We start from the raw sequence: 167,255 nt of genomic DNA on the forward strand, positions 1-167,255 counted from the left end.
TCGATTTTTTTAAATTAAAAAAAGGAGATCGTTTTGGTCTTGTTTTTACTGAAAGGTATATCAATGATTCTATCTATGATGGTGTAGAGGATTTAGAAGCATCATTTTTTGAATACAAAGGAAAAATAATTTATGCCTTTCCATTCGAACAAAACCCCTCTTCAGGCAAAGTAGAATATTATGATGACGAAGGAAAAACACTTAAGAACTTCTTTCTTAAAACTCCAATTAAATTTAGTAGAATTACTTCGAGATTTACCATGCAACGCTTTCATCCAGTGCAACACAGATGGAAAGCGCATAAAGGGACTGACTATGCAGCGCCTACGGGAACTCCTATTACCACTACAGCTTCAGGTGTGGTTGAGCGAACAGGATATACGGCAGGGAATGGAAATTATGTTAAAGTAAAACATAACGGTACTTATTCGACGCAGTACTTGCATATGTCCAAAATTTTGGTGCGTCAAGGACAACGTGTCAATCAAGGAGATGTAATAGGTAGAGTAGGAAGTACAGGTCTTGCTACCGGACCGCATGTTTGCTATCGTTTTTGGAAAAATGGGGTACAAGTAGATGCTCTGAGGCTAAACTTACCTACTGGAGAAGCCATGCAAGGGCAGAATAAAGTAAGGTTCTTGGCTGCTATTAAACCTTTAAAAAGAGAATTAGATAGTATAGGTAACTTATAATTAACTTAGGTTAAGTCCATGATTATAAAAAACACTCAAAAAGGAGCTGTTACTTACTAAGTAATAGCTCCTTTTTTATTGTAAATAAATAATGCTAAATTGTTATATCTAACTAATCTATTTATCATTTAGAAGGAATTTAAGTATTTTTGCTGCAAACAGTACTAATCGTAAGAAGTAGAAATAATGGCTTTAAGCACAAATAACCCAACTGAAACCAATTCGTGGAAAAAATTAGAAGAACATTTTAAAGCAATGAAAGAGGCTTCTATGCAAGAAATGTTCGCTAAGGATAATGCAAGAGCAGATAAATTTAATTTGCAATGGAATGATTTTTTAATTGATTACTCTAAGAATATAATAAACCAAGAAACAATTGCTTATTTAATTGAATTAGCAAATGAAATGGGACTTAAAAGCGCGATCCAAGAATATTTTCAAGGAGGCATTATTAATCAAACTGAAAACAGAGCAGTACTACATACGGCATTGAGGGCAAAGGCAGATTCCATAGTAGAGGTGAAGGGACAAAATGTTGTTCCAGAAGTGTATGAGGTTAAAGAAAAGATGAAAGCGTTTTCAGCTCAAATTATTTCAGGAACTAAAAAAGGGTATACAGGAAAGCCATTTACCGATGTGGTAAATATAGGAATTGGAGGATCAGATTTAGGACCTGCAATGGCAGTCGAAGCATTACAATATTATAGTAATCATTTAAAAGTTCATTTTGTTTCAAATGTAGATGGAGACCACGTAAATGAAGTCATAAAAAAATTAGATCCAGAGACAACCCTTTTTGTTATTGTATCCAAAACATTCACAACCCAGGAAACATTAAGTAACTCAGAGACCATTAAAAAATGGTTTTTGACAACCGCTTCTCAAGAAGATATTGCCAAGCATTTTGTTGCGGTTTCTACGAACCTAGAAAAAGTAACTACTTTTGGTATCGATCCTGATAATGTGTTCCCAATGTGGGATTGGGTAGGAGGTCGTTTTTCACTGTGGAGTGCAGTTGGTCTTACCATTAGTTTAGCTGTTGGTTACGCTAATTTCGAGGAATTACTATCAGGAGCGAATGACATGGACGAGCATTTTAGAGATACGGATTTCGAAAATAATATCCCTGTTGTTTTAGCTCTGCTAAGTATTTGGTATAACAATTTTTTTGGGGCCGAAAGCGAAGCATTAATACCTTACACGCAATACCTGCAAAAATTAGCACCTTATTTACAACAAGGTACAATGGAGAGTAATGGGAAAAGTGTAGGGCGAGATGGTAAAGCAGTTAATTATGAAACGGGAACTATAATATGGGGAGAGCCGGGTACCAATGCGCAGCACGCTTTTTTTCAATTAATGCATCAAGGAACTAAACTGATTCCTACTGATTTTATAGGTTTTGTAAAACCATTACACGGAGATAAGGATCACCATAATAAATTAATGTCTAACTTTTTTGCACAAAGCGAGGCTTTGCTTCATGGCAAATCATCAGAAAAAGTAAAAGCAGAGTTTGAAAAGCAAGGTTTAGAACCCGAAAACGCAAAAAAATTACTGCCATTTAAAGTTTTTTCAGGTAACAAGCCTACGAATACTATTTTGATTGATAAATTGACACCAAAATCCTTAGGTTCATTAATTGCGATGTATGAACATAAAATTTTTGTACAAGGAATTATTTGGAATATATTTAGTTTTGATCAATGGGGGGTTGAGTTAGGAAAACAATTAGCTAATTCTATTTTAAAAGAAATAGAAGCAAAACAAGTGCAGCAGCATGATAGCTCTACTACCTTCTTAATGAACTACTTTATGTCCAAAAACTAATAAACAAAATCCATCATTCATAAAGAAAGCCAAAATATTTAACAAATTTTGGCTTTTTTTATATTTGATTATTTATTTCAAAGCAGTGTTTAATCAACGATAGGGTCAAAATTAAGATGAATATTGTAGTAAAATTATTAAAAATATGTAAAATATCTGTATTTGTGATTTTTATGTCCTAGTATTTTCGATGAAAATATATTTTTCTTAACATTGCGTTAACGTTTCTAGGTAAAATTGTTTTAATTTTGCCAAAAATTAATAAACTAAACAAAATGAAAAAATTTTTAAAGTTGTTTTTTGTACTGGCAGTACTATTATGTGCTAGTCCTCGCATCTTTGCGCAGGGTAATACAAACTCTTCTATTAGGGGAGCTGTTTACGACAAGGACAAGCAAACATTGCCAGGAGCCTCTATCCTAGCAGTTCACACTCCGTCAGGTACTCGCTACACGGCATCGACTGATGGTACGGGTAATTTTAGTATTTCTAACATGAGAGTTGGTGGACCATATAAGGTGACTGTCACTTTCGTTGGTTTTTCAAGTTTTACTGATAGTGAAGTTTATCTTCAATTGGGAGAAAACAGAACTTTCAGAGTAGTTTTGGCTGAAGAGTCAAACGAATTAAAGGAAGTAGTTGTTAAATCAACTAGAGATAATACTTTTAGTTCTCAACGAACTGGTGCTCAAACTATCATTAATTCAGAGCAAATCAAAGCATTACCTACTTTGTCTAGAAACATTGCAGATTTTGCAAGATTAACTCCTCAAGCTCAATTAAGAGGTGATGACGTTTTATCTATTGGAGGTCAAAATAATAGATTCAACGCAATCTATATTGACGGCGCAGTAAGTAATGACGTTTTTGGATTAGCAGCAAATGGAACTAATGGTGGTCAAACTGGTGTTAGCCCAATATCGATAGATGCTATCGAGCAGTTCCAAGTAAGTGTTGCTCCATATGATGTAAAGTTATCAGGATTTGCTGGTGGTGCAATTAGTGCTATTACTCGTTCTGGAACAAACAATTTTGAAGGATCTGCTTATTTTTTAAATAGAGATGAAACTTTAGCTGCAAAAACGCCACCTTCTTTGGCTGGTACAAATGGTAGACAAAAATTGGCTGATTTCTCTGCTCAAACCTACGGTGTTCGTGCTGGTGGAGCATTAATTAAGGATAAATTATTTTATTTCATCAACTACGAGAAACAAGATAATGAGACACCACAACCTTTTGATTTGTCAACTTACACAGGTTTATCAGGAAGTAGATTAGGTGAGTTAAGAACAAAATTAGCGACTTACGGTTACGATCCAGGTTCTTTTGATAATAATGTTCGTACTTTAGTAAGTGATAAAATTATCGCTAAAATTGACTGGAACATGAGTGATAATCATAAGCTGTCTGTTAAACACAGTTATGTTAAAGCGGACCAATTTTCTCCTAGCCGTTCTTCTGCAACTGCTATTAGCTTTATTAACGGTAGCCAGTTGTTCAACTCTGTTACAAATTCAACTTCTGTGGAGTTGAACTCAAGATTCGGAAATAAATTTTCTAACAATTTAGTGGTTGCTTACACTAATGTAGCCGATGATAGAGATCCATCTGGAGATCCATTCCCGTCAGTTCAGATTTTTGATGGAGCTAACCAAAGTATCTATTTTGGTGCAGAGGCATTCTCAACAGCGAATTTATTAGACCAAAATGTTTTAACAATTACAGATAATTTTACTATTAATTCTGGAATAAATAAAATTACAATTGGTACTCATAATGAGTTTTCTCAATCAAAAAATGTATTTTTTGGTAATAACTTCGGTGGATACAGATACTCTTCGTTAGATGATTTCTTGTTAAATAGAAAACCAAACAGATATTTATTAAATTACTCTTTAATTGGAGGAAGTGGAGATGATTCTCAAGGTGCAGCTGAATTTGGAACTAAACAATTTGGAGTTTATGCTCAAAATGATATGGCTATTTCAGATAAATTTAAATTATCGTATGGTTTAAGAATCGATGTTCCAGTTTGGGAAAACGGTCTATCTAATAATGATTTTAACAGTCGTACTATTCCATTATTGCAAGCTGCGGGTAAAGATTTACAAGGAGCTTCAGTAGGTACAAGAATCAAAACTTCGCCACATTTTGCACCACGTGTTGGTTTTAACTATGACATTAGTGGTGATAAAACAACTCAAATTAGAGGAGGTTTAGGTGTGTTCACTTCAAGATTACCATTAGTTTGGCCTGGAGGAACTTATAACAATAACGGTCTAACACAAGGAGCGATCCAGATTACTAGTGCAGCAGATATGCCAGTATTTAATCCAAATCCAAGTGTAGATAGTCAAATAGCACCATTACCAGCTTCTTACCCACGTCCAGGTTCTGGTCGTACAGGAGGGAACATTGATTTATTTGCAAAAGATTTTAAATTACCACAAGTATTTAAATCAAGTTTTGCAGTAGATCAAAAATTACCATTAGGTTTTGTGTTTTCATCTGAATTAACATACAACGAAAATATTTCTGCTGTAAAATATGAGAATTTAAATATTGGAAATGCTGTTAGTAATTTATCAGGTCCAGATACTAGACCTCGTTACAACGGAAATACGAGAGTAGATCAATCTTATTTAGGGGTATATTTAGGTTCAAATACAAGTGTAGGGAATTCATATAATGTGTCATTCACATTAACGAAGAACTTTAGATCGGACTTTATTGATGCTAATATTTCTGGTACATTCTCTTATGGTGAATCTAACACATTGTTAGATGCAACTTCTTCTCAAAACAGTTCTCAATGGAATAATACAGAATCAGTTAATGGTGCAAATTACTTAACTGCTTCTAGATCAGATTTCGATCCAGGAAGAAGAATCGTTTCTAACGGTAATGCTACTTTAAAGTGGAATAAATTCACAAAAACAAGAATTGGTTTCTTCTACGAAGGAGCTCAAGGAACACCTATTAGTTATGTTTATAACGATGCAGGACGTTTATTGCAAGATACATTTAGTAATTCAGCATTAATTTATGTTCCAGCTTCTAGATCAGAAATTAACTTAGTTAGTACTACAGGTGGTTTAACAGCTGATCAGCAATATGAGGCTTTAAGTGCTTTTATTGATGGTAATGAGTACTTAAGTTCTAGAAAAGGACAGTACGCTGAGCGTAATGGTGACCGTTTAAAAACAACTCACGTTGTGGATTTAAAATTCGCTCAAGAGTTTACGTTTACAATTGGTAAAAAGAAACATACAATAGAATTTACTGCTGATTGTTTTAACTTCACAAACCTTTTAAACAAAAACTGGGGTAAAAGATATTTTGCTAGTAATGACCAAGTGCAATTACTTCAACAAATCGGTTTCTTACCAGGAACAAACACTCCAACATTTAGATATAACCCTACAACAGCTACTAACATTAATCAGTTAGATGATGTAGGATTGAATTCTTCAAGATGGCAAATTCAAACAGGTCTTCGTTATACATTTAACTAATATCCTGTAACAATTTAAGCCCCCATTTCTATTGAAATGGGGGCTTTTTTTATACTTTTTTGTTTATATTTGTTATTCAAAAAAACAAAATCTATGTACCAATTTATTCAAAAATTTCATTCAGGCTGGGCTTACATTGCCTTGTTATTGTTAATTATTGCTACTGCTAATGCTTTGATAGGAATGCTGTCTAAAAAAGAATTTACAGCTAGAGATCGTAAGATTGCTCTTTTTGGGCTAATAGGTATACACATTCAATTGTTAGTTGGTATGATTTTATATTTTGTGTCACCTTTAGGTTTTGCATCATTCGGTCAAATGGCTGATAAGGCTCTACGCTTAACATCATTAGAGCATCCTTTAATTAATATTATTGCTATTGCATTAATTACAATTGGTTGGTCTAAGCACAAAAAACTAACAACGAGTGAAACAAAATTTAAGACTTTTACCATTTTTTATGGTTTAGGATTAGTTTTGATTTTAAGTAGAATTCCATGGTCTATGTGGTTGTAAACCTTTTTTAAAAGTCCTTTTTTAGGACTTTTTTTATCGGGGTACGGTTTTTGTTTTTACTAAGTTGAACTAATAAGTTACTAATGAAAAAATCAATTACGTTACTATTTTTCTTTTTCGCCTTCGCCTTTGTAAGTATACACTCGAAAGGTTTTGTAGATAAGTCAATAACAGAAATTCAAAAAGATACAGTAAAAAAAAATAAACAAGGAATTGTTATACAAGAAGCCACAAAAGATAGTTTGTGGGATGGTCGAGGAAAACTTAAATTTTATAAGAGTAAAGCTCATGCGTCCTATTATGCCGATAAATTTCATGGTAAACGTACTGCTAGTGGAGTAGTCTTTGATAAAAACAAGTATACAGCAGCTCATAAAAAACTACCATTTGGAACTAAAGTTAAAGTGACAAATGAGGCAAACGGAAAATTTGTAGTGGTCGAAATTACAGATCGAGGACCTTTTGTAAAGTCACGAGAAATCGACCTTTCTAAAAAAGCTTTTATGGATATTGTAAACAACAAAGGTGCGGGTTCAATGCTGGTTACCTTAGAGGTTATAGTTGAGTAGGTATTACCATGATGTAAATGGGTTAGCGCTTACGTAAGAATTATAATATCTCTTATCAGTAGTGACTTCATTTCCCAACCAATCTGGTTTTACAAATGATTCGTCTTCAGTCGATAATTCTATTTCTGCGATAACTAGACCTTCATTCTCGTCATAGAATTCATCTACTTCATAAATATGATTTCCTATTTTTACTTCAAAGCGCGTCTTGTTTATGATGCCTTTTTCGCATAACAGTAGTAGTTGTTCTGCCTCACTAATTGGTATTTCTTTTTCCCATTCAAAACGAGATAAACCACTATCACTCGATACTCCTTTGATGGTAAGATAGGCTTTTTCTCCTTTAGTCCTCACACGTACCGTACGCTCAGGTATTGAGGATAAGTAACCTTGTTTAATGTTTTTTTTAGAAAAGGCCTCTTTCTTATAATCTTCTGAAACCACTAAAAACTTTCTTTCTATTTCAATCATATTTTTCTATTACTTGTTTTGCAATTGTTCAAAAATTCTAAAGCGTTAGTAAAGGCTGCTGCGTGGTAATTGTTGTTAATTCAAATGTATTAATTTTTTATGTTTGGTCACGAAATTTAAGTTAAAAGCGTCGTAAATTTGTTTCATGTCTGAGGAACTTCGCAATAGAAAAATAATTCATATTGATATGGATGCATTTTATGCGTCTGTTGAACAATTGGATAATCCAGCATTAAAGGGCAAACCTATTGCAGTTGGTGGATCAGGAAATAGAGGAGTTGTAGCGGCTGCGAGTTACGAGGCTAGAAAGTTTGGTGTACGCTCCGCCCTAAGTGGTGCCCTTGCTAAGAAGTACTGTCCTGATATTATTTTTGTAAAACCTCGCTTTGAACGATATAAGGAAATTTCAAAAAAAATTCATTCCATATTTAGAGATTATACCGACTTAGTCGAGCCCTTGTCATTAGATGAGGCCTACTTAGATGTTACCGTAAATAAAAAAGGCTATGTAAGTGCAAGTGCTTTGGCACAAGAAATTAGAGATAGAATCTATACTGAAGTTGGTCTCACTGCCTCTGCTGGAATTTCAGTAAACAAGTTTATAGCTAAAATTGCAAGTGACATAAATAAACCCAATGGTCAAAAGACAGTTAGTCCAAACGAGGTTTTGTCTTTTTTAGAAGTATTACCAATCAAGAAGTTTTATGGAGTGGGTAAGGTGACCACTGATAAAATGTATCAATTAGGTGTGTTTACAGGCTTTGATCTTAAGTGCAAGTCACTTGATTTTCTAGAAAAGCATTTTGGTAAAGCAGGCTCTTTCTACTACGATGTTGTAAGGGGTATACATAATAGTGAAGTTAAATCTGATCGAATAACGAAATCAGTTGCAGCAGAGCACACTTTCGACAACAATCTTTCTTCTGAGATTTATATGATGGAACGCCTGGAGTCGATCGCTCAAACTTTGGAAAAAAGATTAAAGAAACACGATCTTTCTGGGAAGACAATAACATTGAAAATTAAGTATAGTGATTTTACACAACAAACGAGAAGTAAATCCTTGCCTTATTTTATTTCAGATAAGGGATTGATTCTGGAAACTGTTAAAGATTTGTTGTACCAAGAGCGTATGAAAGACTCTGTCAGGTTGTTAGGGATTTCGTTAAGCAATCTAAATACTGATGTGAAAAAGGTTTTGGTCTCTGTGCAGCTGCGTTTTGATTTTTAATTTTTGATCCGTTCAACAATCGTTAAACTTTGAAAGAAGTTATTTTGTTTTTGTTTTTAAACTTACATTTGATAAAAATAAACGAAAAGATGGATTTTTGCCAATACGAAGACGCGGTTATTAAATATCATAACACCTTAGATATAAAGGAGATGCCAATACATGCGTGGCCTTTTCATTTTGAATTTTTAAACAGTTTACGATCTATCTTTGATGATGCTAATAAATTATTTAAGCTTTCTATCGTACACAAATGGAGTCAACAGGATTGGGATTTTGAAAGTAAACTAAAAGAGGAAGTCGTAATTGTTACAGATGCTAAATTAAGGATTGTTTTTGCTTCTAAAAACATCGTTAATATGAACGGCTATAATAATGAGGAAGTAATAGGTCAGAGTCCAAAGATGTTTCATGGCGAAGAGACGGATCTTGAGGTATCAAATGAAATTAGACTCGCTATCCAAAACAAAGAACCTTTTGAGAAGAGGGTTTTAAATTATAAAAAAAATGGAGAAACCTATCAGTGTTTGATAAAAGGCTATCCTGTGTTTAATAGTAAGGGAGATGTTTCTCACTTTATAGCATTTGAAAAAGTAGCATAGATACAAGAAAGGCCTTTCGTAACAGAAAGGCCTTTTTTATCATTTATTATTCAAGTTAGTCTTTACTTGATAACTTGGAGAGTAGTCTAAGGAATTCAATGTACAACCATACTAAAGTTATCATTAAGCCCATAGCACCAAACCATTCCATGAATTTTGGCATTTTTTGTTCTACTCCTTTTTCAATGCGATCAAAATCTAAGAATAAATTTAAAGCCGCTATAATGATGACAAAAACACTAATACCAATACTCATCATCGAATTACCATAATGTACTGGCTGGAAGCTAGTGAACATGGATACGACCCAAGAAATTAGGTAATAGGTCGCAATTGCTAATGTTGCAGCAACTACAACTGACTTAAATTGCTCTGTTACTTTTACTATCTTAAATTTATATAGTCCTAAGCAAACTGCAAAAGTTACAAATGTTGCACCTACTGCCTGAATAACTATTCCGGGATATTTAGCCTCAAAAATAGCTGATATTCCACCTATAAATAATCCTTCAAATAAAGCATAACCAGGTGCTAAAATGGGTGAATACTGGGGTTTAAAAGCAGATATTACTACAAGTATTAAACCAATAATAGCTCCTCCTATGGCAGGTATGATTGGATTGTAGCCATTAAAAGCCATCCACCAAATCACAATTGCTGACGCAGTTAGAAGTAAAAATAACAGCAAGGTTTTATTAATAGTTCCGGACAACGTCATTTCATTATCGTAATCAATAACTGTTGCACGGTGTACTTGTTCTACTTTTGAAGTAGCAGAAAACGATTTATTATTTAAAAAAGGATTTTTAGATTTAAATTCCATCAGAAATATAGTTTAATTTTTATCAAAGATAAACGAAATTTGGTAGGCATAAAAAAACCGTCTCGTTAAATTTATGATAAGAGACGGTGAATTTTTGATATAAAGAAAATTATTCTATTTCGGAAACTCTCATAGTGTTAACCATTCCTTTTTCAGTAATTGGCATCGATGCTAGATTGATAATATAATCTCCAGTGTCTACATGTCCTTTTTCTTTTGCGATATCATTTATATCAGTTACAGTTCTGTCTGTGCTTTCATCTTTATCATAAAAGTATGATTTAACTCCCCATAGCAAACTTAGTTGCGTCAGTATTCTTCTGTTAGATGTAAATACTAAAATATGAGCTGTAGATGGTCTCCAAGCAGATAGTTGGAACGCAGTGTACCCACTATTAGTCATAGTTGAAATAGCTTTCGCTTCGATAGCATTAGCCATAACCGCAGCATGGCGACATATCGTTTTAGTGATGAAACGCTTTGTTTTAATTTGTGGTGTATTTTGTGGGACCTGAATTAATGGAGAGTTTTCTACTGCTTCAATAATCTGAGTCATTTTTTGGATTACTTGAACAGGATAGTTTCCAGCTGCTGTTTCACCAGAAAGCATTACTGCATCAGCACCATCCATTACAGAGTTGGCAACGTCATTAACTTCGGCTCTTGTAGGTGTTAAGCTAGTAATCATGGTTTCCATCATTTGCGTAGCTACAATAACTGGGATTCTTGCCATTTTTGCTTTACGAATCAATTCCTTTTGAACTAAAGGTACTTCATGGGCCGGAAGTTCAACTCCAAGGTCTCCACGAGCAACCATAAGAGCGTCACAATAAGCAACAATCTTATCCATATTCTCTAAAGCCTCTGGCATTTCAATTTTTGCAATAATTGGAATTTTATATTCTGCATGCTCAGCAATTAAATCTTGAAGATCTTTTAAATCTTGAGGAGTTTTCACAAAAGAAAGCGCGATCCAGTCAACTTTTTGACCAATAGCAAATATCGCATCAGCAATATCTTTTTCTGTCATAGCTGGCAGAGATATTTTTGTATTAGGTAGGTTAACTCCTTTTTTAGATTTCAGCTCCCCACCTTGAATAACTTTGGCAACTACCTCTGTGTTTTTATCTGTAGATACGATCTCAAAAATAAGTTTTCCGTCATCAAGTAAAATACGTTCTCCTGCATTTACATCATTTGGAAAATTTTTATATTTCATGAACACTTTCTCAGCAGTACCTAAAATATCCTCAGCTGTAGTAAAAGTTATTAAGTCTCCGTCGTTAACTACCACTCCTTCGGTCATTACTCCAACACGGAGTTTTGGTCCTTGTAAATCAGCTAATATAGCCGTAGTGTATCCAAATTCTTCATTAAGGCTTCGTATCATTTTTATTCTTTCCTCAACGTCAGAATAATCAGCGTGCGAAAAGTTTATTCTAAACACATTCACACCAGCATCGATCATATCTTTAATGATTTCTCTAGTACTACATGCAGGTCCAAGTGTGGCTACAATTTTCGTTTTTTTGTTTGTATTCATGGGTATTAAAAAATTAAATTGTTTTTTGATTTTATTTTATTTGTATCAACACTGTAAACAGTGGAGATACTTTCTATTTTATTTAAAAGCGTCTTTATTTTTAAGGCATTCATAGTCTCCTCTGTGTTCTCAATCTTTAAAAAATAGTCTGCTTTTTTAAATTCTGGAAGTAAGTACACTTTTGTTGAAATTTCCATGCATACATTTGAAAACAAATTTTGTGTAGTATCTATTTTCTTTTGAAGTACCTCGTTTTTATTCTGAATTAAATTCCAGGAAACAGCATTTTCAGTGTCGTAATAATAAAACCTGGAAAAATTGGTTTCTCCTTCTTTAATATTGATCTGAACTTCTTCCTTACTTTTACTTAAGTTAATAGGAAGTTGCTGATTGATGAAATAGGCTAATCTGTAATCTTCTAATGAAGTGTGTATCGCAATAAGATAATAATCTATATCGTCAAAATCACCGAGATCCAGTTTATGAGTTGCCATTTCATGATAGAATAAGTCGTAAAGATAGTGTATCTCTTGAAGTTATGACACACTGATTCTTGATGTTTTCGTAAAATTACTAACGAAAACGTTATAGTTTTCAGTTATTTAGCATTATTTTTTGTCCATTTTTTCTTGAAATGCAAAATAGGCACGTTGAGATGCTTTTTCCTCAGCTTTCTTTTTTGATGTGGCTCTGGCTTTAGCAATTACTTTACCATCGATACTTAATTTTACACCAAAAAGTCGTTGGCCATCGATTGCATTGTCTTCAAAAATATCATAATGAAATGTTTTCTTTTCTTTTTGACACCACTCAATTACTAAACTTTTATAGCTTATCACTTTTCCTTCTAGTCTAGAAATATCAACATAAGGAATAATTACTTTTTTTTGAATAAAGCTTTCGCAATACGTAAATCCTTTGTCTAGGTATATGGCGCCAATTAAGGATTCGAATATGTTGCCATGAATGTTTTCACCAAAATGCTGAACTGGCACTTTGCTTTCGATAAATTGTATGAGTTTGTAATCTTTCCCAAGTTCATTGAGATGTTCTCTACTTACGATTTTCGAACGCATTTTAGTTAGATAACCTTCGTCTCCGTTTGGAGCTTTGTTAAATAAATGGGCTGCAATTACAGCGCTAAGCATAGCGTCTCCTAGAAATTCTAGGCGTTCGTAGTTGATAGGGTTTCCATCTAGACTTAATTTGTTCGATGAGCGATGAGTAAATGCTTTTCGGTAACAATCTAGGTCTGTTGGAGGGAAGCCAAGGATTTTTTCTATGGCATTAAAAAAAATCCCGTCCTCTTGAGAACGGGATTTCTTAAATATTTTTTTGATAATATTCATCAAGCTAGAAATCTAATTTTTTCACTAGTACACAAGCATTGTGTCCACCAAAACCAAATGTATTACTCATAACAACGTTCATTTCTCTTTTTTGAGCAACATTAAACGTGAAGTTTAATTTAGAGTCAATACATTCATCATCAGTAAAATGATTTATAGTAGGAGGAACAATACCATACTTCATTGATAAAATGGTAGAAATAGTTTCAACTGCTCCAGCTGCACCTAATAAGTGACCTGTCATGGATTTTGTTGAGTTTAAATTCATGCTGTAGGCATGTTCTCCAAAAACATGTTCGATTGCTTTAGATTCAGCAAGATCACCAAGCGGTGTCGATGTTCCGTGCATGTTTACACCATCAACATCTGTTGGTTTTAAACCTGCATCTCTTAAACAGTTTAGCATTACGTTTTTAGCTCCTAGTCCTTCTGGATGTGGTGCGGTGATATGATGAGCATCTGCAGACATACCGCCTCCGCCTATTTCACAATATATTTTAGCTCCACGAGCAATAGCATGTTCGTATTCTTCAAGAACTAATGCACCTGCTCCTTCACCAAGTACAAATCCATCTCGGTCCTTGTCCATTGGTCTTGAAGCTGTTTTAGGGTCATCATTTCTCGTAGATAAAGCATGCATGGCATTAAATCCACCCATTCCGGCAATTGTTACTGCAGCTTCTGATCCACCGGTTACCATAACATCTGCATGGCCTAATCTAATATAATTAAATGCATCAATCATCGCATTGGTAGATGATGCACAAGCAGATACGGTTGTGAAATTAGGGCCTCTAAATCCGTACTTGATGGAAATGTGACCACCAGCAATATCAGCTATCATTTTCGGGATAAAAAACGGATTGAAACGAGGTGTCCCATCTCCAGCAGCAAAGTTTAATACTTCGATTTGAAAAGTTTCTAATCCTCCTATTCCAGATCCCCAGATTACTCCTGCTCGATCTTTGTCAAGTTTGTCTAAGTTAAAAGCCGCATCTTTTATTGCTTCATCGCTAGAAACCATCGCATATTGAGCATATCGATCCATTTTTCTAGCCTCTTTTCTGTCAATAAAATCTTCAACATTAAAGTTTTTTAACTCACATGCAAATTGAGTTTTGAATTTTGAGGCATCGAAATAAGTGATGGGAGCAGCTCCACTAACACCATTTACAAGACCATTCCAATATTCTTGAATATTATTTCCTATAGGAGTAAGAGCACCTAAACCTGTTACAACAACGCGCTTTAATACCATATCTAGTGTATATTTTTATCTTAAAACAAATAAAACCCACGCTTTCTTTACTGTATTATTACAAAAAGCCGTGGGTATTAAATTGTAAATATCTTTATTGATTGAATTTCAATCTCGAAATCATAATTTTAAAAAATAACAACACCCGCATACATTGAAGCGTGCGGGTGTATGTGTATTATTTTTTAGCTTCTTCGATGTAAGAAATAGCTTGACCAACAGTAGCAATGTTCTCTGCTTGATCATCTGGAATTTGGATATCAAATTCTTTTTCGAACTCCATGATAAGCTCAACAGTGTCTAATGAGTCAGCTCCTAAATCATTAGTGAAGCTTGCTTCTGTTACAACTTCGTTTTCGTCAACGCCTAATTTGTCTACGATAATCGCTTTTACTCTTGATGCAATGTCTGACATAATCTTTAATTTTAGAATTTAATTTGTTGGCAAAAATAAAAAACTTTATTTTAAAACAACGAATAAGTTGATAAATGTGACAACTAAATTATAAAATATATTTCAACAAAGAGTTCGGTTTGTTATTTATTTTCACTTTTTATTCTTTTTTTTGCGTGATATAAAGAAGATTTATCATGAGAAAAATAGTCGTTTTTGCTTCGGGTTCGGGTACTAATGCTGAAAATATAATAAAGTACTTCAATGAGAAAAGAACAGCAAGTGTCGTATTGGTTTTAACAAACAATCCTTTGGCAAAGGTTATTGGTAAGGCACAAAAACTTGGAGTCGAATCACTAGTTTTTGCAAAATCTGAATTAATTGAGGGTAAAATACTACGTAAAATTAATGAGATTCAGCCTGATTTAATTGTTTTGGCAGGTTTTTTACTCCAATTCCCCGAATCTATAATTCGCGCTTATCCTAATAAGGTTATAAATATTCATCCAGCTTTATTGCCTAATTACGGAGGAAAAGGAATGTACGGAATGAATGTTCACAAGGCCGTAGTCGAAAACAAAGAAAAAGAAACCGGAATAACGGTTCATATGGTAAACGAACATTATGATGAGGGTGCCATAATAGCGCAAAAAAAGGTAGTGCTACTGGGAACGGATACGCCTGAGGTGGTAGCTGAAAAAGTGCATGACCTAGAACAACGCTTTTTTCCTGAAATAATAGCAAACCTTCTTAAGTAATAATAAAGTTTACTACACCGTATAATTTAATTAATATGAGCCACGAAGTACATATTTATACCGATGGAGCTGCCAAAGGAAATCCTGGGCGAGGTGGATATGGCGTCGTGATGGAAACAGCTGTGGCAGGAAAATTGTATAGGAAGGAGTTTTACGAAGGTTTTCGCCTAACTACAAATAATAGAATGGAGCTTCTTGCAGTCATTGTTGGTTTAGAAAAGTTAAAAAATCCACAAACAAAAGTGCTTGTAGTTTCTGACTCTAAATATGTGGTCGACTCAGTTCTTAAAAAGTGGGTATTTGGGTGGGAAAAAAAGAAGTTTGTTGATCGAAAAAATGCTGATTTATGGAAGAGATTGTTAGTTGTTTATCGGAAACATGCAGTAGATTTCAAGTGGATCAAAGGGCATAACAATCATCCTCAAAACGAAAGATGTGATGAATTAGCTGTAATGGCATCCATGCAAAAAGAATTATCAGTTGATGCCTTTTACGAGAAGGAAGAAGGGAAAATATGGTGATAATTTTGCGAGTTTCAACTTTTGCAACTCTGAAACATATAAACTATCTTTGCAGCTTAATTCGAAACATATATAAATGAATAAATTATTGATTGTTGGAACTGTTGCTTTCGACGCAATTGAAACTCCATTTGGGAAAACAGATAAAATTTTAGGTGGAGCAGCAACATACATTGGGCTGTCAGCTTCTTTCTTTAACTTACAATCTGCAATCGTATCGGTAGTTGGTGACGATTTTCCGCAAGAATATTTAGATTTATTAACGGATAGGAATATTGATATTTCTGGTCTTGAAGTAGTTAAAGGTGGTAAAACGTTCTTTTGGAGTGGACGCTACCATAACGATTTAAACTCAAGAGATACACTAGATACACAATTGAATGTATTAGCTGATTTTCAGCCAAAAGTTCCTGAGAATTATAAAAATTCTGATGTGGTTATGTTAGGGAACTTGCACCCATTAGTGCAAAGCGGAGTGTTAGACCAAATGACAACAAAACCAAAGTTAGTTGTGTTAGACACCATGAATTTTTGGATGGATTGTGCTTTACCTGAATTATTAGAGGTTATAAAAAGAGTAGATGTAATTACGATCAATGATGAAGAAGCGCGTCAATTATCAGGAGAATATTCTCTTGTTAAGGCTGCTGCCAAAATTCAAGAAATGGGTCCTAAATATGTTGTAATTAAAAAAGGAGAACATGGAGCTTTATTGTTTAATAAAGGAAATGTGTTTTTTGCACCAGCATTACCATTAGAAGAAGTATTTGACCCAACTGGAGCAGGGGATACTTTTGCAGGAGGTTTTGCAGGATTTATTACACAAAGCGAAAATGTTTCATTTGAGAATATGAAAAACGCGATTATATACGGTTCTAACTTAGCTTCTTTCTGCGTGGAGAAATTTGGAACTGAACGAATGGTTAGTTTAGAAAAAGACGAAGTCGTATCGAGATTGAAACAATTTAAATCATTGACTCAGTTTGATATAGAATTATAATGCTTTAAAGCCTCGGAAACGGGGCTTTTTTGATTTTTAATATACAATACCTGTTCTCTTGCAAAAGGGCACTTTAGATTCAACAACAACACAACAAATAAATACACAATGAGCGACGCTTTAAAACACGAGTGTGGTATAGCCTTAGTAAGACTACTTAAACCGCTTGAATTTTACAAAGAGAAATACGGTTCGGCTTTTTACGGAATACAAAAAATGTATCTCCTTATGGAGAAGCAGCACAATAGAGGACAAGATGGTGCTGGATTTGCGAGTATAAAGCTAGATGTTGAGCCAGGAGAACGATACATTAGTCGTGTGCGTTCAAACCACGCCCAGCCTATACAAGATGTTTTTGCTCAAATTAATGATCGAATCAACGACGAGATGGCTGCTCATCCGGAATATGCTGATGATGTAGCGGCACAAAAAGCAAATATTCCATACATTGGAGAGTTGTTTTTAGGCCATGTACGTTACGGAACTTTTGGAAAAAACAGTATCGAAAGTGTCCACCCGTTTTTACGTCAAAACAATTGGATGCATAGAAACTTGATTCTAGCGGGTAATTTCAACATGACTAACGTTAAAGAGCTTTTTCAGAGTCTTGTCGAGTTAGGACAGCATCCAAAAGAAATGGCGGATACGGTTACAGTAATGGAGAAAATAGGACATTTCTTAGATGATGCAGTGACTGATTTGTATCAAGATTGTAAAAACGAAGGTCTTAACAAGCGTCAGGCTTCACCTGTGATTGCTGAGCGATTAGATGTAGCAAAAATTCTGACTCGTGCTTCAAAAAATTTAGATGGAGGATATGCTATGGCGGGACTTTTAGGTCATGGAGATGCATTTGTTTTTAGAGACCCAGCAGGAATTAGACCTGCATACTATTACCAAGACGATGAAATAGTAGTTGTTGCCTCTGAAAGGCCAGTTATACAAACTGTTTTTAATGTTCCTTTTGAAAGTGTTCACGAGATTGACCCAGGTAAAGCTCTGATCATTAAGAAAAATGGTTCTGTTTCTATGAAAGAAATCTTGCCGCCCACCGTGAAGAAATCTTGTTCATTTGAACGAATTTATTTTTCAAGAGGTAGTGATGCCGAAATATATCAAGAAAGAAAAAAATTAGGAAAACTAATTTTGCCAGCAGTTTTAGATGCGATTGATCAAGATACTGATAATACGGTATTCTCGTATATCCCTAATACTGCCGAAACCTCTTTTTATGGTTTAGTAGAGCAGGCTCAAGATTTCTTGAACCAAAGAAAAAATAATTTTATTCTAAAAAATAGAGATACGCTTACTGCTGAAAGCTTACAGGAATTATTGGCTGTAAAAATCCGCACAGAGAAAGTAGCTATAAAAGATGCTAAGCTTAGAACTTTTATCACTGAGGATAGCAGTCGCGATGATTTAGTTGCACACGTATATGATGTTACTTATGGCGTTATTAAACCTACAGATAATTTAGTAATTATCGACGACAGTATCGTACGAGGGACAACATTAAAAATGAGTATCATAAAGATGATGGACCGACTAAATCCAAAGAGGATTGTAATTGTTTCATCAGCTCCTCAAATTAGATATCCAGATTGCTACGGTATCGATATGGCTAAGCTCGAAGGATTAGTAGCTTTTAGAGCAGCTCTTGAGTTGTTAAAAGAAAGAAACCTATATCATATAGTTGATGACGTGTATGCAAAATGTAAAGCACAAGAGAACTATCTTGATCGTGATGTGGTAAATTATGTAACCGCTATTTATGACCCTTTTACTCCACAAGAGGTTTCAGATAAAATAGCTGAAATGTTAAGTTCTCCAGAAATTAAGGCAGAAGTTAAAATTATATTTCAAACTGTAGAGGATTTACATATTGCATGCCCTAAAAACTTAGGGGATTGGTATTTTACTGGAGATTATCCAACTCCAGGAGGTAATAGGGTGGTTAATAGAGCATTCATGAATTTTTACGAAGGGAAAGACGCTAGAGCATACTAGGTGATGGTATAAACAAGTATTTAAACGATTTTTTAAGTTGTTTAACTAATAAATTAGTTTTAAATAACAAGCAAACATATATTTGACTCACCATAACATTAGTAGGTTAAGTTTATGGTAGATTTGGGGCAAAAAGGGTGGAAGTAATTCCACCTTTTTTATTGGAATAAAGTCAAGAAAAGATCCTATTTAAGCAAAAAAAATAGACGCATTAGCTTTGAGCTATGCGTCTATTTTTATTATAATGTGTTTATCTTATTTCTCTGAGGCAAATCTTCTTGACACTTCTGTCCAGTTGATAACATTAAAGAAAGCTTCAATATAATCAGGTCTTCTGTTTTGGTAATGCAAGTAGTAAGCATGTTCCCAAACATCCATTCCTAAAATTGGAGTTCCGCCGCATCCAATACCTGGCATTAATGGATTGTCTTGATTTGGAGTACCGCAAACGTCTAGTTTACCTCCTTTTTCTACACAAAGCCAAGCCCATCCTGATCCAAATTGAGTGGCTCCTGCTTTGCTAAATTTAGCTTTAAATTCATCAAAACTCCCAAAACTACTTTCAATTGCTGCAAGTAACTCTCCTGTAGGGAGACCACCGCCGTTTGGTGACATTACTTCCCAAAAAAGATTATGGTTGTAAAAACCACCACCGTTGTTACGAACAGCAGCATTTTTCATATCTAAGTTAAGCAAGATGTTTTCGATTGTTTTTCCTTCCATATCTGTTCCCGTAACGGCAGCATTAAGGTTGGTAGTATAAGCATTATGATGCTTTGAGTGGTGAATTTCCATTGTGCGAGCATCAATGTTTGGTTCTAATGCGTCATAAGCATAAGGTAACTGAGGTAATTCAAAAGCCATAATATGTGTGTTTAAATATTTATAAAATTTTATTCAAATTTAAACATTTAACTTTAGATTTCGAAATACTAGCTTGTTATAATTTCATTAAAGTTGCTTAATACCCTCATTTTCAGTTTAAATTCTAATTTTTTAGAACCTATTTACGATTAGGACTGAGCCATTGCCATGCACACGATACTAATTTTAACGTTGGGAATTTTTAATAATGCTCGAGAGCAGGCTTCTAGTGTTGAACCTGTTGTAATTACGTCGTCTACCAGTAAAAAATGTTTACCATGATCACTTTCAGTGAAAGTTACATCAAATAAGTTTTCAATTCCCTCTGCTCTACCTATCAAGTTTTTTTTAGATTGCGTTTTGGAGTAAACCGTTCGTATTAAAAGTTTGCTATTGTAACTGATTGCTAACTCTTTTGAAAGAGCGAGTCCAAAGCTAGTGACTTGGTTGTAACCTCTTTCTTTATATTTCCTTGAGTGTAATGGAACAGGTATAATTACATCAGGTTTTTGTGAAAGTAATACTTCTTTTAAATCTTGCCCATACCAATGTCCTAATAGAGTTCCTATTTCTTCATGTCCTTTGTATTTTAAATTGTGAATTAACTCCTGAACGATTCCTTTTTTATGAAAATACAATAAAGCAGATGCATGCTCAACTAGAACTCTACCATAAAACTTTTTGTAAGCTTCATTCTCAGTTGCTAAATGATGATTTGTCAAAGGAAGGTTGTGTCGGCAACTAGTACAGATTACACTTTCATTTGTCAATAAAATTGTAGTGCAACCAGCGCATATTCTTGGAAAGAATAAATTTATAAGGTGTTTTAGCATACAAATGGGTTATAATTAGATAAAAATATGAAAATCAATGCTTCAAACTTAGCTTATTTTCTTTTTTTTAAGTTCACTTTTTATATTTTTGCATTATGGCAAAACAAGAAGATATATTTAAGAATGTAATTTCGCATGCAAAAGAGTATGGATTTATTTTTCCGTCAAGCGAAATTTACGATGGTTTGAGTGCGGTATATGACTATGCGCAAAACGGAGTAGAGTTAAAAAAGAACATACGGGAATACTGGTGGAAAGCCATGGTTCAAATGAATGAAAATATCGTTGGTTTGGACGCTTCTATATTGATGCATCCAACGACTTGGAAAGCATCAGGACACGTAGATGCTTTTAATGACCCTTTGATAGATAATAAAGATTCAAAAAGAAGATATAGAGCTGACGTTTTAATTGAAGATTATGCTGAAAAGCTTAATATAAAAGCGATCAAGGAAATTGAAAAAGCTAAAGTTCGTTTTGGAGACGCTTTCAATGAAGCAGAGTTTGTCTCAACTAACCCTAGAGTTGTTGAGTATAAAGCTCGTGAGAGAGAAATTTTAGAGCGTTTGGGTCGTTCTTTAGGGAACGAAGATCTAGAAGATGTAAAAGCACTGATTGAAGAGTTAGAAATTGCTTGTCCAGAAACAGGATCTCGTAATTGGACCGAAGTGAGACAATTTAACCTGATGTTTGGGACAAAATTAGGAGCTTCTGCGGATACTGCCATGGATTTATATTTGCGTCCTGAAACGGCACAAGGTATTTTTGTCAATTTCTTGAATGTACAAAAATCAGGACGAATGAAAGTTCCTTTTGGTATCGCGCAAACAGGTAAGGCGTTTAGGAATGAAATTGTGGCCCGACAATTTATTTTCAGAATGCGTGAATTTGAACAAATGGAAATGCAATTCTTTGTGCGTCCAGGAGAGGAAATGAAGCACTACGAATTCTGGAAAGATGCCCGATTAAAATGGCACTTATCATTAGGCTTGGGTAAGGAAAATTACCGCTTTCATGATCATGAGAAATTAGCGCATTATGCAAATGCTGCCGCAGATATTGAATTTAATTTCCCTTTTGGGTTTAAAGAGTTAGAGGGTATTCACTCTCGTACTGATTTTGATTTAAAAGCGCATGAGCAATTCTCAGGAAGAAAACTACAATATTTTGATGCCGAATTGAATAAAAACTATGTACCTTATGTAGTAGAAACTTCGGTAGGATTGGATAGAATGTTCTTAGCTGTGTTTGCAACTTCCCTAAAAGAAGAAACCTTAGAAGATGGCTCAACTAGAACGGTATTGCAACTGCCATCAGTATTAGCTCCAACGAAGGCAGCGGTGTTGCCATTAGTAAAAAAAGATGGCTTACCTGAAATTGCTCATCAAATCATAGCTGATTTGAAATGGGATTTTAGTGTTACGTATGATGAGAAAGATGCAGTAGGTCGTCGATACAGAAGACAAGATGCACTAGGGACACCTTTTTGTATAACTGTGGATCATCAAACTATTGAAGACCAAACAGTAACGATTAGGCATAGAGATACGATGAAGCAAGATCGTGTTGCAATAGCTGATTTAAAAGAATTAATTGATAACGAGGTATCAATGAAAAATTGGTTAATGAAAATGTAATACAGTCCACGTAAAATAAAAAAAGCTTCTCAATCGAGAAGCTTTTTTGTTTAGAAACGGTAACCTAATGTTATGCCGAGACGCCCTACAATTTCTGGGCTATCTTTGCTTAGTAAATTTCGCCCTATGCCCGTATTAATTTCAAAGAGGTAGCCTTTTTTATGTACCCATTTTGAACCTAATCCAAAGCCTATAGCGAGATCAGTGTAGCGATTTTTGTCAATACGACTAATGTTGTTATTATTGTCGTAGTAGTACGTTTTACTAGCTACTCCTGTATTAAACATACTAAACCCCTCTATAAAAAACCCTGCTGCAGTTTTTTTTCCAAAATAAGCACGATAGTACGGGCTAAGTGTAAAATTACTTTCAAAATCATCTTCATTTACATAAAAAATGGTCACTCCTAAACCAGTATCTTCATTCAAAATACGTTCATAACTAACTTCTACTGCACCAAGAACTAGAAATAGGGCGTTTCCTTTTAATTCATTTTTTTTAAAATCGGGTGCAGTTTTTTCTTGACTATAGGTTGTTAAATAGGAAAAGAAGAAAATTACAATAATCAGTTTTTTCATAGTTTAGTTTTTTTGTAAATGTAAGATAAAGTTGAGAAAAAACAAATGCTTTTTTAGCGATCCAACTTCTTAATAACTAACTGTTTGTTGTCAAATAAAGTCACTACTTAGTAGTTTTAGTTTACAAGAGACAACGTATGAAATTATTTAGGTAGGTTTTGTAGTACAGCTTGCCAGATGAAAAATTAGTTTTTAAGTAATAACTAAACGAGAAAAATGTTCTTAATCGGATTTATCTGCAGTTGGGCAAATTCTATTAACATTTATTAAAATTCTATTAACAAGCATTCTTTAAAGGTAGAGTAAATGATTATTTTTAAAATGTTAAATTCTTGTTTTATTATAAAAATTGGAATAAGATACTTATCTAGTTTTCCCCAAAGCTACTCAGTAATTTAATTTTTTAAGCAAAGTTTTGCTTGTAGAGACTAGTGTAAACCTAATAAATTTAGGAAGCATAGTAGATGAATCATTTGTACATTATTATTGACGATAATCAAGAAAGTGTTTTGAAAACTAAAGCTATAGCTGATAGTTTTTCAGAGCTTCAATTTCTAGCATCTGCGAATAATTACGATGAAGGGCTAAACCTGATATTAGAGCATTCACCACAATTGATTTTTCTTGAAATTGATCCTTCGGATAAAAAAAGTAATTTATCATTACGATTAATTAGCGAGCTACATCGGTACTTAAAAGTGATTCCAAAAATTATCGTCACAACGTCTAAAAAAGATCTCGCATTCGAGGCTTTACAATATGATGTAGCTGGATATATATTGAAACCCTTAGCGCGAATCGATTTTGTAAAACTTATACTAAAGATCAAAAAAGAATTTGAGCAAAAGGTAATCCAGCCTGCTCAAGAGGGGGTATTTATAAATTCAGAGGATATAAAATTATCGAGTGCTATTCGCAATGGTGGTATTTCAAATGAGGAGCCGCTTATTCTATGTGTAAAATCGTATGGCGATTACAGATATATAGATACACGTGACATATGTTATTTGCAAGCGGATAATAATTCAACAGATATCCACTTAAACAATGGAGAAATGGTTACTGCATTTAAAACGTTAAAGCATTTTGAAGGTGCTTTGACTTTTCCTTTCGTCCGTATTCATAATAGTTATATCGTTAACACAAGTTATATATCGCGTATTCATACCGGAAATTCGGTTTGTTACATAAAAAACACTGCTGTAAAACTTCCTTTTTCTAAGTCTTACAAAGGAAATATCGATCTGATTATTTCTGAAATTTCTAGTGGTAATTATCTGGAAATATAATAAAATAGCCATTCACCAAGATTTGAGCATCATTCACTATCAAACGACCGTAATCCACCATAAACACCTAAAAACTAAGCTGAAATAAGGAATGACTGTGTAGTTTTACCACATCAAAAGCACGTAATTATACCTGTTTTTAGAAAAACGCAAAACATTTATAAAACATAACAAATCCCCTTATTATGAAAAAATCAATCTTAACAGTAGGCCTACTTTCTTTAGTAATGATCTTAACTTCATTCACAGTTTCTGAAACAAGTATCATTGGAGGTCAAGCTTCAGGAGGAAATATGAAGCTAGATATTATAGGAGGTCAGGCTTCAGGAGGAAATATGAAATTAGATATCATTGGAGGTCAGGCTTCAGGAGGAAATATGAAATTAGATATCATTGGAGGTCAGGCTTCAGGAGGAAATATGAAGTTAGATATCATAGGAGGTCAGGCTTCAGGAGGTAATATGAAATTAGACTGATATAATTATTTTGAAAATTTTATTAGGCTATCAAATTTTGATAGCCTTTTTTTATGATTATAGTTTAATTTCACTATTTTTGGTACAAACCAATACCTAAATTGAGATCTACACAATACTTTTATTTAACGTTACTTCTAGTTATTTTTCTTTCGAGTTGTACTCAAAAGGAATCTAAAAACAATATAGTTGATTCCTCTTCCGATAGTCTAGATATTTATTTTTCACTTGCTAATGATCTTAATCTTCCAAGAGATGATAGGCAGACTTACAGTGTTAGAGCCTTAGATGTAGTCTCTAATCTTAAAAATGATTCTATAAATAGAGTTAACCTTTTTAAGGTGGCTAATCGCTTTTATAACATTAGTAACTGGAAAGATTTTAATAATACTGTAAGACTTGTTTTAGAGAATTCAACTGAGGCAAATGATTCTGTCAGTATAGCAAAAGCTTTTACCTACCTAGGTAATTATTATGAGTCTAATACTTCGCCTGATAGCGCCTTTATATTTTATAATAAAGCAGAACGTATTTATGATGATCTTAAGGATAAAATGTCTTTAGGTAAAATCTTATTTAACAAAGCTAATTTGCAATATTATTCAGGTGATTTTCTAGGTGCCGAGAAAGAAGTTTTTCATGTGTTAAGAACGATTAAGGAAGAAAAGCAAGCTAATAACATTTTATATGACTCATATAATTTATTGGGCATATTGTATGTTGAACTCGGGGAATATGATAATGCAATTATTTACCATAACAAAGCGTTGGCGATAATTGATGACAGTATCATGCCGGAAGAATTTCAGTCAAGAGCTACATCTTATAATAACCTAGGTTTCCTATACCTTAATTCGAAAAAATATTTATTAGCTAAAGAATATTTTCAAAAAGGTTTGGAGCAAAAAAACTTATTGAGTCAAAAACCATATGTTTACTCTATGTTATTGGATAATTTCGCATACGCTAAGTTTAAATTAGAGGAGTCAAAACAACTTCCAGATCTTTTCTTCGAATCCTTAAATCTTCGAGATAGTTTAAACATTGTTTCTGGGATATTTATTAATAAAATTCATTTGTCTGAATTTTATGCGTCCAGAAAAGATACAGTAAAAGCAATACAATATTCTAAAGAAGCACTTCAATCAGCTCGCGAAACAAACGTTGCTAGGGATGTATTAGTTGCTTTAAAACAACTTGCCCTCATTGAACCAACAAAAGCAGTAATATACAACAAAGAATACATTCGAATCAACGAACAACTACAGAAAGAAGAGCGCAAGATGGGAGATAAGTTCTCTCGTATTGAGTATGAAACAGATCAAATCAAAGACCAAAATTCAAGCTTAGAACTTCAAAATAAGAATTTAGCATATGCTTTAAGTTTTTTGACCATCCTGGGACTTTCTACTTATATAATTAAAACACAAAAGACCAAAAACAGGGAGCTTTTATACAAGCAGCAACAGCAAAAAGCAAACGAGGATATATATAATTTGATGATCTCACAGCAAAACACGATTGAGAGTAACAGGGTTCAAGAGAAAAAAAGAGTTGCTCAAGAGTTACATGATGGTGTATTGGGTAGGATGTTTGGTGTTAGAATGAACTTAGATAGTCTAAATAAATTCCAAGATGAGCAGGCTATCGATCAACGAAACAGTTATTTATCAGAACTAAAAAATATAGAACAAGATATTCGTGAAATTTCCCATGACTTGAATAGAGAAAAATCAGAATTAATTAATAACTTCGTCGCAATCGTTGATAATTTGCTAGAAGAGCAGCGTAAAACATTTGAAACGAAACTAGTGTCAACGATTGATTCAAGTATAAAATGGGATAGGGTAAAGAACTCTTCAAAGATTAATTTATATCGAATTATTCAAGAGTCACTCCAAAATTGCAATAAATATGCTAAAGCCACTACTATTATAGTAGAACTAAAGAAGAAAGATGATTCGATAGTGCTGCTAATTAAAGACAATGGTGTAGGTTTCAACGCCAAAACAAAAAAGAAAGGAATTGGCTTGCAAAATATGATTTCACGAACAAATGAATGTAATGGGATATTTGATATCTCCTCTGCTATAGGCCAAGGAAGTACAATATGCGTTACGATACCAATAGAACAAAAACAAATACCACTATAAATAATGACCGTTGAACCCCAATCTTTAACACGTCTTGAGAATAAAATTTTAATTGTTGACGACCACCCTTTTATAATTCAAGGGTACAAAAATGCTATAACACGATATCAGCCTGATAAGTATGAGTTTCAAATTATGGAAGCCAAGGATTGTGAGTCTGCTTACAATTTGATCTTAAATCCAGAAACACCTAAATTTGATATCGCTTTTTTAGATATTAGCATGCCTCCTTATGAAGAGAAGGGTATTTATTCTGGTGAAGATTTAGCTAAGTTGATTTTAGAAAACATGCCTAATTGTAAAATTATTTTACTGACCATGTTTACTGAGTTTTTAAAAATTAAAACGATAATCAAAAATATTAATCCTAATGGACTAATAATTAAAAATGATTTAACCTTTGACGAACTTATTTTTGCTTTCGATAAAGTTATAAAAAACGAAATGTACTATAGCCAGTCAGTTCTTCAAATGTTAGAATCGCAAGATCATAGTATTGAGATTGATTTATTTGATAAACAAATTTTATTTCATTTATCTAAAGGAACCAAAGCAGAAGATATTCCTCAATATATTCCGATATCACTAAATGCAATAGAGGCAAGGAAGCTAAATCTAAAAGAATTATTAAGCTTGACCGAAGGAACTGATCTAGAATTAGTGCGAGAAGCGAGAAAAATAGGATTATTATTCTAAATAAAAACACCCCAAGAATTTCTCCTTGGGGTGTTTTTATTTAAAAGCCCTTCATTTTATTCACTTAAAGCATTCCAGCCACGCGCTTTCAACGCGATTTTAGTGTTTGCCCTTGTTACAAGATGGATTCCTTCGCTTTCTTGGGTCATATGACCAATGATTGAAAAGTTAGGATTAGCCTTTATTTTATCAAAATCCTCCATGGCAATAGTAAAAAGCAGTTCGTAATCTTCACCACCATTTATTGCTACTGTGGTACTGTCAATATTAAATTCTTCACAAACACTAATTAATTGCGGATCAAGAGGTAATTTATCTTCGTATAAATTACACCCAACGCTGGATTGTTTGCATAAATGCATAATCTCCGAAGATAATCCATCAGATATGTCTATCATGGAAGTTGGTTTTATCTCTAAAGCATGTAATAAAGTACGAACATCTTTTCGCGCTTCTGGTCTCAACTGTCGTTCTATCAAATAAGTATAGGCGTCTAAATCAGGTTGAGAATTGGGGTTTACTTGGAAAACCTGTTTTTCTCTTTCAAGCACTTGCAATCCCATGTAGGCGGCACCAATATCTCCGGTAACAACTAAAAGGTCGGTTTGTTTAGCTCCGTTTCTATAAACAAGTTCTTCTTCATCAGCTTCACCAATAGCGGTAATACTTATAATTAATCCTTTTTGCGATGAGGTGGTGTCTCCACCAATTACATCTACTTTATATTCAGCTGCTGCGTGAGCAATCCCATCAAACAGTTCGTCTAATGCTTCTAGAGGAAAGCGATTAGAAACGGCTACAGAGACTGTAATTTGAGTAGCCTTTGCGTTCATTGCACATATGTCTGATATGTTCACGACTACCGCTTTATATCCTAAATGTTTTAAGGGCATGTATGCCAAATCAAAATGAACGCCTTCTATTAGTAAATCAGTTGAAACTACTATTTTTTTCTCCTTAAAGTCTAGAACAGCGGCATCATCACCAATGCCTTTTATTGTTGAGGGTTGGTTTACTTCGAAATTTTTCGTCAAGTGGTCTATCAATCCAAATTCGCCTAATTGACCTATACTAGTACGCTGCTGGTTTTTATCTTCAATCATCCTATTTATTTATAAAGTAGTAAAGGTACGAAGATAACTGAGATTGTAATTTTGACTAGCCATTTAAATTGTATTTTGTAAGAATACAATTTATATTGTGTTAAAAATTCTGTAACAAACTAGTGCAACTCACTACTTACTAGTAAACCTCTTAAACTAATAACAATGAAGCTAAAAATAAATAACCTCAGTAAGACCTATAAAAACGGTGTTAAAGCATTAGATAACCTTAACATCGAGATAGGCACAGGTATGTTTGGACTTTTAGGTCCTAATGGTGCGGGGAAATCGTCATTGATGCGAACTATTTCGACTTTGCAAAAACCGGATTCGGGTACTATCGAGTTTGATGGAATAAATGTTTTAGAGGACCAAATGGGTTTGCGTAAAATTTTAGGCTATTTGCCTCAAGAGTTTGGAGTGTATCCAAATATGTCTGCAGAGAAACTCTTAGATTATTTTGCACAGCTAAAAGGAATTGCTTCAAAGACGGAACGTGCATCTATAGTTAAACAAGTTTTAGAAGTTACAAATTTATACGAAGTTCGATTAAAAGATGTAAACGGGTATTCCGGAGGAATGAAACAACGATTTGGTATAGCTCAGTTATTATTAAATAATCCAAAATTAATTATTGTTGACGAACCTACAGCTGGTCTAGATCCTGCTGAAAGGCATCGTTTCCTGAATGTTTTGCGTGAAATAGGGACCAACCATACCGTTATTTTTTCGACACATATCGTAGATGACGTAAATGAGCTTTGTAATGAAATTGCTATTTTAAATGGAGGAAAAATTTTGACTCAAGGTACTCCAAAAGCTGTAGTAGAAAAGTTAAATGGATCCATTTGGACAAAAATTATAGAAAGAGAATTTTTAGAGCAAAACGAATTAGAGTTCAACGTAATTTCTTCTAATTATAATCAAGACAACACTCTTAATATTAGGGTGCATAGTATGGAGAAACCAAATGAAAGTTTTGTTGCGGCAACGCCTCAACTAGAAGACGTTTATTTTGTAGCACTTAAAAAAGACGCCATATTATGTTAGGAACAATTTTTAATTTTGAGCTAAAACGATGGTTTAAAAACCCTTCTTTTTACATTTATATTGCTATTTTTTTCCTGCTGTCTATGTTTATTATGGCAAGCAGTTTGGGTATTTTTGATAGTTTCTCTGTTACAACGTCTTCAAATGCATTAGCAAATTCACCAATTGCTCTAAACGATTTGATCAACACCTTGTCTGTGCTAACCTATTTTTTATTACCCTCAATAATTGGGGCCTCAATTTATAGGGATTTTAAGTACAATATGCATACGATACTTTTTTCCTATCCCTTTACTAAATTGGATTACCTACTTGGAAAATTCTTCAGCTCGTTATTAGTTGTAATTTTGGTTGTTTTAGCTATTGGTTTGGGTGCATTTTGCGCAAGTTTTTTACCTTATATCAACCACGATTTATTAGGGCCAGTTTCGATTGTTGCTTACTTACAGATTTATTTTATATGGGTAATACCTAACTTGTTTTTTTACGGGGCAATTGTTTTTGCTGTTGTTACTATTACGAGAAATATTTCAGTTGGTTTTATAACAGTGATTTTGTTATTGTTTGTCCAAAGTATGGTTAGTAGTTTTACAAATGATACCGATAATCAATACATAGCAGGGCTTTTAGATCCTTTTGGTAGCGAGGCATTATCTTATTATACTAAGTACTGGACTGTTGCAGAAAGAAACACAAATTTACTTCCGTTTGAGGGTGTACTAGTATACAATAGGTTATTATGGCTGGGAATCTCATTTTTGGTTATGGTTTTTATGTATCGTTATTTTTCATTTACTCAAAGTGCTTTAACATTTGGAAGAAATAAAAATGAAGAGCGCGTTACCAAAAATAATTTTGGTGGGATTACTCGAATCAACTTACCTGAAATTCAGTTTGATTATTCAAATAAACAATACCTTAAAACGGCTTGGAATTTATCTAAAGTTGACTTCAAGTTTATTGTGAAAAACTGGGTTTTTATAAGCATTGTTATCGTTGGATTGCTTTTTATTCTACTGACCTCATTAAGTGCAGGCGAAATATTTGGAACAAAAACCTACCCTGTAACTTGGCAAATGTTGGCTTTACCAGGAAGTGCTTTTAGTCTTTTTATCAATGTGTTGACTTTTCTTTTTGCAGGGATTTTGGTCCACAGGGGATTTGCAACTAGAATGAACCATTTAATTGATGTAACGCCAATTCCTAATTGGGTATTGCTGTTTTCAAAATTCCTAGCTTTATTGCAAATGCAAGTTGTTCTTTTGGCAGTTATCATGATTGGCGGAATCACAATTCAATCTTATAATGGTTTTTTTGATTTTGAAATAGGGCACTATTTGTTTGAATTATATGCTATTAAATTAGTGCACTTTGTTATTTGGGCATTTTTAGCACTTTTTATACAAACGCTATTCAAAAACTATTTACTTGGTTTTTTTGTATTACTTATTCTATCTATTGGTTTGGTTTTTATTCCAGAAATTGGAGTGGAGCAAGACGTTTTTAGGTTTAATAGCGATACTGGGTTTCAATATTCAGACATGAATGGTTATGGCAATACGTTGCCTATGTATTACATGTACAAAGGCTATTGGTTTCTATTTGGTTTAGGGATTTTTGGTCTCACACTTTTATTTTGGACAAGGGGAGTTGGTCAATCTGTACGTTCTAGATTTGTCGATGCTAAAGCGAGATTTAATAGTAAAACAGCCTTGTTAATCACCGTATCATTTATAGGTTTTCTAGCTCTAGGAAGTACAATTTATTATGAAGATAATATTGTTAACGAATATAGATCACAAAAAGATGCTGAAAAATCTCAAGTAGAATGGGAAAAGAAATATAAAAAGTATCAGTTGTATGCGCAACCTAGAATTACAGATGTTAAGGTAGATTTAGACCTGTTTCCAGAGGAACGCAATTTTATTGCTAGGGGAACCTATGTTTTAAAAAATAAAAGCGCAGTAGGTATAGATTCGGTTTTTGTTAATTATGTAGACTATGAAACTAAAATCGCTTTTGCAAAAGGAACGCAACTCGTTTCTAAAGATTCTGTTTATAATTTCAATATCTATAAGTTGGCTAAAACTTTATTGCCAGGCGATTCGATAGTTATGTCTTTTGAGGTCAAAAATAAAGAGAATACCTTGTTTAAAAATAACTCGCCAGTTATTTACAATGGAACTTTTATCAATAACAGTTCTTTTCCATCTATCGGATATAGCGAAAATGGAGAGTTAAATGATGATGATGTTCGAAAAAAGTATGGTCTTAAGCCTAAGGAAAGAATGGCAAGCCCAATGGATTCTATCGCAAGAAAAAACAATTACATTAGCAATGATGCTGATTGGTTAACATTTGAAACTACAGTGAGCACCTCAGGTGATCAGACAGCAATTGCGCCAGGTTATTTGCAAAAACAGTGGAAAAAAGAGGGTAGAAATTATTTTCACTATAAGATGGACCAAAAAATGCTAAACTTTTATGCTTATAATTCGGCTCAATATGAGGTGAAACGTGACAAATGGAAGAATGTTGCCATCGAAGTTTATTATCATAAAGGGCACGAGTACAATCTAGACCGAATGATTGCTGGAGTGAAAAAATCCTTAGACTACTATACAGCAAACTTTAGTCCGTATCAGCATAAGCAAGTTCGAATCATGGAATACCCTAGAACGCAAGGTACCTTTGCGCAGTCATTTGCCAATACCATTCCATTTTCAGAGGCTATAGGTTTTATAGCAGCCGTAGATGATGAGAATAAAGATGCCGTAGATTATCCTTTTGCGGTGACCTCGCATGAGGTAGCTCATCAATGGTGGGCACACCAAGTAATTAGCGCAAACGTTCAAGGTGCTACCATGTTGTCAGAAAGTTTGTCAGAATACAGTTCTCTAAAAGTTTTAGAACGTCAGTACGGTAAATCTCAGATGCGCAAATTCTTGAAAACATCACTTGACCGCTATTTAACAGGAAGAACGATAGAGAGCAAAAAGGAAAAACCCTTGATGTACAATGAAAACCAACAATACATTCACTACGAGAAAGGATCTCTTGTGTTTTATGCTTTAAGTGATTTTATCGGAGAGCAAAAATTAAATGGTGTTTTAAAATCATACATTCAAAAAGTAGGTTATCAAGATGCTCCTTACACAAATTCAGTAGAGTTGGTTGCGCTTTTAAAACAAGCCACACCCGATTCTTTACAGTACGTGATTAATGACATGTTCGAAAACATTACTTTGTATGACAACCGTGTTAAAAACGCTACTGCAAAAAAACTACCTAATGGTAAGTACCAAGTTGACATCGAATTTGATGTTGCGAAATACAAAGCGGATGATCAAGGGAAGCGAATTTTTAAAGATAAAGCTGGTAAAACATTAACCTATAAAAAGAAAGGTGATATTATTGCTACAACTTCGTTACCGCTGCAGGATTATATAGAAATAGGTGTTTTTACAGAAGAAACAGTTAAGGACATAAAAACCGAGAAGGAATTGCATCTCAAGAAATATAAAATCAATAAGATTGACAATAAAGTTTCAATCATCGTGGATAAAAAACCAACAGAAGTAGGTGTTGACCCTTACAATAAATTAATCGATACGAACTCTAACGATAACCGAAGAAAATTATAATGTTTTAAGTCAACTGAAAGGCGGAGAGTTAATCTTCGCCTTTTTTCTTATGTACTTCTAAAAAGTTATTTTTTGAACTTATCGTAATTAGCATTAAATTTATATAATGAAAAAACATAAAATTATTACGGTAACGGTAAATCCAGCCCTTGATAAAAGTGCTCACTTTAGAGGTTTGGTTGCTGAACAAAAAATTAGATGTGAACAGCCTCGATTTGATGCCGGTGGTGGAGGTATTAATGTATCTAAAGCTATTTCTCGTTTGGGTGGAGCGTCATTAGCTATTTTTACGGCTGGTGGGCCTACAGGTGAAATGATTAAAAACTTGATGACCGATGAGGGTATTGATATTGATCCTATTAGTGTAGCTAGCTGGACTAGAGAGAGTTTTGTAGCTGTAGATGATAATACCAATTCTCAATATCGTTTTGGTTTTCCAGGTGCCGCAATTAGTTCGCTCGAAAAAGAGGAAATACTCTTAAGGATACAATCGATCGACACGGAATTATTAGTGTTAAGCGGAAGTATAAGCGAAGGACTATCCGCAGATTTTTATCAGCAAATAGCTGAAATCGTAAAAGAGAAGAATATTAAAGTAATTGTGGATACTTCAGGCGAATCACTAGAAAAGATATTGGAAGTAGGCGTTTATCTTATCAAACCTAATGTTGGAGAATTAGCCAAGTTAGTTGGTGTTGAAAGGTTAGAAATGGATGAAGTAAGCGAAGCTGCGAAAAAAATTATTGATGAAGGTGGTGCAGAGATCGTGGTAGTTTCTCTTGGGCCACAAGGAGCTGTTCTAGTAACTAAAGATTCGTATGATTATGTTGCAGCTCCTAATGTTGTTAAAAAAAGCACAGTAGGCGCAGGCGATAGTATGGTTGGGGGTATGGTGTGGGCGCTTTCACAAAATAAAAGCCTTCAAGAAGTAATTCGATGGGGTGTAGCCTGTGGATCTGCAGCAACTATGAATGAAGGTACACAATTGTTTAAATCAGAGGATGCTACCCGATTATTTGATTGGTTATCGAAACAAGGACAGTCGTGAAATATCAGCTAAATTGATAAAGTGATGTGACACTTGTGTATTATCTTTTTAAGGTAAAGTGCGACTTAAATATTTTTTCTTTTCCGTCTAAAATATAGTTTACCGTAAACCAATAGTCATCTGATGGTAAGTCTGCTCCATTATATCTTCCGTCCCATCCAGAGGTTGCAGTATTAAATCGTTTTAATAATTTACCATATCGATCAAAAATAGAAACGGTAGAATTAGGTTGTGTAGCTAAGTCGGTTATGTTCCAATAGTCATTATATCCATCATTATTTGGGGTGAAAAATTTTGGGTATTTTAGCACGGTAATAGTTAAAATAGTAGTGTAGCAATTTCCTTTTTTATCGTTAATATAGATTAAGTGCTCACCCGATGAAACGTTTGTAAAAGCAGGATCGTCTTGAAAAGTTCCGTCATCTAATTTATATTCATACTCACCATATCCTACAAGAGCAGTAACTGTAACATCTATTACATCCGTAAATGCATCAGATATTGCGGCAGTAGCAATTGCTGGACCCGATTTTTCTACCCTAAAAGTAGTTGGATTATACCCGCAATCACTGCCAGTGTTGGCACTATTTGTTGTTATTATCACGTCATAAGTACCTTCTTTATCCGTTGTGAAACTAGGTCCAGTTCCTAATAGTACCCCGCTTAAAAACCAGTTTACGGTGTACTTTGACGGATCTAAATTAGAATTAGCAGTGAAGGTATTTAGCACGTTTCCAGTAATGTAATCTACACAAACTATGCCGTTGGCTAATTGTAAATCCTTAATTGGGTATATGATTACATCAAATGATTTTTCATCAAAACAATTGCTGTTATCAGCAGCTGTAGCATAGATGTACAAGGTCTCATTCGTGGCTATACGATCACCAGTAAAGTATTTTGTGCCACCACCTTTTGTGTCAGAGAAATAATCTCCCTCGGTTAGTGGGGGAAGTGTATAGTAATCACATGCGGTAACTGAGTTTGGTTGCACAAGCTGTGGTGTTTTACTAACGGTCACAGTAAATTCACTTTCGTCTTCACAAACAATTCTTGTCCCAGTTTTAGCATAAACATAAAGTGTTTGTGTGTTCGAAATAACTGTTCCGTCAGGTAGTAGGTTTCCTTTTCCTCCAGGAAGAGTGTAGTAATCACCTGAATTTAAAGTAGGTAATGTGTAACTATCACAAACACGAATGTCATTTGGCTTGTCTACTGTCACGCCAATGATATTGATAGTGATTGCGTTTTCATTAGAACAAGTTTGCAAATCGGGCCATTGGTTATATAAATAGATAGTTTGTGTTTGCGTAATAATTTGACCAGGGTTTAATCTAGTTCCTTTACCTTGAGATTCAGAGTAGAATAAACCGTCATTAACGTTTGGTATGGTATAGGATGTGCATGCAGTAACATCTGTGAGTATGCTAAGTTTGGGAATATCACGTATTTCTATTTTAAAACTAGACTCCTTTGTACAGTCGTTCACAAGATTATTGATGTATATCGTTTGTGAAGTACTAATTTGGTCTCCCTCATTTAATGTGTTTCCCGTACGGTTAGAGCCAGTGTGGTAAGTGCCGTTTGTTAGTCGTGGCAGAATATAGGGGTCGTTTTTACAACGTAAAACATCATTTAATTGATCTACTTCTGGAAATGGTTTTATAACTACATCAAAAGATAAATTAGTTGTGCAGTTAGGTGTAGTTGTAGTATTTGCAAATACATAGATGGTAGTAGAGTTCGTTATTGTAGTCCCAGATGGTATTAATGTTCCTGCCCCAGCCGCTTGAGTATAATAATTGGCATAGCTTAGTGCGGGTAGCGTATAAGAACCACAAGATGATTGATTTGCGAAAGCAGGAATGATCGTAATGTCAAAGCTAGCCTCATTCGCACATTGTCCATCTATTGCATAAACATATAATGTTTGAGATGTGGTTATTAGTGTTCCTGCAGCAAGATTTGATCCATTGCCATTGCCTGCCGTATAATATTCACCATTATTCAATACCGGCAATGCATAACTGGTGCAAGTAACTACATCTGTTGGTGTATCTACTACAGGTAGAGGTATAATATTAATGTTGTACGGTTGATCTTGACAAATACTTCCTTCTACAACAGCATAATAATAAACAGTTTGGTTGGTGGTAAGTCTTGTTCCCGCGGGAAGCAAGGTGCCGCTTCCTGCTGGTCCATTCGATTCTGTGTAAAAATTTCCTTCAGTAGGATTAGGTACAATAAAAACACCACAATAGTCCTCCGGAATCGTGTATTCATCTACTAAGGTGACGGTAAAGCTAGATTCATTGGTACATGACTTAGCGTCTGGGCTACTAAAAATATAATACGAACCACCAGTATCAATGATATCGCCAGCAAATAGTGGCATGCCAGTGCCATTGGTTCCTGTAAAATAATTTCCATTTGTCAAGCTAGGCAGTGTGTATGTAGAACATGCCGTGACATTTGGTAATAGGTCTACAACAGGTCTTGGATTTAAAATAATATCAAAAGATGTGATGTTAAAACAAGATTGATTTGAAATGTTGCTCATTCGAACCCAAATAGAAATTGTTTTCGGGTTAGGAGGTATAGAATATAACGAAGGTAGCGGGTTGCTGTTGGATAGAGCGTCTGCTTCAGCGGAATGATAACTTATGTTGAACATATTTGGATCTTTACCATCAAGTACGGTTGTATTGTTTTGACTTAAATCTATTTGGTTACCTCCAATTAAATCGCAAAGTTCAATAGTATCTGGTTTCTTTGGGATTTCTGGAGTGTCGAGAACTAGCTTGAACGAAAAAACCGAATTACAAAATTCATTAGATGCTTTATTTCTTATTCTAATGTAAATCGTCTCTTCGCTAGTTGTACTATAATTTTGAGGAGAAGCTATCGGATTTAAATTTGAATTAGCGTCGGGTAACGTTTTGTAATAGAAAGCTTCATACTTAGAAGCGTCAATTCCTAAACTTGTGCTGTTGTTTACGGTTAAATTATATATGTAGATGGCGGCACTTGAATCACAATTTCTTAGGTCAACGGGTGTGTTAATTTGTAGATCTTCAAAAATAACTTCGTCTTCGATTACACAATTAGTCCCTACTTGTTCTATACTTACTTGATAGTTTCCTGGGCCATTTACAACCAAAGATTCTTGCGTTTCTCCTACTAGGATTTGGTTGTTTTTTTTCCATGTATGGATATATTTGGGATCCGTTAATCCCGTTTTGATTTCATAAGAATTGCCTTCGCAAATCGTCTGGTCTGGTCCTAAATCAATTGTAGTTGTAAAACTACCAGAACTCAAAAACACCGCTGAGTCGTAATTAGAATCGTTGGCATCTCCTATAACAATTCGGATACGGTAGGAACGGTTAGGTATTACAACAGCAGCCGCGTTGAGGATTTGAGTAAAACCTCTCATATTAATAGAGGATGCGCTTGGATCTGTTAGGTTGTAAGTCGAAAAGAGATTCGGGTTTACGGATGTGCAAGACGAATTATATTGATTATCTCTAATGTTTTTTACCGATACAGGCTCATTAGTACCTGGAACAATAGCTAAGTTAGTTGTGGTATTAGTTGCTAAATCAGTAAGTAAGAAGGCAAATACGTCACTAAAGCCGCATTGAAACTCTCCAAACTCATTGGAGGCAAACAAAAAATCAAAACTAAAATTTGTAGACAACGGAATAAAATCAAATTCTAAGAAGGCGACATCAGTAATAGGAGAACTTTGGCCAGAGCTATTGCTAATATTTTGTAAAGTAGGATCAGTATTGGTGTTTATTTGGCTGCTGAGGTTGTTGCCAGTGTATTGTCCTTCAGTATATTTAGCAATTCCATTTCGAATAATTACTCCTTCTGTTACGGGGAACAAACCACCATTGTTGTTGAAGTAAGCAGTAGACTGGCTCGAGGAAATAGATATATTAGATACTGTTGTACATGAATTCCCTAAAAGCAGTTGCACTAATTGATCTGCACTTCGGCTTGTGTCATCTACTAGTATACTTTGGCAAAAAGCATTTGAGCAGAATAATGCAAAGAAAAATAGGTAAACGTTTTTCAAAATGATTGTGCTTTAGTAGAGTTTAGAGCTCAGTAAAGGTACAAAAAAACTATGTTTAGTGTATTTTATCTAGTAAATACGCGGTTAATCGATAAAATTAAAATAAAATTTACTAAAAAGATTACAAGCTAAATGCAAAAGATAATAGTAGTTGCTGCTTTAGAGTTGAAACTATTTTTTTTGGTATTAATTTTAAAAACAAAAAAACCTGATGGATTTTAATCATCAGGTTCTCAAGTATCTATTTATGAATTCCTTTCTCAGGACTTAGGGATCTTTAATCATTCAATTTTAAAACAGCCATAAATGCCTCTTGTGGAATCTCTACATTTCCAACTAAACGCATACGCTTTTTACCTTTTTTCTGTTTTTCAAGTAATTTACGTTTTCTAGAAATATCTCCACCATAACATTTTGCGGTAACATCTTTACGTAACGCTTTTATCGTTTCACGTGAAATTACTTTTACACCAATTGCTGCTTGAACTGGAATATCAAATTGCTGTCTCGGAATTAATTCCTTCAACTTTTCACACATTTTCTTTCCAATTGAGTAGGCGTTGTCTGTGTGCATTAAAGATGATAATGCATCAACTATTGTAGCATTTAATAAAATATCAACTTTCACTAAACTAGAAGTTCGCATTCCTATGGGCGTATAATCAAAGGATGCATATCCTTTAGAAACCGTTTTCAATCGGTCGTAAAAATCAAATACAATCTCTGCTAAAGGCATATCAAAAGTTAATTCCACACGTTCAGTAGTCAAATACGTTTGATTGGTAATCAAACCACGTTTTTCGATACACAAACTCATTACATTTCCAACATAATCAGCTTTTGTAATAATCGTAGCCTTGATAAATGGTTCTTCGACATGATCTAAACGAGAAGGTTCAGGTAGGTCAGAAGGATTATTTACTATTAAAATTGTATCAGGATCTTTTTTAGTGTAGGCATGGTAGGAAACGTTAGGAACTGTTGTGATTACAGTCATGTTAAACTCGCGCTCTAAACGTTCCTGAATAATCTCCATATGCAACATTCCTAAAAATCCACAACGGAAACCAAAACCTAAAGCCGCCGAGCTTTCTGGCAAAAACACTAACGAAGCGTCGTTCAATTGTAGTTTTTCCATAGAGTTCCTCAACTCTTCATAATCTTCAGTGTCTACTGGATAGATTCCTGCAAAAACCATTGGTTTTACATCCTCAAAACCAGTAATTATATTGGTAGTTGGGTTTTTTGCGTCTGTCAACGTATCCCCTACTTTTACTTCTTTAGCTTCTTTAATTCCAGAGATTAAATACCCAACATCACCTGCTGAAATCACTTGCTTCGGAACTTGATTCAATTTCAAAGTACCAATTTCGTCTGCAAAATATTCATTACCGGTAGCCATGAATTTTATCTTCTGACCTTTCTTGATTTGTCCATTTTTGACACGAAAAATCACTTCAATACCACGAAATGGATTGTAGTGTGAGTCAAAAATTAAGGCTTGTAATGGCTCTTCAGGGTCACCTTGTGGTGGTGGAATTTTTTCGATAATGGCTGCTAAGATGTTTTCTACACCAAAGCCTGTTTTACCAGAGGCATGAATAATATCTTCCAATTTACATCCTAACAAATCGATGATGTCATCACTAACTTCCTCAGGATTTGCAGATGGTAAATCTACTTTATTCAAGACTGGAATAATTTCCAAGTCATTCTCTAACGCTAAATATAAATTCGAAATAGTTTGCGCCTGAATACTTTGGGCTGCATCTACAATTAAAAGTGCTCCTTCACAAGCTGCAATAGAACGCGAAACCTCATATGAAAAATCGACATGCCCTGGAGTGTCAATTAAGTTTAAGATGTATTCCTCCCCTTTATAGGTGTATTCCATTTGTATAGCGTGACTCTTGATTGTGATTCCACGTTCTCTCTCAAGGTCCATATTATCAAGCAATTGTGCTTTTTCCTGACGAGCAGTAACGGTTTGTGTAGCGCCGAGTAAACGGTCAGCTAATGTGCTTTTACCGTGATCAATATGTGCAATAATGCAAAAATTCCTTATTTTTTTCATTTTATCCATCTGTAATTTTCATCCAAAATGCTGTCGCATTTAGTAGGCAAAGATAAGCCAAAGTTTTGATTTATAAGGGTGGCAGGATAAATTCTATAAAAACCAATTTATACACTATTTATGTTATTCTCCAGGCAGATTTTTATTCTCTTTTTTCTCGGATTCATAAACTACTACTGCGTTTGGTGCTTCAGTATTAGGTAGCACTTTTACCACCTTTTCTTTTTCATATTGTTCTATATAAACCGCATAATCTGCAGGTTCAATTCGTGCGCCGATATATTCAGTGTAAGTTTTAGTAAATTGAGCACCAAAATATAAGATGGCCGCGGTGTAATAAACCCAAACTAAAATAACGATCAAAGAGCCCGCCGCTCCATAAGCTGATCCTGTCCCACTAACATCAATATAAATACCGATTAAAAAGCGTCCTAACATAAACAAACAAGCTGTGAAAAAGGCTCCGATTTTCACGTCTTTCCATTTTATTTTAGCATCGGGTAATACTTTAAATATTACGCTAAAAAGTATAGTGATCACCGCAAAACTTATTAAAACGTTGATGACCTCAAACACAATTAAAATCACATCTGGGAAGTAATTTTTCAACCAGTCATTTATGGCAAGTAACACACCATTAACCATTAGCGAAACAATTAATAAAAAGCTTAGGCCCGCAATTAGTGATGATGAAAGTAAACGATCCTTAATCCATTTTAACCACCCTCGTTTTGGTTTTGCTTTCAATTTCCAAATAATATTAATAGAATCTTGAATTTCTCCAAAAACGGATGTTGCCCCGATAAGTAAAGTTATACTGCCTATAATAATTGAAAAAGTTGTTTTGCCTGAAAGAGTTGTATTTTTAATCACATCCTGAATTTGGGCAGCTGCCTCATTACCAATCAAGCCATTAATTTCACCAAATACTTGTCCTTGTATTGCTTCTTTGCCCAAGAAAATACTCGCTAATGAGATCATTAGTAATAATAATGGTGCCAATGAAAAAACGGTATAGTACGATAAAGAAGCACTAAGTTTTAATGCTCGATTGTCTATGAATCCTTGGAATGAATCTTTTAAAATATCGAAAGCTATTATGATTTTTGATTTGAGTTTCATAAATACAAAGTTGAACTACAAAGTTATACGTTTATTCTTAAAAATATTTATGAAATTACAGGGAGGTTTTGCAACATTGAGCAAAAAGTAGTACTCTTAGTACTGAAGCTCTTTTTTATTTAAAATGTTGTAATTTTGCATCAAAATTAAGCAGATGATTAAAATAGGCAACATAGAATTACCAGATTTCCCTTTACTTTTAGCACCTATGGAGGATGTGAGCGACCCACCTTTTCGTAGATTGTGTAAAATGCATGGGGCTGACATGATGTATTCTGAGTTTATTTCTTCGGAAGGTTTAATACGGGATGCTATCAAAAGCCGCATGAAGTTAGATATTTTCGATTATGAGCGTCCTGTCGGCATCCAAATTTTTGGTGGTGATGAAGAAGCGATGGCACTTTCATCGAAAATCGTTTCAACGGTTAATCCTGATATTATTGACATTAATTTTGGCTGTCCTGTTAAAAAGGTAGTTTGCAAAGGTGCTGGAGCCGGAGTACTAAAAGATGTTGATTTAATGATTCGCTTAACGCAAGCCGTTATCGATAGTACGCATTTACCAGTTACTGTTAAAACTCGCTTGGGTTGGGATGATAGTTCTATCAATATCGATGAAGTCGCAGAGCGTTTACAAGATATAGGTGTTGCTGCTTTGAGTATTCACGCTCGCACAAGAGCTCAAATGTACAAAGGTCATTCTGACTGGTCTCATATTGCTCGTGTAAAGAATAATCCTAGAATTACCATGCCTATTTTTGGAAATGGCGATATAGATAGTCCTGAAAAAGCATTACAATACAAAAACGAATACGGAATTGACGGAATCATGATTGGTCGTGCTGCGATTGGGTATCCTTGGATTTTTAATGAAATCAAACATTTCTTTGAAACAGGTGAACATCTCGCTAAGCCTACAGTTGTAGATAGAGTAGAAGCAGTACGTAACCACTTAACTTGGGCTATGGAATGGAAAGGCGAACGATTAGGAATTGTAGAAACACGTCCACATTATACTAATTACTTCAAAGGAATACATTCTTTTAAACCCTTCAAGCAACAATTAGTGACAGAGGATAATCCTCAAGCGTTGTTTACAATTTTAAATGAAATTCAAGAAGCCTATGCTGGATACGAAGTTGTCTAGTTTCAAGTATAAACAGAAAATGCTACTAAATATTTAGTAGCATTTTTTGTTTAAAAGTAAATTCTAATCCAATAACTTTTTACTAACGCGACTGCTAGCAATCAGTGAAGCAATAAATCCAAGAGTAATAATAGTTCCCATTACAATAGCAACATTTTCTAAAGAAAAAACCACTGGATAAGCTAAAGTTGGTGTAAGCATTATGAGCTCATAATGTTGTTGTAGTAATACAATGGCGATTCCTAATCCAAGACCTATGAGTCCGCCAATGACACTCAGTAAAGTACCTTGAAGTAAAAATATTTTTCGTAAATCTTTAATTTCAACACCTAAATTCAACAGTGTTTTAAGATTTCCTTTTTTGTCCAAAATCATCATTATCAAAGCGCCAATTAGATTGAATAAAGCAACAACTATAACTAGTGTAAAAATTAAATAAACTACGATGTTCTCTGTATTCAACATCTTGTATAATGATTCATTTAATTGAGCTCTGTTTTTAATAGTAATCTTGTTTTTAAAAATAGTTTGCAGTTTTTCAGTCAAAGCAGCTTCATTAGCCCCTATTTTTTCCTTAATTTCAATTCCTGAAACTTGATTGGGTTGGTATTCTAATAGTTCTTGAGCCAGTCCTAAATCAGAAAAAACATATTTTGAGTCCAGATCTTCACTAATAGCATAAACGCCCACGGGCACGATTGCACTTTTATTAAAAGCTTGTTCTGCATTTTCTATGTTTCCCTTCCCAGGTTTAGGAACGAGGACTTCTAATTGCTTATTGAAATCGAGTAGTCCTAACGAAAATTTTTGGGCAATACCATACCCTACAACCACTTGGTATGTGTTTGGTTCAATCCATTGACCAGTATACAAAGTTTTTTTAATATCGTTTACTGCACTAAAATCAGCATCGACACCTTTCAAGTAGGTGACTTCTTGCTTGTCATCAAAAGTAAATAAAACGCGCTCTTCAATGATTTTAGAGTAGGAAGCAAGACCCTCAATTTTCTTGATTTCGGTTTCTTGCGTTGGAGTAATAAAAAAAGATTTACCAATAGTACTCGTGATTTTTAAATCAGGGTCAAGATCGTTTGTAAATGAAAGACTAAAAACTCTCAGTCCACTAAAAACGGATAGCACAACAAATAAAGCCATTGCACCTACAACGATCCCCATGCTTGCAATGCGATTGATAATGTTTATAGCATTATTTTTGCTGTTACTGCGCAAGTAACGTTTGGCTATGTATAGAGGGAAGTTCAAATTAGATTTGCTTGCGTTTTTCTAGCAAATCTCTGTTCTCAATAGGATTATCTCTATTAGCCAACGCAGTGTTAATTTTTTCGATATAGTCTAATGAGTCATCAATAAAAAACACCAAGTTAGGCACTTTTCGCAATTGCAAACGTACTCTTTGAGATAAATCGTGCTTTATATTTTTTGCATTTGACTTCACAGCTTCTAAAATTTCAGGAGCTTTATCTTGAGGAAATACACTTAAATATACCGTTGCCACTGATAAATCTGTCGTTACAGTAACCTTGGACACCGAAATAATTAAATTACTTACTCCGTTTTTTCTCACTTCACCTTGCAGAATATCAACCAAATCTTTTTGGATCACCCCGCCTATTTTTTTCTGTCTATTTGTTTCCATAGTGCAAAAATACTACTTTTAAACATTAAACAAACAATTTTTGAAAGCAACCTATTGTTTAGGTATTTATTAAGGAGCTTTTTCCTGCTGTACACTGTATCTTTCTTGTTCGCAAAGGCGCACAACAAAGGATGCCGTTCCCATCAGGGCTAGGGTGTTTACTGCTACAAAAACGGAATGCTTGAATCAAAAAAAGTGAAAAATAATATTGTAATGCAAAGACCTTCTTTCTCTATATACGACGCATCTGCGGGCTCGGGTAAAACCTATTCACTCGTTAAAGAATATTTAAAAATTATTCTTACGGCTCATAAAAACGACGCCTATAGAAATATTTTGGCCATTACGTTTACCAACAAAGCGGTACACGAAATGAAAAGCCGAATCATAGGGAGTTTATCTGAATTTGCCAAAGATGAGCCATCGCAAAAAGCTACTCTTTTGATGCAGGATATGATTAACGGAAAGCGGAAAGAGGATATTCCTGAAGAATGGACTGAAGAACCTATTGGTCTTTCGGAAATTCAAATTAAAACAAAATCACAGCAAATTATCAAACACATCATTCATAATTACGCTGCTTTTGATATTTCTACTATTGATAAATTTACACATAAAGTAATTCGTGCTTTTGCGCATGATTTAAATTTACCAATGACTTTTGAAGTTACTTTGGATACGGATAGTTTATTAATCGAAGCTGTTGATGCCATCATCGCACAAGCAGGTGAAGACGAAACGCTCACCAAGTTATTGATCGATTTTACCATGGAAAAAACCGATGATGATAAATCTTGGGATATTTCGCGTGAGATTCTAGAAACGGGTAAGTTGGTGCTTAATGAAAATCATCGTTCTGAAATCAATAATTTCAGTGATAAATCAATTGCTGATTTTGTCGAAATTAAAAAGAAATTAATCAATTCTTGTAAAGAATTAGAAAAAGATAATGCGGAGTTCGCGCAAGCAGCTTTAACGCTAATTGAAAATAACGGTATCGATTTAAAATCGTTTTCAAGAGGAACGTTTCCCAATCATTTAATCAGTATTCGTGATGGAAAATTTAATTCTAAAAATAAAACCTTTCACGAGTTCGATGATATTGCCATCAATAAAACAGCGAAAGACCGAGCGCAAATAGAAAATCTGATTCCGGAGTTAATCCAAATCTTAGCTACAATTTACAAAAATTTTGAGAAAAGAGACTTTTATAAAGCTTTTCTTAAAAATATAACGCCGCTTTCTTTACTGAATACGGTGAGCAATGAATTGGCTAAAATTCAAGAGGAGCAAAATGTGTTGTCCATAACCGAATTTAATTCGCTTATTCATCGCGAAATTCAAAATCAACCTGCTCCTTTTATATACGAGCGCTTAGGTGAACGATATCGTCACTTTTTTATTGATGAATTTCAAGACACATCAGAGATGCAATGGCAAAATTTGATTCCATTAATCGATAACGCACTTGCTGGTCAGGATGAGTATGGGGATAAAGGAACTTTAATGATTGTTGGTGATCCCAAACAATCTATCTATCGCTGGCGAGGGGGAAAAGCAGAGCAATTTATTGATTTAAGTAAAGAGGCTAACCCATTCAGTAATCCTGATAAAAAATTAGAACACTTAGATAAAAACTATCGTTCGTACTCCCAAGTCATTGACTTTAATAACGAATTTTTCAAAATGCTCTCAGGTGAATTTTCACATCCTGATTATAAGGATTTGTACGAAAATCACAGTCATCAAAAATCGAACAATAAAACGGGCGGGTACGTCAACATTTCATTTATCCCAGCAATCGAAGAATCTGCGGACGATGAGGATGCTTTAGACAAAACGGAGTTATATGTTTTAGCTACATTAGACACCATTAAAAAAGTCCTTTTAAAAGGTTTTGAGTACAAGGATATCGTGATTTTAACTCGTAAACGGGATCAAGGAGTTGCTATCGCTAATTATTTGACAGAGCAAAATATTCCGCTGTTATCTTCAGAGACCTTGATGATTCAAAACGCAACGGAAGTTCGTTTAATTATTCACTTACTAAAATACCTTAAAAACAATGCCGACTTGGAATCAAAAGCTTATTTTCTGCATTACATCGCAGAAAACATTCAAGACAAGTTACTGATACACGATTTTATTGCGCAAGGGATGGAGCATAAAAATGAAGCCGATTTTGAGCAATGGTTAATGAGTTTTGATATTTCGCTTTCTTTTCAAAACATTAGAAAAAAATCACTGTATGAAGCAGTCGAAATTGTTGTTTCAAAATTTTTGTCACCAAAATTAACTAAAGGTGGCGGTGCTTACGTACAATATTTTCTGGACATTGTTCTGGAACGCGATGTTCGAAATCAAGCAGGAATAGCTGATTTCTTGAATTTCTGGGATAAGAATTCCAGTAAGTTTAGTATTCCGTCTCCAGAGGGGAACAATGCAGTGCGCATAATGACCATTCATAAATCAAAAGGATTGGAGTTTCCGGTAGTAATTATTCCATTCGCAGAAGAAGATTACAGCAGGAAACCAAAAGATAAATTATGGTTGGAAGCAGAGGGAATGGATTTTGGTTTGCCGAAAGTGTTAATCGATAATAGTAGCGCCGTTGAAGGTTTTGGCGAACAGGCTAAGGCAGTGTTTGATTTAAAAAAGCAAGAAGAGTTGCTAGATAATGTTAATGTTCTTTATGTGGCATTAACCAGGGCTGAGGAGCAGTTGTATTTAATATCGAATATGAACTTGACAAGTAAAGGTGAAGTACAACCCAATAATATGTCGACTTTCTTTATCAATTACCTAGATAGTAAAGGAGGTTTTAATCCAGAACAATTTGAATACGAATTTGGTGATTCAGTAAAATTATCCGAACCATCAAAACATGTTGATACTTCTAAAAAAATTGAGGTTGTTAGTGAGACTCTCAATCCTAAAAATATTAAAATTGCACAACGCGAAGCTTTAATGTGGGGAACATATCAGCAGGAGTCCATAGAGTACGGGAACGTGGTGCATGAGATTTTATCATATGTTAAGACGAAGGCAGATGTCGAATTAGCAGTTGATAAAGCAATCGAGAACGGATTAATAAACTTTGGTCAAAAAGAGTTGGTGTATCAAACAATCTTAGATATTGTAAATCACAAAGAGTTAGAGGTTTGCTTTGCATCAGGGAATATAGTGCTGAATGAACAAACTATTATTCAAAAACAAGGAAATACGATTAAACCGGATAGAATGGTCGTTACTACAGATAATGAAGTGTATTTATTAGATTATAAAACAGGTGTGCACTATGCTAAATATCAAAAGCAACTAGAAAATTATGAACATGCAATTGAACTAATGGGGTATAAAGTCGTAAAAAAAGCGCTGATTTACATCGGAAAAGAAATCGATGTAGTAAATTTGTAGCTTAAAAATGAATTATTCGCAAACTAGCACTATTTAGATTGTTATAAATGAATTATATAATTTAGGCTATTTAGGTTGTTTTGGCAATTACAAGAACTTTAAATAAATTAAACTTTAAACAAAATACACGATAAGTTATGTACGGTAAAATAAAAGAACATCTTCAAAATGAATTACAAACAATTGAAGCTAACGGAATATTTAAGAAAGAAAGAATTATAACTGGCCCTCAAGATGCTGAAATTACTATTTCGACGGGTGAAACCGTTTTAAATTTTTGCGCCAATAATTATTTGGGATTGTCATCTCATCCAGAGGTTGTTCAGGCTGCAAAAGATGCAATGGATACACATGGTTTCGGAATGTCATCTGTGCGTTTTATTTGTGGAACGCAAGATATTCACAAAACATTAGAAAGAAAAATTTCTGAATTTTACGGGACAGAAGATACAATTTTGTATGCAGCTGCTTTTGATGCAAACGGAGGAGTTTTCGAACCTTTATTAGGAGAAGGTGATGCAATAATCTCAGATAGTTTGAACCATGCTTCTATTATTGACGGAGTGCGTTTGTGTAAAGCATCGCGTTACCGTTATGAGAATAGCAATATGGAGGATCTTGAGCAACAGTTGATAAAAGCCAATGAAGCAGGTAGTCGTTTTAAGATTATTGTAACTGATGGTGTTTTTTCTATGGACGGTGTTGTAGCGCCTCTTGACAAAATTTGTGACTTAGCTGATAAGTATGATGCAATGGTAATGGTTGACGAATGCCATGCTGCTGGATTTATTGGAGCAACAGGAAAAGGTACACTTGAAGCAAAAGGAGTAATGGGTCGAGTAGATATTATTACAGGAACACTTGGTAAAGCACTAGGTGGTGCTATGGGCGGTTATACTACTGCTAAAAAGGAAATTATCGAGTTGTTGCGTCAACGTTCGAGACCGTACCTATTTTCGAATTCATTAGCACCTGCAATTGTAGGGGCTTCGATTAAAGTTTTTGAGTTGTTAGAGAATGATACAACGTTAAGAGATCAATTAGAATGGAATACTAATTATTTCAAAACGGGAATGAAAAAAGCTGGCTTTGATATAGTAGACGGAGATTCTGCAATTGTTCCTGTAATGCTATATGATGCTAAATTATCCCAAAAAATGGCTGATGAGCTACTAAAAAAGGGTATTTATGTAATTGGATTCTTTTTTCCCGTGGTTCCTAAGGATAAAGCAAGAATTAGAGTACAGCTGTCAGCTGCACATACTAAAGCCCACTTAGACACGGCTATTGCTGCATTTATTGCTGTGGGAACCGAATTAAAAGTTATATAATTTCAATTTGAATTTATATAATTGTCATTTATTGGCAGCTTTTTGGTTTTTTTTTAACAATCTATTTTGTAGTTAAAGATTTACGCATTACTTTTGCTGATAATTAACTAAATTGTAATTAAAATTTTTAAGTATGAAACATCTTAACAAACTCTTAGTTGCTGTTATGTTGGTGATGGGAATAAGTTCTCACGCTCAAGACAGTAACAACCCATGGGCTATTGCTTTTGGAGTAAATGCAATAGACACTAGAACTAGTGCAGGCCAAGAAGGCTTCCACCATTTTGATCAAATGTACAACGTAAAGGACAATTGGAATATTCTTCCTTCTGTTTCTTACCTTAAAGTATCTAAATTTGTTGGAAGTAATTTCTCTGTATCTTTACAAGGATCTGTTAATAAAATGGATAAATTTGTAGTAGATGTTAAACCTGTTTTGGTTACTAACCCAGGTGATTTAATGTATTACGGTATTGATGGAGCTGTTAGATACAGTTTCATGAATTTGATCAAATCTAAAGTAATTGACCCAAGCGTTAACTTAGGTGGAGGATATACTTTCTTAGGAAAATCAAGCTACGGGACAGTTAATGGAGGTGTAGGATTAACTTTCTGGTTATCTGAAAATGTAGGTCTAGAATTAGGTACTACATATAAAAAATCTTTTGGAGACAGAATGTCACCAGTTGGTTTCCCAATTGCTCCTTCTTACTTTCAACATACAGCTGGTATTGTTTTCAAATTTGGTGGAAAAGATACTGATGGTGATGGAATTTATGACAAAGATGACGCTTGTCCAGAAGTTGCTGGTTTAGCTCAATTTAATGGATGTCCTGATACTGATGGAGACGGAATCCAAGATAGTGAAGATGCTTGTCCAGAAGTTGCTGGTTTAGCTGCATTCAATGGTTGTCCTGATACTGATGGAGACGGAGTAGCTGATAAAGATGATGCTTGTCCAGATGTTGCTGGTTTAGTAGCATTAAAAGGTTGTCCAGATGCTGATGGAGATGGAGTAGCTGACAAAGATGACAAATGTCCTACAGTTGCAGGTCCTAAAGATAACGCAGGTTGTCCTTGGCCAGATACTGATAAAGATGGTGTTTATGACAAAGATGATATGTGTCCAACAGTTGCTGGTCCTGCAAGTAACAAAGGATGTCCTGAAGTAACTGCTGAAGCAATGGATGCTCTTAAAATGCAAGCTAGATTTATCTACTTCAATAGTGGAAAATCAACTTTCAAAGAAAAAGATGTACCACAAAGATTAGATGCTATGGCTGATGTTCTTAAAAACTACCCTAACTCAAACTTCTTAATTGAAGGACATACTGATAGTGATGGAAGTAATGAGTACAACCAAGGTCTTTCTGATGATAGAGCTGCTGCTGTTAAAGAAGCTTTAGTACAAAGAGGTATCAACGCTAGCAAAATTACTACTGTTGGATTTGGAGAAACTACTCCAGTTTCTACAAACAAAACTGCTGCTGGTAAAGCACTAAACAGAAGAACTGAAGTGAAATTAGTTAAATAATTTCTTTCTAAAATATTTATAGAAAACGCCTCGATTTATCGAGGCGTTTTTTTATTTTTATGAAATGATAAATTCTTCTTTTTTAGATAAAATAGCACAGGTTTTAATTCATGATTACTCTGATAAACTATCGGATACAATAATAGTACTTCCAAATAAAAGAGCTAAGATATTTTTGATCGAAGCCCTAAAAAAACGAGTTACTACCAATATACTTTCGCCAGAAATTATTAGTATTGAAGATTTTATTCAAGATATTGCTGCTATACGCACAGTGGATCCCATAGAGCTATTATTTGAATTCTATGAAGTTTATTTGTCAGTCACTGAAAAATCAAGCCAACAGTCTTTTGAGTTATTTGCTAATTGGGCAAAAATGCTTTTACAAGACTTTAATGAGATTGATCGCTATTTATTAGATCCAACCCATGTTTTGTCCTACTTAAAAGATATCGAGGACATCAAAAAATGGGGAATTGAGGTTGAAAACAAAACCCAACTGCTCGAAAACTATATTGATTTCTGGAAATTACTACCCAATTACTATCAATCGCTGTATGCACACCTTCTTAAAAAAGGGATAGGATATCAAGGGTTAATTTACCGTCAAGCAGTCGATAACCTTATTCCCTTTTCTAAAACAATTACTGGTAAAGAATATGTTTTTGCTGGCTTCAATGCATTAAATGCCTCTGAAGAAAAAATTATACAATATCTCATTGCTTCAGATCAGGCTAAAATTTATTGGGATGCTGATCAAACTTTTCTTAACGATCCTTATCATGATGCTGGATTGTTTTTAAGACGTTTCAAATCCAATTGGAAGTACTATAAGTCCAATCCTTTTGAGTGGATTCTAGACGATTTCTCGCAAACCAAAAACATTCAAGTTATTGGTACACCTAAAACCATTGGTCAAGCTAAAATTGCAGGTACTATAATTGAAAATATTATCAATGAAGACCCAACTGCTTCACTGGATAAAGTTGCTGTAGTTCTGGGTGAGGAAAATGTGTTGGTCCCGTTATTATATTCATTACCATCTACGGTAGGAGCTTTGAATATTACGATGGGATATTCGAGCAAGAATAATCCTGCACAAATATTGATTGCAAAACTATTCAAAATGCATACTAACGCTTTGTCTCGAAACGCAAAAAGTTATGTGCTTTATTACAAAGATGTATTAGATATTTTGACGCATCCATTAGTAGAACCTTACGCGAAAACGGCTGGATTGGTCAATACAATTAATCAAAATAATTATACTTTTATTACGCATCAAAAGGTAATGGAGCTGCATCGAGAACCAACAGAACTATTCTCTTTGTTGTTTACCAAATGGGATGGTGGGTCCATGGCTGTATTGCAAATGCTTTCCAATTTATTATTGACTATCAAGAATAATTTGAGTAACGATAATGAAGAAGAGAAAATAGCAAAATCATTTGTGTTTGCTATTTTTAAAGTAATAAACAAACTGATTAATTATTATTCAAAACATGAACACATTGATAAGATTGATACGCTACACGCTATTTATAAACAGGTAATTGACCTCGCTGAAGTTTCTTTTGAAGGGGAACCACTTAACGGTTTACAAATTATGGGAGTGCTAGAAAGTCGTGTTTTAGATTTTGACACCGTTATAGTCACGTCTATGAACGAAGGTAAATTTCCAGCGGGTAAATCCCAAAATTCTTTTATTCCGTATGATGTAAAACGTGAATTAGGCTTGCCTACTTTTAAAGAAAAAGATGCGATTTATACGTATCACTTTTACCATTTATTGCAGCGCGCTAAAAATATTTATTTGCTCTATAATACGGAGAGTGACGGATTAGATGCAGGTGAAAAAAGTCGATTTATTACGCAATTAGAGGTAGAGAAACAGCCTAAACATAATTTATCTCATGAGATTTATAATGCAGTATTACCCGAAATGGCGTATAAACCAATGGTTGTTGAAAAATCGGATAGTGTTATGTTGCGCTTGAAAGAGATAGCCACAGTTGGTTTTTCTCCTTCAGCATTAACAAGTTATATTCGGAATCCAATTCAGTTTTATTTTCAAAAGATTCTGCGTATTCGTGAAGTCGAAGAAGTCGAGGAAAATATTGCTTTGAACACTTTGGGAACGATTATTCATGAAACATTGAAAGTGTTGTACGAACCTTTTATTGGAAAGTTTATTTCTGAGGCATCCATTGAGAATTGTTTCAAATTAATTGATGCTGAGGTACTCAAACAATTCAAAGCAGTTTACAAAGAAGGAGAAATTAAAAAAGGAAGAAATCTACTTGCTTTTGAAGTGGCTAAACGTAATGTTTTCAATTTCTTAAAAGTAGAACTAGAAAGTATAAAGAGTGGAGATGCAATCAAGATTATCGCTTTAGAAGAAACTTTTCAAAGAACGTTAACGCATCCTAGTTTGCCGTTTCCAGTGTTGATAAAGGGAAATGTGGATCGAATCGAAGAGCGCAATGGGGTGATTCGAATTATAGACTACAAAACAGGAAAGGTCGAAAAAGCGAGTGTTACACTTAAAACTTGGAAAGGACTCACGCAGGATATTAAAAATGATAAAATTATTCAGGTTCTAGCATACGCGTTTATGTATGAAAAAGAGGCAAAAGGAAAGCCCATCGAAGCGGGTATTATTTCGTTCAAAAATTTAAAGTCAGGTTTTTTACCTTTTAACTTTAAGGAAGAAAAAGAGAGCAAATTTATTATCAATGAGTCGATGATGAGCAATTATCTTGAGCAAATTGTTTTTTTACTTCAAGAGATTTTAGATAAGAGCATTCCTTTTGAAGAAAAAGTGATTTAGTGAGTTTCTAATGGTGAGAAACGAGAAGTGAGAAGTGAGACGTGAGAAGTGAAATGTGAAATCTTACAGTGGAAAATTATACGATGATTTTTTAATTAACATCTTTTTGTCATTTTTATTTTAAGATTTTATTTTCTTTACATAAAAGAATAGACATTAAAAAAGCGCTTAACATATTCGAATTCTTCAAAAGCACCTTGGTTATTAATTTAGCTTTTTGTGTGTTACCTGTTCTTTTTTTAGGTTTTTTTGCTTTTAAATACACGTTCTTAACTGTGGGTTTTGCTGTAAGTATATTAGCAAAAGAATTTAATGCTAAAAACGAGTATTTGTTTTACTACAATAACAGAATTTCTAAAATCGAGTTATGGTTATATGCTTGGTGTTTTAATTTTGCAGCAGTTGTTTTTATAAGTCTTCTTTTTAATTTGATAAGCAAACTATTGTGAAAAAGCATCTACTTGAAATCGATAGTGTACAGAAAAGTTTTGATAATAAGTCAATTCTTTCAGATGTGTATCTAAAGTGTGAAACGAATGACATAATAGGTTTGCTAGGTCGCAATGGATGCGGGAAATCAACATTACTAAAAATTATTTTTGGAATTGAGCCTGCTGATTTTAAGTTTATACGTGTTGACGGAATAGTACGAAGCAGCACCAAAGACTTATTTCAAGAAATAAGTTATCTCTCTCAAGAAAGTTTTATTCCGAATCATTTTTCGGTAAGCAAAGCTATTTCGCTGACATTAGATAATAACAATCGAGACGACTTTTATCAAGATGAATTTATTCAGACTTTAAAAGATAAAAAAGTAAGTCATTTATCTGGTGGAGAATTGCGTTATCTTGAAATCAAGCTCATTCTCTCAAACGCATCACATTTTGTACTTTTAGACGAGCCTTATAACGGTTTGTCACCTCTAATGATTGAGGTGGTAAATCGTCTAATACAAAAGCATTCACATGAAAAAGGGATAATACTTACGGATCATAATTATGGAAATGTAATTGCAATTTCTACCAAATTAATATTGATTAAGGAAGGAAAAGTGCATCACCTCAAGAGTAAAAGTGAATTAATTGAAAAAGGATATTTGAGAGAAGGTGCGTTCTAAAAGCAGGGCTACTAGTTTACTGTTAATCCACCAATCATTTCTGTTTCGGATGGTTTTTCAAACCAACTTTCCATAAATTCAAAATTCTCTAGTGTTACTTCAAATTCAAATGTTTCACCTTGTTCATGATTTCTTTCCATCACCCGTTTCCATCTTGTTTCTTTAGAGATGTCTAAGAAATGATATTTTATTTGATATCCATTTTCGGCAGCAAATTTTCTGAATTTCTCTCGATGCTCCAATTTTGAAAGACCAAGATCTAAAATCGAATCTACTTGCGATGCTTCCAGTTGTTCAATTAAATTTAGAATTATTTTTTCAGCTCGTTCAATTCTTTCTAAAAACCATTCTAAACCATCTTTGGGTTTTTTATCTGCGAGAAACAAAGTATTGTTCCATTTATCAATCGAGAATATTATCCCATTTACCCTTGCTTTTAATTTATTAGAGTAAGTAGTTTTACCAGCACCAGTATTTCCTACTATTAGATGGATCATGAATTTTAGTTTAGTGTTTTAAATCTTTTTCAAAAACTGCAACAAAACGGCTGTAAGTTCTTCTTGATTTTCGATATGTGACATATGCCCGTCTGGAAAAGTAACCAATGCTACATCTGTATTTACAATTTGCTTTTTAGTTTCCTCATACTCTAAAACGGGATCTTTTTGACCCAATACAAGTAATTTTGGATAAGGAGTTAGGTGCAGTAAAACCTCTCGATCTAACCTTATTTTCATTCCCTCGAGGGAGGCAACGATCGCTTGAAGGGGAGTTTTTAGAGCTTCCGCTTTAACATTTTCAATTTCGCTACGCAATCTATCACGGTTATTTTCGCTGAATAGATTAGCGATTGCTAAGCTCACAAATCCAATATAACTTTGCTTAACAGCTTTAATAGCGCGATCTCGATTAGTTTTTCGTTCGTCGCTGTCTGCATTTGCTGTGGAGTTTAATAAAACCAAACCCTTGACAAAATCAGGATACAATTCCGCAAAAGCGAGTGCTACGTAACCACCCATGGAGTGACCAACAAAAACTGCTTTCCTAATTCGCAACTCTACTAAAACGGCATGCACCGCATCGGCATTGTCCTCCATACTGTGTACATAACCCAAACATTCTGATTCACCATGACCCAATAAATCAATTGTGATCACACGGTTTTTTTTAGAAAAAGGAGCGATGTACTGTTCCCACATTTTTTGATTTTCCAAAAAACCATGTAGTAAAACTATTGCAGTTCCTTTACCTGTGTCCGTGTAGGCAATACTTGTATTTTTAAATTGTATGTGATTCACTTTTTTGTTTCAGTTTTGAGCGAATGCAAAATTAAGGATTTAATTTTTTTAAAACATGTAAGTTTTGAGGATAGTAGGGGAGATGATTTTTAAAACATATAAGTCATATACGCTTTTAGAAAAGTACAAAGGAAATTTTTAAAACCATATAATGCAGAGAAGTTCATGTAAGAGAAATGACTATATTTGAGAAAAGCAATTTTTTCTATTATGAACCGACTTGTTATTATTGGAAACGGATTTGATTTAGCGCATGGATTGCCAACTTCTTATAAAGATTTTATCGATGATTATTGGAAAAATGTAATACAAGAGCTTCATGTTGGTAATAAGTATAGTGATAGTTTGTTCACTTCAAATATTTCGGGGGTTGTTAATAATTATCAAGCGAAAGAACATTTGAAGCAGAATGTCAATAACCTTGAAACATTAAAGAGTTTTATTTCTAACTATGAAAGGTATTGTTCTTTAGAATTTACAAATAATTTTTTCTTGAATATAAATAATAAAATTAATGTTGAAAAATGGGTTGATATTGAAAATTTGTATTATTACCAATTAAAGGTAATTACAAAGCTTAGTTCGTTGAAATTGGAAGATAAGAAGCGTCAGGTTAAAGTGTTAAATGCAGAATTTGAAGAAGTAAAAAATCTTTTAGAAAAATATTTAAAAGATAAAGTTGTTGATTTGTATAATTTGGAATTAATTCAAGGTTCAGATTTGGAGCAATTTAAGTTCTGTGATATTTTAAGACCAATTTCAATTTTTAATGAAGAATTAAATCTTGAACAGGAATTTTCAGTTTTTGACTACGAGGAGCTGAAAGATGATTTTGAAACACTTAGTGCGGAAAAATCTAAAGGGTTTTTAAGATTGTTAAATTTTAATTATACCGGAACAGCGCTTAGATATTTAAGAGTTCAAAATTTAAATGATGATTTAGAAAAAACTCATATTCCTATTCATGGGGCATTAGGAGATTTGAATGATAATAAGATAAATTTTGGTTTTGGAGATGAAATGGATGAGGATTATAAATTAATTGAAAATTTAGATGATAATGAATATTTGAGGAATTTTAAATCATTTCAATATTTGCAAAATTCTAATTATAAAAACTTGCTTGATTATATTGATAGTGCAAAATATCAGGTTTTAATTATGGGGCATTCTTGTGGTTTGTCAGATAGAACATTATTGAATACTATTTTTGAACACGTAAATTGTCGTTCTATTAAGGTGTTTTTCTATGAAACAAAAGATGAGAAAGGGATAGTAATTAAAGATAATTATACAGAAATCATTCAGAATATTTCTAGGCATTTCAATAAGAAAAAATTAATGAGAGAAAAGATTGTAAACAAAACACTTTGCCAGCCCTTGCCTCAAATTCAATTACCTAAGAAAGTATAGTTTTGCGATTTCGAAGTATGAGAAATCACTTAATGGATTTTGATGATGTGATTCTTCCTTCGTCAGAATGACAATATTGGAATTTTGGTGATATGCAAAAACGACTTCCATTGCTGAAAGCCGTTATTTTTTTGTCATTTCGACGAAGGAGAAATCACATAATCTGAAAAACTAGTGAGATTGCTTCGCCTATTCGGCTACGGCTCGGGTCCTCCTGCGTCGGGATGACAAGATTGAGGATAGGCTTAGCTGTTAAAAACGGTTATCACCATCTAGTAAATTCCCTAATCCGCCAAGTAAGCTTCCTTCGCCACGGCTGTCTCCACCAGCTCTTGGTGCTGATGCGATAATTCTATCGGCTAATCTACTAAAAGGTAATGATTGTATGTAAACGGTTCCAGGTCCGCGAAGTGTGGCATAAAATAAGCCCTCGCCTCCAAAAATGGAGTTTTTGATTCCGCCGATGAACTCGATATCATAATCCACATCTTTTGTAAAACCAATGATGCAGCCTGTATCTACCTTTAAAACCTCTCCGGCTTTAAGCTCTTTTTTAGCCATAGTTCCGCCAGAATGTACAAAAGCGAGTCCGTCGCCTTCAATTTTTTGCATAATGAAACCTTCACCACCAAAAAGGCCACGACCTAGTTTTTTAGAAAATTCAATTCCCACAGAAACGCCTTTGGCTGCACATAAAAACGAACTTTTCTGACAGATGAATTTGCCTTGAAATTCGGTTAAATCTATCGGGAGAATTTTTCCAGGATAAGGAGAAGCAAAGGACACTTTACCTTTGGTGTGAGCTTGATTGATAAAAGCGGTCATAAACAAGCTTTCGCCTGTTAGCACTCTTTTTCCAGCGTTTAGTAGTTTGCCAAACAAACCAGATTGTTGCTCTGAGCCGTCTCCAAAAATGGTTTCCATTTGGATATTATTGTCCATCATCATGAAACTGCCTGCCTCAGCAATTACAATTTCTTGAGGGTCTAATTCGATTTCGACATATTGCATTTCTTCGCCAAATATCTGGTAATCTATTTCGTGTGCTTGCATGATTGTTTAAATTTTGATTGATTGAAATAATAAGTTGATCTGCTAGGTGAAATGTTACAACTGCTTTTGTTTTTTATCGTTGTTTTAACAGTTGTGTTTTGAAATAGGATTGTGAATTCTAGCCCTGATGGCAGTGGCATCCTCTTGTGTAGTTGTAACGGAACAAGAGATATAACGAACAGCAGGAGAGAATGTCATGGTAAAAGAGAAGTAGTTGCTCCAAAAAAAAACAGCCTAGATTGCGCTAGACTGTTGGTTTTATGTATCTAATTATTTTTATTTATTCATTAAGCTTTCAATTTCTTCTACTTCGATTGGGATGTTGCGCATCAAGTTGAAGGGTTCGCCTGTTTCTTGAATAACAACATCATCTTCAAGACGAATTCCGAAACCTTCGGCAGGAATATAAATTCCGGGCTCTACGGTGAATACCATATTGGCTTGCATCGGCTCAGTTAATATTCCGTAATCGTGGGTATCTAGTCCCATGTGGTGTGAGGTACCGTGCATGAAATATTTTTTGTACGCCGGCCAGTCTGGATTTTCATTTTGCACATCGGCTTTATCGATAAGTCCAAGTCCAAGCAGCTCTGAAGTCATTAATTTACCTACTTCGATATGGTATTGTTTCCATAATGTTCCTGGAATAAGCATTTTTGTAGCTTCATTTTTTACATTTAAAACCGCCTTGTAAACGGCTTTTTGTCTCTCAGAATATTTTCCCGAGACCGGAATGGTACGTGTCATATCGCTAGAGTAATTAGCATACTCAGCACCAACATCTAAAAGAATCAAGTCGCCTTCTTTACATTGTTGGTTGTTCTCAATATAGTGCAAAACGTTAGCGTTATTTCCAGAGCCAACAATGGGAGTGTAAGCAAATCCTTTAGAGCGATTGCGAAGGAATTCATGAATGAACTCGGCTTCAATCTCATATTCCATTACATTAGGTTTCACGAAAGAGAGGATTCGTCTGAATCCTTTTTCGGTGATGTCACAGGCTTTTTGAATTAAGTCGATTTCTTCGCTCTCTTTAATCGAACGAATGCGTTGGAGAATAGGATTACTTTTAGCAACCGCATGAGCTGGATATTTGTCTTTCCACCATTTTACAAAACGAGCTTCACGCGTTTCAGTTTCAACGGAGGCGCGATAATGTTCGTTAGTGTTAATATAGATAGTCTCTGAATGGATCATCAACTCAAACAAAACCTTCTCAAATTCTTGCAACCAATACACTGTTTTGATTCCTGAAACGGCTAGAGCGCGATCTTTGGTTAGTTTTTCACCTTCCCAAACTGCGATATGTTCGTTAGTTTCTTTCAAAAACAATATTTCTCTTTGGTGCTCATAAGGAGCATCTGGAAAAAGTAGAAGAATACTTTCCTCTTGATCTACACCCGATAAGTAAAAAATATCGCGGTGTTGCGCAAATGGCATAGTACTATCGGCACTTATTGGGTATATATCGTTAGAATTAAAAACGGCAACACTTTTAGGCTTCATTTGAGCCATGAACTTGGCGCGATTTTTTATAAATAGATTGCGCTCAATTTGATGGTATTTCATAGTAATGTTGTTTTTGCTTTATAGTATTCAAAAATACTAAGATTAAATTGTTTCTACATGTGAATCGAATAATTTTATCGGAAATCTTTAAAATTTCAAACTATACTTCAAGTTTATAGAATGTGAAGTTGTTATAATTCCTTAATAAGTTAGTGATTCAATCCAGCGAACGTTCTTTTTTTTAGTCATTTTAATTTTTAATGTATCTTTGAGTTATGAATATGGAAAAGGAATATATCAAGTTAATTTTTGGGCTCAAGCTCAAACAAGCGCGAACGAACAAGGATCTTTCTTTATTTGGCTTAGCCAAAATCACGGAGCTATCTAAATCTTATTTGAATGAGATAGAAAAGGGGAAAAAGTATCCTAAAACAGATAAAATAATTCTGCTAGCCGAAAAGCTTGAGGTTTCCTATGATCATATGGTGTCGCTTAAATTAGATAATAATTTAGCTCCCATTGGTGAAATATTGAAATCAGGTATTTTGAAAGAGATTCCGTTGGATATTTTTGGTATTCAAGAAAATGATTTAATTGATATTATTGCTAATGCTCCAGCCAAGGTAAATGCATTTATTAGTACCATAATTGAGATTGCACAGCACTACAATTTAAGTAGAGAAAGTTTTTTTCTGGCTGCATTGCGTTCATATCAAGAAGCACACAACAACTACTTTGAAGATTTAGAAGATAAAGTTTTAGACTTTTCGAAAGCTTTTCATATTGATATTAACAATAAAATATCGCTCGAGGAGTTAGCAGCAATTTTAAAAGAGGAGTATGGTTACACTATAGAAGAGCTTGTTTTTTCAGAGCAAGAAGAACTGGGGGATTTACGCTCTATTTTTGTTCCTAAAAGTAAAACTTTGTTGTTGTCACTAGATATAGATGAGCAGCAAAAGGCTTTTATTTTAGCAAAAGAAATTGCTTACAATTATTTAGGTATTAAAGACCGATTGTATACTTTCAGTTGGATAAAATTTGATAATTTTGATCAAGTCTTAAATAATTTTTACGCCTCTTATTTTGCGGGTGCCTTGTTGCTTCCTCGAAAAAAGTTAATTGAGGATTTGAATATTTTTCTTTCGAAAACACATCCTACAGGGGATGAAATGATAGCTTTAATGAATCAGTTTAATGTCTCACCTGAGTCATTTTATCAGCGATTAACAAATATTTTACCAAAAGATTTTCAATTAAAAAATTTGTTTTTCTTACGACTTTCCCACAAAGTTGGAACTGATTCTTATCAAATAAAGAAGGAATTACATATTACGAATCAACAGGAGCCGCGAGCGAATGAGATGAACGAACATTATTGCCGTAGGTGGATTTCAATTCGGACTATCGAAGCTGCAATAGCAGAAAAGAAAAATCACTTCTTTAGTGCTCAAATATCCCGTTATGATAATAGTAATAATGAATATTTAGTGTTTTCATCAGCTACTCAAGATCCGTTCAAGAAAGATCACTTAAGGAGTATCTCCGTTGGGATTTTGGTTAATGCCACGATGAAAAAGAAGTTTAAATTTATAAATACCGGCATTGTCAAGAAGGAATTAGTGGGAGTGACCTGCGAAACTTGTGCTGTAAAGAATTGTGAAGTTAGGGCTACGCCTCCAATTCAATTAGAGCAGAAAAGGCGAAACGAAAATACCGATTCTATCGTTCAAAAGTACATGGAGAAATTTAGTTAATTGTACATTGATTTTTAACTACAATTTTCTTTTTAAAATAGTTGAATAGACTTAGGTGTCTTTAAATGTACATTCTTTATTTTTGAGTCTCAGAACATGATGTTTTTTTACATTTTGCAGAAAATTTGTGAAAATGTGAACTCTTTGGTTCTAGTACGTAGGATGAATTAAGATTAAAAATCGTTTGATTAAGAGATTTCTTTCATTTTTGCTTTATTTGTTTAAGGTACTAAGAGCGGTTGGAATTCTTGCTTTATTAGTGTTTAAAAAGATTCCCATTCTGTGCTTTTTGCAGAATCAAAAAAAAATCAACCTAAAAATTTATTTATTAATAGCAAAAGTGTCTTCTTAGCTTATTCTTGATGATATTTCAAAGGTGTTTTTGAGAGATTTACTTAGTATTTTGTTGCAGATTATTGTTTAAATTACTGTTAAGCATAAGTTTAAAATTGTCTTTATTTAAACACTTTAAAATGATTATAAATAAGAACGAAAAGGTTGTAGTTCAATTGTAATTGCTTTATTTTTGTAATATTTTAAAACAAATTATAAAATCTTATGGCAAAATCTGAATTATTGAAATCGTCAATAGCAAAAAAAGTTGCAATGGCTCTTTCAGGACTTTTTTTGATGTTGTTTTTAGCACAGCATTTTTTTATCAACATGACTTCGGTTTTTAGTGCCGACACTTTCAATTCTATATCCCATTTTATGGGTAATAACCCTTTAGTACAATTTGTTATTCAGCCGATATTAATCGTTGGAGTTATTTTTCACTTCATCATGGGAATTGTGTTGGATTTAAAAAATAGAAAAGCAAGACCTATTTCATACGTGAACTACAACGGTGGTGCTGCAGCTTCATGGACATCTAGAAATATGATTATTACTGGTCTAGTAGTCTTGGCTTTTTTAATTTTGCACTTTATTGATTTCTGGGTTCCAGAGATGGTTTACAAGTATGTAGAGTTTTCTCCACTAGACGAAACGAGATACTTTCCTGAGTTAGTTCATAAATTCGAAAACCCGATTCGTACTGCAGTTTACTGTGTGTCTTTCGTTTTGTTGTCTTTACACTTGCAACATGGTTTTAGTTCTTCGTTTCAATCAGTTGGTTTTAACAACAAGTACTCTAAAGGTTTAAAAAATTTCGGATTAGGTTTTGCAATATTGATTCCTTTCGGTTTCGTTTTTATTGCATTATTTCATCATTTCAATCATTAATATTAAATTATAATGGCATTAGACTCAAAAATTCCAAACGGTCCAATTTCGGATAAATGGACAGAATATAAAGATCATATTAATTTAGTGAATCCTGCAAACAAACGTAATTTAGATATTATTGTTGTTGGTACAGGATTAGCTGGAGGTTCTGCGGCAGCTACTTTAGCAGAATTAGGATATAACGTAAAAGCTTTTTGTTTTCAAGATTCACCGCGTCGTGCGCACTCAATCGCGGCACAAGGGGGAATAAATGCAGCAAAAAATTATAAAGGAGATGGTGACTCTGTTTTTAGATTGTTTTACGACACTGTAAAAGGAGGAGATTACCGCGCTCGTGAAGCAAACGTGCACCGTTTAGCTGAAGTTTCTACTAACATTATTGATCAATGTGTGGCTCAAGGAGTACCATTGGCACGTGAGTACGGAGGTTTATTAGACAACCGTTCTTTTGGTGGAGCCCTGGTATCTCGTACATTCTATGCACAAGGACAAACTGGTCAACAATTATTATTAGGAGCATACTCTGCCATGAACCGTCAAATCGGTCGTGGTAAAATTAAAATGCACAACCGTCACGAAATGCTAGACTTAGTAATTGTGAACGGAAAAGCAAGAGGAATCATCGCTCGTAACTTGATAACTGGAGAAATCGAAAGACATGCTGCTCATGCAGTTGTTATCGCTTCTGGTGGATACGGAAACGTATTTTTCTTGTCTACAAATGCAATGGGGTCGAACGCTACTGCAGCATGGAAAATACACAAAAAAGGAGCATTTTTTGCAAATCCTTGTTATACACAAATCCACCCAACTTGTATTCCTGTTTCTGGAGACCACCAATCAAAATTAACTTTGATGTCAGAGTCTTTGCGTAATGATGGTCGTATTTGGGTTCCAGGAAAAGCCGAAGATGCTAAAGCAATTCGTGAAGGGAAGAAAAAAGGAACTGATATTGCTGAAGCAGATAGAGATTATTTCTTAGAAAGAAGGTATCCTGCTTTTGGTAACTTGGTACCGCGTGATGTTGCATCTCGTGCTGCAAAAGAAAGATGTGATGCTGGTTTTGGAGTTAATAAAACGGGTGAAGCGGTATTCTTGGATTTTGCTGCTGCAATTCAACGTTATGGAAAAGAGCAAGCTTTCGTAAAAGGACTAGACTCTAACGATTCAACACTAGTTACTAAGTTAGGAACTGAAGTCGTAAAAAGTAAGTACGGAAATTTATTCCAGATGTATTACAAAATTGTAGATGAGGATCCTTACACTACGCCAATGATGATCTATCCAGCAGTTCACTATACAATGGGTGGAACATGGGTCGACTATAACTTAATGACTACTATTCCAGGATGTTTCTCTATTGGAGAATCTAACTTCTCTGATCACGGAGCTAACCGATTAGGAGCTTCTGCTTTAATGCAAGGTTTGGCTGATGGGTATTTTGTATTGCCTTATACAATAGGTGATTATTTGTCTCCAGATATTAAAATGGGACCAATATCTACAGATACTCCAGAATTTGAAGCTGCAGAAAAAGGGGTTAAAGATCAAATAGAGAAGTTCATGAACAACAATGGAACACATTCTGTTGACTATTTCCATAGGAAATTAGGAAAAATTATGTGGGACAAAGTAGGTATGGCTCGTAATGCTAAGGGGCTTAATGAAGCGATCAATGAGATTGCTGCTTTACGTGAAGAGTTTTACAGAGATGTAAAAGTGCCTGGAACAGACAAAGGATTAAATCAAGAATTAGAAAAAGCAAATCGCGTTGCCGATTTCCTTGAACTAGGAGAGTTATTTGCTAAAGATGCTTTACACCGTAACGAATCTTGTGGAGGTCACTTTAGAGAAGAGTACCAAACAGAAGATGGTGAAGCACAGCGTGATGACGAAAACTTCGCTTACGTAGCCGCTTGGGAGTATAAAGGAAAACCTAGCGAAGCAGTGTTGCACAAAGAAGACTTGGTATTTGATACCGTGAAACTAGTTCAAAGAAATTACAAATAGCAATTAGTCGAAAGACAAAAGTCTTTAAGTCAAATGGCTCCGTGTCAAGTGACTTTCGACTTTTAACTTTATGACTTTCAAACTTAATCAGTATGAAACTTACATTAAAAATATGGCGTCAAAAAAGCGCCAAAGATAAAGGAGCAATGGTCGATTATCAAATCGACGGAATTGAGCCAGACATGTCTTTCCTTGAAATGCTTGATGTATTCAATGAAGACCTTATGACTAAAGGTGGTGAGCCAGTATCATTTGATCATGATTGTCGCGAAGGAATTTGTGGTATGTGCTCTTTGTTTATCAACGGTGAAGCACACGGACCAGATAGAGGTGTTACTACTTGTCAGTTACACATGCGTATGTTTAAGGACGGTGATACAATCACAATCGAGCCATTCCGTGCAGCAGCATTTCCAGTGGTAAAAGACTTAGTTGTAGATCGTAGTGCTTTTGATAGAATTCAGCACGCAGGTGGTTTTATATCAGTAAACACTTCTGGAAACACAATTGACGCTAACACCATTCCTATTCCAAAAGACGATGCAGATGCTTCATTTATGGCGGCTGCTTGTATTGGTTGTGGTGCTTGTGTAGCTAGTTGTAAAAACTCATCAGCAATGTTATTCGTTTCTGCTAAAGTTTCTCAATACGCTTTATTACCGCAGGGTAAAATTGAAGCTACAGACCGTGTTTTAAACATGGTTAGACAAATGGATGACGAAGGTTTTGGTAACTGTACTAACACTGGAGCTTGTGAAGTAGAATGTCCAAAAGGAATTTCCTTAGAGAACATCGCTCGTATGAACAGAGAATATTTGGCAGCTAGCCTAAAAGGATAAAACTATTTGTCATTCCTACGTAAGGTAGAATCTAAAACGCATTCATTAATTTGAATGCGTTTTTTTTGTGGCGTTACCTTTTAGGTCGGGCTATCCGTTACAATCTTTGCGAAAATTCCATTAGCATTCCATTTTTACAAAGGATTTCCTCTTTTATCCCTAACGCAAAATATGTATATTTGAGAAACCATTTTTTAAAATGAAAAATTTCCTTATCGTACTATTTTTGTTGATGTCCGTTTCAGGTTTCGCGCAGAGTAAGCATCAATATGTAAATCCTTTTATTGGAACCGGCGGACACGGGCATACCTATCCCGGCGCGACTGTTCCTTTTGGGATGGTACAACTTTCCCCAGATACAAGAATCAACGGTAGTTGGGATGGTTGTTCAGGGTACCATTATTCAGACAATGTGATTTATGGGTTTTCACACACGCACTTAAACGGAACAGGAGTTTCAGACTTTGGTGACATTATGATTATGCCAACTATGGGCGAAGTTTCTTTTGATAATAAAGTTTATTCGTCTACATTTTTACATACTAACGAGAAAGCATCTGCTGGATTTTATGGCGTAAAACTAGATAAGCATGACATAGATGTGAGTTTGACCACGTCTACGCGAGTAGGGATGCATGAATATACTTTTAATAAAAGTGGTCAAGCTAATATAATTATTGATTTAAATCACCGAGACAAATTGCTGTATGGGGATATTAAAATTATCGATACTAAAACCATTCAAATTCTTCGTAGAAGCGAGGCTTGGGCTAGAGATCAATATGTGTATGCTCAAATTGAGTTTAATGTCCCATTGAACATTTCAAAAGTACAAGCAAATCAAGAAAATAAATCCAATTTATATTCTGGTAGCGAACTGCAAATAGCCTTTTCAAAAGTGGTGAAAAAGGGAGAAAAAATTCTGTTGAAGGTAGCGCTCTCGCCAACAAGTTATGAAGGTGCAAAATTAAATAGTTCTGAAATTAAAGGTTGGGATTTTGCAAAAGTAAAAAAACAAGCCGAATCATTTTGGGATAAACAATTAGCTAAAATTGATATTACAGAAAGTAATCAAGATAAAAAAACTATTTTTTATACCGCATTGTATCATACCATGGTGCAGCCCAATATTGCACAGGATATTGACGGTAAATACCGCGGAAGAGATAATAAAGTTCACGAAGGAGAAGGCTTTGATTATTTTTCCGTATTCTCTCTGTGGGACACTTTTCGTTCGGCGCATCCGTTGTACACTTTGATAGAAAAGAAACGAACATCTGACTTTATTAATACGTTCCTAAAGCAATATGAACAAGGTGGACGATTACCTGTTTGGGAATTAGCATCTAATGAAACGGATTGCATGATTGGTTACCATTCCGTTTCCGTTATAGCGGATGCCATGGTAAAAGGGATTGCAGGTTTTGATTATGAAAAGGCTTTTGAGGCCGCAAAACATTCGGCGATGAGAGACGAATTAGGTTTAAAAGCCTACAAACAAAATGGCTTTATCTCTATTGATGACGATCATGAAAGCGTTTCTAAAACGCTAGAATATGCTTATGATGATTGGTGTATCGCTCAAATGGCTCAGATTCTAAATAAAAAAGAAGATTATGAGTATTTCATGAAACGTTCTCAATCCTGGAAAAATTTATTCGATTGGAAACTTGGTTTCATCCGACCAAAGAAAAACGGTGGCTGGGACAGTCCTTTCGATCCTCGAGAAGTAAATAACAATTTTACAGAGGGTAATGCCTGGCAATATACTTTTTTTGTGCCACAAGATATTCCTGGAATGATCGAAGCTTATGGTGGTAACCAAAAATTTGAGGAAAAATTAGACCAGATGTTTAATAGTGAGAGTAAAACAACGGGTCGCGAGCAAGTTGATGTTACCGGATTAATTGGCCAATATGCACACGGAAACGAGCCAAGCCACCATATGGCTTACTTGTATAATTTTATAGGAAAACCAGAAAAAGCTACTGAAAAAGTGCATTATATTTTAGATAATTTCTACAAAAATGCACCAGATGGATTGATAGGAAACGAAGACTGCGGACAAATGAGTGCTTGGTATGTATTAAGCTCTATGGGGATTTATCAAGTTACCCCAGGAACATCAGGTTGGGAGACAACTATCCCTAGTTTCGACAAAATCAAAGTAAATTTTGAAAATAGAACTTCAAAAACAATTTTAAAATCATCAAAATCTATTGACTTGGTATATTTTGAAGCTGATTCAGAGGAGCAAACTGCGGCAATAGTAGGTATGTTGGAATCAGACGTTGCGAAAACAATTGCTGTTCCTGTCATTTTAGCAAAAAGCAAGTCATTTCAAGATAAAATGGAGGTCGAAATTTTATCTAAAAATCCAACGGATAAAATATATTACTCGATTAATGGAAATACTAATGCAACAAAAGATAAAGATTGGAAATCCTACACAGGACCATTGTCCATTAATGAAACTACGGAAATTCAGACAAAAATTAACAACAAGGGAAATCAAAGTAACATTGTGTCAGCTAACTTCTATAAAAAGCCAAACAATTACAGTATTACAATAAAATCAAAATACAATTCACAGTACACAGCTGGTGGAATCGAGGGATTGATAGATGGTATAAATGGTAATGAAAATTGGCGTAAAGGAGAATGGCAAGGCTATCAAGATCAAGATTTTGAAGCCGTGATAGATTTGCAAGAGGTTCAAGATATTTCCTCTATATCGGCTAATTTTTTACAAGATTCTCGCTCTTGGATTTTGATGCCGCAATATGTGCAGTTTTATACTTCGGTTGATAATATAAATTACAAAATTGTAGATTCACCTATTTTGCATTCTGTTGATCCAAAACAGGATACAACACGTATTATGCCATTTACAATTAATCAGAAAGTATCAAAAGTTAGGTTTGTAAAAGTGTTTGCCAAAAATTTTGGAAAATTACCTGTATGGCATCAGGGCTACGGCGGTGACGCCTTTATTTTTATTGACGAAATTACAATTAAATAAAACAGCTATAATAGTTTTGTACGACGATAACGATTATAAGCGAATTAATATATAATATGAACATAGCCTTAATCCAAGCCGAATTAATCTGGGAAAATCCAGAAGCTAATAGAGTTTATTTTGAAGAAAAAATAAATGCAATTAGTGATGATGTGAATCTCATTGTGCTTCCTGAGATGTTTACAACAGGTTTTACGATGAATCCGACTAAAGTAGCGGAATCGATGCAAGGTAGGACGGTAGAGTGGATGCAAACTTTGGCGAAAGCCAAAAATACAGCAATAACAGGAAGTGTTGTAATTGAAGACGATTCTAATTTTTATAACCGAATGTTGTTCGTTTTTCCTTCGGGAGAAATCCAGTTTTATGACAAAAGACATTTGTTTACTCTAGCTGGTGAGGATGAAGTGTACACTGCTGGTAAGGATAAATTAATTGTTGATTACCTTGGTTGGAAGATATGTCCTTTTGTTTGCTATGATTTGCGTTTTCCTGTTTTCTCGCGTAATGTAAACGCACAATATGATTTATTACTATATGTTGCGAGCTGGCCTAAAACTCGCATTAAAGCGTGGGATACATTGTTAACTGCTCGAGCTATAGAGAACATGAGCTATGTAATTGCAGTGAACAGAATAGGTGCAGACGCTAATGCATACGAATACGTAGGTCATTCTCAAGCTCTTGATATGTTGGGAGAGCATCTGATAACGCCATCAGAATTTGAAGGAGTCTATTTTGCTGCTCTTGATCGTGAAAAGCTGCTGGAAACACGCGCAAAACTGAACTTTTTAAAAGATCAAGATGCTTTTATAATTAAAAACTAGATCTGTTATTTTTTTTAGGAATTTCTTTCTTTTTTACTTCAGGTGTATAAGGGATACTTAAATCAAAAAACTCCACATCATCCCAATTGGCTCGCACGTCCCTTATAGTTTTGGAAAAATAAATTACCTCTTCCGGATGGAGTTTTTCAAGGTAATTTCCAGTATCCCACTTTTTATTTTTGTTGTCATCATAGATTACACGAAGATTAAAAGTATTTGGCTCTAGTAGATTGAATTCAACTTTAGTTTTACTGTCAGTGTATTCACTAGCTATGACTTCTCCTTTTTCATCTGTTACTTGTACGATAATAGGGAAGCGTTTAACGTTTTGTAGATTCACACTTAAGTTTCCGTATTCATCTAATTGTCTAGTAGTGGCTCTAAAAGTCAAACTATCATTGGTGATTCCGTAAAAATCGGTTGTGGCACCGGGCAAGAGCGAAAGTGTATATTTTTGTGATGCCTCTTTATCAAAATCAAAAAACCATTCTTGATTAAATTCGTCGTAGATTGTTTTGAAATCTACGGAAACAGAGTCTTTATTTATTAATTTAATTTTAGAGTTATCAAATTTCACAAGTGGCGTACTACTTGTTAAGTAGTAACGATCTCTAAAGTTTAATGTCCCGTTGTATTTTGGACTAATAAATAAGGTGTCTTTTTTTTGATCTCTTAATTTAACGGTAAATTCTTTGTCATACTTATCTATTTTTATAGAAAGAGCTAGTGAGTCGACTTTGATTGGTTTAAACCAAACTTGTAATGAATCTTTTTGAGGGAACTTAGTAACAATAGTTTCTACGATTTTGTTTTTATTTTTTAATAGTACAGTTGGACGATTTGTTACTGTATTCATCTCTCCTTCATATCCTAAAAGTAGTTTGTTAGCGGACGCTTGTGTAGGTTTAAGAGATTTAAAGGGTAAATTCTCTTGAAATAATTCTAATTCGTAAAGCGTATCAGTAGGGACAGAGATATAATTTTTTAAGAAACCTACTTTGTCTTTCTGAGGGTCAAACTTGTTATTTCCGTTTAAATCTTTTAAGGCTATCAATAAATATTTACCTGCTTTTAAATTTTCAAGCTTAAACGTTTTTAAACTATCTAGAGTGTTTGTGATATAGCTTGGTGGTTTTTTATATATCACAGAATCGTTGAATTTGTCGTTCACTTCGTATAAAAGTACAGATACAAAGGCATCAGTTTCTTTTTCTAAGGAGTTTTTCACATGCCCGCCTATCGATAGGGAGTCAATATAGTTGCCTGTAGAAAAAACATATTTAAACTGATTTAAGGGGTTTCCTTCATTGTTATCAGCAATGCTTTGGCCAAAATTAAAACTGTAAGTAGTATTAGGTGCTAGAGTATCTTTTATTTTAATCGAAAGGTATTTGGTAGCGGTAAGTGGAGTTATTAATGGTTCGTATTTAAGAGGTGGTGAAATTACGAGTTGCTTATTTACATTTTTTAGTTTTATGTATTCATCAAAAACTAACTTAATCTCTTTGCTATTAAAATTAGTGCTGTAGTTATTTGGAAAACTATTTTTTAAAGTAGGGGCGATAGTGTCTTTTAATCCACCTGTAATACTTCCTCTTTTTGCACAGCTAGCTAGAGTCGCAATAAGGATAAAGAATAAATATTTAGTAGCGTTTCTCAACATGAAATTCAGGATTTATAAGCTACAAAATAACGATTATATTTATTGGAATTAAAACTTTTTGGCGTTTTATTAAGAGGAGGTTGTTGCTGGTGTAATTCTGAGATCAGTTATTTTACATTTTTATTATGTAATTTTGATTTGGAAATAAATAAGCTTCTAATAAAATAGTTGAAATGATGAGAAAAATAGAACATATAGGAATTGCAGTTAAGGATTTAGAGGTTTCAAATATGTTATTTGCTAAGCTGTTAGGTGTGCAGTCCTACAAACAAGAAGAGGTGCTAAGTGAAGGGGTGATGACCTCCTTTTTTGAAAATGGTCCCAATAAAATAGAGCTTCTTGCTGCTACTAGTATGGATAGCCCTATTGCAAAGTTTTTAGAAAAAAAAGGAGAAGGCATTCATCATATTGCATTTGATGTTGAAGATATAGAGTCAGAGATTCTTAGGCTTAAGGATGAGGGTTTTGTTGTTTTAAATGAAGTCCCTAAAAAAGGCGCTGATAACAAATTAGTGGCATTTTTGCATCCCAAAAGTACGAATGGTGTTTTGATTGAATTGTGTCAAGAGATAAAATAGTTTTGGAAAAGCTTTTTTATAATTCTAGTAATCAATGAGTTTCTTTTTTATTTGATTTAATCGATACTTTTCGTGTAAAACTATGATCAAAATATTTGGAGCAAACGAAAAATAGTAGTAATATTGCAAACTCTAAACCGGTCCTATAGCTCAGCTGGTTAGAGCACCTGACTCATAATCAGGTGGTCCCTGGTTCGAGCCCAGGTGGGACCACACAAAAACCCTTTAAATTTATTTAAAGGGTTTTTTACTTTTAGGTAAAACCAATATGTACAAAAAATCGTATTTTTAACTGGGGTGATATGTTTTTAACCGATTAAGTTAAATTAGATTTTTTTTTGTGTGGTAATTTACTATTTTTGAAAACAATGAAGGTATTTGTATATAAACTTTATTCTCTACTCATTTTTTTCAGTGGATTGATGAGCGTGTTTGCTGGGACAGTTCCGGCTTCGGGTCCGCCTTCTCCAACAGGAAGAGGGGCTGTTGTGCCGCCGCCGCCGCCTGGTTTGCCTATTGATGATTATGTATTTGTACTTATTATAATAGCTCTCTTTTTTGGATTCTATGTTGTCAACAAAAGACAAATAAAAACAAAACCCTCAATCTTAGATTAAGGGTTTTGTTTTTTAGCGCTGAAGCAATTTATTTGTTTGAATGTAGCTTAGCAACATATTTTCCAATAACGTCAAATTCTAAATTAACTTTTGTTCCAATGCTAAATTCTTTAAAATTAGTGTGCTCATAAGTATAAGGTATAATTGCAACGCTAAATTGATTCTTTTTAGAATTCACAACGGTTAGACTTACTCCGTTTATTGTAATAGAGCCTTTTTCAATGGTCAAGTTGTTTAGAGATGCATCATATTCAAAAGTGTAAAACCAGCTCCCACTTGTTTCACTAGCTTGTATGCAAGCGCCTACTTGGTCAACATGCCCTTGAACGATGTGTCCATCAAGGCGATCGCCAAGCTTCATTGCCCTTTCTAAGTTTACTTGGTTTCCAACAATCCAGTTACCAATGTTTGTTTTTTGAACGGTTTCGTCAATAGCTGTTACGGTGTACGCATTGTTGTTGGTTGCAACTACAGTTAGGCAAATACCATTATGCGACACGCTTTGGTCTACTTTTAACTCGGTAGTTATTGCGGATTCAACTGTGATGTGTAAGTTGTTCTGTTCTTTCTTTATTTCTTGGATGGTACCAAGGGTTTCTATGATTCCTGTAAACATTCTTATTTTAATTTACTAAATTTGCACTTCAAAATTAGCAATAAAAACCCGTGGTCATGATGAAAAAAGCAGAAAATATAATCGTTGGGATTTCAATAGGAGATTTAAACGGTATTGGAAGCGAAATTATTTTAAAAACATTTGAGGATTCTCGGATGTTAGAGTTATGTACTCCAGTGATTTTTGCTAATGTGAAGCTGTTGTCTTTTGTGAAAAAGAACTTCAATTTAACTTTGCCGTTGCACGGTATTGATAAGTTGGACCAAATTCTTCCGGGAAAAATTAATGTCCTGAATCTGTGGAAAGAAGGTGTTGACTTAAACTTTGGTGTAAATGACGTTAAAATTGGAGAATACGCTGTAAAATCATTTGTTGCCGCAACGACAGCTCTCAAAGAAGGAATTGTAGATGTTTTAGTAACTGCACCTATAAGTAAGTTTAATATCCAATCTGAAGATTTTAAATTCCCAGGTCATACTGATTATTTAGATCAAGAATTAGAAGGCGATGCTCTGATGTTGATGGTGAATGATAATTTACGTGTAGGATTGCTTACGGATCACATACCCTTGAGTGAGGTAGCATCACATTTAACAGAGGAATTGATAATTAAAAAAATAGAAACCGTAAGGAGATCATTAATTCAGGATTTTAGCATTAACAAGCCTAAAATTGCAGTGTTAGGGCTAAACCCGCATTGTGGTGATGGTGGTGTTATAGGTACTGAAGAAGATGTTCTTTTAACACCTACTATAAAAAAAATATTTGAAAAGGGAACTTTAGTTTTTGGTCCTTTTCCAGCAGATGGGTTTTTTGGTAGTGGTCAATATGAAAAGTATGATGCTGTAATTGCTACATATCACGATCAAGGGCTAGTACCATTTAAGACTTTGTCGTTTGGAGGTGGAGTCAATTTTACAGCGGGATTAAATAGAATAAGAACTTCTCCGGACCACGGAACAGCATTTGATATTGCAGGCAAGGATTTAGCTGATTTCAACTCATTCAAAGAAGCAATCTATCTCGCTATAGATATTTATCGAAGTAGAATTCGCTATGAGGAAATCAGTGAAAAACCGCTTCGAGTTAGAGAAAAATAGTAGTAAATAAAAAAAGATAAATAAGATTATTAGATTTGTAATAATTTTATATCTTTGCACTCCCGAAGTTTAGGGCAAAATTTTGTTGAAATGAGTAAGTCAAAAGAATATTTAATTCCTTTTATAGGATTAAAGCTAGGAAAACATCATTTTGAGTATCAAATTAGTAATGCGTTCTTTGAAATCTTTGATTACGATGAATATGAAAATTCAGACATCAAAGTAAATGTAGTTTTAGAGAAAAAAAACACGATGCTCGAACTGAGTTTTAATCACAAAGGAAGTATTAATGTTCCATGTGATATGACCGGTGAGAATTTTGATTTACCCATCAAAGGTAAGATGAATTTAATTGTTCGTTTTGGAGAAGAGTACAATGATGATAATGAAGAGTTACTAATTCTTCCTTTTGGTGAATTTGAGATTAATGTTTCGCAGTATATCTACGAAATGATTGTTCTTTCAGTTCCTTTAAGACGAGTTCATCCTGGTGTGAAAGACGGAAGTTTAAAAACTGAAGCACTTGATAAACTGAATGAGTTAGCTGTTACAGAGCTAAATGAAGAAGATAATAAAGAAAATAAAGAAGAAGATATTGACCCGCGTTGGGACAAATTAAAGCAACTATTAACGGATAAATAATATAGTAAAATGGCACATCCTAAGAGAAAAATCTCGAAAACAAGAAGAGATAAAAGAAGAACACATTATAAAGCTACTGTAGCTCAAATCGCTACTTGTCCTATCACAGGAGAAGCGCATTTATACCACAGAGCTTACTGGCATGAAGGTAAAATGTATTATAGAGGGCAGGTTGTTATAGATAAATCTGTAGCTGTTGCTTAATATGTTTTAGTGAACAATATTCGAACTCTCACCTAGTGAGAGTTTTTTTGTTGTTTATAATTTGCGTCAAATAAGAAGTTCTAAAACAAGGGGTTTGGATTTTTTTTTGTAATTTTCACCTCCTTTAAACGTTTTGTCAAATGGTGATTTGATAAACAATATTCGAATAAAATGAATACAATTACAGCCGCAATTACAGCTGTTGGGGGTTATGTTCCTGACTTTGTACTTTCAAACAAAGTGCTCGAAACAATGGTAGATACCAATGACGAGTGGATCACAACCCGAACAGGAATTAAAGAAAGAAGAATTCTCAAGGACGAGGACAAAGGAACATCTTACTTAGCTATACAAGCTGCTCAAGACTTGATTGCCAAAGCAAATATTGATCCTCTTGAAATTGATATGATTATTATGGCAACAGCAACTGCTGATATGCCTGTAGCTTCTACAGGGGTATATGTGGCGACTGCCATTGGAGCAACTAATGCGTTTGCCTATGATTTACAGGCGGCATGTTCAAGTTTCTTATACGGAATGTCTACTGCAGCCGCTTATATCCAATCAGGAAGATATAAAAAGGTACTACTTATTGGTGCTGATAAAATGTCTTCTATAGTTGATTACACTGACCGATCTACTTGTATTATCTTTGGTGATGGTGCTGGTGCTGTATTGTTTGAGCCTAATTATGAAGGATTAGGATTACAAGACGAATATTTAAGAAGTGATGGTGTGGGCCGCGATTTCTTAAAGATCGATGCTGGAGGATCACTTAACCCAACTTCAATCAAAACAATCAACGAAAACAGACATAATATTATTCAAGACGGTAAAACAGTGTTTAAATATGCCGTTACCAATATGGCTGATGCTAGTGAGTTAATTTTGAAAAGAAATAACCTAACTAATGAAGACGTGAACTGGTTAGTTCCTCATCAAGCGAATAGAAGAATTATTGACGCTACCGCTAGCAGAATGAATTTAGAAGAATCTAAGGTTTTAATGAATATTGAAAAGTACGGGAATACTACCTCTGCTACCTTACCTTTAGTGCTTCATGATTTTGAGCATTTATTGAAAAAAGGAGATACTGTAATTTTTGCTGCATTTGGAGGCGGATTTACTTGGGGCTCTATTTATTTAAAATGGGCATACGACAAAAAATAAATTTAAACTAAAAAAGAAATAATCATGGATTTAAAAGAAATTCAGAACCTAATCAAATTTGTAGCAAATTCGGGTGTTGCAGAAGTTAAATTAGAAATGGATGATGTAAAAATCACCATCAGAACAACTTTAGAAGGTAACGTTACGGAGACTACTTACGTACAACAAATGCCTAGCCAGAATCCGATGCAACAAGCAATTGCTCCTCAAGTTGCCACTCCTACTGTTGTTGAGGTTCCTGTAGTGGAAGAGTCAAAATACATCACAATAAAATCTCCAATCATTGGAACATTTTATAGAAAACCATCTCCAGACAAACCAATGTTTGTTGAAGTAGGAAACTCTATTGCAAAAGGGGATGTTTTATGTGTAATTGAAGCAATGAAATTATTCAACGAAATCGAATCTGAAATTTCAGGTAAAATTGTGAAAATATTAGTTGATGATATGTCTCCTGTAGAATTTGACCAACCTTTATTCTTAGTTGATCCATCTTAATTAATTTTAAATTATATATTTCGAAAGTCACTTTGTTCTATTGAAATAATTTAAAATTTAAAATTCATAATTTAAATTTAACACAAGATGTTTAAAAAAATATTAATTGCAAATAGAGGAGAGATTGCACTACGTGTAATCAGAACATGCAAGGAAATGGGAATTAAAACAGTTGCTGTTTATTCTACCGCCGATGCAGAAAGTCTTCACGTAAAATTTGCAGATGAAGCAGTTTGTATAGGACCAGCACCTAGTAATTTATCGTATTTAAAAATGTCGAATATTATTGCAGCTGCCGAGATTACAAATGCAGATGCAATTCATCCGGGATATGGTTTCTTATCTGAAAATTCAAAATTTTCTAAAATTTGTCAAGAACACGGAATCAAATTTATTGGTGCCTCTCCTGAAATGATCGATAGAATGGGAGATAAGGCTTCGGCTAAATCGACTATGATCGAAGCTGGTGTACCATGTGTGCCTGGATCTGTTGGTATTTTAGAATCATACGAACAAGCACTAACATTGTCTAGAGAATTTGGTTTTCCGGTAATGCTGAAAGCAACTGCTGGAGGTGGAGGAAAAGGAATGCGTGCTGTTTGGAAAGAAGAAGATTTATTAAAAGCTTGGGAAGGAGCTCGTCAAGAGTCTGCTGCTGCTTTCGGTAACGATGGTATGTACCTTGAAAAATTAATCGAAGAGCCTCGTCATATCGAAATTCAAGTAATTGGAGATTCATATGGAAAAGCCTGTCACCTTTCTGAAAGAGATTGTTCTGTACAGAGACGTCACCAAAAATTAACAGAGGAAACTCCATCACCATTTATGACAGACGAATTGCGTCTGGCTATGGGAGATGCAGCGGTAAAAGCAGCCGAGTACATCAAGTATGAAGGTGCAGGTACTGTTGAGTTCTTGGTAGATAAACACCGTAACTTCTACTTCATGGAGATGAATACTCGTATTCAAGTAGAGCACCCTATTACGGAACAAGTTATTGATTACGATTTAATTCGCGAACAAATATTAGTTGCTGCAGGTGTGCCTATTTCAGGTAAAAACTATTTGCCTCAACTTCATGCGATCGAATGTCGTATCAATGCTGAAGATCCTTATAATGATTTCCGCCCGTCACCAGGAAAAATCACAACACTTCATATGCCAGGAGGACATGGAGTTCGTTTAGATACACATGTTTATTCGGGTTACACAATTCCGCCTAATTACGATTCTATGATTGCTAAATTAATTACGACTGCTCAAACAAGAGCAGAAGCAATTAGCAAGATGAGAAGAGCTTTAGATGAATTTGTTATTGAAGGAATTAAAACTACAATTCCATTTCATAGACAGTTAATGGACGATCCACGTTATATCGAGGGTGACTACACTACAGCATTTATGGATACCTTTAAAATGAATGATCCAGAATAAGATCAATTTATTTTCATAGTATTAAAAAGCTACACTTTTCTAAGTGTAGCTTTTTTTATTTAATATATCGTAGTTGGGTAAAAAAGAAACACCAAATGTGCTTTTTATACACAAGTAAATATCCTTCGGCTGCTAATATTAATATTTAAACATCTTAATATCAGTAGTTTATTAATTATAATGGATGCGTTATTTTTATGGTATAATATTTTCATTGTTTAAAGAGAAAATAATTATTAAACACCTTAAAATACTTAAATCATGAAAAAATTAATTTTATCAACCGTTATTTTATTAGGAAGTATGAGCACTTTTGCAGCTACTGCAGCTACAACTAATCCAATCGTAAGTTCAGTTGTAATCGCTGAAGAATTTACCGAAATAAAAATTGAAGAATTGCCAGTCGCTGTCACAGATGCATTAAAAAAAGCTTATCCGGATGCAACAATTTCTAAAGCATATACTAATGAAGCTAAGGAATACAGATTAGATGTAACCGTTGGAGACAAAATAGGTTCCTTATTTGCAGATGAAAATGGAAACTGGATTCAGAAATAGGAACGAACAATTTAATTAAATATCAACTTAAATTTTATATCATGAAAAAAATAATTTTATCAGCCGCTATAGTACTAGGAAGTTTGAACGCTTTTGCTGCTAATACAGTAATCGAAAATCCTACTTCAACATCAGTTTTATTTACTGATGAGTTTACCGAAATTAAAATTGAAGAATTGCCAGTTGCTGTCACTGATGCTTTAAAGAAAGCATATCCAGACGCTATGTTGTCAAAAGCATACGTTAACGAGGCGAAAGAATACAAGCTTGACGTCACCGTTGGTGATAAAGTAGGTTCTTTATTTGCTGATGCAAATGGAAACTGGATACAAAAGCAAGAATAAAAATACGGGGTATGATCAGAAGGCTACTGCTTGCGCAGATGTCAATGGTAACTACATCCAAAAATAGGTTTGGTTTATGTTTGGTTTTAAAAAGTGATTGTATTTTACAATCACTTTTTTTTTTACAAAATTTTATGACTAAAAAATTTTATAAGTATTATTTTAGCCTGAAAATTACAAGAGAGAATGCGAAAGATTTTAATTGTTGAAGATGATATTTCATTTTGTAAAATGTTAGAAAAGTTTCTAATCAAAAATGCTTATGAGGTCATAAGTGCTTTTACTGCTTCAGAAGCTCGATTAGTAATACAACAAACGACCTTTGATTTACTACTTATTGATTTGCGTCTGCCTGATGCAGATGGTATTGAATTAATGATGGAATTTAAAAATCTTGATCCTTCTATTCCTGTTGTTCTTATGACGGGATATTCAGAAATCAATACAGCAGTAAAGGCAATCAAAAATGGTGCTGCAGATTATATTTCGAAGCCTTTCAATCAAGATGAAGTACTGTTGGTTATCGCCAATGCTCAAGAAGTAACATCAGCTGAAAAAATCCAAAAAGTCACACCTATTGCATCTGCAAAGCCAGTAGAAACTACTTATATAAAAGGCATATCACAAGCGTCTTTGAAATTGGCAGAGCATATTACGTTGGTTAGTCCTACCGATATATCGGTTTTAATAATAGGGGAGAGTGGAACTGGCAAGGAAATTATAGCTAAAGGAATTCATGAAAATAGTCGTCGTAATAACAAACCTTTCATTGCAGTTGATTGTGGTGCAATTCCTAAAGAGTTGGCAGCGAGTGAGTTTTTTGGACACTTAAAAGGATCGTTCACAGGTGCTATCTCAGATAAAATTGGCTATTTTGAAGCGGCAAATGGGGGAACGCTTTTTTTAGATGAAATAGGTAATTTAACATATGAAAATCAAGTTCAGTTGTTGCGTGCCTTACAAGAGCGAAAGATTAAACCTGTAGGAAGCAATAAAGAAGTTTCAGTTGATATTAGAATAATTACCGCCACTAACGAAGATTTAAGAGAAGCAGTTAAAAACGGAGATTTTCGAGAAGATTTATACCATAGAATTAATGAATTTTCAATTGCTTCCCCTTCATTAAGTGATCGAGCAGAAGATTTAATAATTTTTGCCGAATTCTTTTTGGCGAAAGCCAATGAGCAATTGTGCAAAGAGGTAATTGGTTTTTCTAGCGAAGTTGTTCAGATTTTTCTAAATTATTCCTGGCCAGGGAATCTGCGAGAAATGCAAAACTGCATTAAGAGAGCGACATTACTTACTCAAGGAGATTTTATTGAAAAGCACGTTTTACCGTCAGAGTTTTTTCAGCAAAGTGAGGAAAAGCAGTCCAATGACTCTAATTTGGCTTTGTCAGATAACGAAAAGGAGGTTATTATTAATGCGCTTGCAAAGACACAAAACAATAAATCAGAGGCAGCTAAACTGCTTAAAATAACAAGAAAAACGCTTTACAATAAAATTAAGTTGTACAATATTGGTTAAAGCACTTTTTTAATTTCAGTGAAGAGATAATTAATTTTAGATTCTAGATTTAAATAATACTCGCTTATTTCTATTTTATTTAAATCAGAGGTTTCTAAAATTCGTAGAATACCAGCGATTTCATTTGCTTCGATTTGCCTGAACATTGGTCCCATTTTGTGCGCTACTTGCTTGACCATTTTAAAGTTCAAAATTTCTATATTTTCTTGAAGCATTACTAAATTAGTTTTCGTTGAATCAAATAGTGATTCAATAATACTTCTTATTTCGTCCTTGTCATTGTTTAAAAAGGAACCCAAGGATTCTAATGAAAATAATGGTACGTTCTTACAATTCGCAATCTTATCCTGACCGGGAATTGCTTTTTGTAAAAAGATAGCATCAATCGTTTGCAATAAGATTGTAGGTGTAAAAGGCTTGTTAACCACCACTGAAAAACCAGCTTTTTCATAAGTACTATTTGCTAAATCCGTACGACCAGTCATAGCTATTATTGGTTGGTATGTGTATTGATTGTTATCCTTGTTTTTAATAGTTTTAACAAGTTCAAATCCGTCAATTTCGGGCATCTGAATGTCTGTAATTAAGAGATCAAATGCAGTTTTGTTGATGGTGTTTATTGCTTCTTTGGCATCACTAAAAGATAAAACGTTGTAATACCTCTTTAAAACTTGAGTGGTTAATTGCAATAAATCAGTGTCGTCGTCTACTATAATTATGGTTTTGTTTTGTGCCTCAGGAACGTAGATTATACTTTTGGTTGGCAAAATTTGATTTGAAGGTGCGAAAGTAATTGGTAACCGTATTTCAAAACAGCTTCCTTTTGCAGAACTTTCTTTTAAATATAAATCTCCACCCAATAAATTAGTTATTTTTTTAGAAATAGAAAGTCCTAATCCTGTGCCGCCAAAAGTTTTTTCTATTGCTTCATTTGCTTGAGCAAACTCTTCAAATATGAGCTCTTGACTGTCATCCTCGATACCAATACCCGAGTCATTGATCGAGAGTAGCACCGTGTTTTTATTATGAATTAATTCTGCTGAGATATTAATAAAACCTTCGTTAGTAAATTTGTAAGCGTTACCAATTAAATTCGTTAAAACTTGTTGTAGCCTGAATTCATCTCCCAATATTGACTGATTAAGTTTCTCTTCGACGTTTAGAACCAACCTAATGTCTTTTTGTGAATAAACATATTGGACGTTTTTAGATACTGTCTCGATGGTGTTTTTTAACGAAAATGGTTTTGCCTCGATCACTATTTTACCAGCCTCTATTTGAGAAAAGTCCAAGAGATCCTTTACCAAGCGGCTAATATAATCGACAGAGTTTTTAATGTTCGTCGTAAAATAGGCTTGTTTAGTTGTTAATGTAGAATTATCAAGCAATTCAGTATAACCTGCTATTGTGCTTAAGGGTGTTTTTAAATCATGACTAACGGTTGAAATTAACTGCTCTCTACTTTTAAGTAAGTTACGAGTTTTAAAATTAGCAACTTCTAACTGTTTTTTGTAGAGTTGCGTTTTAGAAAAATCGTTAGCAATTAAAATCGAGAAGAAAACTGTTAGGAGTAAGCCAATTATTGCAGCTATGGTTACGATTTCGTTTATCCTTTTTAAAGATTGATCCTTTTCATTATTGTTTTTTATAGAGTAAACAATTACCTCTCTCTCGATAAGGTGCAACACTTTTCGGAGTTGATCAGAAATTAATATTTCATTGTTTAGTAGTTTCTTCTCCTCTAAGTTTAAAGCGTTTTTTTTCCTCTCGGTCTCTATTTTTACACCATTTAACAATCGTTTTGATGCTGCAAGTAAGGAGTCAGATGCTTTTTTTGATAACGTATTGGTGCTATCATCAGGAATGTTTTTATTCAGGTATGCTACATAATTTTGCAACACATTTCGCTGGTACGAACTCAGATTATCTGGATTTTTATGAAAATCCTTTAAACGTAATTTCCTTAAAGAAAATTCGAGTTTGTCTAATTCGGAAATTGCATTTTTAACAGAAGCTTCGTCTGTATTTTGACTTTTTATAACTTGAAGTTTCTTAATATTTCGGGTCTTATCGCTAAGTAAGACGTTAACACTATCTAATAAACTAATTTGATATTCATTGGAAACAATCGTCTTTAAGGAGTCAATACGCAATCCAAGCGAATCCGTTTCCAGGAGGTAATTTTTGAAATCACCAGCCGAGTTCGATTGAATCGTTCTTCGTGCTAAACTCTCCGTCTTATAAACATTTGAGAAAAGTTTACTGATTTTTAAAACTTTGTTTTCTTCTAAATTCAATTTGCTTTCCACTTGGGAAAACACTTTGTTTTCAGAATATAAAATCCACCCAACACTAAAAACTAGCGCTGCCAAAGCAATATAGCTAATAAAAACTTTTATAGGAATGTTACTGCTTTTGCTCTTCATTGTAACTGATCGTATTGGGTGAATTTAGATTTTAAAGAGTTTCTTTAAGCCATTTAAAGAATTCTTTTTGCCAAACTTGAGCGTTTTGTGGTTTTAATACCCAATGGTTTTCTTCAGGAAAATAAATAAACCTACTTTTTATACCTAGTAATTGTGCTGCTTGAAAAGCTTCTTGACCTTGTCCTATTGGTACTCGGAAATCTTTCCCTCCTTGAAAAATAAGGATAGGAGTATTCCATTTATCTACTAAAGTCGCAGGGTTGAAAGTCGTGTACGTTTTTTGAGCAACGGCATTGTCTTTTTCCCAATAGGCACCACCAAAGTCCCAATTTGCAAAGAAAACCTCCTCAGTAGTTCCAAACATACTTTGCGTATTAAACACACCGTCATGAGCAATAAATGTCTTGAAACGATTGTTGTGAATACCTGCTAAATAAAATGCTGAATAACCACCATAACTAGCGCCAACACATCCTAAACGGTTTTTGTCAACATAGCTTTCTTTAGCGACATCATCAATCGCTGAAAGGTAATCATCCATTACTTGTCCGCCCCAATCTTTACTTATTTGTTCATTCCATTCCACTCCATTTCCGGGCATTCCACGTCTGTTAGGAGCAACAACTATATAGCCATTTGCAGCCATTAACTGAAAATTCCAACGGAAAGAATAAAACTGCGATAAAGCACTTTGTGGGCCACCTTGACAATACAATAGGGTTGGGTATTTTTTAGTAGCATCAAAGTTTGGAGGTAAAATAACCCAAACCAACATTTTTTTTCCATCAGTGGTCGTTACGTATCTCTTTTCTGTTTTGCTTAAAGCCAAAGAATTATAAACTTCAGTATTTACATTTGTTAGTTGTTTCCAGCTTTTTTTCTTTACATCATAAGAGAAAATTTCGCTAGCATGATTCATATCACCTCTTGTCACAATTACATTAGTTCCAGAGAAACCAACAATTTCATTGACATCAAAATCACCATTTGTAATTTGGCTTACATTAATGGCAATACGAGTCAAACCAGGAAAATTTACTTCAAATAATTGTTTGGTACCATCAATAGCCGCTACAAAGTAAACCTTTTTACCATCGGTACTCCATTTAAAACTCTCCACGGTTCCATCCCAATTGGCAGTAAGATTCATCTTAACACCTTTAAAATCAACAATAATATCATTTTTATCTGCTTCAAAACCATCGCGCTTCATTTGCAAATAAGTAAGGACGCCCGTTGGTGAGAACTGTGGTGCTACGTCGTACCCTAGGTTTTCTTCGGTTCTATTTACTGTTTTACCAGTTTCAAGATTGTATTCATAGATATTGGTATTGGTTGAAATTGCATATTGCGTTCCTGCTTTTTTCTTAGACACATAAAAAATACTTTTGCTATTAGGCGACCAAATATAATCCTCATCTCCTCCAAATGGTTTTTGCGGACTATCAAATGACTCCCCTTTTAAAATATCAATTCCAGTTGCGCCTTCTTTATTTTCTTTGTAAAAAACATGATTAAATTTTCCTTCATTCCAGGTATCCCAATGACGGTAATCTAAACCATCATAAATCTGAACATCTGATTTTTCAAGAGCAGGATAAAAATCCTTTCCGTGCACTTTATTAATTTTTACTTCTTCGTTATAGACAATATACTTTCCATCAGGCGAAATATTTTTGTCAGTAATTAAAGTTTTATAATTGGTGATTTCAACCGCTTGACCTCCATTTACGGGAATGGTATAGTATTTTGAAGTCGATTTGTTTTCTTCCACAGAGGGAGTACTAACGCTGTAAACAATGTTTTTAGCATCGGTGGACATCCCTAAAACGGACACGCGACCTAATTTCCACAAAGTTTCGGGTGTCATCACATTTTGACTAATTGCACTTAAACTCATCATTGTAAGGGTTGTAAGAAGTAGTTTTTTCATTTTAAATAAAATTATTTTCGAATTTTAAAAGTACAATTTTATTCAATTACGGGAATAGGTATTATGTTAACTCTTTCTCAATGTTCTACGCTTTTAATTGGGGTGGAGTCTCTTTTTATCATCTAAAAATATTATTTTTATAAAAATTTGAAAAATGCAACTGAGTTATTGGGAGGTGAAAAATTGGTTTTCGAATGTAGATTATACCGTAGTAGGCAGTGGAATAGTAGGCTTACATGCTGCATTGCGCTTGCGCGAAAGATTTCCTGAAAGCAAAATCATCATCATCGAAAAGGGGATGTTACCGCAAGGAGCGAGTACAAAGAATGCTGGTTTTGCTTGTTTTGGTAGTATATCTGAAATCATCGAAGATTTGAATTCGCATACCGAAGAAGAAGTAGTACAGTTAATTAAAAAACGCTGGCAAGGACTTCAATTATTAAGACGACGCTTAGGTGATACAGCCATTGATTTTAAGCCCTTTGGTGGTTATGAAGTTTTTTTGAATGAGCAAGATAGTACCTATGCCAATTGTTTGAGCAGGCTACCTTTTATTAACGACCTATTGCGTCCGCTTTTTAAAGGGGATGTTTTTGCAAAGCAAATTGACCGTTTTGGTTTTAAGGATACGAAAGAGAATTTAATTTATAATCCATTTGAAGGCCAAATTGACACTGGAAATATGATGCAAGCTTTACTAAAAAACGCTTATGCAGAAAATATTCTAATTGTAAATCAGCAAACGGTTTCTTCTATTTTAGAAAAAAATGGTTCAGTTGAAGTAGTTATGGGAGATTTTAGTTTTAGCTCCAAAAAAGTTTTATTCGCTACCAATGGTTTTGCTAATAAATTGACCAATGGAGCCGTTAAACCAGCGAGAGCACAAGTTTTAATTACAGAGCCAATTGTGAATCTGGATATTAAAGGTACCTTTCATTTAGATTGCGGATACTATTATTTTCGAAATATAGGAGATAGAATTTTATTAGGTGGTGGTAGAAATCTTGATTTTGAGGGAGAAACAACAACTGAATTGGCTCAAACAGAAATTATCCAAAATAAATTGGAACAACTGTTAAAAGAAGTAATTTTGCCGGAACAAGATTTTAAAATTGCGCACCGTTGGAGCGGAATCATGGGTGTTGGAAATAGTAAAAACCCCATTGTAAGTCAATTGTCAGAACATGTTTATTGTGGTGTGCGATTGGGCGGAATGGGAATAGCAATAGGAAGTGTAGTAGGAACAGAATTAGCAGATTTAATATAATGGCAACAAAAATAGCAGCAAAGAAATCCACGAGGAAACCAACCAATAAAAATTCTAGAAGTTTTAAATCTAAGGCTTTACTTTTTTTAGGTAAGTTGCTACTTTGGTTTTTTGGCTTATCACTATTTTTTGTTGTGCTTTTTAAATTTGTTCCAGTACCATTTACTCCATTAATGGCGATCCGTGCAATAGAAAACAAAACATCGGGTAAGGAAGCGATTCTTAGTCACGATTGGGTTCCGCTAGAAAAAATTTCAGTAAATCTCCAAAAGGCAGTGATCGCTAGTGAGGACGGACTTTTTTTAAAGCATAATGGTTTTGATTTTACTGCCATGCAAAAAGCATATAAAAACAACGAACGTGGTCGAAAGATAAAAGGAGGAAGTACCATCTCACAGCAAACTGCTAAAAATGTTTTTCTTTGGCAGGGGCGCAGTTACCTTCGTAAGGGATTAGAAGCTTATTTTACCGTTTTAATAGAATTAGTTTGGGGAAAAGAACGCATCATGGAAGTCTATTTAAATAGTATAGAGATGGGCGATGGTGTTTATGGAGCCCAAGCAGCTGCTGAATATTGGTACCGCAAGGATGCTGAAAACCTTACTCCTATCCAGGCTGCTGGTATAGCAGCGATACTACCTAATCCTAGAAAATTTAAGGCAACGAGTTCGTCATCTTACATCAATAAACGAAAATCTAAAATTGTTAGAGTGATGCGAACAGTGGGTAAAATTAACTATTAGATGTGCATTAAAAAATTGCACCTTATTTTTTTTCTATGCTGTACATTTCATCTGTGGGGACAAGATAGGCAATCTGAAATCGGACTGTTAACAGATAACGATTTGTACACGTCTTCAAGAAATGATATGTACTATACAAATGGATTAGAATTATTTTATCGATTCAAAACAAAAAACAGTAACCTAAATATTCATAAGGAAATTACCGAAATCACCCTGGGCCAATACATATATACACCACGTTATATAGATTCGCCAAGCAAGGAATTAGTAGACCGTCCCTATGCTGGATATTTATTTGGAGAATTTGGCAAAAGTCTTTTTTACAAAAGTGAATCAGTTTTAAAAGTAGCTTTTCAACTAGGATATGTAGGTCCTAATGCCTTAGGAGAAGAAGTACAGAGTAATCTACACGACCTAATTGGTTACAAAAGAGTACAAGGTTGGGAAAATCAAATTAAAAACGCACTTGCAATTCAAACTCAGCTTGCCTATTCTAAAAAGCTGTTTGCAAGTAGTAATAGTAGTTTAATTGATTTTCACTGGCGATCCGAAGCAAATTTAGGTACTGTTTTAGTAGGTGCAGCTACTGGTTTTGTAAGTAGGATAGCTATTAAAAAGTTAGTTCCTGTCAATAGTTCTAATCTATATGACGGAGCTATCGACAGCGGTGAAAACGAATTTTACTTTTATATAGCTCCAAGTGTTAATTATCAGTTGTATGACGCCACCATTCAAGGGAGTCTTTTTAACGACAATAGCCCTATTACTTTTAGTCTAGTTCCTTTTAGATTTAATGGCGAAGCGGGTTTCAAATACCGTAAAAACAACCTCAATCTATCCTACGTATTTAACTATAGAGGTAAAGAATTGTATAGTAAAACCATTTCTGGATACTTTTATGGTTCGATAGGCGTGTCGTATTTATTAAAGTAAATGTAGGAATGAATAAATATAAAAAATGGCAATAGAAAATATACCTGAAATTTATTTAAAAATTAAGAAAGGGCATCAAGATGTATTTATTTACGATTTTAAAATGACTAATGATGTTGTAAAAAGTAAGGTTAATTTGAGTATGAATATGTTTAGCTTTTTACAAGTTGGCAAAAAACAAGTTCACTTTGCGGATAACTCTGTTGCTGTTAATAGTAGGCAATCCTTATTGCTAAAAAAAGGAAATTGGTTATGGACAGAGTTACTCGATACAGAAGCGATTTATTTTTGTAAACTCTTTTTTTTTTCTGAAAAGAAACTAACTGATTTTCTTAGTAAATATACTAATGATGTAAAGCCAAATAGTGAAGGAGTGCCATATTTTGTAATTGAAAATGATGATTACATAGCCTCTTTTATAAATTCTTTAACTTCAATGCCAACGTCAGAGCATAGTTATAGTGATGCGTTATTGATTTTAAAATTTGAAGAAATCATGTTATATCTACTCAATAAATATGGTGATCAATTTGAACGTTATTTACACTCTTTGATTTCAAAAGAGACATCGCCTTTTAATAATGTAGTGGAAAGTAATATACATTCTAATTTAAAATTGGAAGAAATTGCCTTTTTGTGTAATATGAGTTTATCAACCTTTAAACGCCATTTTGTTTTGGAGTATGGTGTGGCTCCAGGTAAGTGGCTTCAAGATAAGCGCCTTCAAAAAGCTAAAGAATTACTATTAATTGGTGAGTTAAAAGCTTCAGATATTTATTTAGATATTGGTTATAACAACCTATCTAACTTTAGTATAGCTTTTAAAAACAAGTTTGGAATTAGTCCAACAGATGTCTCGAATTAAAAAAGAAAGTACTTTAACGTGTTGATTTAATGCCGACTAAGTATTTTTTGACGAGTCTTAATTAGTGAAATAATTTTATTGAACTTTTTTCATAAGTTTTTGAACTGTATCAATAACTTGATAAGTCAACTGCTGCCGTAAATTTGCAATGTATTTAAATTGAAGCAATTCAGAAGAATTACACATTTAAATTTATAAAACAAATAATTATGGCAAATGTAACTAAACCTGTATTCAAAGAAAGATATGGGAATTTTATTGGTGGTCAATTCGTAGCTCCTATCAAAGGACAGTACTTCGATAACGTTTCTCCGGTAGACGGAAAAGTGTTTACTCAAGCGGCTCGCTCTACCCAAGAGGATATCGATCTTGCTTTGGATGCAGCACACGAAGCTTTCCCCTCGTGGAGTACAACTTCAGTAACAGACAGAAGCAATATGTTGTTAAAAATTGCTCAAGTAATGGAAGATAACTTAGAGTACTTGGCAACGTTAGAAACTATTGACAACGGTAAACCAATCCGCGAATCTCGCGCTGCTGATATACCCTATTGTATTGATCACTTTCGTTATTTCGCAGGTGTTATCCGGGCAGATGAAGGAAGTGTTTCCGAGCATGACAAAAATACTTTAAGCATCGTTTTGCACGAGCCTATTGGAGTTGTTGGAGAAATCATTCCTTGGAACTTCCCAATGTTAATGCTAGCTTGGAAAATCGCTCCGGCTTTAGCAACAGGTTGTACCGCAGTTGTAAAGCCAGCTGAACAAACACCAACAAGTGTAATCATGTTGATGGAATTGATAGGTGATATTTTACCTGCAGGAGTATTAAACATCGTAACTGGTTTTGGTGCAGAAGCTGGGCAAGCTTTAGCTACTTCAAAACGTATCGCTAAACTTTCATTTACAGGTTCTACTGAAACTGGTCGTAAAGTGTACCACAATGCAGCAGAAAATATTATTCCTGTAACTATGGAATTAGGGGGAAAATCTCCAAATATTTTCTTCCCATCTGTAGCGGCTCAAGATGATAAATTCTTCAGTAAAGCTGTAGAGGGAGCATTAATGTTTGCGCTTAATCAAGGAGAAATTTGTACTACTCCATCTCGTATCCTAGTTCATGAAGATATTGCAGATCTTTTTATTGAAAGAATGCAACAACGCTTAAAACTGATTAAAAAAGGAAATCCACTTGATCCAGAAACAATGATTGGTTCTCAAGTTTCAAAAGCGCAATGCGAAAAAATACTTAATTATATCAATATTGGTAAAGAGGAAGGTGCGATCGTATTAGCAGGTGGAGAAGCGGGTAATTACGAAGGCGATTTAGCTGGAGGATACTATGTTCAACCAACGGTATTAAAAGGAACAAATAATATGCGTGTATTCCAAGAAGAAATTTTTGGGCCGGTTGTAGCCCTAACAACATTTAGTTCTACTGAAGAAGCCATTGCAATCGCAAATGATACTCCTTATGGTCTTGGCGCAGGTGTTTGGTCTCGTGATGCACACGAATTATTCCAAGTTCCACGAGCTATTCAAGCCGGTAGAGTTTGGGTAAACCAATATAATACTTATCCTGCTCACGCTCCTTTTGGCGGTGTTAAAGAATCTGGGTTTGGTCGTGAAAATCATAAAATGGCATTAGATCATTACCGTGTTGTAAAAAACATGTTAATCTCTTACGACAAAGAACCAGTTGGATTCTTTTAAGTAAAAAAACAGTACTAATTCACTAATAAAAAGGCTATCTCAATTCTTTGTGATAGCCTTTTCTGTGTTTAATTTTCTAAATTTTTTTAAACCTAAGCGCTATTATTTTAGTATCTTTTGGAAATATTTTATAAAAATAAAAACCGTAAATCTTTTTTCAAGATTCACGGTTTTTGCATTTTGTGGAGAATACCGGATTCGAACCGGTCACCTCTTGCCTGCCAGGCAAGCACTCTAGCCAAATGAGCTAATCCCCCTACGGCCGCAAATATAATATAATTAGTATTCCAAATAACAATTTTTAAAAAAAGAATCGGTTTCGTTTAATATTTTTAACTTTACCTAAAAACTATCATAATGACACAAATAGCAATGCAAGGAACATTGAGTACAACGATCATAAACAAGGTTGCGACCGTGCAATTTGGTCATCCTGCAAGTAATTCTTTTCCTCGTCAATTACTTAACGCCTTAACAAACGAATTAGATAAATTAAGCAATAATCATGAGGTTGCTATAATTGTTCTTAAAAGTGAAGGAACAGGAGCCTTTTGCGCTGGTGCTTCATTTGATGAACTTTTGGCTGTTTCAGATTTAGAAGAGGGAACCGAATTCTTCTCTGGTTTTGCTCACTTACTTAACGCCATGCGACGCTGCACCAAGTTAATCGTTGGCCGTATTCATGGTAAAGCTGTAGGAGGCGGAGTAGGGATCGCCTCTGCCTGCGACTATACTTTTGCAACAGCAGACGCAAGTATTAAACTGTCAGAACTAGCAATCGGAATTGGTCCTTTCGTAATTGAACCTGCCGTTAGTCGTAAAATTGGTAAAATGGCAATGAGCACCATGACTATAGAAGCTCACGAATGGAAAACAGCACAGTGGGCGTACGATAAGGGTCTCTATGCAAAAGTTTTTCTAAACTCTGAAGCGTTAGATAACGAGTTAGACCAATTCACTAAGCGTTTGGCGACCTATAATCCAGATTCTCTGTTAGAAATGAAAAAAATCATTTGGGAAGGTACAAACCATTGGGAAACACTTTTACTGGAAAGAGCGGCCATTACAGGTAAATTAGTATTGTCTGATTATGCCAAAAAAGCTTTACAACAGTTCAAAAAGAAATAGTATTTTTTCTTGAAGCTATTTCCCGTCATCCGCTGTATTCCTGCCAAAAAAAGGCAGGAGATGCCGCTGCTACCGGGGCTAAAAACGACACCAAATCCAAAGACACTATTTCTCCTTCATTTCTCGTCTCAATTCACTAAATTTGCAGCCAAAATTACTTTACAATGAGCAATATCAGAATCACAAAACAATTTAGTTTCGAAACCGGACATGCCCTTTATGGCTATGATGGTAAATGTAAAAATGTACATGGTCATAGCTATAAATTGTCAGTAACGGTTATTGGTAAGCCCATTACAGATCGTACTAATGTAAAGTTTGGGATGGTAATCGATTTTACTGATTTGAAAAAAATTGTAAAAGAAGAAATCGTAGATGAGTTTGATCACGCTACCGTATTTAATGAAACTACACCACACGTTGAGCTGGCACATGAATTGAAAAACCGCGGTCATCACGTTATTTTAGTAGATTATCAGCCTACAAGTGAAAACATGGTCATAGATTTTGCTCAAAAAATAAAAAGCAGACTGCCAGAAGGGATTTCATTATTTTCACTAAAATTACAAGAAACAGAATCTTCATTTGCAGAATGGTTTGCAAGTGATAATTTGTAATAAATACCACATCCTACTGCATGCAATTAGCCAATAATAAAAAAGTATATTTCGCCTCAGATCAGCATTTTGGAGCGCCTACACCTGAACTGAGTTTTCCTAGAGAACAAAAGTTTGTGGCTTGGCTCGATGAGGTGAAACAAGATGCCGAAGCAATTTTTTTATTGGGCGATTTATTTGATTTTTGGTTCGAATATAAAACAGTAGTTCCCAAAGGTTTTGTTCGTGTTTTGGGCAAGTTAGCCGAAATTCGCGACAGCGGAATTCCAATTTATTTCTTTGTTGGGAACCACGACTTGTGGATGGAGGATTACTTTCAAAAGGAATTGAATATCCCTGTATTTCGTGATAATAAAGAGTTCACCTTTGGAGAAAAAACCTTTCTTATAGGTCATGGCGACGGGAAAGGACCGGGAGACAAAGGATATAAGAGAATGAAAAAAGTGTTTACTAATCCTTTTTTTAAATGGCTTTTTAGGTGGTTGCATCCGGATATTGGTGTACGTTTGGCTCAATATTTATCAGTAAAAAATAAGCTGATATCAGGAGATGAGGATGTAACTTTCCTTGGAGAAGACAACGAGTGGTTGATTCTATATTCCAAACGAAAATTGGAAACAAAGCATTATAATTACCTCATTTTTGGTCACCGCCATTTACCAATGAAAGTAAGTGTTGGCGAAAATGCTGAATATGTGAATCTTGGCGACTGGATTTCTTACTTTACTTATGGTGTCTTTGACGGCGAAAACTTTGAAATAAAAAAGTATTAGAAAGTAAATATTGATTTATCTTTTTGTTCTTGTTGTAAATAGCACAGTTTGACCTCGGGAAAAACGATATCAAATACTTCTAAATTCACTCTTTTTATCAGTTTGAAAGCAGTATTTAATTACTAATTTTATTGGCGTATTTCAAGTTTATATAGAGTACTACTTATTAAGTAATCCATCTAATTTCCCTATTAACAATGGATCTGAGGGTCTTAATGTGTTTGAATCGATAATTACTCCTTTTGGGTCAATCAATATAAATCTTGGTATAGTGTCCACGTTAAAGTAGGTACTGAAAGCAGTAGCAACCCGATTATCCTCAAGTAATTGTACTCCTGACATTGACTTAGTTACAATCATCTTTTTCCATTTTTCAATATCGCTATATTGATCTGAAGAAATACTTAGAAAAGCAATATTTTCACCGTGGTATAGTTCTTCAATTTTTTGCAAATAAGGGATCTCTCGTATACAAGGTGCACACCAAGTTGCCCATATATCGATATACACGTACTTTCCTTTGAAATCCTCTAACGTAGACTGTCCTCCTTTATAGTTTATAAACGAAAAGTTAGGTGAAACGGTATTATTCAGTTTATTCTGAGCTACTTTAAACTTGTGTCGGGTTTCAATTCTTAGATATTGATCTTCAATTTGTTTCTTTATTTCAGTATAAAATTCTGGATTTAATTTTTTACCTTCAATCAGTGATAAACTAAACTTTCTAGCCTTATCAAATTCGGTTTTGAAATTTTTATCATCTGTGAGGACAGCGTCGTCAGGAAAACTATTGGGTACCTCTTGAAAAAGATTATTTTCGTCTGCTCCTTTGCCGCTAAACTGCATAGGTCCGCCCCATTTATTGGTGTCTAAAGAGATTTTTAGATCAAATCCATTTGCCAAATAAAAAGTGTTATAAATCGAAGAGTTTCTAGTGTAAGATAAAAGATGCATCGTTGGTTTAACAGTTACAGTATCTTTAAAAACACCATTTTTATCCTTTTTGAGGATTTTAAGAAGGACAATTTTATTTTCGATGCTCCAAATAAAGAGGGAATCTGTTTGTTGATTTGCAACATCAAATTCAACTGTAGCATATTTTTTATCCTGACTACTTATATTTACAGTGATGAGAAGTGCAACAAGCATAAACAAAACTTTATTCATAGGTAGCTAGTGTTATAATTTGTCATAAATATACTATTTTTAGACAAAATAAACTATGGAGCAAAGTTATTTAACAGGTACTACTGTCAAAAAAATACTAGAACTAGTTCATGCCTTCACCATTCAAATAATCTATCAGCTGAATGTTAAATAGTGTGCCTTCAACTAAATCCTTTACGGCTGTTAATTCATTCATACAAACTGCTAGATCAATTTGATCACAAGGTGTGCGTAGTAAAAACTTGTGACAGCTATTTTTTAGCTCACAACTTTCACAATTTCGATTCGCACGGTAACTATCTTCGATGCAGCCTTTAAACTGTTGTAGCTCTAGCCGGCTAAAGTAAAAACCGGTTTCTCTAAAAATCAATTGTACTTTATCGGTAACAATATCATGTTCCTTTTTCCAAAAGAAAGAGGTGCCTGAATCGTTCTGATAAATCTGCTTTATGGTCTTCATTTGCTAAATTGTTTTTAACAAATATAAGTATTATTTATAATTATTCTAAATAAAACTATAGTTTTTACTCTTGGTTTTCGTGGTCTTCAATATCTTTTCGCAAATCTAGTTTTCTAAAAGTAGGTGATATTAGTGCAGTGGTGGCAACTATAAGTAAGGTCATGCTTCCCCCAAAAACTACTGCCGTCACCGTTCCCATTAATTTAGCGGTTAAACCACTTTCAAACGCACCCAATTCGTTTGAAGAACCCACAAACATAGAATTTACCGAGGCTACTCTACCACGCATGTGATCGGGAGTCTTTAATTGCAAGATTGTTTGTCGAATAACAACCGAAATACCATCAAAAACACCACTCAAGAACAAAGCCGCTAGTGAAACCCAAAATATCGTAGACAGTCCAAAAACAATGATGCAAATACCAAACCCGAAAATGGCGGTTAATAATTTCATTCCAGCATTTCTACTTAACGGTACATAGGCAGTTATTAGCATCGTCAAAAAAGATCCAATTGCTGGAGCTGCTCGTAAAAAGCCAAATCCCTCTGAACCAACCTTTAAGATATCTTGTGAAAAAACAGGTAATAATGCCACCGCACCACCAAATAATACGGCGACCATGTCTAGCGTAATAGCTCCCAAAACGGTTTTGTTGTTAAATACAAATTTGATACCCTCCGTTAAACTCTGCATCACGGGTTCGCCGATTTTTGGATTTAAAATTGGTTTTTTTTCAATTTGTGATAAAGCTAGTAAAGCTAGTATAGAGCAAGCAAATACAGTACACATAGACCAATGAACGCCAATTAATGTAATAGAAAAACCTGCTACAGCTGGTCCTACTACCGAAGCGATTTGCCAAACTGAACTACTCCAAGTTGCAGCATTAGGATATAGTTTTTTAGGAACAATTAGGGATAAGAGTGAAAATATTGTTGGTCCTAGAAAAGCACGTACTAATCCGCCTAGAAACACTAGAAAATAAATGGCATATAATAAAGTTTGCGTAGCGTAAGAACTCACGACTGCTGGCCAAGTCAACAAAAACAAACCAAAACTAATTACTGAAAAGGCCAGTATGCATTTGATAAGCAGTCCCTTTTTTTCTTTTTGATCTACAATATGACCAGCAAATAAAGCCAAGGAAACAGCAGGAATTACTTCCATTAAACCAATAATTCCTAATGAAAGAGGATCTTTGGTAATACTGTACACTTGCCATTCGATTACAATAAACTGCATCGACCAAGCGAAAACCATAGCGAAACGAAGTAGTAAAAAAATATTGAATTCTCTGTAGCGTAAAGCTGCATAGGGATCTTTTTTCTTCGTGGTTTCAGTGCTCATTATTTGATGTTTTTTAGTCGTAATTGTACGGTTGTCGTTCCCTTCCACTCATTTTCGTCAATGCAGTAAACCGCTTGAAATGGTTGGTGGTTTTTTGTTAGTTCTATTTTATCACCTATCCCAAAACCAATAGCTGTTATGCCTTCAGAATTATTTTGCTTCACAAATAATTTTAAATGTTCGTCGTCAGAACCCAAAGTTTTTGCATAGCCCGTATCAGTGATGTTTTTTGTTAAAAAAACAGGAGTCATGTTTAATGGTCCATACGGTTCAAACTGTTTCAAAATCCGAATGAGCTTTGGGCTGATGTCTGTAAAATTAATTTCAGCATCTATTTCTATTTCCGGAACACGTAAATTTTCCGGAATGGTATCTTGTACTTGTTTTTCGAAAGCTTCCTTAAAAGCAGGATAGTTTTCAGGTTTTATCGTCATTCCTGCGGCGTACATGTGACCTCCAAATTGTTCTAGATGGCTAGCACAAGCTTCGAGGGCATTATACACGTCGAATCCTTTTACAGATCGTGCCGAAGCAGCATATTTGTCTCCGCTTTTTGTAAAAACTAAGGTAGGACGGTAATAGGTTTCTATAAGTCGAGAAGCAACAATACCAATAACACCTTTGTGCCAGTTCTCTTGAAAAACGACAGAGGTAAACCGTTCTTGTTCCTGATTTTCGGTTATTTGGATAAAAGCTTCCTTAGTTATTTGTTTGTCTAAATCTTTTCGATCTGAGTTGTATTGCTCAATTTCAGAGGCAAATTGTTGGGCTTGCTCAAAATCAAATTCAGTCAATAATTCAACCGCATGGTTCCCGTGCTTAATGCGTCCCGCAGCGTTAATTCTGGGTGCTATAATAAAAACGACATCCGTAATATCTAATGTTTGCTTTTTTATTTGATGCACTAAAGCTTTGATTCCGGGTCTAGGATTAGCATTTATAACCTGTAGACCAAAATAAGCTAAGACCCTATTTTCTCCAGTCATAGGAACAATATCTGCTGCAATAGCCGCGGCTACTAAATCTAAGTATGGTACTAAATCACCAATAGTCTGTTGTCTATTTGATCCTAATGCCTGAATCAGTTTAAAACCAATTCCGCAGCCACACAGCTCATCATAAGGATAATTACAATCGTCTCTCTTCGGGTCTAAAATAGCGACTGCATCAGGTAAAGTACTGCCAGGTCGGTGGTGATCACAAATAATAAAATCGATGTTTCGCTCTTTTGCGTAAGCGACATGATCTATTGATTTTATACCACAATCTAGAGCTATGATTAACGTAAAACCATTGTCTTCCGCAAAATCAATTCCTTTGAATGAAACACCGTATCCTTCGTCATAGCGATCAGGAATATAAGTTGCTACTACAGGATAATAACTTTTTAAATAAGAAGAAACGAGAGAAACCGCTGTGGTTCCGTCTACATCATAATCTCCAAATACTAATATGCGTTCCTGATTTTCAATCGCTGTTTCGATTCTAGCAACTGCTTTGTCCATATCTTTCATCAAGTAGGGGTCGTGCAAATGTTCTAGTGACGGGCGAAAAAATAGTTTGGCATCCTCAAACGTCTCGATGCCGCGTTGCACTAAAAGTTGCGCTACAAAATCTTCTACATTTAAGGCTTGAGCCAAATGTTTGATTTTATCTTCAGAAGGTTTCGGTTTTATTGTCCAGCGCATATATTGTAGAGTATAGTAACTTCTTGATTATTTTGAAGTCAGGGCTTCACCGTAAAAAGCAATACCGTCCCAGCTTGATTTCATGAAATCACGAATGTTCTGGTGGTTCGTGCCCTCTAGATCTCCTAAAACCTCTTCACGGTAATATGCTCCAAAGCAAGACAATGTCGCTTCTTTAGACAATTTCTGCAATTCGGCGAAAGCAAATATTTTACAGGAACCAGAGTTTTCTCCTGCGGCATTGTGTAATAACCCATTTTCGAAAGCTGTAGGAGAGAAGTTGTAGTTATTTTCAATTACTGCTATAGTCTCTGAGAAAGTTATTTCTTGAGGCGTTTTATTTAATTTTTCTAAAAAAGAATCGATATTCATATGCTTAGTTTTTAAAATTGTGAGGCAATGTGGATTGCTGCATTAATGGCACCGTCCATATAACCCGGATTTATTGAGGCGGTTTCAGCCCCTGAAAAGTAAAATTTATTGTTGTATAACGATTTCTGGTATGTTATATGACCGTTATTTTGATGTGCCATAACCAACTCTTCATACGGCACAAAAGCAAGTTCTTCTTCGCGCCAAACTTTTTCATGATAGGCTAGATAGTTTTCAGCATCCTTACCAAACAAGCAAGTTAATTGTTTTATGACTTTCTCCTGACGTTCAGCCAAAGTTAACTTATGCGATCCACCGTTTAAAAAACCTTTTAGAGCAAAACCAGTATTGTCAAATGTACTGTGATCATACATTTCCTGTGCAATGCTAGCATGACTAAACAAGGTACCTGAAAAGTTTTTCTCCCTCCAAAATGGAGTTGTATATTCTACAGCAAACTTGATCGATTCGCCCATCCAAGTGTGCGTTTTTTTAGCTACTTGTACAATATCTTCAGGTAAATTAGGTTCGAATACAACTGTTTTTATCAGTAAGTTTGGTGGTATTGTTGATACAACTTTGTCAGCAAAAAACTGATTTCCATTGGTGTCTGTAAGCTCCAGCTGGTTGTGTACTTCTTTAATTGATTTTACTTTCGTACTTGTTGCTATATTTTCGACACCAATTTCTGCAACTAGTTTGTTAATTAAGGTTTGGGTTCCGCCTTGAATTCTATACGAAGGTTCTTCAGTATCTGGAATTTCGAATTTCTGTGGAGGGACAAAAGACATAGTTTCAAATAGAGAAACACCTTTAGTATATTGTCTAAAATATGATATTTCTAGTTTGTCTAGGAATGAAAGTAAGGTAGGGTGTAAGTTTCCAAACCAAGTCGCTCCCATCTCGATGGTGACACCACTTGCTCCAGTTATTGTATTTATGCGTCCACCTATGCGGCTATTTGCTTCAAGAACTAAGGATTGAATTCCTTTTTGTTTTAATAAATAGGCGAGCATTAAACCGGATAGTCCAGCACCTATTATAATCACCTTTTGATTGTTCATTTTTTATTCTTCGTCCTTTTGGAATTTACTTTTTTTAACTTCTTTTACTATTGTTTTTCCTGCAACTACAACTACGATTTCACCCCTAGGGGCTGTTTTTTCAAAATGCGCTAGAACCTCTTTAGCGGTTCCTCTGCGGTTTTCTTCGTGTAGTTTGGATAATTCTCTTGAAACACAAATTTGGCGATCTTCACCAAAATAAGTAATGAACTCTGCTAGTGTTTTTACTAATTTATGTGGTGAAACATAAAGAATCATTGTTCTTGTTTCCTCGGCAAGTTCGAGGTATCGCGTTTGACGACCTTTTTTTTCCGGAAGGAAGCCTTCAAAAATAAATTTATCATTTGGGAGTCCGCTGTTTACTAAGGCAGGCACAAATGCAGTAGCGCCAGGCAAGCACTCGACTGTTATTCCGTTTTCTACACAAGCGCGTGTCAACAAAAAACCAGGATCTGAGATAGCAGGAGTTCCGGCATCAGAAATTAATGCAATGGTTTCGCCTGCTTTTAACCTACTAATTAGGTTTTCTACGGTTTTGTGTTCGTTATGCATGTGGTGACTGTGCATGTGTGTCCCAATCTCAAAGTGCTTCAAAAGTTTTCCGCTAGTTCGAGTGTCTTCAGCAAGTATTAAATCGACTTCTTTTAAGATTCTAATAGCTCTAAAAGTCATGTCCTCTAGATTACCAATAGGGGTGGGAACAATATATAATTTTGACATGTTTTACAACAGTGTATTTAGTTTTAGAAAGAATCAAAAGACCATTTCTATAGATTTTATTTTATAAAAACTTTTTTTCGATTATATCCATAAATCGCTCCGCATAGTTGTCTTTGCCTTCCCAGTTATTATAGTCGGGCTTAACCATCTCTTCGATGAAGTTCTTCGTTTCGTAGAAATTATCAAAAGTGATTAATTGGTTTAGAACTCTATTATAATCTTCATCATTGTTAGCAAAAAGATGTTTGACAAAAGCGATACGGTCGTTCAAATCAATATCAAGTCCTTTTGAAAGTTTGTCATTTAGAGAAACAATTCTTGGAGGTGTATTAACAATAGGTTCTTCTTCTTTAACTATAGTTTTGTTCTCTAAAACAGGCTCTTTTGGAACTGCTTCAAAAACAGTTTCTGCTGGTAATGGAGCTATGTCATCCACTTTTACAAATTGAGGTTCGTTATAATTGGCGCCCAGAAAATCTTCAAATGATATTTGCACTGCTGCTGGCTTCGGCGTTTCAACTTCAACTTCTTCGCTTAACTCAAAGTCAGGTTCAAAAGTTGGTTTAAGCTCTTCACTACTTTTTTCTTTCTGTAGTATAGTCGCTATTTCTTCCTCAGCTTCTTGTTCATGCTTCTCTTCTATCGCTTCAACGCTTTCCTCTCTAATATCGGCTTCAAATTCACCTAATTCCGCATCTTCTTCAACCGCAGGTGCTTCTGGGTTTTCATCTGTTGAAAAGTCTGTTGTAGTTTCTTCTACAGGAATTTCAATAGTTTCTTCAATTGCAGTTGACTGCTCTACTTTTTCAACAGCAGGAACTTCCTCAGTCATTTCGATTACTGTTTCTACAGGAAGTGACTCTTCTTGATCATAGAACATTTCGATATCCTTTTCAATTTCAGTCTGAGAAATTGTAGGCCTAACTGAGCCGTACTGCTCTTCTACAAATTTTAAAACAGCTAGTTTCTCATATAACTTCTGTGTTTCTGCATACAAAAGATTGATGTCAGACTTATTCTTGAGTTGTAAAATTCTATGTGCAATGCTGATCAAGTCGGCTTCTAATCTTTTTTTCATAACAGATGATATAGTGCTTGTGGCGTACGTGTTTCTTGTTTTGTGTAATTTCTATCTTTCAAATAAAATTTTAGCATGCAGTAAAGCAATATTTAATTGGAAATATTTGCTCCTGAATCCTTCAATTGATAAAATTTATCTACTTTTGAATTCATATAAAGGGTGTGAAATTGCCCCTTCTTTTATTACAGTACAAAGTAATAAAAACTATTCATTTTTTAAGTTAGAAAAATACAAAATGTTTCTCGAAAATACAGTAAATCATAAAGAACAATTTGGTTGGATAGAAGTTATCTGTGGCTCTATGTTTTCGGGCAAAACAGAGGAGCTAATCCGCCGGTTAAAAAGGGCTCAGTTCGCCAAGCAAAAGGTCGAAATTTTTAAACCTGCCATTGATACTCGCTACGATGATGAGATGGTCGTATCACATGATTCTAACGAAATCAGGTCGACACCGGTTCCAGCGGCAGCAAATATCGCAATACTAGCGCAAGGCTGTGATGTGGTTGGTATTGATGAAGCGCAGTTTTTTGATGATGAGATTGTTAAAATTTGTAATGATTTAGCCAATCAAGGAATTCGTGTTATCGTTGCAGGGTTAGATATGGATTTTAAAGGAAACCCCTTTGGTCCCATGCCAGCATTGATGGCAACGGCAGAGTATGTTACTAAAGTACATGCTGTGTGCACGCGTACGGGTAATTTAGCGAATTATAGTTTTAGAAAAACTGACAGTGACAAGTTAGTAATGCTAGGTGAAACCGAAGAATACGAGCCTTTAAGCCGTGCAGCGTACTATCATGCCATGAAAAAAAATCAAGACGATAAAAATCAAGACTAGCCTTTTAAATTAGGGTATCTATCCACTGAGGTATAAAAAGGCAGTAAGGTGACCTAACAACTATCTCTTTTTAATATCACAACTAATAGCTGAAATATTATAAAATTTCATCTTGTGTTATAACCTATCTTTGTACTCTGTACAATTTAAAAATAAAAGAAAATGAAATATATTTATGTGTTACTAGCATCGTTGGCAATTGTTTCTTGTCAAAAAAAGGCTGATCAGGCAGGAGTTATAGATGACAAGCAAGTTGTTATTGACTCGATGAAAATGGAGATGGTGAAGCAAAAGGTTATTGACTCTATGAAGATCGAAATGGCAAAGCAAGAGGTAATAAAAGCAACTACGGTAAAAGAAGTTGTAGTGGTAAATCAAGCTGCACCCGCACCCGCTAGAAAAAAATGGAGTAGTACTGCAAAAGGTGCTGTTATTGGTGCTGGAGTAGGTGCTGCTACAGGAGCGATTATTAGCAAGAAAAAAGGAACAGGCGCAATCATTGGTGGTTTAGCAGGTGCAGGCGTAGGTGCTGGTACTGGAGCTATCATTGATGGCAAAAAGAATTAAAGAGTAATAAATAATAAAAAAGGCTGTTTCATGAAAGTGAAACAGCCTTTTTTTTATGACTTAAGTTTACGATGGGTTTTAAAGGCGAACTATTTTTATCGTTTGATAGTTTTCCTTTTTTTCTATCTTTAAATCGTATTTTCCTTTTATAGTATCTGTAATGGAGTTAAATTGTGTTATTTTGTATTTTACTTGATCTAACTCTATCATTGTTTGTTTTGAAGCATTTGAATTAAGAATGGATTGAATTAGACTTTTTTCATTTGCTCCAGCTGAATAGGCGTCGAGGTTAATAGTTTCCCAAGATTTTGTGTCAATGGTATTTTTCTTAGAGGTGCAGCCACTTAGAACTGCTACGAATAGTAAAGAGAGAATTAATCTCATTGTGCCGTTTTTAAAATTCATCTTGACTTTTGTGTTGCTGATAATTAACACTAAAGATAACGAATTTTCTTTCTTAAATACAGAAGCCATAAAGAATTTAATTTTCTTGCGTTTTATTAAATTTTTAATGGCTTCTATCCATAGTTGTTAATCTCTATATTTTCTTCCTCATTCTAGCAACTGGAATATCGAGTTGTTCTCTATATTTAGCAATTGTTCTACGGGCAATTGGATAGCCTTTTTCTTTTAGCAATTCGGCTAATTGATCATCAGGGTGCGGTTTTTTCTTATCCTCCTCCTCGATAATATTTTGCAATATTTTTTTGATTTCTAAGGTTGATACATCTTCTCCTTGATCATTTTTCATGGCTTCTGAGAAAAATTCCTTGATCAGCTTCGTGCCATAAGGAGTTTCTACATACTTACTATTAGCTACGCGAGAAACGGTAGAGATATCTAGGCCTACTAAATCAGCGATATCTTTTAATATCATTGGTTTTAGTTTGGTTTCATCACCATCTAAAAAGTATTCTTCTTGATAATGCATGATGGCATTCATGGTAACAAACAAAGTTTCTTGTCGCTGACGAATGGCATCGATAAACCACTTAGCCGAGTCTAATTTTTGCTTGATAAATTGTACCGCATCTTTTTGAGGTCCTGATTTATCTGTCGATGCTTTATAAGTTTGCATCATTTCCTGATAATCTTTAGATATATGCAGGCTAGGTGCGTTACGGCCATTAAGTGTTAGTTCTAGCTCGCCTTCGACTATACGAATTGCAAAATCAGGGACAACGTTTTCTGTAATTTTATTATTACCGGTAAAAGCGCCTCCTGGTTTAGGATTTAGTTTTTCTATTTCGTGAACGGCCTTCTTTAACTGCTCATTAGATACGCCATATTTTTGAATCAATTTATCGTAATGTTTCTTGGTAAAAGCATCAAATTGGTTTTCAATAATATCAGTAGCTAGATCAACAGATTGGGTTGGTGTTTTATGTTTCAATTGGAGCATTAAACATTCTTGCAAATCACGCGCTCCTACACCTGATGGTTCTAGCTCGTGGATAACATGAAGCATCTTTTCTACTTTTTCTTCATCGGTGTAAATAGCTTGTGTAAAAGCCATATCGTCTACAATGTCAGGAATACTGCGTCGTATGTAACCCATATCATCAATACTGCCCACTAAAAATTCGGCAATATCGCGCTCACCATCGTCCAGAATAAAAGTATTTAATTGATTAATTAAATCTTGATGAAAACTTATTGGAGATGCTAAAGGAGAATCGTGATTCTCGTCATCATCACTGTAATTATTAGCTTGAGTTTTATAATCAGGCGTGTCATCACTACTTAAGTACTCATCGATGTTGATGTCGTCTGCTTCCATGCGATCTGCTTCTGCATCATCATAATCGTCATAATCATCATTTTCAAACTCATCATTTTCGTATTCGTCCTCTTCTTTTCCAGCTTCAAGAGCTGGATTTTCGTTCATTTCTTCTAATAAACGTTGCTCAAAAGCTTGCGTAGGCAATTGAATTAACTTCATCAGCTGGATTTGCTGAGGAGATAATTTCTGTGATAATTTTAAATTTAAGAATTGCTTTAGCATTTATTTTTTTGTTGTTTTTGTTTAATGTCTCAAGTTTCAGGTTGTTGACCTCAAAACTTGAAACGTTAAACCTGAAACTTGAAACATTTTTTTCTAAAATTCCGCATTCATTGGCGTTCTTGGGAACGGAATCACGTCACGTATGTTAGTCATACCAGTAACAAACAATACTAATCTTTCAAATCCTAGTCCAAAACCAGAGTGAACTGCCGATCCGAATCTACGAGTGTCTAAATACCACCATAATTCTTCTTCGTCAATTCCTAAGGCTTTCATTTTTTCGACTAATACATCAAAACGTTCCTCTCTTTGTGAACCTCCTACAATTTCTCCAATTCCAGGGAAAAGGATATCCATCGCACGAACGGTTTTTCCGTCTTCGTTCAAACGCATGTAAAATGCTTTAATATTTGCTGGGTAATCAAACAAGATTACTGGGCATTTAAAATGTTTTTCTACTAAATAACGCTCGTGTTCTGACTGTAAATCAGCTCCCCATTCGTTAATTATGTAGTTAAATTTTTTCTTTTTATTTGGAGTACACTCTCTCAAAATATCAATTGCTTCTGTATAAGATACGCGTTTGAAGTTGTTTTCCAAAACAAAGTTTAATTTTTCAAGCAAAGCCATTTCGCTTCTTTCCGCCTGTGGTTTTGATTTTTCTTCGTCTAATAAACGACCTTCTAAGAATTTTAAATCCTCAGGACATTTGTCAAGTGTATATTTAATTACGTACTGAATAAAATCTTCAGCAAGATCCATATTGTCATTCAAGTCATTAAAAGCAACCTCAGGCTCGATCATCCAGAATTCCGCCAAGTGACGAGAGGTATTTGAGTTCTCCGCTCTAAATGTAGGTCCAAAAGTATAAATCTGTCCCAAAGCCATCGCAAAAGTCTCTCCTTCTAATTGTCCTGAAACTGTTAGATTCGTTTCTTTTCCAAAGAAATCTTCTTTATAATCTACTTTTCCGTCTTCTGTTCTAGGTGTTCCGTCAAAAGGTAAAGCCGTAACTTTAAACATTTCACCAGCACCTTCAGCGTCAGATCCTGTGATGATAGGTGTGTTTACATACACAAAACCTTTCTCCTGAAAATAACTGTGCACTGCGTATGATAATACAGAGCGTACACGCATAATAGCACCAAACATATTAGTTCGCACACGTAAATGGGCATTCTCACGCAAGAAATCAAGACTTGGTTTATTCTTAGGCTGTATTGGGAATTTCTCCGCGTCAGAGTCTCCAAGGATTTCTAGTTTTGCCACTTGAATCTCGAATTTTTGTCCTGCACCTTTGCTTTCCACTAAAGTTCCAATAACTGATATTGCTGCACCTGTTGTAATCCTCTTCAAGGTCTCATCTGGCGTATTTTCAAAATCTACCACACATTGAATATTATCAATGGTAGAACCATCGTTCAAAGCAATAAACTGATTGTTTCTAAAAGTTCTCACCCATCCTTTTGCATTTACTTCATGAAGCGTCTTGGTACTGTTTAGTAAGTCTTTAACTTTTGTATGTCTCATTTTAAGTGTATAGTTGATTTTAAAATTGTCTTAAGTTCTAACTGCAAATATAAATCATTTGTTTCAAATGTCGCAGCAGTAAGTAAGCAATCAGGGCTGACAATGTTGTTTTTTTGTAGCAATTTCCCGCTATCCGCTCTATCTTTTACTTTTTTAAAGAAAAAAAGTAAAAGGATGCCGCTGCTATCGGGGCTAGAGAGTAGGGTGATCAATGATTTTTTTGCTCTTTATGAGGAACGAAGAATCTTTATTAAGTTTGCAACTTATGATGGTTCCTCCCTTCAGCAGATTGATAAATTGGCACAATTTAAGTGATGTTTTTGTCTTTTTTTCTGTAGTTATCTTGTCACTCTGAGGAACGAAGAATCTCTTTTGTCCATGCATTTTAAAAGGGTTATTTCTTTGCAAAAATGACAAGTTTGTATGGCCTGAGGATTGTTTTATATTCTTACATTTTCATTCTGAGGAACGAAGAATCTCTGTCTGTGGAGCAAATTGTGTTTAGAAATAAGTGTTGCGATTACAGGTGTAACAACGAAAACCAAAACTTGGCAAGCTATTTATTAGTTTGTACTTTTACAGCATGAATGATAATTTTACAAAAGAGTACTTCGGGATAGGTATACAAAACGGTAAAACCCCTGAAAATTTAGGCGTACTATGGCGCACTGCTCAAAACTTGGGGGCTAGTTATATTTTTACTATTGGGAATCGATATGCAAAGCAAGCTTGCGATACCCATAATGCAGTGAATTCAATACCCTATTTTCATTATGATACCTTCGAAGATTTTTATAAGAACTTGCCCAAGGGTGCGCGTTTAGTGGGAGTAGAACTTGATGATGCTGCAGCAGATTTAGAAACTTTCGAGCATCCGAGACGTTGTGTCTATTTATTAGGTGCCGAGGATAATGGCCTAACCAAAAAAGCCATTGAAAAATGTCATTACTTGGTCAAATTCAAATCTGAGAAAAGTTTGAACGTATCAGTTGCGGGCAGTATTGTTCTGTATGATAGAGGACTTAATAAACCTAGAACTTGATGTGGATTTTTTTACTTATTGAGCAGTTTGAATTTTAACGGTGGTACTAATATGTAATTATTTAGTTGGCTTCAGATTAAAGTGATTACATTAGTAACTAATTACATCATAATGAAAAAAATTATTTACAGTCTCACTATAATTGTGCTACTTATTTCTTGCTCTAATCCAGCACCATATGGTGAACCCCAAGTGAACCCCTTGGAGATCCAAAAAAGCTTTATGGATTGGTGGACCTATCACTATAATAATGTAATGCTTTCACGAGATTTTGTTGGCCTAGATGCCAATTCAAAAGAAATTAGTAAACAGGAGTTTTTAAAAGCTTTAGGTGACGGCGGTTTTATTCCGATTCGTTTAAAGTCTACTAACGAGGAAAAGTTCTATTACCAACTTTTTAAAATCGAAACTAGTTCAGATACTAGCATACAAGCTACCATTGCACAAGAGTCCTTTACTACATTGCAGAATTTCAAAAAGGAAGGAACACCTTTTCCCAAGTTTTCTTATAAAGACCTCGACGGTAATTTGATAACCAATGAAAACTTGAAAGGGAAAATAGTAGTTGTTAAGTGTTGGTTTATCCATTGTGTAGCCTGCATAGCTGAATTCCCGCAAGTTAATGCTATGGTCGCAAAGTACAAAAACAGAAAGGATATAGTTTTTATTAGTTTGGCTGAAGATTCTCCAGAGCAATTACGTGCTTTTTTAATCAAAAGACCGTTATTGTATTCAACAGTTCCTAACCTCAAAACGTATATGAACACAACGCTTCAAATCAACGGTTTTCCTACTCATTTTATAGTAAATAAGCAGGGCGTTATTGAGAAGGTTACCTCAAATTATCATGATTTAGAGGTCGCGCTAGATAAGGTTAGTAAAATAAATTAATATTAAAAATCCCGTCTAAAAAACGGGATTTTTAATATCTATCTAAATTTATTGATTCATATCTAATTCTAAGATAAGATTGGCGATCAATGCGGTCCATCCCGTTTGATGAGAAGCTCCGAGTCCCTTGCCGGTGTCTCCATCAAAGAACTCATAAAAGAAATGTTGTTTATTAAAATGCTCTTCATTTGTGAATACGTCGTTAGGATCCTCTGAGTGGTAAACAAATTTACCATTTTCATCAGGTTCAAAAAGAGCAATTAGCCTTTTTGTTAATTCATTAGCAATTTGCTTTAAGTTCATTTTCACACCAGAGCCTGTCGGGAATTCATAAACATAGGTGTCCCCATAAAAAGTATAATACTTTCGTAACGACTGAATAATCATATAATTCAAAGGCATCCATATAGGGCCGCGCCAGTTAGAATTACCTCCAAACATGCCGGAGCGACTTTCACCAGGCTCGTATTGAATTTGATGATGCCCTTCGGTGCCAAAGATGTAAGGATGGTCTTTGTGGTATTTAGAAAGGGAGCGAATTCCGTAGTCTGAAAGAAATTCATTTTCGTCCAATAATCGTTTTAAAAGATGTTCTAATCGAAAACCGCGCATAATCGAAAAAAGGAAATTACCATCTTTATTACTTTCTTCGATATTCGAGATTAGGGAAGCTAGATCGGGTCGCGTTCGAATAATTTCGTTGGTTTGTTTCTGAAATTCTTTTAAATCTTTAAACAAATCGATGTGCATAATTTCGACAGCAAACATAGGAATGACTCCTACTAGTGAACGTACTTTTAAGCGTTCTGTACTTCCGTCAGACATTTCGACTACATCATAATAAAAGCTATCTTGATCGTCCCAAAGCGACAGATCTTTTTTGCCAATATGATGCATGGCCCATGCAATATTAATGAAGTGTTTGAAAAACTTAACAGAGATGTCTTCGTATAATTCGTTTGTTTTTGATAGCTCAAGTGCCATTCGCAACATATTTAATGAAAACATAGCCATCCAGCTCGTTGCATCTGCTTGTTGCATCTTTTTTATCCCTTTCGGCATATGGTTTCTATCAAAAACTCCAATGTTGTCTAATCCTAAAAATCCACCTTCAAATAAATCGGTCCCACTTTTATCTTTTTGGTTTACCCACCAAGTAAAATTAATCAGTAATTTTTGAAAAGCTTTCTCTAAAAAAGGAATATCTGCTGTACCGGTACGGTTTTTATCTTTTTCATAAACTGTCCAAACAGCCCAAGAATGAACAGGTGGATTTACATCACTAAAATTCCACTCATAAGCAGGAATTTGTCCGTTGGGATGCATGTAGTTCTCTTGTAAAACTAATAGTAATTGTTGCTTTGCAAAATAAGGGTCGATTTCTACAAATGAAGCCATGTGAAATGCGAGATCCCAAGCAGCATACCAAGGATATTCCCACTTATCTGGCATTGAGATTACATGACGATTATTAAGGTGTTGCCAGCTGTGATTACGTCGATCAACGCGATTTGGATGGTTTTCGCCGGGTCCACCAAACAACCATTTATGAACATCATAATAATAAAATTGTTTGGTCCATAATAAACCCGAAAAAGCACTTTTAGCAATTGCTTGCTGCTCTTTTGGTATTTTGGTGCTTATTAATTCGTTGTAAAAAGTTTCACATTCTTGCTTTCGTAGCTCAAATAATTGATCAAAGTCCTTCCAAGGATTATCTAGTATGGTGTTGCTTAAACGTATTCGAATGCTTTTTTCTTCACCAGCTTTCAGTTCAAAGTGGTGCCAAATGGCCGATTTGGTTCCAAATTTTTCTGGATTTATTGTAGCCTGACCGTTTACAACATGATTATTGATGCCGTCCTTTACATAAGCGGTTTCGTTAGGCACATGATACAATCGTTCGTTATTGGTTTCGTTTTCGCATAACAATTGTTTGCCACTTTCATGGTAAAGGTAATAAACTCCATTTCTAGAGCTCTTTGAAAGTATCGTATTTTCTGAAATTGATTCTAGATGAGGACGTGGATGCCTCTTGTTGTGCTTCCAAAAATTTCGAAACCATAAATGCGGTAATACGTGAATTTCGGCAGGTTTGTCAGCACGATTAACTACCGTGACTTTCATTAAAATATCGTCAGGACCGGCTTTTGCGTATTCGATAAAACAATCAAAATATGCATTGTTGTTGAAAGCAGCGGTATCTAATAATTCATATTCTGGTTCTTCCCTACTGCGCTTATTTTTGGCTTCTAATTCTGCATAAGGAAATTCGGTTTGAGGATATTTGTACAGGTATTTATTGTACGAATGGGTTGGTGTCGAGACTTGATGGAAATACAGTTCTTTAACATCTTCACCATGGTTCCCTTGATTATTAGTTAGACCAAATAAACGCTCTTTTAAAATAGGATCTTTCCCATTCCAAAATGCAGGAGCTAGACATAGTATTTCTCTGGAATCGCAAAATCCTCCAATTCCTTCTTCGCCCCAACGATAGGCATTACTGCGCGCTCTATCGTGATTAATGTAATCCCAAGCATGTCCATTATGGCTGTAATCTTCTCGGACAGTTCCCCATTGTCTTTCGGCTAAATATGGGCCCCATTTTTTCCAATTTCTATAATTATCAGCAACGGCTAATTTTTCTGTTTCAGAGACGTTCTGACTCATATACTTTATTATAATTTGATTCTTTTTCACACCACTTTACATTCTATCTAATACGATCAAAAGATCATTGTTTTGCTGATTTTTTGTTTTTTAAGTGGATAATGGTAAAAATAAGATTTATTTTTTAGAACAGCCGCGGTCGTCACACTATTGTTTAATTATAGATAATAAAGGGAATGATTTATAAACTCTTTAAAATGATTTAAAAAAAATACTGAACTCGTAATAAATAGTTTTGCATTAAATAAAAAACTTCCGCTTAACAAAGCAGAAGTTTTATTTATCAAGTCAATTTGATTGCTAATCGTGTCAATCTGGCTCTTAGGTTGTTTTTTGAACATGAACATCCATCTGTGGAAACGGAATATTCAGTTTGTAATCTGCAAATTGGGTGTATACTTTCTCGTTCATTTCAAAAAACACATTCCAATAATCAGGGCCATCTACCCAAACACGTACGGCAAAATTTACCGAGCTATCTGCTAACTCTGAAAGTCCCATAAAAGGAGCAGGGTCTGTAAGGATGCGGTTATCAGCAGCTATAAAATCGTTCATAGCTCGTTTAAAATCTTCGACATCATCTCCATAGGCAATTCCAAAGGTCCAATCTACTCTACGTAAAGGCTCTGCCGAGAAATTAGTTAATGCTCCCGTGGATAATGGTCCGTTTGGGATTATAACTAACTTTTTATCAGGAGTGTTTAGCATGGTAGAAAATATAGTAATCTCTTTTACTGTCCCGGTGTATCCTTGTGCCTCTATAAAATCGCCAATTTTAAATGGTTTTAAAATTAAAATAATTACACCTCCAGCAAAATTTTGCAAAGTTCCTGATAAGGCAAGACCAACTGCTAGACCTGCAGCTCCTAAAATAGCAACAAAAGAAGTCATCTGGATACCAATCATACCCATAACGGTAATCGCAACTAGCGCTTTTAGAATAATATTTGTTAGACTTTTTAAGAACGGAATAAGTGATTGATCTATGTTTGATTTAGCTAATGATTTTCCTACTCCTCTCGTAATGAGTTTAGTAATCCATAATCCTATAACTAGAACGATAAGTCCTCCAATTAATTTGGGGACATATTCAAATCCGAAATCAATTATTTTGTCAAAATATGTGTTTACTAGTGTAACCTGTTGGTCTAATGCCATTGTATGCTTATTTTTTTTCTACTCGTAAGGCTTTTCGATTTCGCCCCGTTTTTGTAGTGGTTACTGGACTCCACTTTTGTTATGGTAGTTCTTTATTGTAATTATTAAGTAGGTTTTTTAGGTGTAAAACAAAAAACGGCTAAGTTTCAAATATACGGAATTTAAAATAAAACGTAATAGTGGCGGTTTGCTATAAAAAACAAATCCCGCCTTTTACGACGGGATTTTAGAGTGTTTATTATCTGAAAACAATATTACTTTTTTTGATCTTTTTCTATTTCTTCAGGCTTACTTAGCACATCAATTGTTGGTTCCTTAAACTCTTGTTTGTTTGCCAATGATTTGTTCAAGGTCAAGACTAAGCAAGGTAAGAGCATCAAGTTAGATAGCATTCCAAAAGCTAAAGTTATTGCGATCAAGCCACCTAGGGCAATTGTTCCTCCAAAGTCAGAAAGCATAAACACTGAGAATCCCGTAAAAAGAACTACCGAGGTATAGAACATACTTATCCCTGATTCTTTAATTGTTGCAAAAACTGATTTCTTTATTTTCCAATCATTGTTTGATAGTTCCTGACGGTATTGTGCTAAGAAATGTATGGTGTCATCTACCGAAAGTCCAAAGGCAATACTGAAAACTAATATTGTTGATGGTTTTAACGGAATACCAAAGTAACCCATTAAGCCAGCGGTTATCATTAAAGGAAGTAAATTTGGAATTAAAGATACTACCACCATTTTAAACGATCGAAACATGAAGACCATTAATAATGAAATTAGTAATACTGCAAAAAGCAAAGAACTTACTAAGTTGTTTAACAAGTACTGCGTTCCTTTTTCGAAAATTAATGCTTTTCCTGTCATAACCACTTTATAACGATCTTTTGGGAAAATTGAATCGATTTTTGAACCTAGTTTTTCTTCAATTTTAGCCATGTTACCAGTGCCAATGTCTTTCATGAAAGTGGTAATACGGGCCACCTGTCCTGTACTATCTACATAGCTTTTCATGATGTTGTTCTTGGTGTCTTTTGTAGCGTTTTTAGCGTAACCTAGGATAAAACTTTGTTCTTGTGAGGTTGGTAAATCGTAATAGTCAGGATTACCATTATAGTACGCTTGTTTTGAATATTTGACTAAGTTAAGTATCGATATAGGTTTTGATAGTTCCGGTATTTCCTCAATTGTAGTTTGTAAATCATCCATCTTTCGTAGGGTAGATAACTTCATTACGCCTTTTTTTCTTTGCGTATCAACCATGATTTCAAGGGGCATAACTCCGTTGAATTCGTTTTCGAAAAAAAGAATATCTTTATAAAAGCCTGTGTTTTTGGGCATATCTTCGATTAAATTCCCAGAAGTCTTAATTTTAAAAGCACCTATTGTACTTACTAAAAATAAAAATATAGCAACAACATATACATAACGTCGGTTGTATTTTACCGTTTTTTCAATCCAGGTAATGAACGTTTTGGTGTAATTTCTGTTGAGGTGTTCTAAATGTTTGGCTTGCGGAACAGGCTGAAAGCTATAGTAAATTGGAATTACGATCAAGCACAGGAAAAACAAAGCAACGATACTAAGAGAAGAGACAATCCCGAACTCTCTTAAAATGTCACTACTAGTAATAATAAAGGTTGCAAAACCAGCTGCAGTGGTTAAGTTAGTCATCAAGGTTGCCGTACCTACTTTAGTAATCACTCTTTGCAATGCTTTGGCTTTGTTTCCATGAGCACTGTACTCTTGCTGGTATTTATTGGTTAGAAAAATACAATTTGGAATTCCTATCACAATGACCAATGTAGGTACTAGGGCGGTTAGAACCGTTATTTCAAAATGAAACAATCCAAGGAGTCCAAAAGTCCACATAACACCCACCACAACTATTAAAATGGAGATGAGGGTTGCTCGAAACGATCGAAAGAAAAAGAAGAAGATTAAAGAAGTAACTAATAATGAGGCTCCAATGAAAAGACTAATTTCTCCCGTAATACTATTTGCATTTAATGTGCGGATATAGGGCATTCCTGAAACTTTTAGATCGATTCCAGTTTCTTTTTCAAAAGCCTCAATCTTCGGAATAAACTCTTTAAAAATATAATCTTTTCTTTGGGGCGTGTTTACAATTTTACGGTCTAAATAGATTGCAGAGCGTATGCTTCCTTTTTTATTAAAAAGTAATCCTTCGTAAAAAGGCATGTTAGTAAAAAGATTTTTTTTAATGGTATTAAGGTAACCCTGATTTCCAGTTTTGCTTTGGTCAACAAAAGGAACCAAATCAAATTTCTCAAGAGATTCATTTTTCTCTAGTTTCTTTAGGTCATTTATTGAGACAACGAGATCTACTTCTTTTTGTGCTTTGAGCTCGTTCATTAATTTTGTCCAAGCTGCAAAACTTTTAGGAGTAAAAAACCGATCGTCTTTTACACCTACAATTATAAGGTTTCCTTCCTCTCCAAATTTGGACAAAAAAGTATTGTATCCTTTGGTAATGCTACTTGTCTCAGGTAATAAGCTCGCTTCGGTAAATGAAAAACGAATATTTTTCCACTGAGTACTTAAAAAAATGGTGATTAGAAGAATAACACCTAAAATAAAAATTCGGTTTTTAAGTACAATTCGGGCCACTAGTTCCCAAAATCCTACCTTTAATTTGTTTTTCATAGAAATATTAAAATGGCAGCAAATGTAGTGAAAACCACAGTAAAGCAGTAATTTATTAGGAATTTTTAACTTCTAATTCAGGTTTAAATGATTCAATTTATTCGTTTTACCAAGTCTTTTAGTAGGGGTTTTTAAGGGTGTACAACGTATCGAAGAATTTACCATCTTTGCTCAAGAATTAACAAGCTAACTGTAGCGTTATGGTTTTAAAAAAATACAAAAACACTTTATTCTATTTAGGTGTTACGAGTCTATTTTCTTTTCTGATTTATTGGATCATTAAACAAGGTAAATTGCTCGAGTTAAAGGAAAGTAATGTTGCGATTAATAGCGGCAACGATTCCTGGACTGATTTTATCAATTCGATGTTTCATAATTTCAATGACCCATTAGCGATACTTTTGGCTCAAATTGTAATGATTATTCTAACAGCCCGAGTGTTTGGATGGTTTTTTCAAAAAATAGGACAACCTACTGTAATTGGTGAAATTATAGCGGGTATCGTTTTGGGACCATCGCTATTGGGTATGTATTTCCCAGAATTTTCGGCAGCATTGTTTCCAGAGGAATCGCTAGGTAATTTAAAATTTCTTAGTCAAATAGGACTAATTCTCTTCATGTTCGTTATCGGTATGGAGCTAGATATCAAAGTTTTAAAGAATAAAGCTAGTGAGGCAATTGTTATTAGTCATGCGAGTATTATTTTTCCTTTTGCCATGGGAATAGGTTTGTCTTATTTTGTATACAATCAATTTGCGCCTGCAGGAGTCGAATTTCTTTCTTTTAGTCTTTTCATGGGTATTGCAATGAGTATCACCGCTTTTCCAGTATTGGCTCGAATCGTTCAAGAGCGAGGTATTCATAAAACGCGTTTAGGAGCCATAGTTATTACTTGTGCTGCTGCTGATGATATCACTGCTTGGTGCTTATTAGCGGTCGTAATTGCAATTGTCAAGGCTGGTGATTTTGTAGGTTCATTGTATGTGATTTCATTGGCATTACTCTATGTTTTAGCAATGTTTTTTATCGTAAAACCATTCTTGAAACGGATAGGGGATTTATATGCTGAAAAAGATAATATTGGCAAACCGGTAATGGCGATCTTTTTTTTACTCCTTATTATTTCATCATATGCTACTGAAGTTATAGGTATTCATGCCCTTTTTGGTGGTTTTATGATGGGAGCTATTATGCCTGATATCGCTAAATTTAGAATGATTTTTATCGAAAAAGTAGAGGATGTTTCGGTTATCTTATTATTGCCCTTGTTCTTTGTTTTTACCGGTTTGCACACACATGTAGGTTTAATTAATGATGTTTATTTATGGAAGGTGACCGGAGGAATAATTGCCGTTGCTGTTATAGGTAAATTTGTTGGTAGTGCATTAGCTGCTAAATTTGTGGGTCAAAACTGGCATGATAGTTTGACTATTGGTGCCTTGATGAATACGCGTGGTTTGATGGAATTGATCGTTTTAAACATAGGTTTAGAACTTAAAGTTTTAACTCCTGAAGTGTTTACAATGATGGTAATTATGGCATTAGTTACGACTTTTATGACTGGACCTGCCTTAAATTTAATTGGCTATATATTCAAGAATAAAAAGGAATTGGAAGCAGTTGAGACTATAGAGGAAAACAAATTTCGTATTCTAATCTCTTTTGGCAACAATGAAAAAGGCAAATCGTTGCTTCGATTGGCAAACAGTATAACTAAAAAACAAAAATCAGCCTCTGTAATTACAGCTATGCACATGTCTAAAAGTGATGAACTACACGGTTTTAATCTAGAAGAAATAGAGAAAGAAAGTTTTGTCCCTCTTTTTCAAGAATCAAAGAAATTGGGTGTTGATCTGTTGTCGGTTTTTAAGGTTACTAATGACATTGAAACGGAGATTGCCGATGTTGCAAATAATGGTGAGTACGACTTATTGCTTGTGGGATTGGGTAAGTCTATATTTGAAGGAAGTTTATTAGGGAAGGTGATTGGTTTTACAACTAGAATTATTAATCCCGATCGTTTGATTGATAAGTTTAAAGGGAAAGAAGGTTTGTTTGAAAACTCTCCTTTTGATGAAAGAACAAGACAAATTGTGACGAGAACAAAAACGCCTTTAGGCATTTTAATAGATCAAGATTTTGAAAAATTAGATACTATTTTCGTTCCTATCATTAAATCAGATGATGTGGTTTTAATAGACTATGTTCAAAAGATGATTTTTAATAACAACTCAAAAATTAACTTCTTAGATACGAATGGTTTCATAAAAAACAATTTTGTAATGCAAAGTGCTGTCGCTACTTTACTACAAAAATTCCCTGCAAATATTACTGTTGTTACTGAGGGCGATTTAAATAATGCTTTCTTTCAAGAACAAGACCTGACGCTTATTAGTTTAGAAAGTTGGAAATCCATAATTGATAACAATGTATCATGGCTTGATGAGGTTTCCTCCGTTTTAATAATGAAGTCTTAAAAAGAACACTAATTTCAATTTTGAAATTGACGTTTTTTTTGGTTTTAAAGTCCCAGATTCACTATGAAACTTAATTTGATAGCAATATTATCTTCGAATCTTGGTAATTGATTTGGACCGTATCTATAAAATCCGGCTAACCCTAATCCGTTAAAAATCTGATTTAATTCAATTCCAGATTCAAAGTATCCTTTGTCTAGAGTTTTATAATCCAGTCCTAGATGTTGCTCTGGCTTTTGTAAGTTACCCCATCCCATTCTAGAGACCAAAACTAAAGTAGGTTTAACTTTTTTTAATATTGTAACTCTTTTAAAGCCGTGTTTGAATTGAAAATAGACAAATTCATTAGAGAAAAATTCATTAAAATACATAGTTTCAAAACTGTTTTTACTAGCGAATGTCATTCTCTGCGCAATCGTTTCTTTAGTAATGTTATTGGGTGACGTATTGTATAAATGTGTCAACGGAATGTCACCAACAGCGTATCCAGCTTGAAATAACAAGTTTGTTTTGTGTCCATTCAGGTATTTTTTCTCATACTCTGTTTTAAAGTCAATTTTACTAAATGTAAAATCGTTTTCTAGAACTTTTGGTAATGACTGGGTAAACTGCAAAGTAAATTTAGGGAAACGCTTTTCTACCTCAACTCGTCCCGTAGGTGTTTGCATAAAATCACTGAAAGGGTTCCACTGAAGCGAAAGTATCGCAGTTGTCATTGTGTACTTTGAAAAAAGTTTTCCGTCTAAATTATAGATATAGTTAAACTTTGGTTCAATATCAGCTTTAGAAATTTCTAAAAAACTTTCGGTTTTAGGAATTATTTTAGTTTCTATAGATGTCTTCCAGGTTTTGTAATTGTAAAAAGTACTAATGTTAATAGGTCTAGGGTCATAAATCTTGTACTTACGATTGTCTACAGAAAATACAGTTGTACCTATCTCTCGCACATCATCGGTATAGGAAGCGTTGAGCCAAGTATTCGCTTTAGTACTCAAATTAACGGCTGTTCCTATACTGTATTTAAAGGTTCCGTCCTTTGTACCATAGGCGGTATAACCGTTTATTTTTAGGTATTTGGAGAAGCGATCATTGGTAACGCCACCAAAACCTAAACGGAATCCTTCGTAATTATTATAGGTAAACAAATGGCGTAAGTCAATATCAAAAAAAGCGACAGGCAAATATCCATTAAAGATCTTGCGACCTAGTCGAATACGATTTACAATGCGTTTTTGACCGCCAATACTATCCAGCGCTAAATAAGTTGTGTTATTACGGTTGTCGATACTATCTTTTCGAAAGGTTTCCCAGAAACTTTCAGGTCTATTGATTGCTTCTTTTTTTAGTTCGACCGTAACGTATTTATTGTCAAGTGCTATCGGGGTATTATAGGAAATATCAAAGTTGTTTGTCTCAGATAATAGGTAAACAAAGTCAGATGGTTGTCTTTTCCTTGTCTGAAAATCCTTGTCCATATCCCCGTCAAACTGTACTGTTCCGCCTAGGATTTTAATGTCATCATCGTTCTTTCCCTTTATGATTTTGAATGTCTTTCTTTTGGGGAACCATAGGTTTTGTTCCGGAATATATTCAAAATCATGTGTTGCACTAATGTCTAAAACACCTTTTATTCGCATAATCGCTTTTGCAATAGCGTAATTGTTTTGATCAATATAGAGAATGCCTTCTAGCCCGGCTGCCTTACGTTCTTTTTTATTTTTGAAATAAATCATGTAGGAAACGCGGCCATCAATTGCCACGGTGTCTAGTATTTTGTAATTGTAATCTTCTGTCGCTCCGTCTGCAATAGGACTTTGGTATTTAGTTTCAAATAATTCGTAGTTCTTATCATAAACCGAAAATGATTGGAGATTAAAGCTTAATATTTCATAAACAGGTTGCTTAAAACCAGCCATTTTAGTTCCTAGGATAGTCTCCTTTAATTTCGATCCGTCAAATTGATATTGGGATACTTTCTCTGTTTGAAACAAATGCCTCTTAGAAATTAATTCTTTAAATTTAAAGTTCGTGGAGTCGATTTTAGAGAATATTTCAGTCTCTCCTTTTTTAACGAAAACTGAGTCTACTGTGCCTGCGAAACTTTCGGGATTTGCTGTTACGACTAGTCTGTTATAGGATTTAAATTCAAAGCTTTTTAAAGTTGCAGCAGGGTTGTTGGTCCCTTTGTTAGTAATTGTTTTTCTGATAATAGCTAACGCCGGATCACCACTAGAGATAATCACTTCTTTTAAGTTGTCGCTTTTTTCATTTAAAACGACGTAGTAGAGTCTTTTATCTGCAGTAGTCTTTATAGTCGTTTTTAGAAATCCTATGTAAGAGACAGAGAAGGAACTAATGCTTTTCTTGCTATTTAAGATGAATTTTCCATCCACATCAGTGATAGTTTTTGTTCCATTATCAGCAACTACAGAGGCGAAAGCAAGAGGCTTACGATCTGCTGCAGCTGTTACTAGCCCGTTTACTTGAAATTGCGCATGAAGCGAAAGCGAGATAAAGAATAAAAGAAAACAAATTTGCCTCATGAAAAGATTTATTTTCAAAACGGAAATATAAGCGTTTTGGTATGGCAAAAATAGCAATAAAAAAATCCGTTTCGTTACTGTTAACAAAACGGATTCTATTTTTAGAGGAATGAAAAGCTTATACTTTCATGATCTCAGCTTCTTTTGTAACTAGTAATTCTTCTACTTTTCTAATGAAGCTATTAGTAAGATTTTGAACCTCCTCTTCAGCATCTTTACAAATGTCCTCTGATGTTCCGTCTTTTTCTAATTTTTTAATCTCGGTATTAGCATCTTTACGAGCATTTCTCACACCTATTTTAGCGTCTTCGGCTTCCGCTTTTGCTTGTTTTGCAAGATCACGTCTGCGGTCTTCTGTCAATGGTGGAACGCTAATGATAATTAAATCTCCGTTATTCATTGGGTTAAAACCTATGTTAGCAACCATGATTGCTTTTTCGATTACATGAAGCATGTTTTTCTCAAAAGGCTGTAAAGTAATTGTTCTAGCATCAGGAACACTAATTTTTGATACTTGCGAAAGCGGGGTTGCTGAGCCGTAATAATCTACAAAAACACTCCCTAGCATAGCTGGTGATGCTTTTCCTGCTCTAATATTTAAAAATTCTTTTTCTAAGTGAGCAATAGAACCTGCCATAGATTCTTTGGTGCTATCTAGTATAAATTCAATTTCTTCAGTCATTTTGTCTTAATTTAGTATTCCTTTTTCCTCTTTCTCCTATTGTAAGAATGGGTTTTAGGCTTATTATATGTTTACTACTGTACCAATATTTTCACCAGCACAAATTTTCTCTAGATTACCTATTTTGTTCATATCAAAAATCACGATTGGTAATTTGTTTTCTTGACTTAAAGTAAAAGCGGTTGTGTCCATCACGTTTAGTCCTTTTTTAAGAACATCGTCAAATGATATTGTGTCGAATTTTATGGCTCCAGCATTTTTTTCTGGATCTGAGTCATAAACACCATCCACACGAGTACCTTTAAGGATAACATCGGCATGAATTTCAACACCACGAAGTACAGCAGCTGTATCAGTAGTAAAGTAAGGATTTCCTGTTCCAGCACCAAAAATTACAATTCTACCTTTCTCTAAGTGACGTACCGCTCTCCTTTTAATGTAGGGCTCAGCAATGGCTTCAATTTTCAAAGCAGTTTGTAATCTCGTTAGCATTCCTTTATCTTCAAGAGCACCTTGTAATGCCATACCGTTAATTACAGTTGCTAACATTCCCATGTAATCTCCTTGCACTCGGTCCATACCATTACTGGCTCCAGCGACACCTCTAAAAATATTTCCTCCACCTATAACAATGGCTATTTCGATACCTTGCTCGTGAATCTTTTTAATTTCGGCAGCATATTCAGCTAATCTTACGGGATCAATACCGTATTGTCTATCACCCATTAAAGCTTCGCCGCTTAATTTTAGAAGAATTCTTTTGTATTTCATGTCTATGTTGCGTTGTTTAGTGCAAATATAGTCATATTCTTTTTTTGTGAAATAGGAGGTCGTATATTTTATGGATTTTGTTTTTCAAACGAATCTTTAGCCGCTTGGTACCCTATATTGAATATCAAGTCCATTTTCGTCTTATTTGTCTCAAATGTGCTGTAAATACTGAGTTCCTTCGGCTCAATAACCCAATCACAGATATTGAATTTTTGCAGATTAGAATTAGCCGAAAAAATATCAAAAGCTCTCGTTGTTACCGTGCGAATCGAATGTAAATCTTTGGCTTCAATTTTTTGTATTGGACTTACATAAACACCTATGATTGTTTCACAATGTCCTTGTAAAAGATCAGTTGGGAAATGGTTTAGAATTCCGCCATCACTAAAAGGTTCATTGTTAATTTCATAAGGAGATATAATACCAGGAAAAGCTGACGAAGCTAGTAAGGCGTCCACAATCTTTGTTTCCGAATCAAATATTTTTAGTCTTCCCTTCACCATATCTGTGGCTGTGATTTTCATAGGGATTTTTAAGTCGCCTATCACAGCATCTTCAAATATGTTTGTGAAATACGCCTTGAATGATTCCGAGTCGATTAGCCCCGCTTTTTTGAAAGTAAAATGCCTCCAGTGAAAAAAGTAAATAGATTTAAAGAAGGTTAAAATTTCTTCTGGTGACTTTCCCCAAGAGTATAAAGCACCTACAACGCTACCAGCACTTGTTCCAGAAATAGCCTTTGGTTTGATGTTGTTTTCTTCTAAAAACTTGAGTATACCGGCATGAGCCAAACCTTTAGAACCTCCCCCAGAAAGCGCTAGGCCTATTGATTTTGAATTAATAATATCCTTGTAAGATTCCATATCATAAAATTACACTTTTCAATTATTGATTGATTGATTTTTGTCATATTTTAAATAATTATTTTTAGGTAACTTTACAAAAACATATACAATCATGGACAAAACAATTGGCAAAGCACTTTTTAATAGTCACTCCTATATAGAATACCGTAAAATAGTAACTGACTTGTTGCGAGAAAATAAGTCGACGGGTAACGATCAATCGGAGGCGTTAACCCATTACAGCACTTTAAATGAAACTAGAATGCACCGTTTAGATAAAACGATGAAAATCCTGCCTGAGGTAGTTACTAGTTTACAAGCGCTAGAACACGAATATATTTGGATCGTAATTTCTGAAGGTTGGTGTGGTGACGCCGCCCAACTGCTGCCCATTTTTGATAAAATGGCCGAACAATCCGAGGGTAAAATTGATCTTCGAATCGTTTTACGAGATGAAAATGAGGAATTGATGAATCATTTCTTGACGAATAAAGCCAAATCTATTCCTAAGCTAATCGTTATCAATAAAGTAACTAGTGGCGCTTTAGCACATTGGGGGCCTAGACCTAATGGTGCGACAGAACTAATAGAAAATTATAAAAAAGAGCACGGTGTAATTGATGAAACTATTAAGACTGACCTACAAATGTGGTATCTGCACGACAAAGGATTGTCTACGCAATCAGAATTAATCGATATGATGTTAGATCTCGATCAAATCGCACAAGAATAGTTTAGTATTGCAGGGCCTATTCCAGCCATTCGCTTAAGCCCTTTTTCATAACCCATTTTTTACAAGGTCGTTGCAGGAGCTTCCGCCGGTCGCTCTGTAACGACCGTAAAAAAGAGGGTTTTTCAGTCGGGGCTACCGCTACTGTCAGGGGCAAAATCCAGGCGTTAAAAACTAATTAAGGCAATTCCTATGCTAATGTTTCCAGAGTCAGCTTGTTTGTTTATAGGAATCGTATAGTGGTTCAGCTCTATAAAAATCAGGAGATCATCAGCAGTTTGGATCCCCAAACTAACTTTTTTATAATCACCTATTAAGTTCCCACGACCTAAGGCAATGGCTTTCCCTAATCCAGCTTGTAGTGTAATTCTAGTTTCATCGCTTATTTTCGGACTTATTCTAAAATTGGCATAAATGGGAGCTACCACTAATTTACTGGACCATTCCCAGTTCAAACCACCGTGCACTCCTACTGCAATCCATTTTTTATGGTGAACGCCATAACCAAATTTAGACCCAATTCCGTCTGGTATAAAAAAAGATTGTTTTTTGTTTGTGTATGGATCAACTTCGTCTCGATTGGGATTTCCCGTTAGAGCAATTGTCACATCAAATTGAGTATAGGTAATTTTTTTATCTTGGCTAAAAGCCATAAACGAAATGATATAGAATAACAATAAGTATGGTACTCTATAATTCATAACTATTAAAGTTGATCTTCAAATAAAGTAACATCAGTAGCGTCATTCACGTTGTAATTACCAATTTTTGTTCTTCTTAAAGCCGTTAAATGGGAGCCAGAATTCATGGCTTGACCAAAATCGTATGCAAGAGAACGAATATAGGTTCCTTTGCTACAAACTACCCTAAAATCAATTTCAGGCAACTCAATTCTGGTAATTTCAAATTCGTGAATTGTCGTTTTTCTAAAGGCAATTTCGACGGTTTCACCAGCACGTGCGTGTTCGTACAAGCGTACACCATCTTTTTTGATAGCAGAGAATATAGGTGGTTTTTGATCTATTTCTCCTAAAAACTGTTTTACGGTTTCGTGAATTAATGCCTCGTTAATATGATCAAAAGGATAAGTTTGGTCTACCTCGGTTTCTAAATCATACGATGGAGTGGTTGCTCCAATAAAAAAGGTTCCAGTGTATTCTTTGGCTTGACCTTGAAGTTCCGAAATTCTTTTGGTAAATTTCCCTGTACAAATTAAAAGCAAACCTGTAGCTAGAGGGTCTAGCGTACCTGCATGACCAATTTTAAATTTTTTAGGAAGCCCCACTTTGTTTATTAGCGCATATTTTAATTTGTTCACTGCTTGAAATGAACTCCATTTTAGCGGTTTATCAATTAGTAAAATTTGTCCCTCAAGGTAGTTTTCAGCAGTTAATCGTTCCATTACTTCGTGTAAAAATAGATTAATAAGGCGATTCCAATTATAATTCGGTACCAACCCCAAAATTTAAATCCGTACTTTGTTAGCACGGTAATAAATGTTTTTACAGCTAGTAGTGCAACCACAAAGGCAATAATGTTTCCTAACAGAAAAAGTTGGATATGATTTTCATCTTGTAAAATCATTTCGAACCCTTTCATTTCAGTAGCTGTTCCTTTTCCCCAGGTTTTTACAAACACAGAGTATACAGTTACAGCCAACATCGTAGGTACAGCCAGGAAAAAGGAAAATTCGGCTGCCGCTTTTCTGCTTAAGCCTTGAGTCATCCCTCCAATAATCGAAGCTGCAGATCGAGATGTTCCAGGCATCATAGCAAGGCATTGCCAAAAACCAATGGTAATTGCTTTTTTGATAGAAATATCTTTTTCGTCAAGGATAGTGGGGTTTTGAAACCACTTGTCTACAAATAAAAGAACAACACCTCCTAAGACTAAAACAGATGATATCGCAATTTGATTACCTAAAACAGCTTCGATCTTATCATCAAAAAGATATCCTAGTACCAAAGCAGGTATAACGGCAAAAGCCATTTTTAAATAAAAAGTAACGTTTTTAAAATCAAAGAATTTTTTCCAATACAAAACGACGATGGCTAATATGGCACCAAACTGAATCGAAACCTGAAACATTTTCAAAAAATCACTTTCTTGCATTCCCAGCAGTGCTGCCGTGAAACCCATGTGAGCGGTAGATGAGATGGGTAAAAATTCAGTAAGCCCTTCAATAATTGCTATAAGGATAGCTTGTAATGTATTCATGGAAATGTATGTTAGAAAAGTAGAGGCAGGGCAGCCTAGAATCGTGATTTGCTATGCGGTACAGCCTACTTTTTAGGACTTTTCAAAATAGCATAAATGGTTATCCCAAAACCAATCAAAACAGTAGTTGGAGCTAAACGAATTCTTCTAAAGTTAAATATTGCATCACTAAAAACAGCAGGATCATCACTACCACCTCCAGACATTAATATGAAGCCAAGAGCAATTACTCCTATTCCAATTAATAAGATTGTGTAATTACTTTTTCCGAAGAGAAATTCCTGTTTTTGTTCGTTGTTTTTCATAATGTCATTGTATGGAACGAAGTAATTTCATTCCTATTTAAATATTAATACAAATCGTCTGTTCTTAAATTCAAGAAGCGTTGGGTAGCAAAATGAGTGCTTATCCAAGTGATAAGTATTCCAATAGCAAATACAGCAGCTAGCAAAATGCCTGTCAATATAGGATTGTCCAAGATACCTAAATCAGGAAAACTTGTTTCTACGTATAGTAGAACACCCACTAAGGCAAAAATAGCTAGCAGAGCACCAATCATTCCTAGTTTTACACTACGCATCACAAATGGTTTTCTAATAAATGATTTGGTTGCACCTACCATTTGCATGGTTTTAATAATAAATCGGTTCGAATGAATGGATAAACGTAAAGAGCTATTAATTAATAAAACAGCTATAAATGTCAAGAAACCACTTATGATTAAAATCCACATACTCACTTTCTTGATGTTGTCATTTACAAGATTTACTAATTGCTTATCGTATACAATATCCGAAATCATGATATTGGCACGAAGGTTTTTTTCAATTTTGGCAATACTGTCTTTTTCAACATAATCAGCTTTTAAATGAATGTCGAAAGAATTCTGTAGAGGGTTTTCGCCAAGGAAAGTCATAAAGTCTTCTCCTATAATATCCGTGTGTAGCTTTGCTGCTTGCTCTTTGGTAACATAATCTATACTCTTAGCATAAGGCGCTTTTTTTAATTCGGTTCCAAAAGCTTTCAAAATCGTATCGTTGGCTTCGTTTTTAAAGAAAACCGTCATGGCTATTTTTTCTTTAAAATCATTCGCTAACTTTTGAGAATTTATAATAAACAATCCTAAGATACCCAAAAGAAATAACACCAAGAATACACTTAGCACAACCGAAAAATAAGACGAAATTAACCTGCGTTTTTGAAACTTATCAAATGAAGAACTCATAGTTTACTTTAATTATGGGGTAAAAATAATAAAGAATTTCTTTATATGAAGTTAATAACGCCCAAAGTTTTAACTTTCGTACAATAAACGTAAATTTGCCCGCACGATATTAAAATAAAAAACCTTAGAAACTTTGCAGCTTTGCAACTTTGAAATTATATAATGAAGTACAATCCGAACGAAATTGAGGCCAAATGGCAAAAGTATTGGGCTGAAAATAAAACATTTGCAGCACACAATTATTCTGAAACCCAAGGCGAAGCCGAATCGAGCGTAGCTAAGCCAAAACACTATGTTCTTGACATGTTTCCATATCCATCAGGAGCTGGTTTGCACGTAGGTCATCCACTAGGTTATATTGCGTCTGATGTGTATTCCAGATATAAAAGACATCAAGGGTACAATGTTTTGCACCCTATGGGATACGATAGTTTCGGTTTGCCAGCAGAACAGTACGCTATCCAAACAGGGCAACGTCCTGAGGATACTACTAGTGTAAACATCGATGGTGGTTTTGATAAAGAAGGCAATCAAATTGCAGGTTATAGAAAGCAACTAGACCAAATAGGTTTTTCATTTGATTGGGATAGAGAGGTGCGTACTTCTAATCCAGAGTATTATAAACACACACAATGGATTTTTATTCAACTCTTCAACTCTTGGTACAATAAAGAATCTGATAAAGCAGAGGATATTACAACGTTGATTGCTGTTTTCGAAAAGGAAGGAAATGCAAATATAAAAGCAGTTTGTGATGATAACATAGCTGTTTTTTCTGCAGCCGAGTGGAATGCTTACGCAAAAGATACTAAGGAGAAAATTCTATTACAATACCGCTTAACGTACTTAGCAGAAAGCGAAGTGAACTGGTGTCCAGGTTTAGGAACAGTTTTAGCTAACGACGAAATCGTAAATGGAGTTTCGGAACGTGGCGGATTTACAGTAGTGCGTAAAAAAATGACACAATGGAGCATGCGTATTTCGGCTTATGCGGAGCGTTTGTTGCAAGGATTAAATGATATCGATTGGAGCGAAAGCATCAAAGAAAGTCAGCGCAATTGGATAGGAAAGAGTGTTGGCGCAATGGTTTCTTTCCCCATATCAATCTTACCCGCATTAGAAGAGAACTTGGATTCTGAAGAACTTTCTGATGCACAGAAAATATTGTGGTTAAGTTTAAAATCAAAAGCTCTTGATGTTAAGTTTACCCAACAACACCTAATTTCAGATTATAGTGTTGATTTTGTTTGTCTTTCAAAAAAATTGGTGATTGAAGTCGATGTTGATACTCATGATGCTATGCAGAAGGAGAATAATTTGAGAACAGATGCATTAGTTGAAAAAGGATTTAAAGTCATTCGTTTTAAAAACGAAGAAATATTAGGAAACTTAGCGGGAGTTTTAGATACCATAACTGAAGAATTAAATAGTATCACTGTTCCCTATTCAGAGGCTAAGAGAATCGATGTTTTTACCACTCGCCCTGATACTATTTTTGGTGTGACGTTTATGACATTGGCTCCAGAGCACGAGTTGGTGGCTCAAATTACTACACCGGCACAAAAAGAAGCGGTACAAGCTTACATTGAAAAAACGTCCAAACGATCTGAAAGAGAACGTATGGCCGATGTTAAAACAATATCAGGAGTTTTCACTGGTGCCTATGCCGAGCATCCTTTTACGAAAGAACCTATTCCGGTTTGGATAGGTGATTATGTGTTGGCTGGTTACGGAACAGGAGCGGTAATGGCAGTACCTTGTGGTGACGAGCGTGATTATGCTTTTACTAATTTCTTTAAAGATCAAAAGGGAATGCCTGCGATCAAGAATATTTTTGATAAAGATATTAGCGAAGCTGCTTTTGGTTCTAAAGAAGGATTTAAATTAGTAGATTCTGATTTCTTGAACGGACTAGGTTACAAAGAAGGAACTTACAAAGCAATTGAAGCTTTAGAGAAAATAAAACAAGGAAAAGGAAAAACAAATTACCGTTTGCGTGATGCTGTTTTTTCTCGTCAAAGATATTGGGGAGAGCCGTTCCCGGTTTATTATGTGAATGGATTGCCACAAATGATTGATGCACAGCACTTACCAATCATTTTACCAGAAGTTGAAAAGTATTTACCTACCGAAGATGGTTTGCCTCCGTTAGGAAACGCAACAGTATGGGCTTGGGATAGTGTAAACAATACAGTAGTAAATACATATTTAGTCGATAACCAGACTATATTTCCATTAGAGCTGAATACTATGCCCGGTTGGGCTGGAAGTTCGTTTTACTGGATGCGTTATATGGATCCAAAAAACGAAAAGGAGTTTGCAAGCCAAGAAGCATTGGCATATTGGGAAAGTGTGGATTTGTATATTGGCGGAAACGAGCACGCAACGGGTCATTTATTGTACTCCCGTTTTTGGAACAAATTTTTAAAAGACAAAGGCTTTTCGCCAACTGAAGAACCATTCAAAAAACTCATCAATCAGGGAATGATTTTGGGAACAAGTGCTTTTGTTTATAGGTTTTCTTGGATGGTCATGTCTGCACACTCAGAAGGATTTGATATGATCAAGCAAATGGGATCGTTTTTTATTTCTAAACATAAATATGATAAAATATTAAAGGGTGATTTAGATGAATTAGCTCAAGCGAAAGATATTTATTTGAAAAAATTGAGTAGTTTGTTTCCTGAGAAAATGCCAATTGAAACTGTTGGAGAAATTTTAATAAACTCTATTCATGCTGATGTTTCTATGGTGAATTCATCAGATGAATTAGATGTAGAAAGATTCAAATCATGGAGAGAAGAGTATAAAGATGCCGAATTTATTTTAGACGAAAACGGAAAATATATAGTAGGTCGCGAAGTAGAGAAAATGTCTAAATCGAAATACAATGTAGTAACTCCAGATAATATTTGTGCTGAATATGGTGCCGATACTTTGCGTTTGTACGAAATGTTTTTAGGACCTTTAGAACAAGCAAAACCTTGGAATACCGCAGGGATTTCGGGTGTGTTTGGTTTCTTGAAAAAACTATGGCGTTTGTATTATGAAGAAGAAACTTTAGTGGTTACTGATGAGGCGCCAAACAAAGACAACTTAAAAACCTTGCACAAAACCATTAAGAAAGTCGCTGATGATATTGAGAATTTCTCTTTCAATACCTCAGTTTCGCAATTCATGATTTGCGTTAATGAACTATCTACTCAAAAATGCCACTCGCGTGCGATTCTAGAACCGTTAGCGATAGTGATCTCGCCTTATGCACCGCATATTGCCGAGGAATTATGGTCGGTTTTAGGTCATGAAGGTTCGATTGCATTAGTTCCTTTTCCAGTTTTTGAGGCTAAATATTTAGTGGAAAGCGAGAAAGAATATCCGGTTTCCTTCAATGGAAAAATGCGTTTTACGATCACTTTGCCTTTGGATTTAACCAAAGAACAAATTGAAGAAATCGTCATGAAAGATGAGAGAACCATAAAACAATTAGAAGGCAAAACTCCTAATAAAGTAATTATCGTTCCTGGAAAAATAATAAATTTAGTAGGCTAGTACATCTAATCAAAAGTTAGTTGCCAGTGCTAGTAACGAGTGATTATTTTAAGAATCCAAATTTCGACAAAAGTTGAGATTTGGATTTTTTATTTGGATATAATTAACGAATGCCAAACTGACACTCACTAAAATTGGTTCAGAATTTGCTACATTGTACTTAATAAACAAAACTAAAAAAGACAAAAATATGGGAATGGGTTATTTAATTCTTGCAGGAGCGATCATGCTCTTTAGCTGGTTAGTTAGTTCAAGACTAAAAAACAAGTTTGAACATTATTCGAAATTGCATTTACAAAACGGAATGTCGGGTGCTGAAATTGCTGAGAAAATGTTAGTTGATAATGGCATTAGGGATGTACGCGTTATTTCGACTCCAGGTCAATTGACAGATCATTACAATCCAGTGAATAAAACTGTTAATTTAAGTGAGTCAGTTTACAATCAGCGCAATGCGGCAGCCGCTGCAGTGGCTGCACACGAATGCGGCCATGCGGTACAACATGCCGTAGGATATCAATGGTTAACAATGCGATCTAAACTAGTTCCTTTTGTTAATGTTGCTTCCAGTTATATGCAGTGGGTATTATTAGGAGGGATTTTGCTGATCAATACTTTCCCGGCTTTACTGTTGGGCGGAATTGTACTTTTTGCCGCAACTACAATATTTTCCATAGTTACTTTACCTGTAGAGTATGATGCTAGTAATCGTGCTTTGGCTTGGTTGGAAAACAAGCGTATGTTAACTCAGCAAGAGCAAGCAGGAGCGAAAGATGCCTTGAAATGGGCTGCTAGAACCTACGTGGTTGCAGCATTAGGATCTATTGCTACCTTACTGTATTATATTTCTATTTATATGGGAGGAAGTAGCCGTAGAGATTAAGCACCTTTACTAAGACATGAATTTTCAAGATTAACCGCCTCCCTTTCATAATGAGGCGGTTTTTTTATAGCTGGATTTGGCGATCTATTTGTTGGTCTAATGAAATAAAGGTTTCAGTTCTTGATACGCCCTCAATTGCTTGGATTTTAGTATTTAAAAGTTGCATCAAATGTTCGTTATCGCGGCAAATTATTTTTATTAATATCGACCAGTTTCCTGTAGTGTAATGGCATTCCAATACTTCGGGAATTTTTTTAAGTTCTTTGACAGCTTCGGGGTTTCGTAACGCTTTGTCCAGATATACACCTACAAAAGCCATGGTGTTGTAACCTAATATTTTGTTATTAACAATGAATTTAGAGCCAGAGATAACTCCTGATTGTTCTAGTTTACGTAAGCGTTGGTGTATCGCTGCTCCGGAAATTCCTATTTTGTTAGCGATTTGCAAAATGGGCTTTCTGGCATCTTCCATGAGGTAGCGCAAAATTTCTTTATCGATACCGTCTATTTCGACTACTAATGAATTGATTTTCATAACTTCTTATTTGAAACTTTAAACAGGTAACTAGTTAAATTATGAAATCAAATTTAGGTAAAATCAATTAGATTAAAACAATGATGACGTTTTATCTTCTTTTGACGAATGTGTTTTTCAATTTAAATCAAAAAAAATCACCTCAGGGAGATGATTTTTTAATAGTATTGTAATTAGGTTAGATTATTCTTTCTTCCCTTTATTAGCTTCAGCTATATATTTTTCTAGTGCCATAGTCATCGATGGTGTATTAGGAGTAGGGGCTAGGATGTCTACTCTCAAACCGTGATCTAAAGCTTCTTTTTGTGTTGTGCTTCCAAATACAGCAATTCTAGTATTGTTTTGCTCAAAGTCAGGAAAGTTCTTATACAAAGATTTTATTCCAGTAGGGCTAAAGAAAGCTAGGATATCATAATAAACATCGGCTAAGTCAGTCAAGTCACTCATTACTGTTTTGTAAAAAACAGCTTGCGTCCAGTCAACTTTTAGATTGTTTAATGTAATAGGGGCATCTGCATTTAATTGGTCAGAAGCCGGTAAAAGAAATTTTTCGTCTTTGTATTTTTTTATCAGTGGAGATAAATCTGCAAAATCTTTCGGTCCTACATAGATTTTACGTTTTCTGTAAACTACATATTTTTGTAAATAAAATGCAACTGCCTCTGATTGACAAAAGTATTTTAATCCTTCAGGAACCTTAAATCGCATTTCCTCAGCAACTCTAAAAAAGTGATCTACTGCGTTTCTGCTTGTTAAAATAATGGCGGTGTAATTATTTAGGTCTATCTTTTGAAGACGGATCTCTTTAGCATTAACTCCTTCTATATGAATAAAAGGCCTGAAATCAATTTTCACTTTATGCTTTTGTTGTAACTCAAAGTAAGGAGAATTCTCTACTTTAGGCTCAGGCTGTGACACCAAAATTGTTTTCACTTTCATATTTTAATTTTTTCTAAGTGCCTCTATTTGTAAACAAATAATACATAAAAAAATAGGGGGCTATTTCGAGAGTGCAAAGATATAAAATAAAATAAAACAACTTACTCAATATTAAATTTTGATAATTTTTAATTGAAACTAGGTAAGTTAATGTACTTATAAACAATATGATAGATATAAATACTATAGGAATATTTTTAGAAATACTATCATAATAGAACAGAATAACGTTCACTGGAAGGATAAACAAACTGATATAGGTCCTGTAGATGACCTTTTGTAAGTTAAATTGTTCCACAAATTCTTCAATATTGAACGCTGTGCCAATTATTTTTTCGATCAACAATTTAGATAACACAAAGAAGATCAAGAAAGTAAAAATTTGGATAAAAAGAACCCAATCTGTTTTTGCTGCGTAACCAAAACTACTTAGCGATAGTTGTATAAAAAAAGCGACTGAAATAATTTGTACAATAAACAAGGAGATGGTAAAGCTACTTAGAAGTTGGCTGCTGTCGCGATACACCTTAGAATATTTATCAGAAAATATTAGGTTCATAAAATCACCGAAACGATTTTCATATAGTGATTTTGTGATGGCTATAATAGCAAAAGAGAGGACGAATAAAACGGTTGCCCAATCTTTGTTTTCTGTTATTCGAGGATGAAGTATATGTTCAATCATAGGTGACAAAATTAGTAATTTTTTATATCAATCTTTTTATTATAATTTTATTATGAATCGAATGCTATAAATTGGTTACTTTTGCGGTGAAATTACTAGAAAATGAGCGATTGTATTGTTATAATTCCTACCTATAACGAAATAGAAAATATAGAAAGCATTATTCGAACAGTGCTCTCTCAACATAAATCTTTTCACGTGCTTATTGTTGACGATAATTCACCTGATCATACCGCAGACAAGGTTAGACTACTGCAAACGGAATTTGAAGGCAAATTATTTTTAGAAAACAGAAAGAAAAAGGGAGGTTTAGGTACGGCTTACGTGCATGGCTTTAAGTGGGCATTAGATAAAAAATACGACTATATTTTTGAAATGGATGCTGATTTTTCGCACAACCCTACTGATCTAGAAAAATTGTACAATGCTTGCCATTTTGGAAATGCCGATTTAGCAATTGGTTCTCGTTATGTTACAGGTGTAAATGTTGTTAATTGGCCATTAAATCGTGTGTTATTATCTTATTTTGCATCAGTATATGTGCGGATAATTACAGGGATGAAAATTCATGATGCAACAGCAGGATTTGTCTGCTACAAAAGAAAAGTACTGGAGAATATTGGGATCAATAAAATTAAATTTGTTGGTTATGCTTTTCAAATTGAGATGAAGTATAGAACATTTTGTCACAAATTCAATATTGTAGAAGTGCCCATTATTTTTACTGATAGAACCAAAGGGGAGTCTAAAATGAGTAATTCAATCATTGTAGAAGCCGTTTTTGGAGTGATTTCCCTAAGATTAAAAAAATTAATTAATAGATTATAATACAAAAACAATGAACAAGGTTTTAATTAAGAATGCCAAAATAGTAAATGAAGGAGCGATTTTTGAAGGCGATGTTTTAATTGAAAATGACATTATTGTTGAAATTTCAGAAAGTATTAGCGCGAAATCTTCTGATTGCCTTATTATTGATGCCGAGGGTAATTATTTGATGCCAGGTGCAATTGATGATCAAGTTCATTTTAGAGAGCCAGGTTTAACGCACAAAGGGGATATCGAGTCAGAATCAAGGGCTGCAGTTGCGGGAGGTATCACCTCTTTCATAGAGCAACCCAACACGGTTCCTAATGCTGTTACTCAAGAAATTCTTGAAGAAAAATATCAATTAGCGGCCGATAACTCTTACGCGAATTACTCGTTTATGATGGGTGCGACTAACGATAATCTGGAAGAAGTTCTAAAAACTAATCCCAAAAATGTTGCAGGAATTAAAATATTTTTAGGTTCTTCAACCGGAAATATGTTAGTTGATAATCAAGCTACACTTGAGAAAATATTTTCTAGTACACCACTGTTAATTGCTGTTCATTGTGAAGATGAGACAACTATAAAAAATAATTTAGAAAAATATAAAGAAGAGTTTGGTGAAGAGGTACCTATTACCGCACATCACTTAATTCGATCTGAAGAGGCTTGCTATATTTCTTCATCAAATGCTATTGCGCTTGCTAAAAAGACAGGAGCTCGTTTACATATTTTTCATCTTTCGACTGCAAAGGAAATGGATTTGTTTACAAACAAAATTCCTTTGGAGAAAAAACAAATTACCGCTGAGGTTTGTATTCATCACTTATGGTTTACGAATGACGATTACGCCACCAAAGGAAATTTGATTAAGTGGAATCCAGCTGTAAAAACAGCTAACGACAGAAACGCACTTTGGGAAGCATTGCTTGATGGTCGAATCGATGTTATCGCTACAGATCATGCCCCTCATACTTTAGAAGAAAAGCAACAATCCTATTTAAATGCCCCTTCGGGCGGGCCATTAGTGCAACATGCTGTTGTAGCAATGTTTGAGGCATTTCACCAAGGAAAAATTAGTGTTGAGAAGATTGTAGAAAAAATGTGCCATAATCCTGCGAAGATTTTCAAAATAGAAAATCGTGGTTTTATTAAAGAGGGCTATTTTGCTGATTTAGTTATAGTTAATGCTGGATTGCCATGGAGTGTAAAAAAAGAAAATATTTTTGCTAAATGTGGTTGGTCTCCTTTTGAAGGTTTTACTTTTAAATCAAGAATTACACATACTTTTGTAAATGGGAAATTGGTTTACAATGCTTTTAAAGTTAAAAATATCCGAGCAGGAAAAAGATTGTTGTTTGATCGATAAAATATACTGATGAAAAAAATACTATCGTTTTTAATGCTTTTGATTTTATTTGTTAGCTGTAAAGAGGAGGTTATTGCAAAGCCTGACCGACTTATAGAGAAAAATAAGATGATTGATATTATGTATGATTTGGCCATTCTGGAAGGAATCAAGTATAGTAAGCCAGAATCGTTAGATAGCAACCAAATCAATTCAGCTAATTACATTTACAAGAAGTATCAAGTAGATAGTTTGCAATTAGCACAGAGCAACGTGTATTATGCCTCAGATTATGTTGAGTATAAAAACATGTATGACGAGCTTATTAAACGTATCGAACGTAAGAAAACAGTGTTAGATTCAGTCGTTAAAATTAATAAAAACAGTAAAAGCAGGAAAGATTCTTTGCAAGCCATAAAGGGTAAAGCGAAACTGAAAAAAGATTCTATTTTAAATAAAAAAGCAGTTATGAGTAAAGAGGAAGTAATAAAAAGAGCAACCTTACAATAAAATTATAACTCTAGACTTTATTTAACTGAAGCTCTTTTTGATATACGTATGAACGTCAAGAAATTGATAATCTAAGGCTGTCTTTATTTTCTCATTTGAGTACATATTAGTCGAATAAGAAGCAACTGCTACAGCCTGTGTTAATTTTCTTTTACGATTAAGTATCCAGCTAACTACTGCATCTATTCTCCAAGCTATTTCTATTAAAAAAGGGCTAGCTTCTCTTTTTGGTGCCTTTACGCCAATTGCATTTGCGACAGTATTTAGGAAGTCTCTGTAAATAATATTTTGAGCAATCAAAGTATAGCGTTCATTTTTAATGGTACTATTCATGAGGTTATAAACAATTGTAGCTACATCAGTAACTGCAATAAACCCAGTTGTGCCTAACGTATAGTATGGCATTCCCTTTTCAACTTTTTTTATTAACTCACCACTACCTTGATCTTCAAATCCAGGTCCTACAATTACTCCTGGATTTACAATTATAACATCAAGTCCTTCTTGCTGCCCGCGCCATACCTCCATTTCGGCCCCATATTTAGAAATAGCATAATCACTGTGTTTTTTTTCAGGATTCCACTCTGCAGCTTCTGTTATTATTGTTTCGGTACTCAAGACGTCGCCTAGGGCTGCAGTAGAGCTAATATGACATAATTTTTTGATTCCTTTTGCTATTGCAAAATTCACAATATTTGCGGTTCCTTCAATATTTATTTTTCGTAATTTCTCTTCATCTTTGGAATCAAAAGAAATAAAGGCGGCGCAATGATAAACTAGTGTTATTCCTTTAAAGGCAATCTCTAGCGCTGGAATGTTTATTATGTCTGCTTGTACCCATTCGATGCGGTCAAAAAGAATTGTTTTATGGTAGCGATCAAATAATGATTTTGTTTTGTCAATAGTGTCAGCGGTGCGATAAGTGGCACGTACCATAGACTGATTTTCATCGCTGTGCGATAGTATATGTACTAATAAATGTGCACCCACTAAACCGGTTCCTCCTGTTACTAAAATCATATAGCGAATTTACAAAATAGGAAGCAGTATTTATGATTTTTTTAGATTAAGCTTGCAAACAAATAAGCCAATCCACATTATATTTTATATTTGCATAAAATTATACGTACTAGAATGAAAAATTTTATTGAAGAAGTAACTTGGAGAGGAATGCTCCACGATGTTATGCCCGGCACAGAAGAACATTTGATGGAACAAATGCGTGTGGCATATGTGGGTATTGACCCAACTGCAGATTCATTGCATATAGGACATTTAGTTGGTGTGATGCTTTTAAAACACTTTCAAATCGCCGGCCACAAACCATTAGCTCTTGTAGGAGGTGCGACAGGAATGATTGGTGATCCATCAGGAAAATCTAATGAGCGAAATTTATTAGATGAACCAACTCTTAGACACAATCAGGAAGCTATAAAAATACAATTGAGTCGGTTTTTAGATTTCACGTCAGATGCTTCAAACGCAGCAGAATTGGTTAATAATTATGACTGGATGAAAGAGATTTCATTTTTGGATTTCATCCGTGATATTGGAAAGCATATTACAGTAAATTACATGATGTCTAAAGAGTCTGTAAAAAAACGATTAACATCAGATGCAGCTGAGGGAATGTCTTTTACGGAATTCACATACCAATTAGTACAAGGTTATGACTTTATGCATTTGTACAAGGAGAAAAACTGTACGCTACAAATGGGAGGTTCTGATCAGTGGGGTAATATTACTACCGGAACAGAATTAGTAAGGAGGAAAGAAGGCGGGAAAGCTTATGCTTTGACTTGTCCTTTGATAACTAAAGCAGATGGTACTAAGTTTGGTAAATCCGAAGGAGGAAACATTTGGTTAGATGCTAAACGTACGTCGCCTTACAAGTTTTACCAATATTGGTTAAATACCTCAGATGCAGATGCAGAAAAATACATTAAGATATTTACTTTTTTAACGAAAGAAGTTATTGAAGCCCTAATAATAGAACACAACGAAGCTCCACACTTACGTATTTTGCAAAAAAGACTTGCTGATGAAGTGACTACAATGGCGCATTCTGCATTGGATTTAGAAAACGCAATTAAAGCTTCTGCAATCTTATTCGGGAATTCAACTTCTGATGATTTGAAAGAACTGGACGAAGCTACTTTCTTAGATGTATTTGATGGTGTTCCTCAAGCAGAGATAGCAAGAAATGAAATTGAAGCAGGTATTGATATTGTAGCTGTTTTGAACGAAAAAACAGGTTTCTTTAAATCAAATGGGGAGGCGAGAAGAGCTCTGACAGCCAATTCAATTTCAGTTAACAGAGAGAAAATAAAAGAGGATTTTATACTTTCTGCAAAAGATTTGATCAACAACCAATTTGTCTTGTTGCAAAGCGGAAAGAAAAATTATTTTGTGGTAAGAATTGTTTAACCCGATCTAATGAAAATTAAATAGCCCAAGACTGTAAAATAGTGTTGGGTTTATTTTTGTCTAAAAATGAAGCTTACTCTTTAAAATTAATTTCAACTTTATTCGAACTAAGCCATCCTTTTATAATGGTTTTGTTAGCTTCTATAGTAACCTTATCTTCAGGAAGTAATGTAGAATAGAGCTCTTCTTTCATTAAAATTAATACTAGATCAAGGTAATGCGGTATTTTTTCGTCAAGATAGTACTCGTTGTCATAGTGGGTGACATATCTGTTTTTGTCCCACATAAAGGACGCAGCATAGCTTTTACTTTCATGAGGGTTTAGCATAATAATAGTACTCATGATGCTATTGCTAGAAGCCTCTCTTATTTCGTTTTGTTTTTTGATCAGATAGTTGTCTAAATTCCCTTTGTTCTCCCTTAATTCTTTGGACATCTTATCTATAAAATCTTTATTGTTTTTCTCGTTTGTTATGGGGCTAGAAATACTTTCGACGTCAATACGGGTTTCTTTTTGATACAGTCGATATGATGGTGTCCAGGATAATGCATTTGAAACATTAGATCGAATTTTGTAAGGGTTGAGAATAAACGAGAGTGGTCTAGTTGTTTTGTTTTTGATTTGGTAGTGAATGGTGAAGATTCTTTGATTGTTCTTATCGACAGAAGCAATCGAATCTAAAGTCAATTCCAGATCATCACTTTGACTGTGTGCCACGAAGTCAAAAAGGAAAAATAAAAGAATTAGGAGTCTGACGGATTTCATATCATAGCACCATTAAATTGCATCCTCGAATATCCGAATTGTCAAAACGACCTAGGATTTCAAAAGAATTATTAGTGATTTTTTTGCCTAAATCTTGGGTTGCAATAAAGGAGCAAGAGTTGAGGTTGGCCAAGTCGATTACATTAATACCGCCTGTTTTACCATGTGGAATGTAAGTAAGCGCATCTTCGGTATCGCGAACGATGATTTGCATCCACGTAGGACATTCAAATATGCCTTCACCAAGTGAATAGGCTTGTGAAAGTAACTCAGTCATCCCATATTCAGAATGAATAACAGTAACCCCAAAGCCAGCACAAAGTTGTTGGTGTAATTCCTCTCTGATCATTTCTTTTCGCTTGCCTTTCATTCCTCCCGTCTCCATTATGATTGTGTTTTGTAACTGGAATTGATGCTTCTCAATTAAATCCAATAAGGCATAGGTCACTCCAATCAAAATAACATTTTGCCCTGATTGATCTAGTGCGATGAGGTTTTTTATTAATTCATCATGATCGTGCAAGTAAAATCCACTTTCAGAGCGATTGGAGCATTTTATCAAATCTTCGACCATGTAAATTAATGAAGATCCTTCTCTTTCAAGATAAGAAGGCAACAAGGCAAGAATTACGTAATCTTCGATGTTTCCATAAAATTCTGAAAATCCTTTTTGGTAACTTTCTTCATAAAGTGAAGTATCGGTCACAAGATGTTTACTGGTGATCATTCCAGTTGTGCCACTACTAGTGAACGTTTGTTGGATGGCATTCGTATTAGAAACTACTTGATGGCTTTTGAAAAATTGAATAGGTAAAAACGGAATTTGTGATAGTAACTTAACCTTAGAAACATTGGTTTGTAATAAATCACAAAACTCTTTATAAACTAGGTTGTTTTCGTATTGAAAACGGAACGTTTTTAAAGCTATTTTTTCAAATTGCTTTTGAGTCGAAATGGTAAATATATCAGTAGCTGTGATCAAGACTATTTTTTTAGCAAAGGTATTAATTTAAGAATATAATAAGACTTTTAAGTCGTGCAGAAATCTAAAAGCAAAAAGCTCCATTTGTCAAAATGGAGCTTTTTTTATAATTGAAATATAATTTATCTAACTATTAATTTTCGAGTGGCTGTAGCATTATCTTCATTTATTTTTATGATATAGACACCAGGAATAAGATTAGAAATATTCAGCTCTCTAGTGCTAAGCATAGTTTGTAATACTTTTTTGCCTAGAAGATCGAATATAATAATTTCTTTATTACTGTCGTTTTTAGTTCCAACGTAAACTTTACCATTAGTCACAGGGTTTGGATACACGCTTAACCCCTCAATCGTTGCGGATTCTTGTTGTTTGAGTACTTGCTTGCTTTCTTGAGCGCTGAGGTTCAAGGAGAAGAAGAATACCAATAAGAGTGTTGTATAAAAGTAGTTTTTTTTCATTCCCTCTGTTTAGTAATGTAAATATATTAAAAATAATTCAAATATTATACCAAAAAAACTGCCTTCCAGTTAGAAAGGCAGTTTAATATTTTATTTATACTGTAAAAATTAAAATCCTACAGACCATCCTGCTGCCCATGTAGGCATGCTTGCTCCATTTCCAGCACCAGAAGAAGCAGTTTCAGAAGTTACAATTGCAGAAACACTAGTAGCAACTCCGCTATTCAATTTACCAGATGTTTTAGTAGCTACATCTGTAGTGTAATTTACGCTTACTGCTTTTAGACCAGTTGGGATAAAAGCAATTGTTTCGTCGTTTTCTACATTAAATCCAACTTTCCAGCTGCTTAAGAAAACGTTTGTGAAAACTCCTTTTGTTCCTCTTCTTAGTTTGATAGCATCATTCTCTAACCATGTTCCAGTTGCTGGAGCACTTCCAGGTCCTACTAGTGTTAAGTTTGTGATCGAAGGATTAGCAATAGGAGCAAAAGCATAACCTAATTCGAAATTATCTGCTTCAATTCCTCTATTCCCTTTTCCAAATCCAAGTTTTCCATACCAGTTAGTGTTTGTTCCAGACCATCCTTCTGTCCAGTCAAACTGATCATCTTCGTTTCCGATAGAAATTAAGTTAGATGTATTTACTGTTCCTCCAAAAAACTCAACTCCATCGTCAGCTCCTTGAAAAAACTCAACATAATCAATAGTTGTTCCTGAACCAACACCAAATAATGAAAGACCATTAAATTCTTTTTCACTATTAAAAGCGGCTCCTGCATATTCAATTCTTAGGTATTTGATTGAACCAGAATTATCGTTAGCGATTGTTCCTCCATAAGTTAAATCAGCAACTTCTGATTGAGCCGTTCCAGCTCCTCCGTTAATACGGTTGATAGGTGCTTTTCCGCAAATCACTAATCCACCCCAGTCTCCTGCCGCTTTTGTAGTTAGACCAGAAGTCATAACTACTGGTTTTACTGCAGTTCCTTCTACGTTTAATTTTCCGCCTTGCGCAATTGCGATATACGATTGTGTTCCGCCAGTTCCTTGAATAATTGTTCCAGCAGGTATGGTTAATGTAGCTCCGCTGTTAACTTGGATTTTCCCTGTTAATTTATAAACCTTTGTTGCATCTAGAGTTACACTACCATCGTTAATAGTTCCTTGGAAGTTGTTTGCATCTGCAGTAAAAGTAGATGACGGTGGTGTTGTAGGCGTAGGGTTGTCACTAGAAGAACAGCTAGTAATTAAACCTGCAGCTAATGTTAAAATCCCGAATAATTTTACAGTTGATTTTTTCATGATTGTTTAGTAATAGTTTTATTTATTTTTCTTCTACAAAGATGCAGCAAGTGTTTTATTTTGATGTTATCTAAACATGAATGTTAGTTTACTAAAAAGCTATTTCAACATTAATTTAAAGTTAATTAGAATCCCTGTAAGCTATTTAGCGTTGTCGTGCTAGATTATTAATGTTTTTTAAATAGGATAGGAGTGAGCACGATAAAACAACAAAGAGCAGCTGTAAAGCTGCTCTTTGTTTGTACTCAAGAATACTAGGTTATTAATTACAATTGGTAATTTAAACTCAAACTTATCGTTGCACCCTTTTTATATGAAAGGACGTTTACATCAGCATTAGTGTTTTCTTGCACTCTTTTTATAGCTGGGTTTAACAAGTTTTTTGCAACCAAACCAATTCCTAATTTCTCTGTTAGTTGAGATTTAGCGATAAAATCTAAAGATCCAAATGCTTTGTCTACTAAATCTCCTTTACTACTTGTTCCAATTGCATTTACTCTGTCTGAAAAGTAGGTGTATGCTATAGTTGTTGTTAAGTTGCTATTACTATTATTCCATTCATTAAAGTAAGTCAAATCAGCATTAAGCAATAAGTTCGATGCTCCAGTAAATTTTCCCCTTGAATTTGTAAAATCAACTTGGAAGTTAGTTTCTCTTTTTACTTTTTCTGAGTCTAATTCTTGACTACTATATAAATAAGAAACGTTTAATCCTGCTGATAGTTTTTTAGCATTGTTAGAATCCGAATTAAAAAGTTGCTTTCTATATTCGGCTTCAGCTCCAGCTACATAACCATAATCTCCTGTGTTGATGTATGAGATGTCATTTGAAGATGACGATACCGTAACCTCATTCATTGGGTTTAAAATATACTTACCAAATGCTGTTACTGATAGTAACTCATCGCTTTTAGGGAACATTTCCCATTTTAAATCTAAATTGTAATCATCAGATGCATATAAATCTTTGTTTCCTACTTTTACTTGAAGTACTTCTTCATAAATAAAAGGAGCTCTTTCTTTAAATTGAGGTAAAGTATAGGTTTTACTCAATCCTAAACGTAAATTTTGCTTATCATTTAATTCGTATTTCATCACTAAACTAGGTAAGAACGCTGTTTTTTTCAATTCATCTTCTCCTATATCTCCCAATTGTGTGTTCCAAACCACTTTTTGAGTAATATTTTCTCCTCTTAGTCCAAGTACGGCAGTTAGCTTGTTGAACTTGTATTCGGTATTTGCAAATGCAGCATGAATCATCAAGTCACCTCCATAGGTTTGAGGAAATAATGCGTTGGCTACTTGAGAGTTTCCTCTAAAAGTGGCGATTGTAAAATTACCATTATCAAAATTAGGTTGGTTGTAAAATAAATCTAGGTTGGTAGGATCAACGATTGTATTTGTATTTCCATTAGTTGCTTTGATGTTAAATTGAGTAGCTTGAAAACCTCTCGATTTAATTCGCTCATTTAAACCAAAAGTAACTTTACCTAAGAAATCACCTTCTGCATTTTTATTAAATTTATAGTCGTAAGAGGCGTTTGCAGCTAATTCATCCTCTTTTAACTTTTGGAAGTATCTGTGGTTATCGGGAGCTGATATACTCGATAATTGAAATCCGTTTGCCTCTTTTCTAAAAATATTTTGTACTCGATCAGGCATATCTCCATTGATGATATTGTACGATACGCCCCAGTTCAATTTAGAGCGATCTCCAATTTTATGCTCTCCAAGAAGTTGGTTGATTAATACGCTGTTTTTTTCGTAGTTAAAACGACGAATTAAACCATTACCATCATTAGCTAAATCTACAATAAAACCAAAATATTCCTCAGTAGATTGCTTTGATGTGTTGATGTAAACTGTGTTATAACTTATTTTGTTGTTAGCATTGAATTTGTATCCAATATTAGCCATTGCAGTTGTATTAGTCTCGTATTTTAAGTCAGTGTATGACTCAAAAATTTTGTTTGCAATCCCGTTTCCATTCACACTAGCTTTAGCTGTTCCATTACTCTTTGAAGAAAAATCGTTACTAAACGATGCGGTTGCAAAGAAACTTAGTTTTCCCTCTGAACCTACATCGAATGATTTTCCACCTGAAAGAGATAAAGAGGTTGCTATGGGATTGTAACCTTTTAATTGAAGTGAACTGTAGTTAAATTGTGTAAGTGGATTACTTGGTATCGATTGATTTGTAAACCCCAATTTGTTATAACCAGTTCTTAGGTTGAAATTATCTTCGGCAACAGCGTTGGTGTTTATTTTTGAACCAACATCAATTTTCAAAAATCCATTTCCTTTATAATCTTTAGAAATGATATCAACGTTACCTCCAGCGAAATCTCCGTAAATACTACCGCCGTATACTTTGTCTATTGAGATGTACTCAACAATATCTGTAGAGAAAATTTCAAGATTTAAATTCTTTTTCTCAGGATCATTAGACGGGATTGGTAATCCATTCATCGTAGTCGAGTTGTAACGATCTCCAAGTCCTCTAACAAAAATATTTCCAGATCCTTCTTGTTTAGTAATACCCGTAGTTTTAGTGACAGCGGTTGCTACATCACTTACTCCCTTACGAGCTAGTTCTTGTGTTCCAATGCTTTGCTTAATCTCTACTGCATTTTTTTGATCTAGTAATAAAGCAGATTCTTTTTGTCGACTAACGGTAGTTCTAATTATTACATCGTCTAGTTTATAGCTTGATGCTCCTAGCGCTTTGTTTAATGTGATTGTTTGACCGCTTACTACAGTTACAGGAATCTCAACTGATTCATATCCTATGAAACTAAATTGAATTATATAACTTCCTGCAGCAGCAGATAGGGTGTACTTACCATCAATATCTGTTGTTGCGTTTATAGGCGTGCCTTTTAAAATTACATTTGCAAAAGGGAGTGTTTCGTTATTTGAATCTTTATCGGTTAGTACTCCAGTTATAGTTCCTTTGCTTTGTGCAAATGAAAGTGTACTGATTAAAAATGTCAAAATAAATAATTTAAGTTTCATCTGTGTTTAAATTTTTTGCAAAGTAAGCACCATTATATTAAGTGCAAGTTATCTCGAGGTTATCATTAGATGTCTTTAGTATTATGATAATGTTATGAAATTAAATTATGGTTAATACGTTATTTTAACAATTCATTTATTGTTACATTTACAAATGCAATGTTAAATTTGCTCCTTATGAAAAAGAAAAACACGAAAATTTTACTGGTAGATGATGAGCCAGATATTTTAGAAATTGTGGGTTATAATTTAACCCAGGAAGGGTATCAAATTTTTACTGCAACTAATGGTAAGGAAGCTATTGCAAAAGCAAAAAAGGAAATCCCAGACTTAATCATAATGGATGTAATGATGCCAGAAATGGACGGCATGGAGGCTTGCGAAAATATTAGAAAAATTCCGGAGTTAAATAACGTATTAATTACTTTTTTGACCGCACGAAGCGAAGACTATTCTCAAGTGGCAGGTTTTGATGCTGGCGCTGATGATTATATTACCAAGCCAATTAAACCCAAATTATTGGTGAGTAAAGTAAAAGCTTTACTTCGAAGACTTAAAGAAAAAGAGCAAAACAGCGAAACGCTTAATGTAGGAGGTATCGAAATTAATCGTGAGGAATACAAAATTGTAAAAGACGGTATCGAAATCGCTCTGCCAAGGAAGGAATTCGAGTTGTTTTACCTATTGGCTTCTAAGCCAGGAAAAGTGTTTAAACGAGATGAGATTTTAGATAAAGTTTGGGGTAACGAAGTGGTTGTTGGTGGTCGAACTATCGATGTTCATATTAGAAAACTTCGTGAAAAAATTGGAGAAGAATTATTCAAAACAATCAAAGGAGTTGGATACAAGTTCGAAGTATAATCACATCACAATTCTTAAAACGGTATTCCTAAAACGTTTTATCTCTGTTTAAATCATTAAATATAAATGAAAATTAATTTTAAAAAAACGTATAAGTTTGCGATAAAGTCGGCTTTGTTTATTAGCGTTTTTTCTACAGCCTTTGTAGTGCTTTTATTGATGTCATTGTTTGACTACACTTTTAAAAGTTTACTGTTATTTGAAATTATTTTCATTCTTGTAATCTATACATTTTCCTTTATCGTATTGCAATATCGTGTTGAACGTTTCATTTACCGACGTGTAAAGAAAATTTATGATGATGTTTCGCTATTAGAGTCGAGTTCAATCCTTAATCAGCCCATAACTACAGATATGGAAACCTTAACGAGGGAGGTTAAGAAGTTTGCAACGGATAAAAAACTTGAAATCGAAATGCTTCAAGTTCGGGAGGAGTACCGTAGAGAATTTCTAGGAAACGTTTCACACGAATTAAAAACACCGCTTTTTACTGTACAAGGATATATTTCTACTCTTCTTGATGGCGCTATGGAGGATAAGGCCATTCGTAAAAAATACCTCAAGCGAGCTGAAAAAGGTGTGGAGCGCCTTATCTATATTGTAGAAGATTTAGATATGATAACTAAATTAGAGTCTGGCGATTTAAATCTTGAATATACTGATTTTGATATCGTAGAACTGATCCAAAATGTTTTTGACTTATTAGAAATGAAAGCGGATAAAAAGAAAATCTCTTTAGTTTTTGAGAACAGTCCTGTCCATCCTAATTATGTTCGAGGCGATAAAGATAGAATTCAACAAATTGTCGAAAACTTATTGGTTAACTCCATTAAATATGGCAAATCCAAAGGACTTACCGAGGTTGCGGTAATTAATTTAACCAAGGAAAAAGTACTAGTTCGCATCAGTGACAACGGAGAAGGAATCGAGCAACAAAATATACCACGTCTTTTTGAACGTTTTTACAGAGTTAATAAAAGCGGTTCCCGATCTGAAGGTGGTTCAGGTCTTGGGTTGGCAATTGTCAAACATATTATCGAAGCCCATAAGGAAAAGATTTATGTCGAAAGTGAGTATGGTGTAGGGTCTGAATTCTCTTTTACTTTAGAAAAAGCAATTAAAATTGATAAGGTGATTGTGTAAAATGGCAATTTTGTTTTTTTTTTATGCAATTTCATTGCTCTAATCATTTAAATATTTCAAATAACTCTTTCCAATTTTTTTTGTCTTTGCTAGTGGTTAGTCCTATGTAATTTTTCTCCTCTGCCAAATTCTCAATTTTAAATTCATCTTGCAAAGCATAAGGTGCAATACCTTCTCTCTCAAGTTTTTCAGCTAGATACAGTTGTTCATATTGTCCCGGAGTAGGTATAAAAAAGGCTTTTTTCTCAAGTTCTGCTAGATCCATTATCGATGTATAACCAGAACGACAAAGTACTAACGAACTCTCGTTAAAAGCTTGCTCCAGTTGTTTACTGTTCATGTAATTATAGTAAGTAGTATTGTGTATTTGCTCCTTTTTCTGTTCCTTTTCGATAATGCCCTTAACAAATAATAGTGGATGAGGATAGCTGACAATTTCGCCTTTTAAACGTTCTTCTAATAAAGTTCGTTGAGGCTCGGGACCAGATAAAATGATCATAAGCTGGTACTTATCATCTACCGTTTTTTTATGCATCCGACTCAATGGTCCGATATATTTTAAATTTAATTTTTTGCTTCTCGTGTGGCTTAAATCACCCGCCAAATTTGGTGTTCCTTCAAAGTCTGGAATCCAGCAGCATGTGAATTTCTTGATGATATATTGGTGTATTTTGCTAGTTATCCAGGTGGTATTTCCTGTCATAACATTTAGTTGATGTGTAATAAATACTGAGGGAACTTTTTTACTGTGTACTCCGAGTCGATTATCAGATATGATACCATCAATATCATGTTCAATGATCCATCTTTCTACTATTTTTTTTTCCTTTAAAACAGCAGCAGTCATTTTAGGTAAACTTTTTAGAAGCTTCCATTTAAAATGCTTTCCTTTCTTGGCGTATTCTATTTGATAAGAAGGTAACTCTAACATTTTTAGATAGGGAAATTCTTTACGAAGCAAATCAAGTGCAATACCATCTGATGCAATGATAGGAATGTGGCCGTATTCATGTAGAGCTTTAATAATGGGGATACATCTTGTAGCATGACCCAATCCCCAATTTAAAGGAGCTATTAAAACATTTTTTGGAGCGTTGTTTTTCATCATTACTTAGTATACCTTTAGAAGTACCAATTTACACAAAGTAGCTTCTGTCTTTAGGGGATTGATATTATCAAACTATTAATTTTGTTAAAAATAGGCTCTTAGCTGCACATTACCAGTATGAATAGTTTTTGAAAACTCGCTTTTTCTACCTTGGTAGTTAAGGTTAATATCCATAAACTGGGTTATGTTTTTCTGTAACAACAATCTCCATGTTAGATTTTGTCCCGTTTGTAATCCTTCTAACATTTGGAATCCGACAGAAGACAGTGGATCTCCCTCAAATTTATTTTGATAAAAAGATACCTCACCATTTAGTGTGATTTTTTTTTCTCCTGCATAGGAAAAAGAGGTTCCAAATCTATTTTGTAGTAGCTTTTCAAAGTTTCCTATTTTGTTCTCTTTGTTTTGTAGTTCATAGAAAATATCCCAGCTCGTGCTTTTAGAAAACAGGTAGCTTATTTTTGGAGCGATTTGGTACCCGCCAACTGTATAATTTTTCTCAACATAATTCTCTGAGGTAATTCCTGTTTGAATCGTTTTTGTTAAAAAACTAAAAAGCCAACTCTTTTGGTACAAATGAGCATATTGTAGCTGATGTGAATTGTTTTTCGATTCCTGGGAACCTATCGATAGTAAGTTTTTCACCTGGTTTTGAACATAAGTGTAAGTTATAGAGTGGTTTTGTTTCCCACGATTGTAAAACAAACTATTTCTAAAACTAGAGGTTAAGCCTAATACTTCACTTTGATTGGAACTAAAAGGATTTAATTCAAAATTGCCTCCGTCATTTTTGGTTTTGCGATCGATTAAAAAGGATGTTTGATTGTAGAAGTAGGAAAATAGTTTTTTAAAACCAACGTCATTTTGCCACTTAACAGGATTTAAAATTAGGGCTTGGGAAAATTTAGTTTGATGCGTTTTTACAAAAACTCTGTTAGGTAAAAATACTCTAATGTATTTTGCTTGGTCTATAAATGGTGCTACTTCAAATTCCTGCAGCTCTTGAATACCATTGTTATTGTAGTCATTCCAGGTATAAATCCCTTGACCTACTGCTACCTCGAGATAAGTGAATTCTTGTTGTGCAATAGAACCTGAGTTGGTTTCGTAAGCAGTGCTGCTTTGTACGAGCTGATTAAAGAAGCGGTCATTATACACTATTCTGGAGTTTAATGAAGGTTCTTTTCTTTTACTATTATCTTCGAAATTTAAAACCCTATAATTGGCGAAAACAGAAAGATCACTTTTATCTGTTTGAATAAGTTTTGATTTTAAGTAATAAGTTTGAGATTGATTTACTCGTTGCAATATTCCGTTTTGAATACTATCATTTATTCTACTTAAGAATCCTATTTCAGTATAAACTCGGGTGCTGTCACCACGTCCTAATGATAATCCGTATTCTGAAAAACGTTGACTAATAACTCCTAGTTGATTGGTTTCTTTATTCTTTTTCTGGTTATTTTCAAATCTTTGGCTTACGCCAACCCAATTTTTATCAAAATTGTATTTTACTTGAGCTTGATTTCTGATAAAGGTTGAGACATCAGTTAGGTCGCTACTGTTTAGATAACTACCTTGGTTTGCTATGTTCCAATTTTTATTAGTATACCTTCCGTTGAAAAGGTGTCTGTTTCCCGAAAAGGAATTGATGAAGTCTAATTTCTCAAATTGGTAAGATATATTTCCTCGATTAGAATTAGTTGAACTTGGTTGTGATTGAAAAACTAGTCCAGTAGAAAGCAAACTTTGATCACCTAAAGCGACGTTGTTTAAATTCCAATCTCTATCAAACTCTATGCTATACAGTCGCTCTACAGATTGAAACGATTGCTGGATAAATTGATAATTTGTAAAGGCATCAAGATTCCATTTTTTAGAGAATAACCGTTGTCTTGCATTTATTTTGGCACTGATTCCAGTATTCTTATTATCGTCAAGATCCGAGAATAAATTTTTGTCGTTGTTACTCGTTGCAATTTCAAAATTGACCAATGTTTTATCTGTGGATGTATATTGACCGAGGAAAGTAGCAATCTGAATTTTATTAGGAGCGATGAGTTGTATTGTGGGAGAGAAACTCCCCTGTGAAACGCCATTTACGGGAGCAACATATTCATATATTCGCGTAATGCTATTCGCATTTTTAATGTTGTAATCCCCCTTATTATCGCCAACGGCGGTAAAGCGAACATTAAATAATTCCAGTTCAGGATTATTAGTATATTCAAAATATTCAACTCCATTTGCTTGCAATTTTTGGTATAGAATTTTATTATCGGAGTAGCTATCGCTAAAAGCTGAGGGAGCAGTCATTAGAGTAGTGTCATTACCCGCTTCAGCTAAGATAGCAACTTGGTCCGAGGAAAGGTTTTGTTGCAAAGGTTGGTTTTTAATGTCACTTTCAGAATAAAGGTAAGAACCAAAACTCCATTTTTTACTTTGGTGAGTGACTCCTGAGTAGCTCACAAAGCGGCTGTAATTTCGATCAGTATATTGGTATTCTATTACAATTCGCATTTCAGATGTAATGGTGAAAAGTGGTGTAAATACAATTTCTCCCGCGTTATAGTCAAAGGTGTATTCATTGTTCTCTCCTCGTTTTAGCAAAATCCCATTTACGTATACGCGCTCTGATCCCGAGATAACGAGTACGTATAACTCATTATTCTGACCTCTTAATTTATAAGGACCTTGGTTTCCTTCAATCCCTGTAAAGCTGCTTTTTGCATATTGTCCTCGAACTAAAGCTGCTGCTGTAAAAACGTTGGTTTTGGTATCTTGATTTCCAAAATTAAAGGAGGTGCTAATTCCTTGCACTTTTTTACTAAAGTTGAGAAACTTGGAGGTTCTGTTTTCTAGAAAAACATCGCCGCCGCGAATATTCCAATCGTCGCTGTAAACTTCCATGAAAATATTGTCAAATTGATCCAGTTTTTGAGAATAGCCTCCGTCTTGTAAAGGGATATTACTGTCCTGAAGCGACGCACTTATACTCACCTTGTCTGAAAGTTTTCCTGTAATTTGAAGGTCTAGATTAGAGTTTAAAACACTATTTTGATTATTTCCTATGGTTATCCCTCGAGTGATACTTCCAGATGTGCTTAACCCGTCAAAAGGAATATTTTTCTCCGCAATATTAGAATCTATCTTGTAAATTTTATCAGCGTTGATATCAGCACTAACAACAGTGATGTTCTCATTGCGGTACACTTTAGTCAAAAAATCGGGATATTTGAGATAGTTTACAGTTATTGAGTCATTCGTAATGGCAAGAATGTCAGAAAGTATTAGAAATCCTTTTTGAAAGTTGATTGTATATAAGTGATCACTAATAACTTCACCTTTTTTATTCGATAGGTTAAAAAAGGAGCTATTTAGGCTTTCCCTTTCTACGTAAATAGTGTCTTTAGTAACGGGGATTTTTTTAGTATTGTAAAGCGAGTTATTTTTCTGGGCATGAAGCCCAGAAAAATAAAATATCATCGCTAATAGCAATACTTTTTTTATCATATGTAGAATAACGTCTAGATGCCAAAAGTAGTGTATTCTGTATAATTAATTGTCTTGTATGCTACTGTGTGAAAAGTGTAATTATTTTTCGCTAGTCACAATCTGCATTGTTTCGGTGCTTATTTGTTTTAAAATAACATTTTTACCTTCCTCTACCGTTTGTGCAGCGGCATCAGTAAAATGTCTAATAGTATATAGTGTAACATTTTCACTAAAATCAACTTTGAATTTTTTAGATAAAATAGCGTTCAGTTCGGTAAAATTGTCAAATTTGTCTTCTACACAAACAGAGAAACTAATAGCTGAGTTTTGAATTAAATTCACTTTTAGTTTATGTTGATGGAATAAGGCGAAAATTTCACTAATATTTTCTTCCATAATAAAAGAGAAATCTATAGATGATAATGAGATTAATAACTGATTTCTTTTTACAATAAAGCAAGGTAAATAGGGTTCAAGAGCAACACCTTTAGAAACGCTTGTTCCTTTTAGTAATGGGTTGATAAATGACTTTACATACAAAGGAATCTCCTTTTTTTGTAAAGGTTGCAATGTTTTAGGGTGTATAACTGTGGCGCCATAGAAAGCTAATTCAATCGCTTCACGATACGAGATCTGGTTTAGCAGACTCGCATTTTCAAAGTAGCGAGGATCAGCATTCATAACTCCAGGAACATCTTTCCAAATGGTAACACTTTCGGCATTTAAGCAATAAGCAAAAATTGCAGCAGTATAATCAGATCCTTCACGACCTAAAGTAGTGGTGAAGTTATTATCGTCAGATCCTAAGAACCCTTGAGTAACGTTTAACATTTTGCGTTTAACGTTTTTAGAGATGTTTTGCTGCGTTAATTCCCAATTTACTTCGGCATCCCTGTAGTTGGAGTTAGTTTTGATAAAGTTTCTAACATCCAGCCATTGTGTTTGGATACCGCGGTAGTCCATGTAATGACTTAAAATAGTTGTCGAAATCAATTCACCAAAACTTACCACTTGATCGTATACAAAGTTATAATTGGGTGATTTGTTATGTGATAAAAAATATTCTAGATCTGCAAACTGTGTTTTTACTGCAGTAAAAACAGCATGGTTTTCATCATCAAATAAATCCATCAAAATCTGATTGTGGTATTTTTTTATTTCTTGTACTGACGATTGCAACGCTACTGATTTATCAAAGTAATCCTTAATAACCACCTCAAGCGCATTAGTTGTTTTACCCATTGCTGATACAACTAGAAGCACGTCCTCAAACCCTACTTTTTGTAAAACGTCGTATACGTTTTTAATTCCTTCGGCATCTTTTACTGATGCACCACCAAATTTGAATACTCTCATAATTATGTAACAAAAATTGTAATTCTATTTTAATTTATTTTCAACAAAGTCAGTAATTCCTGTCTCGTCCATTTGTACTACGTACCAATCTCTCAGTACTTTAGCACCTGATTTTTCATAAAAATCAATTGCAGGAGTGTTCCAGTCTAATACATTCCACTCTACTCTGCGTACTTGATCTTTTTTACCCTGCTTGATTATTTCAGAATATAAGGCATAGCCCAATCCAGTTCCTCGCATACTTTCTTTTACCACTAGGTCTTCAAGATGAATCGTTTTTCCTTTCCAAGTAGAAAAACGGTAGTAATACAATGCTATTCCTACTATTTCAGTACTAGTTTTATCATTTTCTGCTTCTATTTCCGCAACAAATACATTAAATAGTGGATTGGCACCAAAGCCGTCACGAATTAAATCATCTACAGTTACTAGCACCGCATCAGGTTCTTTTTCAAAAATAGCTAATTCCTGAATCAGTCCTAAAACTGCACTCATGTCTTCTGGTTGTCCTTTACGAATATTCATGTATTCTTAATTTTTATGGTTGATTACCTAAAATAAAGCTTTTTTAAAGTAAAAAGATCTTTTTTAAGGGGCAAATATACAATAGTGATAAACTAAGTAAATTTTATTGAAATCAATTTCACAAAAAACACGATATTTGTGACTTCAAACTAACTAAACTACAACGATCTCGGGATGGAAGAACGCAACAAAACCTTAGGGGAATTTATCATCGAAAACCAAAATGCCTTTCAGTACTCGTCAGGTGAATTATCTAGAATCATTAACTCTATCCGTTTAGCTGCTAAAGTGGTTAACTATAAAGTAAACAAAGCAGGGCTAGTTGATATCGTAGGAGCAGCAGGAGTGCAAAATATTCAAGGGGAGGATCAACAAAAATTAGACGTGTACGCTAATGAAGTTTTTATTCAAACTTTAATTAACCGCGAAATTGTATGCGGAATCGCCTCTGAAGAAAATGATGAATTCATTACAGTTGAGGGAAGTGATAGTAGTCATAATAATAAATACGTTGTTTTGATGGATCCACTGGATGGTTCTTCAAATATTGATGTAAATGTCTCTGTAGGAACTATTTTTTCGGTTTATAGAAGGGTTACACCCATCGGTACACCAGTAACAATGGAAGATTTTTTACAACCAGGTACTAATCAAGTTGCAGCAGGTTATGTAATTTATGGTACATCTACTATGATTGTGTATACTACTGGTCATGGTGTAAATGGATTTACGTTAAACCCTGCGATAGGTACTTTCTACCTTTCGCACCCTAATATGCAATTTTCAGAGGAAGGTAAAATATACTCAATAAATGAGGGGAATTATGTTCACTTTCCACAAGGGGTAAAAAACTATATAAAATATTGTCAAAGTGAAGAAGGAGACCGCCCCTATACTTCTCGCTATATTGGTAGTCTGGTTTCAGATATTCATAGAAATATGATTAAAGGAGGTATTTATATTTACCCAACTAGTTCAAAGGCGCCAAAAGGGAAATTGAGATTATTATATGAATGTAATCCAATGGCTTTTATAGTGGAACAAGCAGGAGGTAAAGCGTCAGATGGATTTGGTAGAATCATGGAAATTGAACCTACGGAACTTCATGAGCGTGTTCCTTTCTTCTGTGGAAGCTATAAGATGGTTGAGAAAGCGGAAGAATTTATGAAAGAAGCACTACTAAGTAAGTACTAGTAGTGATTAGATACTAAAAGAAAAAGCTTCCTATTCGAAAGAGTAGGAAGCTTTTTTAATTTATGAATTTAATTTTTCAGCTTTTTCAATTTCAGCTATAAAAAAATCAATGTCTACTTTTTCGTCAGCTAGCTCTAGTGCTTTTGTTACAACTGCATCTACATTCTCGGCTGTAAAACCAATACCAAGGCTTAACTTTTTAAGCATAATTTCTTGATTATCGCCTAATTGATGATCGATATTAACGATACGGGCTAGATCATATAAACGCTCAATTCTTTGCGTATTTAAGTAAGGAGGGTTGATAGGATATTTAATTGGGTTCTCTAAAATTTCTTCGTACTCTGCTGCAGAAATTTCAAGTCTAATAGCCAATTTGTCTAAAAACTCTTTTTCTTCTGGTGCAAAAACTCCGTCTGCAAGTGCTAGTCTCACAATAGACGAGAAGTGGCCTTTGTTTCTTTGAGTGAATTCGCTATCAAATAAATCTGAAAATGACATAGTTAATTTTTTAATTTTGTCTCGCAAAGATAATTCAATTTTTAAATTTATAATTTTAATTTTTCTTTTTCTTTAGAACGGGATTTGAGCGCTGTTTTTTTAGCTTAGGATTTCGCTATGGTACCCCCCGTTTTCAAAATAAATCGTAAGTTTACAATCCCTTTATCAATTTAATATTTTACCCATGTCGCAGTTTTGGATATACTTTCAAATAGGATTAAATCATGTTCTAGATTTGAGTGCATACGATCATGTATTGTTTTTGATGGCGCTAGCAGTTCCTTTTTCATTTAAAGACTGGAAGCGTGCAGTGCTTTTAGTTTCGCTTTTTACAATAGGGCATACTGTTGCATTAATTCTTTCTGTTTTTGGGATTATTGCTGTCAAGGTAAATGTTGTCGAATTCTTAATACCAATTACAATACTTTTAACGGCACTCTTTAATTTGTTTACTGCCGGAAAATCGAATAAAACGGAGAGTATTAATTTAGTGTTTTTTATCACTCTGTTTTTCGGAATCATTCATGGTTTAGGTTTTTCAAATTACTTTAAAACAATTTTAGGAGGTACTCCTTCTTCTAAAATATTGCCTTTAGCTGAGTTTGCCCTCGGGGTTGAAGCAGCTCAGCTTGTTGTCGTTTTTGTTGTCTTAATCTTGTCGTATATTGTTCAAACGGTGTTTAGGTTTTCTAAAAGAGATTGGACCTTAGTAATGTCAGCCTTTATAATAGGAGTAGTAGTGCCTTTAATCATCGAAAGTGAAATCTGGAATAGATAAAATGGAAGCAGAAAAATTAAATAAATACGACAAAGCTTATTTGAGAATTGCTACTGAGTGGGGTGCTCTTTCCTATTGCAATCGTAAAAAAGTAGGGGCTATTATTGTTAGAGACCGAATGATAATTTCTGATGGTTACAACGGTACTCCAAGTGGTTTTGAGAATTGTTGCGAAGATGATGACGGATTAACTAAATGGGATGTATTGCATGCTGAAGCAAATGCTATCTTGAAAGTAGCACGTTCTACGCAATCCTGCGAAGGCGCAACATTGTATATTACTTTGTCTCCTTGTAAAGAATGTAGTAAATTGATTCATCAGTCAGGAATAAAAAGAGTGGTGTATCATAAGGGATACCGAGACGATTCAGGAATACAGTTTTTAATAAAAGCAGGAGTAGAAGTAGAACATATTCCAGAACTAAAATAATAATGAAGTCAAACGCTAAATACCTACCTATGCTACTTGGTGCGACACTTGCGCTAGGTATCGTTGTGGGCGGATGGCTAAATGAACCAAGCCAGAATAAATTTTTAGCAAACAGCGCTTCTAAAAACAAACTTAATAGATTAATTGATTTTATCAATAACGATTACGTCGATAATGTAAATACAGACTCTATTGTAAATCTTACAGTGGATAAGATTTTAGGGCAATTAGACCCACACTCTGTTTACGTTCCTCCCACGGAACAAGCCGAAGTTGCTGAGAATATGAGAGGAGAATTTGTGGGTATTGGGGTAAGTTTTTACATGTATAAAGATTCAGTTGCTATTATACAACCTATTGCAAACGGCCCTTCGGCAAAAGCAGGAATAAAAGCTGGTGACCGTATACTATATGCTGATAAAACAAAACTCTTTGGTAGAAAATTGCCTTCAGACAGTTTGTTTTCTAAGCTAAAAGGATCAAAAGGATCAGAAGTGCAGCTGGTTATTTATCGAAAGTCAGAAAACAAGAGACTAAATCTTAAGATAAAACGAGACGTAATTCCGCTATCCAGTGTAGATGCTTCTCTGATGCTAAACAAATCTACAGCCTATATTAAAATCAATCGTTTTGCCGAGACTACATTATTCGAATTTAAAAAAGCATTACTTCAATTAAAAAAGCAAGGGGCAACAGCTCTAGTTATCGATTTACGAGATAACGGAGGTGGCTATATGGAGGAAGCCATTGCTATTGCGGATGAACTATTAGGGGATAAGAAGTTAATTGTTTTTACAAAAAACAAAAAAGGAGCCATTCAAAAAACTTTTGCAACTAAAAAAGGGAATTTTCAAGGCGGGGAAGTCTTTGTTTTAATGAATGAAAATAGTGCTTCAGCTAGTGAAATTCTTGCGGGTGCTATTCAAGATAATGATAGAGGGACCATTGTAGGTCGTCGCTCTTTTGGGAAGGGTTTGGTGCAACGAGAAATGAATTTTGAAGATGGCTCAGCGGTGCGCTTAACGGTAGCGAGGTATTACACTCCAACAGGAAGGTCGATTCAAAAACCATACAGTAAAGGGGATGATGAAACTTATTTTAAGGAGTCTGAATCACGTTTCGTAAGTGGTGAGCTTTATGAAAAAGACAGTATAAAGGTTGCGGATAGTTTAAAGTTTAAAACACCTAAGGGTAAAATCGTTTATGGCGGCGGTGGCATTGTGCCTGATTTGTTTATTCCGCTACAATTAGAGAAAGGCAATGAGAATTTCACGTATTTAATGCAGTCCAGTATAGTGGGTAATTTTGTTTTTGAGCAATTAGACCAAGATAGAAATTCTTTTAAAGGTGTTGTCTATGAGGATTTCTTGTTAAGAATGAAAAAGACCGAATTGTACTTTAATAGTTTTCAGAAATTCCTCAATAAAAATGGATTGGATGTTAAAGTAGCGAATAATAGAGAAATCGTAAAGCGTTACATAGCAGCTGAATTCGCTCGACAATTGTATGGCGAAAGTAAGTATTACCAAATCATTTTAAGAGAAGACGCCATGATAAAGGCGATTCTTAAATAAATCTACTTTATTCGCATAAAAGTCCCGAAGTTTTAAATAAAATAGTACTTGTACACTATAAAATAAGAAATAGTTTTCTGCTGTAATTAAAACACGTTGGATTGCGCATTTCTTGCGTTAAAATCAATACTTTCAAATTTAAAGATGAGGTAAAATAGTACCTCTAAAAATAAATCAAACTTTTATTACAGTTTGTTATTCATTTTTTCTTCTATCTTTTTAGAAGTCTTAAAAATCAAAAGAATCAAAACCGCACAGAATGAAGCTGCAATACCAATAAATGCAACTACACTGTCTCCTTGAAATGGGTTTTTGAAATCAAGTAACGTGATGTTGAAAATTATTAGGGCTACTGCGAGAACTACTAATACGTTTGTAAAAATTTTCATAAGAAGTTTTTTTATCTGTTTATTATAAAATATAATTCGGATGAGCTAGGTTGTTGCTTTGTAAACGAAGTAGCTGTCAGCCGCAGACTTGATTAGAGTGTAAATTTATAAAAAAATATTTTAGACAAACAAACCTTTAACATTAGCTGCAAATAATTTAACAGCAATTGCTAGTAATACCACACCAAAAGTCTTTCTGATAACACCTAATCCGTTTTCTCCAAGCATTCGTTCGATTTTTGATGAAGATTTTAAAACGATGTATACTAATATAATATTAAGCACGATAGCGATAATAATGTTGATCGTGTGAAATTGTGATTTTAAGGATAACAAGGTAGTCATTGTTCCTGCTCCCGCAATTAAAGGAAATGCAAGAGGGACAATTGAGGCAGAACTTGCTTCTTCATCTTTATATATTCGTATTCCTAAAATCATTTCGAGTGCTAGAAAGAAAAGGACAAAAGCTCCTGCTACTGCAAAAGAGGCTACGTCAATTCCAATGAGCTTAAGGATTTCCTCTCCTACAAACAAAAAAACAATCATGATTACTCCCGAAGTGACCGAAGCTTTGCCAGACTCCAAGTGTCCAAATTTTGATCGTAAATCGATAATGATTGGAATCGATCCTATGATGTCAATTACGGCAAAAAGCACCATTCCTACTGTGATTATTTCTCTTAAATCGAACTGCATAGCTAAAAATTTAGCCGCAAAGGTAAGCTAAAAGGGTGTGATTTGATAAGATTACAACCGAGTATAGCAAACGCATTTATGAAGAATCACTAATAGTAATTGCGATTCCATTTTTTGTTTCAAAGTTGTGGCTTTGTTTAGCTATCTTTGCACAATAATAATTTAGTACCGTAATAGCATGTTTCAGTTAGGAAAAACAATCGTTTCAGAAGATATTTTAAGTAAGGATTTTGTGTGTAATTTATCTGCGTGCCATGGTGCGTGTTGTGTAGATGGTGATGCAGGAGCGCCTTTAACTTTAGAGGAAACTAAAATTTTAGAGGACATATATCCTAAAGTTAAACCTTTTTTACGCAAAGAAGGTATAGCTGCAATTGAAGCGCAAGGGACTTGGACTAACGGAACAGATGGTGATTTAGAAACACCATTGATTGATAATAAAGATTGCGCGTATGTTATATTTGACGGGAAAACCGCGCTTTGCGGAATTGAACAAGCCTACAATCAAGGAATAATTGACTGGAAAAAACCTGTTTCTTGTCATCTTTATCCTATTCGTGTAAAAGATTATACAGAGTTTGCAGCCGTTAATTATGACAAATGGGACATTTGCGATGCAGCCTGCTCTCTAGGTCAAGAACTTGAGGTTCCTGTGTACAAATTCGTCAAAGAAGCCCTGATCAGAAGATTTGGTCAAGACTGGTATTTAGAGTTAGAAAAAGTTGCCGAAGAGTTAAAAAAATAAAAGAAAAAATAAGTATTTTTTACTTGTTTCCTAAATAATATTTCCTATATTTTACGGCACTTGCCGTCTTTTTAGTTGTTTTAAAACGTTGATTGTTAAGTTTTTGTGTTTTAGGTTGTAAATGTGTTGTTTTTTAACCTTTGTTAAAAACTAGCGCATATTGTGGATAAGTTTGGCTTTCAATTCCGGCAATATTTTACAATCTTTGTAACTGACAGAATAGCTAATATTTTGTTAAAACTTCATATTTAAAACAACAACGCAATGTCGCAAATAGAACCAATTTTACAAGAGAATAAGAACCGTTTTGTTATTTTTCCAATCAAGCATCATGACATTTGGGAATGGTATAAGAAAATGGAGGCTAGTTTTTGGACTGCCGAAGAAATTGACCTTTCACAAGATTTAAATGATTGGAACAATAAGTTAAATGATGAGGAGAAATATTTCATTAAACATATTCTAGCTTTTTTTGCTGCCTCAGACGGAATCGTAAATGAGAATCTAGCAGAGAACTTTGTAAATGAAGTACAGTACGCTGAAGCTAAATTCTTTTATGGTTTTCAGATCATGATGGAAAACATTCATAGCGAAACCTACTCGCTACTTATCGATACTTACGTTAAGGATGAGACTGAAAAAGATGAATTGTTTAACGCATTAGAAGTTTTTCCTGCTATTAAGAAAAAAGCAGACTGGGCTCTTAAATGGATCGAATCTGATTCCTTTGCTGAGCGTTTGATCGCTTTTGCAGCAGTAGAAGGGATTTTCTTCTCGGGAGCATTTTGTTCGATTTATTGGTTGAAAAAACGTGGGTTAATGCCAGGTTTAACATTTTCTAATGAGTTAATTTCTCGTGACGAAGGGGTTCACTGTGACTTTGCTGTGCATTTACATAATCACCATTTGGTTAATAAAGTGCCAAAAGAGAGAATTAGAAGTATTATCGTAGATGCTTTGAATATCGAAAGAGAATTCATTACGGAGTCGCTTCCTGTTAGTTTAATAGGAATGAATGCTTCGTTAATGACGCAATATTTAGAATTTGTTGCAGATAGATTATTAGTAGAATTAGGATGCGATAGAGAATACAATACCTCTAACCCGTTTGATTTCATGGATATGATTTCGCTTCAAGGTAAAACAAACTTCTTTGAGAAAAAAGTAGCTGAATACCAAAAATCAGGTGTGATGAACACGGATGGTGAAGCACAGAAAATTTCATTTGACGCTGATTTTTAATCAGGATATTTTTATTCACCTGTTGGGTTTTTAGCCCAGATAGCAGTGAAAATCCTTTTTACAGGATAGGCATAAGCGCTAGCGAATGTATATCCTGCAAAAAGATTGCAACGGATAGCTGGAAACAGCTCCAAAAAAAAATAATACAAATAAAGAAAAACAGCGAAGGGATTTTCTGTTTTAAAAACAAAAAAAAAGTATGTACGTAGTTAAAAGAGATGGCCGCAAAGAACCTGTAATGTTCGACAAAATCACAGATAGGATTAAAAAACTATGCTATGGTTTGAATGATTTAGTAGATGCTGTAAAGGTAGCAATGCGAGTAATTGAGGGGCTTTATGATGGGGTTTCTACGTCAGAATTAGATAATTTAGCAGCCGAAACAGCAGCGTCTATGACTATTGCGCATCCTGATTATGCACAATTGGCAGCAAGAATCGCTATTTCAAATTTGCATTCGAATACAACAAAATCGTTCTCAGAGACGATGACTGAAATGTTTAACTATGTAAACCCAAGAAACGGACAATATTCGCCATTAGTGGCTGATGATGTTTACAAAGTAATTCAAGATAATGCAGAGTTTTTAGACTCGCATATCATTTATAATAGAGATTTTAATTACGATTATTTCGGTTTCAAAACATTAGAACGTTCTTATCTATTAAAGATAAACGGTAAAATTGTTGAAAGACCTCAACATATGTTAATGCGTGTATCGGTAGGGATTCACCTTGACGACCTAGATTCAGTCCTAGAAACCTATGACTTAATGTCTAAAAAGTTCTTTACACATGCAACACCTACATTGTTTAATGCGGGTACGCCTAAACCTCAAATGTCTTCTTGCTTCCTTTTATCAATGCAAGACGATAGTATTGACGGAATTTATGACACGTTGAAACAAACGGCAAAGATTTCGCAATCAGCAGGTGGAATTGGATTAGCGATTCACAATGTACGTGCGACAGGTTCTTACATTCGTGGAACAAACGGAACCTCTAATGGAATCGTTCCTATGTTACGTGTTTTTAACGATACAGCACGTTACGTAGATCAAGGTGGTGGAAAACGTAAAGGTAGTTTTGCTATTTATATTGAAACTTGGCATGCCGATATCTTTGATTTCTTAGACTTGAAAAAGAATACAGGAAAAGAAGAAATGCGTGCAAGAGATTTATTCTTTGCCATGTGGACCTCAGATTTATTCATGAAGCGCGTGCAAGAAGACGGGAACTGGACGTTGATGTGTCCTAACGAATGTCCTGGATTGTATGATGTGTATGGAGACGAATTTGAAGCATTATATGAAAGCTACGAGAAAGCAGGAAAAGGTAGAAAAACAATCAAAGCACATGAATTGTGGGAGAAAATTCTAGAATCTCAAATCGAGACTGGAACGCCATACATGTTGTATAAAGATGCGGCTAACCGTAAATCAAACCAAAAGAACTTAGGAACTATTCGTTCATCAAACTTGTGTACTGAGATCATGGAGTACACTTCTCCTGATGAGGTTGCGGTTTGTAACTTGGCGTCACTTTCGTTACCAATGTTTGTTGAAAACGGAAAGTTTGATCACGATACTTTTTATACAGTTACAAAACGCGTTACAAAAAACTTGAACAAAGTAATTGATAGAAATTATTATCCTGTAAAAGAGGCTGAGAACTCTAACAAGCGTCATAGACCTGTAGGTTTAGGGGTGCAAGGATTAGCAGATGCTTTTATCATGTTGCGTTTGCCTTTTACAAGTGATGAGGCTAAAAAACTAAACCAAGAAATTTTTGAAACCTTATACTTTGCTGCTGTAACCGCTTCTATGGAGATGGCTAAAGAAGAAGGACCCTATTCTACTTTTGAGGGTTCACCAATGTCAAAAGGAGAGTTCCAGTACAATATGTGGGGAATGAAAGACGAAGAATTGTCAGGACGTTGGGACTGGGCGTCGTTGCGTAAAGAGGTAATGGAACACGGTGTTCGTAACTCTTTATTAGTAGCGCCTATGCCTACAGCATCGACTTCTCAAATTCTTGGTAATAATGAAGCATTTGAGCCGTATACATCGAATATTTATACACGTCGTGTACTTTCAGGAGAGTTTATCGTGGTAAACAAGCATTTATTGAACGACCTAGTAGAGTTAGGATTGTGGAACGAAACTTTGAAACAAGAATTGATGCGTAATAACGGATCAGTACAAGATCTAAATATTCCGCAAGACTTAAAAGAGTTGTACAAAACGGTTTGGGAAATGTCTATGAAAGATATTATAGATATGTCACGTCAGCGTGGGTATTTTGTAGATCAATCACAATCACTGAACTTGTTTATGCAAAATGCGAACTATTCTAAACTAACGTCAATGCACTTTTACGCATGGCAATCAGGATTAAAAACAGGAATGTATTACTTAAGAACAAAAGCTGCGGTAGATGCGATTAAGTTTACATTGAACAATGATAAAGCAGCAGCACCAATTGAGGTGAAAGAGCAAGCACAAGTGCAAGCGCCTGCAAGGTTAGAGTCAATAGCTACTTTAAACGAACCAGTAGGAGTAGAAATGTCTGCAGATGAGTACAAAGCCATGATCGAATTAGCAAAAAATGCGGGTCCTGACGAATGTGAAATGTGTGGGTCTTAAATAGAAATACATTTATAAAGGCTTCTTAATTGAGGCCTTTTATAAGAATAATCACTTTTAAATCAATTGCTGAGGTAAATAAAAAAAATAATGCGCACAAAAAAAGGGACATCTATGACATCCCTAACTTGGTAAACTTAATAATAACGCCGTCGGAAGCTTTTTTATTTAAGTTATATAAAAATAATGAGGTTGCCTCACCTACTTTTTTAATACTTCAAAAGTAACAAAATTGTATTGTTTTTCCAAGTTAAATATTCATCTATAATGTCAATGTTGACATTATTAATTTATAACTCTTACGCTATAAGGTGTTGAAGTAGTTATTAACAATTAAATAAGAATGGAAGATTTGAAAAATGATGATTTCTACTATATTTTTAGAAAATGTATCACAACAAGAAATGGGAGAAGAATTTGTAAAACAGACGGAAGTAGTTTTAAAATTCGAGTCAAAAAGAATGATTAATTAATGAATAAAACAGCTATCAATTTTGGTAGCTGTTTTTTTTTGGAGCTAATCCTGCTTTGCGTTTCAATCTTTTTATTTTTAAAGAAAAAATAAAAAGGATTTCCACTTCAATCCGGGCTAGAAATTTCAATATATATTAAATACTGCTGATTAAATGAACTCAATAATGAGAGTTGTAGTCTTCTCAAAAGCATTTTCCTCAAATCTCATAACACTATCTAAAAATCCTATAAAAGCCAAAGGTCTCATGCTGAGTATATTTGTTAAATCAAATAACATCGTTATGACAGCAATTCAATATACAAAGCAAATAATCAAGAAAAGTATTCATTTAGTTTACTCTACTTGTACTAATGATTTAATTATCTATTCGAAGCAAGCGAGTAATATCGAGTTATTTATTGTTGCCTTTTTTATAGAATACAATCGACTTTTTATTGCGGATACTGTTTTTATGAATACAGTTCAAAAGGAAGTTCTGGTGAAATTAGTAACTTCTTATAGATTAAATCTAAGTTTAGCTCAAGTTAATTGGATAGAGACTAAAAATGCTATAGTTGAACTATTTGCAGATAACAATGAGTTTTCTAATCAATATAACGAAGAAACTATGCTTAATCAATAGTTTTGTCATTAGGAATGTAATTCCATTCATTTAAAACGTAACTAATATTGGTTTTCCATTAAACCACTAAACGGATTAACGCCGTTATTGATCTCTTCGATTGATTGCCCTATGTTTACATTTTCTATTTTCAAATCTAATAAGGCTTTGTGCGTAGTAGCAATTTTAACTCCATTAGGAAATTCTGTCCAATCTTCCCAACTAGTCTCTACGCCGCCCACAGGAATAATACTTACCCACATTTTCCAAGCTGTAGGGACAAATTTGTCGTCTAGTAACCATAAATAAGAATCTCCCGGAGTATCTCCACCAGAGAAATAAGTAACCATTAAGGCTTCTTTATTGTCTTGTGTTACAATAGATCGTGTGGTTCCCGAATCTCGCAATTTAAAAGGTGCAATAAACCAAAAGGAATCGTTATTAAAGTACTTATTAGCAGTTGCGATCGCATCATTTTTAGCATCATCGACAAGGATTTTATCACTGTCATATGCAATACCTTCCAAAGTTTTATTGTTGTAGATTACTTTTTTGTCTCCCCATTTTACTTGAACTAAATTGTTTTTTTTATCCCAAAGATAATGGTGGTTTCCCATAAAAGAAAAGGAAACGGCAGCGGTTGTATCCCACGCTTTTTGATTGATCGCTTCTTGTATTTTATTTGTCAGTATTTCGGCTTTATGTCCCGTTTCTCCTTTTGGCAGCGGTTCGCTAGTAAAATATAAATAAACGGCTAAAACAATGGTAAGAACTATAACTATGGAAGCACTTATTTTAAAGAATTTTTTCATGACTAACAATGGTTTGTTTTTTAAAGCATCTCAAAAGTACTAAAATAAGACCGTTTTTAGAAAACATTCTGCGATTTGTTCCTGTACAACAAAGGGTTTAGCTTATGATAGCCAAACCCTTTAGGTCAAATTTTGTTGTGGTATATAAAGTTGTTATTGAACCAAAACCTTTTCTGCTTCTTCAGTAAGTTCTACCGCGTTTTCAATATTCCACTCGCCTTCAATCATGCGGTGTACGTAGCAGGCGTCGGCTTGTTTTAGCAATTCTGTTTTTTGCTCAGCAGTTAGGTTGCCTTCAATTTTAATTTTGGCTGTCACATTAGATGTTAGTATCCCTCCATCTCCACGTTTCACGTTCAACTCAAATTCGCCATCTACTTCACCTATCTCCCATTTGTTTTTTCTAGCAATGTATCTTACTGTAGCTACTTTGCACATTGCAATACTAGATAAGATTAAATCCTCGGGCGAAAACCCCAAATCAGTTCCTGCGCTAGTTTTAGGCTCGTCACCCACAATACTGTGTCTGCCGTTTGTAATCAAAGATTGGTATCCTGTGGGAAGGTTTTTAATGTTTATTTTCTTTCCCATGGTCTTAGCTTTTTATAATGTTAGTTAAATGGCTGGTCATAATCGACTTGCTTTGTACGCCGTTTTGAGTGCCTACAATTTCTCCGTTTTTAAAGTAGAAAATAGCAGGAATGCTTCTCACTTTAAATTGTGCGGCAAGCTCTGGATTTGTGTCCACATTGATTTTCGAAATCACCGCTCTACCGTCAAAGTCATTGGCTAATTCTTCAAGTGCAGGATGCAAGGCTTTACAAGGTCCACACCAGTCAGCAAAAAAGTCTACTAGAACCACGTCATTATTGTTAATGGTAGAATCAAAGTTGGTTTTACCTAAATGTTGTATCATCTTAATTGTTTTTTATGTTTTATACCAATACGATTTCTAAAATTCCAATTGTCAGTTCGAGCGGAGTCGAGAACTACGAGTACATCTTGACTGCGTTCGATGGGACAAAATGGTATTGGTTTTAATTAATGGATTAAAAATTACAGTGCTGGAGCAAGAGGAAAATCAATTGCAAAATCAGCTAGGTTATGAATGTAGTTGCTCACAATTTTATCACCCACAACAATTACCACATCAATCATATTTACCTCAGTATAACCAGCGTTAAAAAAGGCAGTTTTAGACTCAGGAGTTGCTTTTCCTTTGTTCTCAACCATTGATGCTGTAAATTTCACTAAAGCATCTAGTTTCGTGTCAAAAGCCGCCGATCCCGTACGTAATTCAATCACTTGGTCGTCTGTAAAACCATTCATTTTTCCAAGAATAGTATGTGCCGACTGGCAATAGTTACAACCATTTATTTGGCTTGTGATTAAGTTAACCACTTCTCTTTCTTTTGCTTTTAGGCTGCTTTTTCTATTTTGAAAAGCTAAGTAATCTCCTAAAGCCGTATCGCTTTTGGCGAAATATGCGTATAAATTAGGTACAAATCCTAACCCTTTTTCTAGATTATCAAAAATGACTTGATTATTTGTAGATACTTCTTCTCTTGTTGGTACGTTAAATGTTGACATGTTTTTTTATTTTTTTAGTTTGAAATAATAATTATATGAATAAGTTGCTTTCGTTACAGTAGTAATCAGTAATGCCCAAGTTTTGGCAAAAGCTTTCCTGATTTACTGCAATTAATAGCGGTGTGTGTTTTTTAGTTTTCTGCCCTAAAACAGTTTTAAAGCTTCTTATAATTGTTTGTATTGTTTTCATAATTCCTGTTGTTTCAGTTTGATGGTACAAAGGTGCGACGAAATCAAGCCTTGAAGTTAGGTCGCTTTTCCCGCACAGTTATCTATTATTCCCTTTTAGTGTTTTTTTTAGTTTAAGGAGCAAAAATTATAGTGGTTTCAAGAAAATACGTCCCGCTTTCCGTTGCAATCTTTTTATTTTTAAAGAAAAAATAAAAAGGATTTCCACTTCAATCGGGGCTAAGCGATGACGTTTATTGTTTTACGAGAAATAATTGCGAGGAACGAAGCAATCACACTAATTTGAAGATTTATATCGCAACCATTTAGTACAGGAATTAACAGCAACGGTAATTGTCAGTTCGAGCGGAGTCGAGAACCAGTATTGTATCTCGACTCCGCTCGATTTGACAAAAACAGGTTCGTCTATATCTCCGCATTTATTAATTATGATATGTAATACCACTAACAGTTGTTAATAAATCTCATTGTCAGTTCGCGCGGAGACGAGAACCATTATTGTGTCTCGACTCCGTTCGATTTGACAAAAACAGCTTCGTCTAAATCTTCGCATTTAGTGATTATAGTATGCACCACCACTAACAGCTGTTAATAAATTGCATCGTCAGTTCGAGCCGAGTCGAGAACCAGTATTGCATCTCGACTCCGCTCGATATGACAAAAATAGGTTTGTCTATATCTCCGTGTTTATTAATTATGATATGTAATACTACTAACAGAGATGTTAATAAATCTAACAGTCAGTTCAAGCGGAGTCGAGAACCAGTATTGCATCTCGACTCCGCTCGATTTGACAAAAATAGGTTTGTCTATATCTCCGTGTTTATTAATTATGATATGTAATACTACTAACAGAGATGTTAATAAATC

At 34.6% G+C, this 167,255-nt stretch carries 141 protein-coding genes and 2 tRNA genes (1 of these 143 cut by a window edge); 74 read left to right on the top strand and 69 right to left on the bottom strand.

All coding sequences use genetic code 11. The features are described 5' to 3' along the window. The 5 genes from H8R22_RS03500 to H8R22_RS03520 form a co-directional block, all read left to right on the top strand. Positions 1-692 carry the 3' portion of a M23 family metallopeptidase gene (locus H8R22_RS03500; protein WP_187008913.1) on the top strand. It extends 541 nt beyond the left edge of the window, so the window shows 692 of its 1,233 coding nt (coding positions 542-1,233); its start codon lies beyond the left edge, outside the window; the stop codon is at positions 690-692. 186 nt (positions 693-878) lie between these two features. Beyond that, positions 879-2,522, top strand: coding sequence for a glucose-6-phosphate isomerase (pgi, locus tag H8R22_RS03505; protein ID WP_187008912.1), 1,644 nt, complete (start codon positions 879-881; stop codon positions 2,520-2,522). Between the two features lie 275 nt (positions 2,523-2,797). Continuing rightward, a complete protein-coding gene (locus tag H8R22_RS03510; protein ID WP_187008911.1) occupies positions 2,798-6,037 on the top strand; it encodes a TonB-dependent receptor in 3,240 nt (1,079 codons plus the stop codon). Positions 6,038-6,130: 93 nt separating this feature from the next. Further along, positions 6,131-6,553, top strand: coding sequence for a hypothetical protein (locus tag H8R22_RS03515; protein ID WP_187008910.1), 423 nt, complete (start codon positions 6,131-6,133; stop codon positions 6,551-6,553). An 83-nt stretch (positions 6,554-6,636) separates the two neighbouring features. Continuing rightward, entirely contained in the window at positions 6,637-7,122 is a 486-nt protein-coding gene (locus H8R22_RS03520; RefSeq protein ID WP_187008909.1) for a septal ring lytic transglycosylase RlpA family protein, read from the top strand. 3 nt (positions 7,123-7,125) lie between these two features. Here H8R22_RS03520 and H8R22_RS03525 read toward each other — a convergent pair whose 3' ends face one another. Then, the gene (locus tag H8R22_RS03525) at positions 7,126-7,593 is read right to left on the bottom strand and encodes a CYTH domain-containing protein (RefSeq protein ID WP_187008908.1); all 468 of its coding nucleotides are present in this window, start codon (positions 7,591-7,593) and stop codon (positions 7,126-7,128) included. Between the two features lie 145 nt (positions 7,594-7,738). On the opposite strand from H8R22_RS03525, the gene dinB reads away from it, so the two are divergent. Together dinB and H8R22_RS03535 are read left to right on the top strand one after the other, a co-directional pair. Then, positions 7,739-8,824: a DNA polymerase IV gene (gene dinB / locus H8R22_RS03530; RefSeq protein WP_187008907.1), complete on the top strand. Its 1,086-nt coding sequence runs from the start codon at positions 7,739-7,741 to the stop codon at positions 8,822-8,824. A gap of 89 nt (positions 8,825-8,913) precedes the next feature. Beyond that, entirely contained in the window at positions 8,914-9,426 is a 513-nt protein-coding gene (locus tag H8R22_RS03535; RefSeq protein ID WP_187008906.1) for a PAS domain-containing protein, read from the top strand. Positions 9,427-9,481: 55 nt separating this feature from the next. Here H8R22_RS03535 and H8R22_RS03540 read toward each other — a convergent pair whose 3' ends face one another. The 6 genes from H8R22_RS03540 to H8R22_RS03565 all read right to left on the bottom strand — a co-directional run bounded on the left by H8R22_RS03540 (position 9,482) and on the right by H8R22_RS03565 (position 14,814). Further along, positions 9,482-10,249, bottom strand: a complete 768-nt coding sequence (locus H8R22_RS03540) for a Bax inhibitor-1/YccA family protein (protein WP_187008905.1) — start codon at positions 10,247-10,249, stop codon at positions 9,482-9,484. Between the two features lie 109 nt (positions 10,250-10,358). Continuing rightward, positions 10,359-11,792, bottom strand: coding sequence for a pyruvate kinase (pyk, locus tag H8R22_RS03545; protein WP_187008904.1), 1,434 nt, complete (start codon positions 11,790-11,792; stop codon positions 10,359-10,361). A gap of 5 nt (positions 11,793-11,797) precedes the next feature. Then, positions 11,798-12,286: an IPExxxVDY family protein gene (locus H8R22_RS03550; protein WP_187008903.1), complete on the bottom strand. Its 489-nt coding sequence runs from the start codon at positions 12,284-12,286 to the stop codon at positions 11,798-11,800. 114 nt (positions 12,287-12,400) lie between these two features. After that, positions 12,401-13,141, bottom strand: a complete 741-nt coding sequence (gene rnc, locus H8R22_RS03555; protein WP_187008902.1) for a ribonuclease III — start codon at positions 13,139-13,141, stop codon at positions 12,401-12,403. Positions 13,142-13,145: 4 nt separating this feature from the next. Further along, complete coding sequence (gene fabF, locus H8R22_RS03560) at positions 13,146-14,399, bottom strand: beta-ketoacyl-ACP synthase II (RefSeq protein ID WP_187008901.1); 1,254 nt, start codon at positions 14,397-14,399, stop codon at positions 13,146-13,148. 178 nt (positions 14,400-14,577) lie between these two features. Continuing rightward, the gene (locus tag H8R22_RS03565) at positions 14,578-14,814 is read right to left on the bottom strand and encodes an acyl carrier protein (RefSeq protein WP_007137004.1); all 237 of its coding nucleotides are present in this window, start codon (positions 14,812-14,814) and stop codon (positions 14,578-14,580) included. A 176-nt stretch (positions 14,815-14,990) separates the two neighbouring features. Between H8R22_RS03565 and purN the strand changes: the two genes are divergently transcribed. From purN to H8R22_RS03585, 4 genes are all read left to right on the top strand, one after another. After that, positions 14,991-15,551, top strand: coding sequence for a phosphoribosylglycinamide formyltransferase (gene purN, locus H8R22_RS03570; RefSeq protein ID WP_187008900.1), 561 nt, complete (start codon positions 14,991-14,993; stop codon positions 15,549-15,551). 35 nt (positions 15,552-15,586) lie between these two features. Next, positions 15,587-16,072, top strand: a complete 486-nt coding sequence (gene rnhA, locus H8R22_RS03575; protein ID WP_187008899.1) for a ribonuclease HI — start codon at positions 15,587-15,589, stop codon at positions 16,070-16,072. A gap of 76 nt (positions 16,073-16,148) precedes the next feature. Continuing rightward, complete coding sequence (locus tag H8R22_RS03580; RefSeq protein ID WP_187008898.1) at positions 16,149-17,072, top strand: PfkB family carbohydrate kinase; 924 nt, start codon at positions 16,149-16,151, stop codon at positions 17,070-17,072. 108 nt (positions 17,073-17,180) lie between these two features. Further along, a complete protein-coding gene (locus H8R22_RS03585; protein ID WP_187008897.1) occupies positions 17,181-19,079 on the top strand; it encodes an amidophosphoribosyltransferase in 1,899 nt (632 codons plus the stop codon). A gap of 255 nt (positions 19,080-19,334) precedes the next feature. On the opposite strand, the gene H8R22_RS03590 is transcribed toward H8R22_RS03585, so the two are convergent. Beyond that, the gene (locus H8R22_RS03590) at positions 19,335-19,943 is read right to left on the bottom strand and encodes a superoxide dismutase (RefSeq protein WP_187008896.1); all 609 of its coding nucleotides are present in this window, start codon (positions 19,941-19,943) and stop codon (positions 19,335-19,337) included. 149 nt (positions 19,944-20,092) lie between these two features. Beyond that, entirely contained in the window at positions 20,093-20,776 is a 684-nt protein-coding gene (locus H8R22_RS03595) for a ComF family protein (RefSeq protein ID WP_187008895.1), read from the bottom strand. 95 nt (positions 20,777-20,871) lie between these two features. On the opposite strand from H8R22_RS03595, the gene H8R22_RS03600 reads away from it, so the two are divergent. Beyond that, positions 20,872-22,413: a glycine--tRNA ligase gene (locus H8R22_RS03600; RefSeq protein ID WP_187008894.1), complete on the top strand. Its 1,542-nt coding sequence runs from the start codon at positions 20,872-20,874 to the stop codon at positions 22,411-22,413. A gap of 50 nt (positions 22,414-22,463) precedes the next feature. Here H8R22_RS03600 and H8R22_RS03605 read toward each other — a convergent pair whose 3' ends face one another. Then, complete coding sequence (locus H8R22_RS03605) at positions 22,464-22,991, bottom strand: DUF3575 domain-containing protein (protein ID WP_187008893.1); 528 nt, start codon at positions 22,989-22,991, stop codon at positions 22,464-22,466. Between the two features lie 464 nt (positions 22,992-23,455). Between H8R22_RS03605 and H8R22_RS03610 the strand changes: the two genes are divergently transcribed. The 4 genes from H8R22_RS03610 to H8R22_RS03625 all read left to right on the top strand — a co-directional run bounded on the left by H8R22_RS03610 (position 23,456) and on the right by H8R22_RS03625 (position 27,605). Continuing rightward, on the top strand, positions 23,456-24,280 hold the full coding sequence (locus H8R22_RS03610) for a LytR/AlgR family response regulator transcription factor (RefSeq protein WP_187008892.1): 825 nt from the start codon (positions 23,456-23,458) through the stop codon (positions 24,278-24,280). A gap of 185 nt (positions 24,281-24,465) precedes the next feature. Next, positions 24,466-24,756 carry a 3-oxoacyl-ACP reductase gene (locus tag H8R22_RS03615; protein ID WP_187008891.1) on the top strand — a complete coding sequence of 97 codons (291 nt, stop codon included), beginning with the start codon at positions 24,466-24,468 and terminating at the stop codon, positions 24,754-24,756. A gap of 101 nt (positions 24,757-24,857) precedes the next feature. Next, positions 24,858-26,909: a tetratricopeptide repeat-containing sensor histidine kinase gene (locus tag H8R22_RS03620; RefSeq protein ID WP_187008890.1), complete on the top strand. Its 2,052-nt coding sequence runs from the start codon at positions 24,858-24,860 to the stop codon at positions 26,907-26,909. A 3-nt stretch (positions 26,910-26,912) separates the two neighbouring features. Then, entirely contained in the window at positions 26,913-27,605 is a 693-nt protein-coding gene (locus H8R22_RS03625) for a response regulator (protein WP_187008889.1), read from the top strand. A 56-nt stretch (positions 27,606-27,661) separates the two neighbouring features. Here H8R22_RS03625 and thiL read toward each other — a convergent pair whose 3' ends face one another. Beyond that, positions 27,662-28,708: a thiamine-phosphate kinase gene (gene thiL, locus H8R22_RS03630; RefSeq protein WP_187008888.1), complete on the bottom strand. Its 1,047-nt coding sequence runs from the start codon at positions 28,706-28,708 to the stop codon at positions 27,662-27,664. Positions 28,709-28,873: 165 nt separating this feature from the next. Here thiL and H8R22_RS03635 point away from each other — a divergent pair, with 165 nt between their 5' ends. The 3 genes from H8R22_RS03635 to H8R22_RS03645 all read left to right on the top strand — a co-directional run bounded on the left by H8R22_RS03635 (position 28,874) and on the right by H8R22_RS03645 (position 34,450). Continuing rightward, positions 28,874-29,758 (top strand): ABC transporter ATP-binding protein, encoded by an 885-nt coding sequence (locus tag H8R22_RS03635; RefSeq protein WP_187008887.1) that lies wholly within the window; start codon positions 28,874-28,876, stop codon positions 29,756-29,758. Continuing rightward, positions 29,752-33,402 (top strand): ABC transporter permease/M1 family aminopeptidase, encoded by a 3,651-nt coding sequence (locus H8R22_RS03640; RefSeq protein ID WP_187008886.1) that lies wholly within the window; start codon positions 29,752-29,754, stop codon positions 33,400-33,402. Before H8R22_RS03635 ends, H8R22_RS03640 begins: the two co-directional genes overlap by 7 nt. Before the next feature lie 106 nt (positions 33,403-33,508). Further along, entirely contained in the window at positions 33,509-34,450 is a 942-nt protein-coding gene (locus H8R22_RS03645) for a 1-phosphofructokinase family hexose kinase (protein WP_187008885.1), read from the top strand. Between the two features lie 40 nt (positions 34,451-34,490). Here H8R22_RS03645 and H8R22_RS03650 read toward each other — a convergent pair whose 3' ends face one another. The 3 genes from H8R22_RS03650 to H8R22_RS03660 form a co-directional block, all read right to left on the bottom strand. After that, positions 34,491-38,534 carry a T9SS type B sorting domain-containing protein gene (locus H8R22_RS03650; protein ID WP_187008884.1) on the bottom strand — a complete coding sequence of 1,348 codons (4,044 nt, stop codon included), beginning with the start codon at positions 38,532-38,534 and terminating at the stop codon, positions 34,491-34,493. Between the two features lie 277 nt (positions 38,535-38,811). After that, positions 38,812-40,608: a translation elongation factor 4 gene (lepA, locus tag H8R22_RS03655; protein WP_187008883.1), complete on the bottom strand. Its 1,797-nt coding sequence runs from the start codon at positions 40,606-40,608 to the stop codon at positions 38,812-38,814. A 123-nt stretch (positions 40,609-40,731) separates the two neighbouring features. Further along, the gene (locus tag H8R22_RS03660) at positions 40,732-41,730 is read right to left on the bottom strand and encodes a YihY/virulence factor BrkB family protein (protein WP_187008882.1); all 999 of its coding nucleotides are present in this window, start codon (positions 41,728-41,730) and stop codon (positions 40,732-40,734) included. Between the two features lie 154 nt (positions 41,731-41,884). On the opposite strand from H8R22_RS03660, the gene dusB reads away from it, so the two are divergent. Beyond that, positions 41,885-42,877, top strand: a complete 993-nt coding sequence (gene dusB, locus H8R22_RS03665) for a tRNA dihydrouridine synthase DusB (protein ID WP_187008881.1) — start codon at positions 41,885-41,887, stop codon at positions 42,875-42,877. Positions 42,878-42,940: 63 nt separating this feature from the next. Here the strand turns inward: dusB and H8R22_RS03670 are convergent, their stop codons facing one another. Both H8R22_RS03670 and rbfA read right to left on the bottom strand, forming a co-directional pair. Then, positions 42,941-44,140, bottom strand: a complete 1,200-nt coding sequence (locus H8R22_RS03670; RefSeq protein ID WP_187008880.1) for an ABC transporter permease — start codon at positions 44,138-44,140, stop codon at positions 42,941-42,943. A gap of 1 nt (position 44,141) precedes the next feature. Continuing rightward, positions 44,142-44,534, bottom strand: a complete 393-nt coding sequence (gene rbfA, locus H8R22_RS03675) for a 30S ribosome-binding factor RbfA (protein WP_187008879.1) — start codon at positions 44,532-44,534, stop codon at positions 44,142-44,144. 213 nt (positions 44,535-44,747) lie between these two features. Here rbfA and H8R22_RS03680 point away from each other — a divergent pair, with 213 nt between their 5' ends. The 5 genes from H8R22_RS03680 (at position 44,748) to H8R22_RS03700 (ending at position 54,763) form a co-directional block, all read left to right on the top strand. Next, positions 44,748-47,951 carry a UvrD-helicase domain-containing protein gene (locus H8R22_RS03680; protein ID WP_187009591.1) on the top strand — a complete coding sequence of 1,068 codons (3,204 nt, stop codon included), beginning with the start codon at positions 44,748-44,750 and terminating at the stop codon, positions 47,949-47,951. Between the two features lie 137 nt (positions 47,952-48,088). Then, complete coding sequence (kbl, locus tag H8R22_RS03685) at positions 48,089-49,282, top strand: glycine C-acetyltransferase (RefSeq protein WP_187008878.1); 1,194 nt, start codon at positions 48,089-48,091, stop codon at positions 49,280-49,282. A gap of 133 nt (positions 49,283-49,415) precedes the next feature. Next, the gene (locus tag H8R22_RS03690; protein ID WP_187008877.1) at positions 49,416-50,816 is read left to right on the top strand and encodes an OmpA family protein; all 1,401 of its coding nucleotides are present in this window, start codon (positions 49,416-49,418) and stop codon (positions 50,814-50,816) included. Positions 50,817-50,880: 64 nt separating this feature from the next. Then, positions 50,881-53,646 (top strand): PD-(D/E)XK nuclease family protein, encoded by a 2,766-nt coding sequence (locus H8R22_RS03695; protein WP_187008876.1) that lies wholly within the window; start codon positions 50,881-50,883, stop codon positions 53,644-53,646. A gap of 445 nt (positions 53,647-54,091) precedes the next feature. Then, positions 54,092-54,763: an ATP-binding cassette domain-containing protein gene (locus tag H8R22_RS03700; RefSeq protein ID WP_187008875.1), complete on the top strand. Its 672-nt coding sequence runs from the start codon at positions 54,092-54,094 to the stop codon at positions 54,761-54,763. A gap of 11 nt (positions 54,764-54,774) precedes the next feature. Here H8R22_RS03700 and H8R22_RS03705 read toward each other — a convergent pair whose 3' ends face one another. Both H8R22_RS03705 and H8R22_RS03710 read right to left on the bottom strand, forming a co-directional pair. Further along, positions 54,775-55,260 carry an AAA family ATPase gene (locus H8R22_RS03705; protein ID WP_187008874.1) on the bottom strand — a complete coding sequence of 162 codons (486 nt, stop codon included), beginning with the start codon at positions 55,258-55,260 and terminating at the stop codon, positions 54,775-54,777. Positions 55,261-55,278: 18 nt separating this feature from the next. Further along, positions 55,279-56,061 carry an alpha/beta fold hydrolase gene (locus H8R22_RS03710; protein WP_187008873.1) on the bottom strand — a complete coding sequence of 261 codons (783 nt, stop codon included), beginning with the start codon at positions 56,059-56,061 and terminating at the stop codon, positions 55,279-55,281. 186 nt (positions 56,062-56,247) lie between these two features. Here H8R22_RS03710 and H8R22_RS03715 point away from each other — a divergent pair, with 186 nt between their 5' ends. Continuing rightward, positions 56,248-57,474, top strand: a complete 1,227-nt coding sequence (locus H8R22_RS03715) for an AbiH family protein (protein ID WP_187008872.1) — start codon at positions 56,248-56,250, stop codon at positions 57,472-57,474. Between the two features lie 252 nt (positions 57,475-57,726). Here H8R22_RS03715 and H8R22_RS03720 read toward each other — a convergent pair whose 3' ends face one another. Next, the gene (locus tag H8R22_RS03720) at positions 57,727-58,527 is read right to left on the bottom strand and encodes a TIGR00266 family protein (protein ID WP_187008871.1); all 801 of its coding nucleotides are present in this window, start codon (positions 58,525-58,527) and stop codon (positions 57,727-57,729) included. A gap of 276 nt (positions 58,528-58,803) precedes the next feature. Further along, entirely contained in the window at positions 58,804-60,096 is a 1,293-nt protein-coding gene (locus H8R22_RS03725; RefSeq protein WP_187008870.1) for an aminopeptidase P family protein, read from the bottom strand. Between the two features lie 215 nt (positions 60,097-60,311). On the opposite strand from H8R22_RS03725, the gene H8R22_RS03730 reads away from it, so the two are divergent. The 6 genes from H8R22_RS03730 (at position 60,312) to H8R22_RS03755 (ending at position 69,718) form a co-directional block, all read left to right on the top strand. Further along, complete coding sequence (locus tag H8R22_RS03730; protein WP_187008869.1) at positions 60,312-61,793, top strand: helix-turn-helix domain-containing protein; 1,482 nt, start codon at positions 60,312-60,314, stop codon at positions 61,791-61,793. A 558-nt stretch (positions 61,794-62,351) separates the two neighbouring features. After that, entirely contained in the window at positions 62,352-63,017 is a 666-nt protein-coding gene (locus tag H8R22_RS03735; protein WP_187008868.1) for a succinate dehydrogenase cytochrome b subunit, read from the top strand. Between the two features lie 12 nt (positions 63,018-63,029). Then, positions 63,030-65,030, top strand: a complete 2,001-nt coding sequence (locus H8R22_RS03740; RefSeq protein WP_187008867.1) for a fumarate reductase/succinate dehydrogenase flavoprotein subunit — start codon at positions 63,030-63,032, stop codon at positions 65,028-65,030. Positions 65,031-65,122: 92 nt separating this feature from the next. Next, a complete protein-coding gene (locus H8R22_RS03745; RefSeq protein WP_187008866.1) occupies positions 65,123-65,869 on the top strand; it encodes a succinate dehydrogenase/fumarate reductase iron-sulfur subunit in 747 nt (248 codons plus the stop codon). A 199-nt stretch (positions 65,870-66,068) separates the two neighbouring features. Next, the gene (locus tag H8R22_RS03750; protein ID WP_187008865.1) at positions 66,069-68,891 is read left to right on the top strand and encodes a GH92 family glycosyl hydrolase; all 2,823 of its coding nucleotides are present in this window, start codon (positions 66,069-66,071) and stop codon (positions 68,889-68,891) included. Between the two features lie 56 nt (positions 68,892-68,947). Continuing rightward, positions 68,948-69,718 carry an amidohydrolase gene (locus H8R22_RS03755; RefSeq protein WP_187008864.1) on the top strand — a complete coding sequence of 257 codons (771 nt, stop codon included), beginning with the start codon at positions 68,948-68,950 and terminating at the stop codon, positions 69,716-69,718. Here the strand turns inward: H8R22_RS03755 and H8R22_RS03760 are convergent. Further along, complete coding sequence (locus H8R22_RS03760; RefSeq protein WP_187008863.1) at positions 69,708-71,381, bottom strand: Ig-like domain-containing protein; 1,674 nt, start codon at positions 71,379-71,381, stop codon at positions 69,708-69,710. The genes H8R22_RS03755 and H8R22_RS03760 overlap by 11 nt on opposite strands. 176 nt (positions 71,382-71,557) lie before the next feature. Here H8R22_RS03760 and mce point away from each other — a divergent pair, with 176 nt between their 5' ends. The 3 genes from mce (at position 71,558) to H8R22_RS03775 (ending at position 72,576) form a co-directional block, all read left to right on the top strand. Next, positions 71,558-71,959, top strand: coding sequence for a methylmalonyl-CoA epimerase (gene mce / locus H8R22_RS03765; protein ID WP_187009590.1), 402 nt, complete (start codon positions 71,558-71,560; stop codon positions 71,957-71,959). Between the two features lie 139 nt (positions 71,960-72,098). Then, positions 72,099-72,172 (top strand) — tRNA-Ile (locus H8R22_RS03770). A 209-nt stretch (positions 72,173-72,381) separates the two neighbouring features. Beyond that, positions 72,382-72,576 carry a hypothetical protein gene (locus tag H8R22_RS03775; protein WP_187008862.1) on the top strand — a complete coding sequence of 65 codons (195 nt, stop codon included), beginning with the start codon at positions 72,382-72,384 and terminating at the stop codon, positions 72,574-72,576. 28 nt (positions 72,577-72,604) lie between these two features. Here the strand turns inward: H8R22_RS03775 and H8R22_RS03780 are convergent, their stop codons facing one another. Beyond that, positions 72,605-73,192 (bottom strand): riboflavin synthase, encoded by a 588-nt coding sequence (locus H8R22_RS03780; RefSeq protein WP_187008861.1) that lies wholly within the window; start codon positions 73,190-73,192, stop codon positions 72,605-72,607. A gap of 56 nt (positions 73,193-73,248) precedes the next feature. Between H8R22_RS03780 and pdxA the strand changes: the two genes are divergently transcribed. From pdxA to H8R22_RS03825, 9 genes are all read left to right on the top strand, one after another. Continuing rightward, a complete protein-coding gene (gene pdxA, locus H8R22_RS03785; RefSeq protein ID WP_187008860.1) occupies positions 73,249-74,292 on the top strand; it encodes a 4-hydroxythreonine-4-phosphate dehydrogenase PdxA in 1,044 nt (347 codons plus the stop codon). Between the two features lie 90 nt (positions 74,293-74,382). Next, a complete protein-coding gene (locus H8R22_RS03790; protein ID WP_187008859.1) occupies positions 74,383-74,934 on the top strand; it encodes a YceD family protein in 552 nt (183 codons plus the stop codon). 9 nt (positions 74,935-74,943) lie between these two features. Next, complete coding sequence (gene rpmF, locus H8R22_RS03795; RefSeq protein WP_007137315.1) at positions 74,944-75,138, top strand: 50S ribosomal protein L32; 195 nt, start codon at positions 74,944-74,946, stop codon at positions 75,136-75,138. 171 nt (positions 75,139-75,309) lie between these two features. Further along, on the top strand, positions 75,310-76,308 hold the full coding sequence (locus H8R22_RS03800) for a beta-ketoacyl-ACP synthase III (protein WP_187008858.1): 999 nt from the start codon (positions 75,310-75,312) through the stop codon (positions 76,306-76,308). Between the two features lie 24 nt (positions 76,309-76,332). Continuing rightward, positions 76,333-76,806 carry an acetyl-CoA carboxylase biotin carboxyl carrier protein gene (gene accB, locus H8R22_RS03805; RefSeq protein WP_187008857.1) on the top strand — a complete coding sequence of 158 codons (474 nt, stop codon included), beginning with the start codon at positions 76,333-76,335 and terminating at the stop codon, positions 76,804-76,806. 87 nt (positions 76,807-76,893) lie between these two features. Continuing rightward, positions 76,894-78,240 carry an acetyl-CoA carboxylase biotin carboxylase subunit gene (gene accC / locus H8R22_RS03810; protein WP_187008856.1) on the top strand — a complete coding sequence of 449 codons (1,347 nt, stop codon included), beginning with the start codon at positions 76,894-76,896 and terminating at the stop codon, positions 78,238-78,240. 261 nt (positions 78,241-78,501) lie between these two features. Then, positions 78,502-78,798: a hypothetical protein gene (locus tag H8R22_RS03815; RefSeq protein WP_187008855.1), complete on the top strand. Its 297-nt coding sequence runs from the start codon at positions 78,502-78,504 to the stop codon at positions 78,796-78,798. 41 nt (positions 78,799-78,839) lie between these two features. Next, positions 78,840-79,142: a hypothetical protein gene (locus H8R22_RS03820; RefSeq protein ID WP_187008854.1), complete on the top strand. Its 303-nt coding sequence runs from the start codon at positions 78,840-78,842 to the stop codon at positions 79,140-79,142. A gap of 186 nt (positions 79,143-79,328) precedes the next feature. Beyond that, the gene (locus tag H8R22_RS03825; RefSeq protein WP_187008853.1) at positions 79,329-80,669 is read left to right on the top strand and encodes a sigma-54-dependent transcriptional regulator; all 1,341 of its coding nucleotides are present in this window, start codon (positions 79,329-79,331) and stop codon (positions 80,667-80,669) included. On the opposite strand, the gene H8R22_RS03830 is transcribed toward H8R22_RS03825, so the two are convergent. Then, positions 80,666-83,095, bottom strand: a complete 2,430-nt coding sequence (locus H8R22_RS03830; RefSeq protein WP_187008852.1) for an ATP-binding response regulator — start codon at positions 83,093-83,095, stop codon at positions 80,666-80,668. The genes H8R22_RS03825 and H8R22_RS03830 overlap by 4 nt on opposite strands. A 31-nt stretch (positions 83,096-83,126) precedes the next feature. Then, positions 83,127-85,028 carry a S9 family peptidase gene (locus H8R22_RS03835; protein WP_187008851.1) on the bottom strand — a complete coding sequence of 634 codons (1,902 nt, stop codon included), beginning with the start codon at positions 85,026-85,028 and terminating at the stop codon, positions 83,127-83,129. A 154-nt stretch (positions 85,029-85,182) separates the two neighbouring features. Here H8R22_RS03835 and H8R22_RS03840 point away from each other — a divergent pair, with 154 nt between their 5' ends. The 5 genes from H8R22_RS03840 to H8R22_RS03860 all read left to right on the top strand — a co-directional run bounded on the left by H8R22_RS03840 (position 85,183) and on the right by H8R22_RS03860 (position 90,551). Next, positions 85,183-86,295: an NAD(P)/FAD-dependent oxidoreductase gene (locus tag H8R22_RS03840; RefSeq protein ID WP_187008850.1), complete on the top strand. Its 1,113-nt coding sequence runs from the start codon at positions 85,183-85,185 to the stop codon at positions 86,293-86,295. Next, positions 86,295-87,038 carry a monofunctional biosynthetic peptidoglycan transglycosylase gene (gene mtgA, locus H8R22_RS03845; protein WP_187008849.1) on the top strand — a complete coding sequence of 248 codons (744 nt, stop codon included), beginning with the start codon at positions 86,295-86,297 and terminating at the stop codon, positions 87,036-87,038. The genes H8R22_RS03840 and mtgA overlap by 1 nt, the downstream gene beginning before the upstream one ends. Then, entirely contained in the window at positions 87,039-87,974 is a 936-nt protein-coding gene (locus H8R22_RS03850) for a lipid A deacylase LpxR family protein (protein WP_187008848.1), read from the top strand. Positions 87,975-87,999: 25 nt separating this feature from the next. Next, entirely contained in the window at positions 88,000-88,839 is an 840-nt protein-coding gene (locus tag H8R22_RS03855) for a helix-turn-helix domain-containing protein (protein ID WP_187008847.1), read from the top strand. A gap of 209 nt (positions 88,840-89,048) precedes the next feature. Further along, on the top strand, positions 89,049-90,551 hold the full coding sequence (locus H8R22_RS03860) for an aldehyde dehydrogenase family protein (RefSeq protein WP_187008846.1): 1,503 nt from the start codon (positions 89,049-89,051) through the stop codon (positions 90,549-90,551). Between the two features lie 183 nt (positions 90,552-90,734). Here H8R22_RS03860 and H8R22_RS03865 read toward each other — a convergent pair. Then, a tRNA-Ala gene (locus H8R22_RS03865) sits at positions 90,735-90,808 on the bottom strand. Between the two features lie 100 nt (positions 90,809-90,908). Between H8R22_RS03865 and H8R22_RS03870 the strand changes: the two genes are divergently transcribed. From H8R22_RS03870 to H8R22_RS03880, 3 genes are all read left to right on the top strand, one after another. Continuing rightward, positions 90,909-91,679 carry an enoyl-CoA hydratase/isomerase family protein gene (locus tag H8R22_RS03870; protein WP_187008845.1) on the top strand — a complete coding sequence of 257 codons (771 nt, stop codon included), beginning with the start codon at positions 90,909-90,911 and terminating at the stop codon, positions 91,677-91,679. A gap of 164 nt (positions 91,680-91,843) precedes the next feature. Then, positions 91,844-92,296, top strand: coding sequence for a 6-pyruvoyl trahydropterin synthase family protein (locus tag H8R22_RS03875; protein WP_187008844.1), 453 nt, complete (start codon positions 91,844-91,846; stop codon positions 92,294-92,296). 20 nt (positions 92,297-92,316) lie between these two features. Continuing rightward, complete coding sequence (locus H8R22_RS03880) at positions 92,317-93,069, top strand: UDP-2,3-diacylglucosamine diphosphatase (RefSeq protein ID WP_187008843.1); 753 nt, start codon at positions 92,317-92,319, stop codon at positions 93,067-93,069. A 159-nt stretch (positions 93,070-93,228) separates the two neighbouring features. On the opposite strand, the gene H8R22_RS03885 is transcribed toward H8R22_RS03880, so the two are convergent. The 8 genes from H8R22_RS03885 to H8R22_RS03920 form a co-directional block, all read right to left on the bottom strand. Further along, positions 93,229-94,236 (bottom strand): TlpA family protein disulfide reductase, encoded by a 1,008-nt coding sequence (locus tag H8R22_RS03885; RefSeq protein ID WP_187008842.1) that lies wholly within the window; start codon positions 94,234-94,236, stop codon positions 93,229-93,231. A 103-nt stretch (positions 94,237-94,339) separates the two neighbouring features. After that, entirely contained in the window at positions 94,340-94,696 is a 357-nt protein-coding gene (locus H8R22_RS03890; protein ID WP_187008841.1) for a hypothetical protein, read from the bottom strand. Positions 94,697-94,760: 64 nt separating this feature from the next. Then, positions 94,761-96,044 (bottom strand): MFS transporter, encoded by a 1,284-nt coding sequence (locus tag H8R22_RS03895; RefSeq protein ID WP_187008840.1) that lies wholly within the window; start codon positions 96,042-96,044, stop codon positions 94,761-94,763. Further along, entirely contained in the window at positions 96,044-97,732 is a 1,689-nt protein-coding gene (gene recJ, locus H8R22_RS03900) for a single-stranded-DNA-specific exonuclease RecJ (protein WP_187008839.1), read from the bottom strand. Before recJ ends, H8R22_RS03895 begins: the two co-directional genes overlap by 1 nt. Positions 97,733-97,759: 27 nt before the next feature. After that, entirely contained in the window at positions 97,760-98,104 is a 345-nt protein-coding gene (locus H8R22_RS03905; protein WP_187008838.1) for a HopJ type III effector protein, read from the bottom strand. Positions 98,105-98,115: 11 nt separating this feature from the next. After that, a complete protein-coding gene (locus H8R22_RS03910; RefSeq protein ID WP_187008837.1) occupies positions 98,116-99,168 on the bottom strand; it encodes a flavin monoamine oxidase family protein in 1,053 nt (350 codons plus the stop codon). 3 nt (positions 99,169-99,171) lie between these two features. Then, positions 99,172-99,888 (bottom strand): 16S rRNA (cytidine(1402)-2'-O)-methyltransferase, encoded by a 717-nt coding sequence (rsmI, locus tag H8R22_RS03915; protein ID WP_187008836.1) that lies wholly within the window; start codon positions 99,886-99,888, stop codon positions 99,172-99,174. A 61-nt stretch (positions 99,889-99,949) separates the two neighbouring features. Next, entirely contained in the window at positions 99,950-100,966 is a 1,017-nt protein-coding gene (locus H8R22_RS03920) for a hypothetical protein (RefSeq protein ID WP_187008835.1), read from the bottom strand. Positions 100,967-101,204: 238 nt separating this feature from the next. On the opposite strand from H8R22_RS03920, the gene H8R22_RS03925 reads away from it, so the two are divergent. Together H8R22_RS03925 and H8R22_RS03930 are read left to right on the top strand one after the other, a co-directional pair. Next, positions 101,205-101,807 carry a thymidine kinase gene (locus H8R22_RS03925; protein WP_187009589.1) on the top strand — a complete coding sequence of 201 codons (603 nt, stop codon included), beginning with the start codon at positions 101,205-101,207 and terminating at the stop codon, positions 101,805-101,807. A 162-nt stretch (positions 101,808-101,969) separates the two neighbouring features. Continuing rightward, complete coding sequence (locus H8R22_RS03930; RefSeq protein WP_187008834.1) at positions 101,970-102,374, top strand: YMGG-like glycine zipper-containing protein; 405 nt, start codon at positions 101,970-101,972, stop codon at positions 102,372-102,374. A gap of 78 nt (positions 102,375-102,452) precedes the next feature. Here H8R22_RS03930 and H8R22_RS03935 read toward each other — a convergent pair whose 3' ends face one another. From H8R22_RS03935 to asnS, 3 genes are all read right to left on the bottom strand, one after another. After that, complete coding sequence (locus H8R22_RS03935; RefSeq protein ID WP_187008833.1) at positions 102,453-102,758, bottom strand: hypothetical protein; 306 nt, start codon at positions 102,756-102,758, stop codon at positions 102,453-102,455. A 154-nt stretch (positions 102,759-102,912) separates the two neighbouring features. Further along, on the bottom strand, positions 102,913-104,379 hold the full coding sequence (rpoN, locus tag H8R22_RS03940; RefSeq protein WP_187008832.1) for an RNA polymerase factor sigma-54: 1,467 nt from the start codon (positions 104,377-104,379) through the stop codon (positions 102,913-102,915). Positions 104,380-104,472: 93 nt separating this feature from the next. Further along, positions 104,473-105,909 (bottom strand): asparagine--tRNA ligase, encoded by a 1,437-nt coding sequence (gene asnS / locus H8R22_RS03945; protein ID WP_187008831.1) that lies wholly within the window; start codon positions 105,907-105,909, stop codon positions 104,473-104,475. Positions 105,910-106,492: 583 nt separating this feature from the next. On the opposite strand from asnS, the gene H8R22_RS03950 reads away from it, so the two are divergent. Together H8R22_RS03950 and H8R22_RS03955 are read left to right on the top strand one after the other, a co-directional pair. After that, entirely contained in the window at positions 106,493-106,951 is a 459-nt protein-coding gene (locus tag H8R22_RS03950) for an RNA methyltransferase (protein WP_187009588.1), read from the top strand. A gap of 111 nt (positions 106,952-107,062) precedes the next feature. Beyond that, entirely contained in the window at positions 107,063-107,842 is a 780-nt protein-coding gene (locus tag H8R22_RS03955; RefSeq protein WP_187008830.1) for a TlpA family protein disulfide reductase, read from the top strand. 48 nt (positions 107,843-107,890) lie between these two features. Here the strand turns inward: H8R22_RS03955 and H8R22_RS03960 are convergent, their stop codons facing one another. The 3 genes from H8R22_RS03960 to H8R22_RS03970 form a co-directional block, all read right to left on the bottom strand. Next, positions 107,891-110,515 carry an MGH1-like glycoside hydrolase domain-containing protein gene (locus tag H8R22_RS03960; RefSeq protein ID WP_187008829.1) on the bottom strand — a complete coding sequence of 875 codons (2,625 nt, stop codon included), beginning with the start codon at positions 110,513-110,515 and terminating at the stop codon, positions 107,891-107,893. Between the two features lie 321 nt (positions 110,516-110,836). Next, complete coding sequence (locus tag H8R22_RS03965; protein ID WP_187008828.1) at positions 110,837-111,673, bottom strand: mechanosensitive ion channel family protein; 837 nt, start codon at positions 111,671-111,673, stop codon at positions 110,837-110,839. Positions 111,674-111,927: 254 nt separating this feature from the next. Beyond that, the gene (locus tag H8R22_RS03970) at positions 111,928-114,336 is read right to left on the bottom strand and encodes an efflux RND transporter permease subunit (protein ID WP_187008827.1); all 2,409 of its coding nucleotides are present in this window, start codon (positions 114,334-114,336) and stop codon (positions 111,928-111,930) included. A gap of 200 nt (positions 114,337-114,536) precedes the next feature. On the opposite strand from H8R22_RS03970, the gene H8R22_RS03975 reads away from it, so the two are divergent. Further along, on the top strand, positions 114,537-116,813 hold the full coding sequence (locus H8R22_RS03975) for a cation:proton antiporter domain-containing protein (protein ID WP_187008826.1): 2,277 nt from the start codon (positions 114,537-114,539) through the stop codon (positions 116,811-116,813). Between the two features lie 44 nt (positions 116,814-116,857). Here H8R22_RS03975 and H8R22_RS03980 read toward each other — a convergent pair whose 3' ends face one another. The 4 genes from H8R22_RS03980 to H8R22_RS03995 form a co-directional block, all read right to left on the bottom strand. Continuing rightward, positions 116,858-119,356 carry a DUF5686 family protein gene (locus tag H8R22_RS03980; protein ID WP_187008825.1) on the bottom strand — a complete coding sequence of 833 codons (2,499 nt, stop codon included), beginning with the start codon at positions 119,354-119,356 and terminating at the stop codon, positions 116,858-116,860. 118 nt (positions 119,357-119,474) lie between these two features. Next, positions 119,475-120,038, bottom strand: a complete 564-nt coding sequence (frr, locus tag H8R22_RS03985; protein ID WP_187008824.1) for a ribosome recycling factor — start codon at positions 120,036-120,038, stop codon at positions 119,475-119,477. Positions 120,039-120,101: 63 nt separating this feature from the next. Further along, complete coding sequence (pyrH, locus tag H8R22_RS03990) at positions 120,102-120,809, bottom strand: UMP kinase (protein WP_187008823.1); 708 nt, start codon at positions 120,807-120,809, stop codon at positions 120,102-120,104. Between the two features lie 68 nt (positions 120,810-120,877). After that, a complete protein-coding gene (locus tag H8R22_RS03995; protein WP_187008822.1) occupies positions 120,878-121,672 on the bottom strand; it encodes a patatin-like phospholipase family protein in 795 nt (264 codons plus the stop codon). Positions 121,673-121,766: 94 nt separating this feature from the next. Between H8R22_RS03995 and H8R22_RS04000 the strand changes: the two genes are divergently transcribed. Continuing rightward, positions 121,767-122,387: a thioredoxin family protein gene (locus H8R22_RS04000; RefSeq protein ID WP_187008821.1), complete on the top strand. Its 621-nt coding sequence runs from the start codon at positions 121,767-121,769 to the stop codon at positions 122,385-122,387. A 164-nt stretch (positions 122,388-122,551) separates the two neighbouring features. Here H8R22_RS04000 and H8R22_RS04005 read toward each other — a convergent pair whose 3' ends face one another. The 5 genes from H8R22_RS04005 to H8R22_RS04025 form a co-directional block, all read right to left on the bottom strand. Further along, a complete protein-coding gene (locus H8R22_RS04005; protein WP_187008820.1) occupies positions 122,552-123,085 on the bottom strand; it encodes a hypothetical protein in 534 nt (177 codons plus the stop codon). Between the two features lie 5 nt (positions 123,086-123,090). Beyond that, positions 123,091-123,786 carry a tRNA pseudouridine(55) synthase TruB gene (gene truB, locus H8R22_RS04010; RefSeq protein WP_187008819.1) on the bottom strand — a complete coding sequence of 232 codons (696 nt, stop codon included), beginning with the start codon at positions 123,784-123,786 and terminating at the stop codon, positions 123,091-123,093. Next, a complete protein-coding gene (locus H8R22_RS04015) occupies positions 123,786-124,601 on the bottom strand; it encodes an undecaprenyl-diphosphate phosphatase (RefSeq protein ID WP_187008818.1) in 816 nt (271 codons plus the stop codon). The genes truB and H8R22_RS04015 overlap by 1 nt, the downstream gene beginning before the upstream one ends. Before the next feature lie 65 nt (positions 124,602-124,666). Then, entirely contained in the window at positions 124,667-124,906 is a 240-nt protein-coding gene (locus tag H8R22_RS04020) for a DUF3098 domain-containing protein (RefSeq protein WP_187008817.1), read from the bottom strand. 44 nt (positions 124,907-124,950) lie between these two features. After that, the gene (locus tag H8R22_RS04025; RefSeq protein ID WP_187008816.1) at positions 124,951-125,826 is read right to left on the bottom strand and encodes a cell division protein FtsX; all 876 of its coding nucleotides are present in this window, start codon (positions 125,824-125,826) and stop codon (positions 124,951-124,953) included. A 162-nt stretch (positions 125,827-125,988) separates the two neighbouring features. Between H8R22_RS04025 and H8R22_RS04030 the strand changes: the two genes are divergently transcribed. Together H8R22_RS04030 and H8R22_RS04035 are read left to right on the top strand one after the other, a co-directional pair. Continuing rightward, entirely contained in the window at positions 125,989-129,375 is a 3,387-nt protein-coding gene (locus H8R22_RS04030) for a leucine--tRNA ligase (RefSeq protein ID WP_187008815.1), read from the top strand. 190 nt (positions 129,376-129,565) lie between these two features. Continuing rightward, the gene (locus tag H8R22_RS04035; protein WP_187009587.1) at positions 129,566-130,258 is read left to right on the top strand and encodes a zinc metallopeptidase; all 693 of its coding nucleotides are present in this window, start codon (positions 129,566-129,568) and stop codon (positions 130,256-130,258) included. A 64-nt stretch (positions 130,259-130,322) separates the two neighbouring features. Here H8R22_RS04035 and H8R22_RS04040 read toward each other — a convergent pair whose 3' ends face one another. The 3 genes from H8R22_RS04040 to H8R22_RS04050 form a co-directional block, all read right to left on the bottom strand. Next, on the bottom strand, positions 130,323-130,793 hold the full coding sequence (locus tag H8R22_RS04040; RefSeq protein WP_187008814.1) for an Lrp/AsnC family transcriptional regulator: 471 nt from the start codon (positions 130,791-130,793) through the stop codon (positions 130,323-130,325). Between the two features lie 183 nt (positions 130,794-130,976). Continuing rightward, positions 130,977-131,732, bottom strand: coding sequence for a uroporphyrinogen-III synthase (locus H8R22_RS04045; RefSeq protein WP_187008813.1), 756 nt, complete (start codon positions 131,730-131,732; stop codon positions 130,977-130,979). 13 nt (positions 131,733-131,745) lie between these two features. Next, complete coding sequence (locus H8R22_RS04050) at positions 131,746-132,417, bottom strand: DUF4271 domain-containing protein (RefSeq protein ID WP_187008812.1); 672 nt, start codon at positions 132,415-132,417, stop codon at positions 131,746-131,748. A gap of 102 nt (positions 132,418-132,519) precedes the next feature. Here H8R22_RS04050 and H8R22_RS04055 point away from each other — a divergent pair, with 102 nt between their 5' ends. The 3 genes from H8R22_RS04055 to H8R22_RS04065 are packed head-to-tail and all read left to right on the top strand — an operon-like array spanning position 132,520 to position 135,085. Then, a complete protein-coding gene (locus H8R22_RS04055) occupies positions 132,520-133,245 on the top strand; it encodes a polyprenol monophosphomannose synthase (protein ID WP_187008811.1) in 726 nt (241 codons plus the stop codon). Positions 133,246-133,255: 10 nt separating this feature from the next. Next, positions 133,256-134,596: a dihydroorotase gene (locus H8R22_RS04060; protein WP_187008810.1), complete on the top strand. Its 1,341-nt coding sequence runs from the start codon at positions 133,256-133,258 to the stop codon at positions 134,594-134,596. A 9-nt stretch (positions 134,597-134,605) separates the two neighbouring features. Beyond that, positions 134,606-135,085 (top strand): DUF4296 domain-containing protein, encoded by a 480-nt coding sequence (locus tag H8R22_RS04065; RefSeq protein ID WP_187008809.1) that lies wholly within the window; start codon positions 134,606-134,608, stop codon positions 135,083-135,085. A gap of 21 nt (positions 135,086-135,106) precedes the next feature. Here H8R22_RS04065 and H8R22_RS04070 read toward each other — a convergent pair whose 3' ends face one another. Next, the gene (locus tag H8R22_RS04070) at positions 135,107-136,105 is read right to left on the bottom strand and encodes an NAD-dependent epimerase/dehydratase family protein (protein WP_187008808.1); all 999 of its coding nucleotides are present in this window, start codon (positions 136,103-136,105) and stop codon (positions 135,107-135,109) included. Between the two features lie 114 nt (positions 136,106-136,219). Here H8R22_RS04070 and tyrS point away from each other — a divergent pair, with 114 nt between their 5' ends. After that, positions 136,220-137,512: a tyrosine--tRNA ligase gene (gene tyrS, locus H8R22_RS04075; protein ID WP_187008807.1), complete on the top strand. Its 1,293-nt coding sequence runs from the start codon at positions 136,220-136,222 to the stop codon at positions 137,510-137,512. A gap of 73 nt (positions 137,513-137,585) precedes the next feature. On the opposite strand, the gene H8R22_RS04080 is transcribed toward tyrS, so the two are convergent. The 5 genes from H8R22_RS04080 to H8R22_RS04100 form a co-directional block, all read right to left on the bottom strand. Further along, entirely contained in the window at positions 137,586-138,278 is a 693-nt protein-coding gene (locus H8R22_RS04080) for a hypothetical protein (RefSeq protein WP_187008806.1), read from the bottom strand. Between the two features lies 1 nt (position 138,279). Then, a complete protein-coding gene (locus H8R22_RS04085; protein WP_187008805.1) occupies positions 138,280-139,260 on the bottom strand; it encodes a LuxE/PaaK family acyltransferase in 981 nt (326 codons plus the stop codon). A gap of 122 nt (positions 139,261-139,382) precedes the next feature. Further along, positions 139,383-139,721: a T9SS type A sorting domain-containing protein gene (locus H8R22_RS04090; RefSeq protein ID WP_187008804.1), complete on the bottom strand. Its 339-nt coding sequence runs from the start codon at positions 139,719-139,721 to the stop codon at positions 139,383-139,385. Positions 139,722-139,829: 108 nt separating this feature from the next. After that, positions 139,830-141,023 carry a hypothetical protein gene (locus tag H8R22_RS04095; RefSeq protein WP_187008803.1) on the bottom strand — a complete coding sequence of 398 codons (1,194 nt, stop codon included), beginning with the start codon at positions 141,021-141,023 and terminating at the stop codon, positions 139,830-139,832. 266 nt (positions 141,024-141,289) lie between these two features. Then, entirely contained in the window at positions 141,290-144,037 is a 2,748-nt protein-coding gene (locus H8R22_RS04100) for a TonB-dependent receptor (protein WP_187008802.1), read from the bottom strand. A 177-nt stretch (positions 144,038-144,214) separates the two neighbouring features. On the opposite strand from H8R22_RS04100, the gene H8R22_RS04105 reads away from it, so the two are divergent. Continuing rightward, positions 144,215-144,898 carry a response regulator transcription factor gene (locus tag H8R22_RS04105; RefSeq protein ID WP_187008801.1) on the top strand — a complete coding sequence of 228 codons (684 nt, stop codon included), beginning with the start codon at positions 144,215-144,217 and terminating at the stop codon, positions 144,896-144,898. A gap of 66 nt (positions 144,899-144,964) precedes the next feature. Continuing rightward, positions 144,965-146,041, top strand: a complete 1,077-nt coding sequence (locus H8R22_RS04110; RefSeq protein ID WP_187008800.1) for a sensor histidine kinase — start codon at positions 144,965-144,967, stop codon at positions 146,039-146,041. Between the two features lie 43 nt (positions 146,042-146,084). Here H8R22_RS04110 and H8R22_RS04115 read toward each other — a convergent pair whose 3' ends face one another. The 4 genes from H8R22_RS04115 to H8R22_RS04130 form a co-directional block, all read right to left on the bottom strand. Then, the gene (locus tag H8R22_RS04115; protein ID WP_394368129.1) at positions 146,085-147,149 is read right to left on the bottom strand and encodes a glycosyltransferase; all 1,065 of its coding nucleotides are present in this window, start codon (positions 147,147-147,149) and stop codon (positions 146,085-146,087) included. Positions 147,150-147,233: 84 nt separating this feature from the next. Further along, positions 147,234-150,662, bottom strand: coding sequence for a hypothetical protein (locus tag H8R22_RS04120; protein WP_187008799.1), 3,429 nt, complete (start codon positions 150,660-150,662; stop codon positions 147,234-147,236). An 81-nt stretch (positions 150,663-150,743) separates the two neighbouring features. Continuing rightward, positions 150,744-152,000, bottom strand: coding sequence for an aspartate kinase (locus H8R22_RS04125; RefSeq protein WP_187008798.1), 1,257 nt, complete (start codon positions 151,998-152,000; stop codon positions 150,744-150,746). 24 nt (positions 152,001-152,024) lie between these two features. Continuing rightward, positions 152,025-152,525: a GNAT family N-acetyltransferase gene (locus tag H8R22_RS04130; RefSeq protein ID WP_187008797.1), complete on the bottom strand. Its 501-nt coding sequence runs from the start codon at positions 152,523-152,525 to the stop codon at positions 152,025-152,027. A gap of 174 nt (positions 152,526-152,699) precedes the next feature. Between H8R22_RS04130 and fbp the strand changes: the two genes are divergently transcribed. Beyond that, on the top strand, positions 152,700-153,719 hold the full coding sequence (gene fbp, locus H8R22_RS04135; RefSeq protein WP_187008796.1) for a class 1 fructose-bisphosphatase: 1,020 nt from the start codon (positions 152,700-152,702) through the stop codon (positions 153,717-153,719). A 60-nt stretch (positions 153,720-153,779) separates the two neighbouring features. On the opposite strand, the gene H8R22_RS04140 is transcribed toward fbp, so the two are convergent. Continuing rightward, positions 153,780-154,220 carry a TerB family tellurite resistance protein gene (locus tag H8R22_RS04140; RefSeq protein ID WP_187008795.1) on the bottom strand — a complete coding sequence of 147 codons (441 nt, stop codon included), beginning with the start codon at positions 154,218-154,220 and terminating at the stop codon, positions 153,780-153,782. Positions 154,221-154,404: 184 nt separating this feature from the next. Between H8R22_RS04140 and H8R22_RS04145 the strand changes: the two genes are divergently transcribed. From H8R22_RS04145 to H8R22_RS04155, 3 genes are read left to right on the top strand one after another with little or no spacing between them, the layout of a single operon-like run. Further along, positions 154,405-154,998, top strand: a complete 594-nt coding sequence (locus H8R22_RS04145) for a HupE/UreJ family protein (RefSeq protein WP_187008794.1) — start codon at positions 154,405-154,407, stop codon at positions 154,996-154,998. Between the two features lies 1 nt (position 154,999). Beyond that, positions 155,000-155,428 carry a deoxycytidylate deaminase gene (locus H8R22_RS04150; RefSeq protein ID WP_187009585.1) on the top strand — a complete coding sequence of 143 codons (429 nt, stop codon included), beginning with the start codon at positions 155,000-155,002 and terminating at the stop codon, positions 155,426-155,428. 2 nt (positions 155,429-155,430) lie between these two features. Then, positions 155,431-157,002 (top strand): S41 family peptidase, encoded by a 1,572-nt coding sequence (locus tag H8R22_RS04155; RefSeq protein ID WP_187008793.1) that lies wholly within the window; start codon positions 155,431-155,433, stop codon positions 157,000-157,002. A gap of 185 nt (positions 157,003-157,187) precedes the next feature. Here the strand turns inward: H8R22_RS04155 and H8R22_RS04160 are convergent, their stop codons facing one another. Together H8R22_RS04160 and H8R22_RS04165 are read right to left on the bottom strand one after the other, a co-directional pair. After that, on the bottom strand, positions 157,188-157,391 hold the full coding sequence (locus H8R22_RS04160) for a hypothetical protein (protein ID WP_187008792.1): 204 nt from the start codon (positions 157,389-157,391) through the stop codon (positions 157,188-157,190). Between the two features lie 120 nt (positions 157,392-157,511). After that, entirely contained in the window at positions 157,512-158,087 is a 576-nt protein-coding gene (locus tag H8R22_RS04165; protein ID WP_187008791.1) for a MarC family protein, read from the bottom strand. 178 nt (positions 158,088-158,265) lie between these two features. On the opposite strand from H8R22_RS04165, the gene H8R22_RS04170 reads away from it, so the two are divergent. The 4 genes from H8R22_RS04170 to H8R22_RS04185 all read left to right on the top strand — a co-directional run bounded on the left by H8R22_RS04170 (position 158,266) and on the right by H8R22_RS04185 (position 163,815). Continuing rightward, the gene (locus H8R22_RS04170; RefSeq protein WP_187008790.1) at positions 158,266-158,832 is read left to right on the top strand and encodes a DUF3109 family protein; all 567 of its coding nucleotides are present in this window, start codon (positions 158,266-158,268) and stop codon (positions 158,830-158,832) included. Between the two features lie 264 nt (positions 158,833-159,096). Beyond that, positions 159,097-160,074, top strand: a complete 978-nt coding sequence (locus tag H8R22_RS04175; protein ID WP_187008789.1) for a ribonucleotide-diphosphate reductase subunit beta — start codon at positions 159,097-159,099, stop codon at positions 160,072-160,074. Between the two features lie 199 nt (positions 160,075-160,273). Then, on the top strand, positions 160,274-162,718 hold the full coding sequence (locus tag H8R22_RS04180) for a ribonucleoside-diphosphate reductase subunit alpha (protein WP_187008788.1): 2,445 nt from the start codon (positions 160,274-160,276) through the stop codon (positions 162,716-162,718). Positions 162,719-163,473: 755 nt separating this feature from the next. After that, the gene (locus tag H8R22_RS04185; RefSeq protein WP_187008787.1) at positions 163,474-163,815 is read left to right on the top strand and encodes a hypothetical protein; all 342 of its coding nucleotides are present in this window, start codon (positions 163,474-163,476) and stop codon (positions 163,813-163,815) included. A gap of 41 nt (positions 163,816-163,856) precedes the next feature. Here H8R22_RS04185 and H8R22_RS04190 read toward each other — a convergent pair whose 3' ends face one another. The 5 genes from H8R22_RS04190 to H8R22_RS15580 all read right to left on the bottom strand — a co-directional run. Continuing rightward, a complete protein-coding gene (locus tag H8R22_RS04190; RefSeq protein ID WP_187008786.1) occupies positions 163,857-164,606 on the bottom strand; it encodes a hypothetical protein in 750 nt (249 codons plus the stop codon). Between the two features lie 153 nt (positions 164,607-164,759). Then, positions 164,760-165,197 carry an OsmC family protein gene (locus tag H8R22_RS04195; protein ID WP_187008785.1) on the bottom strand — a complete coding sequence of 146 codons (438 nt, stop codon included), beginning with the start codon at positions 165,195-165,197 and terminating at the stop codon, positions 164,760-164,762. A 4-nt stretch (positions 165,198-165,201) separates the two neighbouring features. Then, complete coding sequence (trxA, locus tag H8R22_RS04200; protein WP_187008784.1) at positions 165,202-165,522, bottom strand: thioredoxin; 321 nt, start codon at positions 165,520-165,522, stop codon at positions 165,202-165,204. 140 nt (positions 165,523-165,662) lie between these two features. Beyond that, positions 165,663-166,196, bottom strand: coding sequence for a carboxymuconolactone decarboxylase family protein (locus H8R22_RS04205; protein ID WP_187008783.1), 534 nt, complete (start codon positions 166,194-166,196; stop codon positions 165,663-165,665). 879 nt (positions 166,197-167,075) lie between these two features. Continuing rightward, on the bottom strand, positions 167,076-167,255 hold a 180-nt coding region (locus tag H8R22_RS15580; protein WP_222616882.1), incomplete at its 5' end, for a hypothetical protein.

Source organism: Flavobacterium kayseriense, from assembly GCF_014305095.1.
GTDB lineage: Bacteria > Bacteroidota > Bacteroidia > Flavobacteriales > Flavobacteriaceae > Flavobacterium > Flavobacterium kayseriense.

Coding starts and splice junctions, on each gene's coding strand:
- H8R22_RS03520 (WP_187008909.1), top strand. CDS start 6,637: ATGAAAAAATCAATTACGTTACTATTTTTCTTTTTCGCCTTCGCCTTT.
- H8R22_RS03960 (WP_187008829.1), bottom strand. CDS start 110,515: ATGAGTCAGAACGTCTCTGAAACAGAAAAATTAGCCGTTGCTGATAAT.
- H8R22_RS04195 (WP_187008785.1), bottom strand. CDS start 165,197: ATGGGAAAGAAAATAAACATTAAAAACCTTCCCACAGGATACCAATCT.
- rpoN (WP_187008832.1), bottom strand. CDS start 104,379: ATGCTAAAGCAATTCTTAAATTTAAAATTATCACAGAAATTATCTCCT.
- H8R22_RS03580 (WP_187008898.1), top strand. CDS start 16,149: ATGAATAAATTATTGATTGTTGGAACTGTTGCTTTCGACGCAATTGAA.
- H8R22_RS03930 (WP_187008834.1), top strand. CDS start 101,970: ATGAAATATATTTATGTGTTACTAGCATCGTTGGCAATTGTTTCTTGT.
- fbp (WP_187008796.1), top strand. CDS start 152,700: ATGGAAGAACGCAACAAAACCTTAGGGGAATTTATCATCGAAAACCAA.
- H8R22_RS04005 (WP_187008820.1), bottom strand. CDS start 123,085: ATGAATTATAGAGTACCATACTTATTGTTATTCTATATCATTTCGTTT.
- H8R22_RS03970 (WP_187008827.1), bottom strand. CDS start 114,336: ATGAAAAACAAATTAAAGGTAGGATTTTGGGAACTAGTGGCCCGAATT.
- rnc (WP_187008902.1), bottom strand. CDS start 13,141: ATGAATATTATCAAAAAAATATTTAAGAAATCCCGTTCTCAAGAGGAC.
- pyk (WP_187008904.1), bottom strand. CDS start 11,792: ATGAATACAAACAAAAAAACGAAAATTGTAGCCACACTTGGACCTGCA.
- H8R22_RS03790 (WP_187008859.1), top strand. CDS start 74,383: ATGAGTAAGTCAAAAGAATATTTAATTCCTTTTATAGGATTAAAGCTA.
- pyrH (WP_187008823.1), bottom strand. CDS start 120,809: ATGAAATACAAAAGAATTCTTCTAAAATTAAGCGGCGAAGCTTTAATG.
- H8R22_RS03730 (WP_187008869.1), top strand. CDS start 60,312: ATGAATATGGAAAAGGAATATATCAAGTTAATTTTTGGGCTCAAGCTC.
- H8R22_RS03950 (WP_187009588.1), top strand. CDS start 106,493: ATGAATGATAATTTTACAAAAGAGTACTTCGGGATAGGTATACAAAAC.
- H8R22_RS03760 (WP_187008863.1), bottom strand. CDS start 71,381: ATGTTGAGAAACGCTACTAAATATTTATTCTTTATCCTTATTGCGACT.
- H8R22_RS04180 (WP_187008788.1), top strand. CDS start 160,274: ATGTACGTAGTTAAAAGAGATGGCCGCAAAGAACCTGTAATGTTCGAC.
- H8R22_RS03605 (WP_187008893.1), bottom strand. CDS start 22,991: ATGAAAAAACTGATTATTGTAATTTTCTTCTTTTCCTATTTAACAACC.
- H8R22_RS04140 (WP_187008795.1), bottom strand. CDS start 154,220: ATGTCATTTTCAGATTTATTTGATAGCGAATTCACTCAAAGAAACAAA.
- frr (WP_187008824.1), bottom strand. CDS start 120,038: ATGACTGAAGAAATTGAATTTATACTAGATAGCACCAAAGAATCTATG.
- H8R22_RS03525 (WP_187008908.1), bottom strand. CDS start 7,593: ATGATTGAAATAGAAAGAAAGTTTTTAGTGGTTTCAGAAGATTATAAG.
- H8R22_RS03615 (WP_187008891.1), top strand. CDS start 24,466: ATGAAAAAATCAATCTTAACAGTAGGCCTACTTTCTTTAGTAATGATC.
- H8R22_RS04125 (WP_187008798.1), bottom strand. CDS start 152,000: ATGAGAGTATTCAAATTTGGTGGTGCATCAGTAAAAGATGCCGAAGGA.
- H8R22_RS04015 (WP_187008818.1), bottom strand. CDS start 124,601: ATGAATACATTACAAGCTATCCTTATAGCAATTATTGAAGGGCTTACT.
- H8R22_RS04070 (WP_187008808.1), bottom strand. CDS start 136,105: ATGATTTTAGTAACAGGAGGAACCGGTTTAGTGGGTGCACATTTATTA.
- H8R22_RS03780 (WP_187008861.1), bottom strand. CDS start 73,192: ATGTTTACAGGAATCATAGAAACCCTTGGTACCATCCAAGAAATAAAG.
- H8R22_RS04030 (WP_187008815.1), top strand. CDS start 125,989: ATGAAGTACAATCCGAACGAAATTGAGGCCAAATGGCAAAAGTATTGG.
- H8R22_RS03695 (WP_187008876.1), top strand. CDS start 50,881: ATGATAAATTCTTCTTTTTTAGATAAAATAGCACAGGTTTTAATTCAT.
- H8R22_RS03515 (WP_187008910.1), top strand. CDS start 6,131: ATGTACCAATTTATTCAAAAATTTCATTCAGGCTGGGCTTACATTGCC.
- H8R22_RS03745 (WP_187008866.1), top strand. CDS start 65,123: ATGAAACTTACATTAAAAATATGGCGTCAAAAAAGCGCCAAAGATAAA.
- H8R22_RS03725 (WP_187008870.1), bottom strand. CDS start 60,096: ATGAAATACCATCAAATTGAGCGCAATCTATTTATAAAAAATCGCGCC.
- H8R22_RS04185 (WP_187008787.1), top strand. CDS start 163,474: ATGACAGCAATTCAATATACAAAGCAAATAATCAAGAAAAGTATTCAT.
- H8R22_RS03550 (WP_187008903.1), bottom strand. CDS start 12,286: ATGGCAACTCATAAACTGGATCTCGGTGATTTTGACGATATAGATTAT.
- dinB (WP_187008907.1), top strand. CDS start 7,739: ATGTCTGAGGAACTTCGCAATAGAAAAATAATTCATATTGATATGGAT.
- rpmF (WP_007137315.1), top strand. CDS start 74,944: ATGGCACATCCTAAGAGAAAAATCTCGAAAACAAGAAGAGATAAAAGA.
- H8R22_RS03740 (WP_187008867.1), top strand. CDS start 63,030: ATGGCATTAGACTCAAAAATTCCAAACGGTCCAATTTCGGATAAATGG.
- H8R22_RS03855 (WP_187008847.1), top strand. CDS start 88,000: ATGGCAATAGAAAATATACCTGAAATTTATTTAAAAATTAAGAAAGGG.
- mce (WP_187009590.1), top strand. CDS start 71,558: ATGAGAAAAATAGAACATATAGGAATTGCAGTTAAGGATTTAGAGGTT.
- H8R22_RS03880 (WP_187008843.1), top strand. CDS start 92,317: ATGCAATTAGCCAATAATAAAAAAGTATATTTCGCCTCAGATCAGCAT.
- H8R22_RS04045 (WP_187008813.1), bottom strand. CDS start 131,732: ATGAAAGTGAAAACAATTTTGGTGTCACAGCCTGAGCCTAAAGTAGAG.
- H8R22_RS04175 (WP_187008789.1), top strand. CDS start 159,097: ATGTCGCAAATAGAACCAATTTTACAAGAGAATAAGAACCGTTTTGTT.
- H8R22_RS03640 (WP_187008886.1), top strand. CDS start 29,752: ATGTTAGGAACAATTTTTAATTTTGAGCTAAAACGATGGTTTAAAAAC.
- H8R22_RS03600 (WP_187008894.1), top strand. CDS start 20,872: ATGGCAAAACAAGAAGATATATTTAAGAATGTAATTTCGCATGCAAAA.
- H8R22_RS04000 (WP_187008821.1), top strand. CDS start 121,767: ATGGACAAAACAATTGGCAAAGCACTTTTTAATAGTCACTCCTATATA.
- H8R22_RS03935 (WP_187008833.1), bottom strand. CDS start 102,758: ATGAGATTAATTCTCTCTTTACTATTCGTAGCAGTTCTAAGTGGCTGC.
- H8R22_RS03815 (WP_187008855.1), top strand. CDS start 78,502: ATGAAAAAATTAATTTTATCAACCGTTATTTTATTAGGAAGTATGAGC.
- H8R22_RS04065 (WP_187008809.1), top strand. CDS start 134,606: ATGAAAAAAATACTATCGTTTTTAATGCTTTTGATTTTATTTGTTAGC.
- H8R22_RS03920 (WP_187008835.1), bottom strand. CDS start 100,966: ATGAAAAAAAGATTAGAAGCCGACTTGATCAGCATTGCACATAGAATT.
- H8R22_RS03955 (WP_187008830.1), top strand. CDS start 107,063: ATGAAAAAAATTATTTACAGTCTCACTATAATTGTGCTACTTATTTCT.
- H8R22_RS03860 (WP_187008846.1), top strand. CDS start 89,049: ATGGCAAATGTAACTAAACCTGTATTCAAAGAAAGATATGGGAATTTT.
- H8R22_RS03585 (WP_187008897.1), top strand. CDS start 17,181: ATGAGCGACGCTTTAAAACACGAGTGTGGTATAGCCTTAGTAAGACTA.
- H8R22_RS03895 (WP_187008840.1), bottom strand. CDS start 96,044: ATGAGCACTGAAACCACGAAGAAAAAAGATCCCTATGCAGCTTTACGC.
- H8R22_RS03835 (WP_187008851.1), bottom strand. CDS start 85,028: ATGAAAAAACTACTTCTTACAACCCTTACAATGATGAGTTTAAGTGCA.
- kbl (WP_187008878.1), top strand. CDS start 48,089: ATGTACGGTAAAATAAAAGAACATCTTCAAAATGAATTACAAACAATT.
- H8R22_RS03875 (WP_187008844.1), top strand. CDS start 91,844: ATGAGCAATATCAGAATCACAAAACAATTTAGTTTCGAAACCGGACAT.
- thiL (WP_187008888.1), bottom strand. CDS start 28,708: ATGATTGAAGATAAAAACCAGCAGCGTACTAGTATAGGTCAATTAGGC.
- H8R22_RS04190 (WP_187008786.1), bottom strand. CDS start 164,606: ATGAAAAAATTCTTTAAAATAAGTGCTTCCATAGTTATAGTTCTTACC.
- H8R22_RS03980 (WP_187008825.1), bottom strand. CDS start 119,356: ATGAGGCAAATTTGTTTTCTTTTATTCTTTATCTCGCTTTCGCTTCAT.
- H8R22_RS03595 (WP_187008895.1), bottom strand. CDS start 20,776: ATGCTAAAACACCTTATAAATTTATTCTTTCCAAGAATATGCGCTGGT.
- trxA (WP_187008784.1), bottom strand. CDS start 165,522: ATGATACAACATTTAGGTAAAACCAACTTTGATTCTACCATTAACAAT.
- H8R22_RS03870 (WP_187008845.1), top strand. CDS start 90,909: ATGACACAAATAGCAATGCAAGGAACATTGAGTACAACGATCATAAAC.
- asnS (WP_187008831.1), bottom strand. CDS start 105,909: ATGAGACATACAAAAGTTAAAGACTTACTAAACAGTACCAAGACGCTT.
- H8R22_RS03735 (WP_187008868.1), top strand. CDS start 62,352: ATGGCAAAATCTGAATTATTGAAATCGTCAATAGCAAAAAAAGTTGCA.
- H8R22_RS04150 (WP_187009585.1), top strand. CDS start 155,000: ATGGAAGCAGAAAAATTAAATAAATACGACAAAGCTTATTTGAGAATT.
- truB (WP_187008819.1), bottom strand. CDS start 123,786: ATGGAACGATTAACTGCTGAAAACTACCTTGAGGGACAAATTTTACTA.
- accC (WP_187008856.1), top strand. CDS start 76,894: ATGTTTAAAAAAATATTAATTGCAAATAGAGGAGAGATTGCACTACGT.
- fabF (WP_187008901.1), bottom strand. CDS start 14,399: ATGGTATTAAAGCGCGTTGTTGTAACAGGTTTAGGTGCTCTTACTCCT.
- H8R22_RS03610 (WP_187008892.1), top strand. CDS start 23,456: ATGAATCATTTGTACATTATTATTGACGATAATCAAGAAAGTGTTTTG.
- H8R22_RS04205 (WP_187008783.1), bottom strand. CDS start 166,196: ATGTCAACATTTAACGTACCAACAAGAGAAGAAGTATCTACAAATAAT.
- H8R22_RS03890 (WP_187008841.1), bottom strand. CDS start 94,696: ATGAAGACCATAAAGCAGATTTATCAGAACGATTCAGGCACCTCTTTC.
- H8R22_RS04165 (WP_187008791.1), bottom strand. CDS start 158,087: ATGCAGTTCGATTTAAGAGAAATAATCACAGTAGGAATGGTGCTTTTT.
- dusB (WP_187008881.1), top strand. CDS start 41,885: ATGATTAAAATAGGCAACATAGAATTACCAGATTTCCCTTTACTTTTA.
- rnhA (WP_187008899.1), top strand. CDS start 15,587: ATGAGCCACGAAGTACATATTTATACCGATGGAGCTGCCAAAGGAAAT.
- rsmI (WP_187008836.1), bottom strand. CDS start 99,888: ATGTCAAAATTATATATTGTTCCCACCCCTATTGGTAATCTAGAGGAC.
- lepA (WP_187008883.1), bottom strand. CDS start 40,608: ATGAAAAAAATAAGGAATTTTTGCATTATTGCACATATTGATCACGGT.
- H8R22_RS03825 (WP_187008853.1), top strand. CDS start 79,329: ATGCGAAAGATTTTAATTGTTGAAGATGATATTTCATTTTGTAAAATG.
- H8R22_RS04160 (WP_187008792.1), bottom strand. CDS start 157,391: ATGAAAATTTTTACAAACGTATTAGTAGTTCTCGCAGTAGCCCTAATA.
- recJ (WP_187008839.1), bottom strand. CDS start 97,732: ATGCGCTGGACAATAAAACCGAAACCTTCTGAAGATAAAATCAAACAT.
- H8R22_RS03565 (WP_007137004.1), bottom strand. CDS start 14,814: ATGTCAGACATTGCATCAAGAGTAAAAGCGATTATCGTAGACAAATTA.
- H8R22_RS04120 (WP_187008799.1), bottom strand. CDS start 150,662: ATGATAAAAAAAGTATTGCTATTAGCGATGATATTTTATTTTTCTGGG.
- H8R22_RS03850 (WP_187008848.1), top strand. CDS start 87,039: ATGTGCATTAAAAAATTGCACCTTATTTTTTTTCTATGCTGTACATTT.
- H8R22_RS04105 (WP_187008801.1), top strand. CDS start 144,215: ATGAAAAAGAAAAACACGAAAATTTTACTGGTAGATGATGAGCCAGAT.
- H8R22_RS03830 (WP_187008852.1), bottom strand. CDS start 83,095: ATGAAGAGCAAAAGCAGTAACATTCCTATAAAAGTTTTTATTAGCTAT.
- H8R22_RS03645 (WP_187008885.1), top strand. CDS start 33,509: ATGAAAAAACATAAAATTATTACGGTAACGGTAAATCCAGCCCTTGAT.
- tyrS (WP_187008807.1), top strand. CDS start 136,220: ATGAAAAATTTTATTGAAGAAGTAACTTGGAGAGGAATGCTCCACGAT.
- H8R22_RS04110 (WP_187008800.1), top strand. CDS start 144,965: ATGAAAATTAATTTTAAAAAAACGTATAAGTTTGCGATAAAGTCGGCT.
- H8R22_RS03720 (WP_187008871.1), bottom strand. CDS start 58,527: ATGCAAGCACACGAAATAGATTACCAGATATTTGGCGAAGAAATGCAA.
- H8R22_RS03705 (WP_187008874.1), bottom strand. CDS start 55,260: ATGATCCATCTAATAGTAGGAAATACTGGTGCTGGTAAAACTACTTAC.
- H8R22_RS04035 (WP_187009587.1), top strand. CDS start 129,566: ATGGGAATGGGTTATTTAATTCTTGCAGGAGCGATCATGCTCTTTAGC.
- H8R22_RS03840 (WP_187008850.1), top strand. CDS start 85,183: ATGCAACTGAGTTATTGGGAGGTGAAAAATTGGTTTTCGAATGTAGAT.
- H8R22_RS03755 (WP_187008864.1), top strand. CDS start 68,948: ATGAACATAGCCTTAATCCAAGCCGAATTAATCTGGGAAAATCCAGAA.
- rbfA (WP_187008879.1), bottom strand. CDS start 44,534: ATGGAAACAAATAGACAGAAAAAAATAGGCGGGGTGATCCAAAAAGAT.
- purN (WP_187008900.1), top strand. CDS start 14,991: ATGAGAAAAATAGTCGTTTTTGCTTCGGGTTCGGGTACTAATGCTGAA.
- H8R22_RS04040 (WP_187008814.1), bottom strand. CDS start 130,793: ATGAAAATCAATTCATTAGTAGTCGAAATAGACGGTATCGATAAAGAA.
- H8R22_RS03995 (WP_187008822.1), bottom strand. CDS start 121,672: ATGGAATCTTACAAGGATATTATTAATTCAAAATCAATAGGCCTAGCG.
- H8R22_RS04050 (WP_187008812.1), bottom strand. CDS start 132,417: ATGATTGAACATATACTTCATCCTCGAATAACAGAAAACAAAGATTGG.
- H8R22_RS03690 (WP_187008877.1), top strand. CDS start 49,416: ATGAAACATCTTAACAAACTCTTAGTTGCTGTTATGTTGGTGATGGGA.
- H8R22_RS03535 (WP_187008906.1), top strand. CDS start 8,914: ATGGATTTTTGCCAATACGAAGACGCGGTTATTAAATATCATAACACC.
- H8R22_RS03885 (WP_187008842.1), bottom strand. CDS start 94,236: ATGAATAAAGTTTTGTTTATGCTTGTTGCACTTCTCATCACTGTAAAT.
- H8R22_RS03540 (WP_187008905.1), bottom strand. CDS start 10,249: ATGGAATTTAAATCTAAAAATCCTTTTTTAAATAATAAATCGTTTTCT.
- pdxA (WP_187008860.1), top strand. CDS start 73,249: ATGATGAAAAAAGCAGAAAATATAATCGTTGGGATTTCAATAGGAGAT.
- H8R22_RS04130 (WP_187008797.1), bottom strand. CDS start 152,525: ATGAATATTCGTAAAGGACAACCAGAAGACATGAGTGCAGTTTTAGGA.
- H8R22_RS04170 (WP_187008790.1), top strand. CDS start 158,266: ATGTTTCAGTTAGGAAAAACAATCGTTTCAGAAGATATTTTAAGTAAG.
- H8R22_RS03910 (WP_187008837.1), bottom strand. CDS start 99,168: ATGAACAATCAAAAGGTGATTATAATAGGTGCTGGACTATCCGGTTTA.
- H8R22_RS04025 (WP_187008816.1), bottom strand. CDS start 125,826: ATGAGTTCTTCATTTGATAAGTTTCAAAAACGCAGGTTAATTTCGTCT.
- H8R22_RS04090 (WP_187008804.1), bottom strand. CDS start 139,721: ATGAAAAAAAACTACTTTTATACAACACTCTTATTGGTATTCTTCTTC.
- H8R22_RS03510 (WP_187008911.1), top strand. CDS start 2,798: ATGAAAAAATTTTTAAAGTTGTTTTTTGTACTGGCAGTACTATTATGT.
- H8R22_RS04095 (WP_187008803.1), bottom strand. CDS start 141,023: ATGAAAAAATCAACTGTAAAATTATTCGGGATTTTAACATTAGCTGCA.
- H8R22_RS04115 (WP_394368129.1), bottom strand. CDS start 147,149: ATGATGAAAAACAACGCTCCAAAAAATGTTTTAATAGCTCCTTTAAAT.
- H8R22_RS04145 (WP_187008794.1), top strand. CDS start 154,405: ATGTCGCAGTTTTGGATATACTTTCAAATAGGATTAAATCATGTTCTA.
- H8R22_RS03775 (WP_187008862.1), top strand. CDS start 72,382: ATGAGCGTGTTTGCTGGGACAGTTCCGGCTTCGGGTCCGCCTTCTCCA.
- H8R22_RS04060 (WP_187008810.1), top strand. CDS start 133,256: ATGAACAAGGTTTTAATTAAGAATGCCAAAATAGTAAATGAAGGAGCG.
- H8R22_RS03820 (WP_187008854.1), top strand. CDS start 78,840: ATGAAAAAAATAATTTTATCAGCCGCTATAGTACTAGGAAGTTTGAAC.
- H8R22_RS03750 (WP_187008865.1), top strand. CDS start 66,069: ATGAAAAATTTCCTTATCGTACTATTTTTGTTGATGTCCGTTTCAGGT.
- H8R22_RS04100 (WP_187008802.1), bottom strand. CDS start 144,037: ATGAAACTTAAATTATTTATTTTGACATTTTTAATCAGTACACTTTCA.
- H8R22_RS03635 (WP_187008887.1), top strand. CDS start 28,874: ATGAAGCTAAAAATAAATAACCTCAGTAAGACCTATAAAAACGGTGTT.
- H8R22_RS03680 (WP_187009591.1), top strand. CDS start 44,748: ATGCAAAGACCTTCTTTCTCTATATACGACGCATCTGCGGGCTCGGGT.
- H8R22_RS03905 (WP_187008838.1), bottom strand. CDS start 98,104: ATGAATATCGATTCTTTTTTAGAAAAATTAAATAAAACGCCTCAAGAA.
- H8R22_RS03660 (WP_187008882.1), bottom strand. CDS start 41,730: ATGAAACTCAAATCAAAAATCATAATAGCTTTCGATATTTTAAAAGAT.
- H8R22_RS04020 (WP_187008817.1), bottom strand. CDS start 124,906: ATGAAAAACAACGAACAAAAACAGGAATTTCTCTTCGGAAAAAGTAAT.
- H8R22_RS03965 (WP_187008828.1), bottom strand. CDS start 111,673: ATGGCATTAGACCAACAGGTTACACTAGTAAACACATATTTTGACAAA.
- H8R22_RS03625 (WP_187008889.1), top strand. CDS start 26,913: ATGACCGTTGAACCCCAATCTTTAACACGTCTTGAGAATAAAATTTTA.
- H8R22_RS03975 (WP_187008826.1), top strand. CDS start 114,537: ATGGTTTTAAAAAAATACAAAAACACTTTATTCTATTTAGGTGTTACG.
- H8R22_RS04055 (WP_187008811.1), top strand. CDS start 132,520: ATGAGCGATTGTATTGTTATAATTCCTACCTATAACGAAATAGAAAAT.
- mtgA (WP_187008849.1), top strand. CDS start 86,295: ATGGCAACAAAAATAGCAGCAAAGAAATCCACGAGGAAACCAACCAAT.
- pgi (WP_187008912.1), top strand. CDS start 879: ATGGCTTTAAGCACAAATAACCCAACTGAAACCAATTCGTGGAAAAAA.
- H8R22_RS04155 (WP_187008793.1), top strand. CDS start 155,431: ATGAAGTCAAACGCTAAATACCTACCTATGCTACTTGGTGCGACACTT.
- H8R22_RS04080 (WP_187008806.1), bottom strand. CDS start 138,278: ATGAAATCCGTCAGACTCCTAATTCTTTTATTTTTCCTTTTTGACTTC.
- H8R22_RS03590 (WP_187008896.1), bottom strand. CDS start 19,943: ATGGCTTTTGAATTACCTCAGTTACCTTATGCTTATGACGCATTAGAA.
- H8R22_RS03925 (WP_187009589.1), top strand. CDS start 101,205: ATGTTTCTCGAAAATACAGTAAATCATAAAGAACAATTTGGTTGGATA.
- accB (WP_187008857.1), top strand. CDS start 76,333: ATGGATTTAAAAGAAATTCAGAACCTAATCAAATTTGTAGCAAATTCG.
- H8R22_RS03800 (WP_187008858.1), top strand. CDS start 75,310: ATGAATACAATTACAGCCGCAATTACAGCTGTTGGGGGTTATGTTCCT.